The sequence below is a fragment of the Pantoea sp. DY-15 genome (assembly GCF_019795935.1).
GTDB lineage: Bacteria > Pseudomonadota > Gammaproteobacteria > Enterobacterales > Enterobacteriaceae > Pantoea > Pantoea leporis.
On the sequence record NZ_JAIMIF010000001.1, the window covers coordinates 631,719 to 858,174 of the forward strand.

Genomic DNA, 226,456 nt, shown 5'->3' on the forward strand with positions numbered 1-226,456 from the left:
AGCGCCATAGCGATCACATCACCCATGCCTGCAGTGAGGAACGAGCTCAGGATTGGACCAAGGCAGTAACCGAGGAAGCCGGTGAAAGCGAAGGCCGCCAGAATACCTGCCGGGCTGTTAGCCAGTTTATGCGTCAGGAACATCAAGCCATAAAAGCCGACCAGCATCAGAATCAGGCCCGGTGAAGGCAAGGCAAACACGGTGCTGAGTGTGGCGGTGACGGCCGAGAAGGCCAGCGTAAAGCCAAGTAACAGATAAGTATTGCGCAGCACCTTGTGGGTGCTGACTAACGATTGCTGCGACGAGCTAAAAATTCTTTCCATCATGCGCTCCTTAAAGAGAGAAACACCAAATATGGCACGAGGATACGCAGCGCCTGAAAGACAGAAAAGGCGTTTTACCCATCTTTACGCGATAAATTGCTGTTTCGCTGAGCAGAATGGCGAAATTGACGCCGAAAAAATAGAATTTGGATGTTTTTCAGCCGAACGATTCATTGCAGGCTTTACATCGTTATGGGGGATGTTTATAGTGCGCCTCATTGCGGAGGGGTGGCCGAGTGGCTTAAGGCAACGGTCTTGAAAACCGTCGATGGGAAACCATCCGAGAGTTCGAATCTCTCCTCCTCCGCCATTCACTCTTGCAGAGTGACGCAACAAAAAAATCCCCGGAGGGATGGCCGAGTGGCTTAAGGCAACGGTCTTGAAAACCGTCGATGGGAAACCATCCCAGAGTTCGAATCTCTGTTCCTCCGCCATATTAAAGAAGCCCGCAGAAATGCGGGCTTTTTGCTTTTCTGCGTTCATAAATTCCGAAAAACATCGCGTTGCTTTTCCATCTGCTGCCGTTCCCCGACGCCACGCGCGTTAACTGCTATATTCCATGCACGGTTTTTTGCAAACATCTGGCGATTTTCCGATGCAAGCTGAGTTACACTGTGCGGTAATTCGCTCTTTGGCGGGCTAATCGTTTGAAAGCCAGAGTGTTTCACTGATGAATTATGGAATAGGCACAATGATCAAGAAACTGAGTCTTTGCGCGTTGTCAGTCATCGCTGCGCTCCCGATGGGCATGTCCGCCTATGCTGCGGATGGAGATATGCAACTCCAGCAGGTGCTGATGTTAAGCCGTCATAACCTGCGTGCGCCGCTCGCCAACAACGGCAGCGTACTGGAACAATCCACCAAAAAGAGCTGGCCGCAGTGGGATGTCGCGGGCGGTGAGCTCACCACCAAAGGTGGCGTGCTGGAAGTCTACATGGGGAATTATACCCGTCAGTGGCTGGCACAGCAGGGCTTAGTCCAGAACGGGACTTGCCCGGACAGCAGCAACATCTTTGTCTACGCCAACAGCCTTCAGCGCACCGTGGCGACCGCGCAGTACTTTATCACTGGCGCCTTCCCTGGCTGTGATATCGCGGTCACGCATCAGGATGCGATGGGCACCATGGATCCGATCTTCAATCCGGTCGTCACCGACGGCAGCGATGAATTCAACAAGAAAGCCTTGGCTGCTATGACCGCCGCCAATGAAAAGCTGGCACTGAAGCCTGCCTTCCAGCATCTGGAAAAAATCGTCGATTACAAATCTGCCCCGGCCTGTAACGGCAAAAAGCAGTGTGATTTGAGCAGCGGCGATAACACTTTCAGCGCGGATAACGGTAAAGAGCCGAACGTAAGCGGTCCGCTGAAAATCGGCAACTCCCTGGTGGATGCGTTTACGCTGCAATATTACGAAGGTTTCCCGGCCGATCAGGTTGCCTGGGGCCAGATCAAAACGCCTGAACAGTGGAAAGAGCTGGCGTCGATCAAAAACGGTTATCAGGATGCGCTGTTCGCCTCTCCTGAAGTGGCGCGCGAAGTGGCCGCACCGCTGGTGGATTACATCCGCAGCCAGTTAGTCGATCAGGATAAAGCCAACGCGCCAAAAGTGACGCTGATGGTTGGTCATGATTCCAACATCGCCTCCTTACTCAGCGCGCTGCAGGTTAAGCCTTATGAACTGCCGGGCAACGATGAGAAAACGCCGATTGGCGGCCAGGTAGTATTCGAACGCTGGCACGATGTGAAGAACAACAAAGATCTGCTGAAAATTGAGTACGTCTATCAAACGGCCGATCAGCTGCGCGATGCCGATGTGCTGAGCCTGAAAAATCCACCGAAGCGCGTCACGCTGCAACTGGCGGGCTGTGAAACGGATGCCAACGGCTACTGCAGTTGGGATCAATTCACCGGCGCATTGAACGGTGCTCTGCAAGGTACGCCACTGCAGCCTGCTGCGGCACCGGCTGCGGCAGAACAGCCAGCACCTGCGGCCGCAGCACCAGCCGCAGATGACGCTAAGCAGAAAGCCGATCAGACTGCTGCGGATAAAGCAGCCGCAGACAAAGCAGCAGCGGATAAAGCCGCAGCACAGAAGGCTGCAGACGCGAAAGCGGCTGAAGAGAAAGTGAAGGCGGATAAAGCGGCCGCGCAGAAAGCGGCAGACGAGAAAGCCAAAGCGGAGAAAGCCACTGCCCAGAAAGCAGCGGATGACAAAGCCAAGGCTGATGCGGCAGCGGCACAGAAAGCGCAAGCCGATGCAACGCCGGCCAAATCAGAAGAGCCAGCCAAAGCAGCGACCAGTAACTGAGTTTGCTGCTCAAAGAAAACCCCGCCGCGGCGGGGTTTTTTGTGCCTGTTAACCGGCGACGACCACTAATTTTTGGTTGGCGAACTCTTTAATCCCCAGATCCGATAACTCACGTCCGTATCCGGAACGCTTCACGCCACCAAACGGCAGTTCTGCGGAGGTATCGCTCTGCGAATTGATAAACACCATGCCGGTTTCAATCTGCGATGCCATCTTACGGCCGCGCGCAATGTCTTTGGTCCAGACTGAACCGCCCAGGCCGTAATTTGAATCATTCGCCAGTGCCACAGCGGCACGATCGTCCGCCACCACATACACCTGTGCTACCGGGCCAAAGAACTCCTGATAGTAAGCAGGATTGTCTGGCGTCAGACCAGTGAGCACCGTTGGCTGGTAATAGCAGCCGACGCCATCAATGGCGCGTCCACCAAACTCCACGCGCGCGCCATTTTGCACCGCTTCCTCAACCTGCTTCACTAAACGATCGCGCGCATCTTTTGAAGAGAGCGGGCCAAGCGTGGTTTTCTCATCAAGCGGATCGCCCGGCGTGGCAGATTGCAGAGCCGCGCTGAATTTGGCAATAAATGTATCGGCAATTTTCTCATGCAAAATAAAGCGCTTGGCGGCGGTACAGACCTGGCCGCAGTTACTGAGACGAGCTTGCGCACCCTGACGTACCGCTTCATCGATATCGGCATCGTCCAGCACCACAAACACATCGTTACCGCCCAGCTCCAGCGTCGATTTCTTCAAGTGTTTACCGGCCTGTTCCGCCACGGCGCTACCGGCGCGTTCGGAACCCGTCAGCGCCACGCCTTGCACGCGCGGATCGGCAATCAAATCCGCGACTTGATCGGTGGAGATAAACAGGTTGGTCCATGCGCCTTTTGGCGCACCGGCTTCTTCTACCAGCTTTTCAAACACATCGGCGCAGTGCGGCACGATATTGGCGTGTTTCGCCAGCACCGGATTGCCGAGCGCCAGGTTTGGCGCCAGCACACGCATCAGCTGATAGTAAGGGAAGTTCCACGGCTCGACCGCGACGATCACGCCAATCGGATGGTACTCAAGCCAGGCATCGCCCACATCGCTGGCGTAGGGTTGCGGCTGTAAAAATGTCGCAGCATGTTCAGCGTAGTAGCGGGCGATCTGCGAACAGATTTTCACTTCACCACGGCTCTGGCCAATCAGTTTGCCCATTTCTTTACTGGCGATGGTCGCCAGCTCTTCTGCCCGTTGGTCAATCAAATCGGCTAAACGGTGCAGCACCTGCAGACGCGGTTGAATATCGCCTTTACTCCACGCGGAATGATAAAGCGCATCTGCGGTTTCCAGCGCCTGTTGTGCATAGGCATCATCGTGCTCGTTCCACGCTTTTAGCAGTTGGTTATTGGCTGGATTGATACTTTGATAGGCTGACATACAAGGCTCCTTGGTGATGTAAAGGTAACAAAGGCGGGACAATGCCCGCCTGCAATTCAAACGTTTTTGCGCTCGACCGTTTTATCGTCCCAGGTTAGAACATCCTGGTCGGTCTTTTTGAAGGCGCGAATCAGCACTTCATCGCTGCCTTGCTGGCTCCAGATCTGCTCGGCTAAACGTTCGTCGTAATTGGCTACCTCAAAAATGGCTTCAGCGATTTCGCGTGAAGTGTGGCGCAGTGATGCCCATTCGCCTACGTGATGCTCTTTCGACTGTTCTGTTGTCATGAAGGTCTCCTGTTGTGGATTTTATCCCTGTAGCTTTACCGCCAGTCCGGCGACGTGTTGGCCCTGAAAACGGGCAATATCCAGTTCTTCCGCCGAAGGTTGACGTGATCCATCTCCGCCCGCCAGCGTGGTGGCGCCGTAGGGCGTTCCGCCGCGTACGTGGGAGATGTCGAAGAGTTCTTTAGTGCCATAACCGATGGGAACAATCACCATGCCGTGATGGGCGAGGGTGGTCCAGACGGAAGTGATGGTTTGCTCCTGGCCGCCGCCGGTACCGGTGGAAGCAAAGACGCTGGCGATTTTGCCGTACAGCGCGCCCGAAGCCCACAGGCCGCCAGTGCGATCCCAGAAGTTACGCATCTGCCCCGCCATGTTGCCGAAGCGCGTGGGCGTGCCAACGATGATGGCATCGTACTGCGGCAAATCTTCCGGTTTCGCTTCAGGCGCGGCTTGGTTCACTTTGCCGCCAACCTGGGCGAAACGCTCGGCATCCATGCTTTCCGGCACGCGCAATATCGTAACTTCCGCGCCGCTCACGCTCTTTGCACCGTCGGCCACGGCTTGCGCCATGGTTTCAATATGTCCGTACATCGAATAATAGAGCACCAAAATCTTTGCCATGATTTTCATCCTGCTGGGGTGGTGAGTAATCAAAAGTATAGAAGAGCCTGCGCAGGCTGCTGTACAGAGGTTAAGCAGGTGCCAATAAGTGTCGGCTAACTGCTTGTAACGCGGCGGTAAATTTGCTTTTTCGCAGTGAAATGAGTGAATTATCTGTTTCAAATTGTGAATATCAGGCCGAAATCACCGCTACGGTGTCTATTATTTAATCAGGTGTGCGGAATATCCGCCGCCAGGCTTTTCACGGCAGCATCGTGATAAGCCCCTAATCTGGATGCTCAATCCGTGGAGGAAATGATGGCCGAACATCGTGGAGGATCAGGCAATTTCGCAGAGGACCGTGAAAGGGCCGCAGAAGCGGGTCGCAAAGGCGGCAAAAACAGCGGGGGTAATTTTAGAAACGACCCACAGCGCGCGTCTGTAGCCGGTGAAAAAGGGGGACGCAGCCGCGGCAAGAAATAGCGCGACTGACCGTTAATCCCCGGCCGCCGGGTTCGCCCGGCGGTGACAGGCATTGCAATTTCCCCGCTCTCTGAGCAAACTGACCGCCAACTGATTATTCTGGTGCGTTATGTCCGCTTCTTCTTCTCGTCTCAGCCTGCGTATTTCGCGTCAGGAGTTGGTGCTCATATTTATTACCATGGTTTGGGGTGGCACTTTTTTGGTGGTACACCGGGCGATGGCCCATTCCGGTCCGTTCTTTTTTGTGGGATTACGTTTTGCTACGGCATCGCTGCTGCTGGCCTTTTTCTTCCGTCGTTATCTCAAGCAAGTGACCTGGATGGAAATCAAAGCCGGGGCGCTGATTGGCCTGTCGATTGCCGGCGGCTACGGTCTGCAAACCTGGGGCATGCAAACCATTTCCAGCAGTCAGTCGGCGTTTATCACCGCGCTCTACGTGCCGGTGGTGCCGCTGCTGCAATGGTTATTCCTGCGCCGTCCGCCGGGATTGATGGCGTGGCTGGGCATTTTGCTGGCGTTTACCGGTTTAGTGCTGGTGGCGGGTCCGCAGGATGGCAGTTTGACGCTGAATGCCGGTGAAATCGCTACCTTACTGAGCACGCTGGCAATCGCGGCGGAGATCATCCTGATCAGCCGTTATGCCGGAAAGGTCGATGTGCGCCGCGTCACGCTGATTCAGCTGATGGTGGCATCGGCCTGCGCCTTTGTTCTGATGATTCCGAATGGCGAATCGGTTCCTGCCATGTCAACGCCGTTGCTGCTGAGCGCGTTGGGTCTGGGCGCGGCCAGCGCCTTGATTCAGGTGACGATGAACTGGGCGCAACGCAGCGTTTCACCGACGCGTGCCACGGTGATTTACGCCGGTGAACCGGTGTGGGCGGGCGTGGTAGGGCGTTTGGCGGGCGAGCGTCTACCTGCTGCTGCGCTGCTGGGCGCGGCCTTGATTGTTTGTGGGGTGATCGTCAGCGAGTTGCGTATTCGTCGCAAGAAAGCGGTGCCCGATCAGGCACCGCTCGAGCCTTAAGGATGTTGCCGTGCCGCCTGGTTCGCCAGCGCGGCGCCGCGACGTTGTAAAATCGCGTTAAGGATGATGGCGCCAAAGGTGGCGGTGCCGATGCCGCCAAGGGTGAAGCTGCCAATCTTCAGGGCAAAATCACCGGCGCCCAGCACCAGCGTGGTCGCCACCATGATCAAATTGCCATTCTGATTAAAATCCACATGGTTCTGCACCCAAATGCGTGCGCCTGCCACCGCAATCAAACCAAATACTACAATCGATGCGCCACCAATCACCGGACCGGGAATGGTGTGGATCAGCGCGCCAAATTTCGGTGAGAAGCCAAGCACCAAAGCGATCGCCGCGGCGGCCACGAAGGCCAGCGTTGAGTAGACTTTGGTTACCGCCATCACACCGATATTTTCCGCGTAGGTGGTGACACCGCTGCCGCCGATTGAGCCCGACAGCATGGTTGCCAGACCGTCACCGACAAAGGCGCGGCCCATCCAGGGATCGAGATTGCGCCCGGTCATGCCCGCCACGGCTTTAATGTGCCCGAGGTTTTCCGCCACCAGAATGATCGCCACAGGCGCGATCATTACGATGGCCTGCATATCAAAGATGGGTGCGGTGGTGTGCGGCAGGCCAAACCACGGTGCGTTGGCAAGGCCGCTGAAATCCACGGGTTTGCCGAAGCCCATCACGTTGGTTAGCAGTGCATAGATGGCCCACGCAACAATCAGACCGACCAGAATCAGCAGGCGTTGGATCATCCCGCGCGTGAATACCGCCACCAGACCAATGCACAGCACCGTCATCACTGCCATCCAGCTGTCAAACATCGAGCCGGATACACCGTGCACCGCAATTGGCGCCAGGTTCAGACCAATCGCCATCACCACCGCGCCCGTGACCACCGGCGGCATCAGACGCTCGATCCAGCCGGTGCCGACCTTCATCACGATCAGGCCAATCAGCGTATAGAGCGCGCCGCAGGCAATCACGCCGCCCAGCGCCAGCGCCAGGTTGGGGTTGAGTCCCTGACCGTTAAAGCCGGTTACCGCGATGATTACGCCGACAAACGCCGCGCTGGATCCGAGATAACTGGGTACGCGCCCGCCGGTGACCAGGAAGAACAGCAGCGTACCGATGCCCGAAACCAGAATCGCCAGATTGGGGTCCAGTCCCATCAGCAACGGCATCAGCACCGTTGCGCCAAACATTGCTACAGCATGCTGCAGGCCAAGCACGACCGTCTGCGCAAACGGCAGCGTTTCGTCCGGCGCAATCAGCCCATCATCGGTCATGGCTGACTTTTTCTGCCAGCGGGGGAACCAGGAACTCGCCATCGTCATCTCCAGGGTGTCAGTGAAAGCGGGCCGCACAAGGCGGCGTTAGCGGGCGTCCTGCCGTAAAAGGTGATGATAGCCACGGTCAAACCATGCCAGACCGTGCGTTTCATCATTGCGTTCCAGCGCCTGCACTTCGCAAAACAGAATGTCGTGCGTGCCCACGCTGACCACTTGTGCCACTTTGCAGTCAAACGACACCAGCGCGCCGTCTAACAGCGGTGAACCGCTGGCCAGCGTGTGCCAGTCAGCGGCGGCAAAGCGTTCTGCCATCGGCGTTTTGCCGCCAAATAGCGTCGAGAGATCTTCATGCCCGGCGGCCAGGGTGTTAACGCACAGATAACCGTTGTCGCGAAAAATCGGCCACACCGACGCTGAGCGATTAAGACAAACCAGCAGCGTGGGCGGCGCATCAGTAACGCTGCACACCGCCGAGGCGGTAAATCCGGCGCGTCCAGCGGGACCGTCGGTGGTGATGATATTCACCGCCGCGCCTAAGCACGCCATCGCGTTACGAAACGCATCGCGTTCTACACCGGGCAAAATTGGCAGTTCATGCACGCTCATTGGCGGCTCCTGTGATTAGCTGGCCGCTCGCTGGGCAGGCGCAGCCGTATCGGCCAGCCAGCGCAGCAGCAGCGCATTAAAGTTGTCGGCATCGGTGACGCTCATCGCGTGTCCGCCCCAGGCCATCTCAATCAGGCTGCCGTTGGGCAGCGCCTGCGCCAGCTGCGGTGAGCAGCTCCACGGCACCAGCAGATCGTCCTGGCTGCAGATCGCTAACACCGGCTGGGAGATGCGCCCCACATGTGCGCGGAAATCCGCGCTTTTCAATGCATGCAAGCGACGCAGCAGGTTTTCCATGCCCTGAAAATGGGCGACATGGTGCGCATCTTCAGCGTTAATGCGCTCCTGATTGCGCGCCAGCCATTCCGCGGGATAGAGGAACAGCGGCTGCGCACGCACAAAGGCTTCGACGCCGACGTTCATCAGCAGATCCTGACGCACCTGGAAGCAGCGCTGCGTGTGCGCATCCAGCGAAAGCCAGCCGTTGATCACCACTACGCGTCCCACGCGCTGCGGGAAGTCCAGCGCCAGTTGCAGGCCGATTAAGCCGCCCAGCGCATGGCCGATAATGTCGTAATGCTGAATGCCGTGCTGTTGCAGCGTTTCTGCCAGTTCCGCCGCCATCATCGTCATGCTGTAGCCTTCCGGCAGCGTATCTGCGCTGCGGCCGGTGCCACGCTGATCGTACGTCACCACGCGATAATGCGGCGTCAGCGCCGCCAGCTGCGGTTGCCAGAAACCGGCTACGCCGCCTAAACCGGAAGCGAGCACCAGCGTCGGCGCATCTTCAGCGGTTAAACCCTGGATCTCCAGATGCATCAGGCCTCCTGTTTGCCGATATGCGCCACGGTGGCGATTTCGATCAGCGCATCCGGTTTCACTAAGCCGCACTGAATGCAGAAGCGCGCCGGTTTATCACCGGGGAAGTATTCGGCGTAGATCTGATTAATCGCTGCGTAGTTGCTCCAGTCGGTGAGAAAAATCGAGTTGAAGGTCACGTCGTCCATGGTGCCGCCGGCGGTTTCGATCACCTTTTTAATGGTCTCCAGCACGTGACGCGTTTGCGCGGCGGCATCACCGACGTGCACCACGTTGTTGTTGGCATCGAACGGCAAGGTGCCGGAGACGTAGACAACGCCGTCAGCTAAGGTGCCGGGCACGAATGGCGCAATGGGCGTACCGGTGCCGGGCGGAATGATCACACTTTTAGGCATGGCGAAATCCTCTTCTTATCGGTTTGCAGGTGAATCGAGGCGTTAGCTTTTCAGCGTTTCGCAGAACGTGTCGGTATCGCTGACCCAGCCAAAAAACGTTTCGATATTGAAAATGGCCGCCTGCTGGGCAAACGCCGGGCCCGCCTGATAGGTCGCGTCTTCCAGCACCACGCCGAAATATTCCAGGAAGAAGCCGTCACGCAGCGTCGATTCCACGCAGACGTTGGTGGCGATGCCGGTAAACACCAGATGGCGGATGCCACGGCTGCGCAGCATGCTGTCGAGCGAGGTGTTGAAGAAGCCGCTGTAGCGCGGTTTCGGCAATACGATATCGCCGGCCTGCGGCACCAGTTCATCGACCAGCGCATAATCCCAACCGCCTTTCGACAGCAGCGTGCCCTGTAACTCCGGGCGCTTGCGCATGGTTTTCAGCGCATTAGATTTGTGGAAGTTGGGGGATCCCGCATCACCGGCTTCAACGTATTGGTCGTCCCAACCGTTCTGGAACCAGATGATCTGCATCCCGGCGGCCCGCGCTGCGGTGACCGCCTGATGGATTTTGGCAATCACCGGCTTGGTAGCGGAGACATCAAAGCCCGCCAGATCGAGATAGCCGCCTTGCGTGGCGTAGGCGTTCTGCATATCCACCACAATTAGCGCACTTTGCGCGGGCGGCAGCGCGATGGCTTCCGGGCGCGCCGGCAAGGTGACGTTCGGTAAACTTGAGGTGTGGGCGCAAACAACGGTACTCATCAGGCAACCTCCTGCTGGGATGCGATTAAATCGTGGCGACACTGCATTAAGGGCTGGATACGTTCACCGAAATCTTCGATGCCCTGCAGGAAGTCATCGAAGGTGAGCAACACGCCTTGCGTGCCATCGACTAAAGCAACCTCATCCAACATTCGTGCCACATTGGCGTAAGAACCCACTAACGTGCCCATGTTGATGTTGACGGCGGAGGTCGGATCGGCCATCTGGCGCACGTTGGTGTCGCTGCCGGATTTGGTGTCCTGCTGACTTTGCGTGGTGAGCCAGGCGAGCGCCTCTTCATCGGCACCGGCTTTGTAGTGTTCCCATTTGGCGCGTGCGGCTTCGTCGCTCTCGGCGGCGATGATCATAAACAGCACATAGGAACCGACGTCGCGTCCCGCTTTATCGGCAGCTTGCTTCATACGCGCGGCAGTTGGCGCGAAGGCAGTTGGCGTGTTGACGCCTTTGCCAAAGCAGAAGTTGTAATCGGCGTGCTGCGCCGAGAACGCCATGCCCGCATCGCTCTGACCGGCGCAAATCACTTTCATCGGTTTCTGCGGCTGCGGGCTGACGCGGCAATCGTTCATGGTAAAGAACTCGCCCTTGAAGTCGCTCTGGCCGGTGCCCCACAAATCGCGCAGCACGGTGACGTATTCGGTCAGATATTGGTAGCGGCTGGAGAAGTAAGCATCGCCCGGCCACAAGCCCATCTGCTCGTACTCGGGTTTCTGCCAGCCGGTAACGAGGTTGACGCCGAAGCGGCCATTCGAGATGGAATCAATGGTGGAGGCCATACGCGCCACAATCGCGGGCGGCAAGGTCAGCGTGGCGGCGGTGGCGTAGATTTCGATGCGTGAGGTCACCGCCGCGAGTCCCGCCATCAGCGTGAAGGATTCGAGGTTGTGATCCCAAAACTCGGTTTTGCCGCCAAAGCCGCGCAGTTTGATCATCGAAAGGGCAAAGTCGAAATGATAATGCTCTGCTTTCAGCACGATCTCTTTGTTCAGTTCAAAAGTCGGTTTGTACTGCGGCGCATGGGTGGAGATCAGCCAGCCGTTATTACCAATCGGGATAAAGACGCCAATTTTCATGTGAAACCTCTCTGCATTAGACGGGGACTGCTTCACGCGCTGCGCTGCTTCCTGCACGCATCCTGCGGGCGGCGCTCCATCACAAAATTGCAAAGGCTGTGCCACATTTTTAAAAGAGATAAATAACAATGCGTTAAAAGTATCGCCTGTTCTAAACTGGAGTAATTGGTCCATTTCAGACCGTTTGGTCAAAACGTTTTGCACGTTTTTCATGCGCCGCATGGTCAAAAAAGGTGCAGGCGGGCGATTAGGCAGGAAAGAAGGCCTTTGTTATGATGCGTTGACGCAGGACGGAAGAGGTAACAGTGTGAAAAGCGATGAAAAAAAACCGGGACGCCGTTCGCGAGCGGTCGCCGCAAAGCGGGCAGCCATTCTGGAAGCGGCGTTAACCTTCTTCTCGCAATACGGTATTCACGGCACCAGCCTGGATAAAGTGGCGGAGCGCGCCGACGTCTCCAAAACCAATTTGCTGTATTACTATCCGTCGAAAGAAGTGCTGTATGTGGCAGTTTTAAAAGAGATTCTTGATGTGTGGCTGGCGCCGCTGCGCGCGCTGCAGCACGATCACGATCCGCTGACCGCGATACGTCAATACATTCGCCTTAAGCTGGAAGTCTCGCGCGATCATCCGCAAGCTTCACGGTTGTTCTGCCTTGAGATGTTACAGGGCGCGCCGCTGCTGAAAGGTGAACTGGCCGGTGATTTAAAAGCGCTGGTGGATGAGAAAGCGGCGATTATCGAACAGTGGATCGCAGAAGGGCGGCTGGCGGGCGTGCAGCCGCAGCACCTGTTTTTCCTGCTATGGGCGACTACGCAGCACTATGCGGATTTCGCCTCACAGGTGGAAGCGATTACCGGCCAGACGTTGAACGATGCGGCGTTTTTTGAACAGACGCTGGAAAACGTGCAGCGCATGATAATTGAAGGGATTCGCGTGCGCTGATCCCGCGTTTTCAAGGAGAGTGCATGGATTCGTTATCACAACTGACGTTAGGCGCGGCGGTCACCGTTGCGGTGATGGGCAAGCGCGTCCCGCTGTGGCAAGCGGCGCTGGTGGGCGCGGTGGCGGGCACCTTGCCGGATCTCGACGTGTTTATCGATCACGGTGATGCCATCCGCAATATGACGCTGCATCGTACCGAAAGTCATGCGCTGATAATCCTCACCTTAATTGCACCGCTGCTCGGCTGGCTGGTGGCCGGTGCGACACACAGTCGCGCGCACTGGCGCGGCTGGACGCTGGCAATGTGGCTGGCGCTGGTGACGCATCCGCTGCTGGATCTCACCACCGTTTACGGTACGCAACTGGGCCTGCCGCTCACCGATTTCCCTTATGCCATTGGCAGCATGTATATCATCGATCCGCTGTATACCTTGCCATTGCTAATTGCGCTGCTCATCGCCCTGTGGCGACGTGACGCTGTAGGCTTGCGCTGGAATCAGGCGGGATTATTGGTGAGTACGCTCTATCTCGGCTGGAGCATGGTGGCACAAAGCATGGCGACGCAGCACATTGAGCAAGCGCTGGCGCAGCAATCAGTGCAGCCGGAGCAACTGCTGGTGACGCCGACCGCGTTTAATACGCTGGTATGGCGCACGGTGATCATGACGCCAGAGCGTTACGGCGAAGCTTATTGGTCGCTGTTATCACCGGGGCGTCCGCTGCAGATAAGCTGGCACGATCGTCAACCCGCGCTGTTTGCGCCGTTCAAAGGGCAATGGCATGCCGAGCGTGTGGCGTGGTTTAGTCATGGGTTTTACGCAATGAAGCAGCAGGGCGATCGCACGTTGATCAGCGATTTAAGGATGGGGGAAGAGCCGAGTTACACCTTTACCTTTAATCTGGGATCACCGCAGTCGCCGGAGCTAGCACCACAGCGAGAGCCTTCGGTGCGTCCTGCATTGGGTGAGGCGTGGAGTAAGCTGCGGGAGAGATTGTGACTTCGTGGTGAAGCGAATTTGCTAATGAGGTGCGCTTTCTGTCAAAAAAGAAAAAGGCTGCACTTTCTTTCAAAAGGCAGCCTTAACGTAGCCGTAATAAATCAGGCTTTACGACGACGTAACAACCAGCCCATGGTCAGCATCACAAACCACAGCGGCGTGACCATCAGCGCCTGACGGGTATCTTCCTGCAGCGTCAGCAGCACCAGCACAAAGGCGAAGAACGCCATGCATACCCAGCACATAAACTTGCCCAGCGGCATTTTGAACTTCGATTCAGCATGACGCTGTGGATGCTGCTTACGATACGCCAGATAGCTGCACAGGATGATGGTCCAGACAAACATAAACAGAATCGCCGACACCGTAGTGACCATGGTGAACACCGTCATCACATCCGGAATCAGGTAGATCAGCGCCACGCCCGCCAGCAGACACAGGCAGGAGAAGAACAGGCCAGTGGTTGGCACCGCGCGTGCCGAGAGGCGACCAAAGGCTTTATGCGCTACGCCTTGTTCCGCCAGGCCGAACAACATGCGGCTGGTGGAGAAGATACCGCTATTGGCGGACGAGGCGGCGGAGGTCAGCACCACGAAGTTGACGATGCTGGCGGCGGCAGGCAAGCCGATCAGCACAAACATCTCAACGAATGGGCTGCGATTCGCCAGCACCTGATTCCAAGGCGTCACCGCCATGATCACCATCAGCGCCAGCACGTAAAACATAATAATGCGCAGCGGAATGGCATTGATCGCACGCGGCAGAACTTTGTGCGGATCTTTGGTTTCTGCCGCCGCGGTGCCGACCAGCTCAATGCCGACAAAGGCGAAAACCGCAATCTGGAAGCCAGCAAAGAAGCCGCTCAAGCCTTTCGGGAACATGCCGCCGTGATCCCAGATGTTGCTCAGGGACGCGGTGCCACCGTTCGGCGATGGATAATGCATGCTCACCAACACAATGCCGGTGATGATCAGCGCCACAATGGCGACGATTTTGATAATCGCGAACCAAAACTCCATCTCACCAAACAGCTTCACCGTAGCGATGTTCAAAGCCAGGAAGACAAAGACGCACAGCAGGGCGCTCATCCAGATGGAGAAGTCCGGGAACCACAGCTGGAAATAGGCGCTGATGGCCACCACGTCGGCAATGCCGGTCACCACCCAACAGAACCAGTACGTCCAGCCGGTAAAATAGCCCGCCCACGGACCGAGTAAATCGGCAGCGAAATCGCTAAAGGATTTGTATTCGAGGTTGGATAACAGCAGTTCGCCCATGGCGCGCATGACGAAGAACAGCATAAAGCCAATGATCATGTAGACGAAAATGATCGACGGGCCCGCGAGGCTGATGGTTTTACCCGAGCCCATAAACAACCCCGTGCCGATGGCGCCACCGATAGCAATTAACTGAATGTGACGATTATGCAGGTTACGCTGGAGTTTATCCGGCTGTTCGGCCGTAGCGAGCGCCTCTTTTGATTGATCAACCATAAATTTTTCTTTCCTGTCGAGATGTTGTGTCAGCTCTATTGGCTGTTTTGCCCGTCATACTTTGAGCCGCAGATGCGTTGGCTACGCGTGTTCACTCCAGGAACTGACTAAATTAAGCTCCCCATGATTCACACTCTTGCCGCCTTCCTGCGGCTCACATTATTTAGGGCATTCGTTATGAGCCTTTGTCCAGGCAAGTGGCATAAGATAGTGGAAAGCCAACCCGTTTCGGTAATGGTTTTTCCCCCTTTGTGACCTTTTACGTGCTTTGCTCTGTCAGTAATTATTTACAGAGTTTAAAGCGCAGTCATTTTGCGTAAATCTTCAACAATTAAGCGATTTACGTCACTTTCCGCGCACATGACTTCTACACTTGTTAGTTCATTTCATCAGGAAAAGTGAGGCATTGTGCGCGCTCTGTTCGCCGTCGCGTTGTTGGCTGTATGCGGCTGGTTTAGTTTGCCGTGGTTGAAAACGCATCTGCCGCCTCAGTGGAACCCCTTTACACCGCTCAACGTTACCGATCCGCCCGGTTGGATGACGCGTTACAAGCTAAAAAAGCTGAGTGGCGATCCGGCTGCCTGCCTGGCGGTGATGCGGCAAGCCAGTGAACAGCGGCTGGTGCAGTTTCGTGCCGTGCCGCCAATTCAAGGGAATTGCCCGATTGAGCAACCGCTACGCATCAGCGGCTACGGTGACGTCACGCTGAGCAGCAGTTTTCTCGCCAGCTGTCCGATGGCGGTGGCCAGCACCATGTTTGTGATTAACAGCGACAGCGCATTACGTCAGGCCGGTTTCAACAGTCCGCTGAAACGCATTGCCCATGTTGGCAGCTACGCCTGTCGCAATATTTATCATCGTCAGGAAGGGCGTTTGAGTGAGCACGCCAGCGCCGATGCCTGGGATATTACCGGATTTCAGCTGGCAAATGGGCGTTGGTTGCAGGTAGGAAAAAACTGGCAACAGCCTGAGGATGCGGCGTCAGGACTGCATGCGCTGTGGCGTAACGGCTGTGCGACGTTCGGTAACGCGCTGGGGCCCGATTATAACGCCGCGCATGCCAGCCATTTTCATCTTGGCATGCGCGGTTCGGGTTACTGCCGTTAGCTATACCGCAGGATTAAGCCCACGTTTTATCAGGAAATGATTAGCCGGCCAGGAGAAAATAAAGCCAATCATTATGGCCAGTTGCAGCATAAACCAGAATGCCGCCAGCAGCGGATTGACCTGCTCGTTCAGCACAAACTTTAGGGCCAACGCCATAAAGATAAAAATACCTAATTGAAAAATCAGCAGGGGGAAAATTTCGGTTTTCAGCGCCAAATATAATGCGCTGCCAAATGAATGTTTTTCACGTTGGCGAATCGCCAGAAATTGAAAAAGTAATCCCATAAACAATGAAGCGATAACGCAAATAAGCGCCTGCATCCCTATCGTCGGATTAATGGCAAAGTGTTTTAGTAAAGTGACTATCGGGATTGTCATTATATCGCCAAATATACAAGCCGCTGCGGATAATGACGTGGAAATAAATATAGTTTGCCAGCTGGCGTTACTGCGTATTTTTTGTGGAACCAACAGCGCAAGTTTTTGCTGTTGTGATGGTTTACGGCCTAAGTACCACCAGACGATCCAGCCAATAAAAGGCATATACAAACCGGTTAATGGCCAAATGATATTCATCACCGCCACCGGATGTGGATGGCGAAAAAGATCTTTTAAAATCATCAGGGCAGTGCAGACGCCCAGAAAAAGGAAAGGTAATGCAAACTGGTTCAACATAGTCAGTTCCGCTAAGTTTCCCACCAACATGCGACAATGCGCCTGAGCCTTACTGCAGCACTGTCTTCCAATGCATCTTTTCACTCCGCTAGCATTAAGCGTAGCCGTTAATCAGCGTGAGAGAAATCACATCATTACTTAATGTATTATCTTAACCGCAGAAATAGGTGGGATTAACATTAAGTCAAAACTCATTCACCGTACAAACCCCTTTCACAGCAAAACAATCTGCTTTTTGCATCAATAATTTTAGTTAATGACGATGCTAAAAATTTATCAATCTAACGATCATTTTCAATCAACTGGATGATTGAAACTACTTCAGAAAAATCCTATTCTAATCTGCTGAGGAATTAAAGTTGTGAACCTGTTAACAATTAACGTGAACTTACACATTTCCATTACGTTAACGCATTGACAGTAGAAGAGTTATGCTAGCTGCTGGCAAGTTTGCTCCTTTTTCAATCAATATTTTTTGTCTGGCTAATTTATTTTTTGCGTTAACACGAACTAATTTCAGAATGTAAAAGCGTGAAACAGCGCTAAGGCAATAATGACGACCGATAATTATTTCGTCTGGCGAGGCGAAATGGAAAATGAATTTCTGGCGCTAACGCAAGTGACGCAATTGAAATCCCTGTTGCAACAGCAGATTGAAAAGCTGGGTTTCGATTACTTCGCTTTTTTGGTTCAGCATCCGGTGCCCTTTACCCGGCCGCGCTTGTTTTTGTTCAGTACATACCCGGAAGGCTGGGTGAAACGCTACGAAAGCGAGAACTATTATAAGGTCGATCCGGTGCTATTACTCTGTCAGCGGCCGGGACGGGGTGTTGAATGGACGCGCGATTTATTTACCGGTGCGGGTAATTTGTGGGCAGAAGCCAACGCTGCGGGATTAATGAGCGGCTTTTCCTGCTCAGCAATGGCACCAAATCGTACCATTGGTATATTATCTATTGCATCGACACTTCACAGTAAGACCCAACACTTGCGCATAGAGCTTGAGGTGAAACTGCATCTTCTGGCGGAACTGAGTTTGCGCGTGTTGGAGCGTTTGAATGACGATTCTATGGTCGTTTTATCTAACGATTTTAGTCAGCGTGAATTAGAAATCCTGAAATGGACGGCGGAAGGAAAAACGTCGGCGGAAATTTCACTTATTTTAGCCATATCTGAACATACGGTGAATTTTCACCAAAAGAATATGCAAAAGCGTTTTAATGTTTCCAATAAAACGCAGATTGCCTGTTATGCCGCTGCGGTTGGCCTGATATAGCGAAAAAGCAACTACTAATTTTAGTAGTTCCTTCTCCCGTGTCAGTTGTCTACCCTGCGCGCAACGTTGCCAGGCTGGCTCAAAGAAATCATTGCATACATGGGGATGTCAGAGGCGCATGATGAAAGTAATTCAAACACAGCTTAAGGATATGCCGTCCTCACTGTTGGCAGAACTGGGAACGTATCGCTATAGCGTGTTTGCGCGCGGCGAAGGGTGGTCGATTCCACCGCGATTGAGTACGCCAGGGCAAGAGTACGATCGTTTTGATCGTTCGGATGTCACCTGGTTGATTGCCTGGAACGCTCGTCAGGGTATTTGCGGCTGCGCACGTCTGTTGCCGTGGCATGAACCTGAGGTGCCGGAAGGTTTTATTCTGCCTTTCGATCAGGAAAAGGTATGGGAAATGTCGCGCTTCTCGGCGCGCCTTGAGGTGGACGCGGAGCTGCCGCTGAGTATTTTGTGGCACTCGGTGCAATTAGCAGAACTGAGCGGCATGGAGTATTTGATCAGTTCGGCGACGCCAATGCTTGAGAAGATGTTCGAACAGCATCAGGTAGTCTACGAGCCGCTCTCACCGGGCTTGATCCAATCTGAAGACAATCTGTTTGCTATTCGCATTCCGGTTGATCAACCGGCGCTGGCGGAGAAATATCGGGGTACACGACGCTTTAGCCCGGAAGAGGTACTGCCGTCGCTGGGTGTTTCAGTAAACTGGCAATCACACAGCTAGATACCCCGCGCATTTCGCGCGGGGCATATCGCTTATTGACGGTAAGCGGTTTTGATCTGACGAATTGTATTATTAAACACTTCCGCCTGCGGCTTATCGCCTAACGAAGCTTGCACATAACGCTCCATGTTGATGATCACCTTACCGGCATCGGCTTGACCCATTCCTTTCAGAATCAGCGTCACCATCATTTTCAGACAGGCGACTTCGTCGGCCAGCGCCTGCGTGTCTCGTGAAGTTGCGAAATCTTCATCACTCATAATTGACTCCTTGGGGGTGTTACTCAATGTTGACACATTCTTCCTGTGCGTAAGAAAGAGAGTATATCATAGGGTTTTCAGATGAATTTTAATGAAGCGAAGCGGTAAAAGTCAGACCGCTTTTTAATTGCGCATTGCGCTATTTATCAGCAACCAGAATTAGCGTTTAGCTGTTATTTACCAGGCGATCGGAATGCGACAATAAAATCGAGCTATAAATTATAACTTAATGATATTAATAACAATTTAACTTATCTCATTTTGCATCTTATTGCCCTGTGCAGTAAAAACTGCATCAAAGAAATGTTATTGATTTGCATCAGTTCATTTGAGATTTATCTGTGACTGTAGATGTTTTTTCCACCTGAAAACCGGTAAGATGACCGTTCTGAAATATATTTCCCTTTCTTAACCTGCGGAGTACGTCCCGTTGATCAGCCTGCTTCTTGTTGATGACCATGAACTGGTACGCGCCGGTATTCGCCGCATTCTGGAAGATATGAAAGGACTCGTTATTGCGGGTGAAGCGGCGTGCGGTGAAGACGCCGTGAAATGGTGCCGCAGCAATCCGGTTGACGTAGTGCTGATGGATATGAACATGCCAGGTATTGGCGGCCTGGAAGCGACACGCAAAATTGTGCGCTTTAACCCGGATATCCGCATCATCATGCTCACCATTCATACCGAAAATCCACTGCCGGCGAAGGTGATGCAGGCGGGCGCAGCGGGTTATCTCAGTAAAGGCGCCGCGCCGCAGGAAGTGGTGAGTGCGATTCGCTCGGTGCATTCAGGGCAACGCTATATCGCTTCGGATATTGCTCAGCAAATGGCACTTAGCCAGATCGAACCGCAAAAAGCCGAATCCCCCTTCAGCTGTTTGTCGGAAAGGGAATTGCAGATTATGCTGATGATCACACGCGGGCAGAAAGTGACGGAAATTTCCGAACAACTCAGTCTCAGCCCGAAAACCGTTAACAGTTACCGCTATCGCATGTTCAGCAAGTTGAATATCAGTGGCGACGTCGAGTTAACGCATTTGGCCATTCGACATGGCCTGTTCAATGCGGAGCCATTAATCAGTAGTGAGTGACGTTTTCGATTCCAAAGCCTTTCTCAGCACCGTGACCAGCCAACCCGGCGTCTACCGTATGTACGATGCGGCCGGTACGGTGATCTATGTTGGTAAAGCCAAAGACCTTAAAAAGCGCCTGACCAGCTACTTCCGTACGCAGGTGGGCAGTCGCAAAACTGAAGTGCTGGTCAGCAACATCCAGAACATCGACGTCACCGTGACGCACACCGAAACGGAAGCGCTGCTGCTGGAGCATAACTACATCAAGCTCTACCAGCCGCGCTATAACGTGCTGCTGCGCGATGACAAATCCTATCCTTACATTTTCCTCAGTGGCGATAGCCATCCGCGTCTGGCGATGCACCGTGGCGCGAAGCACGCCAAAGGCGAATACTTTGGCCCGTTTCCGAACGGCTATGCGGTACGTGAAACCCTCGCGCTGCTGCAAAAGGTATTCCCGATTCGCCAGTGTGAAAACAGCGTGTATCGCAACCGCTCGCGCCCGTGTTTGCAGTATCAAATTGGCCGCTGCCTTGGACCCTGCGTTTCCGGCTTGGTTAGCGAAGAGGAGTATGCGCAGCAAACCGATTACGTGCGTTTGTTCCTCGCGGGGAAAGATGATCAGGTGATCAATCAGCTGGTCAAGCGCATGGAAAATGCCAGTGAGGAACTGCGTTTTGAAGAGGCCGGGATTTTACGCGACCAGATTCAAGCGGTAAGGCGCGTAACCGAGCGGCAGTTTGTCTCCAATCAAGGTGAAGACCTGGATGTGATGGGCGTGGCCTTTGATGCTGGCATGGCTTGCTTGCACGTGCTGTTTATCCGTCAGGGCAAAGTGCTCGGCAGCCGCAGCTACTTCCCGAAAGTACCTGCCGATACCGAACTGACCGAAGTGGTACAAACCTTTGTCGGGCAGTTCTATCTGCAAGGCAGTGAAGCGCGCACTTTGCCGGCGGAAATTCTGCTGGACTTTACTCTACCGGAACGTGAGCTGCTGGCGGAATCGCTGAGCGCGCTGGCGGGACGTAAAGTGAATATTCAAAGTAAGCCGCGTGGTGACCGTGCACGCTACCTGAAACTGGCGCGCACCAATGCGGCAACGGCACTGACTACCAAGCTGTCGCAGCATTCGACCATTCAGCAGCGTCTGGCGGCGCTGGCGACGTTCCTTGAGCTCGACACCATTCATCGCATGGAGTGCTTTGACATCAGCCACACCATGGGCGAGCAGACCATTGCGTCGTGCGTGGTGTTCAACCGTGATGGTCCGCTGCGTTCGGATTACCGTCGCTACAACATTGAGGGCATCACGCCGGGCGATGATTACGCGGCGATGAATCAGGTGCTGCGCCGTCGTTACGGCAAAGCGCTGGAAGAGGACAAAATCCCCGACGTGATCATCATCGACGGCGGTAAAGGTCAGTTAGCGCAGGCGAAACAGGTTTTCGCCGAGTTGAATGTACCCTGGGATAAAGATCGTCCGATTTTACTCGGCGTGGCGAAGGGTAGCGATCGTAAAGCCGGGCTGGAAACGCTGTTCTTTGAAGCGGAAGGTGAGGGCGTTTCCTTACCACCGGACTCGCCTGCGCTGCATGTGATTCAGCATATTCGTGATGACTCTCACAATCATGCGATTTCAGGTCACCGGAAAAAACGCGCCAAAGTGAAGAACACCAGCGCATTGGAAAGTATTGAAGGCGTGGGGCCCAAACGGCGCCAGCAGCTGCTCAAGTATATGGGGGGCCTGCAACCGCTGATGAATGCCAGCGTCGACGAGATTGCTAAAGTGCCGGGAATTTCCACCGCGCTGGCGGAAAAAATCTACTACTCACTGAAACACTAACGTTGAAAGAGGGGGGGCAATGTAGCAACATACATGAAACCCTACTCACACCAGACAGTTACTGGCATATGCAATTTAACATTCCGACGTGTCTTACCCTGTTTCGAGTCGTACTTATTCCCTTTTTTGTCCTGGCGTTTTATCTGCCATTTCAATGGGCTCCCTTTGCTACTGCACTGATCTTTGTGATTGCTGCGGTCACTGACTGGTTTGATGGTTTTTTAGCGCGTCGCTGGAAGCAGACCACGCGTTTTGGCGCGTTCCTCGATCCGGTTGCGGATAAAGTGCTGGTGGCGATTGCGCTGGTGCTGGTGGCGGAGCATTTCCACGCGTGGTGGATTACGCTGCCTGCGGCAACGATGATCGCCCGTGAAATCATTATCTCTGCGCTGCGTGAGTGGATGGCGGAGATTGGCAAACGCAGCAGTGTGGCGGTGTCGTGGATCGGCAAGGTGAAAACCACCGCGCAGATGTTCTCGCTGTTTGCCCTGCTGTGGCGTCCAGAAGCCACGGTGGTTGGCGTGGGTGTGGTCGCACTGTACATCGCAGCCGTGCTGACGTTCTGGTCAATGTTCCAGTATTTAAGCGCAGCGCGCGGTGATTTGCTCGATAGCTGATCGATGCGATTTAAAAAGCAGCAAACGGACGCAGTGTGTGGATAATTCTATTGACTCACTGCGTCAGATAAGTAGAATGCATCGCATCGAACGGCAGCGAGTCTGCAAGAAGCTGAATAAAATCAGCAAGTTCGATGAAGAAATTCAGAATCGAGTATTTCAATTTGTAGCAAGGCAGCAACTGAACGAATCACAGAGAGCTTACTTCAGTAAGTGACCTGTGTGAGTGAAGGAAGCTAACGCAGCAACAAATTGAAAGACGAAGATTATGCGGGAATAGCTCAGTTGGTAGAGCACGACCTTGCCAAGGTCGGGGTCGCGAGTTCGAGTCTCGTTTCCCGCTCCAAATTTAGTGGTTCGTATTCAACGAATTACATATCAGATTAAAGGCGCGTTGGCAGAGTGGCCATGCAACGGATTGCAAATCCGTCTACCTCGGTTCGACTCCGGGACGCGCCTCCAATTTACACCCTGCCCGGGTGGTGAAATCGGTAGACACAAGGGATTTAAAATCCCTCGGCTTATGGCTGTGCGGGTTCAAGTCCCGCCCCGGGCACCATATTTGCAGTCGATAAAACGAATAAAATAAAGCAATAAGCAGTAATGTCGTAACCGCCTAAGGGCGGTTTTTTTGTTTTTGTCCTTACCTCATCGCCAATAAAAACCCGGCAAAGCCGGGCAAGTCATTACGATTGCGGTTGTCCCACCGGACCTGCTCCTTCGCTGGCGCCTGGCACCGGTTGGTTACTTGGCGCATGTGGGCGCCCATCGTTGCCGACCGCATCACTCTTGTGCATACAACCCGACAGCGATACCAAGGTTAACGTCACCAATGCTGCTTTTGTTAAAACGTTCATCTGCTGCTCCTTATAATTAAGTGATTGAGTAACCAATCCCAAAGAGATCAAAGGATTGACCATGAGCTAAGCAAAGTCAGTGACAGCAAATTTCGCAAGCGAAGCGCGGCAGTAACCATAAAAAACGCCGGATTTCCGGCGTTTTTCGTCTCAATCCTAATATTTCTATCCCAGATTGCCACTCAGCCGCTCGCGGAAATCGCTGCTGCGGTTATCCAGCCCGATAAAGGTGACGTTCGCTCCATGGCGCTGATAGCGATATTCGATAGCATCAAGGGCCGCCACGCTGGAAGCGTCCCAAATCTGCGCATGCGTCAAATCGATGGTGACAGTTTTTGGATCGTGGCCGTAATTGAAGTGTTCAAACAAATCATTGCTGCTACCAAAGAACAGCGGGCCGCGCACGGTGTAATTGACCTGTTGGCCATCCTCGCTCAGCTGGCGTTCAGCGTGAATGACGTGAGCGATGCGGCGTGCGAACAGCATCATCGCCAGAATCACACCAACCAGCACGCCAATCGCCAGGTTGCCGGTCCACACGGTGACAGCAACCGTCAGCACCATCACAAAGGTTTCCGACCACGGCATGCGTTTCAGCGTAGCCGGATGCAGGCTGTGCCAGTTCACGGTTTTCACCGCTACCACCATCATAATGCCCGCCAGTACTACCATCGGGATCTGTGCCATAATCTGGCTCAGTCCGGTCACTAATAACAGCAGCACGATACCCGCCGCGACCGTCGAAACACGCGTACGTGCTTTGCCCAGCTCGACGTTAACGATGGTTTGGCCAATCATCGCGCAACCGGCGATGCCGCCATAGAAGCCCGCAAGAATATTGCCGACGCCCAGCGCCCAGGATTCGCGGCGTTTAGCGGAAGGCGTATCGGTAATGTCATCCACCAGTTTGGCGGTCAGCAGCGACTCCATCAAACCCACAAAGGCGATGCTCAAGGCGGTGGGCCAGATGATTTGCAGCGTGTGCAGATTGATTGGCACCAGCAACGTCGTGAAGCCTGGCAGACCGGCGGTCATTGGCCCTTCATCGCCCACGTTCGGTACGCGATAGCCAAGCACCAACGCCACCGCCGTCACTACCACAATCGCCACCAGCGGTGAAGGGACGCTTTTAAACACTTTCGGTAGCAGCAGCACGATGGCCAGCGTAACGGCGAACAGCACCCACACCAACGCGGATTGTCCCCAAACGTGCGGGACCTGCGCAAAGAAGATCAGGATGCCGAGGGCGTTAACGAAGCCGATCATCACCGAACGCGGGATATAGCGCATCATGCACGACAACCCAGCGAGCCCAAAGATAATCTGGATAATGCCGCCCATAACCACCGCCGGCAGAATGTATTCAACGCCGTGCGCATGCACCATTGGGCCGATCACCAGCGCCACCGAACCGGCCGCTGCAGTGACCATTGCCGGACGACCGCCCAGAATCGACAGCGTCAGGCACAGCACCACCGAGGCCACAAGGCTGACTTTAGGATCGACACCGGCAATCACGGAGAAGGAGATAACTTCCGGGATCAGCGCCAGCGCGGTAATAATGCCGGCCAGACACTCGCGGGTTAGCAGGGCAGGCGAACGTAAAACGCGCCCCACGGTGATATCGCTCTCCACCGCAGTGGTGCGCTCAGTTGGTTGACTCATAGATTGTGCAGGCTCTTTTATTATTGTGCGCATACCGTCGCGGTACGGCAGTAACCAGTTAGGATTTTCCGAGAAGGGATGTTACCGGGCAATAAGGTGAGACGCTAGCGCGTTGGGGCAGGTGAGGGTGATTCCATCCCTGGAATCCGGCTTTAGACCGCGAGATCGTCAGGTGTTTTATTCACAACTAATTCAAGCAGATGGCGATAAATATCCAGCTGAATCACATCGCTTTCCATCTCAAGACGGTTAATCAGCGAAGCAATAATCGCTTTATTAGAAACCGGCATACCGGCTTGCAGGATTTCGGCGATGATCTGCCCGAAAACTTCCATTTCACTGCTGTCGCTATTACCGGCCAGTTTGAAATAGTCAGCGATGGCAGCGCTACTGTTTGCGGCGTTTTGCATATGTGAAGCCCTTAAGATCGGCCTGATGGCAATGTGCCTTCAGCTCCATGATGAAAAAATTTGCACGCGGACAGGCGCGCAACACCCAACTCATCAACCAACGCAAAAAGACACCTCTGAAGGTGGAAATCCACAACACCTTCAGAGGCGACGCAAAGTGCATCATTCGTTACGGAGCCGTCAGCTGGCTCACGGGACGTAAACTTATACAATCCGGCACAACTTGTACAAGCTTGATTTTAAGCAATTTGTGCTAGTCCTTATTTAACAGTGAGTTATGATTTGTAATGTTTTCTAAAAGCTATACAAGAATGGGCGAAAACCGCCAAATTTTCGGTGAGTTGTACAACTGATAAGGAAAGCTGGAGATTTTTTGTCCTGCCAACTACGTTTGCAGGTGTAAGCAAAATTTTCATTGGCGAGCGGCTTACCTTATAATAACGCTCCCGTTTAGTTAGATACCTAACCATTAGGCCACTACGTTTTGAGCGACTATCCCCAACCCTTTTCTCGTTTGCTGCATCTCACCGCGCACGCATGGCGTTTGGCTGTTGATCGTCGCCTCAAAGAGAGCGGATTGAGCATGAGCAGCTGGATGGCGATTGCCAGCGTTGCCACCGCCGCCGAGCCGCCAACGCAAAAAGCGCTGGCGCAGTTGCTTGGTCTGGAAGAGGCCAGCGTCGTGCCGCTGGTGGATCGTCTGGTGAAGCAGCAGCTATTAGCGCGCGTGCAGCCGCCGGAAGATCGTCGCAAACGCCTGCTGATTCTGACTGAGCAGGGCAGCGTGGCCTTTGCCGAAGTGAAAACGCAGGCCGATGCGCTACGTGCACAGTTGTTGGCGGATATCGATCCTGCATCGTTGGCGATAACGGAACAGGTGCTGCAACAGCTGCTCGCGCGTCTGGGAAGCGTTTAACCGTGGCAAAACGTAATCCTTATGCCCCGCGCGAATGGCTGCCGCATGAAAAGCCGATGCTGCCGGGTTCGCCCTCAACGCCGCTGCATTCGCCTTCGAAGCGCATCGCATTTGGCATCATTGGCTTATTGATCTCGATTACCGGCGCGCTGAGTAACGCGCTGGTCTCTGCCAACCTCACCAATCTGCAAGGCACCTTCGGCGCTTACAGCAATGAGATCGCCTGGTTGCCCTCGGTATATGTGATGGGCAACATCTCCATCAACCTGCTGCTGGTGAAGTTCCGCCAGCAGTTTGGTCTGCGGCTGTTCACCGAAGCGTTTCTGGTGCTGTATGTGATCGTGGCGTTTTTCCACCTGCTGGCTAACGATCTCAGCTCGGCGATCATTGTCCGCACCGCGCATGGCATGGTCGGCGCGGCGCTCAGTTCGCTCGGCATCTATTACCAGATTCAGGCCTGGCCGGCGAAGCATCGGCTTAAAGCCCTGGTGATTGGCATCACCGCGTCGCAGCTGGCGATTCCGCTGGCACGATTGTTCTCCACCGAACTGCTGCAGCTGCAAGAGTGGCGCGGTTTATACCTGTTTGAACTCGGTCTGGCGATGATCTCGCTGGGCTGCGTGCTGGTGGTGAAACTGCCGCCCGGCGACCGCATCAAAGCCTTTGAAAAGATGGATTTCCTCACCTTCATGTTGATGGCGCCGGGCATGGCGCTGCTGTGCGCGGTGCTGTCGCTGGGCCGCATCGAATGGTGGTTCAGCACGCCGTGGCTCGGTGTGGCATTGGCGCTGGCGTTGGTGTTGATCGTGGCGGCGATTGTCGTCGAGCACAATCGTAAGAATCCGTTGCTGAATACCCGCTGGCTCAGCAACGGCACGATTGTGCGGCTGGGCATTGTGATGATCATGATGCGTATTCTGCTGGCCGAGCAAAACACCGGCGCGGTCGGTTTCCTGCAGCAACTCGGCTTACTCAACGATCAGATGCGCGGTCTGGCGTTAGCGATCATTGCCGGGGTGATTTGCGGCATGATCGCCAGCGCATTAACCATCAAACCTACGCATCTGAGCTGGCCAATTGTCGTGTCGCTGGTGGTGATGATCGTCGCCTCGCTGATGGATGCGCAATCCAACCCGCTGACGCGTGCCCACAATCTCTACTTTAGCCAGTTTCTGCTCGGTTTCGGCAGCGCCTTCTTCCTCGGGCCTGCCATGCTGCTGGGGATTGGCGGCGTGGTGACGCAACCGAAAAACCTGGTCAGCTTCTCGGTGCTGTTCGGCATGAGCCAGAACTTAGGCGGCCTTATTGGCGCGGCCATTCTCGGCACGTTCCAGACGTGGCGCGAAAAATACCACTCCAGCCTGCTGGGCGATCAGCTGTCGCAGCTGGATCCCAACGTGACCGAACGCCTTAGCCAGTACAGCTCGCTGTTTAGCAGCCAGTTGCCGGATAGCGTGCTGCTCAGCGCGCAAAGCAGCAGCCAGCTGCAAACGGTGGCGACGCTGCAAGCCAACGTGCTGGCCTATAACGATACTTATCTTCTTACCGCCGCGCTGGCTTTCATCACCTTAATCTGGGTGCTGTATCGCCTGACGCGCTTACGCTATATCAACTGGCGTCAGACTAAAATGAATGCGGCACAACCAGTAACCCCGACGGAGAATTCATGAGCCAACAGGACGACATTCAGGCGGCGGAGCGCGAGCGCACCAACCGCCGACGCATTCTTTCTATCGCCGCTGGCAGCGGCATTGTCATCGTCGGCGTGCTGGTGATCCTCTATGCCTGGCAGCTGTGGCCGTTCACCAGCACCGTTCAGTCCACGGAAAACGCCTACGTGCGCGGCCAGGTAACCTTTATCAGCCCGCAGGTGAATGGCTATCTGACTGAAGTGAACGTGGTGGATTTGCAGCCAGTGACCAAAGGCCAGCTGCTGATGACCATCGACGATCGTATCTATCGTCAGCGCGTGCATCAGGCGCAGGCGCAGCTGGATATGAAAATCGCCGCGCAGAACAACAACCAGCAGCAGCGTAAAAGTGCCGAAGCCAACATTCTCAGCAACAAAGCGGCGCTGGAAAATGCTAAAGCGCAGGCGCTGAAAAGCAGCCTCGATCTCAAGCGCGTCGAGAATCTGGCGGCTGATGGCTCGCTGTCGGTGCGTGAGCGCGACGCCGCACGCGCGGCGAATGCCCAGGCGCAGGCGCAGTTGCGACAGGCGGATGCGCAGGTGGCCGTTTCACAACAGAATCTGCAAACCGTGGTGGTGAATCGCGCGTCACTGCAAGGCGATGTTGCCAGTGCGCAGGCGGCGCTGGAGTTGGCAAATATCGACCTGGCGAATACACGCATCATCGCGCCAGACAGCGGCCAGCTCGGTCAGCTGTCGGTGCGCAAAGGCAGCTATGTGACCGCCGGCACGCGTTTGACCTCGGTGGTGCCAGAAAACAAATGGATCATCGCGAATTTCAAGGAAACTCAACTGGCGCGCGTGCGTCCCGGCTTGCCGGTGAACATCCGCGTCGATGCGCTGGACGGTAAGCATTACGATGGCCGCGTCGAGTTTATTTCGCCTGCCGCCGGATCCGAATTCAGTGCTATCTCGCCGGATAACGCCACCGGCAACTTTGTGAAAATTGCCCAGCGCATTCCGGTGCGCATCAAAATTTTGAATGACGATCTGCAAGCACTTCGTCCGGGCATGTCAGTGGAAGTAAGCATTGATACCGCCGCAGAGCCGCACAAGGATACGCCATGAGGCGCTTATTGTTAGCCACCTGTGTGGCATTGATGGTGAGCAGCTGTGCAACGCAAGTGGAAAAAGCGCCCTCATCGTTGCCGATTCCTGAGAGCTGGCGTCAGCAGGTGGGCCCGCATGCGCTGCCGGAGGCGCAATGGTGGCAGAATTTCGGCGATGCCAATCTTAATCGCCTCGTCACGCAGGCGCTGCAGCACAACAGCGATGTCCTCACCGCGCGTTCGCGCGTGGATCAATACCGTGCCGAGTTGCGTGCCGCGCAGGGCGATAATTTTCCAACGCTGTCGGCGGGCGTGGCGGCTACGCATCAGCGTGCGCTGTCGGCGGCCACCGGTCAGCCGTATGAAAACGCGGTGTTTCAGGGATTGCTGCAGGCCAACTACGAGGTGGATTTATGGGGCAGCCGCAGCAACAGCATTCGCGCCGCAGAAGCTTCGCTGGATGCGCAGCGTGCTGCCGCTTCTGCCGCTGAGCTCACCGTCGCCAGTTCGGTGGCATCGGGCTACCTCAGCTTGTGTGCGCTGGATGAACAGCTGCGCGTAACCCAGGCAACGCTGGCGACGCGCAAAAACTCGCTCAACCTGGCGCAGCGCCAGTTTGAAACCGGCTACACCTCGCGCCTTGAATGGATGCAGGCCGCCTCGGAATATCAAACCGCCAAAGCGCAGATCCCGCAGTTGCAGCATCAGATCGAGCAGCAGGAGAACGCGCTTAGCGTGCTGGTGGGCATGAACCCGCGCCAAATTGCGCGCAGCAGCCAGTTCGACCACATCAAGCCGCAAACCCTGCCATCGCTGCTGCCTTCACAACTGCTGAATCGTCGTCCCGATATTGTGCAGGCGCAGCGCCAGCTGCTGGCCGCCGACGCGTCACTGGCTTCAACCCAGGCCAAACTGTTGCCGTCGCTCAATCTCACCGCCAGCGGCACCTTGCAAAGCAGCGAACTGCATCAGCTGCTGGATAATCCGTTCCGTCTGTGGAGCATTGGAGGCAGCATTCTGGCTCCGCTGCTGAATCGCGAAGCGCTAACTGCTCAGGTGGATGTGGCGATGGCGACGCGTAATCAGGCGCTGTACGGTTATGAAAAAGTGGTGCGTAACGCCTTCTCCGACGTGGATAACGCGCTGGATGCCATTCGCCGTGGCGAGGAGCAGCTGGCGGAGTTGCAGAAACAGGAGAGTTATGTGGCGGAAGCGTATCGCATTGCCCACAACCGTTACCAAAATGGTTACGCCTCTTATCTGGATGAGCTGGACGCCCAGCGCACGCTGTTCAGCACTCAGCTGAATATCGTGTCAGTAAAAAATACGCTGCTGTTAGCGCAAATCGATCTATATCGTTCGCTCGGCGGCGGCTGGCAGGGTTAAACATCATGTCGCAAGGCCATTTTTCGGTAGAAATTCCGCCGTAAAACGGCCTGCGTCTGGTTTTAAATCGGCAGTAAACGATTCTAAAGTCATTCATGCTTCTTTTTACTTGTCTTTACAAATAATGTTATTATCCGCCCGCTTTACACAGTCTGAACGGAACAGTGTTGGTAAGTTTACCAGCGCGGTCGCTCATCCAGGCGGCTTGCAAAGACAGGGGAAGAAAAGGAAATGATGAATAAAAAAATCGGTTTTGCGTTGTTAGTTACTGCGGTCCTGTTAACCGGCTGTGCGCCGCGTACTGCGCCGATCCAGAATGTGAGCCAGACCGTGGGTCAGAGCTACTCGGATGAGCAAATGAAACAAGCTATCGTCCAGGCGGGTGCCGCTAACCATTGGGTGATGACGCCAGCCGGTCCGGGCGTGATGAATGGTCACCTGGCCGAGCGCGGACATACCGCAGATATTCGCGTGAACTACACCGCGAACAGCTATCAAATCCAGTATGTCAGCAGCCAGAATCTTAAAGCAGGCAGCGGTCAGATTCACCGCAACTATAACCGCTGGATTCAGAACCTGAGCCAGGGCATCCAGACGCGTCTGGCGGTCGAAGCCGCTAAATAAGCGCGAAGCGTGATTGCTGACATAATGTTGTAAAGTTAGCCGTAACGCTGCCGAAATAGAAACAGGCGGGCCATGTGCCCGCCTTGTTAATCGGCGACATCCGCATGGGATGACGGGTATAGAGAGCAAGGAAGGGATGCCGCGCAGCGAAAACCGGACCATCCCTGAGGCTGAAGAAAGAATACAGGTATGAAACTCGCTTACTCCCTTGTTGACTGGCACGCCATCGCGCCGGGCAACAGCACCGCAGAAGAGTGGCAACGCTGGGCGCAACAGGCACCGGTGTTAGAGGCCACGCAACCTATCGCGAAACCCCAATTTTTGCCGATGATGACCGCGCGTCGTCTCAGCGCCGGCAGCCGTGCTGCGGTTGAATGCGGGCTGGCGTTATTGGCGCGGCAAAGCGTGGACGCCATCGTCTTCACCAGTCGCCACGGCGAACTGGAGCGTAATCTGCGCATTCTCACCGCGCTGGCGGAACAGCAAGCGCTGTCGCCCACCGATTTCGCCATGTCGGTTCACAACTCAGCGGTGGGCAGTTTGACCATCGCCGCGCGTCAGCCGCTGGTTTCATCCTCGGTTTCGGCCGGTATTGATAGCTTCCAGCAAGGATTGATAGAAGTGGCGGCGCTGCATCAGGCGGGTAATGCGCAGGTGCTGCTGGTGGATTTTGACGGCGTGGTGCCGGATTACTACCGTCCGTGGCTACCGGAAATCGATCGCTTTAATGCGCCGTACGCGGTAGCGCTGCTGCTACGCGCAGGCGAGGCGTGGCGTTGCGAAGCGCAGGCCGGCAAACCCGCTGAGCTGCACAACCCTCTGCCGCAAAGTCTGCAATTTCTGGCGGCGATGCTGCACAACACGCCACGTTTTAGCGTGGCCGGCGAGCGCCATCAGTGGCACTGGGAGCGTCTGCATGGTGGATAATTCGCTGACCGAGGCGCGTCCCGGTTTCAACTATTACTGGCGGCTGGTGATGACCGCCGTCAGCTTTACGCTGTTCAGCGTGGGCGGCCTGCTACTGTCGCTGATTTGGTTCAATCTGCTGTTACTGGTGCAGCGTGATGGCCTGCGCCGTCGCCATATCGCCCGCAGCAGCATCGCCTGGAGCTTCCGCTGCTTCCTGCGTTTCTGCCGCTTTGTCGGGGTTTACGATTACCAGATCATCGGCGCAGAACAGCTGTGTCAGGATCGCGGCTGCCTGATCGTCGCCAACCATCCGTCACTGATCGATTACGTGATGATTGCGTCGGTGCTGCCGGAGATGGATTGCCTGGTGAAAGCCGAGCTGCAGCACAACATTTTCTTCCGTGGCGTGATTCGCGCCGCTGATTACCTGATTAACAGCGAAGCCGATACGCTGCTGCCAGACAGCCAGCAGCGGCTGGCGCGCGGCGATACCATTCTGATTTTCCCGGAAGGCACGCGCACACGTTATGGCGAGCCGCTGAAGCTGCAGCGCGGTGCCGCCAACATTGCGGTGCGCGCGGGCTGCGATCTGCGTGTGGTGCACATCAGCTGCACCGAGCGCATGCTCGATAAGCAAAGCCGCTGGTATCAGATTCCGCTGGTTAAACCGATTTTTACTGTACGCGTACAATCGCGTATTGCCAGCCACGCCTTTTGTGAAGCCGAAGAGGATGCGCAGCCGCTGGCCGCACGTCGTCTGACGCGTCATCTGCAACAGGCGCTGGTGCCTGACGAGACCAACTAAGTTATGCAAGTACTGATTAACGACATCAAACAGATGATTATCGACACGCTGAATCTGGAAGATATCAGCCCTGACGACATCGAAACCGACGCACCGCTGTTTGGCGAGGGGCTGGGCCTCGATTCAATCGATGCGCTGGAGCTGGGACTGGCGGTGAAAAATCGCTTCGGCGTACAGCTCTCCGCCGAGAGCGAAACGCTGCGCGCGCACTTTTTTTCCGTGGCTACACTGGCCGCGTTTGTTGAACAACAGCAAGCCTGAGAACAGTCAACATGATCAACAAAAACGAAATTTACCAGGAAGTGGCTTCGCTGCTCACCTCGCTGTTTGAAATTGAGCCGGATGATATTCGTCCGGACGCCCGCCTGTATGAAGACCTCGAGCTGGATAGCATCGATGCGGTCGATATGGTGGTGCATCTGCAAAAGCGTACTGGCCGTAAGATCAAACCGGAAACCTTCCGCGCGGTGCGTACCGTGCAGGATGTGGTGGATGCCGTCGATCAACTGATGCGCGACGAAGCCTGATCGCATGCTGCTGCGGCTGCTAAACGGAGCGGCGCTGCTGGCGTGGCCGTTTCTGGTGTGGTTAACCCTCACCCAGCCACAGTGGCGCGGCGTGACGGGCCTGCTGGCGCTGCTGTTTGTGCTGCGCGTCTGGACGCTGCGCCGCGCCGCCGGGCCGATGGCGCGCGTGATGCTACTGCTGGCGCTGGTGGGCAGCGCGTTATGCCTCGCCAGCCTGCTGCTGCGATCGCAACATCTGCTGCTGTGGTATCCGCTGGTGGTCAATGCATCGATGCTGCTGCTGTTTGGCGCGTCGCTGTGGAGCCCCATGCCGCTGGTAGAGCGGCTGGCACGGCTGCGTGAACCGGATCTGCCACCGCGCGCGGTGCGTTATACCCGCCGCGTGACGCAAGTGTGGTGCGGCTTTTTCATCTTCAACGGCAGCGTGGCGTTGCTCACCTGCCTGCTCAATGATGTCACGCTTTGGACACTCTGGAATGGGTGCATCAGCTATCTGCTGATGGGCACGCTGATGGGCGGCGAATGGCTGCTGCGTCAGCGCATAAGGAAACAGGCATGAACCTACATAGCCTCCGCGACTGGCTCAGCGCGCCGGATCGCATTGTGGCCTGGCACGGCCAACAGCAACATACGCTGCACACCTTGCGTCAGCAGGTACGGGCGCTGGCCGATCGGCTGCAAAACCAGCCCGGCCAATATTGGGCGCTGTGCTTTGATAACAGCTATGCGTTTACCGCCGCGCTGCTGGCGCTGTGGCACGCCGGTAAAACGCCGGTGATCCCCGGACACTGTCGCGCGGCCCAGCTGGAAGAGATGGCCGACAGCCTGGATGGCGTGATCAGCGATATGCCGCTGGCATTCGCGCTGCCGCAGCTGCGCTGGGACGACGCACTGGCGAGCGGCGCGTTACCGCCAATCGCCGCCGACGCCACGCTGGTGTTGTTCACCTCTGGTTCGACCGGCACGCCGCGTCGCGTAGTGAAATCGCTGCGCGCGCTGGATCTTGAAGCCCGCTGGCTCTCCAGCTTGTGGGGCCCACGCTTACGTGATTGCCATGTGATTGCCTCCGTCAGCCATCAACATCTGTATGGCCTGAGTTTTCGCATCGTGCTACCGATGGCGTTGGGTTTACCCTTTGCCGCGCAGCAAATTTTCTACAGTGAACAGCTGGCCGATCAATCACCCGATCGTCGCTACGCGTTTATCAGCAGTCCGGCGTTTCTGCGGCGTCTCGATCCTGCGTTGGCCGGGCCGCGCTGCGAGCTGATCGTGTCCGCCGGTGGCGCGTTGCCGTGGACGGCGGCGCAGCATGCGCAAAAGGCGCTGAGCTGCACGGTTGATGAAATCTATGGCAGCACCGAAACCGGCGTGATTGGCTGGCGCTGCGCACGCGAGGAGAACGCGCTGTGGCACTGTTTCCCGCAGATTACCCTGCGTGAGCAGGACGCCGGACGCTGGCGGGTGTTTTCCGCTTTGCTGGAAACCGATGCCGGTTGCGCGCTCGACGATCGTATTGTGCAGCAGCCGTCCGGCCAGTTTCAGCTGGCAGGGCGTCAGGATCGCGTGGTGAAGATTGAAGACAAGCGCGTCTCGCTGAGTGAAATTGAACGCCGCCTGCTGGCGTTGCCCGGCGTGGATGATGCCGCCGCGCTGGCGATTCAGCGTCACGGTCGTCATGCGATTGGCGTGGTACTGGCGCTGCCTGAGATGCTGGATGCGGCGACGCTGCATCAGCTAAAAATTGAGTGGAAACGCGCGCTGCAACCCTGGCTGGAGCCGGTGGCGATTCCGCGCTATTGGCGCGTGGTGACATCGATTCCTGTCACCGCACAAAGTAAACGCGCCTGGCCACAAATTGAGGAGTTATTTGATGCTGCCGGTTGAACTGCATGCCGAACAGCAGGGCGATGCACTGACATTGCGCCTGCACGTTGTTGCCGATCTGTTTTGGTTTCGCGGCCATTTCCCGACGCTGCCAATCCTGCCCGGCGTGGCGCAGCTCGACTGGGCGCTGCATTACGGCCTGACGCGTTTAGCCATCGGTAAATCTTTCGCTGCGATTGACAATATCAAGTTCCAGCAGCCGGTGCCGCCGGATGCCGAGCTGGCCTTACAGCTGCAGTGGCAGGCAGAAAAATCGCTGCTCAGTTTCAGCTACAGCCTGATCAACGGCGACGTGGCGACGGTGGCCAGCAGCGGGAAGATCCGCCTGTGTTGAGTTCTCACTTCACGCCTTGTGTGCTGATTCCCTGCTATAACCACGGCGCGATGCTGGCGTCGGTGCTGGCGCGGCTGGCACCGTTCAACTTGCCGGTGATTCTGGTGGATGACGGCAGCGATGCCACCACCAAACAGCAGATTGCGGCGCTGGAGGCACCGCAGTTGCGGGTACTGACGCTACCCCACAATCAGGGCAAAGGCGCGGCGGTGATTGCCGGGATGCGCGCGGCGGCGGCGGCGGGTTACAGCCACGCGCTGCAACTCGATGCCGATGGCCAGCATCAGGTGGAAGACACGCCGCGTATGCTGGCCGAAGCGCAGCGTTATCCGCACTGTCTGATCTCCGGTCAGCCGCTTTACGACGCCTCGATTCCCAAATCGCGCCTCTATGGCCGCTACATCACCCATTTCTGGGTGTGGGTGGAAACGCTGTCGTTCTCGCTGAAAGACAGCATGTGCGGCTTCCGCGTCTATCCGCTCGCGCCATCGCTGGCGTTGTGCGATCGCCATCCAATTGGTCAGCGCATGGATTTCGACACCGAAATCATGGTGCGCCTCTATTGGCAGGGCACGCCGAGCCGTTTTATCACCACGCGCGTGACCTATCCGGCCAGCGGCGTATCGCACTTTGATGCGCTGCGGGACAACCTGCGCATCTCATGGATGCACACGCGGCTGTTCTTCGGCATGTTGCCACGCATCCCGCAGTTGCTGCGTCAGCGTAGTGATGCGCAACACTGGTCTGCAAAGCCGGAACGACGCGGGCAGAGCGGTTTGCGCTTTATGCTGTGGCTCTATCGCCGCGCCGGACGCTTGCCTTTTATCTTGCTGCTGTGGCCGGTGGTGGCGGTTTACTGGCTAACCGGACGCACCGCGCGCGCCGCCTCGCAGCAGTGGCTGACGCGAGTGCGGGCGATGGCGCAGCGGCAGAACATCGCGCTGCCTGCGCCGCTCAGCAGCTATCGTCACTTTTTGCGTTTCGGCTACAGCATGCTGGATAAAGTCGCTAGCTGGCGCGGCGATCTGCAATGGGGACGCGACATTGATTTCGCGCCGGGTGCGGAAGCCACCATTCGCGCCGCCGAGGGCAAAGGCCATCTGATTCTGGCCTCGCATCTCGGTGATATCGAAGCCTGCCGCGCGATGGCCAAACAGGTCAGCGGATTGGTGATTAATGCGCTGGTGTTTACTGACAATGCGCAACGCTTCCGCGAGGTGCTGGAGAGCATTGCACCGCAGGCGGGCGTCAATCTGCTGCCGGTCACCGATATCGGTCCGGACACCGCCATTCTGCTGCAGCAAAAACTCGATGCCGGTGAATGGGTGGCGATTGTTGGCGATCGTACCGCCGTGCATCGCCAGCGCGGCGGCGAGCGTCGCGTGGTGTGGAGTGAATTTATGGGCCATCCTGCACCGTTTCCCCAGGGACCTTTTGTGCTGGCGGCGGCGTTGCGCTGTCCGGTGCTGCTGATGTTTGCCCTGCGCGAACAGGGGCGATTGCGGGTGCACTGCGAAGCCTTTGCCGATCCGCTCTCGCTGCCGCGCGCCCAGCGCCAGCAGGCGTTACAGGCCACCGTCGATCGCTACGCCGAACGGTTACAACAGCACGCGCTGATGGCGCCGCTGGATTGGTTTAACTTTTACGATTTCTGGACGTTGCCCGAGGAGAAAAGCCGCGATGAGTGAAAGCAACTACCGCGCTGAGGTGGACATAACCGTGTCGTTTCACGACTGCGACCCGATGGGCGTGGTATGGCACGGCAACTATTTCCGCTTTTTTGAAGTGGCGCGCGAAGCCTTGCTGCGCAGCGTCAATTACAGCTACGGCGAAATGGCCGCCAGCGGCTACGTCTGGCCGGTGGTCGATACCCATGTGAAATACCGCCAGCCGCTGCGCTGCGAAGAGGTGGTGCGCGTCATCGCCAGTATCAGCGAATACGAAAACCGTTTACGCATTGATTATGTGATCCGCAACGCGGCGGGTCAGGTGACCACCAAAGCACACACGCTGCAGGTGGCGGTCAATGCAGCGACCCAAGAGATGTGTTTTGTCTCGCCCGATATTCTGTTTGAACGCCTGGGAGTGAAACCGTGATCAGAACCCTTTGTCTGCTGCTGCTGGTGATCTGCGCCAACGCCAGCGCGGTTACGCTCGAGCAGTTGCAACAGCGCTTCGCCAGCCAACCGGTGATCCGCGCCAATTTTGTTCAGGTGCGCACCATTGCTGGCATGGCGCAGCCGCTGGTGTCACGCGGTCAGCTATTGATCGCCCAGCAGCAGGGTTTGTGGTGGCAGCAAGCCACGCCGTTCCCGCTGATGTTGATCCTTGATGACAAGCGCATGGTGCAGAGCATGAGCGGCCAGCCGCCGCAGGTGATCACCGCCGACAGCAATCCGCAGATGTTCCAGTTCAACCATCTGTTGCGCGCGCTGTTCCAGGCAGATGAAAAGGTGCTGCGTGAGAATTTTGCGCTCGATTTCCACGATCTGGGCAACAACCGCTGGCAACTTGGTTTGACGCCGAAAGCCGCGCCGCTGAATAAGATCTTTAACCGTATCGATCTGCAAGGCGAGGCGTTTCTTAATCGCATCACGCTGGATGATAAGCAGGGCGATAAAACCGAGATCACCCTTAGCGCTACCCGCACCGAACCGAAACAGTTAACCGATGAAGAGCGAGCCCGTTTTGCCCCAGCGCAGTGAAAAAACCGTTGCGCTGCTGTGGCTGGCGGTGTGCCTGACGTTAGCGCTGGCGCTGGCGGTTTTGCTGCCGCGCAGCCAGCTGAACAGCAGCGTGCTGGCGTTATTGCCGCAGCAAAACCTCGGCCAGGCACCAGCGGAGATCCAGCACGGCTTTATGCAGCGCCTCGATCGTCAGCTGGTGTGGCTGGTAAGTGCCAACGATCACCACGGCGATGCGGTTGCGGCCTGGTGGCAAGCGCAGCTGCAAGCCTTGCCGATGCTGACACAGGTAAGCGGCGCGCTGGATGACGATCAGATGCAGCGCTGGGGCGCCTATGCGTTTCAACATCGCAACGGCTTGATCGATCCGGCCACGCGCGCGCGCTTGCAGAACGGCGGTGACGCGCAGGCCGACTGGATTCTGGCGCAGCTGTTCTCGGCTTTCGCGGGCGTCGGCAGCAAAGAGATCGGCCACGATCCGCTGCTTCTGGTGCGCGGCGCACAGCTGGCGATGCAGCAGAACGCCAATAAAATGCTGCTGCATAACGGCTGGCTGACGGTCAAGGATGCGCAGCAGCGCCGCTGGTATTTCCTGCACGGCGAGCTGGCGAGCAATGCTTTCAGTATCAAAGAGAGCCATCAGCTGGTGACCGCGCTTAATCAGCTGGAGCAACAGCTGAAAACCCGCTGGCCGGATGCGCAACTGCTGACGCGTGGCACGGTGCTGTTTAGCGACGATGCCAGTCAGCGCGCGCAGCATGATGTCGAAACCCTCGGCAGCGCAACGTTAGCGGGATTGCTGCTGCTGGTGTGGCTGGTGTTCCGTTCATTACGGCCGCTGGCGCTCTGTGCATTGTCGGTGGCGATAGGTGCGATGGCGGGCACGGTGCTGACGTTGCTCTGTTTTGGTGAGCTGCATCTCACCACCTTAGTGATGAGCCTCAGCATTGTCGGTATTTCGGCCGATTATACGCTCTACTATCTGACGGAACGCATGGTGCACGGCGAGCAAGCCACGCCGTGGCAAAGTTTGCATAAGGTGCGCGGCACGCTGCTGCTGGCGCTCGGCACCACGGCGATTGCCTGGCTGTTGATGCTGCTGGCACCGTTCCCCGGCTTGCGCCAGCTGGCGGTATTTGCCGCCAGCGGATTAAGCGCATCCTGCCTGACGGTGATCTGTTTTTATCCGTGGCTGGTACGCGGTTTACCGGTGCGGCCGATTCCGGCGATGGTATGGCTGGCGCGCTGGCTGGCCGCGTGGCGACGCAATAACGGGCTGAAGCGCGGCTTACCGGCGCTGGTGGCGATCTATGCGCTAAGCGGCATGCTGCAACTCAAGGTCGATGATGATATTGCCCATCTGCAAAGTGCGCCGGCGCAACTGTTAGCGCAGGATCGTCAGCTGGCGCAGCTCACCGGTCAGCAGGCCGATCAAACCTGGTTTGTGGTGTGGGGCGATGATGAACAGCAAGCACTGCAACGGCTGAGCGCGCTAACACCGAAGCTGCAGCAGGCGCAGCAGCAAGGCTGGTTCAAAAGTTATCGCGTGCTGCCGCTCAGTTCGCTGGCGCAGCAGCAGCAGGATGTAGCGCTCCTACAGCAGGCTGCACCAACCATTCTGGATCGATTGAAGCAGGCGGGCATTACTGTAGCGGATGCTAATCTCAGCGCCATGCCGGTGACCGCCGCCGACTGGCTGGCGAGCCCGCTGAGTGAAGGCTGGCGGCTGCTGTGGCTGTCGCTGCCGGACGGACGCAGCAGCGTGCTGGTGCCGATCGGCGGCGTTAAGAACAGCGCCGCGTTGCAGCAGCTGGCATCCCAGCAGGCGGGTGTCAGTTGGGTTGATCGCAAGGCCAGCTATGATGAACTGTTCCGCTTCTGGCGCACGCTGCTGAGCGGATTGCTGGCGCTGGCATTATTGCTGATTACCGGCAGCTACATGCTACGGTTGGGCGTGAAAGCCGGGATGCGCAGCGCGCTGCCGTCGTGGCTGTCGCTGGCGGCGGCGCTGGCGACGCTGGGCTGGATCGGCGCGAGCCTCAATCTGTTTGCCTTACTGGCGCTGATTCTGGTGCTGGGCATCGGCATCAACTACACGCTGTTCTTCAGCAATCCGCGCGGCACGCCGTTAACCTCCATGCTGGCGGTGACGCTGGCGATGATGACCACGCTGTTAACGCTCGGCATGCTGGTGTTCAGCAGCACCGCCGCCATCAGCGGTTTTGGCACCGTGCTGTGCAGCGGGATTTTTTGTGCATTCTTGCTGGCGCCGCTGGCGCTGGCCCCGGGAAAAAGGAAGCGACGATGAAAATGGGCATTTTGCTGCTGTTGAGCCTGCTGGTAAGCGGCTGCGCGCAGCATCAGAGGGACCTCAATCGGCCAACCGCCTGGTTGAAGCCGGGCGTGCGCGTCATGCTGCCGGCGCCGGGCATCTCGCCGGCGTTTCAGCAGCAGCAGTTGCTGACCGGCCACGCCAAAGGCAAAACCCAGTCGCTGCTGGTGCTGCTGAGCGCGGATTCACAGCAGCTGAGCCTCGCCGGTTTGTCATCGCTTGGCATTCGCCTGTTCCGCGTCACCTATGATAAGAACGGCATTCACACGCAGCAGATGATGGCGCTGCCGGAAATGCCGCCCGCCAGCCAGGTGTTGGCGGATGTGATGCTGAGCCACTGGCCAATCAGCGCATGGCAGCCGCAGCTGCCGCGCGGCTGGACGCTGACCGACATCGACGATCGCCGCGAGCTGCGCGATGCGTCTGGCAAAGTAGTGACACTGATTCGTTATCTGCAGCGTGGCGAGTTGCGTGAGCCGATCAGCATCGATCAACGCGCTTTTGGCTATCAGATTCAAATCCAACATCTGGATGCCTCATCATGATTTACATCTCCGCCTTTGGCATGGTGAATGCGCTGGGCAACAACCTGGCGCAAATTGCCGCGCAGTTGCAAGCGGGCCACGCGCCCGGCATGCAACCGCGCGACGGCTGGCTGCAAGACGGCAAACGCTGCTGGCTGGGTGAAGTGCAGGGCGCGTTGCCGCTGATTCCTGCCGCGCTGGCGGCGCATAACACCCGCAACAATCAGCTGCTGCTGGCCGCGCTGGCGCAGATACGCCCGGTAGTGGATGCGGCGATCGCGCAATATGGGCGCGATCGCGTGGCGATTGTGCTTGGCACCAGCACCTCCGGCGTTGATGAAGGCGATCGTCAGGTGGATGACGCCTTGTCGGGCTACGATTACCGCATGCAGGAGCTTGGCGATCCATCACGCTTCCTGGCGCATTTTTTAGCGCTGGACGGTCCGGCTTACACCATTTCGACTGCCTGCTCATCCAGTGCGCGCGCCATAATTAGCGGCCAACGTTTGATTGATGCTGGTTTAGCGGACGTGGCGCTGGTGGGCGGCGCGGATTCGCTGAGTCGCATGCCGATTAACGGCTTCGCCAGCCTGGATTCGCTTTCTGAACGTCACTGCGCGCCGTTTAGCGCCGATCGCGACGGCATTTCGATTGGTGAAGCTGCCGCGCTGCTGCTGCTGACGCGCGAAAAGCAGCCGCTGGCGCTGCTCGGCTGCGGTGAATCGTCGGACGCGTGGCACATGTCGGCACCGCATCCTGAAGGCGTCGGCGCTGAGCGCGCTATGCTGATGGCGCTGCAACAGGCGGGTTTACAGCCGCAGGATGTCGGTTACATCAACCTGCACGGTACCGCCACGCCGCTGAACGATCAGGTGGAATCTGCGGTGATTCATCGCCTGTTTGGCGAACGCGTGCCGTGCAGCTCAACCAAACACCTGACCGGCCACACGCTGGGCGCGGCGGGCGCGACCGAAGCGGCTTTAGCCGCACTGATTCTGCAGCAGCAGCTGCCGCTGCCGCCGCAGGATTTCTCGCTGGCGGCACACGATACTTCGCTGCCGGCGTGCGGTTTGATCACCACGCCGCAGCCTTTGGCGCGCCCGGTGATTGCCTCAAATTCGTTTGCTTTTGGCGGGAACAATACCTGCCTGATTGTAGGAAAGCCTCATGAGTGATTTTCTGCCGGTAGATGCTTATCTGCCGCATCGTGCACCGATGCTGCTGCTGGATCGCGTCATCCAGGTTAGCGACGACAGCGTGATCTGCGAAGTCAGTATCAACGCGACAGGCGTGCTGGCCCCTTTTCTCACCGCACAGGGCGATTTACCGGCGTGGTACGGTGTGGAAATCATGGCGCAGACCGTTGGCGTCTGGTCGGGCTTTCATGCGCGTCAGCGCGGCGACAGTGAGATTCGTCCCGGCATGCTGCTTGGCGGACGCGGTTATCGTGCCAGCCGCGCCGCTTTCGCCGCCAACAGCACGCTGCGCGTTGAGATGCGCCTGCTGATGCGTGACGACCGATTGGGCAGCTTCGAAGGGGAGATCCGCTGCGGCGAGGCGATCATCGCCAGCGGGCGGCTGAATACCTATCAGCCCAATGAACACGAGTTAATTCAATTGCAACAGGGAGTTCAGCCATGACACGCAGCGTTTTAGTGACCGGCGCAAGTAAAGGTATTGGCCGCGCCATCGCACTGCGTCTGGCGCAGGATGGCTTTGAGATAGTGGTGCATTATCACCGCGACAGCGCCGGTGCCGCGCAGACGCTGGCTGAGATTGAGGCGGCGGGCGGATGTGGGCGCACCTTGCAGTATGACGTGGCGCAGCGCGATGCCACACGCAGCGCACTGGAACAGGATATCGCCGCGCATGGCGCCTATTACGGCGTGGTGAGCAATGCGGGCATCACGCGCGATGCGGCGTTTCCGGCGCTGACCGATGATGAGTGGGACAGCGTGATCCACACCAATCTCGACAGCTTCTACAACGTGATTCATCCGTGCGTGATGCCGATGATTGGCCTGCGCAAGGGCGGACGCATTATTACGCTCTCCTCGGTCTCGGGGATCATGGGCAATCGTGGCCAGGTCAACTACAGCGCGGCCAAAGCCGGCATTATCGGTGCCACCAAAGCGCTGGCGATTGAGCTGGCGAAACGCAAAATTACCGTGAACTGCATCGCACCTGGCTTGATTGATACCGGCATGACCGATCTTGAGCCGCTGGTGATTGACGAGGCAATGAAGCTGATCCCAATGAAGCGCATGGGCGCGGCGGATGAAGTCGCCGGACTGGCCAGCTACTTAATGTCGGACATCGCGGGCTACGTCACGCGTCAGGTGATTTCAATCAATGGAGGTATGCTGTGATTCAGCGCGTAGTGGTAACCGGCATGGGCGGCGTGACCGCTTTTGGTGAGCGCTGGAGCGCGGTGGCTGAGCGGATCAAACAGGGCAAAAATGCGGTGCGCCATATGCCGGAATGGCAGGTGTACGACGGCTTGCACACGCTGCTCGGCGCGCCAGTGGACAACTTTACGCCGCCAGCGCATTACACGCGCAAACGCATTCGTTCGATGGGGCGCGTCTCACTGATGGCGACGCGCGCCACCGAACTCGCGTTAGAGCAGGCCGGTTTGATCGATCATCCGGTGCTAACCAGCGGTGAAACCGGCATTGCTTATGGCTCCTCAACCGGCAGCACCGGACCGGTGAGTGAATTCGCCACCATGCTGACGGAAAAGCACACCAACAACATCACCGGCACCACTTACGTGCAGATGATGCCGCACACCACCGCCGTCAATGCGGGCCTGTTCTTTGGCCTGCGCGGCCGGGTGATCCCGACGTCCAGCGCCTGTACGTCGGGCAGCCAGGCGATCGGTTATGCGTGGGAAGCGATTCGTCACGGTTATCAAACCGTGATGGTGGCGGGTGGCGCGGAAGAGTTGTGCCCGTCTGAAGCGGCGGTGTTTGACACGCTGTTCGCCACCAGCCAGCGCAACGACGCGCCGCACACGTCGCCCGCGCCGTTCGACCAGCAGCGCGACGGTTTAGTGATTGGCGAAGGTGCAGGCACCTTGATCCTCGAATCGCTGGAACATGCGCAGGCGCGCGGAGCCACCATTTATGCCGAGCTGGTGGGTTTCCATACCAACTGCGATGCCGCGCATATCACCCAGCCGCAGCGTGAAACCATGCAGATTTGTATCGAGCGCGCGCTGAAAACCGCCGGCGTCACGGCGGAGCAGATTGGCTATATCAATGCCCACGGCACCGCCACCGATCGCGGCGATATCGCCGAGAGTCAGGCCACCGCAGCGATCTATGGCAACAGCACGCCAATCTCTTCGCTGAAAAGCTACTTTGGCCATACGCTGGGCGCGTGCGGGGCGCTGGAAGCCTGGATGAGCATTGAGATGATGCGTGAAGGCTGGTTTGCGCCGACGTTGAATTTGTCGCAACCGGCCGCTGAATGCGGTGAACTTGATTACATCATCGGTGAAGCGCGCCAGATTGAGACAGATTACATCCAATCCAATAACTTTGCCTTTGGCGGGATTAACACTTCGCTGGTGTTTAAACGCTGGCGCGAAGGCTGATAGCAGGTCGCCATGAATGGCGCTTGTTAGTTAAGTCCGCGACGAACGCATGCCGGATGCGCTTTTGGTCCGGCGGTCCTCGCGCCGCTTACGCGGTACCTTCACTTAGCTCGTTTGCCTGACGGACCGGCGGAGACGGGACTTCCTTGTCCCGGCTCCGCCTTTCGCCCGCGTCCTGCGGGCTCTCCTGGCTTCCTCGCTTCGTTCAGCGCTGCGGATTGCCTGACCAAAAGCGCACCCGGCCTGCTCGTAAGCTTCGGTACATGTTGTTGAAAAGGGCACAGTTGCCAGAGGCACCGCGCTAGCGGCGCGAGGACGGCCCGTGACGCAGCAGATGTGTCAGAGCCCGCTACCTAGTCAAAGCAAAACCCTTTCTTCAGTGATAAGCATTGGTCGCCATGAATGGTGACCCTACAAGACCGGGCAGGGTACCTATTGCACCACTCCTCCATGATATGAACGCAAAAAGTGGGATTTTTCTTGCTTTCGGGCAACGACTGCGCATAATCGCAAACCGCAATAATAATGATTATCAATTCGTTTGCATTAGGGGATCCCATGCGCGCTATGCCTTTCAATCCCGGACTGAAACCGACGCTGTTGGCCGTAATGGTCAGCGCCGGTTGTTTGCCAGTGATGGCTGCTACCACCAACACCACAACCTCCACTGACGCGAAAAACGAGCAGCAGACGCTGACCGTGACCGCGACACCGCAAACCGATTTCAAACCAGGCGGCAACGATCTGGTACCGGCTTTCCTCGATGGCCAGGTTGCACACGGCGGCCGCCTTGGCATGCTGGGTGAGCAAAACGCCATGGACGTGCCGTTTAACGTCATTGGTTTTACCTCGAAAATGATTCAGGATCAGCAGGCGCAAACCATCGGTGACGTGGTGCGCAACGATGCTGGCGTGCAGAATCTGAAAGGCTACGGCAACTTTGCCGAGAGCTATCGCATTCGTGGCTTCAAGCTGGACGGCGATGCCATGACCTACGGCGGCCTGGCGGGTATCGTGCCGCGTCAGGTGATGGATGCCTCGCTGATTGATCGCGTGGAGATCTTTAAAGGGGCTAACGCCTTGCTGAACGGTTCGGCGGAGAGCGGCGTCGGCGGCATGATTAACCTCGAGCCGAAGCACGCTGATGATACGCCGCTGACGCGCATCGGGGTGGATTACACGTCCGGTTCCCAGGTGGGCGGCACCGCCGATATTGGTCGTCGTTTTGGCGACGATAATCAGTTTGGCGTGCGTCTGAATGCGGTTAACCGCGAAGGCGGCACCGAGGTAGATGGCGAGAAAAAACGCACCACCGCTGCGTCACTCGGCCTGGATTATCGTGGCGATCGTCTGCGTACGTCGCTCGACGTTGGCTACCAGAAAAAGACCTTCCACGATGCGCGTAACGGCGTCAACATCAGCGGCATCGATTTCATTCCTGATGTGCCGTCCAACGCGAAAAACTACAGCCAGAAGTGGGTGTTCAGCGATATCGAGTCGGAGTTTGGTCTGGCGAAAGCCGAATACGATCTGACCAATCAGTGGACCGCCTATGCGGGCCTCGGCGCGCAGCACACACATGAAGTGGGCAACTACGGCATTCCGAAGATCCTCGACAGCGCCGGCAACGCCACCATTGGTCGCTTCCGCACCAATCGCGTGCAGGACAACATGAGCGGCATGGTTGGCCTGCGTGGTGATTTCACCACCGGTCCGGTGACGCATAAAGTGAATTTCGGTTATTCGGCGATGACCACGAATGCGAAAAACAGCTATCGCATGTCGTCGGGCAACGATGCCAACGTAAATATTTATCACCCGCAGGATGTGGCTGAACCGGATAGCGTGTTCGCCGGTGGCGCTAAGTTCAGCGATCCGCTGACCACTTACCGTTCACGTTCGCAAGGCTACCTGCTGAGCGATACGCTGGGCTTCTTTGATGACACCTTGCTGGCAACCGTCGGCGCGCGTCATCAAAAAGTGGTGGTGCGTAACTACGGTTATGACGGCGTTGAAGATACCGCGACACGTTTCGACAGCAGCCGTTGGTTGCCGGCGTACGGTTTGCTGTATAAAGCCACGCAAAATATCTCGCTGTATGCCAACCATACTGAATCGCTGACGCCGGGCACCGCCGCGCCGTTTACCGCCACCAACTACGGTAGCGTGACCGGCATCGTACATGCTAAGCAAAACGAAGTGGGTGTCAAAGCGGACTTTGGTCGCGTCGGCGGATCGCTGGCGCTGTTTGAAATCAAACAGCCGGTTGGCGTGCTGAACAATTCGGTCTACCAGCTGAATGGCGAGCAGCGCAACCGTGGCGTGGAGTTGAACGTATTCGGTGAGCCGGTGCTGGGCCTGCGTCTTAACAGCAGCGCCACCTGGATCGATCCGGATATGACCAAAACCGGTGACAGCGATCAGGATGGCAAAAACGCCATCGGCGTACCGCGCTTCACTGCGGCGCTGGGTGCGGAGTATGACATCAAGCCGGTGGACGGTTTGACCGCCACAGCATTGCTGAACTACACCGGTTCACAATATGCCGACCTGGCAAACAACATGAAGCTGGATGATTACACCACGCTGGATTTGGGACTGCGTTACCGCATGAAGGTTAACCAGAACGATATGGTGTGGCGCGTGGGCGTGGATAACGTCACCAATGAGAAATATTGGGCCAATGTTGATGACAGCGGCACCTATTTGTCGCAGGGTGAACCACGCACGGTGAAGGTTTCACTCAGCTACGATTTCTAATCTGCTCTCCAATGGGGCGCGCCTGCGCCCCATTATTTCTCCGCCAGAAATTTTCCTGTAACTTAGGGCGCATTGCATTACACTCTGTGCGGCAATCCTGCGCGAAAACTCGCCTTTATTTTTGAGTCATCATGAGTTCACCTGCACCACCAGACGACCACGACGAACCTTATCGGCAGCCGCTCGACGACGCGCTCTTCGCCATTGTGGTGCTTGCAGTCACTTCGGTTACGCTTATAATCTTCGTCCTGATGATTACGCTGTGGATGAGTTAAGGTCAGCACCGGGAAAAGGAAGCCTGTAAGGAGATGTCGATGGAATCCAGCGATGACAAACTGATCGCCATAATTGGCCTGCTCTCCGCCTGTTTAATTGGCGTGGTGTTTCTCTTCACCATGACCTGGCTCACCGACGTGCGCCACCCCGCGGATCCTTCACTCGATGTGCAAACCTGCCCGCAAAAACCCGCCACTACGCAACAGTCTTAGCTTTTTGTCTGCCAGTTCTGCCACTTAATCTGTTGACTGCGCAACTCCAGCGCCAGCGCCTCATGCAGGGTGCGATTGCCATTGGGATCGCCGAGGCCAAACAGCGCACCCGGTGAACGCCGATCGTCGGCCCACGCCGGATACTCCACCACCGGATAGAGCGAAATTCCTTCCAGCGCCACGCCGTGATCCAGCGCCAGACGCGCTTCTTCACTGATCTGCCGTAGCCAGGGCGCACGCGCATCACCTTCGGCACCGGTTTCGGCCAGAATCATCGGGCGCTGATAACGTTGCCAGCACTGCATTAACAAACGGTGCAGCGGTAGCCGCGTCGGATGGTCGAACGGAATGGTTTCGCCTGAGAAAAACCAGTGATTGTCGGGATAGTAATTGAGCCCCAGAATATCGAGGAAATCCGCGCGGCCACCCAGTTCCGGTGCATCGCGTCCGCCAATCCAATCCCAGGCTTCAAACTGCGCCTGATGCTGCGCGTCGGCGTAGGGTTTGCTGTCAGGATTATCGGGATGCGTCGCCACCTGCACCAGCGGATCGGTCAGCACAAAGCGGGCATCGGGATAAACCTCGCGAATGGCGTGCATCGCCGCCAGCGAGGCGCGTACCAGCTGGCGCTTCAGCTCGCGACCACGATCGCTGGCGTAGGGATCGAGCCAGGAAACGTCCGCGCCGGCCCACGACCAGAATGAGATCTGATTGATCGGCGTGAAAAAGGGCTTTTCGATACCTTCATCGCGCATCAGTTGTGCCATTGCGCGGGCGAAGCGTTCAAAGTGATCGACAAAGCTGGCTTTCCAGATATCTAAGTGATCGGGATAGCCAAAGTGCGCCAGCTCCCAGATAATCTGCATATCGTGACGCGCCGCGGCGTGCACCATCGGCAGAAAGGTGCGCCAGTCATATTCATTGGGCACGGCTTCAATCAGATGCCAGCGAGCGCCATCGCGCGCGGTGTGCAAACCTTCCTGCGCCAGTGCGGCATAATCTTTCTCCAGCAGCATGTCGTGGCCGCTACTGATCACCATATCGAGCCGACGTCCGCCTGCGCGACGGGCGGTTGAACAGGGAAAACTGCCCTGAAAGAAACTGCGGAACAGCTGAGGGTGATGGCGCAGGGATTGCTGAGTCATAATCCTCTCCTCACGGTGAACGCCGGATGCAGAATGCAGAACGCCTGGCTAAGTCTAGACTAAATTGACGGTGCGCCATCGGGCAGAAAAGGAAGCCTCCGATTGCTTCTTAGCGCATTGATACCAACAATAATAGGTCCACAGCTTTCAGGGATTCACTATGAGTGAAGCAGCAACCTCTTTGCCGCCTGAGGAACATTCGGGCAACCGGCTGAAACCGAGTGTTGAGGCGCGTTGCGCGCGACATCCGGGCATGAGCGGCATCCATCCGCTTAACGATGGATTGGACGCTTTTGCTGCGCGCTATCAGTTGATGAGCATGGCGCAGCACACCATTGATGTGCAGTACTACATTTGGCACAACGACATGTCCGGCCGCTTGCTGTTCAGCGCGCTGCTGGACGCCGCCGAGCGCGGGGTGAAAGTGCGATTGCTGCTGGATGACAATAACACGCCGGGTTTGGATGAGACGCTGGCGGAACTCGATCGCCACGCTAATATCGCGGTGCGCCTGTTTAATCCGTTCTCGTTCCGCACGCTGCGCGCGCTCGGTTATCTCACCGATTTTTCCCGCCTCAATCGACGTATGCACAATAAGAGTCTGACAGTGGATGGCGCGGCGACGCTGGTGGGCGGGCGCAATATCGGCGACGAATATTTTGGCACCGGCGATGAACCACTGTTTACCGATCTCGATGTCCTGGCGATTGGTCCGGTGGTCGACGAAGTGACGCAGGATTTCGAACGCTACTGGCGCAGTAAAGCGGTATCGCCGCTGCGCAAAGTGGTTGATGTGAGCGGCGATGCGCATCAGGCAGTGCGCTTGCCACAAGAGTGGCAGCAGAGTGAAGCGGTGGAGCGCTATCTGGCACGGTTGGAGCACTCGTCGTTTATCAGCCAGATGGAGCAGGGCGAGTTGGAGATGACGTGGGCGGAATCGCGCCTGCTGAGTGATGATCCGCGTAAAGGGCTCGGCAAAGCAAAACGCCGCAGTTTGCTGCCGCAGCGCATGCTGGAGGTCATCGGCACGCCGCAGCAGCAGTTCGATATTATCTCGGCCTATTTTGTCCCGACGCGATCTGGCGTGGCGCAGCTGCTGGCGTTGAAGCGGCGCGGGGTGAAGATTGCCATCCTTACCAATTCGCTGGCGGCCAATGACGTCACGGTGGTGCACGCCGGTTATGCGCGCTGGCGCAAAAAACTTCTGCGCCACGGCATCGCGCTGTATGAACTGAAGCCGCAGGACAATCCGCATACCGCGCCACACGATCGCGGTATCACCGGTAATTCAGGCTCCAGTTTGCATGCCAAAACCTTCACCGTGGACAATCGCAAAGTATTTATCGGCTCGTTCAATTTCGATCCGCGTTCCGCCATGCTGAACACCGAAATGGGGTTGGTGATTGAGAGTGAAACCCTGGCGCAGCAAACGCATCAGCGCTTTATTGCCGGGATGCGCGATCGCGCCTGGACGCTGCGTCTGGATAAGTGGGGACGCGTCAATTGGGTCGAGTTTGCTAACGAGCAGGGCGAAGTGGTGCACAAACACGAACCGCAATGCACGCTGCTGCAGCGCTTGCTGGTGCGGCTGGTGTGGCGCTTGCCGGTTGAGTGGTTGCTTTAGATAAAAAGGGCCAGCGTAGCGGGCCCTTTTTTTTCATTTGCGTTGCGGCTTACCGGAGAACAGGAAGCGCAGCAGCGGAATGCGCAGATGGATTTCATACAGCGTAAACGCCACGCCAAATACCATCAGTAAGCCGACGAAGAAGCCGAGCGTGTTATTGCCGATGTGCGGCGTGATGTAGATGCCGTACAAAATGGTCAGCGGATGGTGTACCAGATAGATAAACAGCGAGGCATTCACCAGATACATGATGCGCGGCGAATGGCTGTTCAGCAGCTTATGGCCGAAGCTAAAACAGACGTTTAGCATGCACAAACCCATCAGTGTCGAAATAATCATATCGATCTCGTACAGCCAACCTTCACCGCTGCTGTAACGCTGATTCAGGCTATAGGCGATGAATACTGCGATAGCGCCAAAGCACATCACCGGATTAAAGCGCACAAACAACGCTTTCAGCGCCTGATGCTTCCAGCTCAACGCACCCAGCATAAAGAACGGCAGGAACATCAGCGTTTGCATCACGGCAATGCTGAACAGGCCATCGGCAAACACGGCCGGAACGAAATAAAACAGCACGCGGCGGAACGCACACCAAATTATGGCATAAGTCAGTAGCGCCAGCGTCAATTTACCCCAGCCAATTTGCTGATAATCGATGCTGCGCTGCTGCTTATTCAGCCAGCGAAACGCCACCATACCGAACGTCGTCAGAATCACCAGTACCAATAAAAACCACAGATGAGATATCAGCTCCCACGCCAGCGTGTTGTACTTGTCGTACAGCGAGAAACTGTTCCAGTCGCCGATTTTATCGGTGAGATTTTTGGTGATGAAAAACTGCGGCAAGGTAATCAGCGGCACGGCAGTCAACATCGGGATGCCGACACGCTCCAGACGCACTTTCAACCAGTGCTGCGGCTGGTAGCGTAAGTAGAGCATGTAGGAAAAATAGCCTGAGATAACAAAGAAAACCTGCATGCGGAAGGCGTGAATAAAGTCGTTCAGCACCGTCAACCACATTGAGGCGTCATGACTGTTCACGGCCCATTTCTGCGTGGAGTAAATCAGAGAGACGTGAAAAGGTACGCCCAATAACATTAAATACGCGCGAATCGAATCGAGGAAATATTCACGTTCGGGTTTAGCTGAACTCATAATCTTCCAATAGTCAGTTTACTTGCCGGTTTCGCCCTGAAACCGGATTATGCCGAAGGAAAATTCTACCGGCTGTAAACAGGGTATACTATCAGGTGAATCTGTATGTGATTTTGCGGGGTTTAATTATCCTAAAAGCACATTTTCAGCTTACAAATCAGCGGAACAATCTATTACATACGCTGTCGGAAAACCGAATAATCCTTTAAGATAATCGGGTTTGATCTAAGCACACGAAAGGGGGGGATGTGCTGAATAATGTGAATAATAAAGTGGGACTGGTAAAGATGCGCTGGGTAGGCGCGGCAGTTCTGCTGGCTATGTATGCCAACAATAGTTGGGCGTTTAACATTGATGATGTTGCAAAACAAGCCAAGGCGTTGGCAGGGAAAAGTTTCGAAGCGCCAAAAAGCAATTTACCCTCTCAGTTTCGTGAAATGAAGTTTGCTGACTATCAGCAGATCCAGTTTAACCACGACAAAGCTTATTGGGGCAAACTGCGCACGCCATTTAAGCTTGAGTTCTATCATCAGGGCATGTATTTCGATACGCCGGTGAAAATCAACGAAGTGACGGCGTCTTCAGTACGTGAAATTAAATATAACCCTGACTACTTCAATTTCGGCAACGTAAAACACGATGCTGATGCAGTCAAAAACCTCGGCTTTGCTGGGTTTAAGGTGTTGTATCCTTTAAATAAAAATGGCAAAGACGACGAGATCACCAGCTTCCTCGGCGCCAGCTATTTCCGTGTGATTGGCGAAGGCCAGGTGTACGGTCTTTCGGCACGTGGACTGGCGATTGATACCGCCTTGCCGTCGGGCGAAGAGTTCCCGCGCTTTAAAGAGTTCTGGATTGAGCGTCCAAAACCGCAGGACAAACAGCTGGTGATCTATGCGCTGCTGGATTCGCCACGCGCGTCCGGTGCCTATCGTTTCATCATCAAACCGGGCAAAGAATCGACGGTTGATGTGCAATCCAAAGTTTATCTGCGTGATAACGTCGGCAAACTGGGCGTTGCGCCGCTGACCAGTATGTTCCTGTTTGGTGCTAACCAGCCTTCGCCGGTGACCAACTTCCGTTCAGAGCTGCACGATTCGAATGGTCTTTCGATTCATGCCGGTAACGGTGAGTGGATTTGGCGTCCGCTGAATAACCCGAAACATCTGGCGGTTAGCACTTTTACCGTTGAGAACCCGAAAGGTTTTGGTCTGCTGCAGCGCACGCGTGATTTCAGCCGTTTCCAGGATCTCGACGATCGCTACGACCTGCGCCCAAGTGGTTGGGTTGAGCCGCAGGGTGATTGGGGTAAAGGCCGCGTTGAACTGGTAGAGATTCCAACTGCCGATGAAACCAACGACAACATCGTTGCGTTCTGGACGCCGGAAAAACTGCCAGAGCCGGGCAAAGAGATGAACTTCCAGTATCGTCTGCACTTCACCCGTGACGAGAATCAGCTGCACTCAGACGACATCGCCTGGGTAAAAGACACGCTGCGCTCTGCCGGTGATGTGAAACAGTCGAATCTGGTGCGTCAGCCGGATGGTTCTATCGCCTTCACCGTGGATTTCGTTGGCAAAGCGATGAGCAAGCTGCCGGAAGATACGCAAGTGGCGCCGCAGGTGAGCGTGGGTAACAACGCTGACGTGGTTGAGCAGAGTGTGCGCTACAACCCGGTGACCAAAGGCTGGCGTCTGGTGTTGCGTCTGCGAGTGAAAGATAACAAGCAGCCGACTGAGATGCGTGCGGCGCTGGTGAGCGGCGACAAGACATTGACGGAAACCTGGAGCTATCAGCTACCTGCCAATGAATAAATCGATATTTCTACCTCAATCTTACGTGGAGGCTCTGCCGCTTGATGCGGCAGGGCGCGCCCGTCTCAGCGATTCGCTGCAGAATGCGCAGGCGTTCCACGCTATTCATACGTCGCTGGGGCAAGATAACGCCGCCAGCGAGCGCCCGGATGATGCACCGCTGAAATCGGTGTCATCCCGTGTGCAAATGGCCTGGCCGGACTCACTGGCGGATGGTCAGCAGCTCAGCAAGGATTATCTCGATCGCACCACACTGAAGGCGATGCCGAAAGTGAAGCGTTCGCTGATGTTCCCGGAGATCTGGCGCACCAACCCAATTGCGCGCGCCTGGGATTCCCTGCGCGGCCAGAAATCCACTCCACGCTATGCCACCGTTGAAGAGCAGAAAAACGAGGACAAGTGGCGCCACGTTGGCTCCATGCGTCGTTACGTACTGCTGATTCTGACGATTCTGCAGACCGTGGTGGCAACCTGGTACATGAAAACCATTCTGCCGTATCAGGGCTGGACGCTGATTGATCCGATCGAAATGTTCAACCAGAACTGGCTGCAGTCGGTTGAGCTGATCCTGCCGTACATCCTGCAGACCGGGATTCTGTTCCTGTTCGCCATTCTGTTCTGCTGGGTTTCTGCCGGTTTCTGGACTGCGCTAATGGGCTTCCTGCAGCTGCTGATCGGTCGCGATAAATACAGCATTTCGTATTCGACTACCGGCGATGAGCCGCTGAATCCGGAACACCGTACTGCGCTGATCATGCCGATCTGTAATGAAGATGTAGAACGCGTGTTTGCTGGCCTGCGTGCGACCTGGGAATCGGTCAAACGTACTGGCAATGCCGAACACTTCGACGTCTACATTCTGAGCGACAGCTATGATGCCGATATTGCCATCGCCGAGCAGAAAGCCTGGATGGAGCTGGTGCGTGATGTCGGTGGCGCCGGCAAGATTTTCTATCGTCGTCGTCGTCGTCGTGTGAAGCGTAAAAGCGGCAACATCGATGACTTCTGCCGTCGCTGGGGCAGCAACTACAGCTACATGGTGGTGCTGGACGCCGACAGCGTAATGAGCGGTGAGTGTCTTACCGGTTTAGTGCGCATGATGGATGCTAACCCGAACGCCGGTATTATCCAGTCTTCGCCGAAAGCGTCAGGCATGGATACGCTGTATGCGCGTTGCCAGCAGTTTGCTACCCGTGTGTACGGTCCGCTGTTCACCGCTGGTTTGCACTTCTGGCAGTTGGGTGAATCACACTATTGGGGCCATAACGCCATCATTCGTGTGCAACCGTTTATCGAGCATTGTGCGCTGGCACCGCTGCCGGGTGAAGGTTCCTTCGCGGGTTCGATCCTGTCGCATGACTTCGTTGAAGCCGCGCTGATGCGTCGTGCCGGTTGGGGGGTGTGGATCGCCTACGATCTGCCAGGCTCCTATGAAGAACTGCCGCCGAACCTGCTGGATGAGCTGAAGCGTGACCGTCGCTGGTGCCACGGTAACCTGATGAACTTCCGTTTGTTCCTGGTAAAAGGGATGCACCCGGTTCACCGTGCGGTATTCCTGACGGGCGTGATGTCTTATCTCTCGGCGCCGTTGTGGTTCATGTTCCTCGCGCTTTCTACTGCCTTGCAGGTGGTGCACACGCTGATGGAACCGACCTACTTCCTGCAACCACGCCAGCTGTTCCCGGTGTGGCCGCAGTGGCGTCCCGACTTGGCGATAGCCTTGTTCTCAACTACGCTGGTGCTGCTGTTCCTGCCGAAACTGTTGAGCGTGGTGCTGATTTGGTTCAAGGGAGCGAAACCTTATGGTGGCGCCATCCGCTTGTTCTTCTCGCTGATTCTGGAGATGCTGTTCTCAGTGCTGCTGGCGCCGGTGCGCATGCTGTTCCACACCGTGTTTGTGGTCAGCGCGTTCCTTGGCTGGGAAGTGGTGTGGAACTCGCCGCAGCGTGATGATGATGCGACGCCGTGGAGCGAAGCTTTCCGTCGTCATGGTTCACAGATGCTGTTGGGTCTGGTGTGGGCGGGCGGTATGGGCTTCCTCGATCTGAACTTCCTGTGGTGGCTGTCGCCGATCGTCGTCTCACTGATCCTGTCGCCGTTTGTGTCGGTGATGTCGAGCCGTGCAACGGTAGGGCAGAAGAGTAAGAACGCCAAACTGTTCCTGATTCCGGAAGAGTATGAGCCACCTAAAGAGCTGGTTGATACCGATCACTATCTGCAGATCAATCGTCAACGCGCGCTGAAAAATGGCTTTATGCATGCACTGTTTAACCCGGCGTTTAACGCGCTGGCGACGGCAATGGCAACATCGCGTCACAAGCAGAGCGATTTACTGGATCATGCGCGTGACCGTCGTGTCGATCAGGCACTGAGCGATGCGCCAGAGAAACTGAATCGCGAGCAGCGTTTGCAGCTGATTAGCGATCCGGTGGTGCTGGCTCGTGTGCACTCACGCCTGTGGGAAAGCGCAGACAAATATCATCAGTGGGTGGAAAGCTATCAGAAGCTGAAGCTCAATCCAGAGGCGCTGCCACAGCGCTGAGGATGAGAAAGTAGAAAGCGGCAGAAATGCCGCTTTTTTTTCGCCAGAAATATGACGCAATCTTTACGTGTTAAGGAGTGGTCATCGTCCCTGCGAGATGGTTAAACTAACGCCAGTTCATTGTGAGTAAATGTTGTGAATTATTTCCTGAAAATAACCGCGCTTAGCGCCGCCATTCTTCTGCTCACCGGTTGTGGCAGTATCATCAGCCGCACCTTTCCCGGACAAGGTCACGGCAACCAATATTATCCCGGCGTGCAGTGGGACGTTCGTGACGGACCGTGGCGCGTGCTAACCATTATCGATTTGCCGCTGTCGCTGGTGATGGACACGCTGTTACTGCCCGTCGATGCCAGTCACGGTCCGTACGAATAAACGTTATTACAGATTGTCAGAAGGGCTGTTATCGTCTTCCCACTCTTGTGCCGCCGCTTCGCCCTCTTCAAGGTCACGAGGTGGTTCCAGCTGGAACTCGCCGTCATCCCATTCGTGCAGCGTATTTTCCGCCTGCCACTCCTGACGCAGTTCGACTTCATCAAAATCGCCATCAAAGATGGCTTGTGCGGCGTCTCCGCTGGAGATCGGCAGGCATTCACCCTGACCGTCCTCTTCCGCGAAAAATTCGGCCTGCCACATAATGTCGCCATCCTGCATCACGTACTTCTGCAGGGCGAACTGGCTCACGCTGGCATCTTCTTCAGCGATCTCTGGTTGGCTGGCGAGGAACTCTTCACGAGCGGCTTCAATGGCTTCTTCAAGGGTGGTAAACAGGCTCATCATCAACTCCATGTCTGTAAAAAAGGGATTTCACAGAAGGATAGACGAAAAATCGTGAAGTGCAGGGCGGAGAGGAAATATCAGTTGGGCGGTTGCGTGAAATTCAACCGCCCAACCGGTCAGGCTATTTTCTGCGGGAAATGCAACACCGGGCGTACTGATTCGTGAATAATTGGAGCAGAGTAACGAATACAACATTTAATACAGGGCTTAACCTTTTTAAAATTAATACGCGCGGTTGATAATGCCTGATTTAAATTATATAGAGTGCCAATAAATACCATGTCCTCCTTTACGGGTAAGCGTTTGCACTCTTTCCGATGCAGAAGATGATAACCTTCCTGATCGGTACTGATCGTCACGTAGTAGTAGATACCTTTATTCATATTATATTGTCCTGAGATATATTTGCTGTGTGTAATCTTTTTATATTTTTTAAAAGTGAACGGGTGAAGCTAAGTGCTGTAATCGAAATTAACTGGATTCGATTTTACGAACCAATTCCATAAAGTTATAAGCGAAGCGATTATTTTAACTAAAAGGAATATGGGGTTTTTTAATCAGACAATACCTTGTTTAGTAAGTTAATTTTACTACATTGATAAGTGATGCCGAAGGATTTAGCAATATTAAATAGGAATAGCCCTGGAAGTCGTAGAAATCAGGTCCGAAACGCTAAACTTTGGTGAATAAATATTAATGAGTGACAATTCCGCGAATCCTGCATCAACGCAGAATTTGGCTGCTGCGGCGCGAGGAAAGGTTAATTTTACGTCAACATTGCGTGCTGAAGAAAAGTGATGTCTGATTAAATGCGGCGCTAAGCCAACTATCAGCCTAAGTTCAGGCTGGCACGGCTCACTAATAAATTACCGCATGTGATCGCGCCAAAAGGCAAATTAGTGCATATAAACAGCGGAGCACACAGGGTGCCCCGACCAATATTAATAAACCGATGGTTCGCCTTGCGGACGCGTTTTAAAGCGGCGATGCAGCCACATGTATTGCTCTGGAGCCAGCAGCACCGTCTCTTCCACCACTTTATTCATCACCACAGCCGTATCAAGTTCAGATTCCAGCGTAAATTTGTCGCGGATATCTGGCATCATTTTCAGCTCATAGCCGCGCGCGTTCGGCAGACGTCGCGCCAGGAACGGCACTACGCTTGGGTTTGCCAGTCGAATCAGCATATGAGTGCCGGTGGTGGTCGCCGCATCCTGAACCGCGAAGAATGGCGCAAACACGCTGCTGCGCGGGCCATAATCATGATCCGGTGCATACCAGATAATGTCGTTGTTCTTCATGGCGCGAATCATGCCTTTCAGATCTTTGCGGTCCAGCATGCTTTTATTGGAGCGCATCCGGCCCCAGGTTTGTAGCCAGTCGATCAACTTGTTGTCGTTGGGACGATACACGCCAATGCCTGGGTTGTGCATACCAAATACCCGCGCTCCCAACTCCAGAGTCAGAAAGTGCATACCAATTAATAATATGCCGCGCTTCTCTGCCAGCGCGTTAGTCACGTGCTCCAGCCCGCTGGTGGTGACCCATTTACGAATACGCCAGTCCGGCCAGAACCACGCCATCCCGGTTTCAATCAGCCCCATGCCAACCGATTCGAAGTTGTGCTTTACCATCGCGTCACGTTCATTGGTCGGCATAGTGGGGAAGCACACTTCAAGATTACGCTGCGCCACTTCAACGCGCCGCTTCATAAAGCGCATGGCAACGCGACCCAATCCGCAGCCAATTGCATGCAGTACCGGATAGGGCAACAGCACCAGCAGATAAAGAAAGCCAATGCCGAGCCAGGTCAGCCAATAGCGTGGATAGAAGAGTTCACGGGTGAGTTGGGGAAGTTGAGTCATGGAAATGTCAGTATCCTGCGTCTTATGCCAGAGAGTCCGGTTTCTGTAATTTTTTGTCATTATGCCATTTTTTCATTCTGGCTGAAATCAAGCATAGACCGAGGACGGCTTTCCGACAGCAGGTATGCGCACGAAAACGCAATTGTGGCGCATAAATGCGTATGTAATTTCAGCCGGCAGGCTTATCAAACCAACATTTTTGTATCAGGCAGAATTCGGGTATCATACGCGCGCTAAATTTCTCTGATTGCTAACAGGACGAACACCATGCCAGTGTTACATAACCTTGTTTCCAATAAAGAGCTGAAGGAACGTATGTTGGCGGAAACCGAACCACGTACCACAGTCTCTTTTTATAAATACTTCCAGATTGCCGATCCTAAAGCCTTCCGTGATGCCCTCTACGTTGAGTTAACCAAACTCAAGGTGTTTGGTCGCGTCTATGTTGCGCATGAAGGCATCAACGCACAAATCAGTGTGCCCGCCAGCCGCTACGAAAAGATGAAGGCCGCTTTGTATGCCTTTGATGCGGCGCTAGATAACTTGCGCATGAACATTGCGCTGGATGATGACGGTAAGTCTTTTTGGGTGCTGCGCCTGAAAGTGCGTGAACGAATTGTAGCGGATGGGATTGAAGACAACAGCTTTGATGCCAGCGATGTGGGTGCTTACCTGAAAGCCGCGGACGTTAATGCAATGCTCGACGATCCGGATGCGCTGTTTGTGGATATGCGTAACCACTACGAATATGAAGTGGGGCGCTTCGATAACGCCATGGAAGTGCCGGCCGATACCTTCCGCGATCAACTGCCGATGGCCGTTGATATGCTGCAGGATCAGAAAGACAAAAAGATTGTCATGTACTGTACCGGTGGCATTCGTTGTGAAAAGGCCAGCGCCTGGATGAAGCACAACGGCTTCAAAGATGTTTATCACATCGAAGGCGGGATTATTGAATACACCCGTCGGGCGCGTGAACAGGGCTTACCGGTGCGTTTCAAGGGCAAAAACTTTGTCTTTGACGAACGCATGGGCGAGCGTATTTCCGACGATATTCTTTCCAGCTGTCATCAGTGCGGCACGCCTTGCGATAGCCACACCAACTGCATCAATGATGGCTGTCATTTGCTGTTTATTCAGTGCCCAAGCTGCGCTGAAAAGTACAACAACTGCTGCAGCCCAATCTGCATGGAAGAGTCAACGTTGTCGCCAGAGGAGCAGCGCGCACGCCGTGCGGGCCGTGAAAATGGCAACAAAGTGTTCAACAAATCACGTGGTTTGCTGAACATGACGATGGCGATTCCGGCGCCAGATAAAAAATAAGCGCAAAACAGCCTGAGGTCAGCGGACTTCAGGCTGTATTTTGTTTACTTACGCACACCTTCCACCGAAATAATCAGTTCAGCTTTCTGCGATGCCGGGCCAAGATCTTTGCTGATGTTGAACTCTTTCAGCACGATCTCACCGCTGGCTTCAAATCCTGCACGGTAGCCGCCCCACGGATCTTTGCCTTCACCGATCAATTTTGCATCTAGCGTGACGGGCTTGGTCACGCCATTCAGCGTCAGGTCACCGGTGATCTTGTAATTTTTACCCTCTTTCTTCACGGCGGTAGAAGCAAAGGTTGCCTGCGGGAACTTACCGGTGTTGAGGAAATCCGCGCTGCGCAGGTGTTTATCACGCTCAGCATGGTTGGTATCGAGGCTGTTAGTGTTGATGGTCACGTTAACTTTATCTGCCGCAGGATTGGCTTCATCAAAAGTGAAGCTGCCATCAAAGTCTTTAAAGGTGCCGTACAACCAGCTGTAGCCCAGATGCTGAATGCGGAACTGCACAAATGCGTGCTGGCCTTCCTTATCAAATTTGTAATCAGCCGCGCTGGCCGTCAGGCTGGCGCTCAATAATCCGGCCGCTGCTACTGCCAATAATGTCTTCTTTAGCATGTTACTTTTCCTTTTCAGAGGTTAACGGGATGCGGTAACCCAACATCCTTTTCAGTGTCACATCATGGTCGATAAAATGGTGCTTCAGGGCTGCCAGCGCGTGCAGTGCTGAGATCAGCACCAAACCCCACGCCAGCCAAAGATGAATGTCACCCGCCAGATCCGCTTGTTGCGCGGCGCCGCTGAACAGGGCGGGAACCGCGAACCAGCCAAATACGAAGATCGGTTTGCCATCGGCGGTGGAGATGAGATAACCGGTGAACAGCAGCACCAACAGTAAGCCGTATAACAGCCAGTGCGCGGCGGTAGCGCTGCGTCGTACGGCGGGCGAATAACTCGCCAACGGTTTGGGCGGCGGTGAAATAAAACGCCAGCCGAGGCGCAGCAGCAGCGCAGCGAACAGCAGAATGCCGATGCCTTTATGAATTTCGGGCGCATCGTGATACCAGCCATCGTAATAGCCCAATCCGACCATCCACAAACCCAGCGCGAACATGCCGTAAATAACCAGCGCCATAAGCCAATGCAATAAAATCGAGACAGCGCCGAAATGCTGTGTGGAATTACGCCACATTAAAATCACCTGGAATGAAATAAGTGGTAATGAGCATCTACATTTTGCAATGAAAGATCAATTAACCTTACTTTTCTATAAAGTTGAAAATCATCTTCGGAATAAATGAGGATTTAATTAAAACTCAGTCAGAATAATTGAAGGGATAGCTTAAAAGGCGGGGCTTATTGCGAAGTATTGCATATTCACTACACCAAATGCGGCATAGCGCGGCGCTGAATGTTGATATAGGTAATTAACTGTCAGTTTGTGTCAATTTCGCCGGCACAGGATTAGTACCGGCAAGTATGGTTTAGTTAAATCGCGCGAGCGAGAAAGGCGCAATATCGAAAGAGAACGGTTTGTTCTGCGCAAATTCACTGGCAAGTTCACCCAGCACGCTGGCGAATTTGAAACCGTGTCCGCTTAAGCCGGTGATGATCAGACGATTAGGTTCGCCCGGTAGCGTATCGATAATGAAATCTTCGTCCGGCGTATTGTCGTAGCTGCAGGCTTCGCCATGCAAACAGACGCCCACGCCCGGCAGGAATTTACGCAGGAAGCTAAAAGATTCGTTGCCGTCTACCGCGATGCTGCCAAAGGGTTTGCGATCGGCCGGCGTTTGCATCAGCTGGCCGCCATCGTGACGTCCCACTTTCAGTGCGTTGTTATCCGCCGGGAAGCCATAGAAGTGGCTGCCATCGCTCATCTCCACGGTAAAGCCGGGGAATTTGTTGTTCTCGCTGTAGCGACCATCTGCCTGATACCAGGCAAAAACTTTACGCACGGGCGCAACCGGCAGATCGGCGACCAACTGGCTCACCCAGGTTCCGGCGCTGACCAGCAGTTTACGCGCGCGGAAAATGCCATCGCTGGTAGTGACCTGCTGCAGATCGCCGTCGCGACCGATCTCCGTCACCGGACAGTTAAACAGCTGCGCGCAACCGGCCTGTTCCGCCAGCTGCACCCAGCTGCGCACCGCTTGCTCGCATTTGAGGAAGCCGGAGTTGGGTTCGTACACGCCGATGTAGCCATCCGGCACCGTGAACTGCGGCCAGCGTGCGCGCACTTCATCGGCTTGCAGGATTTTCACATTCAGCTGCCACGCTCTCGCGCTATCGATAACATTTTGAATAAAGGAGGAGGTGATGGGCGCTAAGTTGAGGATGCCGCTGCGATGCATGATGCGCTCGCCGCTCTGGCGTTCCAGCTCATCCCAGAGTGTCTGTGCGCGTAGCACCAGCGGCACGTAGCGTTCACCTTCACCATACGCATGGCGAATCAGCCGGGTTTCCCCATGATGTGTGCCCTGGCTGTGCGGCGGATGGGCGCTATCAATCATCAGCACCGATAAGCCAGCCTGCGTGGCGTAAAACCCGGCTGCTGCGCCGACCGAACCGCTTCCCACCACAATCAGATCATAAACCATAACGACATCACTCCAGCAAAACAGCGAAATTTTTCAACAGCATATCAAAAGAGAGCGCCCATGAAAAAGGCACCCTGTTGGGTGCCCTTTCACGCGATAGTAGAAATTAATGCTTTTGATTGTCGCGTAGGTACTGCTCGGTAGACTCTATTTTTGCAATGCCAGCTTCGAGTAGAGAGATGAACTGTCTGGCTACGTCGGTAGTCAGCCAGTAGGTCGGACCCACGTCAGCTTCTTCTTCTTTCTGCCCCTGCGAGGAGAGCGAGTGCAGGCGAATCATCATGGCGTCATAACTGTCTACGGTGCTGATGTCCCATCCTACCAACGGATGAGTCTGGATGACGTCTTTATTTCTGTCCATTATAACCTCCGTATTACTCGTTAAACGAAGTGCTTCTTGAGGTTCAATGCGGCTGTATCGTGCACTAGCGAAACAATTATAACATGAAATAGCGGGTACAATAGTTAAAAGGTATGACGAACCTAAACAGAGTAAAAATAAACGCGGTTAACATTGCCGTTTAATCGAATAATAAAATGCCCGCAGCGTCAGGCATTTTATTGGAATTATTACTGGCAACACTGACGAAGTTATCGGCTTTTATAAGGGAAAACTTTAGGCCGAAAAAGGGGGCACGTTTATGAGTGTGGCTCGACCGGCAGCAGGCCGTGACGTTTCTGAATCTCTTCCGCCAGCCGGGTAAAATGCTGCTGTAACTGCTCGTCATGGTTCTGGTTTTGCGCTTCCAGCGTCAGGTTGTGGACCAGCAACTGATTGGCGCGATCGTCGAGACAGAAGGTCAAGGTGGCAAACGCATTTTCTAATACGGTTAAGCGGCGCTGTTGCTCAGCAATAAATGCCAGCAATTCTCCGAAGGTCATCGCCTCTTCTGGTTTTTCAGTAGTCATGTAAAACACCTCCTGTAAGCATGACGAGGCAAGAATAGGGGATCGTTTAACATGAGTCTAGATGCAGGAAGTTTTTCTGGCGAGAGGGAAATAAAAACAAAAAAGCCGGATAGCGATACCCGGCAAAAACGGCACAGTGGCAGTTAATCGTTATTGAACCAGTCGTCAGCGCTTTCCCAGGTTTCTTGTAACAGTTCGCTGATGCGTTCGCGAGACTCTTTACAGCCACCAAACACGCTGAGTTGGTTGCCGCCGGCATAACGCACTTTGACGTGATGATCGTCGTCGGGGAAATCCTGCGTAATGCGACGAACCAGTTCGACGCTGAGTGCATCCAGTGCACCCGCAGGAAGGGGCGAAGTTTTTGCTACGGTAATTTCAACACGCATAGAAGCCTCCGGGATAATATACTGTTTATTTATACAGTATAAATTTCCCGAAGGCAAGCAGCAGATCATTATTCTTTGATGCGCCAGTTCAGCGTTTCACCGGCAAGGAAAGGCACCAGCGTGTCATCCGCCAGCGCAATGCTCTCTTCAACCTGCCAGGATTCTCGCACCAGCGTCAGCGTGCCTTCATTCAGCGGCAGACCGTAGAAGTTCGCGCCGTTCTCCGAGCAGAAGGCTTCGAAATGTTCCAGCGCATTCAGCTCCTCAAACACGGTGGCGTACGCCGGCAATGAGGTCGGCGCATTAAACACGCCGGCGCAGCCACAGCTGGCTTCCTTGAGGTGACGCAGATGTGGCGCGGTATCGGTACCGAGGAATACGCGACGATTCCCGCTGGCAACCAGCTTACGCAGCGCTTCCTGATGGATATTGCGCTTCAGAATCGGCAGGCAGTAAAGATGCGGACGCACGCCGCCCACCAGCATGTGGTTACGGTTGAACATCAGGTGCTGTGGCGTAATGGTGGCGCCCAGCAGATCGTTACCGGCTGCCAGATACTCCGCCGCTTCTTTCGTGGTGATGTGCTCCATCACCACTTTCAGCGCCGGGAACTGTTTACGCAGCGGTTCCAGCACGGTTTCAATAAAGCGAGCTTCGCGATCAAAAATATCGATGTGAGAATCGGTCACTTCGCCGTGCACCAGCATTGGCATGCCGATCTGCTGCATGCGATCCAGCACATTAGCGATGGCGGCAATATTGGTCACGCCGTGACTGGAGTTGGTGGTGGCGTGCGCAGGATAGAGTTTGGCGGCGGTAAACGTGCCGTCACGGAAGCCGCGCTCGATCTCATCGGGATCAAGTGAATCGGTGAGATAGCAGGTCATCAGCGGAGTAAAAGCATGCTCAGCAGGTAACGCAGCCATGATGCGCTCGCGATACGCCACGGCAGCGGCCACGCTGATAACCGGTGGAACCAGGTTTGGCATGACAATCGCGCGACCATTTACTGCGCTGGTATAAGGCAGTACGGCGTTGAGCATCGCGCCATCGCGCAGATGGATGTGCCAGTCGTCAGGGCGGCGGATGGTAATGTGCTGAGGTTGGGCTGTCATTCAAAAAGACTCCGGCTGAGAAGAAAACGAGAGGCACGTTTAGGCCGGGGAGTAATCATAAGGATGTGGGCAACCGTTTGCACGGGATTTTATTGTGACAAACAAAAACCGCACCCGAAGGTGCGGTTGCGCGGATTAATCAGTAAACGGAATCACCAATTGTCCCGGTTTCACTTCAATTCCTTTAGCAAGTTTCTTCGCCAGCGCTTCGCCTTTGCTGCGGTCTGCACTCAGCACATAAGCAGGTCTCTCATTGAAGTAGCGCTTCAGCGACTCATTGAGATACGGCGTGAGGGTTTTCATGATCGACGCCATTTTCTCCGGCTGCACCTGCGCATCGACAATCTCCATGTCATGCAGATAAATCGCGCCTTCCTGCGCGTTATAAACCGGCTGCGCTTTCATCTTCAGCAGCATTTCGGCCTGCTGCGGACCAAACAGCGAGCTGACATTGATATTGGCTTTACCTGAGAGCGTAATTTTGCCAGGTTCTTCACGGCCAATCTGGCTGCTGAGATCGCTCAGCACAATGTGCGCATTCACCAGCCCGGAAACGCCGATGTCTTTTTCGAAGTTATTGCGCTTTTGCAGCGCCTGATTCACTTCCTGTTCGCTGATGGTGTATTGCGTCAATTGGTTACAGCCGCTGAGTAGCACGGCAAAAAGCAGGGCGAAAAGCCCGGTAAACGCCTTTTTCATATTGTCCTCATCCTGATCGAAACGGCAAAACAGCGATAGCCTGCCTGAATCAGCGGCATGTGTCACCAGGAGAGAGATGAGAAGCGCCGCAGCGCCTCTCAGGGACGAGGATTATGCGGCGATAGAGGAGAGCAGATTAACCTGGGTTTGTTTCGCCATGTTGTCGCGATAATCGGCAACGCGGCTTGGCCATTCGATGCCGTTGACCAGCGTCAAGGAGCGCAGCAGCGGGAACAGATGAATATCATCTTCCGACAGTTCGCCATTAACCGCGTTGGGTTTGACGATCAGCTTGTCGAGCTGACGCAGATCATCGCTGATGTTTTTGATCAAACCCGGCGCGTGTTTACGCAACTCGCTGAAATCGCCCACGCTGGCCTGCTTCTTCTCGCTGAAGTAGCTGCGCGCTTCCGGCGTGGCGAATTCGGCGAAGGAGGCATCGGCGATGCGCGGCAGCAGCAGCTTATTGACGTAGCCATTCACGTGGCGCAGCCAGTCGCTGATCGCAGGATTGCTTTTGCCATTGAGCAGCGGTTGGTGATCGTGTTTATCTACCAGCCGCACAATATCCATACTTTCCGGTACAGCGCTGCCATCGGCCTTTTGCAGAATCGGCGCCATTTTCTGGCCGATCAATTTTTTCGGCGTTTGCTCGTCGTCATTTAGCATAACGATGAGTTCTAATGGCAGATTTTTTAAGCCGAAAATCATGCGTGCTTTGACGCAGAAAGGGCAGTGATCGTAGATGTAGAGTTTCATCCCGTTTCTCCTGTGGTTCTAAGGGTGACGGAGGTCACCCTTTTTTCGGACGTGCGGGAAGTATGGAAGAGATCTTTGGCGGGGGCAAATTAGCTGCTGAAAATCGCTGGCGCCACCGAACGCGGCTGGAACTGCCACCAAAGCGCCAAAAGGGTAATCATGCCAACGCTGCTCAGCAGCATCCACGGCAGTTCCGGCAGCGCCCATTGCTGGCCCATATCGAACATCCAGCCGCCGCCGGAGTAGCCGATCAAACCGCCAATCGCGAGGCCGAGTCGGCTGAAGCCCATATAGCTGCCGCGCGCACGCGAACTGGCCAGCGAAGCGCTGAGCGTTTCTCGCGCCGGTTCCGCGATGATTGAGCCCAGATAAAAGAGGGCGATCAGCATAAACAGCGACGGCAGCGAATCGGTCATGCCAACCGGCAGCAGGCTGAACGTCATCAGGAACAAGCCGGCCATCAAACGCGTTTCGAGGCGGAAGCGTTTTTCGCTCCAGCGCGCCAGCGGATAGAGCAGGCTTAATGACAGCAGCGCTTCAATCGCGTACATCCATTTCACCGCAGCAGGTGCCCCGGCTACCTGATTCACCATCACCGGCAGCATCAACATCACCTGCACGGCGAGAATGTAGTAGCCGGTCAATGTCAGCACGTACAGGCGAAAACGCTTGTCCTGCCAGACGCGTTGCATCCCTTCACGCATCGCAATGCGTTCGGTCGAGATGCGCCACGCCGGTAACCAAACGGCGTTAAACAGCGCAGCAGTGACAAACACCGCCGCGCCAACCCAGCACACCAGACGGAAATCCCACGCCAGCAGCCAGCTACCAATCAGTGCGCCCAGCACCGCACCGGCGCTGTCTTGCATCATCAGCAGGGAGAAGAAGCGGCCGCGATCGCGTGCGCGTACCAGTTTCATCACCAGCGCGCTGCGTGGCGGGTCAAACAGCGTGCCGCCAAGACCGGAAAGCAAACAGGCAAACCACAGCAGCCAGGGTTCATGCGCCAGCGCCATGCAGGCAAAACCCGCCGCGCGCATCAGCATGCCGGTGACGATCAGCGGACGCGCGCCAAAACGGTCGGCAATCGCACCGCCGAAGATGCCGAATCCCTGCTGGACGAACTGGCGCAAGCCAAGCGCAATACCGACCATCAACGCGGCCCAGCCCAGCTGTTCGACAAAATGGATGGAAATGAGGGGAAACACCACGAAAAAGCCCATCACAACCAGCATGTTATCCACTAAAAGAAATGTTTTACCGAGGCGTCGTGCCTGCGCAACCCGAGACATGCCAATTCCTGAGCAAATGAGAGGAGATAAGAGACCAATTGGTCTATCTTCCGCCTGCTCAGCGGCGAAAAACAGCTTTCTCAGGATGATATTTTTTCATCGATTCCGCAGAAATATTAATCCTAAATCAGGATGAATCCTGAGGAACGCGTTCAAGGGTTTTACCGCAAGCGGGGTGACGGTTATAGTGAGAAGTATCGCCGCTGGCGTACATCTTTCTTAAGTTATGGATTTCAGGAGTCATGATGTTTGGCTATCGTTCTGCTGGCCCACGCGTACGCCTCACTACCGATCGCTTAGTGGTGCGTTTAGTACACGAACGCGATGCCTGGCGATTAGCGGATTATTACGCTGAAAATCGTGCGTTTCTTAAGCCGTGGGAACCGGTGCGCGACGAGAGCCATTGTTATCCTTCGGGCTGGCAAGCACGCCTCGGACTGATCGCCGACATGCATAAACAGGGCTCAGCCTACTATTTTGTGCTGATGGACCCGGAAGAGACCGAAGTGCGTGGTGTGGCGAATTACAGCAACGTGCTGCGCGGATCGTTTCACGCCTGCTATCTCGGCTATTCGCTGGGCGAGAAGTGGCAAGGTCAGGGACTGATGTTTGAAGCGCTCACTACCACCCTTCGCTATATGCAACGCCAGCAACGTATTCACCGCATTATGGCTAATTATATGCCGCACAATCAGCGCAGTGGCGATCTGCTGGCGCGCCTTGGATTTGAAAAAGAGGGTTACGCCAAAGATTACTTATTGATCGATGGGCGCTGGCAGGATCATGTACTCACCGCGTTGACCTGCCGGGAGTGGACCCCGGATCGTCGTGGACAATAATAAAGGATCACCTCAATGAAAATGGCCTTATCCGCGCAGGCATTGCGCGTGATTGGATGCCTGCTGGAGAAGCAGGTCACCACGCCGGATCAATATCCGCTCTCCCTTAATAGCGTTGTTACCGCCTGTAATCAGAAATCCAACCGCGAACCGGTGCTCAATCTCAGCGAGATGGAGGTGCAAGCGCAGCTTGATGAGCTGGTGAAAAAGCATCTGGTGACGGCCAATAACGGCTTCGGTCAACGCGTCAGCAAGTATGAACAGCGCTTCTGCAATTCCGCTTTCGGCAATCTGCAACTGAGCAGCGCTGAAGTCGCAGTGCTGACGCTGCTGTTCCTGCGCGGTGCACAGACGCCGGGCGAACTGCGCACCCGCAGCGGTCGTCTGCATGAATTCAGCGATATGAATGAAGTCGAGCAGACGCTTAATGGTTTAAGCACGCGCGAGGATGGCCCAATGGTGGTGCGACTGGCGCGCGAACCGGGCAAACGTGAAAGCCGCTATATGCATCTTTTTGGTGGCGAAGTAGAGGAAGACGCGGCCAGCGCAGAAAGCGTCAGTGACAACGGCGATTTAACCGCGCGTGTCGCGCAACTTGAAGAAACGGTTGCTGAGTTGCAGTCGCAACTGCAACAGCTGCTGCAAAAGGAGCACTAATATGACGCTGCGTATTGGCATTGTAGGATTGGGCGGTATCGCGCAGAAAGCGTGGCTGCCGGTGTTATCGCAAGCCAGCGGCTGGCAATTAGCGGGTGCGTTTTCGCCCAATCAGGCAAAGGCGCAACCGATCTGCGATAGCTATCGCATACCTTATTTTGGTCAACTGGATGCGCTGGCCGCCGCCAGTGATGCGGTGTTTGTTCACAGCAGCACCGCCAGCCATTACGAAGTGGTTAAAGCGCTGCTGCTGGCGGGCAAAGATGTGTGCGTCGATAAACCGTTAGCCGAAACGTTGCAACAGGCCGAAGCGCTGGTGGCGCTGGCGGACAAGCAGAAGCGCAAGCTGATGGTGGCATTTAACCGCCGCTTTGCGCCGCGTTATCAACAGCTGAAAAGTGACATGCCACGCGCCGCCTCGCTGCGCATTGAAAAGCACCGCGCGGATAGCGTGGGTCCACAGGATTTGCGTTTTACCCTGCTGGACGATTATCTGCACGTGGTGGACACCGCGCTGTGGCTGGCGGGCGGCAGCCTGACGCGCGAGTTAGGGCATATCGAGACCAATGATGATGGCGCGATGCTGTACGCCGAACACCATTTCTCCGCCGGATCGCTGCAAATCACCACCAGCATGCATCGTCGCGCCGGGACGCAACGCGAAGTCGTCAGCGCCATCTGCGACGGTGATTACATCGAAATTAACGAGATGCGCGACTGGCAGCAGGAAAACCGCGGCGGCATGGTGCGTGATGTGCCGCCCGCGTGGCAAAGCCACCTTACTCAGCGCGGTTTCAGCGGCGCAGCGCACCATTTCATCCAGTGTGTTGAAAATCAGACGATGCCTGAAACCAGTGGCGAACAGGCGCTGGCGGCGCAGCGTCTGGTGGAAAAATTGTGGCGCGATGCCGAACGTGAATAATTCCTTGTAACACTCAATGCTGGTCATTTCCCGCCGTGGCAGTAGACTATCGCCGGACATCACGGGATGTCCGCGCTAAGTCGCTCATTTCTCCGACACTTTTCAGGATGCGCCACTCAATATGAATTTGTTGAAATCGCTGGCTGCGGTCAGTTCGATGACCTTGTTTTCCCGCGTACTGGGCTTTGCCCGCGATGCCATTGTGGCGCGCGTTTTCGGCGCCGGAATGGCAACCGATGCCTTCTTTGTTGCCTTCAAACTGCCGAACCTGCTGCGCCGTATCTTCGCTGAAGGCGCGTTTTCTCAGGCGTTCGTGCCGATCCTCGCGGAATATAAAAGCAAGCAGGGTGAAGATGCCACGCGCGTGTTTGTCGCTTACGTCTCCGGATTACTGACGCTGGTGCTGGCGGTGGTGACCGTGTTAGGGATGATCGCTGCGCCCTGGGTGATTGTGGTGACGGCGCCAGGCTTTGCCGATACCGCCGATAAATTTGCCTTAACCAGCGCACTGCTGCGCGTCACCTTTCCCTATATTCTGCTGATCTCGCTGGCCTCGCTGGCGGGCGCGATCCTCAATACCTGGAACCGGTTTTCCGTGCCGGCGTTTGCGCCGACGCTGCTGAACATCAGCATGATTGGTTTTGCTGTCTTCGCTGCGCCGCATTTTAATCCGCCGGTGATGGCGCTGGCGTGGGCCGTGGTGGTCGGCGGCGTGTTGCAGCTGTTTTATCAGCTGCCGCATCTGAAAAAGATTGGCATGCTGGTTTTGCCGCGCCTGAATCTGCGCGATGCGGGCGTATGGCGCGTAATGCGTCAAATGGGGCCGGCGATCCTCGGCGTTTCGGTGAGCCAGATTTCACTGATCATCAACACCATATTCGCCTCCTTTCTGGTCTCAGGTTCGGTTTCGTGGATGTATTACGCCGATCGCCTGATGGAGTTTCCTTCCGGCGTGCTGGGCGTGGCGCTGGGCACCATTTTGCTGCCCTCGCTGGCGAAGAGTTTTGCCAGCGGCAATCAGGAAGAGTATTCACGGTTGATGGATTGGGGCCTGCGCCTCTGTTTCCTGCTGGCGCTGCCGAGCGCGGTGGCGTTGGGCATTTTGTCCGGGCCGCTGACGGTCGCGCTGTTCCAGTACGGAAAATTCACCGCGTTTGATGCCCTGATGACGCAGCGCGCGCTGATTGCCTATTCAGTGGGTTTGATGGGACTGATCGTGGTGAAAGTGCTGGCACCCGGCTTCTATTCTCGTCAGGACATCAAAACTCCGGTGAAAATTGCCATCGTGACGCTGATTGTGACGCAGCTGATGAACCTGGCGTTTATCGGCCCGCTCAAACATGCCGGTTTGTCGCTGTCGATCGGTCTGGCCGCTTGCCTGAATGCTGCGCTGCTGTACTGGCAACTGCGTAAGCAGGATATCTTCCAGCCGCAGCCTGGCTGGTTCAGTTTCCTGACCCGTTTGCTGATTGCCGTAGTGGTAATGGCCGCAGCGCTGTTTGGCATTCTGCAGGTGATGCCGGCATGGGAAGAGGGGCAGATGTGGTGGCGCCTGATTCGTCTGGCGGCGGTCTGCGCCATTGGCGGCGGCGCATACTTTGTGATGCTTGGTCTGCTCGGCTTCCGCCCGCGCGACTTCGCGCGCCGCACGCTGGTATAAAATTATGCTCCCACGCAGACGGAAGTTTGTTTTGGTCCGGCGGTCCTCGCGCCGCTTCGCGGTACCTTCACTGCGTACGTCAGCCTGACGGACCGGCTCAGACGGGACTTCCTTGTCCCGGCTGAGCCTTTCGCCCGCGTCCTGCGGGCAAATCCTGGCTTCCTTTCTCCGTTCAGCGCTGCGGATGCCTGCCCAAAACAAACTTCCGTCTGCTGCTTATCACTGGTGCGCTGTGCTTAAAAGCACAACAAAAAGGCCGCCATCCCAAAAGATAGCAGCCTCTTCAAACCCACATTTTCTACCCTTTACGACTTAGCGTCGCCTGACCTTTACCCAAACCATCCGGGCCATAAAACGCCTGGGTTTGGTGGGGTCGCAACACCGCCAATGCTTCATTGGTGTAGCCAATTTGATGCTGCAACAAAATCCCGTTATGCGTATTGGCATCGCGCAAGCGGCGCGTGTGCTGCTGAATACGCATCCAGCGGCTTTCGCGAACGCTGTGATCACCATAGGGCGCCTGCGTGCCGAGCGTTTTCTCGGTGGTGCGGCGCATCTCGTCCAGATAATTCAACGTCGTCAGCAGCGCGCTTTTATCTTCAGAAATACGCTGCAGCAGGTTGCCATTGATCTGGCCGGCAGAAAGTTGCTGTTGTTCTTCATCCATTACCACCGCAAGGGATGTCAGCACGTCCTGCATTTTGTCTAAGGTGATCAGCAGATGGTCCATTGGGATTAGTTACCCTCTAAATACGCCTTGGTATCGGCGATCAGCGCGTCGGCGATCTTACCGGTATCCATTTTCAATTCGCCATTACGAATGGCCGTCTTCAGCTGCTCAACGCGCGCTGTATTAATATCTTTGCTGCCAGGCTGCATCAGTTGCGCCTGCGCGGTACTCAACTTCACTTCCGCACCGCTTTCGCTGGTGGTGCTGGCTGCTGGCGTCGCGCTCTGACGCACTTTGCTGCTGTTATCGTTATTGTCGCGTGTTTGAACAGTGCTAACCGGATTCGTAGGCTGCGTTCTGTCGATGCTCATGGTAAGGCTCCTGTAAGGTCAGTTGGGGGTCAGCCAACTGAGTCAGCATAGGGTAATGTCTTTGTTGATATCTCTATCGGCAGAACAACAGGGTTCTTTAACGCTTTATAGCGATATCAGAATATTCCCATCCGCGTCGACGCGACCACTGACAACCTGACCATTTCCCATCCTCACGCGCACCATTTGTGCCGCGCTGGCGTTGTTCAGCGCACGTCCTTCGCTGCTGGCATTAAACCCGTTTCCACTGGCGACTACCATCACATTTTGACCGGCTTTCACGCGCCACGGCTGACGCACCATGGTGGCGGTGACTGGCTGTCCTGGCGGGATATCGCGTAGCGCGACCGCATCGACGACGCCGCTGCTGTCCATCAATGCGCGTGCTGGCAGTTCATCGAGGCGTCCGGTTGCCAGACGCACGTCCGTCGGGCTGAGATTGCTGCCGCGCGCCACCTGACGGCTCGCCACCAGATATTGCCCGGTGACCTGTACCTGGACCTGCAGAAAACGACGATTTTGATCGCAGTTAGCAGCGATGCTGATGTTGCCCCACTGACGGCTATTGCCCGGTAGCTGCAGTTCAGGGGTTCCGCAGTTTGGCCACTGCGCCTGTGGCGTACGCACCACCACCGTCATGCCCGCGGCATGTTGTGGGTCGCGCGCTTTAAAAAATTGGGTCAACTGCGCGGTAAGGTCCGCAGCAGAACTGGGTAGCGCCAGTGCCAGCAAAAGTGTGGCTAGCAAGGTGGAATATCTGCGCATAACGCCTCCTGACGAGAAGATGGCACTGAGTCTACGCCTCGCGCAAAAAAATCAATGTCAAAAATAGCCGTCATTTTTGCTGCTATTCAGACGATCACCCTTGCATTTGTCCACTTAAGCTGTCAGCTCGAAATTCTCATTCGCGGAGGAAGCATGCTCGACAAACTCGATGCCGCGCTGCGATTTGGCACTGAAGCGTTAAACCTACGTGCTCAGCGTCAGGAAATCCTGGCGTCAAACATTGCCAACGCCGATACCCCGGGCTACCAGGCGCGGGATATCGACTTTGCCAGCCAGCTGAGCAAGGTGATACAAAACGGTCGCGCCGAAGGCAGCAGTCTGGCGCTGAATGTGACGTCCTCACGCCACATTGAAGCGCAAACCAACTCTCAGCCGTCACTGGATCTGCTGTACCGCATTCCCGATCAACCCGCCGCGGATGGCAACACCGTGGATATGGATCGCGAACGTACGCAGTTTGCTGATAACAGCCTGAAATACCAAACCGATCTCACCCTCATCAGTAGCCAGATCAAAGGCATGATGAGCGTTCTGCAGGGGCAATAAGCATGGCATTGCTGAATATCTTTGATATCGCCGGTTCTGCGATGACAGCGCAATCACAGCGCCTCAACGTCAGCGCCAGTAACCTGGCCAACGCCGACAGCGTAACCGGCCCAGATGGCCAGCCTTACGTGGCGAAGCAGGTGATTTTCCAGACCGACGCCGCACAAGGTGCAGCCACCGGCGGCGTGAAGGTCGCTGGCGTGGTGAACGATCCTACCCCGGCAAAACTGGTGTATGACCCAGGCAATCCGCTCGCGGATCAGAAGGGCTACGTCAAGATGCCAAACGTTGATGTGGTGTCCGAAACCGTCAACACCATGTCCGCGTCGCGCAGCTACCAGGCCAACGTTGAAGTGCTGAACACGGTGAAGTCAATGATGATGAAAACTCTCACTATCGGTCAGTAACGGAGAACGAATATGAGCGTAGCAGTAGGAATTAAAGACAGTCTGGACCCAACGGTCCTGACTTCCAGTAGCGCTTCGAGCGGTAACTCTTCCGCCGACCTGCAGAATCAGTTCCTGAACATGCTGGTGGCGCAGCTGAAAAACCAGGATCCCACTAATCCTATGGATAACAGCCAGCTCACCACGCAGTTGGCACAGATCAACACCCTGAGCGGTATTGAAAAGCTGAATACCACGCTGGGATCCATCTCCGGCCAGATCACTACCAGCCAGTCGCTGCAGAGTTCAACGCTGATTGGTCACGGTGTGATGGTCAATGGTTCGCAGGTATTGGTGGGCAGCGGTACGACTACGCCGTTTGGCATTGAGCTGGCGACAGCGTCCACGGCCACCAGTGTCACGATTAAAGACAGTAACGGCGCCACGGTCCGCACCATTGACCTCGGCAAACTGAGCTCTGGCGTCCACACCTTCTCGTGGGACGGCAAGCTGGATGACGGTTCTACCGCCGCGGATGGCAAATATTCTGTTTCGCTGGCCGCCAGCAATGGCAGCACGCAACTGGTGGCGCAGCCGCTGAACTATGCCTACGTCAATGGCGTCAGCACCACTGATGGCACCACAAAACTGGATCTCGGCACCATGGGCTCCGCAACCCTCGATGAAATTCGTCAGATTCTCTGATTAACCTTTTAGCAGGAGAGATTACATGTCTTTTTCACAAGCGGTGAGCGGCCTCAATGCTGCCTCCAGCAATCTGGATGTGATTGGTAACAACATCGCCAACTCCGCCACAGCCGGTTTTAAATCCAGCACCATTGCTTTTGCCGATATGTTTGCCGGCTCTAACGTGGGTTTGGGTACCAAAGTTGCCGCCGTCATTCAGGACTTTGGTGATGGAAGTACGACGTCAACCAGCCGTGGACTGGATGTGGCACTGAGCGGCAACGGTTTCTTCCGCATGACCGACGCCAGCGGCGGCGTGTTCTATTCCCGTAACGGCCAGTTCACGCTGGATGCCAACCGTAACCTGGTGAACACCCAGGGTCTGAATGTCACCGGCTATCCGGCCAGCGGCACACCGCCAACCATTCAGACCGGTGCCAACCCAGTGGCGCTGAGTATTCCAACCACGCAGATGGGGGCACGTGCGACGACAACTGCTACCCAGGTTGCGAACCTGAACTCCACCAGCACCACGCCGAGTGTCACCACCTTTGATAAGTCCAACGTTGATAGCTACAACGCGAAAACCACCATGACGGTGTATGACACGCAGGGTAACGATCACCAGTTAGATATGTATTACATCAAAACGGCGGATAACACCTGGACCGTGCATATGGTTGACTCCACCACAGGTGCTGAAATCGGTAACACTGCGGGTGGCGACAACCTGGGCTATCAGATGAAGTTTGATGCCAACGGTAAGCTGACCGGCGTATCAAAAATGATTGATGATCCAGCCAACCCTGGCACTGCCATTCCGGATACCGCTAACACCAGCGCCTCGCTGGCAAACCTGGTTGTGGACGGCACCAACGGGGCGAATGGCATGAACATCAGCCTGAGCATGTTGGGTAGCCTGCAGCAAAACACCGGTGCGACCACTTTTGGTAACCCAACGCAAGACGGTTATCAGCCTGGCGATCTGACCAGCTATACCATCAATGATGACGGCACCATTACTGGCACCTACTCCAACCAGAAAACCCAACTCCTGGGACAAATTGTCTTGTCGAGTTTCTCTAACCCGGAAGGTCTGAAGTCTGAAGGCGACAACGTCTGGTCTGCCACCAGCTCATCAGGTCAGGCAGCTATTGGTCTGGCAGGCACCGGTACTTACGGCAACCTGACTTCAGGTGCACTGGAAGCGTCCAACGTCGATATGAGCAAAGAGCTGGTGAACATGATCGTTGCGCAGCGTAACTATCAGGCCAACAGCCAGACCATCAAAACTCAGGACCAGATTCTTAACACCCTGGTTAACTTACGTTAATTCGCTAACGGGATTGCTTTATGGATCACGCAATATATACCGCCATGGGCGCGGCCAGTCAGACGTTGGATCAGCAGTCGGTAACGGCCAGCAACCTCGCCAACGCCTCAACGCCGGGCTTTCGTGCTCAGCTCAACGCGTTGCGCGCGGTGCCGGTCAGCGGCTGGTCGCTGCCGACGCGTACGCTGGTTGCCGCTTCCACGCCGGGCGCCGATATGTCACCGGGCTCGATGGACAACACCGGCCGCACGCTGGATGTGGGGGTCGCGCAGGATGGCTGGTTGGCGGTGCGTGCCGCTGACGGTACCGAAGCTTATACCCGCAACGGCAACATGCAGATCAGCGCGACCGGTATTTTGACTATTCAGGGCAATCCCGTAATGGGCGATGGTGGTCCGATCGCCATCCCGCAAGGCGCTGAATTGACCATCGCGGCAGACGGGACCATCACCTCGCGTAACGCCGGTGATGCACCCAATGCCACGGTGCAGATTGGTCGCCTGAAGCTGGTGCGCGCCACCGGTAAAGAGATGCAGCGCGGTGATGACGGCATGTTCCGTCCTAATCAGCAAACCCAGGCAACGCGCGGCGCTGCGCTGGCAAATGATGCCACCATGACGGTGATGCCCGGCGTGCTGGAGGGCAGTAACGTCAAGCCGGTGGAAACCATGGTCGATATGATCGCCAACGCCCGACGTTTTGAGATGCAGATGAAAGTGATCTCCAACGTCGATGAAAACGAACAAAAAGCTAACAGCTTGCTCAACATGAGCAGCTAAGGCGTAAGGAAAACACCATGATTCGTTCTTTATGGATCGCCAAAACCGGTCTTGACGCTCAGCAAACCAACATGGACGTCATCTCCAACAACCTCGCGAACGTAAGCACCAACGGCTTTAAACGTTCGCGCGCGGTATTTGAAGATTTGATGTACCAAACCCTGCGTCAGCCGGGCACCCAGTCGTCGGAGCAAACCACGCTGCCGTCTGGCTTGCAGATCGGTACCGGTGTGCGTCCTGTCACCACTGAACGTCTGCATCAGCAGGGTAACCTGTCGCAGACCAGCAACTCGAAAGACGTGGCGATTAACGGCCAGGGTTATTTCGAAGTGCAGATGCCGGACGGCACCTCGGCGTATACCCGTGATGGTTCATTCCAGGTTGACCAGAACGGTCAGCTGGTGACTAACGCCGGCTATCCGGTACAGCCAGGCATCACTATTCCGGCCAACGCCACCAGCATCACGATTTCGCGCGATGGCGTGGTGAGCGTGACGCAGCAGGGCCAGACCAACCCGGCGCAGGTCGGTCAGCTGACGCTGAGCACCTTCATGAACGATGCGGGCCTGAACAGCCAGGGTGAAAACCTCTATCAGGAGACGCAGGCATCCGGTGCGGCGACGCAGAGTACGCCAGGCCAGAACGGCGCGGGTCTGCTGTATCAGGGTTATGTCGAAACCTCGAACGTCAACGTGGCGGAAGAGCTGGTCACCATGATTCAGACGCAGCGCGCCTACGAGATCAACAGTAAAGCGATCAGCACCTCCGATCAGATGCTGGCGAAGTTAACCCAGCTGTAATGCTGGTGTCGTTGGGCCAGCTTCGCTGGCCTGATTAAGCAACATGAAGAAGGTCAAAAAGTGGCGAAGCAAGTGATTCTCAAGCCTGGTCATTGGTTGGTAGCCACGCTGCTACTCACGCTTAACGGTTGTGCGCTGGTTCCGCGCACTCCACTGGTACAGGGATCGACTACGGCAGAGCCGACGCCATCCGCACCGCCGGTGGTGAACGGTTCCATTTTTCAGGGCGTCGCACCGCTGAACTACGGCTATCAGCCGCTGTTTGAGGATCGTCGTCCACGCAACATTGGCGATACATTGACGATCACCTTGCAGGAAAACGTCAGCGCCAGCAAAAGTTCTTCGGCCAATGCCAGCCGCGATGGCAGCAACAGCTTTGGTGTGACGGGTGTACCAACCGGCCTGAGCGGTCTGGTGGGTGCCGGTGGCGAAAAAGCCACGCTGGATGCCAATGGCAAAAATGACTTCGCTGGTAAAGGTGGCGCGACGGCCAACAACACCTTTACGGGCACCATCACCGTCACCGTCAATCAGGTGTTGTCGAACGGCAACCTGCGCGTGGTGGGTGAGAAACAGATCGAAATTAACCAGGGCACCGAATTTATCCGGTTCTCGGGCGTGGTTAACCCACGCACCATCAGCGCCAGCAACGCGGTGCTGTCAACGCAGGTGGCCGATGCACGTATTGAGTACGTCGGAAATGGTTATATCAATGAAGCGCAGACGATGGGCTGGTTCCAGCGTTTCTTCCTGAACGTCTCGCCGATGTAAGAGGTAGTAACAATGAATATGACGACTCTGCTCCGCCTGAGCCTTGGCATGCTGCTCGGTTTCAGCTTACTGGCGCATGCTGACCGCATCCGCGATCTGACCTCCGTGCAGGGCGTGCGCGACAACCAGCTGATCGGTTACGGTTTGGTGGTGGGCCTTGATGGTACCGGTGACCAGACCACCCAAACGCCGTTCACCACCCAAACCGTGAGCAACATGCTCTCCCAGCTCGGCATTACTGTGCCGGCTGGCACCAATATGCAGCTGAAAAACGTGGCGGCCGTGATGGTGACCGCCAAGCTGCCAACCTTTGCGCGTCAGGGGCAAACCGTTGATGTGGTGGTTTCTTCGCTGGGTAACGCCAAGAGTTTGCGCGGCGGTACGCTGCTGATGACGCCGATGAAAGGCGTCGATAACCAGGTTTATGCGCTGGCGCAGGGTAACATTCTGGTCGGCGGTGCCGGCGCTTCAGCCGGTGGCAGCAGCGTGCAGGTTAACCAACTGAATGGAGGTCGCATTACCGGCGGTGCCACGGTAGAGCGTGAACTGCAGAGCAACTTTGGTAGCCAGAACACCATTAACCTGCAGCTGAATAATGAAGACTTCAGCATGGCGCAGCGCATTGCCGACGCCATCAACAGCCGTGGGATTGGTTCGGCGCAGCCGCTGGATGCCCGTACTGTGCAGATTCGCGTCTCGCCGAATAACAGTTCTCAGGTGCGTCTGCTGGCCGAAATTCAGAACCTTGATGTTGCGGTGCCGCTCGAAGATGCCAAGGTGATTATTAACTCACGTACCGGTTCGGTGGTGATGAACCGCGAAGTGACGCTGAACACCTGTGCGGTGGCGCAGGGCAATCTGTCGGTTACCGTCAATCAGCAGCAGAACGTCAGTCAGCCGGATACGCCGTTGGCGGGTGGGCAGACTGTGACCACCAACAACACCCAGATCGATCTGCGTCAGAGTGGCGGCGCGCTGCAACGGGTTAACGCCAGCGCCAACCTCAATAACGTGGTACGTGCACTGAATGCGCTGGGTGCGTCACCGATTGAGCTGATGTCGATTTTGCAATCGATGGAAAGCGCAGGCTGCTTGCGCGCCAAACTGGAAATTATCTGATGAACGATACGCAATCGCTGGTGAATGCGGCGTACGACAGCCGCTCGCTGAACGACCTGAAACGCGAAGCCGCCGCCGACCCGAAAGGGAAGGCGATGCAGGTGGCCAAACAGGTGGAAGGGATGTTCGTGCAGATGATGATGAAAAGCATGCGTGCAGCGCTGCCGCAGGATGGCCTGCTGAGCAACGATCAGACGCGGCTTTTCACCTCGATGTACGATCAGCAGATTGCGCAGGAGATCGGCAAACGCGGTCTCGGCATGGCCGATATCATCGTTAAGCAGATGCAGCCCGCTCAGGAGCCGGACGAGACCGCCGGTACGGTGCCGATGAAGCTGGATAACAGCTTCATCTATAGCAACCTGCCGTCGAATCAGCTGGAGCAGATGGTGCGTAAAGCGGTGCCGCGTTTGCCGGTCTCGCCCAGCAGTTTGCCGAGCGACAGCAACGACTTTATCGCGCAGCTGGCGCAGCCGGCGCAGGTCGCCAGCCAGCAGAGCGGTATTCCGCATCACCTGATTCTGGCGCAGGCCGCACTGGAATCCGGCTGGGGCCAGCGACAGATTCTGACGCGCGACGGCAAGCCGAGTTACAACGTGTTTGGCATTAAGGCGAGCGGCGACTGGAAGGGCGAAACCACCGATATCATGACCACCGAATACGAAGGCGGGGCAGCGAAGAAAGTGCGCGCGAGTTTCCGTGTGTATGGTTCCTATATGGAAGCGCTCAGCGATTACGTCAAACTGCTGTCCAATAATCCTCGTTATGCTGCCGTTGCCAACGCACCGAGTGCCGAGCAGGGCGCGCGTGCCTTGCAGGCCGCCGGTTACGCTACCGATCCAAAGTATGCGCAGAAACTGGTGGGAATGATCCAGCAATTCAAAAACATGGGCGAAAAAGTGGTGAAGGCGTACAGCAACGACATCACCGATTTGTTCTGATTTTTGCTCTCAAGTTTCACTTAAGCACGCCGATAACAATCACATGCCGCGGGCGTCTTCGTCCGCGCAATCGCACTGATGACTGCCAGCCCGGTTAACGGGAAATTAAGGAACCGAGATGTCCAGCATAATTAACTCAGCGATGAGTGGGCTGAGCGCCGCACAGGCTGCATTAAGCACCACCAGTAACAACATCAGTAATTACACGGTAGCGGGCTATTCGCGTCAGACGGCGATTTTGTCGCAGTCGAACAGCACCTTGCAGGGCAACAGCTATTACGGCAACGGTGTAACGCTCTCCGGCGTACAGCGTGAGTATGACGAGTTCATCACCGCCCAGCTGCGTGGCTCCAGCGCCAATTACAGCGCAGTGAACACGCAATACAACCAAATTTCCAACATTGACGATCTGCTGTCGACGTCGACCACCAGCTTGTCGACCTCAATCCAAAGCTTCTTCACCAACGTGCAGAACGTGGTGAGTAACGCCAACGACCCGTCGGCGCGTCAGTCAATGCTGAGCTACGCTCAAGGCCTGGTGAACCAATTCCAGACCACCGCGCAGTATCTCAACAATATGCAGAATAGCGTTAACACGGATATTGCCTCGAACGTCGATCAGATCAACACCTTCACCAGCCAGATTGCCGACCTGAACAGCCAGATCGCCAAGCTGACCACCGGCGGTGGCGCGGCGCCGAACAATTTGCTGGATCAGCGCGATCAGTTGGTGAATAGCCTGAACAATGTGGTGGGCGTGAACGTATCCCAGCAGGACGGCAGCTATATTGTCTCGATGGGCAGTGTGACGTTGGTGAATGGTAAAAACTCCACCAGCCTGGTGGCGATGCCGTCCAGCAGCGATTCAACGCGTACTACAGTCGGTTATGTTGATAAGCAGGCGGGTAACGTTGAGATCCCTGAGAAGACGTTAACTACCGGTTCACTCGGCGGTTTGCTGGCGTTCCGCACCCAGGATCTGGATACCGCGCAAAATCAGCTCGGCCAGTTAGCTGCGGCGTTCACCACCAGCTTCAATACTGTGCACAGCGAAGGTTATGACAGCAACGGTGACCAGGGTGGAAACTTCTTTAATATCGGTTCGCCAACCGTGGTGGGTAACAGCAAAAATACCTCAGCGGCTACCGTTACGGCGGCATGGTCAGACACCAGCGCGATGAAAGCCTCTAACTACACCGTAAGTTATGATGGCAGCAACTGGTCGGTGACCCGCATGTCTGACAACGTGAAGTTTAGCGTTACGCCAGACGCGACCGACGGCACCCTCAACTTTGATGGCCTGAAACTGACGGTGAGCACCTCACCCGCGCCTAACGCGAAAGACAGTTTCCTGGTCAAACCGGTCCAGAACGTCATTGCGGGCATGTCGGTCGCGATCACCGATGAGTCGCAAATTGCTGCGGCATCCAGCGCAACCAGCGGTGAAAGCGAGAACCGTAACGCGCAGAAATTGTTGGATCTGCAGGATAGCAAGCTGGTGAATGGTAATGCGACCATCGCCCAGGCTTACGCCAGCATTGTCAGCACCGTCGGTAATAAAACCAGTACATTAAAAACCGCGAGCACCACCCAGGAGAACGTGGTGACACAGCTCAGCGATCGCCAGCAGTCAGTATCGGGGGTCAACCTTGATGAAGAGTATTCGAATCTGACTAAGTATCAGCAGTTCTATATGGCGAACGCGCAAGTGCTGCAAACAGCGAGTACCATTTTCAATGCGCTGATGGGCATCCGCGGCTAAGAATAGAGGATAAAAACCATGCGTCTTAGTACCAATATGATTTTCAACCAGCAGGTGCGCGGGATTACTGATTCGCAAGCTTCCTGGTTAAAAGTAGGCGAACAGCTCTCTAGCGGACTGCGCGTCAGCAATCCTTCAGATGATCCTATCGCCGCCTCACGTGCCGTCGTGCTTTCGCAATCGCAGGCGAAAAGTACCCAATATGCCACGGCACGCAGCTTTGCCGATCAGAGCTTGTCGATGGAAGAGAACGCACTCTCCAGCGTGACCAGCAGCATCCAGGATGCGCAGACCATGATTGTGTATGGTTCTACCGGTACGCTGAGTGACGATGACCGCGCATCGATTGCCACCAAATTAGAAGGCATTCGCTCGCAATTACTTAACCAGGCCAATAGCCGTGATGGTAATGGACGATACATTTTTGCGGGCTATCAGACTGATGTCGCACCTTTCAGCGATGCCGGTGCGCCGGCCGGTGTCACTTATGTGGGTGGCGCGGATGCCATTACGCAGAAAGTCGATGATGGTCGCACGATGGCGGTGAGTAGCACAGGATCGTCAGTATTTATGTCGATAACCAGCAACGCGAAAGCCGAGCCGGACGGCAGTGCCAGCGAGACCAATCTGTTTAACATGCTCGATAGTGCAATTGCAGCGTTAAAAACGCCGCAGGATGATGCTGATGATGCAACCAAGCAGGTTTTCCAGGATGCCATGGATAAAACCAACCGTGGCTTGAGCAACTCCTTGAACAACGTGCTGGCAGTGCGTTCAGCCGTGGGCTCACAGCTGGCTGAACTCGATACGCTGGACGCGCAGGGTGATGACCGTGACACCATTATGGCATCGCAAATGACGGATCTGGTGCAGGTTGATTACACCCAAGCCATTTCAAGCTACACCATGCAACAAACGGCCTTGCAAGCTTCGTATAAGACCTTCACCGATATGTCGAAGCTGTCACTGTTCCAGCTTAATTCGTAATTGACCTGAACCTTTGAGCGTACTTTAACCGGGTGCGCTTAGTTTCTCCCACCGCCTCTCGAGGCTGTGGGATTTTTTTTGCCTGTTATTCTGGTTGCCATAAATGGCGACCGCAGGCAATAAAAAACCCCGGACTGGCCGGGGTTTGATGTTGACTGACTTGCCAGAGGTTACGCGCTTTCCGGACGGGTTGCCGGTGCGGTTGCCTGATGCGTCGCGCTGTGACCACCGGCTGAGCCGCGGCCCTCGAAGCCAAAGGCTGGACGGACCCAGTCGCTGTTGCGAACCGGTTCAGGTTCCCACGCCGGTGCCGGTGCTTTGGTCATCGGTGCGGTAGCGTGATGCTTGAAGCGCGTCTCAACCGTGGTTACTGCGGTATCACGTGCCGCAACCGGCGCATGAGGTTCAGTGACTGGCGTGACTTCGGCTTCAGCGGCGACTGGCGCAGCCAGCACGTCTTCAACCTGAGCTTCAACTGCTGGCGATACATCGATCGGCGCCTGTTCAACAACTGCAGCCACTTCGCTTACTTCAGGCTTCGCTTCTTCAGCCACGGCAGCCGGTTCCGCTTCAGCCGCTGTTTCCTGGGCAACCTGTTCGTCAGCAGCAGAGATCACTGATGGCTCTTCGTTAACGGGCGCGGCAATCGGCGTGACGTCATCCGTATTCACCACGGGCACATCGGTGTGCGCCTGCGGTTCAACCTGATGTACGGCTTCTTCAGCGGCAACCTGCTCAACGGCCGGTTCAACGGCGGCAGCGGGTTGAGTCTCGGCATCCGGTGTTTGCTGGTAACCGTAATCCGACACTTCATGCATCGCATCTTGTGTGCTGTACTCTTCCTGCGCTTGCGTAACCGGGTAAGAAATCCACACTTTGCCTGACGCCATTTCTGGTGAGGCAGCAGCAGATTCCAGCGGCATTGCAGACTGCGTTGGGTAACGCTCGTCACGATAACGACGACGACGCTGACCACTCACGCGCAGGTGACGCGGAGAACGACGTGAACGGCGCGGCATGTTGGCGCTATCACGGTTATCGCTATCATCTTGCTCGTCATTGCTGGCTTCAGGATGTTCGTTGTACTGAGCGCGCGGCGCAGTTTCAACGGCGGCTTCATGCACCACTGGTGCTGCGGCAGCAATTTCAGTGGTATCGCCCACACGCACGCGCTGTGACAGCTGACGCTGCTTACGACGCGGCATGACCTGAACGCGTTCTTCTTCGTGCTCAACGTTTTCGTCAACCGCAGGCGCCTGAACAACCGGTTCAGCGGCTTTCTGATCCTGCTGCTGAGCACGTTTTTCTTCCTGACGACGACGCTGGCGATCGGCACGCTGTTCGCGGCGCTGTTGCTGCTGCTCATCACGTTGCTCAAGCGCTTCATCGCTCAGGACTGAACGCGCTTCACGCGGCTCGTTCTGACGCTTGTTGCGACGATTGTCCTGATTGTCACGCGGTTCGCGGGCTTCACGTGGCTCACGTGCTTCACGCGGCTCGCGCGGTTCACGGCCTTCGCGCACCTGACCGTTCTCGCCATTACGCGGAGTACGTTCACGACGGTTGTTGCGACGGTTGTTATTGTTACGACGTTCGCCACGCTGCTGGGTATTTTCAGATTCAGCGGCAACAACTGCTGGGGTTTCCTGCTTAGTTTCAGCAGGCGCCGCAGCAGGCGCATCACCGGCAAACAGTTTCTTCAAGCCACTCAGAAGGCGAGCGACGAAACCAGTGTTGGTTACTGCAGGCGCAGCAACTGCTGGTTTGGTTTTCACTTCAGCTGCTGGCTGAGACTCTTTCACCACTTCAACCGGCGCAGGCGGCGCATCAGGCATCGCGAAGGCGGCCAGTGCTGGCTGCTCCGGACGACGACGCTCAGCGTGCTCTTCTTCAGAAGGCAGCGCCATTTCCGCTTCGTGCAGTTTCGGTAAGTGATAGCTCAGCGTTTGCGTCTCTTCGCCAGTACGAACACGCAGTACCGAGTAGTGTGGCGTTTCCATCTGATCGTTTGGCACGATGATGGCACGCACACCGCCCTGGCGTTTTTCGATGGCGCTAACGGCATCACGCTTTTCGTTCAGCAGGTAAGAGGCGACCTGAACCGGAACAATGGCATGCACTTCTTTAGTGTTGTCTTTCAGCGCTTCTTCTTCAATCAGACGCAGAATAGACAGCGACAGCGATTCGTTATCACGGATGGTGCCGGTTCCGCTGCAGCGTGGGCAGACGTGATGGCTGGATTCACCCAGTGACGGGCTCAGACGCTGACGCGACATCTCCAGCAAGCCGAAGCGTGAAATGTGGCTGATCTGAATACGCGCACGATCCTGACGTACCGCTTCACGCAGGCGGTTTTCCACCGCGCGCTGGTGGCGTACTGGCGTCATGTCGATGAAGTCGATAACAATCAGGCCGCCGAGATCGCGCAGACGCAATTGGCGAGCAATCTCATCCGCCGCTTCCAGGTTGGTGTTGTACGCGGTTTCTTCGATATCACCGCCGCGAGTAGCGCGTGCGGAGTTGATATCAATCGCCGTCAGGGCTTCGGTGCTATCGATAACAATCGATCCGCCTGATGGCAGACGCACTTCACGCTGGAAGGCGGATTCAATCTGCGATTCGATTTGGTAGTGGCTGAACAGCGGGATTTCACCGGTGTAGAGTTTGATTTTGCTGCTGAAGTCCGGACGACCCAGTGCAGCAATGTGCTGACGGGCCAGTTCCAGTACTTTTGGATTATCGATAAGGATTTCACCGATATCCTGACGCAGATAGTCGCGGAAGGCGCGCACGATAACGTTGCTTTCCTGATGGATCAGGAAAGGCGCTGGGCGGCTGTCTGCGGCTTTCTTAATGGCTTCCCAGTGCTTCATACGGAAGCTGAGATCCCACTGCAGTGATTCGGCAGATTTACCCACGCCCGCAGTGCGGACGATCAATCCCATGCCGTCTGGAAGTTCCAGTGCGGAAAGTGCTTCTTTTAATTCGGTACGGTCGTCGCCCTCAATGCGGCGTGAAATACCACCGGCACGTGGGTTGTTCGGCATCAATACCAGATAGCTACCGGCCAGGGAAATAAAGGTGGTGAGTGCTGCACCTTTATTACCGCGTTCCTCTTTATCAATTTGAACGATAACTTCCTGACCTTCACGCAGCACATCTTTGATATTCGGACGACCATGTGCGTTGTAATTGGCGGGGAAGTATTCGCGGGAAATTTCTTTCAGAGGGAGGAAACCGTGACGTTCTGCACCATAATCGACAAATGCAGCTTCAAGGCTGGGTTCAACGCGGGTGATTTTACCTTTGTATATGTTGGCTTTTTTCTGTTCGTGTCCAGGACTTTCAATATCCAGATCGTACAGACGTTGTCCATCAACCAGGGCAACGCGCAACTCCTCCTGCTGAGTTGCGTTAATTAACATTCTTTTCATCGTGACTTACTCGTTATTCTCACATGAGTGATCTAGCTGCGGGCATCGTTACCCTGGACGAGAATCAACCGATGGCCCCGTGTCTTAATGCACTGACGTCAACCTCACGGTTGTCGGCGGCTAAAGGGGCGCAAATCTTGTCGGTGGCCTGTTTTTCATAAGGAAATCCAGCGCCTGAAGGTGGAAATGTTACAGAGTATTCAAAAATCCACACATCCTGGTCTGTCGTCCAGGCCGCAACCCGCAGCCCGCTAAGTGCCTGATTTAACATTACGTCTTACGCCATTGCTGCGTGTCCGTTAAATCCGGCAAAATGACTTATTTCGCTCTTTTTCCTGCCTGAATCTTTCCAGGGCAGAAACCCCTGCATTATTCCATTGCTAACTCACATTAAGCAAGGCGACTTTTGCCAAGCTGAGAAGTTTATTCATCCATAACCTGTTCATTTGCAGGGCTAATCATCGCATCGCTGAAAATGTCGCCATTTTCACCGTTTCAATACGCGACAAAGAGAGAGTTAAGCACAGAAAAAGGGGTGGCGCTATCCAGGTACACTAATTAGAATCGCCGCCATGAAAACTGAGAATCCCGGCGTACAGTATGTCGCCATCACGGCCGAAAATGCCGGACAACGAATTGATAACTTTTTGCGCACCCAGCTCAAGGGCGTGCCGAAAAGCATGATTTACCGCATTTTGCGTAAAGGCGAAGTGCGGGTGAATAAAAAGCGCGTCAAACCGGAATATAAGCTAGAGGATGGCGACGAGCTGCGTATTCCACCGGTGCGGGTTGCCGAGCGCGAAGAGAATACGGTTTCACCGAAACTGGATAAAGTTGCGGCGCTCACCAATGCCATTCTGTATGAAGATGATTACCTGATGGTGCTGAATAAACCGTCGGGCACCGCGGTGCACGGTGGCAGCGGATTAAGTTTTGGCGTGATTGAAGGGCTTCGTGCGCTGCGTCCGGAAGCGCGTTTCCTTGAGTTAGTCCATCGTCTGGATCGTGATACTTCTGGCATTCTGCTGGTGGCGAAGAAGCGTTCTGCTTTGCGCTCGCTGCATGAGCAACTGCGCGAAAAGGGCATGCAGAAGGATTACCTGGCGCTGGTGCGCGGTGACTGGCCGTCGCATCTGAAAGTGGTGCAGGCTCCGCTGTTAAAGAACATTTTGCAGAGCGGTGAACGCGTGGTGCGCGTGAGTGCGGAGGGCAAACCTTCCGAGACGCGCTTTAAAGTAGAAGAGCGTTTTGGTTTCGCGACTCTGGTGAAAGCCAGCCCGGTAACGGGCCGTACCCATCAGATTCGTGTGCATACGCTGCACGGTGGCCACCCGATCGCTTTTGACGATCGTTACGGTGACCGTGACTTTGATGCACAGCTGGGTTCGACGGGCTTGTCGCGTCTGTTCCTGCATGCGGCTGCGTTGACCTTTACCCATCCCAACACCGGAGAAGTGCTGCGCATGGAAGCGCCACTGGATGGCGCACTGAAACACTGTCTTGCACAGCTGCGTCAGAAGAAAGACTGATTGTAGGGGCATCAACACAATGCGTTGATGCCCACCGCTCTTAACATTTCATTTAGCGCGATCAGCGGTAAGCCAATCAAGGTATTAGGATCGCGACCTTCTAGCCTGTCAAATAAACAAATCCCCAATCCTTCGCTTTTGAAACTGCCGGCGCATTGTAGCGGTTGTTCCTTTTCGACGTAGCCGCGAATCTCTTCGGCACTCAACTCGCGGAAATGCACGGTAAAGGGTTCGCAAATAACCGATTGTGTGTCGCTCTGCTGTTGCAGAAGCGCCAGGCCGGTATAAAAGGTGATGGCGTTACCGCTGGCGGCTGCGAGTTGCTGGCAGGCCTTCTCCACGGTATGCGGTTTACCGGTTATCTCGCCATTCAATACACAAACCTGATCGGAACCGATAATCCAGCGGTCCGGGTAACGTGCAGCCAGCGCCTGCGCTTTGGCTAATGCCAGCCGCTGCACCAGCTCGGAGGCTGATTCATGCGGCAGCGGGGATTCGTCGCAATCAGGGGCGGCGGTTATAAAAGGCAGGCCCAGTTTACTTAGCAGCGCCTGACGAAAAGGGGAGGTAGAAGCTAAAACTAAAGGTGTCGTCATTTTTTTTCAGAATAGATAGCGTAAAGATGACAGTCATTTTAAACTATGCGCCGCACTGGATGCGACTAACGGGTGAAAGATGCCGTAAACCGGCCTTTTTCTTTGACTCTATGACGTTACAAAGTTAATATGCGCGCCCTATGCAAAAGGTAAAATTACCCCTGACGCTCGATCCGGTCCGCGCCGCGCAAAAACGCCTTGATTATCATGGTGTTTATGCACCTGAATTGGTGGCGCGCTTGGCCGAAACGGTCGTGAGTGTGGACAGTGAAGTTGAATGCGATATGTCGTTTGCGGTTGATAACCAGCGCCTCGCCGTTCTGCAAGGAACAGCCGAAGTGCAGGTGACTCTGTCATGTCAACGCTGCAACCAGTCGTTTCCACGTCATGTTCACGTAAGCTATTGCTTCAGTCCTGTCTCTTCTGATGAACAGGCCGAGGCACTACCGGAAGCCTACGAGCCAGTTGATGTCAATGATTTTGGTGAGATCGACTTGCTGGCAGTGATCGAAGATGAGCTCATCCTCGCGCTGCCCGTGGTTCCGGTGCATGATTCTGAACACTGTGAAGTGTCCGACGCGGACATGGTATTTGGTCAATTGCCTCCAGAGGCAGAAAAACCAAATCCCTTTGCCGTATTAGCCAGTTTAAAGCGTAAGTAATAGGAGTAAGGTCCATGGCCGTACAACAGAATAAACCAACCCGTTCTAAGCGTGGTATGCGTCGTTCACACGATGCTCTGACCACTGCTGCTCTGTCAGTAGATAAAGTTTCTGGCGAAACTCATCTGCGTCACCATATCACTGCGGATGGTTACTACCGCGGTCGCAAGGTTATCACCAAGTAATCCTCGCGATTACACAAGGCGATACCTTGACACGTTTGACCCTGGCAGTTGATGCCATGGGCGGGGACTTCGGTCCTTGCGTGACAGTGCCTGCAGCCTTGCAGGCACTGGCCTCTCATTCGGAGCTGGTTCTTCTTCTGGTCGGCGATCCCGACATCATCTCGTCATTTCTTGCCAAAGCGGATTCCTCGTTACAGAGGCGTGTGCAGGTTATTCCTGCCGAATCGGTTATTGCAAGTGATGCCAAACCTTCTCAGGCGATTCGTAACAGCCGCGGCAGTTCCATGCGTGTGGCGTTAGAGTTGGTGAAAGAGGGGAAAGCACAAGCCTGTGTCAGTGCGGGAAATACCGGCGCACTGATGGGCCTGGCGAAAATGTTATTAAAACCGCTGGATGGCATTGAACGTCCGGCATTGATGACGGTGTTGCCGCATCAGCAGCATGGCAAAACGGTAGTGCTGGATCTCGGCGCTAACGTTGAATCCGACAGCGCCATGCTGGTGCAGTTTGCGATCATGGGCGCAGTGATGGCCGAAGAAGTGCTGGAGATCGCCCAGCCGCGTGTTGCGCTGCTGAATATTGGTCAGGAAGAGACCAAAGGATTGGAAACAATCCGCGCCGCATCTGCGGTGCTGCGAGCGTCACCGCAAATCAACTATATTGGATATCTTGAGGGGAACGATCTCCTCACCGGCAAGACGGATGTGCTGGTTTGTGATGGCTTCGTTGGTAACGTCACGTTGAAGACCATGGAAGGCGTGGTAAGAATGTTCCTCTCTCTGATTAAATCGTCAGAGGAAGGAAAAAAACGGGCCTGGTGGCTAACATTGCTGGGGCGCTGGATTCAAAAGCGTTTGGCAAAGCGTTTCGGCCATCTCAACCCCGACCAGTACAATGGCGCTTGTCTGTTAGGATTGCGCGGGACAGTGATCAAAAGCCACGGTGCGGCGAATCAACGTGCATTTGCCGTGGCGATAGAGCAGGCAGAGCAGACGGTGCGAAAGCAAGTCCCAGAGAGGATTGCGGCGCGCCTTGACACTGTATTAGCCAGGAGTGACAAAGCGTAGATGTTTACCAAAATTATCGGTACGGGCAGCTATTTGCCTGAGCAGATTCGCTCCAATGCGGATCTGGAAAAAATGGTCGAGACGACGGACGAGTGGATTGTCACCCGTACCGGCATCCGCGAGCGTCGTATTGCCGCTCCGGAAGAAACCGTTGCTACTATGGGCTTCACCGCAGCACAGCGCGCGCTGGAAATGGCGGGTGTGAATGCGAGCGACGTTGGCCTAATCATTGTGGCGACCACCTCTTCCAGCCATGCCTTCCCAAGTTCAGCGTGCATGATCCAGCAAATGCTGGAGATCAACGATTGCGCTGCCTTCGATTTGGCCGCTGCCTGTGCAGGCTTCACCTATGCACTGAGCGTTGCCGATCAATACATCAAAAATGGTGTGGTAAAACATGCGCTGGTGATCGGTGCAGACGTGCTGGCACGTACCCTCGATCCTAACGATCGCGGCACCATCATCCTGTTTGGTGATGGCGCGGGCGCGGTGGTGCTGAGCCAGAGCGAAGAGCCAGGTATCCTTTCTACCCATCTGCACGCCGACGGCCGTTACAGCAAACTGCTGACGCTGCCGTATCAGGATCGAGCCCATCAGGATGAGCCTGCTTATCTGACGATGGCGGGCAATGAAGTCTTCAAAGTGGCCGTGACTGAACTGGCGCACATTGTGGATGAAACCCTGCAAGCCAACAATCTTGATCGTGAAATGCTCGACTGGCTGGTGCCGCACCAGGCGAATTTGCGAATTATTAGCGCAACCGCCAAAAAGCTCGGCATGGGCATGGAAAAAGTTGTGGTCACGCTGGATCGTCACGGTAATACCTCTGCCGCGTCAGTGCCAAGTGCACTGGACGAAGCGGTGCGCGATGGCCGTATCAAGCCGGGACAACTGATTCTGCTGGAAGCCTTTGGTGGCGGTTTCACCTGGGGTTCTGCGCTGGTTCGCTTTTGATTGACAGGAACGAAAGATGACGCAATTTGCTTATGTTTTCCCAGGACAGGGATCGCAGACCGTCGGCATGTTAGCCGAGCTGGCCGCTGAAAACCCGCAGGTTGAAGCCACTTTCCGTGAAGCTTCAGATGCGCTGGGTTATGACTTATGGCAGCTGGTCCAGCAGGGACCGGCTGAAGAATTGAATAAAACCTGGCAGACGCAGCCTGCGCTGCTGGCGGCTTCTGTTGCTATCTATCGCGTATTGCAGAGCAAAAATGCGGTGCAGCCAACCATGATGGCCGGTCACAGCCTCGGTGAATACTCGGCGCTGGTTTGTGCCGGTGTGCTGAATTTCGCTGACGCCATTAAACTGGTTGAGCTGCGCGGCAAACTGATGCAGGAAGCAGTACCGGAAGGTACTGGCGCCATGCAGGCGATTATCGGCCTGGATGATGCATCCATCCGCAAAGCCTGCGAAGAGAGCGCTCAAGGTCAGGTGGTTTCACCGGTTAACTTCAACTCGCCAGGCCAGGTGGTTATCGCGGGCAACAAAGAAGCGGTTGAGCGTGCGGGTGCAGCCTGTAAAGCTGCCGGCGCCAAACGTGCACTGCCGCTACCAGTCAGCGTGCCATCGCACTGTGCGTTGATGAAACCTGCTGCCGATAAGCTGGCGGTGGCGCTCGAAGCGATCACCTTCAGTGCGCCTTCGGTGCCGGTGGTGAATAACGTCGACGTGAAGTGTGAAACTGAAGGTGCTGCGATTCGAAGCGCGCTGGTCCGTCAGCTGTATAGCCCCGTGCGCTGGACCGAATCGGTCGAGTTTATTGCTGCGCAGGGCGTTGAGCAGCTGCTGGAAGTCGGTCCAGGTAAAGTCCTGACCGGCCTGACCAAACGTATTGTGGACAGCCTGAGTGCCGCTGCGGTGAACGATTCTGCTTCACTGAGCGCTGCACTTTCACAGGAATAAGAGGAAAAACATGAGCTTTGAAGGTAAAGTAGCGCTGGTTACCGGTGCAAGCCGTGGAATTGGTCGTGCCATTGCGGAAACGCTGGCTGCGCGCGGTGCCAAAGTGGTGGGAACCGCCACCAGTGCAAGCGGTGCGGAAGCAATCAGTGCTTACCTCGGCGACAAGGGCAAAGGCCTGCTGCTGAACGTCACTGATGCCGCCTCAATTGAGAGCGTTCTCGAACAAGTTCGCGCCGAATTTGGCGAAGTGGACATTTTAGTCAATAATGCAGGCATTACGCGTGACAATCTGTTGATGCGCATGAAAGACGATGAGTGGGCGGATATCCTTGATACCAACCTGACATCTGTCTTCCGTCTTTCTAAGGCGGTTATGCGTGCCATGATGAAAAAACGCGTGGGCCGTATCATTACCATCGGTTCTGTAGTTGGGACCATGGGTAACGCGGGTCAGGCAAACTATGCGGCAGCAAAAGCAGGTTTGATTGGCTTTAGCAAATCACTGGCGCGAGAAATTGCGTCACGTGGCATTACTGTAAACGTCGTGGCTCCGGGCTTTATCGAGACGGACATGACGCGTGCACTGAACGAAGATCAACGTTCGGGTATTTTGGCAGAAGTTCCCGCAGGTCGTTTAGGTGACCCGCAGGAGATTGCCAATGCTGTTGCATTCTTAGCCTCTGACGAAGCAGCCTACATCACGGGTGAGACGCTTCATGTCAATGGCGGCATGTACATGGTCTGATAATCACGAAAACATTTGCTTTATCTGCGGTAAACACCGCAGAATAACGCAAAATCGTGGTTCGACCAGCCGGGATTTTGTTGCATCTTTTTCAACATTTTATACACTACGAAAACCATCGCGAAAGCGAGTTTTGATAGGAAATTAAATAGTATGAGCGATATCGAACAACGCGTTAAGAAAATCGTAGCTGAGCAGCTGGGTGTTAAAGAAGACGAAGTGATTAACACTGCTTCTTTCGTTGAAGACCTTGGTGCAGATTCTCTTGACACCGTTGAGCTGGTAATGGCTCTGGAAGAAGAGTTTGATACTGAAATTCCAGACGAAGAAGCTGAGAAAATCACTACCGTTCAGGCAGCGATCGACTACATCAATAGCCATCAAGGCTAATGAATATCTTCAGGCGGTCACCTCGACCGCCTGAGTTTTATGTTTGCCCCACATAGCGTTATTATTTCCCTCCCTGGAGGACGTGCGTGTCTAAGCGTCGTGTAGTTGTGACTGGTCTTGGCATGTTGTCTCCTGTCGGCAATACCGTAGAGTCTACCTGGAGTGCTCTCCTTGCCGGTCAGAGCGGCATTAGCCTGATCGACCATTTTGATACTAGTGCCTACGCAACGCGTTTTGCGGGCTTAGTAAGAGATTTTAATTGCGATGATTTCATCTCGCGCAAAGATCAGCGCAAGATGGATGACTTCATCCAATACGGCATCGTTGCGGGTATTCAGGCTATGGCAGACTCCGGTCTGGTCGTAACCCATGAGAATGCTGGTCGCATTGGTGCGGCAATCGGTTCTGGTATTGGCGGACTGGGTTTAATCGAAGATAACCACAGCTCGCTGGTCAACGGTGGACCGCGCAAAATCAGCCCATTCTTCGTGCCTTCTACCATCGTCAATATGGTTGCAGGTCACCTCACCATCATGTACGGCCTGAAAGGTCCAAGCATCTCTATCGCAACTGCCTGTACGTCTGGTGTGCACAACATTGGTCATGCGGCGCGTATCATTGCGTATAACGATGCCGATGTGATGTTGGCCGGTGGTGCGGAGAAAGCCAGTACGCCATTAGGTGTTGGTGGTTTCGGAGCTGCTCGTGCGCTCTCCACGCGTAATGACAATCCTCAGGCGGCAAGCCGTCCGTGGGATAAAGATCGTGACGGTTTCGTGTTGGGTGACGGTGCTGGCATTGTCGTACTGGAAGAGTACGAACACGCTAAGAAACGTGGTGCGAAGATTTATGCTGAGATCATTGGTTTTGGCATGAGCAGCGATGCTTACCACATGACGTCACCTCCGGAAGACGGTTCAGGTGCAGCTGCGGCGATGGTCAACGCGCTGCGTGACGCGCAGCTTAACGCTGAGCAGATCGGTTATGTCAACGCGCACGGCACCTCGACGCCAGCCGGTGACAAAGCGGAAGCACAGGCGGTTAAATCGGTATTTGGTGCGGCAGCTCACAGTGTGATGGTCAGCTCTACCAAGTCGATGACTGGCCACCTGTTGGGTGCAGCGGGTGCGGTAGAAGCGATTTATTCGATTCTGGCGCTGCGCGACCAGGCGATTCCACCGACCATCAACCTCGACAATCCTGACGAAGGTTGCGATCTGGACTTCGTGCCGCATACGGCGCGCCAGGTCAGCGGACTGGAGTACACCTTGTGTAACTCCTTCGGATTTGGCGGCACTAACGGCTCGCTGATCTTCCGCAAGGTTTAATCGCTCCTCAGCCATACAGAGGCCCGCAATGCGGGCCTTTTTTATATATTCTACCGGGGTAATCAAGGCGGCTAACATGTGGATAAACGGCATACCGCAAACCGAGCTTTCAGCACGCGATCGCGCAGTGCAATTTGGTGATGGCTGCTTTACCACTGCTGCAGTGATCAACGGCCATATTGTGATGCTGGATGCGCATCTGCAGCGGCTCAAAGAAGGCTGCGCGCGATTGATGATGGAGACGCCTGATTTAGCTCAACTCGCTGCAGAAATGCATCACGCCGCTGCGGGCCAGGCGCAGGCTGTGCTGAAAGTGATTTTGACACCGGGCGCAGGCGGACGCGGTTATAGCCGCGCAGGCTGCCAAACACCGACGCGCATCCTTTCGCTCTCGCTGTGGCCACAGCATTACGCCACGCTGCAACAGCAGGGCGCTGTGCTCCACAGCAGTCCAATACGCCTTGCGCGCAATCCGTTGCTGGCCGGCCTAAAGCACCTGAATCGCCTTGAACAGGTGCTGATTCGCCAGCATCTTGACCAGACGGGCGGCGACGAGGCGCTGGTGCTTGACACTAACGGGACGGTGGTGGAATGCTGTGCGGCCAATTTATTCTGGCGCAAAGGCAACCACGTCTTTACGCCGCGGCTTGAGCAGGCTGGCGTAGATGGCATTATGCGTCGTTATCTGATGGCGCAGATGGCCGCGAATGGCCAGACTTGTCAGCTGATTGATGGCAGCAGGGACGACGTGTTGAACGCCGATGAAGTGGTGATGTGTAACGCCCTGATGCCCGTTTTACCCGTGCGACAAATTGACGACGTTTCGTTTACCGCACGCTCGCTGTATCAGCAACTGCGCGCCAGTTGCCCGACGATGGAAGCATCATGACTCGAATGAAAAAAATTCTCGCAGGCGTTGTGGTAGTAGCAGGACTCGCCGCCGCCTTTAGCTATTGGCAAATTGAACGTTTAGCCGATACGCCCTTAACACTGCAGCAGGAAACCATTTACACCTTGCCCGCTGGCAGCGGTCGCGTGGTACTGGAAGCGCAACTGGAAAGTCAGCACATCATTCCGCAAAGCATCTGGTTTGGCCCGTTACTGAAGCTTGAACCGGAACTGGCGCGTTTCAAAGCCGGTACCTATCGCCTGGAAACCGGCATGACGGTGCGACAGTTGCTGCAACTGTTGGCAAGCGGTAAAGAAGCGCAGTTCCCGGTACGTTTTATTGAAGGTTCGCGTCTTACCGAGTGGTTAGCCGAGCTACGCAAAGCGCCATACCTGAAACACACGCTGAGTGACGATCAATTTGCCACCGTTGCCGCCGCGCTCAAACTCGACGTCAGCCAGCTTGAAGGCAGTTTCTATCCTGATACCTATCTCTACACCGCCAATACCAGCGATGTGGCGCTGCTGGAACGTGCCCATGCGCGCATGAACAAGCTGGTCGATGAGATTTGGCAGGGACGCATGGAGAATCTGCCTTATAAGAAAGAGCAGGACTTGGTCACCATGGCGTCGATCATTGAGAAAGAGACCGGCGTGAGCGAAGAGCGCGCGCGCGTGGCGTCGGTGTTTATTAACCGCCTGCGGACCGGAATGAAGCTGCAAACCGATCCCACGGTGATTTACGGCATGGGCGACAGCTACACCGGCACGCTAACGCGTAAAAATCTGGAAACGCCAACCGACTACAACACGTACACCATTAGCGGTTTACCGCCAGGTCCGATCGCGATGCCGGGCCGCGCTTCACTGGAAGCGGCTGCGCATCCGGAAAAAACCAATTACCTCTATTTTGTCGCGGATGGCAAAGGTGGACATACCTTTACCACCAATCTGGCCAGCCACAACAAAGCGGTGCAGGTTTACCGGCTGGCAATGAAGGAAAAAAATGAAAAGTAAGTTTATCGTCATTGAAGGCCTGGAAGGTGCAGGCAAAACCACCGCGCGCGATGCGCTGGTTGCCGTGCTGCATGAGCACGGCATTAATGATGTCGTCTTCACGCGCGAGCCGGGCGGTACGCCGCTGGCAGAACAACTGCGTGTGTTGGTCAAGCAGGGCATTGATGGCGAGCAGGTAACCGATAAAGCCGAGCTGCTGATGCTCTACGCAGCACGCGTGCAGCTGGTAGAGAACGTGATCAAACCGGCGCTGGCACGCGGTGCCTGGGTGGTTGGCGATCGCCACGATCTCTCTTCCCAAGCCTATCAGGGCGGCGGACGTGGTCTGGATGCGCAGTTGATGACCACACTGCGCGATGCGGTGCTGGGCGATTTCCGTCCCGACCTCACGCTTTATCTCGACGTAACGCCAGAAGTTGGCCTGCAACGCGCACGTGCACGCGGCGAGTTGGATCGTATCGAGCAGGAATCATTGCGATTCTTTGAGCGCACGCGTGAACGCTATCTGGCCTTAGCTGCGCAGGATCCCTCGATCCTCACCATTGATGCGACGCAAAACATTGCAGACGTAACATCGTCACTTCGAGGCGCCTTGCGTAGCTGGCTGGCAGGCCAATCCGCATGAATTGGTATCCGTGGCTGAATCAGCCTTATCGACAAATCATCGCCCGCCATCAAAGCGGCCAGGCGCATCACGCCTTGCTGGTACAAGCCATTGAAGGCATGGGTGACGATGCGCTGATCTGGGGCGTGAGCCGTTGGTTGATGTGTTTGCAGCCGGAAGGATTGAAAAGCTGCGGCCATTGCCACGGCTGCCAGTTAATGCAGGCGCACACGCATCCCGATTGGTATCACCTGGAAGCCGAAAAGGGGAAATCCTCGCTTGGTATTGATGCGGTGCGCGACGTCACTGAAAAGCTGTATCACTTTGCCCAACAGGGCGGCGCAAAAATCGTTTGGTTGCCCGATGCCGCGCAGCTGACGGAAGCCGCCGCCAACGCATTATTGAAAACGCTGGAAGAACCACCGGCCAATTGCTGGTTTTTCCTCAGCGTGCGCGAACCTTCACGCCTGCTGCCTACGTTGCGCAGTCGCTGCATGACGTGGCATCTGTCGCCGCCGGAAGAGGCGCATAGCCTGCAATGGCTGCAGAAACAGCAACCGCAGCCGGAAGAGAAGCTGCGCGCTGCCTTGCGTTTGAGTAATGGCGCACCTGCCGCCGCCTTGACGCTGTTGCAGCCCGAGCGCTGGCAGGCGCGTGAAACGTTGTGTGAAACGCTGATTAAAGCGCTCAACGGCGATGTGCTGCAGCTGTTACCCGCGCTAAACAGTGAAGATGTGGCCGTACGTCTCAGCTGGCTGATTTCACTGCTGGTGGATGCGATGAAAGTGCAGCAGCGCGCAAGTCAGTGGCTGAGCAACGGTGATCATCCGGATGTGGTGACGCAGCTGGCGCAGCGAATGAACAGCAGTGCGCTTAACAGCAGCGCGCAGCAATGGATGCAGTGTCGCGAACAGCTGTTACATGTCGCCGCACTCAATCGAGAATTAATGTTGACCGATCGTTTACTCGCCTGGGGACGTTTACTGGCTCCGGCAACGGTCGGCTAAGCGAAAAGAGAGCTCTATGTTTATTGTCGATTCCCACTGCCATCTCGATGGCCTCGATTATGAAAAGCACCATCGCGATCTGGATGATGTCATCGCCAAAGCGGCAGCGCGCGATGTGAAGTTTATGCTGGCGATTGCCACCACCTTGCCGGATTACTACAAAATCAAACAGCTGGTGGGCGATCGTGAAAACGTCGCGCTGGCTTGTGGCGTCCATCCGCTTAATCAGGAAGCGCCGTACGACGTCGAAGAGTTCCGCCGTCTGGCCGCAGAGGATCGCGTGGTCGCGCTGGGTGAAACCGGGCTGGACTATTTCTATCAGCAGGAAACCAAAGCGCAGCAGCAAGCCTCGTTTCGTGAGCACATCCGTACCGGTATCGCGCTGAATAAACCAATCATCGTGCACACGCGTGATGCGCGCGAAGACACGCTGGCGATTCTGCGCGAAGAGCAGGTAGAGAAGTGCGGCGGCGTGCTGCACTGTTTTACCGAAGATAAAGAGACCGCCGCCAAACTGCTCGATCTCGGTTTTTACATCTCATTCTCCGGTATTCTGACCTTCCGCAACGCCGAACAGATCCGCGATGCGGCGCGCTACGTGCCGCTTGATCGTATGCTGGTGGAAACCGATTCGCCGTATCTGGCGCCGGTACCGCACCGTGGTAAAGAGAATCAGCCGGCGTTTACGCGTGATGTGGCGGATTACATGGCGGTGTTAAAAGGCGTTGATATCGAAACGCTGGCCGCTGCCACCACCGAAAACTTCTCCCGCCTGTTCCACATCCCGATGAGTCGTCTCGGCGGCTAAACGCTTTATTTCAAACGCTGTAATTAATCACAAATCACTCTACTGCACTGCGTCTTACGGGACGCAGGCAGTGTTTTATTGCTGTTTATTAGTGCAAGTCAGTAAGAAATGACTGAAAGGAAAGTGGCATCCTTAGCGAAATGTGATGGCCGTCAATTTAACAATTAGCGATTTATTTTACTCTTCGTAATAAATCAAAAGACGCTCAGCGTCACCCCGGCGAAGGATCCTCCCCCTAAGCCATGCGCACTGCGCAAAAAATTGCACTCATACTCAGGAGTTTCTATGTTCAAGAACGCATTTGCGAACCTGCAGAAAGTAGGTAAATCGCTGATGTTGCCGGTATCGGTTCTGCCGATTGCCGGTATTTTGTTAGGTGTTGGTTCTGCAAACTTCAGCTGGCTGCCGGAAGTGGTTTCCCACGTCATGGCCGAAGCGGGTGGTTCGGTGTTTGCCAATATGCCGCTGATCTTTGCGATCGGTGTGGCACTCGGCTTTACCAATAACGACGGCGTTTCCGCGCTGGCGGCCGTGGTTGCCTACGGCATCATGGTGAAAACCATGGCGGTCGTCGCTCCGCTAGTGCTGCACTTACCGGCGGGCGAAATCGAGGCTAAGCATCTCGCGGATACCGGTGTGCTCGGCGGGATCATCGCCGGTTCCATCGCGGCGTATATGTTCAACCGCTTTTACCGCATCAAACTGCCTGAGTATCTCGGCTTCTTTGCTGGTAAGCGCTTTGTGCCGATCATCTCCGGTCTGGCCGCGATTTTCACCGGTGTGGTGCTGTCATTCATCTGGCCGCCAATCGGTACGGCGATTCAGGACTTCTCGCAGTGGGCAGCGTATCAAAACCCGGTGGTGGCCTTTGGACTGTACGGTCTGATTGAGCGTTCGCTGGTGCCGTTTGGTCTGCACCATATCTGGAACGTCCCTTTCCAGATGCAGATTGGTGAATTCACCAATGCCGCAGGTCAGGTATTCCACGGTGATATCCCACGTTACATGGCGGGCGACCCAACCGCAGGCAAACTGTCTGGCGGCTTCCTGTTCAAAATGTATGGTCTGCCGGCGGCAGCGATTGCGATTTGGCATACGGCTAAACCAGAAAACCGGGCCAAAGTGGGCGGTATTATGATCTCCGCCGCGCTGACCTCGTTCCTGACCGGTATCACCGAGCCAATCGAGTTTGCCTTCATGTTCGTGGCGCCGATTCTGTATGTGATCCACGCGATTCTGGCGGGTCTGGCCTTCCCAATCTGTATTCTGCTGGGTATGCGTGATGGCACCAGCTTCTCACACGGCTTGATCGACTTTATCGTGTTGAGCGGTAACAGCAGCAAAATCTGGTTGTTCCCGATTGTGGGTATCATCTACGGCCTGATTTACTACACCGTATTCCGTTTCCTGATTGTGAAACTGAATCTGAAAACCCCTGGCCGTGAGGAGACCGCGATGGAGCAGAGCAGCGCAACCGGCAGCGAAATGGCGGGTAAACTGGTTACCGCGTTTGGTGGTAAAGAGAACATCACTAACCTTGATGCCTGTATCACGCGTCTGCGTGTCAGCGTGGCGGATGTCGGCAAGGTTGATCAGGCTGAACTGAAAAGCCTCGGCGCACGTGGTGTGGTGGTAGCAGGTTCAGGCGTTCAGGCGATTTTCGGCACCAAGTCCGATAACCTGAAAACCGAAATGGATGATTATATCCGCGGTATGTAACGAGAAAGGGCGGGCAGAGCCGGTGCGATGAAGCGGCGTCAGATCGTAAAGACGCCATAAACCATCCCTGGGACTCGGCCCAAGCCATCCATGGCTTGGGACGCTTTACTCCTCTGCCGCCGCTTCAACGCACTTCATGTTCGGTGCGTAAAAATGCCCTCAAAGAGGGCATTTTTTATTTATAAATAAACCCGCAAATACTCGGTTAAACACAATAGCGCCATTGCCTGACCATACGGCATTGAGGTGAGCGGGATTTGGCGGTAATACTCCAGATCGCTGCCCATCGCTGTTCCAAACGACACCTGCTTCAATTCCCCATCCTCATCGATATTGCCGATCACGCCGCGCAACGCTTTCTCCGCCAGCGGCAAATACTCGGGCGAAAGATAATGTTTGCGCACCGCTTTAAGAATGCCATAGGCGAAACCGGCGGTGGCGGAGGCTTCCGGGTAGCTGTTGGGATCGTCGAGCAAGGTGTGCCACAAACCGCTGCTGTGCTGACAGGCGCTCAGCGCCTTCACCTGACTCTCCAGCACCTGCTGCAGGAAACGCCGCGTGGCGTGCTGTTCCGGCCAGTTCATCATCTCGAGGAAATCAGGAATGACGATAGTCAACCAGCTGTTGCCGCGCGCCCAACGTGCGTTGGCAAAATTGTGCCGCCCATCAAACGTCCAGCCGTGGAACCACAAGCCGGTTTGGCGATCCATCAAATATTGGGTATGAATCAGGAACTGATAGCTGGCTTCTTCGACAAACTCCGGACGATCCAGCAACTGGCCAATCTTCGCTAGCGCCATCACGCTCATCATTAAGGTGTCATCCCACAGCTGCTGGGTGTTTTCATTGTTGTAGACGATGTGCTGCAAGCCACCTTGCTCGGTGCGCGGCATCTCATACATCACCCATTCAGCCCAGCGCTCCAGTACCGGCCGCCACGCAGCATTGCGCGTCTCTTCATAGCGATACGCCAGCGTCAGGAACGGGCAGACGGTATTCACGTTCTTGGTTGGCGTACCTTCCGCCAGCCGCGTGCTGAACCAGTCATCGATAATCTTCAGCGTCGCTTGATCGCCGGTTTGCTGATAATAGTGCAGCATGCCGTACAGGCCGATGCCGTGCGTCCACTCCCAACCGGCCCAGCCTTTGGTATCGATCACGCGGCCATCATCGAGGCGCAGCAAAAACTCGCCGCTGTGATCGGTAATGTTCACCAGATTGTGGGTTAGCCGCTGAATCAACTGCACCAGCTCAGTACGTGGCAACAGATATTCAGGCTGGCGCAGTAACGCGCTGTGCTTTACAGGAAATACAGTCATGGTTCATTCCTATCGTTAATCAGGGTAGAGAGAGAAGGTAAAGATCGTGGCTGCGTCGGCAGCGGCGGTGCGGCAGGCTTATGACGGTTGAGATAGCCGACGTTGTTATTGCCCCACAGATTTTCATACGGCATGCCCGCCAGCATTTCGACCACTTCACGCGCCTGTGGCGAAATACGCTCTGGCACCACGCGTCCGGCTTCGCGCATTTTCAACGTCTCTTCGCGCAGCACGGTGTGGGTTTGCAGATTGAGTTTAAAGCGCAGTGAAATAATGAAGCCGCAGGCCAGCACACAGAGCGTGCCCACGCTGAGGATCGCCAGAATGGTATGGCCGACAGCCGGCACCTGCGTGGCCTGGCCGGAAGAGAAGCCCGCCAGCTGCAACACGATACCGACGAACATCACCGCACCCGCTTGCGAGGCTTTGCGCGTCAGCGTCATGATGCCGGCAAAAATGCCTTCGCGACGTTGGCCGGTAATCACTTCATCGACGTCAGCGATATAGGTGTAAGTATTCCACGGCACATAGTTGATGCCGCCGCGACCAAGACCGGCAAGACCGGAAATCAGTACCAGCAGAGCGAAGTTGTCGTTCATGCCGGTGTACCACAATCCGGCGTAGGAGAGGGCGCTAAGCCCAAACAGCACCACCACCATACGGTATGCGGGCGCAGGCCCAAGGCGGATACACAGCGGAATCATCGCCATCACCGCAATAAACTGCATCACCGCCATGGTGCCCATCAGGTTGGAGGCGATCTGCGCGCTTTGCATCAGCACAAACACCACATACCAGGTGAACACCGCGTTAAACACGTCCTGCGCGATATAGCCGCCGAGATACATGCCCAGATGCTGACGGAAAATACGAATGCGCAGCGTTGAGGCCAGCTCGGTGTAGAGGCGCTTCAGGCTCTGTAGCAAGGTCAGCTGTGATTTTTCCTGCTCGGCGCGGCGCGATTCGGCAGAGAAATCGTCGGGATCGCGTTCCCAGGTAAACAGCCACACCAACGTTAACACCAGCGCACAAATCACCGAGAACACCAGGCTGGCGTAGAAGAAGGAGATCGGATTCTCTTTGCCAAACCAGCCAATCAGTATGCCCGGCAGGAACGCTGCCAGAATGGCCGAAAGCTGCGCCAGACCAATACGCGCGCCAGAGAAGCGGGTTTTCTGTTTGAAATCATCGGTCATCTCCGGTACCAGCGTTTCGTAAGGCACCAGAATCATGGTGTAGACCATATCGAACAGCAGATAAGTCAGCAGATACCACCAAAAACTCATGTCGCCAACCCACATCAGGCTGTAGCTGAACACGCACGGAATGCCGAGCAGGATAAAAAATTTGCGGCGGCCAAAGCGCTTGCCGAGCCAGGTCGAACCGAAGTTATCGGTCAGGAAACCCATCAGCGGGCTCACCACCGCATCCAGTACGCGGGCGGCGGCGAAAATGAAGGTCGCCTGAATCGGCGAGAGCCCACAAAAGGTGGTGTAAAAGTAGAGCAGCCAGGCGGCGGTTAGCGCCGTGGTGCCTGCACCGAGGAAATCCCCGGACCCATAGGCCAGATAATGGCCCAGGCCAATCTTACGAGAGCGCATGGCAGGTTCTCCTTGAATTAGTCGGTAAACACATCCCTCATCACTCCGTACAACTTGCGCGGATTGGATTGAAAGTAGAGCGGCTTAAGCTGGCAAACCTTCGTGATTTCGCAATGACCTGCAGGTGAGTGGCAAAATCACAAAGAAAAAGGCGTGATATCTCTAATTTATAAAACAGCGTTTCATTTTTGTGGTTAATGAGAGGTTAGAAATGCGAGCTGCAGCACAATGCGTGGCGAAGTGAGAAAACGGCTTAAAGGCAGCCATTTAATGCAGGAATTGTGGTCCTGAGGTTGAAAGAAATGGAATTCCTCACGCATACTGCCTGACTGAACTCAGGCTTAAGGAAATGCACCATGGCTGAAGAAACCATTTTCAGTAAAATCATCCGTCGCGAGATTCCCGCCGACGTGGTTTATCAGGACGAACTGGTCACCGCCTTCCGTGATATCGCGCCGAAAGCGCCTACCCATATCTTGATCATCCCCAACGTATTGATTCCCACCGCCAATGATGCGCAGCCCGCACACGAGCAGGCGCTGGGCCGGATGATCACCGTAGCCGCCAAAATTGCCCGTGATGAAGGCATTGCCGAAGATGGCTATCGTCTGATCATCAACTGCAACAGCCATGGCGGTCAGGAGGTTTATCACATCCATATGCATTTGGTTGGCGGTCAGCCGCTGGGCCCGATGCTGGCCAGCTAACTCAGGCGGACAACGTGATGCGTCAATGGCTGAGTGGCTTGCTGTTGCTGACCCTTGCAGGTTGCAGCAGCGATAAGCCGATGATTAATACCTCGCAGTCGCTGGTGATGGAATCGGCGGTGTTATCCGCGGGCATTATTACCGATGATCCGAAGTTGACCGAACAAGATGGTCAGCAGCGTGCCATGAGCGTGTTGTACAACCAGCGTGAAACGCCAGTGAAAGTGCACTATCGTTTCTATTGGTACGACGACAAAGGATTGGAAATCACGCCGGAAGAGCCGGCGCAAAGCCAAATCGTTCCGGCGCACGGCAGCGTAGAAGTGGCCTCACAAATGGGCAATCCGACCGCCAGTAAGGTGCGTCTCTATCTTTATCTTTGAGGAGTAAGCTGTGATTCGCAGTGTAAAACGTTCGGGCGCGTTGTTATTTGCGCTAATGCTCACCGGTTGTGTGGTGCAACAACAGACGCCGGCACCGGTAGAACCCACGCAGCCGACCACGCCCACTCAGCCGGTTGAACCTACGCCGCAGCCAGTGCCGCCGCCGCAAACCGTGCCGCAGCCACCAAAGCTGAAAACCATTAACTGGGATGCTAGCGTCCAGCCGTTGGTCGGCAAGATGGTGCAATCTTCAGGCGTGAATCCGGGCAGCGTGCTGCTGGTGGATCGCATCAAGAACAGTACTAATGGCGCGCTGCAAACCGACAAAGCCACCGATGCGATTCAGAATGCGCTGGCCAACAACGGCAAGTTCACGCTGATCACCCCAGAACAGCTGGCGCAGGCCAAGCAAACGCTGGGCTTGTCGCCGGATGACAGCCTCAACTCGCGCAGTAAAGCGATTGGCCTGGCGCGCAACGTTAACGCGCAGTATGTGCTCTACAGCAATGCGCAGGGCGATGTGAAATCACCGACGCTGCAAATGCAGCTGATGCTGGTACAAACCGGTGAAATAATCTGGTCAGGAAACGGTGTTGCTCAACCCTGATCCACAGCTGCAAAACCTGCTTCAGCAACAATGGCCGACGGCGCAAGCTGCCGGTCATTTTTTCGCGCTGCCGGGACTGAGCGGGCAAAGCGTGCGCGTGCAGATGCCGCAGGGCGAATTGCTGGCGCGACGTGCGCCGCCGCAGCCGATCCCGTTTGTCGATCGCCAGCGCGAATACCGCATTCTGCAGCAGCTGCGGCATGCACAACTTGGTCCGCAGCCGCTGGCGTGGCGCCATCCCTGGCTGCTGCAAAGCTGGATGCCGGGCGAGGTGCTCACCTCCGCGCAGTTTAACGCGCAGCGGCAGGCGATTGTGGCGCTGCTGCAGCGTCTGCATCAACAGCCGCTCACCGGCTACCGTTTACGATTAGCGCCGCTGCTACAGCGCTATTGGCAGCTTTGCCGGCAGCGTCACTGGCGCTGGCAGCGTCGTCTGCAACGCTTATTACAGCAGGGCGAACCGCAGCCGCTGCGGCTGGCGCCGCTGCATATGGATGTCCACGCCGGCAACCTGATTGCCACGCCGGAAGGTTTACGCCTGATCGACTGGGAGTATGCCGCCGACGGTGACGTGGCGCTGGAGCTGGCGGCGGTGTGTGCGGTTGATGGCGATACGCGTTCCGCGTGGATTGCTGATTACGCCGCGCGCGCGCAACTGGATGAGCCAGCACTGGCATGCCAGATGCAGCGCTGGCAACCGTGGCTGCAGCTGTTGATGGCCAGCTGGTATCAGCTGCGTGCCGAGCAGAGCCAGGATGACACCTTACTGCAGCTGGCGCAGGCCAGCTGGCACGACCTTTAACTCAGGATTTTAATCATGACCATGAACACACCCGGACCGCTGATGCTTGACGTCGAAAGCTATGAGCTGGACGCCGAAGAACGCGAAATTCTGCAGCATCCGCTGGTGGGCGGACTGATTCTGTTTGCCCGCAACTTCCACGATGTCGAGCAGTTAGCAGAGCTGGTGCGCCAGATTCGCGCCGCTTCACGCAATCGTCTGGTGGTAGCGGTGGATCAGGAAGGCGGTCGCGTGCAGCGTTTCCGCGACGGCTTCACGCAGCTGCCGGCGATGCAATCCTTCGCCGCGCTGCACGATCTGAATCGTGCCGGTGAACTGGCGCAGCAGGCGGGCTGGCAGATGGCGTCGGAAATGATCGCCATGGACATCGACATTAGTTTCGCGCCGGTGCTCGATATTGGCCACATCAGCGCGGCGATCGGCGATCGTTCATTCCATGAAGATCCGGCCATCGCCCTACAGGTCGCACGACGTTTTATCAACGGCATGCATGAAGCCGGCATGAAAACCACCGGCAAACACTTCCCCGGTCACGGTGCGGTCAGTGCCGATTCGCATAAAGAGACGCCGCGCGACAACCGCGATGCCGCCACGTTGCGTCAGCATGACATGGCGATCTTTAAGCAGTTGATCGACGAGCAGCTTCTTGATGCGGTGATGCCGGCGCACGTTATCTATACTGAGGTGGATCCGTTGCCTGCCAGCGGTTCGCCGTATTGGCTGCAAACCGTATTGCGCCAGGAGCTCAGCTTTAACGGCGTGATTTTCTCCGACGATCTGTCGATGGAAGGTGCCGCGGTGATGGGCAGCTACGCCGAACGCGCGCAGCAGTCGCTGAATGCCGGTTGCGATATGATCCTGGTGTGCAATCAACGCGCGGGCGCGGTGAGCGTGCTGGATAACTTGACGCCGATCGGGGCAGAGCGCGTGACGCAGTTATACCATCAAGGGCGTTTTACCCGTCAAAGCCTGCTGGCAAGCGAGCGCTGGCGGCAAAATCAGCGTCAGTTAAGCGCGTTGCAAGAGCGCTGGCTGGCGCAGAAAGCCTCGGGCAGATAAGCATCGCTGCCCGGATTTCACTCCACGCTGAGGAAAATCATGATCATCTATCTGCACGGTTTTGATTCCAACAGTCCGGGCAACCATGAAAAGGTGCTGCAGCTGCAGTTTATTGACCCGGACGTCCGATTAGTCAGCTACAGCACCCGCCATCCCAAACACGACATGCAGTTTCTGCTGAAAGAGTGCGACAAGCTGCTGCAACAGGGTGACGATGCGCATCCGCTGATTTGCGGGGTTGGGCTCGGTGGTTATTGGGCCGAACGCATTGGCTTCCTGTGCGGCATGCGTCAGGTGATCTTCAATCCAAATCTGTTCCCGTTTGAGAACATGGAAGGCAAAATCGATCGCCCGGAAGAGTATCTCGATATCGCCACTAAGTGCGTCAACGATTTCCGCGAAAAGAACCGCGAAAAGTGTCTGACGATTTTGTCTCGACAAGATGAAGCGCTGGATAATCAGCGCAGCGCGACGTACCTGCAGCCGTTCTATGAAATCATCTGGGATGACGCAGCCAGCCACAAATTCAAGAACATCGCGCCGCATTTGCAGCGCATCAAAGCCTTCAAACTCCTCGCCTGACCGCCGACGCGCCGTGTGATGCGGCGCATAAAATGTGTAACATTCTGATAATGCAGCTGAAAGATTGATGTACATCAATTTTCTTATGTGATGTCTTTGACGCCGTGATATTCTGCCCTCAGCTCGCGATTTAACGTCGCCAACCCTATGTTTATTAAGGTTTTTATTAACCTTTAATTAACTATTGGTTTACAACTTTGAGGGGGTCTTTGTTGACTACATCTATGGAAAAAATCGTTATCATCGGCGGTGGTGCTGGCGGCTTAGAGCTGGCAACGCAGCTCGGTCACAAGCTGGGACGCAAGAAGAAAGCCGAGATCATCCTGGTCGATCGTAACCACAGTCATCTGTGGAAACCGCTGCTGCACGAAGTGGCAACCGGTTCGATGGACGAAGGGATTGATGCGCTGAGCTATCTGGCGCACGCGCGTAATCACGGTTTCCAGTTCCAGCTGGGATCGCTGACGCAAATCAATCGTGAAAACAAAACCCTTGAGCTGGCCGAAATCCGCGATGCGGAAGGCGCACTGTTAGTGCCGCAGCGTGAGCTGGCCTACGATCGCCTGGTCATCGCGCTTGGCAGCACCTCAAATGACTTCGGCACGCCGGGCGTAAAAGATCACTGCATCTTCCTCGACAACCCGCATCAGGCGCGTCGTTTCCACAACGAAATGCTCAACCTGTTCCTGCGTTTCTCGGCCAGCGAAGGCAGCCTGGAAAAAGTCAACATCGCCATTGTCGGCGGCGGTGCCACCGGCGTGGAACTCTCTGCGGAGCTGTATAACGCGGTGAAACAGCTGCACAGCTACGGCTACAAAGGTCTGGATAGCAGCTCGCTGAACGTCACGCTGGTGGAAGCCGGTGAACGCATTCTGCCGGCGCTGCCACCGCGTATCTCGGCGGCGGCGCATCAGGAGCTGACCAAACTTGGCGTGCGCGTGTTGACGCAAACCATGGTCACCAGCGCCACCGAAAACGGCTTGAATACTAAAGGCGGCGAATTCATCGACGCCGATCTGATGGTGTGGGCGGCCGGTATCAAAGCGCCAGACTTCCTGAAAGAGATTGGCGGACTGGAAACCAACCGCATCAATCAGCTGGTGGTGAAAGAGACGCTGCAAACCACGCTGGATGACGACATCTACGCCATTGGCGATTGCGCCTCCTGCGCGCTGCCGGGTGGCGGATTTGTGCCGCCGCGCGCGCAGTCAGCGCATCAGATGGCCTCGCGCGCGCTGGAGAACATCCTTGCACAGCGTAAAGAGAAGCCGCTGAAAGCGTATGTTTATAAAGATCACGGTTCGCTGGTGTCGCTGTCGCGCTTCAGTACGGTCGGCAGCTTGATGGGTAACCTGATGCGCGGATCGATGATGGTGGAAGGGCGCATTGCGCGTTTTGTCTACATCTCTCTATATCGTATGCACCAGATTGCGCTCCACGGATACTTCAAGACCGGTCTTATGATGCTGGTCGGGAGTCTTAACCGCGTCCTGCGTCCGCGTCTCAAGCTGCACTGATGATTTTCGGGCGGTGAATGCCGCCCTACGCCACGCCAGCTGCCGTAACCCGCTGAAAACTGCACGTTCAGCTTAAGGTTACGGCACTATTTCATCCGCTCTCGGAACTCTCCTAAAAGCTGGCCCTGATGGGTTTCCGCTGCGTTTCCTCCATTAATCTGATGTTGCAATTACGGTCCATCTGTAAAACTTATTACTAACAAACACGGCGCGGCGCGCACGCCGGTTATGCCTCGGCTACACAGGATTTGGTAGCGGCAGGAATGCGCGGTAACAACCTTCAGGAGGACATTCCTGTGAATAAATCAATGTTAGCGGGTATCGGTATCGGCGTGGCAGCAGCGTTAGGTGTTGCCGCAGTCGCCAGCATGGATGTTTTCGATCGCGGCCCGCAGTTTGCACAAGTTCTGTCGGCGACGCCGATCAAAGAGAGCATCAAACAGCCGCGACAGGAGTGTCGCAATGTGACGCTGACCCATCGTCGTGCGGTCCAGGATGAGAATCGCATTGCCGGTTCGGTGCTGGGTGCGGTAGCCGGCGGCGTGTTGGGCCATCAGTTTGGTGGCGGACGCGGACGCGATGTCGCTACGGTAGCGGGCGCGTTGGCCGGTGGTTACGGCGGTAATCAGGTGCAGGGTGCGCTGCAGGATCGCGACACTTACACCACCAACGAGCAGCGTTGCAAAACGGTATATGACAAACAGGAAAAAATGCTGGGGTATGACGTGACCTATAAAATAGGCGACCAGCAGGGCAAAATCCGCATGGAAAACGACCCTGGTACCCGCATTCCGCTCGACCGTAATGGTCAGCTGATCCTGAATTCAAATCAGGCCTAATTGGGCAAAGATGCATCACAGCAGCAGTAACGAAAAAAGCGCCGCAAGGCGCTTTTTTTTATGTGTGAGATCCTCAACGCGCACGAAATCGTAGCGGCGCGATTCCGTGCGGATATCCACTAAACCCGGTTTTTCGCCAGCTCGCTGACAAATCCCTGCACCCACTCCATACGGATTTTCCGGTCCGCCATATCGCGGGTGAACTTCAATCGCGTTGGGCCATCCAGCTTCCACTGCTGAGGATCTTTTTGCAGCAGGCCAATCAGCCAGCCTGGATCGACCTGATTCTGCGGCGCAAACTCGAAGAATCCGCCTTTGTCGCTGGCTTCAATCTTACGAATCCCCAACTCGCGCGCCACTAAACGCAGCCCGGCAACATCCAGCAGATTACGCGCGGCATCCGGCAGCTTGCCGAAGCGGTCAATCATCTCAACCTTCAGTTCCGCCAAATCCTGCTCATCGGCGGCGCTGGCCACGCGCTTGTAGAGCGACAAGCGGGTATTCACATCCGGGATAAAATCATCCGGCAGCAGGGCAGGCATACGCAGTTCGATTTCGGTTTGATTGCTGGTGAGATCTTCCAGCGACGGCTCGCGGCCCGCCTTCAGCGCATCGACCGCGTTCTCCAGTAGCTCCATATACAGCGTGAAGCCGATGGTTTCCATCTGGCCGCTCTGATCTTCGCCGAGCAGCTCACCCGCGCCGCGAATCTCCAGATCGTGGGTTGCCAGCGCAAAACCGGCGCCGAGATCTTCCAGCGACGCGATAGCTTCCAGACGTTTTTGCGCATCAGTGGTCATCGCTTTTGGATGCGGCGTCAGCAGCCACGCATAGGCCTGATGGTGCGAACGTCCCACGCGGCCACGCAGCTGATGCAGCTGCGCCAGACCAAAGTGGTCAGCGCGTTCAATGATAATGGTGTTAGCGCTGGGTACGTCGATACCGGTTTCGATGATGGTGGTACACACCAGCACGTTAAAGCGCTGATGGTGGAAATCATTCATCACCCGCTCGAGATCGCGTTCGCGCATCTGACCGTGACCAATGGCAATGCGCGCTTCCGGCACCAGATCGGCCAATCGCTGCGCCGCTTTCTCGATGTTTTCCACGTCATTATAGAGATAGTAAACCTGGCCGCCGCGCAGCACTTCACGCAGGATTGCCTCGCGCACCACCAGGCTATCGTACTCTCGCACAAAGGTTTTCACCGCCATGCGTCGTGCTGGTGGCGTGGCAATAATCGACAGATCGCGCATGCCGCTCATCGCCATATTCAGGGTACGCGGAATCGGCGTGGCGGTGAGCGTCAGGATATCGACATCGGCGCGCATCGCCTTGATCCGCTCTTTATGACGCACGCCAAAGCGGTGCTCTTCATCGACAATCAGCAGGCCGAGATCGTGCCACTTCAGGTCGTTCGACAGCAGCTTATGGGTGCCAATCAGAATATCGACTTTGCCCTCGCGCGCCTGTTCCAGCACCTGACTCTGCTCTTTGGCGGTGCGGAAGCGCGACAGCATCTCAATGCGCACCGGCCAGTTAGCGAAACGATCGCGAAAGTTGTCGTAATGCTGCTGCGCCAGCAGCGTGGTGGGCACCAGCACCGCGACCTGTTTGGCGTTCTCAACCGCCAGAAACGCAGCGCGCATCGCCACTTCGGTTTTACCAAAGCCGACGTCGCCGCACACCAGACGATCCATCGCCAGCGGCTGACACATGTCGCTCAGCACTGCGTTGATCGCCTGGCCTTGATCCGGCGTGGTTTCAAATGGGAAGCCTTCGCAGAACAGCTGATACTGATCGCGATCGTGCTTAAAGGCAAAGCCGGTTTTGGCTGCGCGCTGAGCGTAAATATCCAGCAGCTCTGCCGCCACGTCGCGCACTTTCTCAGCAGCTTTCTGCCGCGCGCGTGACCAGGCATCGCTGCCAAGTTTATGCAGCGGCGCGTTTTCATCCGCGCCACCGGCATAGCGGCTAATCAGATGCAGTGATGAAACCGGCACGTACAGCTTGGCGTCGCCCGCATAGGAGAGCATCAGATATTCAGCGACGATGCCGCCGGCTTCCAGCGTGGTCAGGCCGATATAACGTCCCACGCCGTGCTCCAGATGCACCACCGGCTGGCCAGGATGCAGCTCGGCGAGGTTGCGGATCAGCACATCAGGATTGATGGTGCGGCGATTATCCTGGCGACGACGACTGACGCGCTCGCCAAGCAGATCGCTTTCGCAGATCAACGCCAGCTGGCGTTGCGTATCGATAAAGCCGCGCTCGCTGGCGCCAATCATCAGGCTAAGCGGCTGATTGGCGGCCTGATCAAAGTGATCGATAGCCTGTGGACGCAGTTTAATGCGCGCCAACAGCTCTTGCAGGCTTTCACGGCGGCCTTCACTCTCAACCGAGAAAATCACCTGACCGCTGAATTGTTCAAGGAACTGACGCAGCAGATCGAGTGGCGCTTTGGCCTGCGCCTGCACCGTCAATTCCGGCAGCGGCTGATAACCGAGATTGGTATTCGCTGCTTTTTCCGGCAGCGTCTCGCTGCTTAACTGCATGCGCGGCCAGGCTTTCAGTTCGCTCATCAGCGTGTCGGGACGCAGCCACAGCGTGACCGGCTCCAGCAGCGGGCGCATCGGATCGATACGGCGATTCTCAAAGCGCGCGTTGGCGTCAAGCCAGAAGCGCTCGGCGCTGGCCAGCAAATCGCCGCTGTTGAGCAGCAGCGTATTGGCGGGCAGATAGCTGAACAGCGTCGGCAACGCCTGCTCAAAGAACAGCGGCTGCCAGTATTCGATACCGGCGGGCAGCGTACCTTTGCTCACCTGCTGATAGACGTGCTCCGGCTCGCGCCGTACGTCAAAGGTTTCGCGCCAGCGGCTGCGGAACAGCTCGATGGCGGCTTTATCCGTGGGGAATTCATGCGCCGGCAGCAGGTTGATAGCGTTGACCGCCTCCAGCGTGCGCTGCGTATCGACATCAAACAGGCGCAGGCTGTCGATCTCATCGTCAAAGAAGTCGATGCGATAAGGTTGGTCGCTGCCCATCGGGAACAAATCGAGCAGCGCACCGCGCGTGGCGTATTCACCGTGCTCCATCACCTGATCGACGTGGCGATAACCGGCCTGCTCCAGCTGATCGCGCAGCGCATCGCGCGACAGCTTTTGCCCTTGTTGCATCACCAGCGCATGGCCGTGCAGGAAGCTGTGCGGACACACGCGCTGCATCAGCGTGTTGACCGGCATAATCAGCATACCGCGCGTTAAGTTGGGCAGTTGATACAGCGTGGAGAGGCGAGCTGAGATGATGTCCTGATGCGGCGAGAAGCTGTCGTAGGGCAGCGTTTCCCAGTCAGCGAGATGGGTGACCGGCAGATCGGTGAACTGGCGAATCTCCTCCTGCAGACGCAGGGCAGATTGCATATCCGGGGTAATCATCAACACCGGACCGCTGTGGCGTTCGGTGATGCTGGCGCACTCAAGCGCTTGTGCGGCGCCGACGAGCTGACCGAGCTGGCGATGGTCGCCGGCTTTGACTGGCAGGGTATAACGACTCTGTTCCGACATGGGATCTCGACATTCTCTCCTTGGATTACAGGGCGTCATCATTCCATAATCCGCCCTGAGGATCATCTGTCGTGGTGCGATTTCTCACACTTTTGCCGGTTGAGCTACTTACTCGATTGCTGTGTGTAGTGCATACGTGGACGATCGACATTGGCCCATGACAGCTCTTTCTCCAAATGGTAGCTGTGATTGCCGTCGTCCCACTTCACGTAATAGCCGGTTGGCGCATCTCCCTGTTCAAAAACGTTAACGATCTCGCCTTTAATTTCACCCGATTTGTGTTTAACAATACTGCTTTTGGGGAATTTGAACATGGTGTACTCCTCGTCGCCTACGGTATTTCATCTTTAAGTCTACGCCAGCCTATGACGAATAAACGTACAAATAACATCATTAATTTGTCGCAATTTTATGCATAAGCGTTGGCTGGGACGGTTTTTGACACAACTTTGCCGCAGACTCAGAGGGTTAGAGGTTTCATAAAGAGGACGCCTCCTTTATCATCCCACTACTTATTTTCAGGCAACTGCCAAGACGGATCTCATGTATCAACCAGTCGCGTTATTCATCGGTTTGCGCTACATGCGTGGACGTGCCTCAGACCGCTTTGGTCGCTTCGTCTCCTGGCTCTCAACCATCGGCATCACGCTCGGCGTGCTGGCGCTGGTCACCGTGTTATCGGTGATGAATGGCTTTGAGCGCGAGCTGGAAGGCAATATCCTCGGCCTGATGCCACAGGCGCTGATCACCAGCGACAAAGGCAGCATCAATCCTAAGGCGTTGCCCGCCGACAACCTCAAACTGCAAGGCGTTAAGCGCATCGCACCGCTGACCACCGCCGATGTGGTGCTACAAAGCGCGCGTAACGTCTCGGTCGGCGTGATGCTCGGCATCAATCCCGACGAACAGGATCCGCTGACGCCATTCCTCGTCAACACCCAACAAAGCGTGCTGCAGCCGGGCCAGTACAACGTCATTCTCGGTGAACAGCTGGCTGCACAGCTGGGCGTGAAGCGCGGCGATCAGCTGCGTCTGATGGTGCCATCGGTCAGCCAGTTCACGCCGGTGGGGCGCTTGCCGAGCCAGCGTATTTTCACCGTGGCTGGCACCTATGCCGCCAACAGCGAAGTGGATGGCTATCAAATTCTGGTCAATCAGCAGGATGCGTCACGAGTGATGCGCTATCCGCTCGGCAACATCACCGGCTGGCGTTTGTGGCTGGATAAGCCGTTAAGCGTTGATGCGCTGAGCCAGCAGAAACTGCCGGAGGGGCTGACGTGGAAAGACTGGCGCGAACGCAAAGGCGATTTGTTCCAGGCGGTACGTATGGAAAAAAACATGATGGGGCTGCTGCTGAGCCTGATCATCGCGGTGGCGGCTTTTAATATCATTACCTCGCTGGGCCTGCTGATCATGGAGAAGCAGGGCGAAGTGGCCATTTTGCAAACGCTGGGTTTAACCCGCCGCCAGATTGTCGCGGTGTTTATGGTGCAGGGCGCCAGCGCGGGCATTATTGGCGCGCTGCTGGGCACCGTGCTTGGCGTGCTGCTTGCCAGCCAGCTGAATAATTTGATGCCGGTGATTGGTCTGTTCCTTGATGGCGCGGCGCTGCCGGTCGACATCAATGTGTTGCAGGTGATCACTATTGCGCTGGTCTCGATGGCCGTCGCGCTGCTTTCTACCCTTTATCCGTCGTGGCGCGCTGCCGCCGTCCAACCCGCTGAGGCTTTACGTTATGAGTAATACTCCTTTGTTGCAGTGTCGTGACCTGTGCAAACGCTATCAGGAAGGCAGCGTGCAGACCGATGTGCTGCGCAATGTGGCTTTCAGCCTGCAGCCGGGTGAACTGACGGCGATTGTCGGCAGCTCCGGTTCGGGTAAAAGTACCTTACTGCATCTGCTTGGCGGCCTGGATGCGCCGACATCAGGCGATGTGATTTTTGACGGTAAATCGCTGAATGCGATGTCGTCAGCCGCGAAAGCCGAGCTGCGCAACCGCGAGTTGGGCTTTATCTATCAGTTCCACCATTTGCTGCCGGACTTTAGCGCGCTGGAGAACGTGGCGATGCCGCTGCTGATTGGCAAAATCGGCAAAGCGGAAGCGGAATCACGCGCGCGTGAAATGCTGGCGGCGGTCGGGCTGGAAAAACGTGCTGCGCATCGGCCTTCTGAGCTGTCGGGCGGTGAACGTCAGCGTGTGGCGATTGCTCGCGCGCTGGTGAATCGTCCGCGGCTGGTGATGGCCGATGAACCTACCGGTAACCTCGATGCGCGCAACGCCGACGCGATTTTTGAACTGCTCGGCGAGCTGAACGTCAAACAGGGCACCGCTTTTCTGGTGGTAACGCACGATCTGCAGCTGGCGAAACGCCTGAGCCGCCAGATGGAGATGCGCGACGGTGAGCTGAGCGACCAACTGACGCTGGGAGTGATCTGATGGCTTCGTCATTATCCCTGCTGCTCGGGCTGCGTTTTAGCCGCGGTCGGCGGCGTGGTGGCATGGTCTCGTTGATCTCCATCATCTCCACTATCGGCATTGCGCTGGGCGTGGCGGTGCTGATCATCGGCCTGAGCGCCATGAACGGCTTTGAGCGTGAGCTCAACAACCGCATTCTGGCGGTCGTGCCGCACGGTGAAATCGAGCCGGTGAATCAGCCATTCCGCAACTGGCAACCGATGATCGCGCCGATTGAGCAGGTGGCTGGCATTGCCGCCGCAGCGCCCTATATCAACTTCACCGGGCTGATTGAGAGCGGTGCGAAGCTGCAGGCGCTGCAGGTGAAAGGCGTCGATCCGCAGCAGGAAGCGCGTCTTAGCGCCTTGCCGAGCTTTGTTGCCGGTGATGCCTGGTCGCAATTCGCGGCCGGTAAACAGCAAATCATTCTGGGTGGCGGCATCGCCAAATCGCTCAACGTGAAACAGGGCGACTGGATCACCATCATGATCCCGAATAATGATGGCGAGAATAAGCTGCTGCAGCCGAAACGTATTCGCCTGCAGGTCAGCGGCGTGCTGCAACTGAGCGGCATGCTCGATCACAGCCTGGCGCTGGTGCCGTTGGCCGATGCGCAGAAGTATCTGGATATGGGCGATAGCGTCAGCGGCATCGCGCTGAAGATGAACGACCCATTCCAGGCGCAGAAGCTGGTGCGTGACGCCGGTGAAGTGACGCACTCATACGTCTACATCAAGAGCTGGATTGGCACTTACGGCTACATGTACCGTGACATCCAGATGATTCGCGCCATTATGTATTTAGCCATGGTGCTGGTGATTGGCGTGGCCTGCTTCAACATCGTTTCGACGCTGGTGATGGCGGTAAAAGACAAGAGCAGTGACATCGCGGTGCTGCGTACGCTGGGCGCCAAAGATGGTTTGATTCGCGCCATCTTTATCTGGTACGGCTTGCTGGCGGGCCTGCTCGGCAGCGTCAGCGGCGTGGTGGTCGGTGTGCTGGTGGCGCTCAATCTCACGCCGGTGATGCGCGTGTTTGAGCACCTCACCGGACATCAGCTGCTGGCTGGCGATATCTACTTTATCGATTTCCTGCCGTCTGAACTGCACTGGATTGATGTGATTTCGGTGCTGGGCACCGCGATTGTCCTGAGCCTGATTGCCAGCTGGTATCCGGCACGACGCGCCAGCCGTATCGATCCGGCCCGCGTGCTGAGCGGTCAGTAAAGATAAAACGCAGCCGCCGTGTGGCTGCTATTATCGGGCAGATGAGCCCGAAAATACCCGACGCGCGGCGATAAACGCCGCAGATAAGGAGCTTTTATGCGCATACCGCGCCGCCGCCTACGACTCGCCCGCGACAAAAAAAACCGCCGCAAGGTGCATCAGCGCTTTCGCCAGCGCATCTTCGAGCGCGATCGCAAAGCTGAACTGGCCGCGCATCCGCAACCGCGCGTGGTGGTGCTGACTGGCGCGGGGATCTCCGCCGAATCCGGTATTCGCACTTTCCGTGCGGACGATGGCTTGTGGGAAGAGCACCGCGTGGAAGATGTCGCCACGCCGGAAGGTTTTCAACGCAATCCAGCGCTGGTGCAGGCGTTCTACAATGCGCGCCGCCAGCAGCTGCAACAGTCCGAAATTCAGCCCAACGCTGCGCACAAAGCGCTGGCGGAACTGGAGCAGGTGCTGGGCGATAACTTCCTGCTGGTGACGCAGAATATCGATAACCTGCACGAACGCGCCGGCAGCCAGCGCGTGCTGCATATGCACGGTGAACTGTTGAAAGTGCGCTGTGTCAGCAGTGGACAAGTGCTGGACTGGACCGAAGATTTAACCCCGGACGATCGCTGCACCTGCTGCCAGTTCCCGGCCATGCTGCGCCCGCACATCGTGTGGTTCGGCGAAATGCCACTGGGGATGGAAGAGATTTATCAGGCGATTGAGCAGGCGAATCTGTTTATCGCCATTGGCACCTCGGGCCACGTCTATCCCGCCGCCGGTTTTGTCCACGAGGCGAAACTGCAGGGCGCGCATACCGTGGAGCTGAATCTGGAACCGAGCCAGGTCGGCAATGAGTTTGCCGAGCGTCATTACGGCTTAGCAAGCGAAGTGGTGCCGGAGTTTGTGCATACGTTTTTGCGTGGGTTGTATAAGTAGCGATCGTTGTAGGGTGCGCATTAATGCGCACCTGGCATGCCAGGTCGCCATGAATGGCGACCCTACGAAAGATTAACGTCCCGCCTTCAGCTTCTGGAACAGCGTCTCATACTGCACGCTGGCTTCACCGACATCGTTCTGCCACTCGCCGTTTTTAATTACATCCTCGTCAGGATACAGCGAAGGATCGCTGGCCACTTCCTGTGGCAGTAACTTCTTCGCTGCCAGGTTTGGCGTGGGATAACCAATGGTTTCCGCCACCTGTGCCGCCACATCCGGACGCAGCAGGAAGTTAATCAGCTTCAGCGCGCCTTCACGGTTTTTTGCATTGGCCGGAATCGCCAGGTTATCCATCCAGAAAATCCCGCCTTCCTGCGGCCAGATAATCTGTAGCGGCGTGCCAGCCTGCCGCGCAACGTAGGCGGAACCGTTCCAGATCATCCCAACGTTCACTTCGCCTTCCATAAACGGGTTGCCCGGATTATCGGAGTTAAACGCCAGCACGTTCGGCATCAGCTTTTTCAGCTCTTCATAAGCGGCTTCGATCTGTTTGGGATCGCGGGTGTTGCCCGAATAACCCAGCTTACGCAGCGCCATCTGGAATACTTCACGCGCATCGTCGGTCAGCAGCAGGCTTTGCTTATACTCAGGCTTCCACAAATCGGCCCAGCGGGTAATGCTTTTGGCATCCACTTCGTCAGTGTTGATGCCAATGGCGGTGGCGCCCCAGATATAGGGGATCGAGTAATCATTGTTAGGATCAAACGGCTTGTTGAGCAGGTTAGGATCGAGGTTTTTGAAGTTGCTGAGCTGGGTTTTATCGATCTTTTGCAGCATGCCTTCATTACGCATTTTGGCGACGAAGTAGGTTGAAGGCACCACCAAATCGTAGGCGCCATCTTTCCAGGTCTTTAGCTTGGCATACATGCTTTCATTGGATTCGTAGGTGGAGTAAATCACCTTGATGCCGGTCTCTTTGGTGAACTGCTCCAGCAGTCCCGGCGGCACGTATTCGGTCCAGTTATAGAAGTAGAGCGTTTTGCCGGCGTCCGCCTGCGCGCTCTGCATGCCCAATGCCAGCGCCCCAGCCGCCAGCCAGTGAGACCACTTTTTCATCGATTATCCTCTATTTGGTTTTATCACGGAGCAACAGCTGACTGAGCGCCACCAACAGCAGCGACAGCAGCAGCAAAATTGTCGCCAGCGCGTTCACTTCCGGTGACACGCCAACTTTCACCATCGAATAGATTTTTAATGGCAAAATTTCGAAGCTCGGGCCGGTGACGAACGACGATACCACGACATCGTCCATCGACAGCGTAAAGCTCAGCAGCCAACCCGCTGCGACCGCCGGCAGCGCCAGCGGCAGCAGAATTTTGCGCAAAATGGTGACTTCGCTGGCACCAAGATCTTTGGCGGCTTCCAGCATGCGCACATCAAACCCTTTCAGGCGCGAATAGACGGTGATCACCACAAACGGCAGGCAGAAGGTGATATGCGAGAACAGCAGCGACCAGAAGCCCAGCGAAATGCCCAGCAGCATAAACAGCACCAGCAGCGAAATCGCCATCACGATATCCGGCGACATCATCACCACAAACAGCATGCCGCTGACGAACGGTTTACCACGGAAGCGATAGCGATAAAGCGCCACGGCGGTCAGCGAGCCGATAATCGTGGCGCAGCTGGCAGAGAGCACGCCCATCAGCAATGAATGCTGGGCTGCCTGAATCAGGCTGTCGTTATTCATCAGCAGGCGATACCACTGCGTGCTGAAGCCCTGCCAGTTAATACCGAAACGCGAACGGTTGAAGGAGTTGACGATCAGAATGATGATCGGGATATAAAACCAGGCATAAATCACGGCCATGAAGCCGCCACGTAACCAGCGCGCCATCATTGCAGTTCCACCTTGCTGTTCAGCATACGCGCTGCGCGCCAGTAAGCCAGCAGCATCAGCCCCATCAGCAGCGTCATCACAATGCTGGTGGCAGCACCGAACGGCCAGTCACGGATATTCAGGAACTGGCTCTTGATCACGTTGCCAATTAACAGGTTTTTCGCGCCGCCCAGCAAATCCGCTACAAAGAACAAGCCCATCGCCGGGATAAACACCAGCAGGCAACCAGCGACAATGCCCGGCATGGTGAGCGGCAGAATGATGCGTAAAAAGGTTTTTACTTTGTTCGCGCCAAGATCGCGCGCCGCTTCGAGGCAGGATTTATCCAGCTTTTCCAGGCTGGAGTAGAGCGGCAGCACCATAAACGGCAGCAGAATGTAGATCAGCCCCAGAATCACCGCTTCCGAGGTGTACATGATGCGAAACGGTTTATCGATCACCCCAAGCCACAGCAAAAATTCATTCAGCCAGCCGCGCGTGCTGAGGAAGATTTTCAGACCGTAGATACGGATCAGCGAGTTGGTCCAGAACGGCACAATCAGCAGGAACAGCATCAGCGGACGCAGGCGCGCCGGCAGTTTCGTCAGACACCAGGCAAACGGATAACCGAGCAGCAGGCAGCACAGCGTGGCGATCAACGCCATATTCAGCGAGTGCAGCAGCACATCAGCGTAGAGCGGATCGAGCAGCCGCGTGTAGTTATTGAGGGTGAAGGCCATACTGACAAAATGCGCATCATCGCGCGTCAGGAAGCTGGTGGCGAAAATCATCAGGTTAGGCAGCAGCACAAACAGCGTTAGCCAGCTGACGATCAGCGCGACAATCACTTTCTGCAGGCGGTTACGCATCAACTTCATACGGCAGCACCACCTCCCAGTTGGCAACCCAGCTGACGGCCATTTTCTGGTTCAGCGAGTGATCAAAATCGGGATCGTCCTCGTTGAAGAACTCGCTCACCGTCAGCAGCTTGCCGTTCTCCAGCTCAACGGTGGATTCCAGCGTCATGCCTTTATAGTTGCGCTCGCGCACGTAGCCGATCAGGTTGTCGCTGCGGCCGTCATGATCGATCTCTTCGACGCGCAGATCTTCCGGGCGCAGCAGCACATGCAGCTTATCGCCGGCGCTCACCGGGAAATCACACTGCAACTCGCATTCGCGGCCTTCCACGCGCGCACGGATGGTGGGCGCATGGTCACTGTTCAGCACCTCGGCATCGAACACGTTAATCTCGCCGATAAAGCGCGCCACAAACAGGTTGGCGGGCTCTTCATAAATCTCGCGCGGCGTGCCGTCCTGTTCGATGCGCCCATCGCGCATCACCACGATACGATCGGACATGGTCAGCGCCTCTTCCTGATCGTGAGTGACAAAGACAAAAGTGATGCCGAGCTTACGCTGCAGCGCTTTAAGCTCGTTTTGCATCTGGCGACGCAGCTTGTAATCCAGCGCCGACAGCGACTCGTCCAGCAGCAGCACTTTCGGGCGATTGACCACCGCGCGCGCAATCGCCACGCGCTGCTGCTGACCGCCCGAAAGCTGATGCGGACGGCGATCGGCAAAACTCTCCAGCTGCACCATCGCCAGCGCATCGTTAACGCGCGTGGTGATCTCCGCCGCCGGGGTTTTCTGCATGCGCAGGCCAAAGGCGACGTTCTCAAACACCGACATGTGCGGGAACAGCGCGTAGCTCTGAAACACAGTGTTGATATGGCGATGCTCGGCGGGCAGATCGGTGATGTCGTTATCATCAAGAATGATGTGACCGCGATCGGCCTCTTCCAATCCAGCAACCAGGCGCAAAATGGTGGTTTTTCCGCAGCCGGAAGGGCCAAGCAGCGTGATGAACTCGCCGTGACGGATGGTCAGGTCAAAGTCAGAGATGATGGTTTTGCCATCAAAAGCTTTACTGATGCCAGAAAGCGTAACCAGCGCAGGCGCGCGTGTTTGCGTCATTTTAGTCACTCAGTCTGATGGTGAATCAGGTTACAGCATAGCCGCTGGTGGCCGCTTGCTGTGATGAAGGGCGCGATGATACCGCAAAAATGTGTCAATGCCATGTTTTGCCACGGATTTACCTTGAAAACTCTGAAAAATGCCGGAGTATGCGTAACGGATAAGTCGGACAGGCGCGAGTGAGCGAATTTTCAACGCAAGTCACGTTGAGAGAGCTAACCTGAAGGATAATGATTTGACGCAACATGGTGCCATTTGGCCACCATGATAATGACGCAGGTTCTTTAGAGGGATGACAGATGGATCAATTACTTGAGCGTTTTCTCAGTTATGTTGCAGTAGAAACTCAGTCAAAACCTCAGGCACGACAGGTGCCAAGCAGCGAAGGGCAGTGGACGCTGGCGCGTCAATTACAGGAAGAACTTATCGCGCTGGGCTTTGTTGATGTCTCTCTGAGCGATCACTGCTGTGTGATGGGCACCTTACCGGCTAACGTTGATTGGGCCACGCCGGTAATCGGCTTTATTTCGCATATGGACACCTCGCCGGATTTTACCGCCAAAAACGTCAATCCGCAGATTATTGAAAACTATCGCGGTGGCGATATCGCGCTCGGTAACGGTGATGAAATTCTGTCACCGGTGATGTTCCCGGTCCTGCACAAGCTGATCGGTCATACGCTGATCACCACCGATGGCAAAACGCTGCTCGGCGCGGATGATAAAGCCGGTATCGCCGAGATCATGACCGCGATGGCGCGTCTGGCAAAAGGGGATACGCCACACGGTGCGATTCGCGTGGCCTTTACACCCGATGAAGAGATTGGTCGCGGCGCGTCGCACTTCGACGTCGAAGGCTTTGCCGCCGATTGGGCGTATACCGTTGATGGCAGCGATCTCGGCGAGTTCGAGTTCGAGAACTTCAATGCCGCTACCGCGATGGTTAAAATCACCGGCAACAACGTGCATCCAGGCAGCGCTAAAAATGTGATGGTCAATGCGCTGGATCTGGCGATGCGCTTCCACGCGGAACTGCCAGCCAAAGAGAAGCCGCAGTATACCGACGGCTATGAAGGCTTCTTCCATCTGCACACCATCAAAGGCACGGTTGAGCACGCCGAGCTGATGTATTTGATCCGCGATTTTGATGCCGACAGCTATGAACAGCGTAAACAGCTGCTGGAAGAGATTGGCCAGCGCGTCAGCAAAGGGCTGCAAAGCGAATGTTCGGTGAAAGTGGAGATCAGCGACAGCTATCGCAACATGCGCGAGAAAGTCGAACCGCATCCGCACATTATTGAGCTGGCGCTGCAGGCGATGCGCGATTGCGGCATCGAACCGAACGTCAAACCGATTCGCGGCGGCACCGACGGCTCTGCGCTGTCGTGGAAAGGATTGCCATGCCCGAACCTGTTCACCGGCGGCTACAATTATCACGGCAAGCACGAGTTCGCCTCACTCAATGTGATGGCACAGTCGGTGGATGTGATTGTGCGTTTGGCTGAGCTGGCGGGGCAGAAGAAGGGGTGATGGTGATTGCATAGTGCGGGTTGTCCCCCATGCCGGCCTTCCCCCATAAATGGGGGAAGGAGACGCTGCCCCATGCAGCTCCAAAACGAACATATGGCAGCATCATCCTCCCCCATTTATGGGGGAGGACCGAGGAGGGGGACAGCCAGCACCGACCGAGGAGGGGGACAGCCAGCACCCACCGAGCACCCACCGAGCACCCACCGAGGAGGGGGACAGCCAGCACCCACCGAGCACCCACCGAGTTTTAGAAACCCCGAGACAGATTGAAACTTACTCGCCGAAGAACCAATACCCGCTATTCACCAACGCCGCCAGCTGCGCCAGCAGTGAAGGGTCGTCCAGCGCATCGCCGAAATCTTCCAGCGTCAGCACGTGATTGTGCGCCAATGCTGCCAGCACATGCGGATGGCTGCTGGTGATCGATTCACCGTTCACAAACACCACATCGCCAATGGTCAATACGCGCAGGCCGCCGAGCCGCGTCAGCGCATCGCCTTGCTGCAATGCATCGTAGATTTCGTCCGGTTGATACGGCGGCTCTGGCGGTGCGACGTCCAGCTCATGACGCGACTGAGAAATAAACTCGCCAAACCACTGATTAAACTGCTCCGGCTGGTTAATCACATCCATCATGACTTTGCGGATGCCTTCCAATTCAGACGGCAGAATTTGCGATGGGCATTCACGCGATGGCACATCGGGATCGCTGTAGCGGTAGCTGCCCAATTCGTTGGCCAGCATGTGATCGGCAAAACCGCTGATCAGCTCGCGACCGTTCGGTGCGCGGAAGCCGACCGAATAGTTGATGGCGTTTTCCAGCGAATAGCCTTCGTGCGGGAATCCTGGCGGAATATAGAGAATATCGCCGGGCTCCATCTCTTCATCGATGATGGCGTCGAAAGGCTCAACCTGCAGCAGATCCGGATGCGGGCAGTGCTGTTTCAACGGCACTTTTTCACCCACGCGCCAGCGACGGCGGCCAGTGCCCTGAATGATAAACACATCGTACTGATCGAAATGCGGACCGACGCCGCCGCCCGGCACGGCAAACGAGATCATCAGGTCGTCAACACGCCAGTCGGGCAGAAAACGGAACGGACGCATCAGTGCGGCAGAAGGTTCATGCCAATGGTTGACCGCCTGCACCAGCAGCGACCAGTTGCTCTCACCGAGATGATCGTAGCTTTCAAACGGGCCGTGGCTGACTTGCCATTTGCCCTCGTTATGGCTGACAAGGCGGCTATCCACCTCATTTTCCATCGCCAGACCGGCCAGCTCGTCAGGAGAAATAGGATCGACGAAGTTTTTAAATCCACGTTTAAGCACCACCGGGCGTTTCTGCCAGTAGCGTTGAATAAAGTCGGGCCAGTTGATATCGAGCTGATAGTCCATATGAGGAGTCCGTTTGCTGCAAAGAATGATGGCAAGTATAACAGCCCGCGTCCCTTTCTACTCGCGGTGATGCTCGACTTCCTGGCGCTGGAAAATCACTTCCATGCGCGCGCCGCCGAGCGGGCTGGTGGTGGCGATCACCTGGCCGGCGTACTGTTCGAGGATGTCGCGCACCACGGCTAAACCTAATCCCTGGCCGGGACGCAAGGTGTCGGCACGCTGACCGCGCACGAAGATCAGATCGCGTTTGCTCTCCGGGATGCCGGGGCCGTCATCATCAATAAACAGATGCAAAGTGTTGTCGGTTTGTCGTGCGGTGACTTCAATAAATTCGAGGCAATATTTGCAGGCGTTATCCAGCACGTTGCCAAGCACTTCCATAAAGTCATTTTTATCGCCGATAAAGGTCAGCTCGGGCGAGATATCCAACGTGATCGCTACGCCCTTGCGTTGATAGACTTTATTCAGTGCCGAGCACAGGCTATCGAGCAGCGCCGAAACCGAATGCAAATCGCGCTGCAGAGGATTGTGATCGGCCTGCATGCTGGCGCGATGCAGGTAATAACCAATCTGCTGCGAGATGCGGCTGATCTGCTCCAGCATCACCGGTTCGGCCTGTTCAATGGTTAACTCTTTACCATTGCGTAACGATCGCAGCGTACTTTGCAGCACTGCCAGCGGGGTTTTCAGGCTATGGGTGACATCCGACAAGGTGGTGCGATAGCGCGTGTAGCGTTGACGTTCGTTGGTCAGCAGCAGGTTAAGATTGCGCACCAGACTGCGTAACTCTTGCGGCGGATTGTCATCAAGATTCTCGCGCTGACCGGTTTCCAGCTCGCGCACCTGCGAAGTGAGATCGCCTATCGGCCGCAAACTCCAGTGCGCCGCCAGCCACAGCAGCGGGATCACCAGCAGCAGATTGGCCGCCAGCACATAGCTAAACCACGACCACACCACATCGGAATGCTGCAACTCTTGCGGAATTGAGTCGACCACCACAATGGTCAGCGCCGGTAAGTTGGTGGTGGCATCGTAGCGATTGACCGCGACCGAGTGGGTGAAGGTGTCACTGCTGTCGCTATCCAGCGCGTGCAGCCGCTCTTTCGCCTGCGGGTTGTTGCCCATCGCCGCCATGCTGGTGCGATTGCTGGTATCGATTTCGTAGAAATCGGGCTTGAGCAGCCATTCACGATGAATCTTTTTGCGGATTTCGGGCACATCGCGCTGCTGCCACAGCAGTTTGCCGCGTTCATCGTAGATAAAGACCAGCGTGGGGAAATTGAGCGTCATGCGCTCCGGCTGGCCGATGGTGAGCTGATTGTCGTGCCACTGCGCCAGCGTAAAGAACAGATTGCTCTCGCCGCGCATCACGCGATAGGTATTTTTATCGAAACTGACGACATAGCCAACCACCGCGACCATGCCGTAGGAGAGTGACAAAAACAACACGATCGCCGCGGTCGCCAGCAGAAAACGAGCGCGGAGAGAGAAGGGGCGTAAACGCCGGAACCACGTCATAAATCAGAGATCAAAGCGATAGCCCTGGCCGCGTACGGTGTTGATCACTTCGGTTGGATAGAGTGAGAGAATTTTTTTACGCAGACGGCCCATCAACACGTCGATGGTGTGACTTTCGCGCAGTTCGGCATCCGGATAGAGCTGCAGCATCAGCGAATCTTTGCTCACCACTTTACCCGCGTTGCGAATCAGGGTTTCGACGATGGTGTATTCGAAAGCGGTCAATTTTACCGGTTCATCTTGCACCGTCAGTTCGCGGCGAGAGAGATCGACCTGGAACGGCGGCATGGAGATAATTTGCGACGCGTGTCCGCTGTTGCGACGCATCAGTGCCTGCAAGCGTGCAGCCACTTCTTCAATGTGGAACGGCTTAGTGACGTAGTCGTCGGCACCCGCTTCCAGCGCTTCCACCTTGGCCTGCCAGCCTTCGCGCGCGGTTAACACCAGAATCGGTTGACGTACCGCATCGGTGCGCCAGCGGCGAATCAGCGACATGCCATCTTCATCGGGCAAACCGAGATCGACCAGCGCGATGTCGGGGACATGTTCTTGCAGGAAATAATCCGCTTCTTTGGCATCTTCTGCGGCGTCGACCTGATGGCCCATTTCACGCAATTGCACGGCGAGGTGATGGCGTAGCAGCGCATTATCTTCCACAACCAGAACACGCATAGTATTTCCTTAGCTTCGAACGTAGTGATGATGAGGAGAGTATACGCAAAGCCAGCTAAACCAGAGAACAACCAGGCGCGCGAAACGCGCCTGGCCACCGCATTACTTCAAATCATCAACCATCTGAATCGCACGGCCGAGGTAGTTGGCTGGCGTCATCTGCTTCAGACGCACTTTTTCCTCTTCCGGCAGTTCGAGGCTATCGATAAAGGTTTGCATACCGGCAGCATCAACGCGTTTACCGCGCGTCAGCTCTTTCAGCTTCTCGTAGGGTTTTTCGATGCCGTAACGACGCATCACGGTTTGGATCGGCTCAGCCAGTACTTCCCAGTTGTGATCCAGCTCGTCCAGCAGACGATCGCGGTTCACTTCCAGTTTAGAGATGCCTTTCAGCGTGGCTTGATAAGCGATCAGCGCATAACCGATGCCCACGCCAAGGTTACGCAGCACGGTTGAGTCGGTCAGGTCGCGCTGCCAGCGTGAAACCGGCAGTTTGCTGGCCAGATGCTGCATCATCGCGTTAGCCAGACCGAGGTTGCCTTCGGAGTTTTCGAAGTCAATCGGGTTCACTTTGTGCGGCATGGTGGACGAACCGATTTCACCGGCGATGGTTTTCTGCTTGAAGTGATTGAGCGCGACGTAGCCCCAGATATCACGATCAAAGTCGATCAGAATGGTGTTGAAGCGCGCGATGCAATCAAACAGTTCAGCGATGTAATCGTGCGGCTCGATCTGCGTGGTGTAAGGGTTCCAGGTGATGCCTAGCGAGGTAACAAACTGCTCGCTCAACTGGTGCCAATCCACTTCCGGGTAGGCGGAGATGTGGGCGTTATAGTTACCGACCGCACCGTTGATTTTACCCAGCACGTCAATTTTGCTCAGCTGACGCAACTGGCGCTCGAGACGGTACGCCACGTTCGCCATCTCTTTACCCATGGTTGACGGCGTTGCCGGCTGGCCGTGGGTGCGCGACAGCAGCGGAATGTCACGATATTCGTGTGCCAGGCCTTTAACAGCATCGATCAGTTGGTTCCAGAACGGCACGATCACATCACGACGAGCGGTTTCCAGCATCAGCGCATGCGACAGGTTGTTGATATCTTCGGAGGTACAGGCGAAGTGGATGAATTCAGACACCGCATGCAGCGCGGGTACATCGGCCACTTTCTCTTTCAGGAAATACTCCACGGCTTTGACGTCGTGGTTGGTGGTGCGCTCGATGGTTTTGATGCGCGCCGCGTCTTCTTCGCTGAAATTGGCGACAATGGCATCAAGGAAAGCGTTTGCGTCGGCATCAAATGCAGGAACTTCCTTGATCTCGACAGTCGTGGCCAATTTTTGTAACCAGCGAACCTCAACCTCAACGCGGAATTTCAGCAAACCGAACTCGCTGAAAATGGCGCGCAGTGGGCTGACTTTATCGCCGTAACGACCATCGACAGGTGAAACGGCGGTCAGAGAGGATAATTCCATCAGTGCAACTCCTGAATCGTTTAACAATTATGCCGGGGCGGCGCTTAATACGCCGGGCCCAGGCGGGATAAAATGGTTTTGGCTTCGCTCAGCAAGCGCTGGCGCGAGAACATCAGCTGCAGACGGCCACCGCCAACCTGCTGCCATAACACCGCAGAGCGAATGCCGGCCAGCAGGGCGGCGCGCACTTTACTCTGCACTTGTGAATTCTGTAGCACCTGCGGTGAACCGGTCACCTGAATGCGCGGGCCCAGCGGGCTAATCACATCCACATAAATGCCGGCCATTGCGCTGATGATGGTGTCCGATTCCAGCTCGTAATGCACCAGCTGGCGGTCGAGCTGGCCGATGCGTTGTGCCAGCGTATTCATCGCGGTTTTGTTGCCGTGCAGCTTACGCTCCAGCACCATCATGCTTAAGGTGTAACGCGTCAGTTCGGCGCTGGCGCCCTGACGATTGCTGCTGTTCAGCACCGCCATCAAAGTCTCTAATCCAACCTTTAAATTGGCTTCGTCGTTGCCAAACACTGCCAGCGTCGAACCGGGATTGAGATCGATCAGGCTGCGCAGCGACACATTCAGTGCCGCGTTATTGCAATTTCCCTGCTGCGCGAGCTGTTGCACCACATGGGCGGCCTGGCATACGCCCGCCAGCGCCAGCGTAATCTCATAATAGTTCTTAGCCACGCTTAACTCCTGTCATCGCGTCGGGCAGCGCCGACCTTAGGCTTCTGCCAGAGGCAGGCGTTGTTCGATAATGCCGCCGCCGAGGCACACTTCACCGAGATAGAATACGGCGGATTGGCCTGGCGTGACGGCCGCAACCGGCTCGTCAAAACGGACTTCAATGCGGTCATCGCCGTGCGGAATAATTTCACACGGAATGTCGGTCTGGCGATAGCGGGTTTTCACCGTGCAGCGCAGCGGCGCGGTCATTGGCTGACGATCAACCCAGTGCAGCTGTTGGGCAATCAACCCCACGGACATCAGGCGCGGATGCTCGCCGCCTTGCGCCACGATCAGGCGATTGCGCGCCACATCTTTGTCGACCACATACCAGGGATCGTCGTTGCTCTCTTTACGGCCGCCGATGCCCAGACCTTTACGCTGGCCGAGCGTGTGGTACATCAAGCCCTGATGTTCACCGACGATTTCGCCGTCAACGGTTTCGATTTCGCCCGGCTGCGCAGGCAGATAACGACCAAGGAAGTCGCGGAACTTGCGCTCACCGATAAAGCAGATGCCGGTGGAATCTTTCTTCTTCGCGGTGATCAGATCCAGCTGCTCAGCGATGCGGCGCACTTCCGGCTTATCCAGTTCGCCAACCGGGAACAGGCTTTGCGCGATCTGCTGGTGGCTGAGCGTGTAAAGGAAATAGCTCTGATCTTTGTTGCCATCGAGGCCGCGCAGCAAGCGGCTTTGACCGTCAACATCCTGACGGCGCACATAGTGGCCGGTGGCGATGAAGTCTGCGCCGAGATCGTCCGCCGCGAATTCGAGGAAGGCTTTGAACTTGATCTCTTTGTTGCACAGGATGTCGGGATTCGGCGTGCGGCCGGCTTTGTACTCTTCCAGGAAGTGCTCGAACACGTTATCCCAGTACTCAGCGGCGAAGTTGATTTTGTGCAGTTTGATGCCGAGTTTGTCACACACGGCTTGTGCGTCAGCCAGATCATCGGCGGCGGTGCAATACTCCTCGCCATCGTCTTCCTCCCAGTTCTTCATGAACAGGCCTTCAACCTGGTAGCCCTGCTGCTGCAGTAACCAGGCGGAAACGGAAGAATCGACGCCGCCGGACATTCCGACGATCACTTTTTTCTGGCTGTTGTCAGACATGACGCACTCTTAAATTACGATAAAAACAGGCGGCGCATTCTATCATGCAGAAGCGGGGCGCGCACCCTCATGAAACGGCCACTGGAACGGCGCGACCAGATGCAGCGGATAACGCTCGCCTTGTTGCCACAGTCGCACGCTCTCTGCCACTAACGGCGAACGCAGGCGATTGGCCGTCAGAATCTGCTCTGGCGGCAGCCACCAGCAGCAGTCGATGTCGCGATCGTGCGGCGAGGTATCGACTTTTTCGGCCAGATCGAGGCCAAACAGGAAACGCACAAAAGGTGTATCGTCCGGCGCAATCCACTGCTGCACGCCGAGGAAATATTCAGGTTTGGCTTCAATGCCGGTCTCTTCAAACAGTTCACGCTGGGCGGCTTCGAGAAGAGTTTCATTGGCCTCAAGATGCCCGGCGGGCTGGTTCCAGGTAATACGACCGTGCACGCGCTCTTCAACCACCAGCAAATGTCCCTGTGCCTGCACGATACAGGCGACCGTTACATGAGGTTTAAACATCCTTCCTCCGAAATTGTTAACTAAAAGTTATTAAATGGCTGCACTGATATCGCGCCATTCACCCGGGGGCAAATCGCCTAACTGATGTTCGCCCATCGCAAAGCGAATCAGGCGCAATGTCGGAAAGCCGATGTGTGCCGTCATGCGGCGCACCTGGCGATTTCGTCCCTCAAACAAGGTGATTTTCAGCCAGCTGGTGGGAATCGCTTTGCGTTCACGAATCGGCGGCTGGCGCGGCCACAGCCACTCTGGCTCGCCCACCAACTCAATGCCTGCCGGCAAAGTGGGGCCATCGTTCAGCGTCACGCCGCTGCGTAACAGGGATAAATCTGATTCCTGCGGCGCACCTTCCACCTGCACAAAATAGACCTTTCCGGTGCGCTTGCCGGGCTGCGTCAGCGCGGCCTGCAGCGCGCCATCGTTGGTCAAAATCATCAATCCTTCGCTGTCGCGATCGAGTCTGCCAGCGGCGTAGACGTCGCTCACCGGCACAAAATCCTTCAGCGTGCGGCGTCCGGCTTCGTCACTGAATTGCGGTAAAACATCGAATGGTTTGTTAAAGAGTATGACGCGTCTTGGGCCTTTCGGACGGGTATCGCGGCGCACGGGCTTACGTGCCGGGGCGCTTGCGCGCTTATCCTGGTGAATTCGTTGAGAAGTTTTTCGCATGGGCTTTGCAGTCGGAAACATTCGGCGCATTATAGCGCGAAACTACGGTGATTGGCGTAGCGGAAATAATCAAGTAGTATTGACCCGCATCTTACAAATCATTAACAAAAAATCGCTCGAAGGAGAGGTTGATGGAAAGCAAAGTAGTTGTTCCGGCGGAAGGTCAAAAAATCACCCTGGATCAGGGAAAACTGAATGTTCCGAATAACCCGATTATTCCTTACATTGAAGGTGACGGTATCGGCGTTGATGTTTCCCCGGTAATGTTGAAAGTGGTTGATGCCGCTGTGAAGAAAGCCTACAACGGCGAGCGAAAAATTTCCTGGATGGAAATTTATACCGGCGAAAAATCAGTAGAACTCTACGGCCAGGACGTCTGGCTGCCGCAGGAAACCCTCGATTTAATCAAAGAATATCGCGTTGCCATCAAAGGCCCGCTGACTACTCCAGTTGGTGGCGGTATTCGTTCTCTGAACGTTGCGCTGCGTCAGGAGCTGGATCTGTACGTTTGTCTGCGTCCGGTTCGCTACTACAAAGGCACGCCAAGCCCGGTTAAGCGTCCAGAAGAGACCGACATGGTGATCTTCCGTGAAAACTCAGAAGATATCTATGCCGGTATCGAGTGGAAAGCGGGCACGCCAGAAGCGGATAAAGTGATCAAGTTCCTGCGCGAAGAGATGGGCGTGAAGAAAATTCGCTTCCCTGAGCAGTGTGGTATCGGCGTTAAGCCATGCTCGGAAGAGGGCACTAAACGTCTGGTGCGCGCAGCGGTTGAATACACCATCACCAACGACCGTGATTCTCTGACCCTGGTTCACAAAGGCAACATCATGAAGTTCACCGAAGGTTCTTTCAAAGACTGGGGTTACCAGTTAGTGAAAGAAGAGTTCGGCGGCGAGCTGATCGATGGCGGCCCGTGGATGAAGTTCAAGAACCCGAACACCGGTAAAGAGATCATCGTTAAAGACGTGATCGCCGACGCCTTCCTGCAGCAGATCCTGCTGCGTCCGGCGGAATACGACGTGATCGCCTGTATGAACCTGAACGGTGACTACATCTCTGATGCCCTGGCGGCACAGGTTGGCGGTATCGGTATTGCACCAGGCGCCAACATCGGTGACGAATGTGCCCTGTTCGAAGCGACGCACGGTACAGCACCGAAGTATGCAGGTCAGGATAAAGTGAACCCAGGTTCAGTGATCCTGTCAGCTGAAATGATGCTGCGTCATCTGGAGTGGTTCGAAGCGGCTGACTTAATCGTTAAAGGTGTTGAAGGCGCAATCGCTAACAAAACCGTGACCTACGATTTCGAACGTCTGATGGAAGGCGCTAAACTGCTGAAATGTTCAGAGTTTGGTGACGCGATCATTAGTAACATGTAATTTGCCACTCGGGCAGAAAGCATAACGGGAGCCAATGGCTCCCGTTTTTTTGTCTGATGATTAACGATGTTGTTTCCCGTTGAATTATGGAAACACAATCCTGTGGTTATAAACCAGGATTGTCATCCCTTCGAAGGTCATCACTTCATCAGCCGCTCCTAACTGTTTGCGAATGGCGTTCACGCGGCGATTGGCTTCACTATTTTCATCTGCAGTCTCGACGGCAGGTATGGCCACAAACTGGCGCTCAGGGGACTGTTGAATAAAATCGGGTTTTAGCCAGGAACGCATTGTTTGGCGACGTGGACTGTCAGACATTATCTGAAAACTGTCCTGCCAAAGGACTGAGGTTATATGAATTTCTTCTTCAGATAACCAGTTGACATTATTAGCGAGTTGCCAATAATCGCTGTAGCCAAACATCAAATTATTCTTCTTAAGAAAGTCAATATAAGCCCGGGTTTTAGCCTCCTGATCGGCAATAGGGGCACTATATTTATAGTAAGAGTAATAAGAAGAGCAGAGGAATAAGGCGAAAACGAATGCAATAAGAGGATTACTTTTGAACGAAAAACGCAGCGTTATTACCATCATCAGAAAAATAAAGGCGTTAACAAAGAAACGAGCGCTGCCTTCATAAGGCATGTCGTAACCAATTATGAATGATGAGATGATTGCTGCAACGCTCAGGAATGAGAAAATAGCAATAAACCGCGACTGGTTTCCTTTTTTCCAGCATACGATTAAAGCATGAATAAATAAGGTTGACCAAATAAGTAATGAAGCGGAATAAGCAATGTTATTATCGAAAAAAAACAAATTGAGACTGCGGCCCATTACATGAATAACCCATTCAATGTTGACAGACCATTGCGAAAATGGCACTAACTCAAATTGCTGAATAGGAATGTGCAGCCAACGCGGCACGGCATGAATCATAGTAAAAATGAATGTGATTAGATAAATTATGCTGATTTTTTTTGTGATAATTTTCTGCCATGTGAAATAGAAATGTGTCAGTAAAAGTGGAAGGAAATATGTTGCTGCAAACCACGGATCTGAAACGGCAGCAAGCAGGGATAATAAGCTGTAAAGCAGGCAGATGGCGGTCGATTGCTTTTTGAGGTTAAAAAAGCAGAGTGCAAATACAACGATGCCAAAAAAGTTAGTGGAGTAATGTGAAAAAGGATGCGCGATAAAACCGTAAATATAGCAGTAAGCGGGCAATGAGATAATGAGGATAGGGGCGAATATAAAGCTAATTTTTTTGTTAGTTACATTGACAATAACAGCAACAATGAGCGGTGTGATGAATATAAAGAACATTGTTGATAAGGTCAGCGCGAAACGCCCATCACTGGAAAGTAAGCTGAAGAAAATAAAGTTTATAGGATAAACTGTAAAGTACCAGTTATCCGGCGTTGGATACCAATCCTTAAAAACTGAAAATCCTTCAGTTAAAAAACCTCGCCATACCAGCGGGCTGTTAGCAACATCCGGCTCAAAAGGAAAGTAGCGGAAGGTTAAATACCATGAGGCTACAAAAGTGAATGCAATTAGAAGTAACCATATCATTCGCTTCATTTGTTGTGAACTTAACATTTCTTAATCCCTTTAGAGTTCTTAATTAAATATCGTGGTCTTTTCTTGGTTTCGATATATATTCTGCCGATATACTCGCCCAAAACGCCAATGCCAATTAACTGAATGCCACCCAGAAAAAGAATGGATACCAAAATTGAGGGGTAACCGGCTACGGAATTTCCCCAGATAAGCTTGTCCATAATCATCCATAAACCGTAAATAAAGGAGATGGCAGCAACGGTGAAACCGATATAGGTCCAAACTCTCAAAGGGAAGGTTGAAAAACTTGTGAAACCTTCCAGAGCTAAATTCCATAACTTCCAACCATTAAATTTGCTCTCACCGCTTTTGCGTTCGACACGTGAATACTCAACAATCGCCGTATCACCCTCAACCCAGCTCAGAAGGCCTTTCATAAATAAATTTCTTTCTTGCAGTTGTTTGATGTTTTCAACTGTCTCACGCGAGAGGAGTCTAAAATCTCCTACATTCTCCTCAATTTTAGGGTGACTGATTTTATTGTGAAGTCTGTAGAACCACTCAGCAGTTTTTCGCTTAAAATTGCTGTCACTGGTACGATCTATGCGTTTTGCCAGAACCACCTGCCATCCTTCCTGCCATTTACTGATAAGCTTTGGGATAACATCGATAGGGTCCTGAAGATCTACATCAATAGGGATTACTACATCGCCACTAGCATGTTCCAGTCCGGCGAGTAAAGCCGGCTCTTTGCCAAAATTGCGCGTAAAATTAATCGCTTTAATTGCAGGGTCATTATCGGCGAGAGCACTGATGACTTTTTCCGTTGAATCTTTACTACCATCATTGATAAAGAGAATTTCAATATCAAATTCTGTGAGTTTTTCTCTCACTTCCCGATAAAATACCGGTATTGCGTCTTCTTCATTGAAGACGGGAACGACCAGGGAAATTTTCATTTTTTCACCTTAAAAACAATAAAGTTTGAATAGATGAAGCCGAATACCAGGCTTATTATTGAAAATGAAATAAGCGTAATAATCGGATTAATATGCGTATGATCGGCGAAACTGCCAATGCCTGCGGCCATCATGCCCATAAAGGCCACGAAGATGACATAGCGAAAAGTTGTCGCTTCGGCTTTAAACGTCCAGCGTGCATTGGCAAAAAATGAAAATGTTACCGCGACAATGAAAGCCAACAGATTAGCCAGCCATTGGCGGGTATTAAGACAATACAGGGCTGCAAACACCATCCAATGAATCAGGGTGTTAATGATGCCAACTGATAAAAAACGTGAGAATAATTTCAACATAGTGAAATATTAGCCATGACGACATCATTATTTGCAAAATAGATGCGAATTTTACATGCAGGGGTACAATAAATAAAGTTGAAAAATCAGCGTCTTCACCGATATGCCATAAGCTCAGGCTATTCACTCATCATCAGAAAAAAACGGAAGCTAATCGCTTCCGTTTTTTTATGCATTAATCGACTTGCTGCTCATTGTGTTTAGCGATTTGAGCACGCTCCTGCGACAGCCGCCAGAAATCGCTGCCGCCCGGTTGCTGATACATCCGCAGCGAGAAGTGACCGACAATCGCGTAAATATACTCAAAAATGGCCGACTGCGAATCCTCGTAATCCACCCACAGCACTGACGAGGTGAAGCAATAAACCTCGACCGGCAAGCCCTCTGGCGAAGGCTTCATGGCGCGCACCACGATATACATATCTTTCTTGATATCGTCGCGCTGCGAAAGCCACGCTGTAAGGTATTTACGAAACACCGTCAGATTGGTGATGCCGTTTTCTGCAAACCAGCGTTCGCCCACCGCATTGCTGTCGCGGCCATCCATCAGCGCCGAGAGTTGCTCACTGACACCGCGGATTTGGCTCATCTGCTGCACCATCTCGTGATCGAGAAAACGTATCGACATCTGATCGAGATGGAAACTGCGCATAATACGGCGCGCGCCGGAGGAGAACATCGCCTGCCAGTTGGTGTAGGTTTCGGTGAGGAAGTTTTTGGTGGGGATGCGCGACAGCGTATTGTCCCAGTTGCGAATAGTGATGGTATGCAGCGCGATATCGATCACTTCGCCGCTGATGCCGTTATCCGGCATCTCAATCCAGTCGCCGAGTTGCAGCACATCGTTCGATGACACCTGAATATTCGCCACCAGCGACATTAGCGTGTGCTGGAACACCAACATCAATACCGCCGCTACCGCACCCAAACTGGAGATAATAATCACCGGCGATTTATTCGACATAATCGCCAGAATCATGATCGCCGAAATAATGTGCACCAGAATCTTGCCGACCTGGATATAACCCTTGATCGAATGATTTTTGCGTTTGGCTTTTTTCGAATAGGAGTTATTAACGATCTCCAGCACTTCGGTAAAGAACAGCGATAAATAGACGAAGAACAGAATGCCGCAGATGGTCTTTATCGCGATCAGCAGATGCTCCGGTAAATCCGGCATAAACTGCAGCAGATAATAGACCGTGATCACCGGGATAAAGTTAGAGAGCTTCTCCGACAGCCTGACGTCCTTATCCAGCGGCACCTGATTTTTGTGCGTGCTGAAGAACACCTTTCTGACCACCTTAACGATGAAGAATTTACAGATCAGATGGGCGATCATGCCGGCAAACATCAATAACACCAGGCTAAAAGCGGCCGACAGCACCGTGTTGCCCTCAATAAAACTTTGTATCTTGCTTAAATAATTCATTTCAACCACATGCCGGACAGTGTTGGCGGGAATTCAAACATAAACGCGCCGATGGCGATATGCGACGCGTGCGCAATATTCTACATCATCGTTGGTTTACATTCCCTTTCGCAGAATTTTGAATCAGTTAACATTTACGTATTGATGGCAGTGTGTATCAGAGACTAAACCGCTATCTTCAGCGCTTACGTTTGAGGAGGTGGTATGCAAGGTGTAATCAAGTTCGTCAAAGGCTGGCTGCTGTTTTCCCTGTTGTGGGGCATTTTTATGTGGTTTGTTTCGTGGCAGGCGCAGAGCAAAGAAATCGGCATGGTGATCGTGATGAGTTTATACGCGGGATTAATTTATCAGGCGTTGATGACCATGGTCGCGCGCTATAAGGCGCGGCGTTCGCAGGCTTGATGCTGTAAAAGAACAACCAACAACGGGGCCAACACGGCCCCGTTATGACGGATTACTTACGTCCGAGCAGAAAACCGACAATTACACCAATGCTGGCTGCAACTGCCAGGCCGGTCGCGGGATTATCGCGCACCGATTTCACCACACAATCCGCTGCATCCTGAACCGCATAGCTGGCCTGAGCCGGATAACGACGCGCCGCACCTTTGGCTTGCTGACGGCGTGAACCGGTGAATTCGCCAAATTTTTCCTGAACGGCACCTGCCGCTTCATTCAATTTTGCTTCCGCTTTGTCACTCATAATTACTCCCTGATCGTGGTGAATGTCCTGTAAAGCGTAGTCAGAGAAACTGCAGGCAGCAAATGACGCAGCGGTAAAGGTTGTAACAGCAGTTTGCAGTACGCGAAAATTCTGCGCGCAGCAGAAAGGCGGGAGCGTGTATATCTGGTCTTATGACTTACCGCGATAAGCCGGATACCAGCTGACCAAAAAGTGGCGCAGATGATCAAAACACCATTCGGCATCGTCGGCCTGCTGGCAGTAATAGCGCAAAGTCACTTTTTCGTAGCGCATGTGGCGCTGCTGCAGCGGTGACCAACCCCAATCAAGCACGGCGCGCGCGTAATTGATCAGCGTGCCGCTCTGCATGTTGTGCTGCTTCTCCTGGCGGCTGAGGTAGATTTCAAACGCCTGATCGAGGCTTTGTGTCTCTTCCGTATTGGAGCCTGCCACCGTCGGACGAAATGCCACATCGATAAATCCGCACACGCCATCGTCACGCTGCTGCCAGTCGCAGGCCAGCGTCATAAACAAGCCATCCTGCAGATTCACTTCTTCCAGCAGACGCCGCATATTTTCAGAATTTTTACCGGCGGTGATCTCATCAATGCGATCGGTTTCCAGCGTCAGGTCGAATCCACAGGGATTCACCGAGCCATCCGCATTGGTGCTGGCCGGGAAGGGGAAATCGATATAGCCGTTGTTATCCAGACTCTTTTCCATCATGCAGGTCCGCAGCGTGAGATGGGCAGACAATAAACCATCTCACGCTGCGACGCACGGCTTATGGGCACGTCCAGGTAATCATGGTGTTCTGATAAGGATTGATCAGGCGGAACTGTTTATCAGAGAGACGTTGCGCGTAGAAGCCTTCAGCGGTGATGGAGGATGGCACGTACTGAAAGCGATCGGTGGAATGCAGCGTGCCGCTTTGCACCTTCACGCCATCGCGCGATACGGCGAAGGCGCTCACCAAATCAAAGATCCGCGCCTGCGTGTTGCCCATCGATTGTCCATAAATCGTCGACACTTCGCCCGGACAGTCGACACCTTTCGGTGCGGAACTGCAGCCAGCTAACAGTAAAAGGGTGAGTACAACCGTAATTCGCCACATGAGCACCTGCTTCATTCCCTGGTTTGCAATGGCACGCCTATGCGTACTGATAAGTGGATCATAGCAGGTCTGACGCTGCTTCCCATTTGTCATTTGTATAATCGTTAAGCGGAAGGAATGTAAAGGGGTGACTTTACTAGCAGATAAACGGTATTCTTGCCAGCGTTGCGCACCAGGTAAGCAAAACAAGGGTAAATTAATGAAAGAAGAAGAAGCGAGTTTAATGATTCTTCAGCACGCGATCGACAAATTAGAAGCCGACAAAAAGAAGCAGGTAATGAACTGCGTAGCGGCCATTCAGGAAGTGATGCAGCGTTTTGAAGCCGAAGAGGCCGGGCTGGCATTGATGTTAGTCGCGGCGCAAGTGGCCGCTGAGTAGTTCCTGCTCTCGCACAATCTCGCCACGTATGATGTACCAGGCTTTGCTGCTGTTAGATAACGTTCATGGAATGCAGTAGCAAAGCCAATCACTCCACGAAATCATCATTTAACCTCAGCGGAGAACCCAATGAAGGCGATAGTTATGGCCGTTGGCATGCTGGCTTGTCAGATAGCGCCCGCCTGGAGCGAAACCGAATATCAAATCACTTGTCCCGGCCGTCCCACCATGACGGTATCGCGTGCCGAATATGGTTTGAGCACCTTAATGTGGCCGACGCGTCACTTCCAAATTGCTGCCGGGCAGCAGCGCACCAGCCTGAAAGGCGGCGACAAAGTTGCCATCACCCGTTTTCGTAATGGCGATCAGTTAATCGTGAACAAAAAGAACGATGAAACGTTCTTCGTCTACGCCAACAGCAACAAGCTCTTGCCGTGCAGCCGCACCGATAAGCGCGATGCGCAGATTCTGTCGCTGGAACGCTACGACGACAGCGCGCGTCCAAACTCGTGATTTAAATCAGTTGCCGCTGGCGCAGATCCAGCGGTGACTGCTCCGCCTCATCAATAGCTGCCAGCCAGCTCTGCAAATTCACCTTAGCCCACGAAAGATGTCCGCGCGTGGTGCTCATCAACACCACATCGGGACGTAACGAGCGATACAGCTCCAGCGACTGCTGCAGTTCAGTGGGATTGCTTTCTGGCATCAGCACGCTGATCCAGCGGTTGTAATCGCGAGTCAGCGTATCGCCAACAAAAAGATAAGTTTGGCCGAGCGGCGAGTGATAGAGATAGCTGCTGCTGCCGGGCGTATGTCCGGGCGTCGGCAGCAGGTGAAAATCGCCGAAGTGCGTCTCTTGCTGAGTGAAAGTTTCATCGGGCTCAATCACCAAACTGACCGGCCCGAGCGAACGACTGTGGCAATAGAGCGCGCTATTAAAGCGCTGCTGAATGGCGATCGCTCCCGGCGCGGCTTCGTGCCAGTGAGTTAAATAGTGGCGAATGACGCCGCCGGCATCGTTGAGGAACTCATGATCGAGCGGATGCTCCACGCGGCCAATCAATAAATTGCCGCGTGGGTGGCACAGCATAAAGCCATGCATCATTAAGTCACTCGCCGTCTCTTCGGCGGGGAATTCTGGCGTGGAGATCCACAAATCGTCGTACAGTGGCTTCATTGTCGGTCTCCTGCGGCAACACGTTAGCGCAATGTCGGGTGGCCGGTGAAGGCGAACTGTGCTTCTCCATTCTCGATCTGCAACGTGGCGCTAGCGCCCAGCGGCAGCGTCACGGTATCGGCATCGTGTCCAAAAGCCAGATCGCTAATCACGGGAATCTGAAACTCGTCACGAATGCGCTGCCATACGGTGGCAAAATCAAAACCGTTGTTATACGCCGACAGCGATGTGCTGGTAAAGCTGCCGGTAATAATCGCTTGCTGGCGCGACAAAATGCCACTCTGCTGCAGCTGAATCAGCATGCGCTCGATACGGAACGGATGTTCGTTCACATCTTCGATCACCAGAATCCCGCCTTCAATTTGCGGCATCCACGGCGTACCAATCAGCGAGCAAATCATCGCTAAATTGCCGCCCCATAAAGTGCCTTGCCAGCGGCCGTGATCCGGGCTGGTGCTGCGCCAGCTTAGATTGACTGTAGGTGATGTCAGCGTTTGCCAAAAGTGCGATTCGGTAAAATCAGATAATGCCTCGGCGCCGAAGTTACCCGCCAGCATCGGCCCGCTGAAGGTGATCAGCCCGATTTGCGCCAGTAACGCCAGCTGCAGCGCGGTGAAATCGCTGTGGCCGCACAGCGCTACTGGTTGATTGAGCAATCGACGTTGCAGGCCAACGTAATCGATCTTATCAAGCAAACGTGAAGCGCCGTAGCCGCCACGCACCGCCAGCACGATATCAGGCAGCGGCTCCAGCGTGGCCAGCGCATTGATATCATTCAGCCGCTGCGCATCATCGCCGGCAAAGCGTTGAAAGCGGCGGGTGATCGCCGATAGATTGTCAAGATGATGGCCAGCAGCCTGTAAACGACTCACCGCGCGCTGGGCGGCGTCCTGATTGTGGCAATAACCGGAAGGGGCGATGAGACGTAGCGTGCGGGGAGTAACCATAACTTCCATCCTGCTGTAGAGTGGCCTGCTGATGATGACGAAATGCGTTATCGAAGTCACGGTAGCATAAGGTTTTTTACCGATTTAGGATAAACGGTAATTTTGCATCGCGCTGCGCCAGGTATGATAGCTTGCGCCAACCCTATTGCGGAACCAAAAATCAGTGAAAATTCGCCTACTTATGCTTTCTGCACTGCTGCTTGCTGGCTGTTCCAGCGAGCCGGAAAAACCGGCACTGCCCGAGAAGAATACGCCGTTAACTCAGGCACCGCCGTCGAAAGTAAATGATGCATGGTCAATGTTTACCGAAGATGCCGCCAGTCATTATGGCGTTGATGAGAAGTTAATCAGCGCCATTATTAGTGTCGAATCCGGAGGCAATCCCACCGTGGTGAGCCGTTCCAATGCGGTTGGTCTGATGCAAATTAAGGCCTCGACCGCGGGCCGCGAAGTCTATCGCACCCAGGGCCGTCATGGTCAGCCATCCTCGTCCGAGTTGCGCGATCCGGCCAAGAACATCGATATTGGCGCGGCTTACCTGAAAATTCTGCAGGATTCCGCCTTAGCCGGAATTCGCGATCCGCTGACGCTGCGTTACGCCACCATTGTCTCCTACGCCAACGGTGCCGGTGCCTTGCTGCGTACCTTCTCGCGTGACCGCGAGCGTGCAATTGCGATGATTAACGCCATGACGCCGGACGAGTTTTACCAGCACGTACAGAATAAGCATCCGGCGGCGCAGGCCCCGCGTTATTTATGGAAAGTCACCACCGCCTACCGTACCATCGGTTGATGCTGTACACCTATCTGTTGCGGCGCGATTTATGACGCAATGAATTGCGCCGCTACACCAACAATCGCGCCGTCGGATAATCCACAATCAACACCTGCACATAACCGCCGCGCAACGCCCCGCGAATCGCCTGCGCTTTCTCTTTGCCGCCCGCTAACGCCACCACCTGCGGACAGCGTTTTACCTGCGCCAACTCCATACCAATTACCGGATCTTCCTCTGCGCTCAGCACCGGTTGACCGTCGGCATCGAAATAGTGCAGGCAGATATCGCCCACCGCGCCGCGTTCAGCCAGCGTTTGCAGCATCTCACCGTCGTAATAGTTGCCGGAATTACGCAGCAGGGCGGACGGCTCGAGATCGCCGATGCCGACAATCGCCAGGTCCACCTGATCAAACTTTTCCAGTACCACCGCGACATCGGGATTAACCGATAAACGCTGGCGATCCTTTACCGAGTGTTCGATTGATTGCGACGGCAGCAGCCACGCCGGACAACCCAGCAGCGCCGCGAGATTCTGCGTCAGAATCGTGGCCTGCACATTGCCGTTGGCGCCCACGCCGCCCAGTAGCTGAATGACGCCTTGGCACGGCGCGCTGAGCGGATGCAGCGCATCGACCATGGCGCGAATGGTGCCGCTCCAGGAGGAAATGCCAATCAGCTCATCGGCACGCACCCGCGTTTCCAGATAGTGCGCGGCGGCGGAACCGATCGCCTGTTTGATCTGCAATGCGGAAGCCTGATCCGGCACATCCACCACAATCACCTGTGGCAGTTGATAGAGCTGCTCAATGGCTTTTTCCAGCTCAGGGAACACATTGGCCGGCGGCACCACGCTGATCTTCACTACACCTTCTTTCACGCTGCGATTAAGGATGCGCGACACAAAAGATTGCGACAGCTTCAACAGCTGCGCAATGTCGGACTGCTTCCTGCCTTCCACATAATAAAGCGTGGCGATCTTCACCATCAGCCGCTGTTCATCCTGTTTTGCCATGGTTTTTTCTCTCTCTTAACCTGCCTGGTATTGTTAATCAGCCTGTCATAAATAACAACGCAGAACATTTTGTGATCGTTTTCGCTTTTTGAGGATCGGGCAATGGACGTGCTCAGAAAGCCAGCGCATAGTCATTATGCATATAAAATCGCAATTGAATATATATTCAATCGGAGATAACAAATGAAAGCCTCTGTCCTCAAAGTCTCTCTACTTGCTTCAATCATGATGATCTCGGCGGCGTCGCTGGCGGCGGATAAGGGGTTGCTGGCCATCATTACGCCATCGCATGACAACCCGTTCTTTAAAGCTGAAGCCGACGGCGCACAAGAGAAAGCCAAAGCGCTCGGTTACACCACGCTGGTGGCTTCACACGATGATGACGTTAATAAGCAAAATCAGTTGATTGAAACCGCCATCGCGCGCAAAGCCAAAGCCATCATCCTTGATAACGCCGGTGCGGATGCCACGGTTGGCCCGGTGCAAAAAGCGAAAGATGCCGGCATTCCTACCTTCCTCATCGACCGCGAAATCAACAAAACCGGCATCGCCGTGGCGCAAATCGTCTCCAACAACTATCAGGGCGCACAGCTCGGTGCCGAGAAGTTTGCCAAGCTGCTGAACGGCAAAGGGGATTACGTCGAGCTGCTGGGAAAAGAGTCAGATACCAATGCGGGCGTACGTTCGCAGGGTTATCACGACGTGCTGGATGATTATCCCGATTTGAAAATGGTGGCGCAGCAAAGTGCCAACTGGAGCCAGACTGAAGCCTTCAGCCGCATGGAAACCATTCTGCAGAAGAACCCCAACATCGTCGGCGTGATCTCCGGTAACGACACCATGGCGCTGGGTGCGGAAGCGGCGCTGAAAGCGGCGGGCAAAACCAATGTGATTGTGGTCGGCTTCGACGGCAGCGATTACACCCGCGACTCCATCATCAATAAAGGCAACATCAAAGCCACCGTGCTGCAGCCGGGCTGGGATCAGGCGCAGATGGCCGTCGAGCAGGTGGATTACTATCTGAAAAACGGCAAAGCGCAGAAAGAGGAGAAGCAGCTGATGGATTGCGTGCTGATTGACGACAGCAACGCCGCGAAGCTGAAAACCTTCAAGCTGGCGCAATAAGATGGAGGTCGGCATGAAGGGGAAAGCGCTGAGCGGCATGCTGGTGGCGCTGCTGACGCTGATGTTAGCCGCCTGCACCGTGGTGGATCTCGATGCCAACGGCAAACCCATCATGCCGAAAGATCCCAACGCCAAACCGGGCTACAGCGATCAGACGCCGCAGCAGATTGCGGAGTCAAGCTGGGCCAGCCGCGTGCAGCAGCCCGCCGAGAAGCAGGCGCTGAGCTGGGCGGATATGGAAACCAAAAGCTACACCGTCAAAGCGGGCGGCAGCGAAAGCGTGTTTGTGCGCGCGGCAGGCACGGTGACGGCGTTTGACAACAGCAACGAGCGGGAACGCAGCCTCACCATGACCATCAACGGCAAGCCGGTAAAAGTGTTGATTGGTCCGGTGCTGCGCGGCAACGCCATTCGCGATGCGGCCGGTTTCCGCTTCGAAGAGTTCACCAATCAGGTGCAGTACGCGCAGCTCACCAAAGCACTCAATCGCCACGCGGTGAAACAGCTGCCCGCGGTGGATGCCAGCTGGGTGGGCAAACCGGCGCAGGCGCTGCTGGCCGTCAGCATGGGCGCGGGCACGGTGGATGAGGTGGTTGCGGTGCAGCTGCAGCAGGGGAATCCATAATGAGCGACGAGATCATTCTGCAAGCCAATCAGATGTCGATGCTGTTCCCCGGCACCTTAGCGCTGGATCGTGTGGATTACCGCGTGTGGCGCGGCAAAGTCAACGTCATCATCGGCGAAAACGGCGCAGGCAAATCGACGCTGATGAAGATTCTCGCCGGGGTGCAGCAGCCGACCAGCGGTGAGATGTTCCTGAACGGTAACAAAGTGGCGTTTCACAGCACGCGAGACGCCGCGCGTCACGGCATCGGCATGGTGCATCAGGAACTCAATCTGTTTGAGAACCTCAGCGTAGCGGAGAATATTTTCCTCGGCCGGGAAATCCAAAGCGGCATTCGGCCCATCAATGAAGCCGAGCAGAAACGCCGCACCGCCGCGCTGATGCAGCGCCTCGATCAGCCAATTTCACCGGATGAGAAGGTCGGCAGCCTGAAGGTTGGCCAGCAGCAATTGGTGGAGATCGCCAAAGCGCTGGCGGAGGACGCCGACATTCTGATCCTCGACGAACCGACCTCAGCGCTGAGCAAAACTGAAGTGGAGATCCTGTTTCGGGTGATCCGCGAACTGACGCGTCAGGGCGTCTCCATCATCTATATCTCGCATCGGCTCGAGGAGCTGATGGCGATTGGTGATGTGATCACCATTCTGCGCGACGGGCGTTTTCAGGCCGAAGCGCAGGTCAGCGATATCGACGTGCCGTGGATCGTGCGCGAAATGCTGGGCAGTGAACCGGTCGGCACGTTCCTGCCGCCGGATCGCCAGTTCGGTGCGCCGGTGCTGGAAGCCGAACACATCACCTGCGTCAGCCCAAACGGCAACACGCTGGTGGATGATGTCAGTTTTCAGGTGCGTTCCGGAGAGATCGTCGGCATTTACGGGTTGATGGGCGCGGGGCGCACCGAACTGTTTGAGTGTTTGCTTGGCACGCAGCGTAACTATCTCGGCAAGCTGTGGCTCGACAGCAAACCGCTGCCGACGCGTCTGCCGACCGCTGAACGCATTCGTATGGGCATGAGTCTGGTGCCGGAGGATCGTAAACGCTCGGGCATTTTTCCCATCTCATCGGTGGCGAGTAATCTCACCATCGCCAGCCTGTGGCGGCGTCTGTCGCATCGCACCGTGATTTCAGAGCAGGCGGAACGCGAAGTGGTGACCCGCACCGTCGGCAATCTGGCAATCAAAATCTCCTCGCCGGATGTCGCCATTAGCGCACTGAGCGGCGGCAATCAGCAAAAGGTGGTGATTGGCCGATCGCTGCTGACCAATCCGCGCTTGCTGCTGCTGGATGAACCGAGTCGCGGCATCGACGTCGGTGCCAAAGGCGAAGTGTTCCGCATGATGGTGAAGCTGTCGGAGCAGGGCATTGCGGTGGTGTTCTCCACCTCGGATTTGAAAGAGATCATGGCCGTTGCCGATCGCATCCTTGTGATGTCCGGCGGCAAATTGACTGCTGACCTGCCGCGCGCTGAAGCGGAAGAGGCGGCGCTGGTTAAAGCAAGCGCACAAGGATTCTGATATGAAAAACAACGGCGCGCTCGCGCTCGCATCGCCTGTCAAAGCGTTCAACTCACGCGAAAGCCTGATTCTGCTGCTGCTCAAACTGCGCACCTTTATTGCGCTGTTTCTGATTGTCGGCTTCTTCGCGATCACGGTGCCCGATTTCCTCGCGGTGGGCAGCATGGTGATCATGGTGAAACACATCGCCATTAACGCCTTCCTCGCGCTCGGCATCACTTTTGTCATTATCACTGCGGGCATCGATCTCTCCATCGGCGCCACGCTCGGCCTGTGCGGCATGATCGCCGGCTGGCTGATCACCAAAGGCATTGTGTTGCCGATGTTTGGCATCGCCATCTTCCCCAGCGTGTGGCTGATCGTGCCGATTGTGTTGCTGATTGGCGGGCTGATTGGCGCGGTCAATGGCTGGATCATTACCCGCTATAACGTGGCTCCGTTCATCTGCACGCTCGGCACCATGTACATCCTGCGCGGCACGGCGATGCTCACCTCGGGCGGCGAAACCTTCCCCGGTTTGCAGGGCAATGAAATGCTGGGGAATACTGGATTCGACAAGATTGGCGCCGGCTATTTCCTTGGCTTGCCGTGGGCCATCTGGATGATGGTGCTGCTGGCGCTGGTGATTGCCTACGTGGCGCGCCGCCTGCCGTTTGGCCGTCAGGTTTACGCGATTGGCGATAACGAACGCGCCGCTGAACTCTCGGGCGTGAAAGTGAAGTCGGTGAAAATCTGGGTCTATGCCATCTCCGGTTTTTGCGCGGCAATTGCTGGCATCGTGGTCTCGTCGCAGTTGGTGGCCAGCCATCCGGCGAACGGAACCTCCTTTGAAATGAACGCGATTGCCGCAGTGGTGCTGGGCGGTACCTCGCTGGCGGGTGGACGCGGCACCATTCTTGGCACGCTGATTGGTGCCTTTGTGATCGGCTTCCTCGCCGACGGTTTGATCATGATGGGTGTGAGCGAGTTCTGGCAAATGGTGATCAAAGGCATCGTGATTATCGTGGCGGTGATCATCGACCAAATGCAGAGCCGCATGCAGCAGAAAGCGGCGGTGGTGGCGCAGAAAGCGCTGATTGAGGAGGGCGGCAGCCCGGCAAAAAGTTAATCGGTTGGGTGCAGGCGCTGATTGTCTGCACCTTTTTTTCTCCATCACGAATAAATATTCATCCATGCTTTAAAATTCAGAGGTGTCTATGAATCCTTTCAAATACTCGGTAGCGGATCTGGCAGCGAAAGCGCGCGCCGTGCGCCGCCGCATCATTCAGCTTAATGCGGGCAGCCCGGCGGGCGGGCATACCGGTGCCGATCTCTCGCAGGTTGAGATCCTCACCGCGCTCTATTTCCGCATCCTTAACTGCGCGCCAGATCGCACCAACGATCCGCAGCGCGACATTTACATCCAGTCGAAAGGCCATGCGGTGGGCGGTTATTACTGCGTGCTGGCAGAAGCCGGTTATTTCCCCACCGAATGGCTGCCGACTTATCAGCATTCCGATTCGCATCTGCCGGGCCATCCGGTGCGACAAAAAACGCCGGGCGTTGAGCTGAACACCGGCGCGCTGGGCCACGGTTTACCGGTGGCGGTCGGCATTGCGCTGGCGGCGAAGAAAGATGACAGCGACCGCCGCATTTTTGTCGTCACCGGCGACGGTGAGCTGGCGGAGGGCAGCAACTGGGAAGCGGCGCTGGTGGCGGCGCATTACGGCCTCGATAACCTGGTGATCATCAATGACAAGAACAAGCTGCAGCTGGCGGGCCATACGCGCGACATCATGAACACCGATCCGCTGCCGGAAAAATGGCGCGCCTTTGGTCTGGATGTGAGCGAGTGCAACGGCAATGACATGGCGGCGGTGGTGGACGCCATCGAAAACCTGCCGCGCAACAGCGGCAAGCCGCAGGTGATTGTGGCGCATACCGAAAAAGGCTTCGGCATCTCCTTTATTCAGGGCAAACCGGAGTGGCATCACCGCGTGCCGAAAGGGGAAGAGATTGAGTTGGCACTGGAGGAGTTGAAAGATGAGTAATGCAAAACACCTGGCGACGGTAATGGTCGAGGCATTTATTGATGCGGTTAATCGCGGCGTCGATTTAGTGCCGGTGGTGGCCGATTCCACCTCAACCGCCAAAATTGCGCCCTTTATCAAAGCATTCCCCGATCGCCTGATCAACGTGGGTATCGCGGAGCAAACGCTGGTGGGCACCGCCGCCGGTCTGGCAATTGGCGGCAAAGTGGCCGTGACCTGCAACGCCGCGCCGTTCCTGGTTTCCCGCGCCAATGAGCAGGTTAAAGTCGACGTCTGCTACAACAACACCAACGTTAAACTGTTTGGCCTGAATGCCGGTGCCAGCTACGGCCCGCTGGCCAGCACCCATCACAGCATCGACGACATTGCAGTGATGCGCGGCTTCGGCAACATCGAAATCTATGCGCCATCCTGCCCGCTGGAGTGCCGCCAGATTATTGAGTATGCGCTGGCGCATGTCGGGCCGGTGTATATCCGTCTGGACGGTAAAGATCTGCCGCAGCTGCACGATGAAAACTATCAATTCCGTCCTGGCCAAATCGACGTGTTACGTGAAGGTCATGACATTGTGCTGGTGGCGATGGGCTCGACGGTTCACGAGGTGGTTCACGCCGCCGAGCAACTGCATGAGCAAGGCATTACAGCAGGTGTGATCAGCATTCCATCGATTCGACCTTGTGATACCCAACAGCTGCGCGAGCTGTTAAATCACTATCCAGCGGTCATTACCGTGGAAGAACACAACGTCAACGGCGGCGTCGGCAGCCTGGTGGCGGAAGTGCTGGCGGAAGGCGGCTGTGGCATCCCGCTGCTGCGTTTGGGCATCCCCGACGGCGAATACGCGATTGCTGGCGATCGCGCCTCCACCCGTGCCCGACATGGCATTGATGCCGCCAGCGTGGTGAAGAGTGCAGCGCGCATCTGTGCAGGAGCGTAAAGATGGCAGGTTCGTTGATACTGGCAATTGATGAAGGCACCACCAACGCGAAAGCGATTGCGGTTGATCGTGCCGGCAATGTGGTGGCGCGCGGCAGTCAGCCGCTGACGCTGGAGCATCCGCAGCCGGGTTTGGCGGAGCAGGATCCGCTGGCGATTTGGCAGGCGGTGAAACAGGCGGTGAGCGCTTGTCTGGCGCAGTGTGCGGGGGCGCACGTCGCGGCGGTGGCGATCAGCAACCAGCGCGAATCGGTACTGATCTGGCAACGACATAACGGTCAGCCACTGACGCCGCTCGTCAGCTGGCAGGATCGCCGCTCGGAGGCATTTTGCCGCGATCTGCGCGTGGCGGGTAAAGCCCCGCGCATCACCGGACTCACCGGATTAGCGGTCGATCCGATGTTTCCAGCCGGTAAACTTACCGGCATGCTTGCTGCGTTGCCGAATGGATTCGCGCGCGCCCAGGCCGGTGAACTCTGTATCGGCACCGTGGACAGCTGGCTGAGCTGGCAGCTGAGCGGCGGCGAAAGCTTCGTCACCGATCATGCCAATGCGGCGCGTACCCAGCTCTACAACCTGCACAGCGGCGACTGGGACGATGAACTGCTGACGCTGTTCCACATTCCCCGTGCGGCGCTGCCGCAGATTGTGCCCTCGGCCAGCGCGCAAGGCGTGGTGACGCGTAACGATATTGCCGGTTTAGCGCCCGGCACGCCGATTTTATCGCGCATCGGCGATTCACACGCCGCGCTGCAAGCGCAGCGCAACGGCAGCGAAGAGGTGGTCAAAGCCACTTACGGCACCGGTTCATCACTGATGATGTCGATGGCGACGCCGCTGCTGACGGAAAATGGTCTCAGCACCACGGTGGCGTGGCACGACGGCACGCTGCGCTATGCCTTTGAGGGCAACATTACCCACACCGGTTCCGGCGCGGCGTGGCTGGGCCGCATGCTGGGCATTCATGATCCGCGAGAACTCACTGCGCTGGCGCAGCGCAGCGAGCATAATCAGGGCATCTATTTTGTGCCGGCGCTCTCTGGTCTTGGTGCGCCCTGGTGGGATTTGAAAGCGCGCGGCATGGTGTGTGGCTTGACCGATGCGGCGACGCCGGAGGTGCTGGCGCGCGTGGCGCTGGAGTCGATCACCTTCCAGATCGCCGATGTGTTTTTTGCCATGGAGCAGGCCAGCGGCGTGCAACTTCCTGCGCTGTGCGTGGATGGCAGCGCCACGGAAAATAGCTGGTTGATGCAGATGCAGGCCGATGTATTGCAGCGGCCACTGAAACGCGTGCCGACGGCAGAAGTTTCCGCGTTGGGCGTCGCATTATTAGCGGGCCGCACTCTGGGCTGGTGGCAGCAGGGCAGTGAGATGCAGGCGTTACAGGGCGGTAGCGTGATTATGCCGCGTGAGGATCAGGCGAAAAGCATGCAGGAGAATTATCACGGCTGGCTGGATGCGGTGGCACGTTGCCGTTATCAGCCGCATTGATTATCGTTATATAAATCGCGCACGCTTCGTAGCGGCGCGATTTATCGCGCTTTTTAGACGTGTATCTCATGCCAAATAGCGCAATAAATTGTGCCGCTACGATGTTGTACGGTGATAAACGTCCAGCGCTACTGGAAACGGTTGGCTTTATCACGCGCCAGACGTTCCAGCGCAAAAATCACCTGCTGCAGCTGGCGTTCCTGAATCGGTTCGATGGCGGTAAAGCGGAAGCTAAGGCGCGGTGTGGCGCGAGTTTCATTCTTGCTGGTCACTACGGTGCGTTCACCAATGTGCAGCAGCTGTGCTGTCACCTCAAAATGACCATACTCAGCTAAATCCACGCGCAGGTTTTTAAAGGTATCGCCGCGATTGAGGCCTTCCGGTAGCGCTTCGTCCAGCAGCACGCCGACGCCGCCCAGTGACAGATCCTGCAGGCGGAAGCGCGCGGTACGCCCATCAGGCCACTGGCTGTGGCAATAAAAAACCGGTTCCAGCGGCGCATTGACGCGAAAGAATTCACGACGTTGAATCTGCCACACCAGTTCCGGTAGCGACGCAGCAAAAGCGGGTAAGCCTTCGAATTCAACACGCTGTAAACCGGTTAAGCCAAATTCGACTTTGGCACCGTGCGTTTCGGCGGCAATATTCACTTCGCCACCTTGCAGCGCTAAATCGTTATCCAGCGCGTTGCTGCCGAGGTCAAAGATCACCTGATCTTCATCGGCTGACAGCAAGCGACTGATAAACTGACCGCGCGAAAAATTCACCATCAACGGGGTTTGAAAACGCAACAGGTCCTTCATCACGCCCAAAACCGCTAACGTGCCTCGCTTGAGGTATTGTTCTTTATCGGCTTCTCCCACGTCCTGCTCCACTTATCCGATTGTTATTTTCACGACTGACAATGCTGTTCGTCAGTTATCGGCGTCGCTGCGCTAACCTTTAGTCAGCTAACGGCTATTTACGGCGGCAAGTTGGGATGCAGATCATAAAATCCCGTCTATACTAGAGGCGGTGAACACATTGATTAATAACGTAAGGAGCAGTACATGGGTATTCTTTCATGGATTATTTTTGGTCTGATTGCCGGGATTATCGCTAAGTGGATTATGCCGGGTAAAGATGGCGGCGGCTTTATCATCACTGTAGTTCTGGGTGTGGTGGGTGCGGTTGTCGGTGGCTGGATCAGTACCCTGTTTGGTTTCGGTAAAGTTGACGGTTTCAACTTTGGCAGCTTCGTGGTGGCAGTGATTGGTGCCATTGTGGTGCTGTGGATCTACCGTAAAGTGCGAAGTTAATCGCGCCAGTATTTGATGAAATCCGCCATCCCGCATAAGGATGGCGGATTTTTTTATACCTGATTAAAAGTCGTAGCCCACCGTAGCCATGACCGTGCGCTCGGCACCGCGATAGCAGTAACCGGTGCCGTAACAGGCGGCCAGATACTTTTTATCGGTCAGGTTGTTGGCATTCACCTGCAGCCAGGCGCCTTTCAGCTGTGAGTTCCATGCGCCCAGATCGGCGCGAACCGAGGCATCAAACAGCGTTACCGATGGCAGACGCGTAGTGTTCTCGTTATCCGCCCACTGTTTACCGATATAGCGCACACCTGCACCGGCGCTCAAGCCGTAGTCAAACTGATAATGTCCCCACAACGATGCCATGCTGTTCGGCGTCACATACGGCGTATGGCCATCGTTACCGTCCACCGAATCTTTAAAGCGCAGATGATTTAGCGTGTAGCCGGCGATGGTGCTAAAACGCGACGTCAGCTGATTACGCGCCTCAAGTTCAATGCCCTGCGAGTGCACTTTGCCCGACGGCGTGTAAGTGCCGTCCAGCACGTTACGGTTGGCGACATCGTCCTGGGTTAAATCGTACACCGCGATTGAGTACATATCGCGCGTGCCCAGCGGCTGATATTTCACGCCCGCTTCATACTGCTCTGACGTGGTCGGTTTTAGCTGATTGCCGAAAGGATCGGTTAACGAAGCCGGCGTTATTGCCTGGCTCCAGCTGACATAAGGCGAGATGCCGTTCTCGAAGGCATATAACAGCGCAGCGCGGCCGCTGATGTGATCGTCCTGACGACGGCTGGTGCCGTTTTCCGACACGATGCGATCGTAGCGTCCCGACAAATCCAGATGCCAGCGATCGAGCTGCAACTCATCCTGCAGATACAAACCGGTTTGATAGTAGCGGCGCGTCTGCGATGTCCAGTCGAAGTCCGGCATGGTGCCCACTTCTTCGCCGTTCCACGCATTCAGCGCGCTGGCGGCATCGCTGGCTTCGGTGATGTCGTTTTTATAGCGATGGTACTCTGCGCCCAGCGTCACGCGATGCTGAACCGCGCCGGTAGCGAAATCGGCCTGCAAGCGGTTGTCGTTGGCCCACGCGCTCAGCGATGAACGCTCACCGGAGTAGTAGCGGTTCAGCAGGTCTGGATTCGTTGCGTTCCAGCCAATCTGATAAACCTGATCGAGCTCGGTATTGGAGTGGCTGTAACTGCCGGTGGAGTACACCGACCACACATCGTTGAAGCGATGCGAGAAGTCATAGCTGTAAATCTGTTCGCGACGTTTGAACTGATCGAGCGCAGTGTCACCTTCATAGAAACTGTCACTCAATTTGCGGCCATTATGGCTGTAGAGCGTGCCTTCCGCCGGTACCGAGCCGTGATAGCCGCCGGACGGATCTTTCTGCAGGTAGGCGCGCAGCACTAAGTTGGTATCTTCACTTGGCTGCCACATCAGCTGTGGCGAAATCGCATATTTCTCTTCGCGAGTGTGATCGTATTGGGTATCGCTGTTGCGCGTAATGCCGGTTAAGCGAAATGCCCACTGATCGTTGATGGCGTTGGTGTAATCAAAGGCGGCGTTATTGGTGGCGTTGGTGCCGGTCGCCAGGCGGAAGTGGCCCTCTTCAGCAAACTGCGGGCGCTTGCTCACCATATTCACCAATCCGCCCGGCACCGTTTGGCCGTAGAGCGCGGAGGAGGGACCTTTAATCACATCGATGCGGTCGAGGAACCAGTTATCCACCTGCAGGATGTTGAAGCTGCCGCCGTCACTCATCACGCGCAGGCCATCGAGGAAGGTGTTATCGACATCGCCGCCGTGGAAACCACGCAGCGCGATGGTGTCATAACGCGTGGCCGCGCCGCCAAAGTTGGTGAAGACGCCCGGCGTGTAACCCAGCGCCTGATTGAGATCCTGCGCGCCCTGATCTTCCATCTGCTGACGCGTGACTACCGAGATCGACTGCGGGGTAGTGATCAGCGGCTGATCGCTTTTGCTGGCACCGCTGCTGCGCGTGGCGAGATAGCCCTGCGTCGGTGAGGTGGCGCTCTCTTGCGGTTGCGCTGTCACGACAATCGACTCTTCAGCGAAGCTTGCCGCGGGTAAAGCCAGCGCAAGCGCGCACAGTATGCGGCCACGTTTAAGGGTAAACAACGAGGTCATGAGAGGTTCCTGTTATTTTAATGGGAATAGCTATCGATATCAGATTGAGAATTATTATCTTTTGTCGCGGATGTTTCAAGATGTGAGTTTGTTGCTAGAGGGATGTGAGGAAAATGCACAGATGACCGGCAAGAGCCGTAGCGGCGCGATTTATCGCGCATGGCATTGGTTGCACCTTGCCCAGATTCTGAGCGCGCAGTAAACCGCGCCGCGACGGTAATGTGCAGTTGCCGGGCTTATTCGCCCGGCAGAATAGAGGTAATTACTTCGCGCTACTTAAAACCGGCATATTCGGGATATCGCCAGCGTTATTACAGGTTTTGTCTTTCGGGCAGTACTTATCCAGCAGCTTCAGCGTCACGCCATTGGTCCAGCCGAAGCCGTCCTGCAGCGGATATTCACCGCCGCCACCGCCGCCCAGCTGCGCGCCTTCAACCACGTATTTCTCGACCAGCTTATGTTCCTTGTCGTAGGTCGCCTGCACGTTCTGCAGGAAGCGCTGACCAATCTGTTGCGCCAACTTCGGCTGCTTGTAATGCTCCAGACCTTCTACCGCCACCCATTGCAGCGGCGCCCAGCCGTTTGGCGCATCCCATTGCTGGCCGTTATTCACCGTGGTGGTCACCAGTCCGCCGGGTTTCAGCAGCTGTTTTTCAACTGCGGAAGCGGTGCGTTCAGCTTGCTTATCGCTCGCGAGCTGCATATAGAGCGGGAACAGCGTCGCAGCGGTCAGCTGTGAATGCACCTGCTTCTTCTGGAAATCGTAATCGGCGTACCAGCCTTTTTTCTCATCCCAAAGGTAGCGATTGATCGCCGCCTGACGTTTCTCAGCATCCGCCGCGAACTGTTTGGCTCTGTCATCCTGCTTATCCAGTTTGGCGGCTTTGGACAGTGTCTGTTCGAGGTGGAAAATCAGGCTGTTAAGATCAACCGGTGCCAGCTGCGTGGTACGGATGGACGCCAGATTGTGCGCATCGGTGAACCAGCGCGAACTGAAATCCCAGCCCGAAGCCGCGCCCGCACGTAAGTCGCGATAAACCTGCTGTTTATTGCGTTCCGGCGCTTTATTCGCGGTGTTGACGTCATCCAGCCAGGATTCGGTACGCGGCGCATCGCGATCGTCCCAGTAACGGTTAAGCAGCGTGCCGTCGCTGAGTTTGATCACACGTTTGCTGGCCTGGCCGGCCGCCACTTTGTCGCTGTCCGCCATCCAGTAATCGTACTCTTTCTGCAGCTGCGGCAGGTATTGGCGATAGACGTCGTCGCCTTTGTGCGTTGCCAGCAGGTCAACCATCAAGCTGAAGAACGGCGGCTGCGAGCGGCTGAGATAGTAGCTGCGGTTACCGTTGGGAATATGGCCATATTTGTCCAGCTCGGTGGCGAAGTTATCCACCATATCCTGCACGCGATCCCAGTGACCGCTCTCCGCCAGGCCGAGCATGGTGAAGTAGCTGTCCCAGTAATACACTTCGCGGAAGCGTCCGCCAGGCACCACATAAGGTTTGGGCAGCGGCAGCAGCGAATCGTACTGACTGGCACTTTGCGCGGTACGCGTCAGCACCGGCCATAAACCGTTGATGTGCTCACGCAGGCTTTGCCCGGCGGGCGGCACATATTTGTCACCCTCTTTTGGCAGCGTGAAGTTGCTGTCGACAAAATGCTTGAGATCGAAGTTGCGCTGGTTTTTTTGCATCTGCCAGTCGGCCAGAATCGACGAGGGATTGGATTTCGGCACCGCATCGGCGAAGGTTTTCTGATCCGGATAAAATTTAGCCTGCTGTACCGCATTGAACAACGGTCCCAGGCGCACATCCGGTGGCTGCGGTTGGTTGCTGAGCATGCGGCTTTGATCGTCGGCGTGTGCGGCGCTGGCACCGGCCAGCAACGCGGCGCTAAGTAAAAAGGTCAGACGCGCGGGCGTGAATACGGCATTTTTTATCATCGGTTTTTCTCCTTGTCCGAAAAGGTGGTGTGCTAACGCATTGACCACCCGAACAACTTTAGTCGTAATCGCGCCGCTTAGCCTCGCACAGCGGTGGAAATGTGAAGCGCCCGGAATTAATCACGTGAGAAATTGCCTCAAGGCTAAGGTTTTTGCTTGCCCTGTACGGCTATTTGCCTGAGGCTGAAGCAAAAAAAGGAGAGTCGTATGGAGATAATCTGGTATCACCCGTCGCTGGCGCCGCAAGGCTGGCTGGAAGGTTTGCGTCAGCGTTTGCCGGAGGCGCGCGTGCGTGACTGGCAGCCGGGCGACAACGCGCCGGCCGATTATGCGGTAGTGCGTTCTCCGCCGGTCGAGATGCTGGCGGGGCGTCAGCTGAAAGGTGTGTTTGCCATGGGCGCGGGCGTCGACGAAATCCTCAAACAGCTGCGTAACAATCCACAGATGCTGGCCGACACCGTGCCGTTATTCCGCCTGGAAGATACCGGCATGGCGCGCCAGATGCAGGAGTACGCCAACTGGTGCGTGCTGGGCTGGTTCCGCCGTTTTGCCGACTATCGTGAACTGCAGCAGCAGGCTTGCTGGCAGGAGCTGGACGGTTTCGATCGCGAAAACTTCACCATTGGTGTGCTCGGCGCGGGCGTATTAGGCCGTAGCGTGCTGGAGAGTTTGCGTCAGTGGGGCTTCCCGTTACGCAGCTGGAGCCGTTCGCCGAAGCAGATCGACGGTGTGCAAAGCTTCCATGGCCGCGAACAGCTCAATGCTTTCCTGGCGGGCACGCAGGTGCTAATCGATCTGCTGCCGACCACGCCGGAAACCACCAACTTGATCGATAGCCAGCTGCTTAACGCATTGCCGCACGGCGCCTGCTTCCTTAACCTGGCGCGCGGTGCGCATGTGGTAGAAGCCGATCTGCTGGCGGCGCTCAACAGCGGTCAGCTGGCCGCCGCCGCGCTGGATGTGTTCCAGCGCGAGCCGCTGCCGCAGGATCATCCGTTGTGGTCTCATCCGCATGTCACAATCACGCCACATACTGCGGCGATTACCTTGCCAGGAGAGGCGATGGATTACATTGCGGATGCCATACTTGCTCTGGAGCAAGGTCAACAGCCGGGTGGTTTGGTCGATCGCCAGCGCGGTTATTAATTCCCATTGGGTCAGGAGATGAAGATGTATCCCGTTGATTTACATATGCACACCGTTGCCAGCACGCACGCTTACAGTACGCTGCATGATTATGTGGCGCAGGCGAAACAGAACGGCCTGAAGCTGTTCGCGATTACCGATCACGGCCCGGATATGGCCGATGCGCCGCACTATTGGCATTTCGTCAACATGCGCATTTGGCCGCGCGTGATTGATGGCGTTGGCGTGCTGCGCGGTATTGAAGCCAACATCAAAAATCAGCAGGGCGAGATCGATTGCAGCGGCCCGATGCTGGATGCGCTGGATCTGATCGTCGCGGGCTTCCACGAACCGGTTTATGCGCCGCGTGACAAAGCACATCACACTGAAGCGATGATTGCGGCGATGGCGGGCGGTTTGGTGCATATCATTTCGCATCCGGGCAACCCGAAGTTCCCGGTGGATATCCGCGCGATTGCCGAAGCCGCCGCGCATTACGATGTGGCGCTGGAGATCAACAACTCCTCCTTTACCCATTCGCGTCCGGGCAGCGAACCGAACTGTCGTGCCATTGCCGAAGCGGTGCGCGATGCCGGTGGACGTCTGGCGTTTGGCTCCGATTCGCATACCGCGTTTACGCTGGGTAATTTCGAACACTGCCTGCGCATCACCAGCGAAGTGGATTTTCCCAAAGATCGCGTGTTAAATGTCACGCCGCGTCGCCTGCTCGACTTTCTCGCGTTGCGCACCGGCAAAACGATTCCCGAATTTGCTGATTTTTAACTTTTTTACCTCAAGGAATTCTGTTGCATGAATGAGTTTTCCATACTCTGCCGCGTCATTGGCTCGCTGTTTAATCGCCAGCCGCAGGATCCGCTGCTGGTGCCGCTGTTCACTCTGCTGCGTGAAGGTAAACTGCAACAGCAGTGGCCGCTGGAGCAGGACGAACTGTTGACGCGCCTGCAGCAGAATAGCGATCCGCAGGCGCTGGCCGCCGACTACAATGCGCTGTTTGTCGGCAGCGAGTGCAGCGTGCCGCCGTACGCATCACAATGGCCGAACGGTGTTGCTGAAGCAGACGTGCGTGCGTTTCTCAGCGCGCGTGGCATGCCGCTGAGCGAAGCGCCTGCCGATCACTTTGGCGTGCTGCTGCTGGCGGCATCCTGGCTGGAAGATCAGTCGGCAGAGGATGAATCTGCCGCGCAGCTGGCGCTGTTTGATGAGTATCTGCTGCCGTGGTGCGGCGCGTTCCTCGGCAAAGTGGAAGCGCATGCCACCACGGCGTTTTACCGCACGCTGGCGGCGCTGAGCCGTGAGGCAATGCAAGCGATGTACGACGAACTGAACGAAGAGCAGGGCGACGAGGCGTAATCGTTACCAGCTTGCTGCGCTGCTGCCAAGCTTCACGCCTGGCGTTGCGCAGATCATTGGCGTGCCGGGCAAATACGCTGCGGCACGCAATCTCTCCGCAATTCCCCACTGATTGATCTCTATCGCGCTCAGCGCGTCATCGTGCTGCGCGTAGATACCGTTTTGCGCATTCTGCGGCGCGTCACCGAACTGCTGCAACAGCCGCGCGGTGCGTGCCAGCGATAAGCGCGCCTGCCAGCCAACGCCGTTGGTCAAGCGCTGACGCAAACCTTCCAGCACCGCCGCGGCCATCAGATAACCGGTGGCGTGATCGAGCGCCTGCACCGGCAGCGGCGTCGGTTGATTATTGCCGCTCCAGCGCATGCCTTGTTCGGCGATGCCGCAGCCCATCTGTACCAGACTGTCAAAGCCGCGCCGGTTGCGCCATGGCCCGCTCCAGCCCCACGCATTCAGACTGACATCCACTAAGCCCGGCGCGAGTTGGCGGCGCGTATCGGCATCCAGCCCGAGTTTTTCCAGCGCATCAGCACGATAACCGTGTACCAGCACATCGCTGTGCTGCAACAGCTGGCGCAGTTGCTCGCGCCCGGCGCGGGATTTGATATCAAGCCGCGCACAGCGTTTGCCGCAGGTGATCTCCTCTTCCAGCGTGGGTTCGTGCCAGTCGGGCGGATCGATGCGCAGCACCTGCGCGCCGAGGCTGGCGAGAAAACGTGTCGCCACCGGTCCGGCAATGATGCGTGTGAGATCCAGTACACGCACGCCGAGCAGCGGCCGCGCGGGCGACAGTGACCAGGCGGGCGGCGGGGCGGCGTCGGTGGCCTGTTGGGCAATCAGCGCTTCCTGCTGCACGGCGCTGCCTTGCGGATGCTGCAGCCATTGCGCTTCGCTGCGCATCTGCGCGGCGCAGCCGCCGGCATCAATCACCGCCTGTTCCAGCGTGGCGGCGGGCCAGCGGGCCACCGCATCGGCCAGCGCGGCACGATCGGCATGCTGGCCGAGCACGCGCTCCATCGCCGCACGATGATGAGCCGCGTTGGTGTGCAGGCGGATCCAGCCGTCGGCGCTGGCGTAATCACCGGCGAATTCATCCCACAGCGCAGCAGGCGGTCGATTGAGCGGGATCAGGCTGTGCTGAAACCAACGCGAGGCGAGACGGACATTAACGCTGACCGGCGCGGATTGGCCGAGCAGATCGCTTAGCGCCTGGCTGGCGAGGCCGATGCTGGTGGCCGCCAATTCGCTGACGGCAAAGGCAGAGGAAAAAGTGTCTGGCTGGAGAAAAGTCGGCGAGGGAAGCGGGTCCGCGCCTCGCAATCCCTGCCACATTTGCTGCCACAGTGCGGCAGCACGTTGAGAATCCATGTTGAGTCTCCGGAAAACGCGCGAGACTCAAGCATAGCAGAGCGGATTAACGGCGGCGCAAGCGCGGGAAACGCGCGTGCATCCGCAGGTTACGCAGGTTGATCACCGCAATCGCGGTGCCCAGCACCACCAGTGACGCACCGAGGATCTTAAAGCTGTTCATGCTGTCACCCAAGACGAAAACGCCCATCAACACCGCCAGCACCGGCGTCAGCAGCGAATAGGGCATGATCAGGTTGACGTTGTATTTCTTCAGCAGCGCGTACCACAGCGTATAGGCGACAATCGACGAGGCGAGCGCGCTATACAGAATGCCAAACCAGCCGCGCCAGCCGGCGTGGCTCAGCGCGTAAAACTGATGGGATTCGGTCAGCCACGAAGCAGCACCGACAATCGGCACCGCAAGGAAGGAGATCCAGCCGGTGAGCGTCAGCGGTTGTATCGGCGGCGATTTTTTCACAATCATATTGCTGATCGCCCAGCCAAACGCGCTGCACAACAGAATACAGAGCACCCACCAGGCCGGAATGGTCGGACTGCCCGACAGCACCGCCACGCCGCTCAGCGAAATGGCGATACCAAACAGCTGCACCAGCCGCAATTTCTCTTTGAGAATCACCATCGCCAGCAGCATGGCAATCGGCGTACCGAGCTGAACCACGATGGCGCCGGTGCCGGCATCGGTGTAGCGCATGCCGACAAACAGCAGCGAGAAGTGCATAAAGCCGAAGGTGAACGCCAGCGTCAGCAGCCACGGCAGTTGCGCGCGCGTAATGCGGCAGAATGGCACCAGCACAATCGCTACCACCACAAAGCGCATCCAGGTGAGAAACAGCGGCGGAAGTTCCAGTAATCCCCACTTCACCGCCACGTTGTTGAAAGCCCAAATGGAAACCACCATCAGAACCATTAAAAAATGCCGCACTGCCACGAGGTCTTCCTTCACGCTGTACAAAGATGATCACCGGCTAATGATGGCATGAAGGCGCGGACTTCGGGCATGTCGGGCAACATTTTTTTCGCATAAGCATTAGCTTATGCAGGAAAAAAATAAGACATGTCGCTGATTTACTGTCAAAGTGGATGTCCGAAAGGCGACCATAACGAGGACCGTATTCGGCATGACACACACCCGCGCTTTACCTCTTGCTCTGATTCAACTCGAAGTCCCGCCGCCGCAGGTTGTGGCGCAAATTGGTGAACAACCCCGCTGGTTTATCGACGCGCTGCAACTGCAGCCCGATGACTATGTGATTGTGCGTCCGCATCTGGGCGATGATTTACCGGCCTTTGACCGCGTCAGTGGCGCGATCCTCAGCGGTTCCTGGGCGATGGTCACCGATCACGCTGACTGGAGCGAACGCACCGCCGCCTGGATTCGTGGCGCGCTGGAGGCGGAGCTGCCGCTGCTGGGCGTCTGTTACGGGCATCAACTGATGGCGTATGCGCTGGGTGGCAAAGTGGGCGATAACCCGCAGGGCTGGGAGCGTGGACTGAAACCGCTGACGCGCAATGCGCAGGCGCACAACGATCCCTGGCTGGCTGATCTACCGGGCGAGTTTCAGGCGTGGTTGTCACATCGGCAATCGGTGTTAACGCCGCCGCAGCATGCGCAGGTGCTGGCGAGCTCGGCGCAGGATGGTTGTCAGATTTTGCGTTATTCGCCGCAGGCGCTGTCGGTGCAGTTCCATCCGGAATTTACCCGCGAGATTATGACCGCCTGTTTACCGGCGGGCGTCAGTGACGATGGCACTGTTCTTTCAGGCGAAGATTGGTCGCGCGAACTGTTGCGCAGCTTCTGGCTACAAACGCGGCCGCAGCCGCGCGCGCAGGCTCAGGGCGCGTAGTTGCGCGTGCAGCGATAAACCCACGCGGGTGGCATATTTTTCAGCACCCGCTGGCGTTCCCAGGTGAAGTAGCGTGACAAATTTGGCTGGGTGAACGAGGTGTATTGAAACTGCACGAATACGCCGCGTGGACCCAGCGCATCATGCACCGCACTGAGGATGTTATCGCGCATGGCGGGCGGTAATGACAGCAGCGGCAGGCCAGAAAAAATCACATCATATTCCCCGGCGAGATATTCCGCCGAACAGGCGCGTACCTGCATGCGCGCATCAGGCAATCCACGCAGGCTTTTCACCAGTTCCGGGCAGATTTCAAACACATCAAGCTGTGCTTGCGGTGACATGCGCGCCAGCACGTGGCGTGTGAGCACGCCATCACCGGCGCCCAGTTCGGCGATACGCAGGCTGTTATCCCAGTTCACCGCATCGCACATGGTGCGGCACAGCGCGGCGGAAGAGGGCGTGATGCTGCCCATTTTGCGCGGGTTGCGGATAAATTGCTGAACAAAGTTCGCTTTGGCGCGCATTAACGTCAGGGCTGAAGCCAACATCTGTTTCTCCTGGTTAGTATCCTGCTTCATATTGACCACATATTTCGCCCATGTTCCGCTTTTTGCGGCATAAGCGGGAAAACTCGGAATTATCTGTAGCGGCCTACGCTCGCCACATTTCCCTCGGTGCGGTCACAGTTTCCCCTTTTACGATCTGACAGGCTGGCGTGGATCGCCCAATGTTAATAACAGGTTTCATAGTTGTTAATCGCCACTCTGTCCCGCAAGGAGAAACACCATGCGTTACGCTGCTCCGGGAGAACAAGGTTCTCTCATTACTCTGCAATCGCGTTATGGCAACTTTATCAACGGCGAATTTGTTGCGCCGGTGAACGGTAACTACTTCGTCAACACTTCACCGATCAATGCTTCTACCATTGGCGAATTTCCCCGTTCGGACCGCGCCGATATCGATAACGCCGTGGCTGCCGCCCAAGCCGCTGCCGATGCGTGGGGCAAAACCTCGGCACAGGCACGCTCGCTGGTGCTGCTGAAAATTGCCGATCGGCTGGAAGAGAATCTGGAATATATCGCGGTCAACGAAACCTGGGATAACGGTAAGCCGGTACGCGAAACGCTGGCGGCGGATCTGCCGCTGGCGGTCGATCATTTCCGCTATTTCGCTGGCTGCGTGCGTGCGCAGGAAGGCACCGCCGCTGAAATCGATGAGTTCACCGCCGCCTATCACTTCCACGAACCGCTGGGCGTGGTCGGGCAAATCATTCCGTGGAACTTCCCGCTGCTGATGGCGGCATGGAAACTGGCACCGGCGCTTGGCGCAGGTAACTGTGTGGTGTTGAAACCGGCCGAGCAAACGCCGCTGTCGATTACGCTGTTTATGGACGTGATCAAAGATCTGCTGCCGCCGGGTGTGATCAACGTGGTACACGGTTACGGTAAAGAGGCAGGCGAAGCGCTGGCATCCCATCCGGGCATCGCCAAAATCGCCTTCACCGGATCCACTGCCACCGGCGGTCATATTCTGGAGCTGGCGGCGAAAAGCCTGATCCCGTCCACCGTTGAACTGGGCGGCAAGTCACCGAACATCTTCTTCGAAGACATCATGGATGCCGAAGAGAGTTTCATTGAGAAAGCGGCAGAAGGCGTGGTGCTGGGCTTCCTTAATCAGGGTGAAGTTTGTACCTGTCCGTCGCGCGCGCTGGTGCAGGAATCGATCTTTGAGCCGTTTATGGCGGCGGTGATGAAGCGCATCAAAACCATTAAACGTGGCGATCCGCTGGATACCGAAACCATGATTGGCGCGCAGGCGTCGCAGCAGCAGTTCGACAAAATCCTCTCTTATCTGGAAATTGCGCAGCAAGAGGGCGCGCAGGTGCTGCACGGCGGCGGCGTAGAGAAAGTGGGCGAAGAGTTTGCCAGCGGCTACTACATCCAGCCGACACTGCTCAAAGGGGATAACAGCATGCGCGTGTTCCAGGAGGAGATATTTGGCCCGGTGGTTGGTGTGCTGACCTTCAAAGATGAAGCGGAAGCGCTGGCAATCGCCAATGATTCGATTTACGGACTTGGCGCGGGCGTCTGGACGCGCGACATCAATCGCGCCTATCGCATGGGCCGCGCCATCAAAGCCGGTCGCGTGTGGACTAACTGTTATCACCTCTATCCGGCGCACGCGGCGTTTGGCGGCTATAAGAAATCGGGGATTGGCCGTGAAACTCACAAAATGATGCTCGACCATTATCAGCAAACTAAAAACCTGCTGGTGAGCTACAGCACGCAACCGCTCGGTTTCTTCTGATGATAAAAGGCAGCGGTATTATCCGCTGCCTTTCTATCTTGCATCGCCGTAAATGGCTTAGGCGAAATGCTCTTCCAGCTCAGGTGTGAACGCTGAAGAAATGCCAGTAATGCCATTCTGGCTCTGCACCGACAGATCCTGCTGCGTTAGCGAGAATGGCTGCGAGTAAGTCTGTGGAGCGATGTCGCTATCACTCAACAGCAACGTTTCGCTTTGGCTCAGCAACTCAGCGATGTTGATATTTGCTGGCAATGCCTCCGAACTTTGTACTGAGAAGTACATTGGATTCGATGTCACTTCCGGTTCAGAACCAAAAGTCACCGCGTGAGCGCCCAGGTCTAATTCCGGCAGAGTGAACGACCATGAACCATCCAGTTCTGATACGGTTGAACCCAGCAGCACACCGTAATCCCACGCATAAATGATCGCTTCTGGTGCCGCCGTACCAACAAAGCGTGGTGTGGTATCCGTGATCTGGTCACCGCTCATAAACGCATCGTCATAACCGAGATGGTCTTCGTAACCCTGATCAATTGTCACCGGATTGGCTTTGGTCGAGTCGATGGAGAAGGTGAAAGGCCGGGTGCTTTCTTCTGCAGATGAGCCAAAGGTTAATGCATGTTGGCCATCATCAAGCTGTGTTTCCAGAGACCATTTACCATCGCTGTCTGAAACGGTAGAGGCCACCAGCTTGCCAGCATCCCAGGCATAAATGATTGCTTCTGGCGCTGCAGTTCCGATGAAACGCGGCGTGTTATCGACAATCTCACTTCCGCCCAAAATGGCAACGTCATATCCGAGGTCATCGGTGTAGCCCTGCGAAACGACAACCGGGATGGCGGCTCCTGAATTTACAATGAAATCCAGCGGTGAGCTTGCTGCGGATGAGTCCAGACCAAAAGTTAAGGAGTGCTGGCCATCAGCAAACTGTGCCGAAAGCGACCATGAACCATCGGCTGCTGCGCGCGTTGAACCGACAACCACACCGTTATCCCATGCATAAACCACAGAATAGGGATGTGCAGAACCGATGAAACGCGGCGAACTATCAACAATTTCGCTGCCAGACATGAATGCAACATCGTAACCAAGATTATCGGTATAGGCTTGTTCAATGTATACCGGCAATGTGCCTTCGCTATTACCTGGAGGACCAATTTTAAACATTTTGAACATGTTATCTCCTTGTTTATCCATCATCACTTCACGCCATGTGAAGTGTTGGGACAGTTTGCAGAACATTACATCGCAGTAAACATGAGAATGGTCTGCAAAACCCCTTAACGAAATTCAGTCTAACTATATGAATAATATTTAATTTTAATCAATTATGGGTTTGAGTATGGTTAATGCGCTGCTTTAGGAAACATTAGACTTAATGATGTGGTTATGAAGCGCAATTTTCATCTCAACGTCATGTTGCTATGAGATGTTGCCTGCAACCCTGGTGCGATATTTCTGATAAAAAGCCATCTTTAAGCCAGGTCTTGTGTGTTTAAAGGGTGCGATTGGGCAGATTAGCCCACCTATTTTCAAGGAGATCCCATGAACACGTTGTATAACTACCTGGAACAGCATGATGAGATGCTGGACGGTGTGGAGCAAAATATTATTACCGTTAACCTGCCTGGACGTCAGGCAGTGTATGTGATTGGCCAGAACGATGCCGATCTGCTGCTGGAAGTGAAAGCGCGCGAAATCGCCACGGCGCAGCGCATGGAAACATTGCGTCAACTGGAGAGCCAATTCCGTTTTTAACTTTTCTGCTTTGCCTCATTCGATGATCAATTCGTCAGAAATATCGCAATAAAAAAAGCCGCTATCACGAGATAACGGCTTTTTTGTGGTGCGATGCGCAGATTACTTCACGCAGGCGGCACAGTTATTGTGAATCTGCTGGAAGAAGTCGTTTCCTTTGTCATCCACCAGAATGAATGCCGGGAAGTTTTCCACTTCAATCTTCCAAATCGCTTCCATACCGAGTTCGGCATACTCCACGCATTCCAGACTCTTAATACTCTGCTGCGCCAGCACCGCTGCCGGGCCGCCGATGCTTCCCAGATAGAAGCCGCCGTGTTTTTGACACGCATCGGTAACCTGCTTGCTGCGGTTGCCTTTCGCCAGCATCACCATGCTGCCGCCGTTGGCCTGCAGCAGATCAACGTAGGAATCCATACGACCTGCAGTCGTTGGGCCGAGTGAACCGGAGGCATAACCTTCTGGCGTCTTCGCTGGACCCGCGTAATAGACCGGATGATCTTTGATGTACTGCGGCAGGCCTTCACCGTTATCGATGCGTTCTTTCAGCTTAGCGTGCGCAATGTCGCGCGCCACGATGATGGTACCGTTAAGCGACAAGCGGGTGGAGACTGGATAAGCCGACAGCAGCGCCAGAATCTCGCTCATCGGCTGGTTCAGATCGACATGCACCACTTCACCTTCGCCCTGCTGACGCAGTTCTTCCGGAATATAGCGGCCTGGATTGTCTTCCATCTTCTCAATCCAGATACCTTCGCGGTTGATTTTGGCTTTGATATTACGGTCAGCGGAGCAGGAGACGCCCATACCCACCGGGCAGGATGCGCCGTGACGCGGCAGACGTACCACGCGGATATCATGCGCAAAGTATTTACCACCAAACTGCGCGCCGAGGCCCAGCTCCTGCGAGGCTTTTAGCAGCTCTTCTTCCAGCTGAATGTCGCGGAACGCCTGACCATGCTCGTTGCCCTCGGTCGGCAGCGAATCGTAATAATGGGTAGAGGCCAGCTTGACGGTTTTCAGCGTACTCTCCGCTGAAGTCCCACCAATCACGAATGCGATGTGGTACGGCGGACAGGCCGCGGTGCCCAGCGACATCATTTTATCGATCAGGTAGTTCTTCAATTTGGCTGGGGTAATCAGCGCTTTGGTTTCCTGATACAGATAGGTTTTATTGGCGGAACCACCACCTTTAGCAATGCACAGGAATTTATATTCGTCGCCATCAACGCTGTAGAGGTCGATTTGCGCCGGCAGGTTGGTGCCGGTATTCACTTCTTTATACATATCCAGCGCGGCGTTCTGTGAATAGCGCAGGTTATCTTCAATAAAGGTGTTGTAGACGCCTTGCGACAGCGCCGCTTCATCGCCGCCACCGGTCCAGACGCGCTGGCCTTTTTTGCCCATGATGATGGCGGTGCCGGTATCCTGACAGGTTGGCAGCACGCCTTTGGCGGCAATTTCAGAGTTACGCAGGAACTGCAGGGCAACGTATTTGTCGTTCTTGCTGGCTTCATCGTCGGCAAGAATGGATGCGACCTGCGCCTGATGCGAGGCGCGCAGCATGAAGGAAGCATCGTGGAATGCCTGCTTCGCCAGCAGCGTCAGCGCTTTGGGATCGACTTTCAGCACTTCTTCGCCATCGAAGTTGGCCACCGAGACGTAATCGCGGCTCAGCAGATAGTATTCGGTATCATCTTTGGCGAGAGGAAAGGGATCCTGATAATAGAAGGGTTTGTTCGACATGTTGGCTCACTTAGCTTCGTGTGGCCCGCCAGCATGACGGGCGACAAATTAGGCAGTTTGTTATTCGATTTTCTCTCGCCAGCCCTCCGTGGGGGCTGACTGGCGAGTATCATAACATTTTCACGGTAATGCGCGGCTCCGTTTTTAACATCGAAGCAACATCATCAGAACATCATCACCATCCATGGATAGGCGACAACCATCAGAAGAACCAGGAACAGCGCGCCGAAGATGGTGCCCAGGCGCCAGTAATCTTTGGTTGGCAGATAGCCGCTACCGTAATAAATCGGGCTTGGGCCGGTGCCGTACGGGGTGATAATGCCCATCACACCCAGAGAAACACACATCATCAGGCAGAACACCGGCATGTTGATGCCCGGAATGGATGCGGCGATGGTCAGCATCGCGGGCAGCAGCGCGGTGGTGTGCGCGGTGGTACTGGCGAACAGGTAGTGCAGCAGGTAGAAGGCGACCAGAAGGACGACGGCAGAAACCTGCGGGTCATAGCCTTGCAACAGTATTGCGCCTTCTTTACCCAGCCACGCGATGAAGCCAACGCGCGCTAAACCATCCGCCAGCGCGACCAGCGTGGCGAACCAGGCGAAGGTGTTCCAGGCGGCTTTATTGCTGGTGATGTCATTCCAGTTGAGTACGCCGGTCCACAGCATCAGCACGATGACTAACAGTGCGGCCATTGCGGGCTCAATCCAGGCGGTGGCGAAGATCCACATCATCAGTGCCGCAACCACGAAGCCCAGCAGCAGGATTTCGTTACGTTTCAGTTTACCGAGTTTTGCCAGCTCAGCGGTGGCCCAGCGCGGCACTTCGTCATTCACTTTTACTTCTGGCGGATAGAGCCAGTAAGCCAGCAGCGGCATGGTGAGAATCAGCAGCACGCCGAGTGGCAGGAAGGCGAGGAACCACATGCCCCATGAGATATCAAAGCCCACCACGCTTTTTACCAGCGCCAGCGCCAGCAGGTTTGGTGCCAGCGCAGAAAGGAACATTGAACTGGTGATACAAGCGGCGGTGATCGCCACCCACATCAGGTAGGAACCAATCTTACGTGCGCTAGGATCGTTCGGCTTTGAACCATAGAGCGGCGGCAGGTTAGCAATGATGGGATAGATGGTACCGCCGCTACGCGCGGTGTTGGATGGCGTAAACGGCGCCAGCAACAGGTCAGCGAAGGTAATGGCGTAACCCAGCGTCAGGCTGCGACGGCCCAGATATTTCACCAGAATCAGCGCCAGGCGGCGACCAAACTGGGTTTTATCGTAGCCAGCGGCGAACATAAAGGCACCGAAGATCAGCCAGACCGTGGAGTTGCCGAAGCCACTCACTGCCCATTTGAACGACTGCGCCGCGGTTTTGAACTTGGGATCCGCCAGTTCTGCCGGGCTAAACAGCACCCATTGACTGAACAGCGCAATCACCACCACGCCGGTTAAGCCGATCACAGCGCCCGGCAGCGGTTCGAAAATCAGTCCCACGATAACCCCGACAAAAATGGCGAAGAAGTGCCAGGCGTAAGGTTCCAATCCCGCAGGAGTCGGTACCAGCAGCAACAGCACAGCCACAATAATTGGCAGGCACAACATTATCAGGCGGTTCTTTTTTTTCCCTGGTGCCGCGGGAGGCGCGGTGAGGGATTCACTCTGGGTTGTTTGTGTGTTCATAGTTTTGTCTGCAAGTTATGGAGAATGCGGATATACGCCCCGAACCAAACTGGTTTTTTTAGTTACAAAACCCTTTTAACAGATTAGTCGTGACATTTAAAACTGAGTTTTAATAAATCGCTATTTGCAAAATTCGATGCGCGAATTATCTATTGAATGCAAGCATGATGCGATTAATTAAAATATCTATTTTGATCCAGATCAATAAAATTTATTGGTGGTTTTTTTGCTTTAATCATGCGCGCCTTAATAAACGAACCCTTAGGTGAAAATTAACCGTGTGAGACGAATAAAACGGCACAAATCAAGCAAAAAACAGAGAAAGGAGACGATTTATCTTTATGATAAGACTAGGTTTGTTTTAAATGTAAGGAAAAAGTTGATTTTTGTCAAGTCTTGGTTAAAACTTAGCGGAGCGCAGCTTTTAGCAATAAGCCTCAAATATTATTTTCATGCGTAAAACTTATATAACTAACGAATAAGGTTATGTAAGTAAATAAAATGCTATATTTACGCCATGAAATCGGACCACTCAAATAATTATAAAATTCTCCGAACCGCCAAAGAATTGAATACCAAGTTTCTTAATTCTGGAGTTGCTCATCATGAATACGCTCACCCCGATTCTTAATCCGCTTACGTTACCGAAAGGTGCGGTGCTTAAAAACCGACTGGTTATGGCACCGATGACCACATGTACCGGTTATTACGATGGCGGTGTTACCAGTGACCTTGTCGAATATTATCGCGTGCGCGCCGGCAGCATCGGTACCGTGATTGTCGAGTGCTGCTTTATTGATAACCGTGGCCCTGCGTTTCCAGGCGCGCTCGGTATCGACAGCGACAACAAAATCCCCGGTCTGGCGAAAATCGCCCACGCCATCAAGTCGCAAGGCTCCAAAGCGATTCTGCAGATTTATCATGGCGGTCGCATGGTTGAACCGGCGCTGATCGGCGGTAAAACCCCGGTCGCGCCGAGCGCCATCGCTGCACCGCGCGACGGTGCCACTCAACCTCAGGCGCTGACTGCAGAAGAAGTGGATGTGATGATCACCAAGTTTGGTGATGCGGTGAACCGCGCGATCAAAGCCGGCTTTGACGGCGTGGAGATTCACGGCGCCAACACCTATCTGATTCAGCAGTTCTACTCGCCAAACTCCAACCAGCGCGACGACAAATGGGGCGGCAGTCGCGATAATCGCGCGCGTTTCCCACTGGAAGTGCTGGAAATCACCCACAAAATGGCTGACCGCTTCGCTGCGGCAGACTTCATCATCGGCTATCGCTTCTCACCGGAAGAACTGGAAGTGCCGGGCATCCGCTGGGACGACACGCTTTATCTGCTGGAGAAACTGGCAGAACGCGGTCTCGATTACGTGCACTTCTCGGTTGGTCAACTGCTGCGTCCATCGATTGTTGATACTCAGGACCCAACGCCACTGATCACCAAATATCTGGCACAGCGCTCGCCTAACCTGGCGAAAGTGCCGGTAATTGGCGTCGGCGGCGTCGTCAATAAAGAAGATGCCGAGAATGCGCTGGAGCACGGTTTCGACTTGGTGGCGGTGGGCAAAGCCTGTATCGCCTATCCGGACTGGACCGATCGCGTCATCAAAAATCAGCACATGGAGCTGTATATCGACAGCACCAAGCGCGAAGAGTTGACTATCCCGGAACCGCTGTGGCGCTTCTCACTGGTGGATGCGATGATCCGCGACGTCAGCGATACCGGCCGTAAATACAAAGCGGGCGTTTATCAGGCGAAAGTCGAAGCCGAAGCGCTGAAGCTGAAAATCAACGTTACCCTCGACACCGACCGTATCACCGACATCTCGCTGGTGCCGGATCCGAGCCTCGACGTCGACTTCACCAGCACCTTCGAAAGTCTGCGTGAACGCATTCTGGTGGCGAACAGCCCGCACGTTGACGCCATCACTGGCGCCACCACGCAGAGTGAAGCGCTGAAAAAAGCGGTATCGCGTGCCATGACCACCTCAAGCAAAGAGTATGTGATTGAAGAGGGCGGTAACCCGAACGCACCGGTGAATTACGATGTGGTGGTAGTGGGCACCGGCGGTGCTGGTCTGGCGGCGGCGATTCAGGCGCATGACGATGGCGCACGCGTGGTGATCATCGAGAAGATGCCCACCATCGGCGGTAACACCATCAAAGCCTCGGTCGGGATGAACGCGGCGGAAACCCGTTATCAGAAGTTGAAAGGCATTGAAGACAGCAAAGAGCTGTTCTATGAAGAGACGCTGAAAGGCGGCAAATTCAAAAACAATCCGGTGCTGCTGCGCGAATTTGTTGAGCAGGCGCCCGAAGCGATTGAGTGGCTGGCCGCCAAAGACATCGAGCTGTGCGACATCACCATCACCGGCGGCATGAGCATCGATCGTACGCACCGTCCGGAAGATCGTTCGGCAGTCGGCGGCTTTTTGATTAGCGGGCTGGTAAAAAACGTTAATCTGCGCAATATCGAAGTGTTGCTGGAAACCTCAGTGGCCGAAATTTTAGTGGAAAACGGTGCGGTCACCGGCGTGAAAGTGGTGGATGAGTATAACGACAGCCGCATTATTAACGCCAAAAGCGTGATTGTGGCGACCGGCGGCTTCAGTGCCAACCGCGAAATGGTGGTGAAATATCGCCCTGAGCTGGACGGTTTCGTCACCACCAACCATAAAGGCGCCACCGGCAGCGGCATCGCCATGCTGCAACACATCGGTGCGGATACCGTGGATATGGGTGAAATCCAGATTCACCCAACGGTTGAGCAAACCACGTCGTACCTGATTTCCGAAGCAATGCGCGGCGGCGGGGCGATTCTGGTGAGCCAGGCAGGCAAGCGTTTCTACAATGAAATGGAAACCCGTGACAAAGTGTCCGCTGAGATCATCGCGCTGCCTGAGAAGAGTGCGTGGATTGTGTTTGACGAGCAGGTACGCGCCAATAACAAAGCGGCTGACGAATACATCGCTAAAGGCTTTGTCATCAGCGCGCCAACGCCACACGAGCTGGCGGTGAAACTCAACATGGATCAGGAAGCGCTGCAAACCACGCTCGGTCGTTACAACGAGTTCGTGGCGAAGCAGGATGACGAAGACTTTGGTCGTAAAACCGCGCTGCGTCACCCGCTGAATAAAGGTCCGTACTTTGCGATTCGTATCGCACCGGGCGTGCATCACACCATGGGCGGCGTGACCATCAACACCGATACCGCGGTGCTGGATGCGCAGAAAGAGGTGATTCCAGGCGCATGGGCGGCCGGTGAAGTGGTCGGCGGCATCCACGGCGCCAACCGCATCGGCGGCAATGCGGTGGCCGATATCATCATCTTCGGTATCAAAGCCGGTCACAACGCGGCTAAACTGGCGTTAGGACACTAAGCTGTAAAGATGCCCGCCTTGTGCGGGCATCGTTTTCTTTAGAGGCATGCAATGACCGCTGGCGTCTTTTCTTACTCTGCCGTTCTGATGGGTTCGCCCATTCTGCTCAAATTGTTTGATGACAATCCCACGCTTGCCCGCCACGTATTTCAACTGATTAAACAGCAGGAAAACCTGTTCACCGTTAACCGCGCTGAATCCGAAGTGATGTCGATCAACCACGCCGCAGGCCACCATCCGGTGATCGTCAGCGAAGCGGTGTTTGCGTTAATTAGCGTGGCACACGCCGTGAGTTTACTGCCGGACAGCGCCTTCAATTTCACCATTGGGCCGATTGTGAAGCGCTGGAAAATTGGTTTTCAGGGACGTGCGGTGCCCCCTGCGCCAGAAATCGCATCCCTGCTAAAGCTGACCGATCCGCATCAGGTGGTGCTCAATCCCGTCGATCGCTCAGTGTTTTTGCAACAGCCAGGCATGGAGATCGATCTCGGCGCCATCGCCAAAGGCTACATCGCCGATCGCGTGCAGGCGTTTTTACGCCAGCAGGGCGTGCAGCAGGCGCTGATCAATCTGGGCGGCAATGTGCAAACGCTGGGTTCGCCGCCGCACAAGCCGCAGGGTTGGGGCATTGGCCTGAAAAAGCCGTTTGGTCGTGATGATGAGCTGTTAGGCGTGCTGCAGGTGCAGGGCAAATCGGTGGTGACGTCGGGGATTTATGAGCGCTACTTCGAACTGGACGGCCGCTGCTGGCATCATATTTTTGATCCGCAAACCGGCTATCCGCTTGATAACGAACTGCTGAGCGTGACGGTGATTTCCGATCGCTCGATTGATGGCGATATCTACACCACGCTGCTCTTTGGCATGGGCGTGGAGCAAGGGCTGGCTTATCTCGCTGACCAGCCCGACATCGACGCGGTGTTTGTCACGCGCGATCGGCAGATCATCTGCTCCTCACCGCAGCACTTTCACTTCCAGCAGCTCGATGTCGACTGGCAGCTACGTTACTGACAGTATTGCTGCAGCAGCGAATGGTATTCCGGCTGCAGGCGGTAGCGGTACACCGGACGGCCGGTCGCGCCATAGTGAATGCTGGTGAACAGAATATTAATCTGCGCCAGCCAAATCAGGTATTTACGACACGACACGCGCGAGATGTTCACTTCAGCCGCCAGTTCGTCAGTCGAGAATTCATGCCCCGGATGCGCATCAATCCACTGACACAGCGTGCGCAGCGTTTGCGGCGTTAAGCCTTTTGGCAGGCGCTTATTGTCGTGCTGCGTCGCCGGGCTGCCGTGAATCAGCAGATCCACATCCGCTTGCTGATAATAATGCTGATTGTCCATCAGCGATTTCTTCTGCCGCCAGCCGGTCAGCGCCTCTTCAAAACGTGGGAACTGGAACGGTTTGATCAGGTAATCCACCACGCCGTAGTGCAGCGAGGTTTTGATATTCTCCGCATCGGCCGCCGACGAAATGATGATCACTTCCACCGCGCTCTGCGCCGTGCGCAGCTCCGGCAACAGATCGAGGCCATTCTCCTGCTGCATATAGATATCCAGCAGCACCAGATCGACCGCAGTATCGCTATTGAACAGGATCTCTTTCGCCTGCTTCAAGGTTGAGGCGGTGCCACAACAGTGAAAGCCCTGAATTTGGCCGATATACGCGCGATTAAGCTCGGCGACCATGGCGTCATCATCGACCACTAACACATTGATCATGCGGATTGGTTTCCTCCATCCCAGGGAAGTTGGACTAAAAATTGGGTAAACACGCCGGGTTCTGACTCCACACTCACGCTGCCACCGATATTTTCGGTTTGCTGCTGCAGCAGAAACAGCCCGACACCGCGGTTTTCACCTTTGGTGGAGAAGCCTTTTTCGAAAATGGTGCTGAGATGATCGGCTTCAATGCCCGGACCATCATCACTCACTTCACAGGTCAGCCAACCGTTTTGGTAGTGCAGCATCACGTGAATCTCGCCTTCTACCTGCTCGCTCATCGCATCCAGCGCGTTCTCAATCAGATTGCCGATCACCGTAATCAGCGCCGCCATCTGCTGCTCATTGCCGCTGTCGGGCAGGAAGCTGGCATCGCTGATGGTCAGGCGATGGCCGCAATCCGACGCGCGGTTGATTTTGCTCAGCAAGAAACCAGCAATCACCGGCGACTTAATCTTATCGAGCAGGAAACCGATCTCCGTCTGGTAATTATTGGCGGTTTTGAGAATGTAGCTTTCCACCTGCGTGTAGTTTTTCATGTGCAGCAGGCCGAGGATTACATGCAGCTTGTTCATAAACTCGTGCGAGCGCTCACGCAGCGCATCGACGTAGTTTACCATGCCCGTCAGACGCTGCATCAGTTGACTGATTTCCGTCTTGTCCCTGAAGGTGCAGACCGCGCCGATAATCTGCCCCTGCGTGCGCACCGGCACGGTATTGCTTAACAACACGCGGCCATTCACATTTAACTCTTCGTCACGCCGCGCCCGCCCACTGTGCAGCACATCCCGCAGATGATCGTCAATCACTGAGGCATCGTAGATGCGGTCGCCGCTGATGGTGCCCATCGAATCGTTCAGCAGCGATCGCGCCGCCTGATTCACCAGCGTCACCTGTGCCTGATCGTCCATCGCCACCACGCCTTCTTTTAGCGAGTTGAGAATCGCCTGACGCTGTTCAAACAGAGTAGAAATTTCGTAGGGTTCGAGGCCAAACAAAATGCGCTTCAGCACGCGCACCAGTACAAAAGTACCGATGGCGCCGGCCAGCGTGCCAATAAAGATGGTCCACAGGATGCTCCAGCGGCTCTCGTTGATCTGCACCGAAACGGCATCCAGTGAGATACCAATCGCCACCACGCCAATCTGCTGATGCTGATTGTTGTACACCGGCGTAAACACGCGCAACGCTTTCGCCAGCGAACCTTTATTCACCGAGACGTTTTCATGGCCGCGCAGCGCGGGCTCCAGATCGTCACCGATAAAGTGTTTGCCAATCAGTTCAGGATTGCGATGCGAATAGCGGATGCCGTCCATGTTGGTGACAGTAATGAACAGCAAATTATTGGTCTCTTCCACCGCTTTAGCGATCGGCTGGATGCGCGTGCCATCCGGCGGGAACGCCAATGCACGCTGGATTTCCGGTGAGTCGGCCAGCGTGCGCGCCACCGCCATGGCTTTATCTTCCAGCTGCGCGCGGGTCGCTGCGCCAATCTGGAAGAAATAGAACATATGCACGCTGAGCAGCACCAGCACAATCACTGCGCTTAGCATCAGGGTGACCAGCGTATTAAGCTTCATCGGCTGCTTGCGCGCCGCGGTTCCTTGCTGTGAAGAAGACATGATCGCTCTCGGAGGAGAAGAGGGCACATATTATGACGGATAAACAGAAGAAGGTCGCGCACCATGTAAGGCCGCCATTCGTGGCGGCCTCGACATTGGCGGTACTGAATTAACTCGATTTAACGCGATTCGCAAAGCTCTTACGCAGCTTTTGCAGTTTCGGTGGGATTACCGCCATGCAGTAGCCGTTGCGCTGACCCGCGCCTTGCCAATAATCCTGATGATAACCTTCTGCCGCATACCACTCTTTCAGCGGCTCGATGGTGGTCACTACCGGATCGCTCAGATTCTCCTGCGCGCGCGCAATCGCGGCAATCGCTTCGGCTTCCTGCTCAGCATTCGCCGGGAAAATCGCAGAGCGATATTGGGTGCCAACATCGTTGCCCTGGCGGTTGAGCGTAGTGGGATCGTGGGTGGCAAAGCTGATATCCAGCAGATCGCCGTACTTCACCTGCTCTGGATCGAAACCGATGCGAATCGCTTCTGCGTGGCCGGTCGCACCGCTGCACACCTGCTCGTAGGTTGGATTCGGGCGTGCGCCGCCGGTATATCCACTCTCGACTGACTCCACGCCAATCACATCTTTAAACACTGCTTCAGTACACCAGAAACAGCCACCTGCGATCACCGCATATTCGGTTGCCATTATATCTACTCCTGTCAGGGCGAAAGAATCAAAGTGGGGGCAAGCCCATATCAATTCAAGCAGTTAAATTAACATTTCAGGCTTAAAGTCGCCGCGCTTGTCGAGCCGCAAATTGCTCATCACGCTGAAGCGTCCTTCGCCGGTGTAGTGCAGCGTCGGCGGAAACTCCGGCGTTTCCGCTACATGCGCTTTAACGATCTCAAAGATAAAGAAGTTGTAGTTATCTACCATTGAATCGTCATACAGCTGGCACTCAAAGCTGGCAAAGCAATCGCCGATTAACGGCGCATTGACCACGCTTGCCGGTTCGGGCGTCAGATTGAAGGCATCAAATTTATCGAGACGATCGCCGTGGCTGTTACCGATCGCCACCACGCTGTCCACCAAATTGGCCGATGGCACGTTAATCACGCACTGGCCGCTCTGTCGAATCAGTTCATTGCTGTAATTGCCGCCGGCAATCATGCAGCCAACCAGCGACGGCGAGAACTCCAGAATGGTGTGCCAGCCGAGCGTCATGATGTCGCGGTGATCCTCAAACTGTGAACTCAGCAGCACCACCGGGCCCGGCTCCAGATATTTCCGCGCTTTGCTCACCGGAAAGTCGATTTTATGCATCGGGATTCTCCTGTTGTAGGTACAGACACATTAAGTGTAGATGCCAGCCTTTACCGAGCCGAAAAATCGCGGCATGTTATCGGCTACCTCTTACCAACAGGCCAATAATATGAACAACATCCTGTGTCAGACCCTTAACCTTCGCTATCCGATCATTCAGGCGCCGATGGCGGGCGTCTCGACGCCGGAACTGGCGGCGGCGGTGAGCACCAGCGGGGCGCTGGGTTCGATCAGCGTGGGCGCTTCAACGCCGCAGCAGGCGGATAGCATGATCCGCACAACGCTCGCCCTGACAGCCGCGCCCATCAACGTCAACGTCTTCTGCCACGCGCCGGTGCAGCGCAATCCTCAGCAAGAACAGGCGTGGATCGCACGTTTCAAGCCGGTGTTTGCTCGCTATGAAGCGACACCGCCCGATGCGCTGTCAGAGATTTATCAAACGTTCGTGGATAACCACGCGATGCTGGAGGTCCTGCTGGACACCGCGCCCGCCGCAGTGAGTTTCCACTTTGGCTTGCCGTCCGCCGCTGTTGTGCAGCGCTTGAAAAGTCGCGGCATTATCACGCTGGCGAGCGCCACCAGCGTTGCTGAAGCAGGTGCCATCGAAGCCGCTGACATCGATTTTATTGTGGCGCAGGGTATTGAGGCGGGCGGGCATCGCGGGATATTCGATCCAGAAAATGACGATCAGCAGCTCAGCACCTTTACGCTGGTGCAGGCGATTCGCCGGGCGTCGCGGCTGCCGGTGATTGCCGCCGGCGGCGTGATGGATGGCGCGGGCATGGCTGCCATGCTCAAGCTGGGCGCGGCGGGTGTACAGCTGGGTACCGCGTTTATTCTGTGCCCGGAATCCGCCGCCAATGCGGCATACCGTCAGGCGCTGAAAAGCGCGCAGGCCAACAGCACCGAGATGATTGCCGCCATTTCTGGCCGATCGGCAAGATGTCTCACCAACGATTTTTGCCAGCTGGCGCGCGAGTTCGCGCAGGATGCCATTCCCCCTTATCCACTCACCTACGCGCTGGGCAAAGTGCTCGCTGCCGCCGCCGCCGCTAAAGGCGCGCACGGCTTTGGCGCGCAGTGGGCCGGGCAGGGCGCCGCGCTGGCGCGGGAAATGCCGGCGGCAGAATTAATTAACACGCTGGTGGCGGAGTGGCAGGCGGCGTAACGCAGCTTTTCTGCTGCGACCATCTCTATGGTTGAGGAGGCGATGATGACAAACCCAGCCGGGATAAATCCCGGAGAACAGGTCGTTTTATACGACGGCGTATGCAAACTGTGCAACGCGTGGGTGATGTTTCTCCTGCGTCACCGCATTCCACGCCATGTACGTTTTGCGGCGGTTCAGAGTGAGCAGGGGAAAGCGCTATTACGTTTTGTCGGTCTGCCAGATGAAGATATTCGCACCATCGTTTTGATTGATGGGCAAAATCATTGGCTCCGTGCGCAGGCGATTTTCCGCATCATGCAATGTATGCCGTGGCCGTGGCGCGTTTTGTCTGTCGTGAGGTTTATGCCTGACGTTATCAGCAATTATTGTTACGACCGCATTGCGCTAAATCGCTATCGGCTTTTTGGTCGCTACAACGAGCATTACCCCATTAAATCCGATTATCACGGACGATTTTTAGACCAGTAAAAATCGTCCGTTAATCCTCGAAGCGGTACTCTTGCTGCGTAATGGTTTTAGCCATCATCGATTTAATCCATTCTGTAGGTTCCCGTTTACCGCTGCGTTTGTGTGAATAGATTTTCACGGTGAACTTTGGCGCGGGAAACGGCAGCCTGAATGAGGTCACATCGGCGGCCTGTTTAATTTTACTGGCGACGAAGGATGGGATCGCCATCAGCAATTCACTTTCCGCGATAATAAAGGGCGCACTCAGCATTGACGGCGTTCTGATGGCGATGCGGCGTTTAAGACCCATGCGCTCAAGATGGGAATCCAGTAATCCCTGTTTTTCATTCCACGGCGTAACCACCAGATGCCCGGCGGCAAGATAGTCGTCAAGATTCAGACTGCTGCGTTGCGCATTGGCAATCACCATAAATTCATCACTGAATAAATCGGTCTCTTCCAGGTCGGGATGATGCATGCCGTCCGGCTCGCTAAAACTCAGCGCCATATCGATTTCACCCGCCAGTAATTCAATCAGCGCCGGATTGTGCGGCAAATGGCAGAGTTCAAAACTCAGATTGGGTGCCGTATGAGTCAGCGCATGCATCAGCCGCGGAAAGACACAAAAAGCGGTGTAATCCGTTACCGCAATTCTAAAACAGTCATCACTGGTCAACGGATCGAAAGGCTGCAGCGGACTGAGATGCCGATTTAACCCGGTTAACGTTTCGGCAATATAGGGCGCCAGCTGGCAGGCATAAACGCTGGGACACATTTTGTGGCCTTCGCGGTAGAACAGCGGATCTTTAAAAAACTCACGTAATCGGGACAGCGCGTGGCTTAACGCGGAGGTACTCAAACTGAGTTCAATTGCCGCCAGCCTGACCGAACGATGTCTGAAAACTGCGTCGAAAACGGGGAGGAGATTCAAGTCCAGTCGACGCAGAACATGATGCATGAAATTCACCTATCATTGATTTTATTGCACTTATTTCATCGAACAATACCCATTATGCTGAGCAGCATCAATCTGATTAAGTAAGAAAATAATGCATGAAGATTACTATTCGGCCAGCTAATCCTGAAGACGCGGACGCCATCTATGGCATGATTGCTGAGTTGTCGGTTTATGAGCATGGATTGCAGCAGTCATCAACTACCGCTGAAGAGATTAGATCGACGCTATTCAATTCCGAAAGTAACAGCGAAGCGTTGATGTGCGAGATTGATGGCATAACCGCCGGGTATGCAGTGATTACCCGCAGCTACTCGGCGTGGCTGGGGCGTCGCGGGCTCTATATGGAAGATTTATACTTCTCGCCCAATTTTCGCGGCCTCGGCGCAGGCAAAGCGCTGCTGCAGTACGTCGCGCAGCACGCGGTCAATCATCAGTGCAACCGCATTGAGTGGAGTGCGTTAGATTGGGATCAGTCGGCCAGAGAGTTCTATCTCAGTATTGATGCGCTGCCGTTAAATGAGTGGGTGCGTTATCGCCTTGACGGGGCAGCACTAGAGAAATTCGCCGCCGCCACGCCGCAATCGGTGCTGGGCCTGTAACGCATTCCGTAGAGTGCGCATTCATGCGCACCAGGTCACCGTCAGTTAAGAAAACCTTTTGCTTTAAATCCGGTGCGGGCTCTGACACATCTAGTGAGCCCTTTCAACCACACGCACGGAAGTATCAAAGCAGGCCGGGGACGCTTTTGGGCAGGCAATCCGCAGCGCTGAACGAAGAGAGGAAGCCAGGAGAGCCCGCAGGACGCGGGCGAAAGGCGGAGCCGGGACAGGGAAGTCCCGTCTCCGCCGGTCCGTCAGGCAGACGAGCGAAGTGAAGGTACCGCGTAAGCGGCGCGAGGACCGCCGGCCCAAAAGTGCCCCCGGCCAGCGCACACCTCGTTGGCTTAACGGATAAGCACTGGTCACCATAAATGGCGACCCTACGGATTTAAAGCGCTTGCAGGAACGTCAGCAGATCGGCGTTAAGCTGATCGGTATGCGTCACCGCAAAGCCGTGCGGTGCGTTGTCATACACTTTCAGCTGCGCGCCAGCGATCATTTCGGCGGCGACTTTCCCGGTGGTTTCGAACGGCACGACCTGGTCGTTGCTGCCGTGAATCACCAGCGTCGGCACGTCGATTTTTGCCATATCAGGACGGAAGTCGGTTTCCGAAAACGCGGTAACACAATCAATCGTCCCTTTTAGTGACGCCAGCAGCGCAATATTCAACGTCTGCGTCAGCGCGCCTTCTGAAACCGTTTGACCGGCGTTGGTGCCGTAAAACGGTGTGGCAAAATCACTGATGAACTGCGCGCGATCTTTACGCAAGCCCTGACGAATGCCTTCAAACACCGACAAATCGACGCCTGCCGGATAATCATCGGCCTTGCCGAAGATCGGTGTCACCGCGCCCAACAGCACTAAGCTATCCACGCGCGCTGTGCCGTAATTGTTGATGTAGCGCGCCACATCGCCGCCACCCATTGAGAAGCCCACCAGCGTCACGTTTTGCAGATCCAGATGGCTAATCAGGTCGTTAATATCCGATGCAAAAGTATCGTAGTTGTAGCCTTCCCACGGTTGATCGGAACGGCCAAAGCCGCGGCGGTCAAAAGCGATAACGCGATAGCCTTTCTCCGCCAGGAAATTCAGCTGGCTGTCCCACATATCCCCGTCGAGCGGCCAGCCGTGACTGAATAGCACCGGCTTGCCGGTACCCCAATCTTTGAAATAGATCTGCGTACCATCCTGCGTCTTAAATGTGCTCATGTTTCGGCCTTATTAATGTCGATGAATGAAAGCGCCTTATTCAGGTGCCACGAGATAACGAACTTCCGGAGCTGCAGTGCCTTGATGGAATCCCAGCACGCGGTTCTGAATCTTTTGATCGTTCATGGTGTAGCGCTCGCGCTGACGCAGATGCTCCATCCATGAGCCAACCACAAAGGTCTCGACAAACATGTCGGGTTGCAGCATGTCCTCATACAGAGACCAGTTCAGCGCGCCGCCACGCCGTCTGACGCGACGCATATCCTGCATGCACACCGCAAAGGCATGCGCATCACTGCGGTTGATCTGATAATGATAGCTGACCATCACCGGCCCGCGATCGTGACGAATCTCCAGCTCGGGCAAGGGATCGCTGACCGTGCTGAGGTCGAGGTTCAGATCCGGATCCTGATTCAGCCGCCAGCGCAGCACCGTCAGGCTCGCCAGCAGCATGCCGACAGTGGCGACAGTCAGTGACAATGGAATGCTGAATGTCGATGCCAGCTGTCCCCAAATGGCGCTGCCTAACGTCATCGAGCCAAAAAACACCGTCAGATAGACCGCCAGCGCCCGGGCTTTCACCCATTTGGCGGCACTGCGCTGCGCGCCAAGATTGAGGGTGGAAAGCACGGCAATCCACGCAAAGCCGGTAAAGAACTCGAACGCATTCAGCAACCAGAGGTGACGAATAAACGCCAGCGCCAGCAGAGTGATGGCAAACATCAGGCTCGCCAGCACCATCAGCTGATCGGGATTAAAGCGTTTGCGCATACGCGGCAACAGCAGCGCGCCGCAAATCGCGCCGATGCCGATGCAACCCAGCATAATGCCGTAGCCGCCGGGCCCGAGGCCCAGTTCGCGTCGAGCCACCAGTGGTAACAACGCCCAACCGGCACTACCAAACACAAAGAAAGCGATGGTGCGCACCAGCACATTGCGCAGTACCGGCGCAGCATGCACATAGCGCACGCCGGCGCGCACCGCCGGGAAGAAGTGCTCCGGCGGTAAACGCTGCACGCTGGGCTGTGCTTGCCACAGATACAGCACCAGAAACACGCCGAGTACCGAAAGCGCATTCAGCAGAAACACCATCCACGGACCGGCAAACGACAGAATCAGGCCGCCGAGCGCCGGGCCGATAGCGCGACTGATGTTAATGCCGAGCGAGTTAAGCGCAATCGCCGGGCCGAGCTCCTCCTTACTGACCAAATCCGGCACGATGGCCTGGAAGGGCGGAGAACTCATGGCCGCGCCGGTACTCAGCAGGAACGCCGCAATCAGCAGCACCATCGGTGTGACCAGGTCTGCCCAGGAAAGGAATGTCAGGCTCGCGGCGGCAATAAACACCCAGATTTGCGAGAACAGCAGGTATTTACGCCGGTCAACGATATCCGCCATTACGCCAGACGGCAGTGCAAACAGAAACATCGGTAAGCTGCTGGCGGCCTGCACCAGCGCCACCGAGAGCGGATCGGCGCTCAGTGTCAGCATGGTCCAGTTAACGCCTACGTCGTTCATCCATGAACCGACATTGGATACCACGGTAGCGATCCACAGCATGCGGAACACGCGCTGGCGCAGCGGCTGCCATGGTGAAACCGACTGCGAAACGGGCGGCAGATCCGCCTCGGGGATGTCATGAATGTCATTAACCTGCGCCATGAACAACCTCCGAAACGCCGCCAAACACGCGCCAGCGACCGGGGCCGGTCAGCGCCAGCGTGGTGAAAATGATCAGCAGCAGCCAGCCAAACTGTCCTTCCGCTATGCTCCAATTGGGGTGGACGAACAGCATCGCCACCAGCAGCACGCCGATAATCGGCAGGCAGGCGAGGCGGGTAAACACGCCGAGCAGGATAAACAGCGGGCAGACCACTTCAGCAACGATCGCCGCCAGCAGGCTGAAATAGGCACCCAGGCCAAAGGGATCCTCGATACGCGTCAGTTCTTCACTGAAATGGAACACCTTCGGCAAGCCGTGCACGTGCAACAACAGCAGGCAGCCGGTAAGGCGCAGGAAGAACAACCCCGCATCAATGCGAGGCGGCTGTGAGAGTGAATGTTTCATGGTTTAGAAGGCGAAGCAGCTGCAGCCGAGCGCGCCCCAGAAGGCGTTCTCTTCCGAAACCGGCAGGTTGGCGCCGCGCGCAATCTCGTGGGAATGCGTATGCACGCCGCACGGGCCGCTGCAGTGATGCGCTTGCTGCATCATGCCCACGCGTGTGGTGGCGGTCGGTGGCGCACTGCGATAGTGGCCGGGAACCTTGACCACCGGCGACCACTCCGGCAGCACCGGAATGAGGGGCGGCGCTTCCGAGCTGAAAGCGCCGGCGGCATAAACGATATTTCCGTCCACCACCGTCAGCACCGACTCAATGCCTTTGATCTCCTCTTCAGGCACGCTGAAGTAGTCTTTGCTCAGCACCACCATATCGGCCAGCTGACCGACTTTAATCTGGCCTTTTTTACCTTGCTCGCTGGAGAACCAGGCGCTGCCCTGCGTCCACAACATCAGCGCCGTATCACGATCGAGGCGCGCGTTGACGTCGTACATCTGCATCCCGCCCACGGTGCGTCCCGATACCAGCCAGTAAAGCGCGGTCCACGGGTTATAACTGGCCACGCGCGTCGCATCGGTTCCTAAACCCACCGGCACGCCGGTCTCCAGCATGCGCGCCACCGGCGGCGTATGGCGAGTGGCCTCAATGCCGTAACGCTCGGCAAAGTACTCGCCCTGGAACGCCATGCGATGCTGTACGGCAATGCCGCCGCCCAGCTCTTTGATGCGGTCAAGGTTACGCTGCGTCACGGTTTCGGCGTGATCGAAGAACCAGTGCAGGCCGTTGAACGGAATGTCGCGGTTCACTCTTTCAAACACATCCAGCATGCGGCTGATCGATTCATCGTAAGTGGCGTGCAGGCGGAACGGCCAGCGATGTTCCACCAGATGACGCACCACACGCTCCAGCTCATCTTCCATGCCGGGCGCCAGATCCGGACGCGGTTCGAGGAAATCTTCAAAATCGGCGGCGGAAAACACCAGCATTTCACCGGCACCGTTGTGACGGAAATAGTCGCTGCCCTGGCCCGGCGTCAGCATGTCGGTCCACTTCTCGAAATCTTCCAGCTCGTGGCCCGGACGTTGGGTAAACAGGTTGTAGGCGATACGCAGCGTCATCTGCTTTTTCTCATGCAGCTCGGCAATGACTTCGTAATCTTCGGGATAGTTCTGGAAACCGCCGCCTGCATCAATCGCGCTGGTCAGGCCCAGACGGTTCAACTCGCGCATAAACTGGCGGGTGGAATTGACCTGCTGCTCCAGCGGCAGTTTTGGCCCTTTCGCCAGCGTGGCGTAGAGGATCATGGCATTAGGGCGCGCAATCAGCATGCCGGTCGGGTTGCCATTGCTGTCGCGCTGGATCTCGCCGCCCGGCGGATTGGGCGTGTCTTTGGTGTAGCCCACCACCTTCAACGCGGCGCGATTGAGCAGGGCGCGATCGTACAGATGCAGGATAAACACCGGCGTATCGGGCGCGGCTTCATTGATCTCATCCAGCGTCGGCATGCGACGCTCGGCAAACTGAAACTCGGTCCAGCCGCCTACCACGCGCACCCACTGGGGTGACGGCGTGCGCAGCGCCTGTTCTCTCAGCATCCGCAACGCATCGGCGATCGAGGGCACGCCTTCCCAGCGCAGTTCGAGGTTGTAATTCAGGCCCCCGCGGATCAGGTGCAGGTGAGAATCATTCAGGCCGGGAATGGCGGTATGGCCTTTGAGGTCAATCACTTTGGTGCCTTCGCAGTGATGCTGCATCACGTCGGCCAGGCTGCCCACTTCGAGAAATTTGCCATCGCGCATCGCCACGGCCTCGGCAATTGGGTTGCCGCGATCGACGGTATGAAATCGCCCATTGGTCAAAATGATGTCTGCTTTGCCTAACGTAACCATAAAAGCTCCTGAATAAGAGGTCCTGCCAATTTCGCAGGTGAAATACTGGGTGGGATTATGTTCAGGCGGTGCGGAAAGCGTCTAGTTATACAAAAGGATAGGTATACCTTCGTATAGTTATACCTATAGATAATGGTTCGTGTGCCCAAAGGTTCTTACACTGCGCCCAGACATTCACCTCAATGGGCATACAAAAATGACAACCAGTAAATTAGAAGTACTGACGCCGCACAACTGCCAGATCATCTTTATTGACCAGCAGCCGCAAATGGCATTTGGCGTGCAGTCCATCGACCGTCAGGTATTGAAAAATAACGTGGTCGCGTTGGCAAAAGCGGCGAAGGTGTTCAACATTCCTACTGTACTCACCACGGTGGAGACCGAGAGCTTCTCAGGTAACACCTTCCCGGAGCTGCTGGATGTGTTCCCCGGCCAGGACATTCTTGAGCGTACCTCGATGAACTCGTGGGATGACCAGAAAGTGCGTGATGCGCTGGCGGCCAACGGTAAGAAGAAAATTGTGGTTTCCGGTCTGTGGACCGAAGTGTGTAACAACACCTTCGCGCTGTGCGCCATGCTGGAAGGCGACTATGAGATCTACATGGTGGCTGACGCCTCCGGCGGCACCACCAAAGAAGCGCACGACTATGCCATGCAGCGCATGATTCAGGCGGGCGTGATCCCGGTGACCTGGCAGCAGGTGATGCTGGAGTGGCAGCGCGACTGGGCGCACAAAGAGACCTACAACGCGGTGATGGATATCGCGAAAGAGCACTCCGGTGCTTACGGCATCGGCGTTGATTACGCTTACACCATGGTGCACAAAGCGCCATCGCGTCAGAAGAGCGAGCATCGCACGCTGGCACCGGTTGCTGCGCCCGTTCGCTAAATCGTCACCCAGGCGAGCGCTTACGGGCTCGCCTTTCTTTTTTCAAGGAGGACCGGTGAGTCCTTTACTGATTTCTCTGGCGACGGGTGTGTTTATCGGCCTGATTTACGCCTTGCTCAACGTGCGATCGCCGGCGCCGCCCGCCGTGGCGCTGGTGGGCTTGCTGGGCATGATTGTGGGCAGTTCGCTGGGTGGAAAATTGACGCATCCCGTAGCGCCCGTCGATAAAACCTCACGCGCGATGGCCGCTGACAGGCCGCTACCTCCCGCCACGCTCACCGCAAAACAGGCGGGTTGAACATGCTGAAAACCTATGCGATATCGCTCTCCGTCGGTATTTTAGTCGGGATCATTTATGCCGTTATCGACGTCAATTCCCCAGCGCCGCCCGTGATTGCGCTGCTTGGTCTGTTTGGTATGCTGGTCGGCGAACAGATTATCCCGCTGTGCAAGCGCCTGATTAACCGTCAACCGGTCACGCTGGCCTGGTTTCGTCAAGAGTGTGTGCCTAAAATCAGCGGCACGCCGCCATCGAGTGACAAAACCTCCTGAGGACGCGCCGCAGGCAGTGAATAATAATGAAGGAACACAGCATGCAGCTGTCGCAGCGCATTGTCGTTGTTGATGATGAACGATCGGTTCGCAGTGGTTTGAGCAATCTGCTTCAGTCGGAAGGATACGCAACGCAGGCATTTGAGTCGGCTGAAGCGCTATTAGCGGACGAGACGGCCCTAAATGACGCTGCGCTGTTTATTATTGATGTTGAGCTCAAAGGCATGTCGGGCTTTGAGTTGTTCCGTGCGCTGGTACAGCGTCGCGAGAATCCACCCGGAATTATTATCTCCGGCAATGGTGATGAGAATATGCTCTGGTATGCCATCAATCTAGGCGCGATAACCTTTATGCCAAAGCCCATTGATATCGACCTGCTGTTCGAACATATTCGCCTGGCGTTTTCCTCCCAGGCAGCGCGCCAATGAGCACGCTTTTCCTGTCGTTAAATATCGCGGATGACGCGGCGCTGGTGCTGGCGGATGACATTGTTTTTACCCCTCTGGCGCAGGAAGGGCAGGTTGAATGGATCGAATGCCAACACCTGGTCTCCGGTGAGCGCTTCGTGCTGGCCACGGCGGCGGCCGAAGAGGCGGTGTTTCAGGTTACGCAACTGCTGAAAAATGAGTATGCGCTGCGCGCCTTATTAGCAGAAAGCTGGGCGCTAAAACCGCTGCGCCACACGTTATATCAAGGGCGCTACGCCCTGATTTATCCCGCTTTCCGCTACCAAACCCTGGCGGATTATCTACGCCTGCCTGCGGGTAAAATACAGAAGTTCATCAGCTGCGCCGTGCTGCTGTGTAACGCGCTCAGCAAGCTGCATCAGCAAGGCTTGGTGCACGGCGACATCAAACCAGCCAACTTCTTCTTCACCGATCAAGGCGACGTGGTGCTGGGCGGCTTTGGCCTGGCGTTTATCGAAGCGGACTCACAGCAGCCGCTGCGCGCCTCGGTGACCGGCGGAACGCTGGCCTACATGTCGCCCGAGCATACCTCGCGCACCGCGCACGCGGTCAGCCAGGTCAGCGATCTCTACAGCCTGGGCATCGTGCTTTACGAATTACTCACCGGCAAGCTTCCCTATGGCAGCGCCGAAGGTGGTGCAGCTGAATGGGTGCACCATCACATTGCCTCCGAAGCGCTGCCGCCGCACCGGCTGCGCAAAGATGTGCCGCTGGTACTCTCATCCCTCATTTTACGCCTGCTAACCAAATCGCCGGAGCAGCGTTATCAAACCGTCGAAGGCGTGCTGGCCGATCTGCGCCGCTGTGAATCCAACCTGATGCCTGACGGCGTAGTTGAATCCTTCGCGCTGGGCTTACAGGATGTGCCAACCACAACGCTGTTATCCGATGTGCTGTACAGCGACCATGCTCAGGCCAGCGAGATGCTGGCGGCGTTTGATGAGGTGTGCAGCAGCGGGAAACACTGCATGGTGGCGATTAGCGGCGCGCCCGGTGCCGGAAAATCGGCGCTGATGGCCTCGGCGCTTAAAATCCTGCGGGAAAAAAACGCGCTGCTGACGGTGACCAAAGCCGACCAGCACTCGCCCATTTTGCCCTACGCGGTATTTACCTCGGCGTTTCGATCGCTGACGCTGCATCTGCTCGGGTTGCCTGCCGAAGAGCTGGCGCGCTGGAAAACACACATCACGCGTCAACTGGGGAATTATGTTGGGCTGGCCGTCAATCTGGTGCCCGAGCTGGGCATCTTGCTCAACCACAAAGCCAGCGTGCAGGCGGATGCGCGCTCGCTGGATGCGCGCAATCGCCTGAATCTGGTGGCCTGCAGCCTGGTGAAAGCCTTTACGGTGCCGGGACGGCCGCTGATCCTGCTGATTGATGATGTGCACTGGGCCGATCAGGCGACTTTGCAGCTGCTGCAGAATCTGCTGCGTTCCAGCGACGATATTCCCTTGTTGCTGGTCATCTCTCATCGCGATCGCGCCTCGTTGTCCTGTCCGAGGGTGGTCGCCAGCCTGGATCGGATTCGTGCGGCGGCCACGCGCATTGTGGATGTCACGCCCGAGCCGCTGTCGGTAAAAAATATCGCCAGCTGGCTGGCCGGCATTTTTCACACGCGCAGCGCGGAGACCACCGAGCTGGCGCAGATCATCCATGAAAAAACCGCCGGGAATCCGCTCGCCACGCGTGAGTTTTACCGCCAGGCGGTGCGCGATCACCACATCACGCACGTCGCATCCCATAAATGGACCTACAATCCGCACGCGCTGAGAAACTGCCATTACACCGCGAATGTTGCAGCCAGCGTGCTGCAACAGCTGCAGTTGCTCGCGCTGCCGGTGCGCCAGCTGCTGGGCCGATTGGCCTGCATCGGCAGTAGCGGCGATCTGCCGGTGTTGGCCGGTATTCTCGATACGACGCTTAGCGCCCTTCACGCCACGCTGCGCCCTGCGGCTGAGGCCCGGCTGATCTCGCTGACCGATCACAGCTACGCCTTTATGCATGACAGCATGCATGAGGCCGCGCTGAAGTTGCTTTCGTCGGCAGAAAAAGATGATTTTCACGTTGCCGCCGCGCGCTATTACATGCAGGCCGCGCGCCAGGATAACGCGCATGCGCTGCTGTTCAGTGCCGCGCATCACACCATCACGCTGCAAAACCGCGCCCTTTTAACGCCTGAAGCCGCTGCGTTCGGTCTGCTGTTATTAAACGCCACCCGACGCGCAAAAATTATGGGCGATTACGCTTCCGCGCTGCGTTTCTTGCACACCGCCCGAGCGCTGAACGCAGAATCAGGCGCGGAGGAGAACGGCCTGTTTTTGTTTGAGCAAGCGGAGTGTGAGTTTTTAAACGGCAACTTATCGGGCGCGCTGGCGTTGAGTTCCGAGATTCTCGCCACGCCCGGTGCGGTCACCGATAAAGCCGAAGCGGCGACGCTGATTGCTGAAATTCATATGCGTCAGTCCGACAGCCAGCTGGCGCTGGAAACCGCGCTGGCCTGGCTGGCGGTGTTTGGCATTCATCTGCAGCGCTATCCGGATAAAGCCGAGTGCGATGTCGCCAGGCATCGATTGAAAAAGGATGTCGGCAAAAATCCTTACACGCGTTTCCGTTCCCTGCCGCGAGTGACCTGCCACAAAACTGAAGCGGTGATGAACCTGATGGCCAGCGCCAGCACTTTCGCCGCCTTTATCAGCCCACGGCTGCAGTTCATTATCCTGTGTAAACTTCTGCATCTGACCATGGAGAAGGGCATCAGCGGTGCCTCCACGCTGGCGCTTGCCTGGTACGGCGTGGTGTGTGGCGATCAGTTCGACGAATACAGCCGTGGATTCGCCAGTGCGCTGCTGGCCCGTGAGTTGGTGTATAAGCACGATTTCGTCAGCTACAAAGCGCGCACGCTGATGCCGCTGGATCAGGTGAGCGTCTGGACCATGCCACTCAGTTACGCCATTGAGTGCGCTAAAGCGACTTTTGATGTGGCGGTTGATATTGGCGATCGCACGTCGGCGTGTCTGGCGCTGCGCCATCTCACCATGAATTGCCTGGCGCGCGGTGACCATCTTGATGGCGTGCATACTTCGATCATGCGCGGCATGGTCTATGTGCGCAAAGCGCAGTATCGCGATGTGGAAGTGATTCTCGGCATGCAGCTGGATTACGTGATGTTCCTGCGTAAGCCAGCCGGTGAGACCTTGTCCGGCGATGATTTCCATGCGCCCACGCTAAACGTGGTGCGGCCCGAACACGCCATTGAACCGCTGTTTTTGATGCAGTTCTGGGCGCGGCTGTACAAAGGCATGGCGCACTTCTTTGCCGGTGAGTATGTCGCCGCCCATCGCCAGTTCAGCGACGCCGCGCCGCTCACTGACGTGATTCCCGGCCATGTGCATATGCTGGATTTCCACCTCTACAGCGCGCTTTCCCTCACCATACCGCTGCAACCGAATGAGCTTAATGCCACGCAGCGGCAGCAACTGCAGCGCCATCTTGACAGAATCATCACCTGGGCATCGGAGAACGCCGGCACCTTCGCCGACAAAGAAGCGCTGCTGCGCGCCGAACTGCTCAGGCTGGAGGATAACAGCGGCGCGGCACTGGAGCAGTTTGAAAAAGCCATTGAGTTGTCGCGCAAAGGGCAGTTCCATCCGATTAACGGCCTGGCATGCGAACTGGCCGCGCGCTGCGCCAATGCGCGCGGCATGGCGTTCGCCGCCGAGGGTTACATCAAAGGCGCGCTTGCCGCCTGGGATCGCTGGGGCGCGGGCGCCAAGGTGCGTCAGCTTGAAATGTACTATCCGCATCTGGCGGCGCACCCGCCGCAGAGCGCGTTAAACACCGTGACCTTTGAGCAGAGCGCGGTGATCAGCGACCTGCAAAGCCTGGTCACGGCGATGCGCGCATTGACCGAAGAGATCAATCTTGATCGGCTGATCCATATTTTGATGATGATGTTGGTGGAGCGCGCCGGGGCGCAGCACTGTATTTTGATCCGCCTCATCGACGGCAATGTGCCGGAAATTCAGGCGCGCGCCTCCTCCACGGTGGAAGGCGTCAGAGTCAAAATCGTTAATGAACTGCCGGTGGCGACCGATTTGCCGCTGTCGATTCTCTCGGCGGTGATCCGCACCGGACAGGAAATCCGTACCGGTCGGCCGGAAGTGTTTAGCCCGTTTAGTCAGGATAACTATCTGGTTGCCTCTGGCGCGGCAGTGATGTGTGTGCCGATGTTCCGCCAGGCGCAAATGGTGGGCGTACTCTATCTGGAAAACCGGCTGATGCCGGATGTTTTCACTGCGGAGCACTCGCGCATTGTCTCGATGTTAGGCGCGCAGGCTGCGGTTTCTCTGGAAACGGCGCGGCTGTATGCCGAGCTGGTGGAGGAGAACATCCAGCGGCGGAAAATTGAAAAACAGCTGCGTGCCAGCCAGACATCCCTGATGCTGGGTGAAAAAATCAGTAATACCGGTACCTGGCACTGGCATCTTGAGCCGGATATCCAGCTGATATCGGACGAATATAAACGCATCATGGGGCTGCCCGCCGGGCAGGTGAGCACCTCGATGGCCGAGTTTCAGCGGCGGGTGCATCCAGACGATCTTCAGTGCCTGAAAGCGCTGATTGAATCCAGCGTGGCGTATGGCGTGAGCATGCAGGCTGAATTTCGTATCATCCGTGATGACGGCGAATGCCGTTATATCAAAGGCATCGGTGAGCCGGTGGAGAACTGGCCGGATGTCGCCGAATATTTCGGCACGCTGACGGATATCACCGCGCAGCGTCAGTCCGAAGATGCCGCCAGAATTGCCCAGGCCGAGCTGGCTCGCGTGGCGCGCGCCACCACGGTAGGACAGCTGACCTCATCTATCGCCCATGAAATCAATCAGCCGCTGATGTCGATTGTGGCCAATGCTGGCGCCAGCCTGCGCTGGTTGAAACGCGATCCGGCTCAGCTGGAGAAAGCCAGTGAAAGCATTGAGGAGATCATTAACGAAGGGCGGCGCGCTGGCGAAATTATTCGCGGCCTGCAGTCACTAACGCGCAATAATGTCGCGGAGTATGCATCGGCCAGGCTGCATCTGCTGGCGCGCGATATTTTAACCTTGTCGCGTCTGGAACTTGAGCGCCGCTCGGTGGCACTTGAACTGGATATTAAAGCGCCATGGGATGAGGTGTTTTGCGAGCGCGTACAGATTCAGCAGGTGCTGCTGAATCTGGTGATTAATGCCATTGAGGCGATGGCGGATAATGGCGGAGCGCGTATTCTGCGGCTCTCATCCTGCAATCCTGACGCGAATCATATTCGTATAGCGGTGGCCGACAACGGCAGCGGATTATCGGCAGAGGTTATCGGCAAGATATTCGACTCTTTCTACACCACCAAAGCGGAAGGAATGGGAATGGGCCTGACCATCAGTAATGAAATCATCAAACGTCATGGTGGTGTGCTGAGTGCGGAAAACCGCCCACAGGGTGGCAGCGTATTTAGCTTTACCCTGCCATTAAATCTGGGGAAATAGTTTATCTGATCCACCCGCGCTATTTCGCGGGAGTAAAATCGGACCGTTATCACTTTAACGCGCGCGTTATTCATCTTGCAGTAAATGAAGTTTCTCAGCGGCTCTGACTAATTCTGATACTGAACGCACCGCCATTTTTTCCATTACGCGGCGTTTATGCACTTTTGCCGTAATTTCACTGATGCCCATTTCGGCGGCAATCTGCTTATTTAATAAACCGCGAATGACAAGCAGCATCAATTCCATTTCCCGTGGCGTTAAAGAGTGATAACGCCCGGTGAGTACAACTCTTTCCTGTGCGAGTGCTGCGCTTTTTTCGGCCAGCGCCATGGCAGCGGATACCACTTGTATCAGGTCATCCGGCATCACCGGCTTGGTGAGAAACTCAAAGGCACCGGCCTTCATCGCGCGGACCGTCAGAGGAATGGTGCCAAAGCCGGTGAGGAAAATGGTGGGAATGGTGTATCCGCGTGCGGTGAGATCCTGCGAGACATCAAAGCCGTCGCGGCCCGGCATATTCATATCGACAATTAAACAGCTCGGGGTGCGGTAATGCGGCTGATGTAAAAATTCAGCGGGGGAGGTAAAGGTCGAAATCAGGTAGCCTTCTGAGCTCAGAAGATTTTGCAGCGCGTTGATGACAGCGTGGTCATCGTCAACAATATAAATCGTTCTATCCATAAAAACTCATTCAGACTCTTACGAGTTCTATTCACTACATGCGCGCTAATATACCCGCAAAATAGTGCTGTAGGAATGGCGAAAAACGTATATGTGAATGTGATTATCTACTGCGCTGTCAGGCTTAAAAAGGGTGAGGATGAAAAGCCATGCACTCACCCGCTATTCTTAAGGTAATAAATGCGTAACCTTAAGGTTCTTCAATTCGCGATACCCTCAAGGTGGTTTGTTCGCCACGCCCATACACTTTTCCACTGACGCGAACTTTATCACTGGCTGAATAGGTTTTCTCTTTGAAGGCCGGTTTCTCAGCATTAATGATAATCGTGCCGGTATCATCGCGGAATTTGTAGCTATCACCTTTCAGCTTTTCAATAATATGGCCTTCGAGCGTGACATAGCCGCCCTGACGGAAATCACGAATACGTGAAATCGGGGTTTGTGCGGTGTCTTCCGATCCTTTATAACCGGCATCCTGATTCTTCTGCGGCGGTGCTGTTTCACCTGATTGGTATCCGCCTTCCGCTGCGCTCACGCCAACGCTGAACATCATGATTACTGAAGCTATAACAACCTGTTTCATACGCTCTCCATAGATTTTCCTGCTGACACGGTGTTAAGTCTGGCACAAATATGCGCGACTGCACGACAAACGCAGCGGTAATTGAAAAAAGCACAACTGACTTATTTATGCCAGGGTATGTAGACGCGGTTTTTATTTCTTTGGCTAAGCGCGACGTTAAATTAGCGCCGTGCTTATCTGCTCATTCGAATTAAGAGTGCTAGCCACTCAGGAAAATAAATCATGAAAGCTATCGTCTATAACGGGCCTTTTGATGTCTCGGTTAAAAATGTTCCTGATGCAAAAATTGTGCGTCCTACCGATGCGCTTATTCGTATTACCACCACCAATATTTGCGGTTCCGATTTACATATGTACGAGGGGCGCACCAGCTTTGAACAGGGGCGCATCTTTGGTCATGAAAACCTTGGCGAAGTGGTGGAGGTGGGGAGTGGCGTCGAGCGACTTAAGGTTGGCGATTACGTTTGTATGCCGTTCAACGTCGGCTGTGGTTTCTGTGAAAATTGTGAGAGAGGGTTAACCGGTTTCTGTCTGACCGCCAACCCCGGCACCGCAGGTGCGGCCTACGGCTTTGCTGAAATGGGTGAGTGGGAAGGCGGTCAGGCCGAGCTGCTGCGCGTGCCGTTTGCCGATTTTAACTGTTTGCTGCTGCCACCGGATGCGGTGGAGAAAGAGGAAGATTATGTGATGCTGTCAGACATTTTCCCCACCGGCTGGCATGCAACCGAGTTGGCAGGCCTGCGACCGGGCGATAGCGTCGCCATCTACGGTGCGGGCCCGGTAGGCTTGATGGCCGCGCATTCGGCGATCATCAAAGGCGCGTCGCAGGTGTTTGTGGTGGATACGCACCCCGATCGCCTGGCGCTGGCGGAGCAGATGGGCGCAACGGGCATCAATGCCGTGGGCGACGCAGCGGTGCAGCAAATCCTTGATCTGACGGATGGACGCGGCACGGATTGCGGTTGTGAATGCGTGGGTTATCAATGTTGTAATCAGCATGGACACGAAGATAACAGCGCCACCATGAACAGCCTGGTCGCCTCCACCAAAGCCACCGGCGGCATTGGCGTGGTGGGCGTGTTTATCCCGCAGGATCCCGGCGCGGCCAGCGAGTTAGCCAAAGTGGGTAAAATGCCGTTCGATTTCGGCAGCTTCTGGTTTAAAGGGCAGTCGATCCGTACCGGCCAGGCCAACGTCAAAGCCTATAACCGCCAGCTAGCGCGATTGATTGCCACCGACAAAGCGCATCCGGCGAGCATTATTTCTCATCGACTGTCGCTGGCCGAAGGCCCCGAAGCGTACCGCCATTTCGACGATCGTGATGCGGGCTGGACCAAGGTGATTTTGAAACCTTAACGCATTCATAGCGCCTGTTATGCCGCATGATATTTTTGGTCGCCATTAATGGCGACCCTGTGGAGGGTGCGAAAATAATTGAAATAAAGCGCAACGGTATTTATCAGGATTAATCTTATTAATAAACCATTAAAGCTACCTTTCGGTTAAAATATCCTCGCTTTACATTCTCCTCATTAATCTCTTTAAACATCATTTCTAAACCAGACGAAATATAAATGTTTTTATGCTCTACAGTTAATAGGGTCTTAACTGGAGGAGCATGTCACATGTCGAAAGATAAAAAAGAACAGAATTTAACCCATACCGCGCCGCATAAAGGGCCAGAAACCTCTGAGCCAGGATTAGGTGATTTAGCACCGCAAGGCGGTGGACATAAACCTGCCGCTGAACCGACGCCGCCGGGCAAGCAGCCTACCGCGCCCGGCAGCCTGAAAGCGCCCGCCACGCAAAACAGCAAACTTGAGCAGCTCGATGAGTACCGTAAAAATGGTGAAAACGCCGACCTGACCACCAATCAGGGCACCCGCATCGCCAACGATCAGAACTCGCTGCGTGCCGGTTCGCGCGGGCCCACGTTGCTTGAAGACTTCATCATGCGTGAAAAAATCACGCATTTTGACCACGAACGCATTCCTGAGCGTATCGTGCATGCGCGCGGTTCGGCGGCGCATGGCTATTTCCAGCCTTACCGCTCGCTGGAAAAACTGACCAAAGCAGGTTTCCTCAGCGATGCCGAAAAAATCACACCCGTCTTCGTGCGTTTCTCCACCGTGCAGGGTGGCGCAGGATCGGCTGACACCGTGCGCGATATCCGTGGATTCGCCACCAAGTTCTATACCGATGAGGGCGTTTTTGATTTAGTCGGCAACAACACGCCAGTATTTTTCATCCAGGATGCGCACAAATTCCCGGACTTCGTGCATGCGGTGAAACCCGAGCCGCACAACGAAATTCCGCAGGGGCAGAGCGCGCACGACACCTTCTGGGATTATGTGTCGCTGCAACCTGAAACGCTGCATAACGTCATCTGGGCGATGTCGGATCGCGGTATTCCGCGCAGCTATCGCACCATGGAAGGCTTTGGCATCCATACTTTCCGCCTGATTAACGCCGAGGGTAAAGCCACCTTCGTGCGTTTCCACTGGAAACCGGTGGCGGGCAAAGCCTCGCTGCTGTGGGATGAAGCACAGAAGCTGACCGGCCGCGATCCCGATTTCCACCGTCGCGATCTGTGGGAAGCGATTGAAGCTGGGGACTTCCCGGAATATGAGCTCGGCCTGCAGCTGATCCCGGAAGAGGACGAGTTCAAATTCGATTTCGACATTCTCGATGCCACCAAACTGATCCCTGAAGAGCTGGTGCCGGTCGAACTGGTCGGCAAAATGGTGCTCAACCGTAATCCGGACAACTTCTTTGCCGAGACCGAACAGGTGGCGTTCCATCCGGGCCACATTGTGCCAGGGCTGGACTTCACCAACGATCCGCTGTTGCAGGGCCGTTTGTTCTCCTACACCGATACGCAAATCAGCCGTTTGGGTGGGCCGAACTTCCATGAGATCCCGATCAACCGTCCGGTTTGCCCGTACCACAATTTCCAGCGTCAGGGCATGCATCGCACGGAAATCGATACCAATCCGGCCAACTACGAACCGAACTCCATCAACAACAACTGGCCACGTGAAGTGCCGCCAGCGGCAAAAGAGGGCGGATTCGAGAGCTATCAGGAGCGGGTGGAAGGCAGCAAGGTGCGCGAGCGTAGCCCATCGTTTGGCGAATATTACTCGCAGCCACGGCTGTTTTGGCTGAGCCAGACCGCGGAAGAGCAGCAGCATATCATCGGCGCTTATTCGTTTGAGCTCAGCAAGGTAGCGCGTCCTTACATCCGCGAACGCGTGGTCGATCATCTGCTGCAGATTGACGTCACGCTGGCGCAGGCTGTGGCCACCAATCTGGGGCTGAAGCTGAGTGATGAGCAGCTCAACACCGTTCCGCCGAAAGAGGTCAACGGCCTGAAAAAAGATGACAGCCTGAGTCTGTATGCGCAACCGAGCGGCGATATCAAAGGCCGTCAGGTGGCGTTACTGCTGAGCGACGGTGTGAAAGCCGCCGACGTGCTGGCGATACTGCAGGCGCTGAAAGCGCAGGGCGTGCATGCCAAAATTCTGGCAGCGCACATGGGACAAGTGCTGGCGGATGATGGCTCGGTGCTGCCGGTTGATGCCACCTTTACCGGTCTTCCTTCGCTGACCTTTGATGCGGTGATTGTGCCGGATGGCAATATCGATGCGTTGCTGCTGAGCGGTGATGCGCGCTACTTCCTGCTGGAAGCCTACAAGCATCTCAAAGCCATCGGTCTGAGCGGTGATGCACGCCGGTTTAAGGCGCAGTTCAACGTGCAGGACAATGAGGTCGAGGAAGGGCTGGTGGAAGATGTGAAAGCCGAGGGCACCTTTATGGCGGACTTCCTTTCTGTCATGGCATCCCATCGCGTCTGGTCGCGCAGCAAAAAAGCGCTGACCGTCGCAGCCTAATGCGCGGGGCGGAGTTGATTGCTCCGCCCCGTTTTCCCTGCATCTTAGGCAAAAAAAAGCCCGCTCGTAGCGGGCTGGTCGAGATGCATACCGAAGTGATCGTGTAAACGCGTACTGTGTGTTGCTGCCACTCAATGTGGTGGAACCAGACTACAGTAATATTTCGCAACTGGTCATAGGAGTTATCGATGGCCCGAAAAATAACCGCATTCGTCCACTGATGCGTGGTTTACCTGCTTAACTCTGTTGGTGGGGAAGACAGAGGACAACATGCAGTTAAAAAGAAAAATGGATAAGCCGATCTCTTCTGACGGCGGTTTACTGAAAAGCATTGTGCTCTCTGGACTGCTGCTATTGATCACCGTAGCCAGTATGAGTATCTGGACCTTGCGTGAAGACTGGCTGGCGACCGTGCGTCAGACCCAGGAATCCGCGATGAATCTGGCGTTATCACAATCGCGTCAGGCGGAAGACACCTTCCTGCAGACCGAGCTGTCGCTACGCCAGGTACAGCGTGATCTGCAGCTACAGCTGGCAACGCGCATTCAGGGCCGTGACCTGAGTAACACCATGCGCGAATTACAGCGCCGCTTACCGCAGCTGCATGGCTTGTTCTACTACGATCAAGATGGCAAGTGGATCGCCACCTCCGCCGAGCGCGCACCCAACAATATCAATAACTCCGATCGCGAATACTTCACTTTTCAGCGCAATAACCGCCGCAACAGCGTGCATATCGGCCCGGTGATCAACAGCCGCAGCACCGGCGATTTAGTGATCCCCGTTTCCCTGCGCGTCAGTGATGCCAACGGTGGCTTTAAGGGCGTGTTGCTGGCCACCATCAAGGTCGATTTTTTCCGTCGCTTCTACAGCTATTACGAGCTCGGTGCACGCGATGTGCTGGTGTTGATGCTGGCTGACAGCACGGTGCTGTATGCGCGTCCGATGCCTGACAGTTACATCGGCAAAAATCTCTCAGCCAGCCCGCTATTTCAGGAGATGCTGGCGAAAATGGATCGCGGCAGCGGGCAGTGGAAATCGGTGCTGGATGGCCAGGCGCGGATCTTTGGTTTTGCGCGTTCCGATCGCTATCCGATTATCGTCGCCGCCGGTTACAACAGTGACGATCTGTTCCATGTGTGGGTTAACCGTCGGGCGCAGGATATTCTGCTCAGCATTATCCTGCTGCTGACCATCTTGCTGCTCGGCGTCTTCCAGCTGCGTCAGGCGCGTAGCGTGTTGCGCTATCAGCAGGAATTGACTCAGCTGCGCGACGAACTGCACAGCGCCAACCTCGCCCTGAATCAACTCGCGCACGTTGATGGTTTAACCGGTCTGGCGAATCGAAGGGAGTTTGATCGTTTCCTGCATCAGGCGCTGGCCCACGCCGCCGCCAGCGGTAAACCGCTCACGCTGATCATGATGGATATCGATTTCTTCAAGCACTACAACGACACTTACGGCCATATTGCCGGGGATAAGTGCCTGAAAGCGATCGGTGAAGTATTAGCTGCCGTGGTTGTGCGGCGCTCCGATATCGCCGCGCGCTATGGCGGCGAGGAGTTTGCGCTGATCCTGCCTGATACCCCATTCGATGAGGGCATGACGATTGCGCATCGGGTGGTTGAGGCGGTGCGGATCAGGCAGCTTGCGCATATTTCTTCGCCCAAAGGCCAGGTGACGATCAGTGCCGGCTGCGCCACTACCGCAACGTCCGCCACCCTTAGTGCGGTAAAACTGCTGGAGTACGCCGATCACGCCTTGTACCGGGCAAAGCGTGAAGGGCGTGATGGGGCGAAAGGGGTCAATATCGATGAACCGCAAGCGTAATCGGCTTATTCCACGGCGGGTAGCTGATACTTGATATATTGACGCAGCGCCTCGTGCATCTGGCTATTCCTTTCGTCCTCTAAGCCGCGCTCTTCATATTCTTTCGCCAGCTGAATAATCACCTCGTCATATTTCCCTTTAAAGGTGATGTTATTTACCGCCACCTGCTTAATCATTAATTCGCGCAAGGCAGCGACTTCAATCTGCAGCTGGTTTACTGTTTCTTCCAGCTCGTTTACGCGTTCTTCATTCGACATAGGTTCTCCGGATGTTATTAAGCTGTCGCTGTATCAGGGGCTGAATATCGCATTCACATGCGTGTAATTCAAGCGTGAAGCGGTTACTTCGCCACCGGTAGATCCGCTCAGGGCTTGAGTCTGTGACGCGCTGCGAAAATAAAAAGCCAGACCTGTTTCCTGTTGAGAAACATATGATATGATGTTTCTCAACAGGAAACACGGAGGTGTGATGTGATTAAAAGCTGGAAGCATAAGGGATTACAAAAGTTGTTTGAGAAAGGTGATATCAGCGGCGTCCAGGCGCAGGACGCAGAACGCATTCGGCTTCGCCTTCTGGTCATTGATGAAGCGTTCTCCACGGATGAATTCAGAAACTATCCGGGGTTTCGTTTTCATCCCCTGAAAGGGGACAGGAAAAACCTGTTTTCATTAACGGTCAGGGCTAACTGGCGTATCACCTTCGAATTCACCGACGGCGATGCCTATATTCTTAACCTGGAGGACTACCACTGATGGCAATGTTCAATCCCCCGCATCCGGGCGGTCTGATCACCGAATACATCGAAGATAACAATATTGGCTTGCGCGTACTGGCGAAAGAGCTTGGTGTTTCTGCTTCAGCGCTGAGTAAAGTCGCCAGCGGTAAAGCATCGGTCAGCCCTGAAATGGCGGTGCGGCTTGAGGCGGGGCTGGGTATTGCGGCGCGCCTGTGGTTATCAATGCAGGCGGCATGCGACCTGCACAAGGCACGAGAAACCACGGACGTTTCCGGTGTCAATCTGCATCCGGGTATGAAAGCCGCTTCTGAGGCGCACAGGGCAGCGAAGTAACGCACCCACGCCAGATACCTGTACAAAACCGCGCTAGCTGGCGCGGTTTTTCTTTGGTCGGTTCAGACACCTTTAGACGAACCCGGTTCTACGGTTGTGATGACGCTGTGTCAGGGACTGAAGAGTGTATTGATATGGGTGTAATTCAAGCGTGAAGCGCTTACTTCGCTACCGGCAGATCCGCCAGCCGGGTGGTGTAGGCCGGGGACAGCATCTCGCGCTTCATCGACCAGGGTTTCTGAATGCCTTGCCCGGCAAACCATAACGCACCGCGCTGGTGGGCATTCATCTTGTCGATCAGGGCCATTAATTGGTCACTATTGTGACGCGGCTGATATTCCGCAAACAGATCAAACTGCGCCACGCCATCGCTAAAGAAATCGCCCAGCATGACGCCGCCTTTCATATAACGCTTACCGGGCACCCAGATGCGATCTAAACAGTTGAGCGTGGCCTGAATAATATCGCGGCTGTCAGCGGTGGGCGTAATCAAGGTTTGGCTGGCCGCATTGGCATAATAAGGATGATGCGGATCGTGCGGACTGGTACGAATAAACGTCCCGATATGACGGCAATATTGCCGCTCGCTGCGCAATTTCTCTGCGGCACGCGCCGCGTAATTGGCAATGGCTTCGCGCATATCCTGATATTCGGTAATGCGATCGCCAAACGAGCGCGAGCAGAGGATATTTTGCCGGTTGGGAATCACCTCCTCAAACGCCAGACAAGACTCGCCACATAATTCACGCACCGTACGCTCCAGCACCACGCCAAAGTGTTTACGGATCAGCGCGGTCGGGGTTTCAGCCAATTGCAGTGCGGTGGTAATGCCCATCAGGTTGAGCTTTTTCGATAAGCGCCGGCCCACGCCCCACACCTCTTCAACCTTGACCAGTTTCATCAACTCGCGCTGACGGTGGGGCAAAGAGAGATCCATCACGTTCTCGGCTTTGGTCCAGCGTTTGGCGGCCCAGTTGGCGAGCTTGGCGAGGGTTTTGGTCGGCGCAATGCCGACACCCACGCGCAAATGGGTGTCCTGATAAATACGGTCGCGAATGTCGCGGCCTAACTGTTCGAATGTCATGCAGGCGTTGATGCCGGTGACGTCAACGAAGGCTTCGTCGATGGAATACTCATCCACGCGCGTGGAGATCAGCGCCAGCGTCTCCATCACGCGGCGCGACATATCGCCATACAACGCATAGTTAGACGAGAACACCACCACTTTGTGGCGCATCAACTCTTCGCGATGTTTGAAGTAGGGCGCGCCCATCTTAATGCCCAGCGCCTTGGCTTCTCTGCTTAGCGAAATAATGCAGCCGTCGTTGTTCGACAGCACCACAATCGGCTTGCCGCGCAGATCCGGGCGAAACACCGTTTCACAGCTGGCGTAAAACGAATTCACATCCACTAGGGCAAACATCAGCGGCCTATGGTTTTAATCACGTGTTTAACGATGCCGAAGACTTCGAACTCATCGGCGTCAGGAATGGCGATCACCGCATGCGCGGTATTCATCGGTTTGAGATGCAGGTAAGGCTGTAACATCAGCTGTTTCACGGTGAACTCGCCGGAAAGCGAAGCCACCACAATGTCACCGTGTTTGGGTTTGAGCGAGCTGTCCACCACCAGCATGTCACCCTCATTGATACCGATGTCGATCATCGAGTCACCGCTGACTCTAATGAAATAGGTTGAACTGGGGTGATCGACTAAAAAGTCGTTGAGGTCGATACGTTGTTCAACGTAGTCCTGCGCTGGGGACGGAAAGCCGCAGGGCACGCGGCTGATGAACAAAGGTAAGGCGAGAATAGCGCGGATTTCCGCGGGCTGATAAAACTGCATGGCTGCGATCTCAAATCGTCACTGTATATGTATACAGTAATGTCGAATAGGCAGTTTGATCAAGCCAGAACCCGTAATGATTTGCAAAACAGTTGGCAACAAAGGAAATTTATTTTGTGCCAAAGGGCATACCGCTGCGCTTAAATCATCATCCCCATGATCTGCAGGGTGCTCTGCTGTGAAGCGGTGATAAACGGAATGTCTTTGATGTGCTGCATACCAAAGGCTTCGTAGAACTTACGTGCACGCACGTTATCGCCTAACACTTCCAGCCACAGGTAGCCTTCACGCTTGTCGCGCGCCTCATTGATGATGCTCTCGAACATCCAGCGACCGTAGTTTTTGCCGGTTTCTTCTGGATTGAGGTAGAGCTTGTTGGGCAACGCGCCGCTCATGCCGGAATCCGGCACTGGCGTGTTCCAGGTGACTTTGGCGAAGCCAATCGGCTTGTCGGTCTCGGCGATCAGCCAGCTCTCATTGGGCGCCGCGAGGCTGCTATTCAGCTCTGCCAGACCGTATTCCTTGTCGATAAAGGCATCCAGTTCGTCTGCGGAAACCCACATATGTTTGAAATGCGCACTGTAGGTCATGCGGCCCAGCAGGTGCAGCAGCTCTGCATCCTCTGCCGTGGCTTTGCGTATGGTGAACTCCATGCCAGATTTCCTTGCTTAATGCTTGTTATTAATCACGTCGTCGGTGCGAGCAGAGGCCACCGAAGGGCAGTTACCATAACGTGTTAGTAACAAAAACCCAAGATAACCAGAGCTGTCTGTTAACAAGGTGTCAGGCCGATGATCTATAATGAAAAGTGAGAAGCAAGCGTAAGCCCATATTCTCAGGAGGTAGAAGATGTCAGATTCGCAACCTAAAATTATCGGCGAAGCGGCCTATGCATTACTGGTGCGCCGTGAGGAAGTCAGCGTTTCCTCACTGCTGGCAGAGCTCGCGCGCATGGCGAGAAAAGAGCAAAACAGTCAACAGCAGCAGCGTATTGCCCAGGCGCAGCAATGGTTGCTCACGCACCGTCAACCGGCGGGCAGCGATAATCGCGTCCATTCAGCATTGCGCGGATTGAGTCGCCAGGAAGGCAGTGTCAGAATGCCTGCGGCCGATGCCGACGACAATTGACCATCCCAACCGGCTCACGCGTCGATGACTTTCGGCGCGGAGCGCACAGATTTGGAAATAAAAGCTTTCTAATTGTCCTAATTCACACTTCTTAGCACTTTTTGCAACAAAACCTGCCTGATATCTTGAGTAAGCTCCTTGTACAGTTTTTTGCTATCTGTACAACTTTACTTAGGTCAAATGATCTAACTTTTTCATTTATTGGGGTCAATTATGCGTCAGAACGGATACACGCCGAGTTCAGTCGAGGCCATTGCCAACTATTTCAGCAAAGCGTCGCTGCCATCGCAGCAGGAAACCTTGGGTCAGATCGTGGTTGAAATCTTACGCGAAGGCCGTAACCTCAACCGCAAATCGCTATGCACCAAGCTGCTGCGCAGACTGGAACTGGCCGCCAATGCTGAAGAAGAGCATCACTATCATCAGCTGATTGGCTTGTTATTTGAACGTGAAAGCTGAGAGCCAGTCAGACGTCAAACTTGTACAAGTATTAAAATTTTACTCTGAATACGCTCCCACACTGGTTTCGCCCCGCACCGGGGCGAAGCGGCGGTCAGAGATTCGTTATGAAAATTCGTTATGAATAGAAGTGAACACCAGAAAATAATCGATGAAATTATTGGCGAAGCGGCGCTGGCGCTGTTGCAACGTACGGGCCCGGTCAATACGCAAGCGCTGTTGAATCAGCTGATGCTGATGAAGCAGCAGAGCAATGACGAAGAGCAGCGTGCAGCGATTACTGCCGCCATCACCGACGTACGCAACAGTATTTCGGCGGGAAAAAAGCTGCGCGAAGAGCAGCCGCAAAGCGACAACGTTCTTCAGCTGTTTGGTAACAACCAACAGTCTGGTAACAATCGTAAACATTGATCGATTGGCTCGCATTTAGGCACTGTAAATTCGAGCGTAGATACAATCACGGGACTGGAATCATGTCGGAAAATCACAACCTCTACGCTGCACTGCCTGACACCGAACTGGCAGAGCATTTTCGCAATGCAGACAGTACGTTAAGAAACGAAGCTGCCGTATTGGATAGGGTTATCCGCCACGTGCTGGCCACGGAAGGGCGCGTCAGTAATAAATCGATTATTCTCTGTTTGATTATGGCGCTGGAAACCGCAGAAGGTGATGCTGAAGCTGATGTGCTGCGCAAAACACTGGAAATTGTGGTGGGTTACACGCCTGACGACGCCTGATATTCCTCTCTGTCCCCCGCGCGGGGACAATGAATTAATCCTTTCTGGCGAGAGCTAATCGGCGCTTCGCTTTGCCAATATTAATTCTGTGCAACCAGGTGCGAAACTGTTTTAACTGGACGTGTGAAGCAACATCAGTTGAAAGCGTGCAAATATACAGCTGGCTTTGGGTATGATTATTAGTGCCGGTCGCGTAAATTTCGCTTTTATTATCACGCTGTTGCAGTTCAATTCCCGTGAAGTGTAAATTCCCCCACAGCTGTAAAGTGTCCTCGAACTTTTTAAAGTCCATCATGATGCCCTTATTATTTTGACTTATTATGGAATGTTGCTGGCTCCGTGCAACATAAAGCAATTGCACGATTAAGCCAGCATCTTTGAATAGTAAATTTAGGGATAGTCGCGTTTGGGCGCGGATTTTCGCATCCACTTGCGTTTATTACCGCTTTGCTTATCCATCGCTAATGCGCTGGCGCTGGCCGGATCAAACAGCGACAAACTCTCTATTTGATGCACCATAATCACTTTACGAAACTCAAGGGCACTTTTAGGTGCGGACGAGAAATCAATGTTGTGATTGTGGTACCACAGACTGTAATTATGCTCGATCGCCAGATTGAGCGTGCGTGAATCACGATAGCCGCTCAGCATCGGGATCAACACAATGTTGGCAGTGTTTGGATATTCAAAGGTCGCCGCGTGAATCATGCCGATATAGATACGGCGCGATTTCAGTGTGACCCACGCCAGCTCGCCTTCTTCCATACATTGCAATAGCAACTGTTCAATGCCGTTGGAGCGGGAAAGGCGTTGATACAACTCCTTGCGTCCACCGGCGTTGAGCCGGGCGCTGACCGCCCAGTTGGAGCGATACATACAGAACAGGATGGCAAAGGCCAGCATCAGCACCACCGGGGCCTGAATGCCTAAAAAGCTCCACGTCATGAAATCGACGTTCCAGTGCACATTCTCCGCCGAGGTCAGCGCAAACGCATTATTCACGCCCGATGCGGCCAGCAGAATCAGCCAGATGATCGCGGTGGCCAGCACGCCTTGCAGCACAAATATGCAGCCATACAGCGCAATGAGAAAATAGACATCCCAGCCAAAGGAACGCTTAATTTTTAAACGGCTCGACATGTCGCGGCTGGTATACCAATAGCCGCAAACCATCATCACCATAAATATCGCCGTGCCCATTTAAATATCCTTTAATGTGCTGACATGATGGGCAAAATCGCGCTGAACTTCAGGACTCAACGCATTAACCGAAGCGTTACCATCTTCATCAATAATAATTCTGTCGCCTTCCTCAATCGATTCCTGAATGTCCTGGCGCGTCATGACTTGCACTAATGACTCCGGGCTACCGAACAGGGAAGTTAAAAAACCAAACATCATCAAGCCATCCTTATTATTTATGCCAGCGTCAACTATGGCACATCCCTCAACAACCCAGCCGCGTAACTGAAATGAAAGGGCGTTTTCCGGATTAATCTGCCAGGTCGCCGTTTAGGGCGACCTGTGATGATTACTGATTGGTAAGCGGCGTTTTACTGCCGGGTTCCGCGCCGGTAATCGGATTGGTATCGGGCTGTGAAGCGGTGCGTGTTGCCAGCGTATCCAGATCGCTCAGCTGTTTTGACGGCAGCGTCACGCTGGCGGAGCCATCACCGCCATCCACTGCGGGCTGCGGGTCGGCGACATAGTCGAAGTTCTCATCCGAATTCCAGCTACCGCGAATATCGTCACCCTGAGACATGTTGTAGTAGGTGTGCGCATACTTCTCGATCGGCGGCAGTTTGCCCGGTGGGAAGTTGTTGTGGATGGAGTAGAGCGCTTTTTCAAACGACAGCTGATGCGCCACTTCGCGCGTCATCAGGAAGCCTAACGCATCTTTTACGCCCACGTCATCGGTGAGGTTGATCAGGCGTTCGTAGAGGATTTTGGCGCGCGCTTCGGCCGCGATGTTGGAGCGCAGATCCGCTGTCACTTCGCCAATGGTATCAATGTAAGCCGCTGTCCAGGGCACGCCCGCGGAGTTGGTTAATGCTGGGCCGCCGCCGTACAGAATCGATGTCAGATGGCTGTCATTGCCCGCGCCGGTAATGGAGCGATAAAGATCGCCTTGCTCTTCGCTGCCTTCCGCCAGTTCGCCTTTGGCACCTTTATTCAGCATGCCAACCAGCGAACCGATAATTTCCAGATGGCTCAACTCTTCAGTCGCGATATCCATCAGCATCTCGCGACGACCCGCATCTTCATCACTTAAGCCCTGCATGAAATAGCGCATCGCAGCGGCTAATTCGCCCTGCGGACCACCAAACTGCTCGAGTAATAAATTGGCCAGACCGGGATTGGGCGCATTAACGCGCACGGTATATTGCAACTGCTTTACATGTCGAAACATAGCTCACCTCAAAAAATAAAATAAACGGAGAAAGGGAATTAATTCTGATGTTTAAAAATAAATAACGATAAGAAATGGAGGAGGGAAGGAGTGAATTTAGCCTTGTACTCATCAACTGCATGCCGCCTCATTAATACTAAGCGGGCATCCCATTGCTGCAAGCGCACCGGGTTGAATTAATTTTATTTTAAGCTGCAGCGTTAATATTATTTCTGAGAGATGAATGTTGGCATGAATTAAATAAGCGCTTCGTTCTGGTGCGCATAAATGCGCACCTACAAAACACGTCGGTCGCCATTAATGGCGACCTGATTAACGCCTAATCAGAACAACTCACGATACAGCGTAGCGATCATCGCCACGCTGCACTCCCGCGGATTGCCCGGCGTACATACATCGGCGAAAGCTGCGGCGGCAAGCGCATCCACATCCTGCTCCTGCATGCCGATATCACGCAGTCTGAGCGGAATACCGATATCGTGGTTTAGGGTGATCACCGCATCAATGGCCAGCGCACGGGCATCGGCTAATGAACAGCTATAGGCACCTTCCATGCCCAGCGCATGGGCGATATCGCGGTACTTCTCGCCGGTATGCTCGGCATTGAACGCCATGATATGCGGCAGCAGAACCGCATTTGCGATGCCGTGCGGCGTGCCATAAAACGCGCCCAGCGGATGCGCCATACCGTGCACCAGACCCAAGCCAACATTCGAGAAGCCCATTCCGGCGATGTACTGACCGAGCGCCATATCCGCCACGCCCGCAGGCACGCCTTTAACCGAATCACGCAGCGAGCGGCCAATAATTTCAATCGCTTTGAGATGGAACATGTCGGTAAGTTCCCACGCGCCGCGCGTGATGTAGCCTTCAATGGCGTGCGTCAGCGCATCGACGCCGGTCGCCGCTTTCAGGCTGGCAGGCATGCTGGCCATCATGTCGGGATCGATAATGGCAATCGCCGGGATATCGTGCGGGTCGTAGCAGACGAACTTGCGCTTCTTCTCTTCATCGGTGATGACGTAATTGATGGTCACTTCCGCTGCGGTGCCGGAAGTGGTCGGCACCGCAATGATCGGTACGGAGGGATTGCGCGTGGCGGCGCCGCCTTCCAGCATGCGCACGTCACTGAACTCGGGATTGGCAATCATCATGCCAATAGCTTTACAGGTATCCTGCGGCGAGCCGCCGCCCACCGCGATCAGATAATCGGCGCCCGAACGACGAAAAGCCTCGACGCCCGCATGCACCACCTCAACGGTAGGATTGGGGATCACCTCATCATAGATGGCGAAACTGAGGTCGTACTGCGCCAGCAGATCGGTGATGCGGGTGGCGACAGAAAACTGGATCAAATCCTTGTCGGTCACCACCAACGCTTTGTTAAAACCGCGTTTGTGAATCTCATCGACAATAGAATTAATCGCGCCCGCACCGAAATAGGCGGTCTCATTGAGGATCATTCTGTTAATCATATTAATTACCTTCACGTAGATGCCAGATTTAAGATTTTTCGATTAAATTCATCAAGATAAGAAGATTTAACCGTACCCAGATTTACGTGGTAATGACGATACAGATATTGCGTTGCCTCAATAAAATCGCGGTTTCCATTGAGTCGAATAAATGGAAGGAATCATGAACCTAAACGCATCGTCTCGGCACGCTTCGCCGTGTCGTAGACATACTGCAGCATCGGTTCCAGGTCGGTGTCGGGCCCGGAGCTGATGATCTTGGCGCGCAGCCACTCAATCTCGCTGGTGATATCCGGCGGGAAAATGGTGTTGTTCTGCGCATTACGCAGCCATTTCAGCAGGAAGTTATTCTTGCCGCGCACGCCGCCAGACTTCTTCGTTTTGGCGTTGATTTTCAGGGCGACCAGAATGCAGTAATAGAAGTGAACGCGTTGGCTGTAGCTTTGCGGGATCATCTTCGCTCACCTGCCGCGACAAGTGAAAAATGTGATGTCGATCGGTTTTCCATTATCCGGATTCCTGCCTGAATGGGTCTAAGAGCCGTGATCAATGCCGATCAGGGCGCTATTTCCGCGCTGTAGCCGCACGGTAAACGCACCATATGATAATCCTCGCGGCGGATGCAAGTCGGCATAATCCGGGAATTGAGGCGGGAGAAGGGCGTTATCAACGCTAAAAAATAAGCGAAACGGCTGAAAAAGCGCTGAGGCGATTCTTTTGCGGCATAAGCCTTAAAACGGCCACTTATCCTATAGCCAGGCCGCGCGTATCTGGCAATATCGTGATCTGCGTCTACACTTAATTCTGACGATGTTTGCAGTCAGCCTGGCGAGTGAGTTTAAATGATGTTTGTTTGTGGAGAGTTATCTATCGAAATTCCGTGTTATCTGCAAAACCTCCTCGCACACACTTCTGCGGTAGCAACCGCCTCGATCACCCAGCCAGCCTCCGAACATCCTGTAATGACAAATTCCACAAGACAGGAGAAGAGTCGTGACCTCCGCGGTTAATCACAACAGCACCTTGCCGTCATTAAGTGGCGGACTCTACGCCTTCTTTTTTGATGTCGACGGCACGCTGGCAGCGATTCAGTCGCAGCCCGAGTCGGTCTCCATTCCCGCTCCGGTACGCCAGCTGCTGCAACACATTTCCAATCTTAGCCACGGCGCCTTAGCGCTGGTTTCTGGCCGTCCGATTGCGCAACTCGACGCCTTAGTCGCGCCACTTGAAGCTCCCGCTGCGGGCGTGCACGGTGCAGAACGCCGCGATGCGGCGGGCCGCGTGCATCGCCACAGCTTGCCGGGGGATATTGCGCAAACACTGCAAACTGAACTGCAGCAGACGCTGGATCAGTGGCCCGATACGCTATTAGAAGTGAAAGGCATGGCATTTGCGCTTCACTATCGCAATGCGCCGCAGTACGAAAACGCCATTATGCAGCTGGCCGAAGACGCCGTTGCACGCTTTCCCGAGCTGGCGCTTCAGCCAGGTAAATGCGTGGTGGAACTGAAGCCGCAAGGCATCGATAAAGGCGCTGCCGTACGTGAGTTCATGCAGGAAGCACCCTTTGCCGGACGCATTCCGGTATTTGTGGGAGACGACCTGACAGATGAAAAAGGATTCCTCGTGGTAAATGCCATGCAGGGGATCTCTGTCAAAGTCGGTGAAGGGGCCAGCCATGCACGCTATCGCCTCAACAGCGTTGAGGCCGTATGGCACTGGCTTGAACAACTATTATTACAACTAGAACATGACAATGTTGGTAAGGAGTTTAGGTTATGAGTCGTTTAGTCGTCGTATCTAACCGTATCGCGATCCCCGATGGTAGCAAGGCCAGCGCAGGCGGGCTTGCTGTCGGTATTTTAGATGCACTGCGAGATACCGGTGGATTATGGTTTGGCTGGAACGGAGAGATCAGCGAATTCTCGGGTGAAGAAGAAGATGAAGAACTTACGCAGATCGAAAAAGACGGCATCACCTATGCGTCACTGCCGCTTAATCAAAACGATTATGATCAATATTATCTCCAGTTCTCCAATACCGTGATTTGGCCGGCGTTCCACTATCGCCTCGATCTGGTGCAGTATCAGCGCGAAGCCTGGGATGGCTACTGCCGCGTCAATACTTTGCTAGCGCAGCGCCTTAAACCGCTGCTGAAGCCCGACGATATTCTGTGGATCCACGATTATCATCTGCTGCCGTTTGCCGCCGAGCTGCGCAAGCAGGGCATTAATAACCGCATCGGATTCTTCCTGCATATCCCGTTCCCGACGCCAGAGATCTTCAATGCTCTTCCGCCGCATCAGGAGCTGCTGGAAATGCTGTGCGACTACGATCTGCTGGGCTTCCAGACAGAATCTGACCGCGTAGCTTTCCTTGATAGCCTGAGCCAGCTGACGCAGCTGCAGAATAAAGGAGAGAAGAAGCATCGCGCCTTCGGTAACACCTTTATGACTGAGGTCTATCCGATTGGTATTGAGCCGGACACCATTAAAGAGATGGCGGAAGGACCGCTGCCACCGAAAATGGCGGCGATGAAACGCGATTTGGGCGATCTGCAGAATATCATTGCCTGTGAGCGCCTGGATTACTCTAAAGGATTGCCGGAGCGTTTCCTGGCCTTCGAAGCCCTGCTGGAGAATTTCCCGCAGCACCGCGGCAAAATTCGCTACTCGCAAATTGCGCCCACCTCGCGCGGCGATGTGCAGGCTTATCAGGACATCCGTCACCAGCTGGAAACGGAAGCGGGGCGCATCAACGGTAAATACGGCACGCTGGGCTGGACGCCGCTCTATTACCTCAATCAGCACTTTGATCGTCGTCTGTTAATGAAGATCTTCCGTCTCACCAACGTCGGCTTGATTACGCCGCTGCGTGACGGCATGAATCTGGTGGCGAAAGAGTATGTAGCAGCACAGGACCCGGATAACCCTGGCGTGTTGGTGTTGTCCCGCTTTGCTGGTGCGGCCAATGAGCTGACTTCCGCGCTGATCGTCAATCCGTACGATCGTGATGACGTGGCGGCGGCGCTCGATCGCGCGTTGACCATGCCGCGTACCGAACGTATCTCGCGTTATAACGACATGATGGCGGTGTTGCGCAAACAGGATATTTCACACTGGCGTGAAAGCTTCCTGAAAGATTTAAATACTTTGCCGGTACGCAGTGACGATCACGGTACGGTAAATAAAGTCGCCACCTTTCCAAAATTAGCGTAACGCGCACCATACCAGTAGGGTCGCCATTTATGGCGACCTTATTTTTCAAAAACTCCCGGCCATTCATGACAACCTCATCAGCCAAAATTCCCCGCTATTAGGCGACCTATCGCTACCGCACTGCACAGCGTTTTCACGCGCCACTGTAACTTCACGAAATCGATTTCATTTCTTAAAGCGCTAATGCGCTGACTCATCAGCAAAAAGCGCACGATTTGGTTAAAAAGCACACAAGCGAAAGGCAAAAAGAGCTTTTTTTCCTCGCAACCCTAAAGATCCCAGGTGGTGCGCCGATAGTCATCGTGGAGCAAACCGAAAAATGCCTATTCATTCATTTCTCTAATGTAACGCCCTGTTACATCCCCTGCCATGCGCTAAACACTCCCTACAATCCACTAACAGTTCCCTGGCGCTCTGCGCCCAGACTTCACGCTTCGCTAGCGTCTCGCTTTACGGCACATGGGCAATATTCCCTGTAAGTGATTAATTTAGAAGCGAATAGTTTCGTGCTAATTCAGAGTATTATGCTGCATATAATCCTTAATATGGCGTGTTATAGCACCCTAATTGCCATAGAACAGATAAGTGATCGCGTTGTAATGACAATCTTCCGCACAGCCTAAAATCCGCCTTACTTCAGCAAAATATTAAGGAAATAATCATAAATCGCGCAAAAAATGGACAACAGAAAAGCGATGCTGAAGGTTTAGAGAAAAAATTTGCCTTAAAAGTGTGACGTGGATCACACTTTATCTAAAATTTCGCGCCACTCACGTTGTATGTCGAAATCAGACAATATAGATTTGCCTTGTTTTCAGATTAGTCTTAAAAAACTGTAAGCAGACGTCACGGAAGATGGTTACAACTCAAGCAAAGAATGGCCTGGAGTTTTGATTACTACAGATCAGTGTCCTGACGAAAAGTGCAACAGTCAGGAGCACGTTGGCTCAAGCCTGATTATTTTTTGCCATCTTTAGATTTACCAACCAGCAGCCCGAACCATAGAACAATTTAATTCTGTGGCCGTATATGTGTCGCGTCTATCAGGATGGAAAAAAATGGGTACATCAGAATTACTAAAACATATATATGACATCAATCTGTCATATTTGCTTCTTGCTCAGCGTTTAATTAACCAGGAAAAAGCTTCAGCAATGTTTCGTTTAGGCATCGATGAATCGATGGCGGATGCATTGTCGCAATTAACTTTACCTGAGATGGTAAAATTAGCGGAAACCAACCAACTGGTTTGCCAGTTCCGATTTACCGATCACAACCATATTAATCGCCTGACTCAAGAGTCACGTGTGGATGACTTACAGCAAATCCACACCGGTATTTTATTATCCAGCCGTCTCCTGCGAAATGCGTCTAAAGATGACGTCTCTGCGAAGAAGAGGGCCGTTTAATGACCGAAAAAAGTATTGTTCAGGAAGCGCGTGATATTCAGCTGGCCATGGAGCTGATTACATTGGGCGCACGACTGCAAATGCTGGAGAGTGAAACTCAGCTGAGCCGTGGTCGCCTGATTAAACTCTATAAAGAGTTGCGTGGTGCGCCACCACCGAAAGGTATGCTGCCATTCTCTACCGATTGGTTCATGACCTGGGAACAAAATATCCACTCTTCTATGTTCTGTAACGCCTGGCAGTTCTTGCTGAAAACCGGCTTGAACAGTGGCGTTGAAGCGGTAATCAAAGCTTATCGCTTGTATCTTGAGCAGTGTCCGCAATCGGACGAGGGCCCGCTGTTGGCGCTAACGCGTGCATGGACCCTGGTGCGATTCGTTGAAAGTGGCATGCTGGAACTGTCTGACTGTAAGTGCTGTGGTGGAAGCTTTATTAACCACGCTCATCAGCCCATCGGCAGCTTTGTCTGCAGCCTGTGCCAGCCGCCATCACGTGCCGTAAAAAGACGTAAACTTTCTGCAGATTCTGCCGATACCTTTCCACAACTGCTGGATGAACAGGTTAAACGCGCCGTTTAAGTTTGTTCGCATCGTGGAAAACATCCAGCAGCGGTTAATACCGCTGCTTTTTTTTTGCCTGCGATAAACGAATAACACCTGCGGCTCTCTGGCTTAACTTCCATCAACACGTTACGGACGTAAGGATTTTTTGTGCTGATAATTCTGGGTTATATCGTGGTCGTCGGCTCCGTGTTGGGCGGCTACGCGATGGTCGGCGGACATTTAGGCGCGCTTTATCAACCGGCGGAGCTGATCATTATCGGCGGTGCCGGTATTGGTGCCTTTTTAGTCGGCAATAATGGCAAATCGATTAAGAAAACATTAAAAGCGCTGCCATTGTTAATGCGCGGCTCGAAATATAACAAAGCCGTATACATGGATTTAATGGCGCTGCTTTATCGCCTGATGGCGAAATCCCGTCAGCAAGGCATGTTGTCATTAGAACGTGACATTGAAGATCCCAGCCAGAGTGAAATTTTCGCTAACTATCCGCGTATTTTGTCCGATAAACAGTTAGTCGATTTTATTACCGATTATTTGCGTTTGATGGTCAGCGGAAATATGAACGCCTTCGAAATTGAAGCGTTGATGGATGAAGAGATTGAGACCTACGAGCACGAGTGTGAAGTCCCCGCGCAAAGTATCTCGGCGGTGGGTGATGGCTTACCGGCTTTCGGTATTGTCGCGGCGGTAATGGGCGTGGTGCACGCACTGGCGTCAGCCGACCGTCCGGCGGCCGAACTGGGTGCGTTAGTGGCCCATGCGATGGTCGGTACCTTCCTCGGAATTTTACTGGCCTACGGCTTTATCTCTCCGCTGGCGTCGGTGCTGCGTCAGAAATGTGCCGAAACCACCAAGATGATGCAGTGCGTGAAGGTGACGTTGCTCTCCAGCCTCAACGGTTACGCCCCGCAAATCGCGGTGGAATTTGGTCGTAAAACGCTTTACTCCGCTGAACGTCCGTCGTTCTCGGAGCTGGAAGAGCACGTGCGTAACGCCAAGAACCCGGCGAAACAAACTTCGGATGAGAATTCATGAAAGCAGGCAATCGCCCCATTGTGCTGGTTAAAAAGCGCAAACATAAAGGTCACCATGGGAGCCACGGTTCGTGGAAGATTGCCTATGCCGACTTTATGACGGCGATGATGGCGTTCTTTATGGTGATGTGGTTGCTCTCCATCTCCAGCCCCAAAGAGTTGGTCCAGATTGCGGAATACTTTAAAACGCCGCTGAAAGTGGCGTTGACCGGCGGTCAGCGAAGCAGCGACAGCGAAAGTCCGATCCCCGGCGGCGGCGATGATCCGACGCAGCAGAAAGGTGAAGTGAAGAAGATTGTCGATATGGATGCGCAGAAGAAGAAGCTGGAGGAGATCCGCCTGAATCGCCTGCGTGAAAAGCTCGACCAGCTGATTGAAGCCGACCCGCGTCTGAAAGCGCTGCGTCCGCATCTGATCATCAACATGGTCGAAGAGGGACTGCGCATTCAGATTATCGATAGCCAGAACCGCCCGATGTTTAAAACCGGCAGCGCGGACGTGGAGCCTTACATGCGCGATATCCTGCGCACTATCGCGCCGGTGCTGAATGATATTCCGAACAAAATCAGCCTCGCGGGTCACACCGATGATTTCCAGTATGCCAACGGCGATCGTGGCTACAGCAACTGGGAACTGTCGGCGGATCGTGCCAATGCCTCACGGCGCGAGCTGGTGATTGGTGGCCTCGACGGCGCCAAAATGCTGCGTGTGGTCGGTATGGCCGACACCATGAAGCTGAAAAACCGTGGTGCTAATGATGCAGTCAACCGCCGCATTAGCCTGCTGGTGTTGAATCACGACACCGAAGCGGCGATTGAAAAAGAGAATGCCGAGAGCGATGCCGTTCAGGTGAGCGACCCGGCGCAAATGATTCCCAACATTACCGCACCCGCTGTACCGGCTGCGTCGGCTGCCCCAACAGGTTCCACTGCAACACCGGCTGCGCCGGCTGCTGCAACGGCCCCTGCGGCAGCGGCGACGCCCACGGCGAGCGCGGTGACACCAGACCAACCCTCACAGCCGAGGTGATCCCGTGAGCATGGACATCAGCGATTTTTACCAGACGTTTTTCGATGAAGCCGATGAGCTGTTAGCGGATATGGAGCAACACCTGTTGGGACTTGATCCCCAGGAGCCCGATTCCGAGCAGTTGAATGCCATCTTCCGCGCCGCCCACTCCATCAAGGGCGGAGCCGGTACGTTTGGCTTTACGGTTTTACAGGAAACCACCCACATCCTGGAAAACATTCTGGATGGTGCGCGCCGCGGCGAGATGCAGCTCAGCACCGATATCATCAACCTGTTTTTGGAAACCAAAGATATTATGCAAGAACAGCTCGATGCCTATAAAACGGCGCAGGAGCCGAATGCAGAAAGCTTTAAATACATCTGCGAAGCGCTGCGTCAGCTGGCACTGGAAGCGAAAGGCATTGCGCCTGAAGCGCCCAAAGTCGCCGAAGTGGTTGAGATCGCAGCACCGGCGGCAGCCGCAGGTCTGCGCCTGCAACTGGTTGACCTGAAAGAGAAAGAGCCGGAGCTGATGCTGGAGGAGCTCGGCAATCTCGGTACCGTCAGCAACGTGGTGAAAGGCGCCAATTCGCTGGAAGTTACCATTGATGGCGTCGGCAAAGATGACATCGTCGCGGTGCTCTGTTTTGTGCTGGATGAAGCACAGATTCACTTCCCGACAGGCACGGCGGCCGTTGCCGACGCCCCGATTGCTGAAGTAGCTGCTGAACCGGTGCAAACCGCCACCGTCACCGATATCACGCCAGCGGTGAAGCGCGAACCTAAACGTGCCGCCGCACCGGCCAAAGGCAGCGAATCCAGCAGCATCCGTGTTGCCGTTGAGAAAGTTGACCAGCTGATTAACCTGGTTGGCGAGCTGGTGATCACCCAATCGATGCTGGCGCAGCGCTCCGGCGCGCTGGATCCGGTAGCGCACGGCGACCTGCTTAACAGCATGGGTCAGCTGGAGCGTAACGCCCGCGATCTGCAGGAATCGGTGATGTCGATTCGTATGATGCCGATGGAGTATGTCTTCAGCCGCTTCCCGCGTCTGGTACGCGATCTGGCCAGCAAGCTGGGCAAAGAAGTGGAACTGACGCTACTCGGCAGCTCAACCGAACTGGATAAGAGCCTGATTGAACGCATCATCGATCCGTTAACGCATCTGGTGCGTAACAGCCTCGATCACGGCATCGAAACCCCGGAAAAACGTCTGGCCGCGAATAAAACCGCCGTCGGCAACCTGACGCTGTCGGCGGAACATCAGGGCGGCAACATCTGCATCGAAGTGATCGATGACGGTGCCGGTCTGAACCGCGAACGTATTCTGGCTAAAGCGCTGTCGTCCGGCCTGCCGGTCAGCGACAGCATGAGCGATGAAGAAGTCGGCATGCTGATCTTCGCGCCGGGCTTCTCCACCGCTGAGCAGGTCACCGACGTGTCGGGACGTGGCGTGGGCATGGACGTGGTGAAACGGAATATTCAGGAGATGGGCGGTCACGTCGAAATCTCCTCGAAGCAGGGCAAGGGCACCACCATTCGCATCCTGCTGCCGCTGACGCTGGCGATCCTCGACGGCATGTCAGTACGCGTCGCTAACGAAGTGTTCATTCTGCCGCTCAACGCGGTAATGGAATCGCTGCAGCCAACCGCAGAAGAGCTGAAACCGCTGGCCGGTGGCGAGCGCGTGCTGGAAGTGCGTGGCGAATATCTGCCGCTGGTAGAACTGTGGAATGTGTTTGAGGTGCAGAACGCCAAAACCGACGCCACGCAAGGCATTGTGGTGATTCTGCAAAGCGCAGGCCGTCGCTATGCGCTGCTGGTCGATCAGCTGATTGGTCAGCATCAGGTGGTAGTGAAAAACCTTGAAAGCAACTATCGCAAAGTGCCGGGCATCTCTGCCGCCACCATTTTGGGCGATGGTAGCGTGGCGCTGATTGTGGATGTCTCAGCACTGCAATCGTTGAACCGTGAAAAGCGTGTGGCCGGTGCCGCAGCGTAATAGATAACGAAAGGGTAAAAAAATGACTGACATGGCAACCGTGACCAAAATCGCTGGCGAAACCGTGGGCCAGGAATTCTTAGTTTTCACACTGGGTGACGAAGAGTACGGCATCGACATTCTGAAAGTGCAGGAGATTCGCGGTTACGATCAGGTAACCCGCATCGCCAACACGCCGGAATTCATCAAAGGCGTCACCAACCTGCGTGGCGTGATCGTGCCGATCATCGACCTGCGCGTGAAGTTCTCGCAGCCGGATGTGGTGTACAACGAGAACACCGTGGTGATCGTGCTGAATCTTGAGCATCGCGTGGTGGGCATCGTCGTTGATGGCGTTTCTGACGTGCTGTCGCTGACGCAAGAGCAGATTCGTCCTTCACCGGAGTTCGCGGTCACCATGTCCACCGAGTACCTGACCGGTCTCGGCGCGCTGGGTGAACGCATGCTGATTCTGGTCGACATCGAAAAGCTGCTGAGCAGCGAAGAGATGGCGCTGGTGGACAACCTGCGTACCGCATAATTCCCGCAACGGGCCGCGCTGCTGCGGCCCGTTATCATCACCTGCGTTAATTAATTCCTTACAAATCAACAATAAAGCCGCGAAAAATCGTTGTAATATCCCTCAATCTTCTCCGCCTTTGGTCGATAACTGATCGGTACGATATTTTCTTCATTTTCCAGGGCAAACTATGTTTACGAGAATCCGCGTTGTCACCAGCTTATTGCTGGTGTTGTTGGTGTTTGGCTTTTTACAGCTGGCATCCGGCTCACTGTTTTTCAAAGCGCTGAGCGATGACAAAAACAGTTTTAACGTTTCACAACTGGCGAGCAAAAACACCGCCGCCATCAACGACGCCTATATGAGCCTCAATCAGAGCCGTGTGGTGTTAACCCGCATTCAGCTGCGCATGGCAACCAGCAAACTGACCGGTACCGAAGCGGATATCGCCGGTTTGTATGGCGACAGCAAAGCCTTCCAGAAAGAGGCCGCCGATAACTACCAGCTGTTTAAAGCTACGCCGGACACGCCGGGACAGGATGCCGCGCTCAACAAACGTCTCGATCAAACCTATACCGCCTATGCCAGCGCGCTGGGCCAGATGCAGGATGCGCTGGTGGCAAAAGATCTCGATCAGGCGGCTAAAGTGCCGGTTGCGCCGAGTCAAAATGCCTTCCTGAAAGAGTATCGCCAATGGCGTGCCGATCAGGATCGCCTGACCGCGGCGGGCGTCGAAGCCAACAGCTCAGCCTACGATCACATGATCTGGCTGTTGACGGCGGTATTGGCGATTGTGGTGGCGGTGATTGTGCTGTGCTGGTTCGGCATGCGCAAAATCCTCATCAAGCCGCTGAACGACAACATTCAGCATATTCAGCACATTGCGCAGGGCGATTTGACGCAGAGCATCGCGGTCGAGGGACGCAATGAAATGAGTCAGCTGGCGGAAAGCCTGCATGAGATGCAGCAGTCGCTGGTGCGCACGGTAAGTGATGTGCGTGACGGTTCGGACGCCATTTTTACCGGAGCGAGCGAAATCTCTGCGGGCAACAACGATCTCTCGGCACGTACCGAAGAGCAGGCGGCTTCACTGGAGCAGACCGCCGCCAGCATGGAACAGCTGACCGCCACCGTGAAGCAGAACGCCGAAAACGCGCGTCAGGCGTCGCAGCTGGCGTTGAGTGCTTCCGAAACCGCGCAGAAGGGCGGTGACGTGGTGCAAGGCGTGGTGCGCACTATGAGCGACATCGCCGGCAGTTCGAAGAAGATCGCCGACATCACCAGCGTGATCGACGGCATTGCTTTCCAGACCAATATTCTGGCACTGAATGCGGCGGTAGAAGCGGCGCGCGCCGGTGAACAGGGCCGTGGATTTGCGGTGGTCGCGGGTGAAGTCCGTAATCTGGCCCAGCGCAGTGCGCAGGCGGCGAAAGAGATTAAAGGGCTGATTGAAGATTCCGTCAGCCGCGTCAACAGCGGATCTGAACTGGTCGGCACCGCTGGCGAGACCATGAGCGATATCGTTAATGCGGTCACGCGCGTCACCGACATCATGGGCGAAATTGCCTCGGCGTCGGATGAGCAGAGCCGTGGAATTGATCAGGTTGGCCAGGCGGTGACGGAGATGGATCGCGTGACGCAGCAGAACGCCTCGCTGGTGGAAGAGTCTGCGGCGGCGGCGGCTTCACTGGAAGAGCAGGCGAGTCGCCTGAGCCAGTCGGTGGCGGTGTTCCGCGTACCGCGCGCGACACACGCGCAGCCGCAGACCAGAAGCGGCGTGCGTCATCCACAGATCGACCCACCCACGCTCGGCGCACCGCGTAAAGCGCTGACCGCTGCGGCGGGAGAGGGTAACTGGGAGACGTTTTAAGTTTCGGCGTTCGTATAAAATAGAGTTGCGGCATCTGATTTGCGGCCATCCAATATTTACTGGAAGGCCGCTACGTTTACAGGCTTACCGCATGTCGATATGTCGTTGTTGCCCCAGCCTTTCGCGTAGGGGCTACCGTCCGCCGCATTTACAGTGAATACTGCGCTTCATCTCTCCCGCTGATGGCAGATGCCTGAGATGAGGAACCGCGCGCGCGAATTCATTTAAAACGACACATCCACCACCACGCTATCAGTATAATTCCCCGCCGCGGGCGTATTCTGCGTCGTCAAAATCTGCGCCGTATAGGTAAAGTTGCGCGTCACGGTATCCACATTCAGCGATGTCGAGGTGTTGCTGCTCCAGCGATCGGTGCCGGTCGGCCCCCAGCGCGAAGTCGTGGTAGTGCCTTTGTAAATATCATACGCCAAACGGTTAGTTCCGCTCGCCATCTGCCGCGTGGTTCCGCTGTAGTAGCTGCCGTTGCTTAGTCCCACGGTGTAAGTGCTGCCTTTTGAACACACCACGTTAATCGTCTGCTGCACGGTTGAGAACGTCCCTACCAGCGGCGCACTGCCGAAACTGACGTTCGGCGCGGTGATGGTGGTGCAATCATTGGTAACCACCAGATTCACGGTCATCGGCATCGCCGTACCGGTGCTGGACTGCACCGTTCCCACACACAATCCTGCCACGTTCAACCCGGCGCACACCGTATAACTCACGGTAATGGTAATGGTGGTGGTATAGGTGCCGGCGGCGATCACCTGGCCGGGTACGGTGCGGAAGTAGAGCGGAATGTTGAAATTGAGGGTGTTTCCCAGTGCCAGCAGCGAGGCGGAACTCCAGCGATAGCTGCCGCCCTGCTGTAATTCGGTGGCGCAGGCGCTGTCGATACACAGCTGAATCGGAATGTTATCGGTGCCGCCGCTGGCGGTTTTCAACACGGCGCGCGTACCGCTGAGGTTTGAGGCGGTGCTAAAAGCGTAGGTGATGTTATCGGAGCCCAACAGCGAAAGCGTCCCCGAGCCGCAGTTGACGTTAGTGGTGCTTGAGGTGTTATTCACCGTTGAAGCGACGGAAAACGTGGTAACCGATCCGAACGTGGCGGCGGGGGCCGATAAGCTACACAACGCATAGCTGGTTCCCGGCAGTAAAAACAGCGCCAGCAGGAGCAGAAGCTTTCTCATGGTGAAATCCCTGATGGTGAATTATCCGCGCTGCTCACCGCAGAGCCTTGCGGCGGCGGTGGCAGCGGGCAGGTAAGCGGTCCGTAGGTTTCCAGTGCTTTTGGCTGGCCGTCGGCGATGTCCAGTTGCGTATCGCAGCTGCGACCATCTGGCGTCACCACATGAATCGGGTTATTAGCCCCGAGATCTTCCATCCACACAATGCCGTCCCAGCCGACATATTCGGTGGCCTGATTCGGGCGTAGCACCTGGCTGGAAATCGGCAGCGGCTGATGATTGCTGTCATGCAGTACCACGCTGGCGGCGCGCAGACGCTCCACCGGGAAGTTGAGCAGATAGCCGCTCTTACGCTTCACCGCAAAGCGTTGTTCAACCTTCGGCGCGGTGCGATCGGCGGGCAGGTCCAGCGTATTGATGTCGTATTTGGCGCCGTAATAGCTGCTGATCGATGGCACCAGCAGATAGCCTTGTTTATCGGTGCGGCCCATCGTCTGGTTCTCATAACGCACCGTGACATCCGGATAATCGGTTTTCACTACCACGAAGGCATCGTTAATGTCGTTGGCAGCGAACACGCGGTTATCCATCAATACCACCGAGCCGGTAAAATCGGCCCATTGCGTGGTGTTGTCGTTATCGCCGTAGAAACCGGCTGAGGTATCAATTTTGTTATTGCGATAACGCAGACTGGCCTGACGATAATCGCCACTGTCGCTGCCCTGATTAGCCCAGGCCGCATCCCAGGAGAAGCCACCGTCGGTTGGCATCGCGCGCGACACATACAGACGCTGGCTGTTATTGCCCTCCTGATCGCGTTCCGTGCTTACCGAGGCGCTGCTCTGTTCGCCGAAAGGGATGATCAGCGAAATGGCGCCGCTCCAGTTGCCCTGATCCTGAACGCGGCTGGCGGAGATATACAGGCTGCTGTTGCCCCACAGATTTTTACTCCACGACAGATTTAATAAACGGGTGCGGTCACCGTTGCCGCCGGAGATATCAAAATAAGCCAGGCCAAGGCTGCCGTAGTCACTTAGCGACACGCTGGCGGTGTATTGCGCGCTGCGTCGCGCCAGCGAGTAACTGGTGTTCGCGCTGTCGCCACGGCTGCCGACCAGCGCGAGATTACCGAAATCGACGCTGCGAATGATGTGCTGGGTTCCCAGGCTGAACCAACTATTGTTGTACTGATAGCCCCAGCTGTATTGCGTGCCGGGATTACCGTCCATCTGGCTCTGCGCCAGCGCGCCATTCACCACGCCAAAACTGCCGAGCTTCACCAATCCACCCGCGCCGCCCATCGCCACGCTGTCGCTGCCTTCCGCATGGCTCTCCAGCGTCAGCCAGTCGTTTAGCCCGTAGCGATAAGAGACGCTGGCCGCCGCCGCGCCGTAATCAAAATTGTTTATGCCGTAATTTTCGCGAATTGCACCGGCGGAAACTGAGTAATCGGATAACCCGGTTTTCAGCAAACTGCTGGAGACGTAAAACGGCAGCGTGGTGGTGACTTGTCGGCCCACCGCATCGGTGGTGGTGATCACCGCATCGCCTGCGCCGTTGACGAAAGGAACGTTAGTCAGCGACCACGGACCGGGTTGCACGTCGGCCTGTGTGCTGCGATAACCGTTGATGAACAGATCGACCGAAGAGGGCACTGCCGCCTGGCCGGAAAAGGCGGGCAGCGGATAGGTCACCAGATCCGGCCGTACGCTGAAGTCGCGGCCAATCTGCACGCCACCCAGCCGCACGCTGTTGCTCCAGCTCAGCGCATCAGTAACCAAATCCCCGGCGCGCCAACTGATCGCTGCGTTCTCGTTTTCATTACTGAACCACGTATCGTAGCGGATATAGCCTTCCTGCTGACCGGCAACGCCACCTTCCAGTTGCTGCACGTAAACGCCGTTGGTAGAAAACTGACCAGCCGGGCCAAACAAGCGCAGTTCGTTCCAGCTGGAGAGGCGCGAACCGGCGTTATCGGTACGGGTGGCGTAAAAGTCATAGTTGAGCAGCGCGCCATTGCTGGCGCGACCGGGAAAGCGCGGTGCATTCTGTAACTGGCCAATGGTTTGACCCGGCAGCCAGGCGGGTGGCACCGTCAATAACAGGCGCTGGCGTCGTTCGTCATACTCCACTTTCGCTCCGCTGAGTTGATTGACATCGATCTGCTGACCTTGCAGTTTCTCGGCCGGAATACCGGCGCGTTGCAGATCGCCGCGTCGCAGCCAGAAATCGCCATTCTTACGTTCAACCGGTACGATGTCGCCCCGTTCGCCCTGATTCACCACCAGTTCCAACATGTATTGTTGACCGCTGGCGTTATTCTCCAGCGCAGGCGGCGGTGGCAGTTCGGAGAAGGTTTCCGCACTGCTACTCATCGGACTGATACAAAGCACGCTGGCAACGGCCAGCGCGCAGGGATGCGGCGTTAACGTCATCAACGCGCGGCAGCGCTGCTCCAGTGACCTTTATTCATGTCTGCAGACAGCTCACCGCTCACGCTGTTGGTTAACGGCCAGCGATTACTGCTGTTGGCCAGCACATAGCCAAATAAACCATTGCCCATTTTGCGTCCGCCAATGGTGACGTTACTCAAACGCGCGTGACCGTTACCGCGATTGGTCAGCTCCAGCCAGCGTTTGCCGCCGCTGTTTACTTCCTGCCAGCTCAGCTGCGGTTTTGCCGTGTCACGCGTGACGCCGTTGCCGTAGATGAACAGCGGTACCGAATAGCGCATCTGGAAAGTCAGTCCGGCCTGATTCTCACCCGGCGTGCGCGGCGTAGGAATCTCATCCAATACCACGCGATAGGACATTTCACGTCCGGCTTCGGGTGGCGTTTGCTTGATTAAACGCACCAGCTGCTTTTGCCCTGGC

225 protein-coding genes and 5 tRNA genes (2 of these 230 only partly in view) are annotated in these 226,456 nt (G+C 55.4%); 134 read left to right on the forward strand and 96 right to left on the reverse strand.

Going from position 1 to position 226,456, the window contains the following annotated elements; translation table 11 throughout:
* On the reverse strand, positions 1-323 hold the 5' portion of the coding sequence (gene yccA, locus K5Y32_RS03015) for an FtsH protease modulator YccA (RefSeq protein ID WP_007887332.1). The gene continues 331 nt to the left of window position 1, outside the view; the window shows 323 of its 654 coding nt (coding positions 1-323); it begins with the start codon at positions 321-323; its stop codon lies beyond the left edge, outside the window.
* 222 nt (positions 324-545) lie between these two features.
* Between yccA and K5Y32_RS03020 the strand changes: the two genes are divergently transcribed.
* The 3 genes from K5Y32_RS03020 to agp all read left to right on the forward strand — a co-directional run bounded on the left by K5Y32_RS03020 (position 546) and on the right by agp (position 2,631).
* Positions 546-633 (forward strand) — tRNA-Ser (locus tag K5Y32_RS03020).
* Positions 634-669: 36 nt separating this feature from the next.
* A tRNA-Ser gene (locus tag K5Y32_RS03025) sits at positions 670-757 on the forward strand.
* A 257-nt stretch (positions 758-1,014) separates the two neighbouring features.
* On the forward strand, positions 1,015-2,631 hold the full coding sequence (agp, locus tag K5Y32_RS03030) for a bifunctional glucose-1-phosphatase/inositol phosphatase (RefSeq protein WP_222181762.1): 1,617 nt from the start codon (positions 1,015-1,017) through the stop codon (positions 2,629-2,631).
* Between the two features lie 48 nt (positions 2,632-2,679).
* Here agp and K5Y32_RS03035 read toward each other — a convergent pair whose 3' ends face one another.
* Genes K5Y32_RS03035 through wrbA form a run of 3 tightly spaced genes read right to left on the reverse strand, consistent with a single transcriptional unit; the run spans position 2,680 to position 4,961 of the window.
* Entirely contained in the window at positions 2,680-4,053 is a 1,374-nt protein-coding gene (locus K5Y32_RS03035; protein ID WP_222181763.1) for an NAD-dependent succinate-semialdehyde dehydrogenase, read from the reverse strand.
* A 56-nt stretch (positions 4,054-4,109) separates the two neighbouring features.
* On the reverse strand, positions 4,110-4,340 hold the full coding sequence (locus tag K5Y32_RS03040) for a YccJ family protein (RefSeq protein ID WP_007887329.1): 231 nt from the start codon (positions 4,338-4,340) through the stop codon (positions 4,110-4,112).
* 21 nt (positions 4,341-4,361) lie between these two features.
* Entirely contained in the window at positions 4,362-4,961 is a 600-nt protein-coding gene (gene wrbA / locus K5Y32_RS03045) for an NAD(P)H:quinone oxidoreductase (RefSeq protein WP_222181764.1), read from the reverse strand.
* A gap of 297 nt (positions 4,962-5,258) precedes the next feature.
* On the opposite strand from wrbA, the gene K5Y32_RS03050 reads away from it, so the two are divergent.
* Positions 5,259-5,423 carry a general stress protein gene (locus tag K5Y32_RS03050; RefSeq protein WP_061717065.1) on the forward strand — a complete coding sequence of 55 codons (165 nt, stop codon included), beginning with the start codon at positions 5,259-5,261 and terminating at the stop codon, positions 5,421-5,423.
* 109 nt (positions 5,424-5,532) lie between these two features.
* On the forward strand, positions 5,533-6,447 hold the full coding sequence (locus K5Y32_RS03055; RefSeq protein ID WP_222181765.1) for a DMT family transporter: 915 nt from the start codon (positions 5,533-5,535) through the stop codon (positions 6,445-6,447).
* Here the strand turns inward: K5Y32_RS03055 and rutG are convergent.
* Genes rutG through rutA form a run of 6 tightly spaced genes read right to left on the reverse strand, consistent with a single transcriptional unit; the run spans position 6,444 to position 11,394 of the window.
* Positions 6,444-7,769 carry a pyrimidine utilization transport protein G gene (gene rutG / locus K5Y32_RS03060; RefSeq protein WP_137385526.1) on the reverse strand — a complete coding sequence of 442 codons (1,326 nt, stop codon included), beginning with the start codon at positions 7,767-7,769 and terminating at the stop codon, positions 6,444-6,446. The two genes, K5Y32_RS03055 and rutG, sit on opposite strands and share 4 nt — an antisense overlap.
* A gap of 45 nt (positions 7,770-7,814) precedes the next feature.
* Entirely contained in the window at positions 7,815-8,336 is a 522-nt protein-coding gene (gene rutF, locus K5Y32_RS03065) for an NADH-dependent FMN reductase RutF (protein ID WP_222181766.1), read from the reverse strand.
* A gap of 15 nt (positions 8,337-8,351) precedes the next feature.
* Positions 8,352-9,155 carry a pyrimidine utilization protein D gene (gene rutD / locus K5Y32_RS03070; protein ID WP_222181767.1) on the reverse strand — a complete coding sequence of 268 codons (804 nt, stop codon included), beginning with the start codon at positions 9,153-9,155 and terminating at the stop codon, positions 8,352-8,354.
* Positions 9,155-9,550, reverse strand: coding sequence for a pyrimidine utilization protein C (gene rutC / locus K5Y32_RS03075; RefSeq protein WP_110865880.1), 396 nt, complete (start codon positions 9,548-9,550; stop codon positions 9,155-9,157). Before rutC ends, rutD begins: the two co-directional genes overlap by 1 nt.
* Positions 9,551-9,592: 42 nt before the next feature.
* The gene (gene rutB / locus K5Y32_RS03080) at positions 9,593-10,303 is read right to left on the reverse strand and encodes a pyrimidine utilization protein B (RefSeq protein ID WP_110865881.1); all 711 of its coding nucleotides are present in this window, start codon (positions 10,301-10,303) and stop codon (positions 9,593-9,595) included.
* Positions 10,303-11,394: a pyrimidine utilization protein A gene (gene rutA / locus K5Y32_RS03085; protein ID WP_049851054.1), complete on the reverse strand. Its 1,092-nt coding sequence runs from the start codon at positions 11,392-11,394 to the stop codon at positions 10,303-10,305. The genes rutB and rutA overlap by 1 nt, the downstream gene beginning before the upstream one ends.
* Before the next feature lie 307 nt (positions 11,395-11,701).
* Here rutA and rutR point away from each other — a divergent pair, with 307 nt between their 5' ends.
* Positions 11,702-12,337: an HTH-type transcriptional regulator RutR gene (gene rutR, locus K5Y32_RS03090; protein ID WP_110865882.1), complete on the forward strand. Its 636-nt coding sequence runs from the start codon at positions 11,702-11,704 to the stop codon at positions 12,335-12,337.
* Between the two features lie 23 nt (positions 12,338-12,360).
* The gene (locus tag K5Y32_RS03095) at positions 12,361-13,335 is read left to right on the forward strand and encodes a metal-dependent hydrolase (RefSeq protein WP_222181768.1); all 975 of its coding nucleotides are present in this window, start codon (positions 12,361-12,363) and stop codon (positions 13,333-13,335) included.
* A gap of 101 nt (positions 13,336-13,436) precedes the next feature.
* On the opposite strand, the gene cycA is transcribed toward K5Y32_RS03095, so the two are convergent.
* Positions 13,437-14,828, reverse strand: a complete 1,392-nt coding sequence (cycA, locus tag K5Y32_RS03100; protein ID WP_101760901.1) for a D-serine/D-alanine/glycine transporter — start codon at positions 14,826-14,828, stop codon at positions 13,437-13,439.
* Positions 14,829-15,236: 408 nt separating this feature from the next.
* Between cycA and K5Y32_RS03105 the strand changes: the two genes are divergently transcribed.
* The gene (locus tag K5Y32_RS03105; RefSeq protein ID WP_222181769.1) at positions 15,237-15,935 is read left to right on the forward strand and encodes an extensin family protein; all 699 of its coding nucleotides are present in this window, start codon (positions 15,237-15,239) and stop codon (positions 15,933-15,935) included.
* On the opposite strand, the gene K5Y32_RS03110 is transcribed toward K5Y32_RS03105, so the two are convergent.
* Entirely contained in the window at positions 15,936-16,610 is a 675-nt protein-coding gene (locus K5Y32_RS03110) for a DUF4396 domain-containing protein (RefSeq protein WP_222181770.1), read from the reverse strand.
* 553 nt (positions 16,611-17,163) lie between these two features.
* Here K5Y32_RS03110 and sdiA point away from each other — a divergent pair.
* Positions 17,164-17,886, forward strand: a complete 723-nt coding sequence (gene sdiA / locus K5Y32_RS03115; RefSeq protein WP_101760898.1) for a transcriptional regulator SdiA — start codon at positions 17,164-17,166, stop codon at positions 17,884-17,886.
* A 121-nt stretch (positions 17,887-18,007) separates the two neighbouring features.
* Entirely contained in the window at positions 18,008-18,619 is a 612-nt protein-coding gene (locus K5Y32_RS03120) for an acyl-homoserine-lactone synthase (protein WP_101760897.1), read from the forward strand.
* A gap of 32 nt (positions 18,620-18,651) precedes the next feature.
* On the opposite strand, the gene K5Y32_RS03125 is transcribed toward K5Y32_RS03120, so the two are convergent.
* Positions 18,652-18,879, reverse strand: a complete 228-nt coding sequence (locus K5Y32_RS03125) for a DUF2594 family protein (protein ID WP_007887303.1) — start codon at positions 18,877-18,879, stop codon at positions 18,652-18,654.
* A 430-nt stretch (positions 18,880-19,309) separates the two neighbouring features.
* Here K5Y32_RS03125 and uvrY point away from each other — a divergent pair, with 430 nt between their 5' ends.
* The 6 genes from uvrY (at position 19,310) to K5Y32_RS03155 (ending at position 22,970) form a co-directional block, all read left to right on the forward strand.
* Positions 19,310-19,969, forward strand: coding sequence for a UvrY/SirA/GacA family response regulator transcription factor (uvrY, locus tag K5Y32_RS03130; RefSeq protein ID WP_008102320.1), 660 nt, complete (start codon positions 19,310-19,312; stop codon positions 19,967-19,969).
* Positions 19,962-21,794, forward strand: coding sequence for an excinuclease ABC subunit UvrC (uvrC, locus tag K5Y32_RS03135; protein WP_110865886.1), 1,833 nt, complete (start codon positions 19,962-19,964; stop codon positions 21,792-21,794). The genes uvrY and uvrC overlap by 8 nt, the downstream gene beginning before the upstream one ends.
* 68 nt (positions 21,795-21,862) lie before the next feature.
* The gene (gene pgsA, locus K5Y32_RS03140; RefSeq protein ID WP_008102316.1) at positions 21,863-22,411 is read left to right on the forward strand and encodes a CDP-diacylglycerol--glycerol-3-phosphate 3-phosphatidyltransferase; all 549 of its coding nucleotides are present in this window, start codon (positions 21,863-21,865) and stop codon (positions 22,409-22,411) included.
* A 270-nt stretch (positions 22,412-22,681) separates the two neighbouring features.
* A tRNA-Gly gene (locus K5Y32_RS03145) sits at positions 22,682-22,757 on the forward strand.
* A gap of 42 nt (positions 22,758-22,799) precedes the next feature.
* Positions 22,800-22,873, forward strand: a tRNA-Cys gene (locus tag K5Y32_RS03150).
* Positions 22,874-22,884: 11 nt separating this feature from the next.
* A tRNA-Leu gene (locus K5Y32_RS03155) sits at positions 22,885-22,970 on the forward strand.
* 127 nt (positions 22,971-23,097) lie between these two features.
* Here the strand turns inward: K5Y32_RS03155 and K5Y32_RS03160 are convergent.
* From K5Y32_RS03160 to K5Y32_RS03170, 3 genes are all read right to left on the reverse strand, one after another.
* The gene (locus tag K5Y32_RS03160; RefSeq protein ID WP_222181771.1) at positions 23,098-23,268 is read right to left on the reverse strand and encodes a hypothetical protein; all 171 of its coding nucleotides are present in this window, start codon (positions 23,266-23,268) and stop codon (positions 23,098-23,100) included.
* A gap of 165 nt (positions 23,269-23,433) precedes the next feature.
* The gene (locus K5Y32_RS03165; RefSeq protein WP_222181772.1) at positions 23,434-24,933 is read right to left on the reverse strand and encodes a SulP family inorganic anion transporter; all 1,500 of its coding nucleotides are present in this window, start codon (positions 24,931-24,933) and stop codon (positions 23,434-23,436) included.
* Between the two features lie 152 nt (positions 24,934-25,085).
* Complete coding sequence (locus K5Y32_RS03170; protein ID WP_008102310.1) at positions 25,086-25,343, reverse strand: biofilm/acid-resistance regulator YmgB/AriR; 258 nt, start codon at positions 25,341-25,343, stop codon at positions 25,086-25,088.
* 484 nt (positions 25,344-25,827) lie between these two features.
* On the opposite strand from K5Y32_RS03170, the gene K5Y32_RS03175 reads away from it, so the two are divergent.
* The 23 genes from K5Y32_RS03175 to K5Y32_RS03285 all read left to right on the forward strand — a co-directional run bounded on the left by K5Y32_RS03175 (position 25,828) and on the right by K5Y32_RS03285 (position 47,856).
* Positions 25,828-26,259, forward strand: coding sequence for a MarR family winged helix-turn-helix transcriptional regulator (locus tag K5Y32_RS03175; RefSeq protein ID WP_101760893.1), 432 nt, complete (start codon positions 25,828-25,830; stop codon positions 26,257-26,259).
* A gap of 2 nt (positions 26,260-26,261) precedes the next feature.
* Complete coding sequence (locus K5Y32_RS03180; RefSeq protein ID WP_222181773.1) at positions 26,262-27,929, forward strand: MFS transporter; 1,668 nt, start codon at positions 26,262-26,264, stop codon at positions 27,927-27,929.
* Positions 27,926-29,017 (forward strand): HlyD family secretion protein, encoded by a 1,092-nt coding sequence (locus K5Y32_RS03185; RefSeq protein ID WP_222181774.1) that lies wholly within the window; start codon positions 27,926-27,928, stop codon positions 29,015-29,017. Before K5Y32_RS03180 ends, K5Y32_RS03185 begins: the two co-directional genes overlap by 4 nt.
* The gene (locus K5Y32_RS03190) at positions 29,014-30,384 is read left to right on the forward strand and encodes an efflux transporter outer membrane subunit (RefSeq protein ID WP_222181775.1); all 1,371 of its coding nucleotides are present in this window, start codon (positions 29,014-29,016) and stop codon (positions 30,382-30,384) included. The genes K5Y32_RS03185 and K5Y32_RS03190 overlap by 4 nt, the downstream gene beginning before the upstream one ends.
* A gap of 234 nt (positions 30,385-30,618) precedes the next feature.
* Positions 30,619-31,008: a hypothetical protein gene (locus tag K5Y32_RS03195; protein ID WP_167391170.1), complete on the forward strand. Its 390-nt coding sequence runs from the start codon at positions 30,619-30,621 to the stop codon at positions 31,006-31,008.
* A 189-nt stretch (positions 31,009-31,197) separates the two neighbouring features.
* A complete protein-coding gene (locus K5Y32_RS03200; protein WP_222181776.1) occupies positions 31,198-31,935 on the forward strand; it encodes a beta-ketoacyl synthase chain length factor in 738 nt (245 codons plus the stop codon).
* Complete coding sequence (locus K5Y32_RS03205; RefSeq protein WP_222181777.1) at positions 31,925-32,722, forward strand: 1-acyl-sn-glycerol-3-phosphate acyltransferase; 798 nt, start codon at positions 31,925-31,927, stop codon at positions 32,720-32,722. Before K5Y32_RS03200 ends, K5Y32_RS03205 begins: the two co-directional genes overlap by 11 nt.
* A 3-nt stretch (positions 32,723-32,725) precedes the next feature.
* A complete protein-coding gene (locus K5Y32_RS03210; protein WP_007887282.1) occupies positions 32,726-32,983 on the forward strand; it encodes a phosphopantetheine-binding protein in 258 nt (85 codons plus the stop codon).
* An 11-nt stretch (positions 32,984-32,994) separates the two neighbouring features.
* Positions 32,995-33,249: an acyl carrier protein gene (locus tag K5Y32_RS03215; RefSeq protein ID WP_222181778.1), complete on the forward strand. Its 255-nt coding sequence runs from the start codon at positions 32,995-32,997 to the stop codon at positions 33,247-33,249.
* A 4-nt stretch (positions 33,250-33,253) separates the two neighbouring features.
* Complete coding sequence (locus K5Y32_RS03220; protein ID WP_110865893.1) at positions 33,254-33,808, forward strand: hypothetical protein; 555 nt, start codon at positions 33,254-33,256, stop codon at positions 33,806-33,808.
* Entirely contained in the window at positions 33,805-35,133 is a 1,329-nt protein-coding gene (locus K5Y32_RS03225; RefSeq protein WP_222181779.1) for an AMP-binding protein, read from the forward strand. Before K5Y32_RS03220 ends, K5Y32_RS03225 begins: the two co-directional genes overlap by 4 nt.
* Positions 35,120-35,467, forward strand: a complete 348-nt coding sequence (locus K5Y32_RS03230) for a beta-hydroxyacyl-ACP dehydratase (RefSeq protein ID WP_110865895.1) — start codon at positions 35,120-35,122, stop codon at positions 35,465-35,467. Before K5Y32_RS03225 ends, K5Y32_RS03230 begins: the two co-directional genes overlap by 14 nt.
* Positions 35,461-37,155, forward strand: coding sequence for a glycosyltransferase family 2 protein (locus K5Y32_RS03235; RefSeq protein WP_222181780.1), 1,695 nt, complete (start codon positions 35,461-35,463; stop codon positions 37,153-37,155). The genes K5Y32_RS03230 and K5Y32_RS03235 overlap by 7 nt, the downstream gene beginning before the upstream one ends.
* The gene (locus K5Y32_RS03240; RefSeq protein ID WP_222181781.1) at positions 37,148-37,564 is read left to right on the forward strand and encodes a thioesterase family protein; all 417 of its coding nucleotides are present in this window, start codon (positions 37,148-37,150) and stop codon (positions 37,562-37,564) included. Before K5Y32_RS03235 ends, K5Y32_RS03240 begins: the two co-directional genes overlap by 8 nt.
* Positions 37,564-38,172, forward strand: a complete 609-nt coding sequence (locus K5Y32_RS03245) for an outer membrane lipoprotein carrier protein LolA (RefSeq protein WP_370445552.1) — start codon at positions 37,564-37,566, stop codon at positions 38,170-38,172. Before K5Y32_RS03240 ends, K5Y32_RS03245 begins: the two co-directional genes overlap by 1 nt.
* Entirely contained in the window at positions 38,138-40,459 is a 2,322-nt protein-coding gene (locus tag K5Y32_RS03250) for an MMPL family transporter (RefSeq protein WP_222181782.1), read from the forward strand. Before K5Y32_RS03245 ends, K5Y32_RS03250 begins: the two co-directional genes overlap by 35 nt.
* On the forward strand, positions 40,456-41,028 hold the full coding sequence (locus tag K5Y32_RS03255; RefSeq protein ID WP_222181783.1) for a DUF3261 domain-containing protein: 573 nt from the start codon (positions 40,456-40,458) through the stop codon (positions 41,026-41,028). Before K5Y32_RS03250 ends, K5Y32_RS03255 begins: the two co-directional genes overlap by 4 nt.
* Positions 41,025-42,182, forward strand: coding sequence for a beta-ketoacyl-[acyl-carrier-protein] synthase family protein (locus K5Y32_RS03260; RefSeq protein WP_222181784.1), 1,158 nt, complete (start codon positions 41,025-41,027; stop codon positions 42,180-42,182). The genes K5Y32_RS03255 and K5Y32_RS03260 overlap by 4 nt, the downstream gene beginning before the upstream one ends.
* Positions 42,175-42,648 (forward strand): hotdog family protein, encoded by a 474-nt coding sequence (locus K5Y32_RS03265; protein WP_222181785.1) that lies wholly within the window; start codon positions 42,175-42,177, stop codon positions 42,646-42,648. The genes K5Y32_RS03260 and K5Y32_RS03265 overlap by 8 nt, the downstream gene beginning before the upstream one ends.
* A complete protein-coding gene (locus K5Y32_RS03270) occupies positions 42,645-43,376 on the forward strand; it encodes a 3-ketoacyl-ACP reductase FabG2 (RefSeq protein WP_222181786.1) in 732 nt (243 codons plus the stop codon). The genes K5Y32_RS03265 and K5Y32_RS03270 overlap by 4 nt, the downstream gene beginning before the upstream one ends.
* A complete protein-coding gene (locus K5Y32_RS03275; protein WP_210080538.1) occupies positions 43,373-44,608 on the forward strand; it encodes a beta-ketoacyl-ACP synthase in 1,236 nt (411 codons plus the stop codon). Before K5Y32_RS03270 ends, K5Y32_RS03275 begins: the two co-directional genes overlap by 4 nt.
* A gap of 558 nt (positions 44,609-45,166) precedes the next feature.
* Complete coding sequence (locus K5Y32_RS03280) at positions 45,167-47,368, forward strand: TonB-dependent siderophore receptor (protein ID WP_222181787.1); 2,202 nt, start codon at positions 45,167-45,169, stop codon at positions 47,366-47,368.
* 314 nt (positions 47,369-47,682) lie between these two features.
* The gene (locus K5Y32_RS03285; protein ID WP_167391168.1) at positions 47,683-47,856 is read left to right on the forward strand and encodes a hypothetical protein; all 174 of its coding nucleotides are present in this window, start codon (positions 47,683-47,685) and stop codon (positions 47,854-47,856) included.
* On the opposite strand, the gene K5Y32_RS03290 is transcribed toward K5Y32_RS03285, so the two are convergent.
* Entirely contained in the window at positions 47,853-49,001 is a 1,149-nt protein-coding gene (locus K5Y32_RS03290; RefSeq protein WP_222181788.1) for a beta-glucosidase, read from the reverse strand. The genes K5Y32_RS03285 and K5Y32_RS03290 overlap by 4 nt on opposite strands.
* A 160-nt stretch (positions 49,002-49,161) precedes the next feature.
* Here K5Y32_RS03290 and K5Y32_RS03295 point away from each other — a divergent pair, with 160 nt between their 5' ends.
* On the forward strand, positions 49,162-50,625 hold the full coding sequence (locus K5Y32_RS03295) for a phosphatidylserine/phosphatidylglycerophosphate/cardiolipin synthase family protein (protein ID WP_304623895.1): 1,464 nt from the start codon (positions 49,162-49,164) through the stop codon (positions 50,623-50,625).
* A 33-nt stretch (positions 50,626-50,658) separates the two neighbouring features.
* On the opposite strand, the gene mdoC is transcribed toward K5Y32_RS03295, so the two are convergent.
* Positions 50,659-51,783: a glucans biosynthesis protein MdoC gene (gene mdoC, locus K5Y32_RS03300; RefSeq protein WP_222181789.1), complete on the reverse strand. Its 1,125-nt coding sequence runs from the start codon at positions 51,781-51,783 to the stop codon at positions 50,659-50,661.
* 278 nt (positions 51,784-52,061) lie between these two features.
* Between mdoC and K5Y32_RS03305 the strand changes: the two genes are divergently transcribed.
* From K5Y32_RS03305 to K5Y32_RS03315, 3 genes are all read left to right on the forward strand, one after another.
* Positions 52,062-53,597: a glucan biosynthesis protein G gene (locus K5Y32_RS03305; protein ID WP_222182881.1), complete on the forward strand. Its 1,536-nt coding sequence runs from the start codon at positions 52,062-52,064 to the stop codon at positions 53,595-53,597.
* Entirely contained in the window at positions 53,590-56,139 is a 2,550-nt protein-coding gene (mdoH, locus tag K5Y32_RS03310; protein WP_101760869.1) for a glucans biosynthesis glucosyltransferase MdoH, read from the forward strand. The genes K5Y32_RS03305 and mdoH overlap by 8 nt, the downstream gene beginning before the upstream one ends.
* Before the next feature lie 135 nt (positions 56,140-56,274).
* A complete protein-coding gene (locus tag K5Y32_RS03315; RefSeq protein WP_110865906.1) occupies positions 56,275-56,514 on the forward strand; it encodes a YceK/YidQ family lipoprotein in 240 nt (79 codons plus the stop codon).
* A 6-nt stretch (positions 56,515-56,520) separates the two neighbouring features.
* Here K5Y32_RS03315 and K5Y32_RS03320 read toward each other — a convergent pair whose 3' ends face one another.
* The 3 genes from K5Y32_RS03320 to K5Y32_RS03330 form a co-directional block, all read right to left on the reverse strand.
* The gene (locus K5Y32_RS03320; protein ID WP_101760867.1) at positions 56,521-56,916 is read right to left on the reverse strand and encodes a MysB family protein; all 396 of its coding nucleotides are present in this window, start codon (positions 56,914-56,916) and stop codon (positions 56,521-56,523) included.
* A 119-nt stretch (positions 56,917-57,035) separates the two neighbouring features.
* A complete protein-coding gene (locus K5Y32_RS03325) occupies positions 57,036-57,302 on the reverse strand; it encodes a hypothetical protein (protein WP_008103132.1) in 267 nt (88 codons plus the stop codon).
* 558 nt (positions 57,303-57,860) lie between these two features.
* Positions 57,861-58,784: a Kdo(2)-lipid IV(A) acyltransferase gene (locus K5Y32_RS03330; RefSeq protein WP_101760866.1), complete on the reverse strand. Its 924-nt coding sequence runs from the start codon at positions 58,782-58,784 to the stop codon at positions 57,861-57,863.
* A 267-nt stretch (positions 58,785-59,051) separates the two neighbouring features.
* On the opposite strand from K5Y32_RS03330, the gene K5Y32_RS03335 reads away from it, so the two are divergent.
* On the forward strand, positions 59,052-60,107 hold the full coding sequence (locus K5Y32_RS03335) for a rhodanese-related sulfurtransferase (protein WP_222181790.1): 1,056 nt from the start codon (positions 59,052-59,054) through the stop codon (positions 60,105-60,107).
* Between the two features lie 44 nt (positions 60,108-60,151).
* On the opposite strand, the gene K5Y32_RS03340 is transcribed toward K5Y32_RS03335, so the two are convergent.
* The 10 genes from K5Y32_RS03340 to mdtH form a co-directional block, all read right to left on the reverse strand.
* The gene (locus tag K5Y32_RS03340; protein WP_222181791.1) at positions 60,152-60,727 is read right to left on the reverse strand and encodes a YceI family protein; all 576 of its coding nucleotides are present in this window, start codon (positions 60,725-60,727) and stop codon (positions 60,152-60,154) included.
* Position 60,728: 1 nt separating this feature from the next.
* Complete coding sequence (locus K5Y32_RS03345) at positions 60,729-61,301, reverse strand: cytochrome b (RefSeq protein ID WP_222181792.1); 573 nt, start codon at positions 61,299-61,301, stop codon at positions 60,729-60,731.
* Between the two features lie 292 nt (positions 61,302-61,593).
* Positions 61,594-62,709, reverse strand: a complete 1,116-nt coding sequence (gene solA, locus K5Y32_RS03350; RefSeq protein WP_222181793.1) for an N-methyl-L-tryptophan oxidase — start codon at positions 62,707-62,709, stop codon at positions 61,594-61,596.
* A gap of 106 nt (positions 62,710-62,815) precedes the next feature.
* Positions 62,816-63,070: a biofilm formation regulator BssS gene (gene bssS, locus K5Y32_RS03355; protein WP_008103119.1), complete on the reverse strand. Its 255-nt coding sequence runs from the start codon at positions 63,068-63,070 to the stop codon at positions 62,816-62,818.
* Positions 63,071-63,348: 278 nt separating this feature from the next.
* On the reverse strand, positions 63,349-63,618 hold the full coding sequence (locus tag K5Y32_RS03360; RefSeq protein ID WP_101760862.1) for a hypothetical protein: 270 nt from the start codon (positions 63,616-63,618) through the stop codon (positions 63,349-63,351).
* 143 nt (positions 63,619-63,761) lie between these two features.
* Positions 63,762-64,007: a DNA damage-inducible protein I gene (gene dinI, locus K5Y32_RS03365; protein WP_101760861.1), complete on the reverse strand. Its 246-nt coding sequence runs from the start codon at positions 64,005-64,007 to the stop codon at positions 63,762-63,764.
* Between the two features lie 68 nt (positions 64,008-64,075).
* Complete coding sequence (pyrC, locus tag K5Y32_RS03370; RefSeq protein WP_222181794.1) at positions 64,076-65,122, reverse strand: dihydroorotase; 1,047 nt, start codon at positions 65,120-65,122, stop codon at positions 64,076-64,078.
* A gap of 135 nt (positions 65,123-65,257) precedes the next feature.
* On the reverse strand, positions 65,258-65,821 hold the full coding sequence (locus tag K5Y32_RS03375; RefSeq protein WP_222181795.1) for a lipoprotein: 564 nt from the start codon (positions 65,819-65,821) through the stop codon (positions 65,258-65,260).
* Between the two features lie 111 nt (positions 65,822-65,932).
* Positions 65,933-66,580 (reverse strand): glutaredoxin 2, encoded by a 648-nt coding sequence (gene grxB / locus K5Y32_RS03380; RefSeq protein ID WP_110865912.1) that lies wholly within the window; start codon positions 66,578-66,580, stop codon positions 65,933-65,935.
* Between the two features lie 89 nt (positions 66,581-66,669).
* Positions 66,670-67,872, reverse strand: a complete 1,203-nt coding sequence (mdtH, locus tag K5Y32_RS03385) for a multidrug efflux MFS transporter MdtH (RefSeq protein WP_192234313.1) — start codon at positions 67,870-67,872, stop codon at positions 66,670-66,672.
* A gap of 245 nt (positions 67,873-68,117) precedes the next feature.
* On the opposite strand from mdtH, the gene rimJ reads away from it, so the two are divergent.
* From rimJ to murJ, 4 genes are all read left to right on the forward strand, one after another.
* On the forward strand, positions 68,118-68,711 hold the full coding sequence (gene rimJ / locus K5Y32_RS03390) for a ribosomal protein S5-alanine N-acetyltransferase (protein ID WP_101760856.1): 594 nt from the start codon (positions 68,118-68,120) through the stop codon (positions 68,709-68,711).
* Positions 68,712-68,726: 15 nt separating this feature from the next.
* The gene (locus K5Y32_RS03395; RefSeq protein WP_222181796.1) at positions 68,727-69,368 is read left to right on the forward strand and encodes a DUF480 domain-containing protein; all 642 of its coding nucleotides are present in this window, start codon (positions 68,727-68,729) and stop codon (positions 69,366-69,368) included.
* A 1-nt stretch (position 69,369) separates the two neighbouring features.
* Complete coding sequence (locus K5Y32_RS03400; RefSeq protein WP_137385551.1) at positions 69,370-70,290, forward strand: Gfo/Idh/MocA family protein; 921 nt, start codon at positions 69,370-69,372, stop codon at positions 70,288-70,290.
* A gap of 121 nt (positions 70,291-70,411) precedes the next feature.
* Positions 70,412-71,950 (forward strand): murein biosynthesis integral membrane protein MurJ, encoded by a 1,539-nt coding sequence (murJ, locus tag K5Y32_RS03405; protein WP_101760853.1) that lies wholly within the window; start codon positions 70,412-70,414, stop codon positions 71,948-71,950.
* Between the two features lie 298 nt (positions 71,951-72,248).
* Here murJ and flgN read toward each other — a convergent pair whose 3' ends face one another.
* The 3 genes from flgN to flgA form a co-directional block, all read right to left on the reverse strand.
* Positions 72,249-72,680: a flagellar export chaperone FlgN gene (gene flgN, locus K5Y32_RS03410; RefSeq protein ID WP_222181797.1), complete on the reverse strand. Its 432-nt coding sequence runs from the start codon at positions 72,678-72,680 to the stop codon at positions 72,249-72,251.
* 5 nt (positions 72,681-72,685) lie between these two features.
* On the reverse strand, positions 72,686-72,991 hold the full coding sequence (gene flgM / locus K5Y32_RS03415) for a flagellar biosynthesis anti-sigma factor FlgM (RefSeq protein ID WP_101760851.1): 306 nt from the start codon (positions 72,989-72,991) through the stop codon (positions 72,686-72,688).
* A gap of 105 nt (positions 72,992-73,096) precedes the next feature.
* The gene (gene flgA, locus K5Y32_RS03420) at positions 73,097-73,756 is read right to left on the reverse strand and encodes a flagellar basal body P-ring formation chaperone FlgA (RefSeq protein ID WP_222181798.1); all 660 of its coding nucleotides are present in this window, start codon (positions 73,754-73,756) and stop codon (positions 73,097-73,099) included.
* 153 nt (positions 73,757-73,909) lie between these two features.
* Between flgA and flgB the strand changes: the two genes are divergently transcribed.
* From flgB to flgL, 11 genes are all read left to right on the forward strand, one after another.
* Entirely contained in the window at positions 73,910-74,323 is a 414-nt protein-coding gene (flgB, locus tag K5Y32_RS03425) for a flagellar basal body rod protein FlgB (protein WP_222181799.1), read from the forward strand.
* A 2-nt stretch (positions 74,324-74,325) separates the two neighbouring features.
* Entirely contained in the window at positions 74,326-74,730 is a 405-nt protein-coding gene (gene flgC, locus K5Y32_RS03430; RefSeq protein WP_064740862.1) for a flagellar basal body rod protein FlgC, read from the forward strand.
* Positions 74,731-74,742: 12 nt separating this feature from the next.
* Positions 74,743-75,414, forward strand: coding sequence for a flagellar hook assembly protein FlgD (flgD, locus tag K5Y32_RS03435; protein WP_110865917.1), 672 nt, complete (start codon positions 74,743-74,745; stop codon positions 75,412-75,414).
* Between the two features lie 25 nt (positions 75,415-75,439).
* Positions 75,440-76,729: a flagellar hook protein FlgE gene (gene flgE / locus K5Y32_RS03440; RefSeq protein WP_222181800.1), complete on the forward strand. Its 1,290-nt coding sequence runs from the start codon at positions 75,440-75,442 to the stop codon at positions 76,727-76,729.
* Positions 76,730-76,749: 20 nt separating this feature from the next.
* Positions 76,750-77,508 carry a flagellar basal body rod protein FlgF gene (locus K5Y32_RS03445; RefSeq protein WP_101760847.1) on the forward strand — a complete coding sequence of 253 codons (759 nt, stop codon included), beginning with the start codon at positions 76,750-76,752 and terminating at the stop codon, positions 77,506-77,508.
* A gap of 17 nt (positions 77,509-77,525) precedes the next feature.
* Positions 77,526-78,308 carry a flagellar basal-body rod protein FlgG gene (gene flgG / locus K5Y32_RS03450; protein WP_007885801.1) on the forward strand — a complete coding sequence of 261 codons (783 nt, stop codon included), beginning with the start codon at positions 77,526-77,528 and terminating at the stop codon, positions 78,306-78,308.
* Positions 78,309-78,368: 60 nt separating this feature from the next.
* A complete protein-coding gene (locus K5Y32_RS03455; protein ID WP_097094260.1) occupies positions 78,369-79,079 on the forward strand; it encodes a flagellar basal body L-ring protein FlgH in 711 nt (236 codons plus the stop codon).
* Positions 79,080-79,091: 12 nt separating this feature from the next.
* Complete coding sequence (locus K5Y32_RS03460) at positions 79,092-80,198, forward strand: flagellar basal body P-ring protein FlgI (RefSeq protein ID WP_101760846.1); 1,107 nt, start codon at positions 79,092-79,094, stop codon at positions 80,196-80,198.
* Positions 80,198-81,139, forward strand: coding sequence for a flagellar assembly peptidoglycan hydrolase FlgJ (gene flgJ, locus K5Y32_RS03465; protein WP_222181801.1), 942 nt, complete (start codon positions 80,198-80,200; stop codon positions 81,137-81,139). The genes K5Y32_RS03460 and flgJ overlap by 1 nt, the downstream gene beginning before the upstream one ends.
* A 118-nt stretch (positions 81,140-81,257) precedes the next feature.
* On the forward strand, positions 81,258-82,901 hold the full coding sequence (flgK, locus tag K5Y32_RS03470) for a flagellar hook-associated protein FlgK (protein ID WP_222181802.1): 1,644 nt from the start codon (positions 81,258-81,260) through the stop codon (positions 82,899-82,901).
* A gap of 18 nt (positions 82,902-82,919) precedes the next feature.
* A complete protein-coding gene (flgL, locus tag K5Y32_RS03475) occupies positions 82,920-83,888 on the forward strand; it encodes a flagellar hook-associated protein FlgL (RefSeq protein ID WP_137385556.1) in 969 nt (322 codons plus the stop codon).
* A gap of 170 nt (positions 83,889-84,058) precedes the next feature.
* Here the strand turns inward: flgL and rne are convergent, their stop codons facing one another.
* Positions 84,059-87,322, reverse strand: coding sequence for a ribonuclease E (rne, locus tag K5Y32_RS03480; RefSeq protein WP_222181803.1), 3,264 nt, complete (start codon positions 87,320-87,322; stop codon positions 84,059-84,061).
* 64 nt (positions 87,323-87,386) lie between these two features.
* Positions 87,387-87,593 carry a hypothetical protein gene (locus K5Y32_RS03485; RefSeq protein WP_101760841.1) on the reverse strand — a complete coding sequence of 69 codons (207 nt, stop codon included), beginning with the start codon at positions 87,591-87,593 and terminating at the stop codon, positions 87,387-87,389.
* A gap of 301 nt (positions 87,594-87,894) precedes the next feature.
* Here K5Y32_RS03485 and rluC point away from each other — a divergent pair, with 301 nt between their 5' ends.
* Complete coding sequence (gene rluC / locus K5Y32_RS03490; RefSeq protein ID WP_101760840.1) at positions 87,895-88,851, forward strand: 23S rRNA pseudouridine(955/2504/2580) synthase RluC; 957 nt, start codon at positions 87,895-87,897, stop codon at positions 88,849-88,851.
* 11 nt (positions 88,852-88,862) lie between these two features.
* Here the strand turns inward: rluC and K5Y32_RS03495 are convergent, their stop codons facing one another.
* Entirely contained in the window at positions 88,863-89,447 is a 585-nt protein-coding gene (locus K5Y32_RS03495) for a nucleoside triphosphate pyrophosphatase (protein WP_222181804.1), read from the reverse strand.
* A 140-nt stretch (positions 89,448-89,587) separates the two neighbouring features.
* Between K5Y32_RS03495 and yceD the strand changes: the two genes are divergently transcribed.
* From yceD to ptsG, 14 genes are all read left to right on the forward strand, one after another.
* Positions 89,588-90,109: a 23S rRNA accumulation protein YceD gene (gene yceD / locus K5Y32_RS03500; RefSeq protein ID WP_007885785.1), complete on the forward strand. Its 522-nt coding sequence runs from the start codon at positions 89,588-89,590 to the stop codon at positions 90,107-90,109.
* A gap of 14 nt (positions 90,110-90,123) precedes the next feature.
* Positions 90,124-90,294: a 50S ribosomal protein L32 gene (gene rpmF / locus K5Y32_RS03505; protein WP_007885783.1), complete on the forward strand. Its 171-nt coding sequence runs from the start codon at positions 90,124-90,126 to the stop codon at positions 90,292-90,294.
* A 26-nt stretch (positions 90,295-90,320) separates the two neighbouring features.
* Complete coding sequence (gene plsX / locus K5Y32_RS03510; RefSeq protein WP_008103068.1) at positions 90,321-91,361, forward strand: phosphate acyltransferase PlsX; 1,041 nt, start codon at positions 90,321-90,323, stop codon at positions 91,359-91,361.
* Complete coding sequence (locus tag K5Y32_RS03515; RefSeq protein WP_176970305.1) at positions 91,362-92,315, forward strand: beta-ketoacyl-ACP synthase III; 954 nt, start codon at positions 91,362-91,364, stop codon at positions 92,313-92,315.
* 16 nt (positions 92,316-92,331) lie between these two features.
* Positions 92,332-93,264 carry an ACP S-malonyltransferase gene (gene fabD / locus K5Y32_RS03520; RefSeq protein WP_222181805.1) on the forward strand — a complete coding sequence of 311 codons (933 nt, stop codon included), beginning with the start codon at positions 92,332-92,334 and terminating at the stop codon, positions 93,262-93,264.
* Between the two features lie 10 nt (positions 93,265-93,274).
* Complete coding sequence (gene fabG / locus K5Y32_RS03525; RefSeq protein WP_007885776.1) at positions 93,275-94,009, forward strand: 3-oxoacyl-ACP reductase FabG; 735 nt, start codon at positions 93,275-93,277, stop codon at positions 94,007-94,009.
* A 153-nt stretch (positions 94,010-94,162) separates the two neighbouring features.
* The gene (gene acpP, locus K5Y32_RS03530; protein ID WP_007885774.1) at positions 94,163-94,399 is read left to right on the forward strand and encodes an acyl carrier protein; all 237 of its coding nucleotides are present in this window, start codon (positions 94,163-94,165) and stop codon (positions 94,397-94,399) included.
* An 86-nt stretch (positions 94,400-94,485) separates the two neighbouring features.
* Positions 94,486-95,727: a beta-ketoacyl-ACP synthase II gene (gene fabF, locus K5Y32_RS03535; RefSeq protein WP_222181806.1), complete on the forward strand. Its 1,242-nt coding sequence runs from the start codon at positions 94,486-94,488 to the stop codon at positions 95,725-95,727.
* A gap of 76 nt (positions 95,728-95,803) precedes the next feature.
* The gene (pabC, locus tag K5Y32_RS03540) at positions 95,804-96,616 is read left to right on the forward strand and encodes an aminodeoxychorismate lyase (RefSeq protein WP_222181807.1); all 813 of its coding nucleotides are present in this window, start codon (positions 95,804-95,806) and stop codon (positions 96,614-96,616) included.
* Complete coding sequence (gene mltG / locus K5Y32_RS03545) at positions 96,613-97,632, forward strand: endolytic transglycosylase MltG (protein WP_222181808.1); 1,020 nt, start codon at positions 96,613-96,615, stop codon at positions 97,630-97,632. The genes pabC and mltG overlap by 4 nt, the downstream gene beginning before the upstream one ends.
* A complete protein-coding gene (gene tmk, locus K5Y32_RS03550) occupies positions 97,622-98,257 on the forward strand; it encodes a dTMP kinase (RefSeq protein ID WP_222181809.1) in 636 nt (211 codons plus the stop codon). Before mltG ends, tmk begins: the two co-directional genes overlap by 11 nt.
* Positions 98,254-99,243 (forward strand): DNA polymerase III subunit delta', encoded by a 990-nt coding sequence (gene holB / locus K5Y32_RS03555; RefSeq protein ID WP_222181810.1) that lies wholly within the window; start codon positions 98,254-98,256, stop codon positions 99,241-99,243. The genes tmk and holB overlap by 4 nt, the downstream gene beginning before the upstream one ends.
* 16 nt (positions 99,244-99,259) lie before the next feature.
* Positions 99,260-100,051, forward strand: coding sequence for a metal-dependent hydrolase (locus K5Y32_RS03560; RefSeq protein WP_154181483.1), 792 nt, complete (start codon positions 99,260-99,262; stop codon positions 100,049-100,051).
* Positions 100,052-100,336: 285 nt separating this feature from the next.
* Entirely contained in the window at positions 100,337-101,770 is a 1,434-nt protein-coding gene (ptsG, locus tag K5Y32_RS03565) for a PTS glucose transporter subunit IIBC (RefSeq protein WP_176970299.1), read from the forward strand.
* 179 nt (positions 101,771-101,949) lie between these two features.
* On the opposite strand, the gene K5Y32_RS03570 is transcribed toward ptsG, so the two are convergent.
* Positions 101,950-103,089: a glycoside hydrolase family 105 protein gene (locus tag K5Y32_RS03570; RefSeq protein ID WP_176970298.1), complete on the reverse strand. Its 1,140-nt coding sequence runs from the start codon at positions 103,087-103,089 to the stop codon at positions 101,950-101,952.
* Positions 103,086-104,690, reverse strand: coding sequence for an MFS transporter (locus K5Y32_RS03575; RefSeq protein ID WP_210080516.1), 1,605 nt, complete (start codon positions 104,688-104,690; stop codon positions 103,086-103,088). The genes K5Y32_RS03570 and K5Y32_RS03575 overlap by 4 nt, the downstream gene beginning before the upstream one ends.
* A gap of 356 nt (positions 104,691-105,046) precedes the next feature.
* Between K5Y32_RS03575 and hinT the strand changes: the two genes are divergently transcribed.
* The 8 genes from hinT to K5Y32_RS03615 all read left to right on the forward strand — a co-directional run bounded on the left by hinT (position 105,047) and on the right by K5Y32_RS03615 (position 111,186).
* A complete protein-coding gene (gene hinT / locus K5Y32_RS03580) occupies positions 105,047-105,397 on the forward strand; it encodes a purine nucleoside phosphoramidase (RefSeq protein ID WP_101760825.1) in 351 nt (116 codons plus the stop codon).
* Between the two features lie 17 nt (positions 105,398-105,414).
* Positions 105,415-105,780 (forward strand): YcfL family protein, encoded by a 366-nt coding sequence (locus K5Y32_RS03585; protein ID WP_101760824.1) that lies wholly within the window; start codon positions 105,415-105,417, stop codon positions 105,778-105,780.
* A gap of 10 nt (positions 105,781-105,790) precedes the next feature.
* Positions 105,791-106,387, forward strand: coding sequence for a penicillin-binding protein activator LpoB (gene lpoB, locus K5Y32_RS03590; RefSeq protein WP_101760823.1), 597 nt, complete (start codon positions 105,791-105,793; stop codon positions 106,385-106,387).
* Positions 106,374-107,189, forward strand: a complete 816-nt coding sequence (thiK, locus tag K5Y32_RS03595; RefSeq protein WP_192234272.1) for a thiamine kinase — start codon at positions 106,374-106,376, stop codon at positions 107,187-107,189. The genes lpoB and thiK overlap by 14 nt, the downstream gene beginning before the upstream one ends.
* 15 nt (positions 107,190-107,204) lie before the next feature.
* Positions 107,205-108,248 carry a beta-N-acetylhexosaminidase gene (gene nagZ, locus K5Y32_RS03600; RefSeq protein ID WP_222181811.1) on the forward strand — a complete coding sequence of 348 codons (1,044 nt, stop codon included), beginning with the start codon at positions 107,205-107,207 and terminating at the stop codon, positions 108,246-108,248.
* A 39-nt stretch (positions 108,249-108,287) separates the two neighbouring features.
* Positions 108,288-108,830 carry an alpha/beta hydrolase YcfP gene (ycfP, locus tag K5Y32_RS03605; protein WP_222181812.1) on the forward strand — a complete coding sequence of 181 codons (543 nt, stop codon included), beginning with the start codon at positions 108,288-108,290 and terminating at the stop codon, positions 108,828-108,830.
* 212 nt (positions 108,831-109,042) lie between these two features.
* Entirely contained in the window at positions 109,043-110,347 is a 1,305-nt protein-coding gene (locus K5Y32_RS03610; protein WP_176970294.1) for an NAD(P)/FAD-dependent oxidoreductase, read from the forward strand.
* A gap of 296 nt (positions 110,348-110,643) precedes the next feature.
* Positions 110,644-111,186, forward strand: a complete 543-nt coding sequence (locus tag K5Y32_RS03615) for a glycine zipper 2TM domain-containing protein (RefSeq protein WP_007885735.1) — start codon at positions 110,644-110,646, stop codon at positions 111,184-111,186.
* Between the two features lie 119 nt (positions 111,187-111,305).
* On the opposite strand, the gene mfd is transcribed toward K5Y32_RS03615, so the two are convergent.
* Positions 111,306-114,749, reverse strand: a complete 3,444-nt coding sequence (gene mfd, locus K5Y32_RS03620; protein ID WP_222181813.1) for a transcription-repair coupling factor — start codon at positions 114,747-114,749, stop codon at positions 111,306-111,308.
* Positions 114,750-114,853: 104 nt separating this feature from the next.
* Positions 114,854-115,063 carry a hypothetical protein gene (locus K5Y32_RS03625; protein ID WP_008103029.1) on the reverse strand — a complete coding sequence of 70 codons (210 nt, stop codon included), beginning with the start codon at positions 115,061-115,063 and terminating at the stop codon, positions 114,854-114,856.
* A 229-nt stretch (positions 115,064-115,292) separates the two neighbouring features.
* Here K5Y32_RS03625 and lolC point away from each other — a divergent pair, with 229 nt between their 5' ends.
* The 4 genes from lolC (at position 115,293) to cobB (ending at position 119,360) form a co-directional block, all read left to right on the forward strand.
* Positions 115,293-116,492, forward strand: a complete 1,200-nt coding sequence (lolC, locus tag K5Y32_RS03630) for a lipoprotein-releasing ABC transporter permease subunit LolC (protein ID WP_222181814.1) — start codon at positions 115,293-115,295, stop codon at positions 116,490-116,492.
* The gene (gene lolD, locus K5Y32_RS03635; RefSeq protein ID WP_008103026.1) at positions 116,485-117,186 is read left to right on the forward strand and encodes a lipoprotein-releasing ABC transporter ATP-binding protein LolD; all 702 of its coding nucleotides are present in this window, start codon (positions 116,485-116,487) and stop codon (positions 117,184-117,186) included. Before lolC ends, lolD begins: the two co-directional genes overlap by 8 nt.
* Positions 117,186-118,430 carry a lipoprotein-releasing ABC transporter permease subunit LolE gene (lolE, locus tag K5Y32_RS03640; RefSeq protein WP_008103023.1) on the forward strand — a complete coding sequence of 415 codons (1,245 nt, stop codon included), beginning with the start codon at positions 117,186-117,188 and terminating at the stop codon, positions 118,428-118,430. Before lolD ends, lolE begins: the two co-directional genes overlap by 1 nt.
* A gap of 96 nt (positions 118,431-118,526) precedes the next feature.
* Entirely contained in the window at positions 118,527-119,360 is an 834-nt protein-coding gene (gene cobB, locus K5Y32_RS03645) for a Sir2 family NAD+-dependent deacetylase (protein ID WP_222181815.1), read from the forward strand.
* 72 nt (positions 119,361-119,432) lie between these two features.
* Here the strand turns inward: cobB and potD are convergent, their stop codons facing one another.
* The 4 genes from potD to potA are packed head-to-tail and all read right to left on the reverse strand — an operon-like array spanning position 119,433 to position 123,213.
* The gene (potD, locus tag K5Y32_RS03650; RefSeq protein ID WP_222181816.1) at positions 119,433-120,476 is read right to left on the reverse strand and encodes a spermidine/putrescine ABC transporter substrate-binding protein PotD; all 1,044 of its coding nucleotides are present in this window, start codon (positions 120,474-120,476) and stop codon (positions 119,433-119,435) included.
* 10 nt (positions 120,477-120,486) lie between these two features.
* Positions 120,487-121,260, reverse strand: coding sequence for a spermidine/putrescine ABC transporter permease PotC (potC, locus tag K5Y32_RS03655; RefSeq protein WP_061716930.1), 774 nt, complete (start codon positions 121,258-121,260; stop codon positions 120,487-120,489).
* Positions 121,257-122,117 (reverse strand): spermidine/putrescine ABC transporter permease PotB, encoded by an 861-nt coding sequence (potB, locus tag K5Y32_RS03660; protein WP_101760814.1) that lies wholly within the window; start codon positions 122,115-122,117, stop codon positions 121,257-121,259. Before potB ends, potC begins: the two co-directional genes overlap by 4 nt.
* Positions 122,101-123,213, reverse strand: coding sequence for a spermidine/putrescine ABC transporter ATP-binding protein PotA (gene potA, locus K5Y32_RS03665; protein ID WP_222181817.1), 1,113 nt, complete (start codon positions 123,211-123,213; stop codon positions 122,101-122,103). Before potA ends, potB begins: the two co-directional genes overlap by 17 nt.
* 299 nt (positions 123,214-123,512) lie before the next feature.
* On the opposite strand from potA, the gene pepT reads away from it, so the two are divergent.
* Positions 123,513-124,742 carry a peptidase T gene (gene pepT, locus K5Y32_RS03670; protein WP_101760812.1) on the forward strand — a complete coding sequence of 410 codons (1,230 nt, stop codon included), beginning with the start codon at positions 123,513-123,515 and terminating at the stop codon, positions 124,740-124,742.
* A 273-nt stretch (positions 124,743-125,015) separates the two neighbouring features.
* On the opposite strand, the gene K5Y32_RS03675 is transcribed toward pepT, so the two are convergent.
* The 8 genes from K5Y32_RS03675 to rluE all read right to left on the reverse strand — a co-directional run bounded on the left by K5Y32_RS03675 (position 125,016) and on the right by rluE (position 132,820).
* Complete coding sequence (locus K5Y32_RS03675) at positions 125,016-126,137, reverse strand: cupin domain-containing protein (protein ID WP_008103010.1); 1,122 nt, start codon at positions 126,135-126,137, stop codon at positions 125,016-125,018.
* A gap of 57 nt (positions 126,138-126,194) precedes the next feature.
* Positions 126,195-127,655, reverse strand: a complete 1,461-nt coding sequence (phoQ, locus tag K5Y32_RS03680; RefSeq protein WP_101760810.1) for a two-component system sensor histidine kinase PhoQ — start codon at positions 127,653-127,655, stop codon at positions 126,195-126,197.
* A gap of 3 nt (positions 127,656-127,658) precedes the next feature.
* Complete coding sequence (phoP, locus tag K5Y32_RS03685; protein ID WP_101760808.1) at positions 127,659-128,327, reverse strand: two-component system response regulator PhoP; 669 nt, start codon at positions 128,325-128,327, stop codon at positions 127,659-127,661.
* 102 nt (positions 128,328-128,429) lie between these two features.
* Positions 128,430-129,800: an adenylosuccinate lyase gene (gene purB / locus K5Y32_RS03690; protein ID WP_222181818.1), complete on the reverse strand. Its 1,371-nt coding sequence runs from the start codon at positions 129,798-129,800 to the stop codon at positions 128,430-128,432.
* Between the two features lie 44 nt (positions 129,801-129,844).
* Positions 129,845-130,486 (reverse strand): high frequency lysogenization protein HflD, encoded by a 642-nt coding sequence (hflD, locus tag K5Y32_RS03695; protein ID WP_222181819.1) that lies wholly within the window; start codon positions 130,484-130,486, stop codon positions 129,845-129,847.
* Between the two features lie 36 nt (positions 130,487-130,522).
* Positions 130,523-131,635 (reverse strand): tRNA 2-thiouridine(34) synthase MnmA, encoded by a 1,113-nt coding sequence (gene mnmA / locus K5Y32_RS03700; protein WP_110865945.1) that lies wholly within the window; start codon positions 131,633-131,635, stop codon positions 130,523-130,525.
* A gap of 42 nt (positions 131,636-131,677) precedes the next feature.
* The gene (locus K5Y32_RS03705) at positions 131,678-132,151 is read right to left on the reverse strand and encodes an NUDIX domain-containing protein (protein ID WP_101760804.1); all 474 of its coding nucleotides are present in this window, start codon (positions 132,149-132,151) and stop codon (positions 131,678-131,680) included.
* A gap of 30 nt (positions 132,152-132,181) precedes the next feature.
* Positions 132,182-132,820: a 23S rRNA pseudouridine(2457) synthase RluE gene (gene rluE / locus K5Y32_RS03710; RefSeq protein ID WP_370581444.1), complete on the reverse strand. Its 639-nt coding sequence runs from the start codon at positions 132,818-132,820 to the stop codon at positions 132,182-132,184.
* A 131-nt stretch (positions 132,821-132,951) separates the two neighbouring features.
* Between rluE and icd the strand changes: the two genes are divergently transcribed.
* Positions 132,952-134,202 carry an NADP-dependent isocitrate dehydrogenase gene (gene icd, locus K5Y32_RS03715; protein WP_064740914.1) on the forward strand — a complete coding sequence of 417 codons (1,251 nt, stop codon included), beginning with the start codon at positions 132,952-132,954 and terminating at the stop codon, positions 134,200-134,202.
* An 84-nt stretch (positions 134,203-134,286) separates the two neighbouring features.
* Here icd and K5Y32_RS03720 read toward each other — a convergent pair whose 3' ends face one another.
* The 4 genes from K5Y32_RS03720 to K5Y32_RS03735 form a co-directional block, all read right to left on the reverse strand.
* Entirely contained in the window at positions 134,287-135,804 is a 1,518-nt protein-coding gene (locus K5Y32_RS03720) for a hypothetical protein (protein ID WP_222181820.1), read from the reverse strand.
* Entirely contained in the window at positions 135,798-136,724 is a 927-nt protein-coding gene (locus tag K5Y32_RS03725) for a glycosyltransferase family 2 protein (protein WP_222181821.1), read from the reverse strand. The genes K5Y32_RS03720 and K5Y32_RS03725 overlap by 7 nt, the downstream gene beginning before the upstream one ends.
* Entirely contained in the window at positions 136,721-137,080 is a 360-nt protein-coding gene (locus tag K5Y32_RS03730; protein WP_192413622.1) for a GtrA family protein, read from the reverse strand. The genes K5Y32_RS03725 and K5Y32_RS03730 overlap by 4 nt, the downstream gene beginning before the upstream one ends.
* Positions 137,081-137,255: 175 nt before the next feature.
* A complete protein-coding gene (locus tag K5Y32_RS03735; RefSeq protein ID WP_217546926.1) occupies positions 137,256-138,512 on the reverse strand; it encodes a mechanosensitive ion channel family protein in 1,257 nt (418 codons plus the stop codon).
* Positions 138,513-138,716: 204 nt separating this feature from the next.
* Here K5Y32_RS03735 and K5Y32_RS03740 point away from each other — a divergent pair, with 204 nt between their 5' ends.
* Positions 138,717-138,914 carry a DUF6404 family protein gene (locus tag K5Y32_RS03740; protein WP_222181822.1) on the forward strand — a complete coding sequence of 66 codons (198 nt, stop codon included), beginning with the start codon at positions 138,717-138,719 and terminating at the stop codon, positions 138,912-138,914.
* Positions 138,915-138,966: 52 nt separating this feature from the next.
* Here the strand turns inward: K5Y32_RS03740 and K5Y32_RS03745 are convergent, their stop codons facing one another.
* The 3 genes from K5Y32_RS03745 to K5Y32_RS03755 form a co-directional block, all read right to left on the reverse strand.
* Positions 138,967-139,215 (reverse strand): CsbD family protein, encoded by a 249-nt coding sequence (locus K5Y32_RS03745; protein WP_007891510.1) that lies wholly within the window; start codon positions 139,213-139,215, stop codon positions 138,967-138,969.
* A 150-nt stretch (positions 139,216-139,365) separates the two neighbouring features.
* A complete protein-coding gene (locus K5Y32_RS03750; protein WP_222182882.1) occupies positions 139,366-139,917 on the reverse strand; it encodes a hypothetical protein in 552 nt (183 codons plus the stop codon).
* A 61-nt stretch (positions 139,918-139,978) separates the two neighbouring features.
* Positions 139,979-140,308, reverse strand: a complete 330-nt coding sequence (locus K5Y32_RS03755; RefSeq protein ID WP_222181823.1) for a hypothetical protein — start codon at positions 140,306-140,308, stop codon at positions 139,979-139,981.
* A gap of 199 nt (positions 140,309-140,507) precedes the next feature.
* Here K5Y32_RS03755 and K5Y32_RS03760 point away from each other — a divergent pair, with 199 nt between their 5' ends.
* Together K5Y32_RS03760 and K5Y32_RS03765 are read left to right on the forward strand one after the other, a co-directional pair.
* Positions 140,508-140,687 (forward strand): hypothetical protein, encoded by a 180-nt coding sequence (locus K5Y32_RS03760; protein WP_008108187.1) that lies wholly within the window; start codon positions 140,508-140,510, stop codon positions 140,685-140,687.
* Positions 140,688-140,816: 129 nt separating this feature from the next.
* Positions 140,817-141,200: a hypothetical protein gene (locus K5Y32_RS03765; protein ID WP_222181824.1), complete on the forward strand. Its 384-nt coding sequence runs from the start codon at positions 140,817-140,819 to the stop codon at positions 141,198-141,200.
* A 1-nt stretch (position 141,201) separates the two neighbouring features.
* On the opposite strand, the gene K5Y32_RS03770 is transcribed toward K5Y32_RS03765, so the two are convergent.
* On the reverse strand, positions 141,202-141,864 hold the full coding sequence (locus K5Y32_RS03770; protein WP_222181825.1) for an MBL fold metallo-hydrolase: 663 nt from the start codon (positions 141,862-141,864) through the stop codon (positions 141,202-141,204).
* Positions 141,865-141,887: 23 nt separating this feature from the next.
* Positions 141,888-142,811, reverse strand: coding sequence for a muramoyltetrapeptide carboxypeptidase (gene ldcA / locus K5Y32_RS03775; RefSeq protein ID WP_222181826.1), 924 nt, complete (start codon positions 142,809-142,811; stop codon positions 141,888-141,890).
* Between the two features lie 163 nt (positions 142,812-142,974).
* Between ldcA and emtA the strand changes: the two genes are divergently transcribed.
* Positions 142,975-143,604 carry a membrane-bound lytic murein transglycosylase EmtA gene (gene emtA, locus K5Y32_RS03780; protein ID WP_222181827.1) on the forward strand — a complete coding sequence of 210 codons (630 nt, stop codon included), beginning with the start codon at positions 142,975-142,977 and terminating at the stop codon, positions 143,602-143,604.
* Positions 143,605-143,656: 52 nt separating this feature from the next.
* On the opposite strand, the gene K5Y32_RS03785 is transcribed toward emtA, so the two are convergent.
* Positions 143,657-144,601, reverse strand: coding sequence for a sugar-binding transcriptional regulator (locus K5Y32_RS03785; protein WP_137385584.1), 945 nt, complete (start codon positions 144,599-144,601; stop codon positions 143,657-143,659).
* Between the two features lie 183 nt (positions 144,602-144,784).
* Here K5Y32_RS03785 and K5Y32_RS03790 point away from each other — a divergent pair, with 183 nt between their 5' ends.
* The 7 genes from K5Y32_RS03790 (at position 144,785) to K5Y32_RS03820 (ending at position 152,322) form a co-directional block, all read left to right on the forward strand.
* The gene (locus K5Y32_RS03790) at positions 144,785-145,726 is read left to right on the forward strand and encodes a D-ribose ABC transporter substrate-binding protein (protein ID WP_222181828.1); all 942 of its coding nucleotides are present in this window, start codon (positions 144,785-144,787) and stop codon (positions 145,724-145,726) included.
* Positions 145,727-145,739: 13 nt separating this feature from the next.
* Positions 145,740-146,351, forward strand: coding sequence for a DUF2291 family protein (locus K5Y32_RS03795; protein WP_222181829.1), 612 nt, complete (start codon positions 145,740-145,742; stop codon positions 146,349-146,351).
* A complete protein-coding gene (locus K5Y32_RS03800) occupies positions 146,351-147,865 on the forward strand; it encodes a sugar ABC transporter ATP-binding protein (RefSeq protein WP_222181830.1) in 1,515 nt (504 codons plus the stop codon). Before K5Y32_RS03795 ends, K5Y32_RS03800 begins: the two co-directional genes overlap by 1 nt.
* 1 nt (position 147,866) lies before the next feature.
* Positions 147,867-148,973 (forward strand): ABC transporter permease, encoded by a 1,107-nt coding sequence (locus tag K5Y32_RS03805; protein ID WP_101760787.1) that lies wholly within the window; start codon positions 147,867-147,869, stop codon positions 148,971-148,973.
* 88 nt (positions 148,974-149,061) lie between these two features.
* A complete protein-coding gene (locus K5Y32_RS03810) occupies positions 149,062-149,895 on the forward strand; it encodes a transketolase (protein WP_222181831.1) in 834 nt (277 codons plus the stop codon).
* On the forward strand, positions 149,888-150,832 hold the full coding sequence (locus K5Y32_RS03815; protein WP_101760785.1) for a transketolase family protein: 945 nt from the start codon (positions 149,888-149,890) through the stop codon (positions 150,830-150,832). Before K5Y32_RS03810 ends, K5Y32_RS03815 begins: the two co-directional genes overlap by 8 nt.
* 2 nt (positions 150,833-150,834) lie before the next feature.
* A complete protein-coding gene (locus K5Y32_RS03820) occupies positions 150,835-152,322 on the forward strand; it encodes an FGGY family carbohydrate kinase (RefSeq protein ID WP_222181832.1) in 1,488 nt (495 codons plus the stop codon).
* Between the two features lie 128 nt (positions 152,323-152,450).
* Here K5Y32_RS03820 and K5Y32_RS03825 read toward each other — a convergent pair whose 3' ends face one another.
* Positions 152,451-153,185 carry a flagellar brake protein gene (locus K5Y32_RS03825; RefSeq protein WP_101760783.1) on the reverse strand — a complete coding sequence of 245 codons (735 nt, stop codon included), beginning with the start codon at positions 153,183-153,185 and terminating at the stop codon, positions 152,451-152,453.
* Positions 153,186-153,371: 186 nt separating this feature from the next.
* Between K5Y32_RS03825 and K5Y32_RS03830 the strand changes: the two genes are divergently transcribed.
* Entirely contained in the window at positions 153,372-153,620 is a 249-nt protein-coding gene (locus tag K5Y32_RS03830; protein ID WP_008102737.1) for a GlsB/YeaQ/YmgE family stress response membrane protein, read from the forward strand.
* A gap of 63 nt (positions 153,621-153,683) precedes the next feature.
* Here the strand turns inward: K5Y32_RS03830 and K5Y32_RS03835 are convergent, their stop codons facing one another.
* Together K5Y32_RS03835 and treA are read right to left on the reverse strand one after the other, a co-directional pair.
* A complete protein-coding gene (locus tag K5Y32_RS03835) occupies positions 153,684-155,783 on the reverse strand; it encodes a TonB-dependent siderophore receptor (protein WP_222181833.1) in 2,100 nt (699 codons plus the stop codon).
* A gap of 262 nt (positions 155,784-156,045) precedes the next feature.
* Positions 156,046-157,725 (reverse strand): alpha,alpha-trehalase TreA, encoded by a 1,680-nt coding sequence (gene treA, locus K5Y32_RS03840; protein ID WP_222181834.1) that lies wholly within the window; start codon positions 157,723-157,725, stop codon positions 156,046-156,048.
* Between the two features lie 207 nt (positions 157,726-157,932).
* On the opposite strand from treA, the gene ghrA reads away from it, so the two are divergent.
* Genes ghrA through K5Y32_RS03855 form a run of 3 tightly spaced genes read left to right on the forward strand, consistent with a single transcriptional unit; the run spans position 157,933 to position 160,221 of the window.
* On the forward strand, positions 157,933-158,871 hold the full coding sequence (gene ghrA, locus K5Y32_RS03845; protein WP_222181835.1) for a glyoxylate/hydroxypyruvate reductase GhrA: 939 nt from the start codon (positions 157,933-157,935) through the stop codon (positions 158,869-158,871).
* 24 nt (positions 158,872-158,895) lie between these two features.
* A complete protein-coding gene (locus tag K5Y32_RS03850; protein ID WP_222181836.1) occupies positions 158,896-159,633 on the forward strand; it encodes a phosphatase in 738 nt (245 codons plus the stop codon).
* Positions 159,634-159,660: 27 nt separating this feature from the next.
* Positions 159,661-160,221, forward strand: a complete 561-nt coding sequence (locus tag K5Y32_RS03855; protein ID WP_101760778.1) for a molecular chaperone — start codon at positions 159,661-159,663, stop codon at positions 160,219-160,221.
* Between the two features lie 3 nt (positions 160,222-160,224).
* Here K5Y32_RS03855 and K5Y32_RS03860 read toward each other — a convergent pair whose 3' ends face one another.
* Both K5Y32_RS03860 and K5Y32_RS03865 read right to left on the reverse strand, forming a co-directional pair.
* Positions 160,225-161,586, reverse strand: coding sequence for a CoA transferase (locus K5Y32_RS03860; protein ID WP_222181837.1), 1,362 nt, complete (start codon positions 161,584-161,586; stop codon positions 160,225-160,227).
* Positions 161,587-161,632: 46 nt separating this feature from the next.
* Positions 161,633-162,517 carry a DMT family transporter gene (locus K5Y32_RS03865; protein ID WP_101760776.1) on the reverse strand — a complete coding sequence of 295 codons (885 nt, stop codon included), beginning with the start codon at positions 162,515-162,517 and terminating at the stop codon, positions 161,633-161,635.
* A gap of 190 nt (positions 162,518-162,707) precedes the next feature.
* Between K5Y32_RS03865 and K5Y32_RS03870 the strand changes: the two genes are divergently transcribed.
* Positions 162,708-163,433 carry a glutamine amidotransferase gene (locus tag K5Y32_RS03870; RefSeq protein ID WP_222181838.1) on the forward strand — a complete coding sequence of 242 codons (726 nt, stop codon included), beginning with the start codon at positions 162,708-162,710 and terminating at the stop codon, positions 163,431-163,433.
* Here the strand turns inward: K5Y32_RS03870 and K5Y32_RS03875 are convergent.
* The gene (locus tag K5Y32_RS03875; RefSeq protein WP_222181839.1) at positions 163,421-163,984 is read right to left on the reverse strand and encodes a class I SAM-dependent methyltransferase; all 564 of its coding nucleotides are present in this window, start codon (positions 163,982-163,984) and stop codon (positions 163,421-163,423) included. The genes K5Y32_RS03870 and K5Y32_RS03875 overlap by 13 nt on opposite strands.
* Before the next feature lie 238 nt (positions 163,985-164,222).
* Here K5Y32_RS03875 and K5Y32_RS03880 point away from each other — a divergent pair, with 238 nt between their 5' ends.
* A complete protein-coding gene (locus K5Y32_RS03880; RefSeq protein WP_222181840.1) occupies positions 164,223-165,743 on the forward strand; it encodes an aldehyde dehydrogenase family protein in 1,521 nt (506 codons plus the stop codon).
* A gap of 57 nt (positions 165,744-165,800) precedes the next feature.
* Here the strand turns inward: K5Y32_RS03880 and K5Y32_RS03885 are convergent, their stop codons facing one another.
* A complete protein-coding gene (locus tag K5Y32_RS03885) occupies positions 165,801-166,919 on the reverse strand; it encodes a hypothetical protein (RefSeq protein ID WP_222181841.1) in 1,119 nt (372 codons plus the stop codon).
* A gap of 369 nt (positions 166,920-167,288) precedes the next feature.
* Between K5Y32_RS03885 and K5Y32_RS03890 the strand changes: the two genes are divergently transcribed.
* Positions 167,289-167,501 (forward strand): hypothetical protein, encoded by a 213-nt coding sequence (locus tag K5Y32_RS03890; RefSeq protein ID WP_110865967.1) that lies wholly within the window; start codon positions 167,289-167,291, stop codon positions 167,499-167,501.
* Positions 167,502-167,603: 102 nt separating this feature from the next.
* On the opposite strand, the gene fumA is transcribed toward K5Y32_RS03890, so the two are convergent.
* Both fumA and K5Y32_RS03900 read right to left on the reverse strand, forming a co-directional pair.
* Positions 167,604-169,247: a class I fumarate hydratase FumA gene (gene fumA / locus K5Y32_RS03895; RefSeq protein ID WP_222181842.1), complete on the reverse strand. Its 1,644-nt coding sequence runs from the start codon at positions 169,245-169,247 to the stop codon at positions 167,604-167,606.
* Between the two features lie 164 nt (positions 169,248-169,411).
* Complete coding sequence (locus K5Y32_RS03900) at positions 169,412-170,926, reverse strand: anion permease (protein WP_222181843.1); 1,515 nt, start codon at positions 170,924-170,926, stop codon at positions 169,412-169,414.
* Between the two features lie 605 nt (positions 170,927-171,531).
* On the opposite strand from K5Y32_RS03900, the gene K5Y32_RS03905 reads away from it, so the two are divergent.
* A complete protein-coding gene (locus K5Y32_RS03905; protein ID WP_137385597.1) occupies positions 171,532-174,312 on the forward strand; it encodes a flavocytochrome c in 2,781 nt (926 codons plus the stop codon).
* A 51-nt stretch (positions 174,313-174,363) separates the two neighbouring features.
* Positions 174,364-175,323: an FAD:protein FMN transferase gene (locus K5Y32_RS03910; RefSeq protein ID WP_222181844.1), complete on the forward strand. Its 960-nt coding sequence runs from the start codon at positions 174,364-174,366 to the stop codon at positions 175,321-175,323.
* Here K5Y32_RS03910 and dcuR read toward each other — a convergent pair.
* The 4 genes from dcuR to K5Y32_RS03930 all read right to left on the reverse strand — a co-directional run bounded on the left by dcuR (position 175,317) and on the right by K5Y32_RS03930 (position 178,922).
* Positions 175,317-176,036, reverse strand: coding sequence for a two-component system response regulator DcuR (dcuR, locus tag K5Y32_RS03915; protein WP_008102769.1), 720 nt, complete (start codon positions 176,034-176,036; stop codon positions 175,317-175,319). The two genes, K5Y32_RS03910 and dcuR, sit on opposite strands and share 7 nt — an antisense overlap.
* Complete coding sequence (locus tag K5Y32_RS03920; protein ID WP_222181845.1) at positions 176,033-177,658, reverse strand: sensor histidine kinase; 1,626 nt, start codon at positions 177,656-177,658, stop codon at positions 176,033-176,035. The genes dcuR and K5Y32_RS03920 overlap by 4 nt, the downstream gene beginning before the upstream one ends.
* Positions 177,659-177,767: 109 nt before the next feature.
* Positions 177,768-178,304, reverse strand: coding sequence for a peptide-methionine (S)-S-oxide reductase MsrA (gene msrA / locus K5Y32_RS03925; RefSeq protein ID WP_101760767.1), 537 nt, complete (start codon positions 178,302-178,304; stop codon positions 177,768-177,770).
* 63 nt (positions 178,305-178,367) lie between these two features.
* Entirely contained in the window at positions 178,368-178,922 is a 555-nt protein-coding gene (locus K5Y32_RS03930; RefSeq protein ID WP_222181846.1) for a flavin reductase family protein, read from the reverse strand.
* A gap of 109 nt (positions 178,923-179,031) precedes the next feature.
* On the opposite strand from K5Y32_RS03930, the gene K5Y32_RS03935 reads away from it, so the two are divergent.
* The gene (locus K5Y32_RS03935) at positions 179,032-180,090 is read left to right on the forward strand and encodes a nitronate monooxygenase family protein (protein ID WP_222182884.1); all 1,059 of its coding nucleotides are present in this window, start codon (positions 179,032-179,034) and stop codon (positions 180,088-180,090) included.
* Between the two features lie 45 nt (positions 180,091-180,135).
* Entirely contained in the window at positions 180,136-180,561 is a 426-nt protein-coding gene (locus K5Y32_RS03940; RefSeq protein WP_222182886.1) for a DUF393 domain-containing protein, read from the forward strand.
* 10 nt (positions 180,562-180,571) lie between these two features.
* Here the strand turns inward: K5Y32_RS03940 and K5Y32_RS03945 are convergent, their stop codons facing one another.
* Positions 180,572-181,498 (reverse strand): LysR family transcriptional regulator, encoded by a 927-nt coding sequence (locus tag K5Y32_RS03945; protein ID WP_222181847.1) that lies wholly within the window; start codon positions 181,496-181,498, stop codon positions 180,572-180,574.
* A 95-nt stretch (positions 181,499-181,593) separates the two neighbouring features.
* Here K5Y32_RS03945 and K5Y32_RS03950 point away from each other — a divergent pair, with 95 nt between their 5' ends.
* Complete coding sequence (locus tag K5Y32_RS03950; RefSeq protein WP_222181848.1) at positions 181,594-182,097, forward strand: GNAT family N-acetyltransferase; 504 nt, start codon at positions 181,594-181,596, stop codon at positions 182,095-182,097.
* 388 nt (positions 182,098-182,485) lie between these two features.
* Here the strand turns inward: K5Y32_RS03950 and K5Y32_RS03955 are convergent, their stop codons facing one another.
* From K5Y32_RS03955 to K5Y32_RS03970, 4 genes are read right to left on the reverse strand one after another with little or no spacing between them, the layout of a single operon-like run.
* Positions 182,486-183,307 (reverse strand): alpha/beta fold hydrolase, encoded by an 822-nt coding sequence (locus K5Y32_RS03955; RefSeq protein ID WP_222181849.1) that lies wholly within the window; start codon positions 183,305-183,307, stop codon positions 182,486-182,488.
* A gap of 36 nt (positions 183,308-183,343) precedes the next feature.
* Complete coding sequence (locus tag K5Y32_RS03960; RefSeq protein ID WP_222181850.1) at positions 183,344-184,969, reverse strand: MFS transporter; 1,626 nt, start codon at positions 184,967-184,969, stop codon at positions 183,344-183,346.
* Positions 184,956-185,375: a DoxX family protein gene (locus K5Y32_RS03965; protein ID WP_110865976.1), complete on the reverse strand. Its 420-nt coding sequence runs from the start codon at positions 185,373-185,375 to the stop codon at positions 184,956-184,958. The genes K5Y32_RS03960 and K5Y32_RS03965 overlap by 14 nt, the downstream gene beginning before the upstream one ends.
* Before the next feature lie 3 nt (positions 185,376-185,378).
* Complete coding sequence (locus K5Y32_RS03970; RefSeq protein WP_222181851.1) at positions 185,379-187,256, reverse strand: amidohydrolase; 1,878 nt, start codon at positions 187,254-187,256, stop codon at positions 185,379-185,381.
* Between the two features lie 196 nt (positions 187,257-187,452).
* Here K5Y32_RS03970 and K5Y32_RS03975 point away from each other — a divergent pair, with 196 nt between their 5' ends.
* Genes K5Y32_RS03975 through K5Y32_RS03995 form a run of 5 tightly spaced genes read left to right on the forward strand, consistent with a single transcriptional unit; the run spans position 187,453 to position 194,683 of the window.
* Positions 187,453-188,145, forward strand: coding sequence for a hydrolase (locus K5Y32_RS03975; RefSeq protein ID WP_101760759.1), 693 nt, complete (start codon positions 187,453-187,455; stop codon positions 188,143-188,145).
* 55 nt (positions 188,146-188,200) lie between these two features.
* Entirely contained in the window at positions 188,201-188,443 is a 243-nt protein-coding gene (locus K5Y32_RS03980) for a DUF1427 family protein (protein WP_222181852.1), read from the forward strand.
* Positions 188,444-188,445: 2 nt separating this feature from the next.
* A complete protein-coding gene (locus tag K5Y32_RS03985; protein ID WP_217546879.1) occupies positions 188,446-188,697 on the forward strand; it encodes a XapX domain-containing protein in 252 nt (83 codons plus the stop codon).
* 41 nt (positions 188,698-188,738) lie between these two features.
* Positions 188,739-189,125 carry a response regulator gene (locus K5Y32_RS03990; protein WP_222181853.1) on the forward strand — a complete coding sequence of 129 codons (387 nt, stop codon included), beginning with the start codon at positions 188,739-188,741 and terminating at the stop codon, positions 189,123-189,125.
* Positions 189,122-194,683, forward strand: coding sequence for an ATP-binding sensor histidine kinase (locus tag K5Y32_RS03995; protein WP_222181854.1), 5,562 nt, complete (start codon positions 189,122-189,124; stop codon positions 194,681-194,683). The genes K5Y32_RS03990 and K5Y32_RS03995 overlap by 4 nt, the downstream gene beginning before the upstream one ends.
* Before the next feature lie 66 nt (positions 194,684-194,749).
* Here the strand turns inward: K5Y32_RS03995 and K5Y32_RS04000 are convergent, their stop codons facing one another.
* Positions 194,750-195,364 carry a response regulator transcription factor gene (locus K5Y32_RS04000; protein ID WP_101760754.1) on the reverse strand — a complete coding sequence of 205 codons (615 nt, stop codon included), beginning with the start codon at positions 195,362-195,364 and terminating at the stop codon, positions 194,750-194,752.
* Positions 195,365-195,554: 190 nt separating this feature from the next.
* On the reverse strand, positions 195,555-195,947 hold the full coding sequence (locus K5Y32_RS04005) for a YgiW/YdeI family stress tolerance OB fold protein (RefSeq protein WP_222181855.1): 393 nt from the start codon (positions 195,945-195,947) through the stop codon (positions 195,555-195,557).
* Between the two features lie 222 nt (positions 195,948-196,169).
* Here K5Y32_RS04005 and K5Y32_RS04010 point away from each other — a divergent pair, with 222 nt between their 5' ends.
* The 3 genes from K5Y32_RS04010 to K5Y32_RS04020 all read left to right on the forward strand — a co-directional run bounded on the left by K5Y32_RS04010 (position 196,170) and on the right by K5Y32_RS04020 (position 201,667).
* The gene (locus tag K5Y32_RS04010) at positions 196,170-197,303 is read left to right on the forward strand and encodes a glutathione-independent formaldehyde dehydrogenase (protein WP_101760752.1); all 1,134 of its coding nucleotides are present in this window, start codon (positions 196,170-196,172) and stop codon (positions 197,301-197,303) included.
* Between the two features lie 269 nt (positions 197,304-197,572).
* Positions 197,573-199,837, forward strand: a complete 2,265-nt coding sequence (gene katE / locus K5Y32_RS04015) for a catalase HPII (RefSeq protein ID WP_110865983.1) — start codon at positions 197,573-197,575, stop codon at positions 199,835-199,837.
* A gap of 270 nt (positions 199,838-200,107) precedes the next feature.
* Positions 200,108-201,667: a sensor domain-containing diguanylate cyclase gene (locus K5Y32_RS04020; RefSeq protein ID WP_222181856.1), complete on the forward strand. Its 1,560-nt coding sequence runs from the start codon at positions 200,108-200,110 to the stop codon at positions 201,665-201,667.
* 5 nt (positions 201,668-201,672) lie between these two features.
* On the opposite strand, the gene K5Y32_RS04025 is transcribed toward K5Y32_RS04020, so the two are convergent.
* Positions 201,673-201,924: a hypothetical protein gene (locus K5Y32_RS04025; protein ID WP_008102814.1), complete on the reverse strand. Its 252-nt coding sequence runs from the start codon at positions 201,922-201,924 to the stop codon at positions 201,673-201,675.
* 213 nt (positions 201,925-202,137) lie between these two features.
* On the opposite strand from K5Y32_RS04025, the gene K5Y32_RS04030 reads away from it, so the two are divergent.
* Both K5Y32_RS04030 and K5Y32_RS04035 read left to right on the forward strand, forming a co-directional pair.
* Positions 202,138-202,419: a type II toxin-antitoxin system RelE/ParE family toxin gene (locus K5Y32_RS04030; RefSeq protein ID WP_222181857.1), complete on the forward strand. Its 282-nt coding sequence runs from the start codon at positions 202,138-202,140 to the stop codon at positions 202,417-202,419.
* Positions 202,419-202,736 (forward strand): HigA family addiction module antitoxin, encoded by a 318-nt coding sequence (locus K5Y32_RS04035; protein WP_222181858.1) that lies wholly within the window; start codon positions 202,419-202,421, stop codon positions 202,734-202,736. The genes K5Y32_RS04030 and K5Y32_RS04035 overlap by 1 nt, the downstream gene beginning before the upstream one ends.
* A gap of 160 nt (positions 202,737-202,896) precedes the next feature.
* Here K5Y32_RS04035 and umuC read toward each other — a convergent pair whose 3' ends face one another.
* From umuC to K5Y32_RS04050, 3 genes are all read right to left on the reverse strand, one after another.
* A complete protein-coding gene (umuC, locus tag K5Y32_RS04040; protein ID WP_110865986.1) occupies positions 202,897-204,159 on the reverse strand; it encodes a translesion error-prone DNA polymerase V subunit UmuC in 1,263 nt (420 codons plus the stop codon).
* On the reverse strand, positions 204,159-204,581 hold the full coding sequence (umuD, locus tag K5Y32_RS04045; RefSeq protein ID WP_101760747.1) for a translesion error-prone DNA polymerase V autoproteolytic subunit: 423 nt from the start codon (positions 204,579-204,581) through the stop codon (positions 204,159-204,161). Before umuD ends, umuC begins: the two co-directional genes overlap by 1 nt.
* Before the next feature lie 140 nt (positions 204,582-204,721).
* Positions 204,722-205,234, reverse strand: coding sequence for a GNAT family N-acetyltransferase (locus K5Y32_RS04050; protein WP_222181859.1), 513 nt, complete (start codon positions 205,232-205,234; stop codon positions 204,722-204,724).
* 196 nt (positions 205,235-205,430) lie between these two features.
* Here K5Y32_RS04050 and K5Y32_RS04055 point away from each other — a divergent pair, with 196 nt between their 5' ends.
* From K5Y32_RS04055 to K5Y32_RS04070, 4 genes are all read left to right on the forward strand, one after another.
* Entirely contained in the window at positions 205,431-205,709 is a 279-nt protein-coding gene (locus tag K5Y32_RS04055; RefSeq protein ID WP_222181860.1) for a hypothetical protein, read from the forward strand.
* A 213-nt stretch (positions 205,710-205,922) separates the two neighbouring features.
* Entirely contained in the window at positions 205,923-206,168 is a 246-nt protein-coding gene (gene ycgZ, locus K5Y32_RS04060) for a regulatory protein YcgZ (protein WP_007891089.1), read from the forward strand.
* Positions 206,169-206,288: 120 nt separating this feature from the next.
* Positions 206,289-206,579: a hypothetical protein gene (locus tag K5Y32_RS04065; protein WP_101760744.1), complete on the forward strand. Its 291-nt coding sequence runs from the start codon at positions 206,289-206,291 to the stop codon at positions 206,577-206,579.
* A 62-nt stretch (positions 206,580-206,641) separates the two neighbouring features.
* The gene (locus K5Y32_RS04070; protein WP_101760743.1) at positions 206,642-206,908 is read left to right on the forward strand and encodes a biofilm development regulator YmgB/AriR family protein; all 267 of its coding nucleotides are present in this window, start codon (positions 206,642-206,644) and stop codon (positions 206,906-206,908) included.
* 34 nt (positions 206,909-206,942) lie between these two features.
* Here K5Y32_RS04070 and K5Y32_RS04075 read toward each other — a convergent pair whose 3' ends face one another.
* The 6 genes from K5Y32_RS04075 to K5Y32_RS04100 all read right to left on the reverse strand — a co-directional run bounded on the left by K5Y32_RS04075 (position 206,943) and on the right by K5Y32_RS04100 (position 211,248).
* Complete coding sequence (locus K5Y32_RS04075) at positions 206,943-207,203, reverse strand: hypothetical protein (RefSeq protein WP_101761031.1); 261 nt, start codon at positions 207,201-207,203, stop codon at positions 206,943-206,945.
* 95 nt (positions 207,204-207,298) lie between these two features.
* A complete protein-coding gene (locus K5Y32_RS04080; protein WP_101760742.1) occupies positions 207,299-208,108 on the reverse strand; it encodes a hypothetical protein in 810 nt (269 codons plus the stop codon).
* Positions 208,109-208,306, reverse strand: a complete 198-nt coding sequence (locus K5Y32_RS04085) for a hypothetical protein (protein WP_101761030.1) — start codon at positions 208,304-208,306, stop codon at positions 208,109-208,111. It lies immediately after the preceding gene.
* Between the two features lie 133 nt (positions 208,307-208,439).
* Positions 208,440-209,318, reverse strand: coding sequence for a manganese catalase family protein (locus K5Y32_RS04090; protein WP_101760741.1), 879 nt, complete (start codon positions 209,316-209,318; stop codon positions 208,440-208,442).
* A 323-nt stretch (positions 209,319-209,641) separates the two neighbouring features.
* Entirely contained in the window at positions 209,642-210,793 is a 1,152-nt protein-coding gene (gene fucO / locus K5Y32_RS04095; protein ID WP_222181861.1) for a lactaldehyde reductase, read from the reverse strand.
* A 161-nt stretch (positions 210,794-210,954) separates the two neighbouring features.
* Positions 210,955-211,248, reverse strand: coding sequence for a hypothetical protein (locus tag K5Y32_RS04100; protein WP_218168224.1), 294 nt, complete (start codon positions 211,246-211,248; stop codon positions 210,955-210,957).
* 538 nt (positions 211,249-211,786) lie between these two features.
* Between K5Y32_RS04100 and otsB the strand changes: the two genes are divergently transcribed.
* The 9 genes from otsB (at position 211,787) to K5Y32_RS04145 (ending at position 222,396) form a co-directional block, all read left to right on the forward strand.
* The gene (otsB, locus tag K5Y32_RS04105) at positions 211,787-212,575 is read left to right on the forward strand and encodes a trehalose-phosphatase (RefSeq protein WP_101760738.1); all 789 of its coding nucleotides are present in this window, start codon (positions 211,787-211,789) and stop codon (positions 212,573-212,575) included.
* Positions 212,572-214,011, forward strand: coding sequence for an alpha,alpha-trehalose-phosphate synthase (gene otsA, locus K5Y32_RS04110; RefSeq protein ID WP_101760737.1), 1,440 nt, complete (start codon positions 212,572-212,574; stop codon positions 214,009-214,011). The genes otsB and otsA overlap by 4 nt, the downstream gene beginning before the upstream one ends.
* Before the next feature lie 1,058 nt (positions 214,012-215,069).
* Complete coding sequence (flhD, locus tag K5Y32_RS04115) at positions 215,070-215,420, forward strand: flagellar transcriptional regulator FlhD (protein ID WP_008102850.1); 351 nt, start codon at positions 215,070-215,072, stop codon at positions 215,418-215,420.
* Complete coding sequence (gene flhC, locus K5Y32_RS04120) at positions 215,420-215,998, forward strand: flagellar transcriptional regulator FlhC (RefSeq protein WP_110865989.1); 579 nt, start codon at positions 215,420-215,422, stop codon at positions 215,996-215,998. Before flhD ends, flhC begins: the two co-directional genes overlap by 1 nt.
* Positions 215,999-216,130: 132 nt before the next feature.
* Positions 216,131-217,018 (forward strand): flagellar motor stator protein MotA, encoded by an 888-nt coding sequence (motA, locus tag K5Y32_RS04125; RefSeq protein ID WP_007891047.1) that lies wholly within the window; start codon positions 216,131-216,133, stop codon positions 217,016-217,018.
* On the forward strand, positions 217,015-218,046 hold the full coding sequence (motB, locus tag K5Y32_RS04130; protein WP_222181862.1) for a flagellar motor protein MotB: 1,032 nt from the start codon (positions 217,015-217,017) through the stop codon (positions 218,044-218,046). The genes motA and motB overlap by 4 nt, the downstream gene beginning before the upstream one ends.
* A gap of 10 nt (positions 218,047-218,056) precedes the next feature.
* Positions 218,057-220,027 carry a chemotaxis protein CheA gene (cheA, locus tag K5Y32_RS04135; RefSeq protein ID WP_222182888.1) on the forward strand — a complete coding sequence of 657 codons (1,971 nt, stop codon included), beginning with the start codon at positions 218,057-218,059 and terminating at the stop codon, positions 220,025-220,027.
* Positions 220,028-220,049: 22 nt separating this feature from the next.
* Positions 220,050-220,547, forward strand: a complete 498-nt coding sequence (gene cheW, locus K5Y32_RS04140) for a chemotaxis protein CheW (protein WP_008102858.1) — start codon at positions 220,050-220,052, stop codon at positions 220,545-220,547.
* Positions 220,548-220,716: 169 nt separating this feature from the next.
* Complete coding sequence (locus tag K5Y32_RS04145) at positions 220,717-222,396, forward strand: methyl-accepting chemotaxis protein (protein WP_222181863.1); 1,680 nt, start codon at positions 220,717-220,719, stop codon at positions 222,394-222,396.
* Between the two features lie 224 nt (positions 222,397-222,620).
* On the opposite strand, the gene K5Y32_RS04150 is transcribed toward K5Y32_RS04145, so the two are convergent.
* The 3 genes in view from K5Y32_RS04150 to K5Y32_RS04160 are tightly spaced (each overlapping or abutting the next) and all read right to left on the reverse strand, a layout consistent with a single transcriptional unit that may run on beyond the window.
* Positions 222,621-223,586 carry a spore coat U domain-containing protein gene (locus tag K5Y32_RS04150; RefSeq protein WP_222181864.1) on the reverse strand — a complete coding sequence of 322 codons (966 nt, stop codon included), beginning with the start codon at positions 223,584-223,586 and terminating at the stop codon, positions 222,621-222,623.
* A complete protein-coding gene (locus K5Y32_RS04155) occupies positions 223,583-226,018 on the reverse strand; it encodes a fimbria/pilus outer membrane usher protein (RefSeq protein WP_255602366.1) in 2,436 nt (811 codons plus the stop codon). The genes K5Y32_RS04150 and K5Y32_RS04155 overlap by 4 nt, the downstream gene beginning before the upstream one ends.
* A protein-coding gene (locus K5Y32_RS04160) for a molecular chaperone (protein ID WP_222182890.1) crosses the window boundary here: on the reverse strand, positions 226,018-226,456 show its 3' portion. It continues 260 nt past the right edge of the window; 439 of the gene's 699 nt are visible here — the last part of the coding sequence; its start codon lies beyond the right edge, outside the window — the gene reads right to left on this strand; it ends in the stop codon at positions 226,018-226,020. Before K5Y32_RS04160 ends, K5Y32_RS04155 begins: the two co-directional genes overlap by 1 nt.

Bases quoted from the DNA above. Each gene is read 5' to 3' on its own strand.
- agp (WP_222181762.1), top strand. From the start codon at position 1,015: ATGATCAAGAAACTGAGTCTTTGCGCGTTGTCAGTCATCGCTGCGCTC.
- K5Y32_RS03035 (WP_222181763.1), bottom strand. From the start codon at position 4,053: ATGTCAGCCTATCAAAGTATCAATCCAGCCAATAACCAACTGCTAAAA.
- K5Y32_RS03040 (WP_007887329.1), bottom strand. From the start codon at position 4,340: ATGACAACAGAACAGTCGAAAGAGCATCACGTAGGCGAATGGGCATCA.
- wrbA (WP_222181764.1), bottom strand. From the start codon at position 4,961: ATGGCAAAGATTTTGGTGCTCTATTATTCGATGTACGGACATATTGAA.
- K5Y32_RS03050 (WP_061717065.1), top strand. From the start codon at position 5,259: ATGGCCGAACATCGTGGAGGATCAGGCAATTTCGCAGAGGACCGTGAA.
- K5Y32_RS03055 (WP_222181765.1), top strand. From the start codon at position 5,533: ATGTCCGCTTCTTCTTCTCGTCTCAGCCTGCGTATTTCGCGTCAGGAG.
- rutG (WP_137385526.1), bottom strand. From the start codon at position 7,769: ATGGCGAGTTCCTGGTTCCCCCGCTGGCAGAAAAAGTCAGCCATGACC.
- rutF (WP_222181766.1), bottom strand. From the start codon at position 8,336: ATGAGCGTGCATGAACTGCCAATTTTGCCCGGTGTAGAACGCGATGCG.
- rutD (WP_222181767.1), bottom strand. From the start codon at position 9,155: ATGCATCTGGAGATCCAGGGTTTAACCGCTGAAGATGCGCCGACGCTG.
- rutC (WP_110865880.1), bottom strand. From the start codon at position 9,550: ATGCCTAAAAGTGTGATCATTCCGCCCGGCACCGGTACGCCCATTGCG.
- rutB (WP_110865881.1), bottom strand. From the start codon at position 10,303: ATGAGTACCGTTGTTTGCGCCCACACCTCAAGTTTACCGAACGTCACC.
- rutA (WP_049851054.1), bottom strand. From the start codon at position 11,394: ATGAAAATTGGCGTCTTTATCCCGATTGGTAATAACGGCTGGCTGATC.
- K5Y32_RS03095 (WP_222181768.1), top strand. From the start codon at position 12,361: ATGGATTCGTTATCACAACTGACGTTAGGCGCGGCGGTCACCGTTGCG.
- cycA (WP_101760901.1), bottom strand. From the start codon at position 14,828: ATGGTTGATCAATCAAAAGAGGCGCTCGCTACGGCCGAACAGCCGGAT.
- K5Y32_RS03110 (WP_222181770.1), bottom strand. From the start codon at position 16,610: ATGTTGAACCAGTTTGCATTACCTTTCCTTTTTCTGGGCGTCTGCACT.
- sdiA (WP_101760898.1), top strand. From the start codon at position 17,164: ATGACGACCGATAATTATTTCGTCTGGCGAGGCGAAATGGAAAATGAA.
- K5Y32_RS03120 (WP_101760897.1), top strand. From the start codon at position 18,008: ATGAAAGTAATTCAAACACAGCTTAAGGATATGCCGTCCTCACTGTTG.
- K5Y32_RS03125 (WP_007887303.1), bottom strand. From the start codon at position 18,879: ATGAGTGATGAAGATTTCGCAACTTCACGAGACACGCAGGCGCTGGCC.
- pgsA (WP_008102316.1), top strand. From the start codon at position 21,863: ATGCAATTTAACATTCCGACGTGTCTTACCCTGTTTCGAGTCGTACTT.
- K5Y32_RS03160 (WP_222181771.1), bottom strand. From the start codon at position 23,268: ATGAACGTTTTAACAAAAGCAGCATTGGTGACGTTAACCTTGGTATCG.
- K5Y32_RS03165 (WP_222181772.1), bottom strand. From the start codon at position 24,933: ATGAGTCAACCAACTGAGCGCACCACTGCGGTGGAGAGCGATATCACC.
- K5Y32_RS03170 (WP_008102310.1), bottom strand. From the start codon at position 25,343: ATGCAAAACGCCGCAAACAGTAGCGCTGCCATCGCTGACTATTTCAAA.
- K5Y32_RS03185 (WP_222181774.1), top strand. From the start codon at position 27,926: ATGAGCCAACAGGACGACATTCAGGCGGCGGAGCGCGAGCGCACCAAC.
- K5Y32_RS03190 (WP_222181775.1), top strand. From the start codon at position 29,014: ATGAGGCGCTTATTGTTAGCCACCTGTGTGGCATTGATGGTGAGCAGC.
- K5Y32_RS03195 (WP_167391170.1), top strand. From the start codon at position 30,619: ATGAATAAAAAAATCGGTTTTGCGTTGTTAGTTACTGCGGTCCTGTTA.
- K5Y32_RS03200 (WP_222181776.1), top strand. From the start codon at position 31,198: ATGAAACTCGCTTACTCCCTTGTTGACTGGCACGCCATCGCGCCGGGC.
- K5Y32_RS03205 (WP_222181777.1), top strand. From the start codon at position 31,925: ATGGTGGATAATTCGCTGACCGAGGCGCGTCCCGGTTTCAACTATTAC.
- K5Y32_RS03210 (WP_007887282.1), top strand. From the start codon at position 32,726: ATGCAAGTACTGATTAACGACATCAAACAGATGATTATCGACACGCTG.
- K5Y32_RS03215 (WP_222181778.1), top strand. From the start codon at position 32,995: ATGATCAACAAAAACGAAATTTACCAGGAAGTGGCTTCGCTGCTCACC.
- K5Y32_RS03220 (WP_110865893.1), top strand. From the start codon at position 33,254: ATGCTGCTGCGGCTGCTAAACGGAGCGGCGCTGCTGGCGTGGCCGTTT.
- K5Y32_RS03225 (WP_222181779.1), top strand. From the start codon at position 33,805: ATGAACCTACATAGCCTCCGCGACTGGCTCAGCGCGCCGGATCGCATT.
- K5Y32_RS03230 (WP_110865895.1), top strand. From the start codon at position 35,120: ATGCTGCCGGTTGAACTGCATGCCGAACAGCAGGGCGATGCACTGACA.
- K5Y32_RS03240 (WP_222181781.1), top strand. From the start codon at position 37,148: ATGAGTGAAAGCAACTACCGCGCTGAGGTGGACATAACCGTGTCGTTT.
- K5Y32_RS03250 (WP_222181782.1), top strand. From the start codon at position 38,138: ATGAAGAGCGAGCCCGTTTTGCCCCAGCGCAGTGAAAAAACCGTTGCG.
- K5Y32_RS03255 (WP_222181783.1), top strand. From the start codon at position 40,456: ATGAAAATGGGCATTTTGCTGCTGTTGAGCCTGCTGGTAAGCGGCTGC.
- K5Y32_RS03260 (WP_222181784.1), top strand. From the start codon at position 41,025: ATGATTTACATCTCCGCCTTTGGCATGGTGAATGCGCTGGGCAACAAC.
- K5Y32_RS03265 (WP_222181785.1), top strand. From the start codon at position 42,175: ATGAGTGATTTTCTGCCGGTAGATGCTTATCTGCCGCATCGTGCACCG.
- K5Y32_RS03270 (WP_222181786.1), top strand. From the start codon at position 42,645: ATGACACGCAGCGTTTTAGTGACCGGCGCAAGTAAAGGTATTGGCCGC.
- K5Y32_RS03280 (WP_222181787.1), top strand. From the start codon at position 45,167: ATGCGCGCTATGCCTTTCAATCCCGGACTGAAACCGACGCTGTTGGCC.
- K5Y32_RS03285 (WP_167391168.1), top strand. From the start codon at position 47,683: ATGGAATCCAGCGATGACAAACTGATCGCCATAATTGGCCTGCTCTCC.
- K5Y32_RS03290 (WP_222181788.1), bottom strand. From the start codon at position 49,001: ATGACTCAGCAATCCCTGCGCCATCACCCTCAGCTGTTCCGCAGTTTC.
- K5Y32_RS03295 (WP_304623895.1), top strand. From the start codon at position 49,162: ATGAGTGAAGCAGCAACCTCTTTGCCGCCTGAGGAACATTCGGGCAAC.
- mdoC (WP_222181789.1), bottom strand. From the start codon at position 51,783: ATGAGTTCAGCTAAACCCGAACGTGAATATTTCCTCGATTCGATTCGC.
- mdoH (WP_101760869.1), top strand. From the start codon at position 53,590: ATGAATAAATCGATATTTCTACCTCAATCTTACGTGGAGGCTCTGCCG.
- K5Y32_RS03320 (WP_101760867.1), bottom strand. From the start codon at position 56,916: ATGAGCCTGTTTACCACCCTTGAAGAAGCCATTGAAGCCGCTCGTGAA.
- K5Y32_RS03325 (WP_008103132.1), bottom strand. From the start codon at position 57,302: ATGAATAAAGGTATCTACTACTACGTGACGATCAGTACCGATCAGGAA.
- K5Y32_RS03330 (WP_101760866.1), bottom strand. From the start codon at position 58,784: ATGACTCAACTTCCCCAACTCACCCGTGAACTCTTCTATCCACGCTAT.
- K5Y32_RS03335 (WP_222181790.1), top strand. From the start codon at position 59,052: ATGCCAGTGTTACATAACCTTGTTTCCAATAAAGAGCTGAAGGAACGT.
- K5Y32_RS03340 (WP_222181791.1), bottom strand. From the start codon at position 60,727: ATGCTAAAGAAGACATTATTGGCAGTAGCAGCGGCCGGATTATTGAGC.
- K5Y32_RS03345 (WP_222181792.1), bottom strand. From the start codon at position 61,301: ATGTGGCGTAATTCCACACAGCATTTCGGCGCTGTCTCGATTTTATTG.
- solA (WP_222181793.1), bottom strand. From the start codon at position 62,709: ATGGTTTATGATCTGATTGTGGTGGGAAGCGGTTCGGTCGGCGCAGCA.
- bssS (WP_008103119.1), bottom strand. From the start codon at position 63,070: ATGGACAGAAATAAAGACGTCATCCAGACTCATCCGTTGGTAGGATGG.
- K5Y32_RS03360 (WP_101760862.1), bottom strand. From the start codon at position 63,618: ATGACTACTGAAAAACCAGAAGAGGCGATGACCTTCGGAGAATTGCTG.
- dinI (WP_101760861.1), bottom strand. From the start codon at position 64,007: ATGCGTGTTGAAATTACCGTAGCAAAAACTTCGCCCCTTCCTGCGGGT.
- pyrC (WP_222181794.1), bottom strand. From the start codon at position 65,122: ATGACAGCCCAACCTCAGCACATTACCATCCGCCGCCCTGACGACTGG.
- K5Y32_RS03375 (WP_222181795.1), bottom strand. From the start codon at position 65,821: ATGAAAAAGGCGTTTACCGGGCTTTTCGCCCTGCTTTTTGCCGTGCTA.
- grxB (WP_110865912.1), bottom strand. From the start codon at position 66,580: ATGAAACTCTACATCTACGATCACTGCCCTTTCTGCGTCAAAGCACGC.
- mdtH (WP_192234313.1), bottom strand. From the start codon at position 67,872: ATGTCTCGGGTTGCGCAGGCACGACGCCTCGGTAAAACATTTCTTTTA.
- rimJ (WP_101760856.1), top strand. From the start codon at position 68,118: ATGTTTGGCTATCGTTCTGCTGGCCCACGCGTACGCCTCACTACCGAT.
- K5Y32_RS03395 (WP_222181796.1), top strand. From the start codon at position 68,727: ATGAAAATGGCCTTATCCGCGCAGGCATTGCGCGTGATTGGATGCCTG.
- K5Y32_RS03400 (WP_137385551.1), top strand. From the start codon at position 69,370: ATGACGCTGCGTATTGGCATTGTAGGATTGGGCGGTATCGCGCAGAAA.
- murJ (WP_101760853.1), top strand. From the start codon at position 70,412: ATGAATTTGTTGAAATCGCTGGCTGCGGTCAGTTCGATGACCTTGTTT.
- flgN (WP_222181797.1), bottom strand. From the start codon at position 72,680: ATGGACCATCTGCTGATCACCTTAGACAAAATGCAGGACGTGCTGACA.
- flgM (WP_101760851.1), bottom strand. From the start codon at position 72,991: ATGAGCATCGACAGAACGCAGCCTACGAATCCGGTTAGCACTGTTCAA.
- flgA (WP_222181798.1), bottom strand. From the start codon at position 73,756: ATGCGCAGATATTCCACCTTGCTAGCCACACTTTTGCTGGCACTGGCG.
- flgB (WP_222181799.1), top strand. From the start codon at position 73,910: ATGCTCGACAAACTCGATGCCGCGCTGCGATTTGGCACTGAAGCGTTA.
- flgC (WP_064740862.1), top strand. From the start codon at position 74,326: ATGGCATTGCTGAATATCTTTGATATCGCCGGTTCTGCGATGACAGCG.
- flgD (WP_110865917.1), top strand. From the start codon at position 74,743: ATGAGCGTAGCAGTAGGAATTAAAGACAGTCTGGACCCAACGGTCCTG.
- flgE (WP_222181800.1), top strand. From the start codon at position 75,440: ATGTCTTTTTCACAAGCGGTGAGCGGCCTCAATGCTGCCTCCAGCAAT.
- K5Y32_RS03445 (WP_101760847.1), top strand. From the start codon at position 76,750: ATGGATCACGCAATATATACCGCCATGGGCGCGGCCAGTCAGACGTTG.
- flgG (WP_007885801.1), top strand. From the start codon at position 77,526: ATGATTCGTTCTTTATGGATCGCCAAAACCGGTCTTGACGCTCAGCAA.
- K5Y32_RS03460 (WP_101760846.1), top strand. From the start codon at position 79,092: ATGAATATGACGACTCTGCTCCGCCTGAGCCTTGGCATGCTGCTCGGT.
- flgJ (WP_222181801.1), top strand. From the start codon at position 80,198: ATGAACGATACGCAATCGCTGGTGAATGCGGCGTACGACAGCCGCTCG.
- flgK (WP_222181802.1), top strand. From the start codon at position 81,258: ATGTCCAGCATAATTAACTCAGCGATGAGTGGGCTGAGCGCCGCACAG.
- flgL (WP_137385556.1), top strand. From the start codon at position 82,920: ATGCGTCTTAGTACCAATATGATTTTCAACCAGCAGGTGCGCGGGATT.
- rne (WP_222181803.1), bottom strand. From the start codon at position 87,322: ATGAAAAGAATGTTAATTAACGCAACTCAGCAGGAGGAGTTGCGCGTT.
- K5Y32_RS03485 (WP_101760841.1), bottom strand. From the start codon at position 87,593: ATGTTAAATCAGGCACTTAGCGGGCTGCGGGTTGCGGCCTGGACGACA.
- rluC (WP_101760840.1), top strand. From the start codon at position 87,895: ATGAAAACTGAGAATCCCGGCGTACAGTATGTCGCCATCACGGCCGAA.
- K5Y32_RS03495 (WP_222181804.1), bottom strand. From the start codon at position 89,447: ATGACGACACCTTTAGTTTTAGCTTCTACCTCCCCTTTTCGTCAGGCG.
- yceD (WP_007885785.1), top strand. From the start codon at position 89,588: ATGCAAAAGGTAAAATTACCCCTGACGCTCGATCCGGTCCGCGCCGCG.
- rpmF (WP_007885783.1), top strand. From the start codon at position 90,124: ATGGCCGTACAACAGAATAAACCAACCCGTTCTAAGCGTGGTATGCGT.
- K5Y32_RS03515 (WP_176970305.1), top strand. From the start codon at position 91,362: ATGTTTACCAAAATTATCGGTACGGGCAGCTATTTGCCTGAGCAGATT.
- fabD (WP_222181805.1), top strand. From the start codon at position 92,332: ATGACGCAATTTGCTTATGTTTTCCCAGGACAGGGATCGCAGACCGTC.
- fabG (WP_007885776.1), top strand. From the start codon at position 93,275: ATGAGCTTTGAAGGTAAAGTAGCGCTGGTTACCGGTGCAAGCCGTGGA.
- acpP (WP_007885774.1), top strand. From the start codon at position 94,163: ATGAGCGATATCGAACAACGCGTTAAGAAAATCGTAGCTGAGCAGCTG.
- pabC (WP_222181807.1), top strand. From the start codon at position 95,804: ATGTGGATAAACGGCATACCGCAAACCGAGCTTTCAGCACGCGATCGC.
- mltG (WP_222181808.1), top strand. From the start codon at position 96,613: ATGACTCGAATGAAAAAAATTCTCGCAGGCGTTGTGGTAGTAGCAGGA.
- tmk (WP_222181809.1), top strand. From the start codon at position 97,622: ATGAAAAGTAAGTTTATCGTCATTGAAGGCCTGGAAGGTGCAGGCAAA.
- holB (WP_222181810.1), top strand. From the start codon at position 98,254: ATGAATTGGTATCCGTGGCTGAATCAGCCTTATCGACAAATCATCGCC.
- K5Y32_RS03560 (WP_154181483.1), top strand. From the start codon at position 99,260: ATGTTTATTGTCGATTCCCACTGCCATCTCGATGGCCTCGATTATGAA.
- ptsG (WP_176970299.1), top strand. From the start codon at position 100,337: ATGTTCAAGAACGCATTTGCGAACCTGCAGAAAGTAGGTAAATCGCTG.
- K5Y32_RS03570 (WP_176970298.1), bottom strand. From the start codon at position 103,089: ATGACTGTATTTCCTGTAAAGCACAGCGCGTTACTGCGCCAGCCTGAA.
- K5Y32_RS03575 (WP_210080516.1), bottom strand. From the start codon at position 104,690: ATGCGCTCTCGTAAGATTGGCCTGGGCCATTATCTGGCCTATGGGTCC.
- hinT (WP_101760825.1), top strand. From the start codon at position 105,047: ATGGCTGAAGAAACCATTTTCAGTAAAATCATCCGTCGCGAGATTCCC.
- K5Y32_RS03585 (WP_101760824.1), top strand. From the start codon at position 105,415: ATGCGTCAATGGCTGAGTGGCTTGCTGTTGCTGACCCTTGCAGGTTGC.
- nagZ (WP_222181811.1), top strand. From the start codon at position 107,205: ATGACCATGAACACACCCGGACCGCTGATGCTTGACGTCGAAAGCTAT.
- ycfP (WP_222181812.1), top strand. From the start codon at position 108,288: ATGATCATCTATCTGCACGGTTTTGATTCCAACAGTCCGGGCAACCAT.
- mfd (WP_222181813.1), bottom strand. From the start codon at position 114,749: ATGTCGGAACAGAGTCGTTATACCCTGCCAGTCAAAGCCGGCGACCAT.
- K5Y32_RS03625 (WP_008103029.1), bottom strand. From the start codon at position 115,063: ATGTTCAAATTCCCCAAAAGCAGTATTGTTAAACACAAATCGGGTGAA.
- lolC (WP_222181814.1), top strand. From the start codon at position 115,293: ATGTATCAACCAGTCGCGTTATTCATCGGTTTGCGCTACATGCGTGGA.
- lolD (WP_008103026.1), top strand. From the start codon at position 116,485: ATGAGTAATACTCCTTTGTTGCAGTGTCGTGACCTGTGCAAACGCTAT.
- lolE (WP_008103023.1), top strand. From the start codon at position 117,186: ATGGCTTCGTCATTATCCCTGCTGCTCGGGCTGCGTTTTAGCCGCGGT.
- cobB (WP_222181815.1), top strand. From the start codon at position 118,527: ATGCGCATACCGCGCCGCCGCCTACGACTCGCCCGCGACAAAAAAAAC.
- potD (WP_222181816.1), bottom strand. From the start codon at position 120,476: ATGAAAAAGTGGTCTCACTGGCTGGCGGCTGGGGCGCTGGCATTGGGC.
- potC (WP_061716930.1), bottom strand. From the start codon at position 121,260: ATGATGGCGCGCTGGTTACGTGGCGGCTTCATGGCCGTGATTTATGCC.
- potB (WP_101760814.1), bottom strand. From the start codon at position 122,117: ATGAAGTTGATGCGTAACCGCCTGCAGAAAGTGATTGTCGCGCTGATC.
- potA (WP_222181817.1), bottom strand. From the start codon at position 123,213: ATGACGCAAACACGCGCGCCTGCGCTGGTTACGCTTTCTGGCATCAGT.
- pepT (WP_101760812.1), top strand. From the start codon at position 123,513: ATGGATCAATTACTTGAGCGTTTTCTCAGTTATGTTGCAGTAGAAACT.
- K5Y32_RS03675 (WP_008103010.1), bottom strand. From the start codon at position 126,137: ATGGACTATCAGCTCGATATCAACTGGCCCGACTTTATTCAACGCTAC.
- phoQ (WP_101760810.1), bottom strand. From the start codon at position 127,655: ATGACGTGGTTCCGGCGTTTACGCCCCTTCTCTCTCCGCGCTCGTTTT.
- phoP (WP_101760808.1), bottom strand. From the start codon at position 128,327: ATGCGTGTTCTGGTTGTGGAAGATAATGCGCTGCTACGCCATCACCTC.
- purB (WP_222181818.1), bottom strand. From the start codon at position 129,800: ATGGAATTATCCTCTCTGACCGCCGTTTCACCTGTCGATGGTCGTTAC.
- mnmA (WP_110865945.1), bottom strand. From the start codon at position 131,635: ATGTCTGACAACAGCCAGAAAAAAGTGATCGTCGGAATGTCCGGCGGC.
- K5Y32_RS03705 (WP_101760804.1), bottom strand. From the start codon at position 132,151: ATGTTTAAACCTCATGTAACGGTCGCCTGTATCGTGCAGGCACAGGGA.
- rluE (WP_370581444.1), bottom strand. From the start codon at position 132,820: ATGCGAAAAACTTCTCAACGAATTCACCAGGATAAGCGCGCAAGCGCC.
- icd (WP_064740914.1), top strand. From the start codon at position 132,952: ATGGAAAGCAAAGTAGTTGTTCCGGCGGAAGGTCAAAAAATCACCCTG.
- K5Y32_RS03720 (WP_222181820.1), bottom strand. From the start codon at position 135,804: ATGTTAAGTTCACAACAAATGAAGCGAATGATATGGTTACTTCTAATT.
- K5Y32_RS03725 (WP_222181821.1), bottom strand. From the start codon at position 136,724: ATGAAAATTTCCCTGGTCGTTCCCGTCTTCAATGAAGAAGACGCAATA.
- K5Y32_RS03730 (WP_192413622.1), bottom strand. From the start codon at position 137,080: ATGTTGAAATTATTCTCACGTTTTTTATCAGTTGGCATCATTAACACC.
- K5Y32_RS03735 (WP_217546926.1), bottom strand. From the start codon at position 138,512: ATGAATTATTTAAGCAAGATACAAAGTTTTATTGAGGGCAACACGGTG.
- K5Y32_RS03740 (WP_222181822.1), top strand. From the start codon at position 138,717: ATGCAAGGTGTAATCAAGTTCGTCAAAGGCTGGCTGCTGTTTTCCCTG.
- K5Y32_RS03745 (WP_007891510.1), bottom strand. From the start codon at position 139,215: ATGAGTGACAAAGCGGAAGCAAAATTGAATGAAGCGGCAGGTGCCGTT.
- K5Y32_RS03750 (WP_222182882.1), bottom strand. From the start codon at position 139,917: ATGGAAAAGAGTCTGGATAACAACGGCTATATCGATTTCCCCTTCCCG.
- K5Y32_RS03755 (WP_222181823.1), bottom strand. From the start codon at position 140,308: ATGTGGCGAATTACGGTTGTACTCACCCTTTTACTGTTAGCTGGCTGC.
- K5Y32_RS03760 (WP_008108187.1), top strand. From the start codon at position 140,508: ATGAAAGAAGAAGAAGCGAGTTTAATGATTCTTCAGCACGCGATCGAC.
- K5Y32_RS03765 (WP_222181824.1), top strand. From the start codon at position 140,817: ATGAAGGCGATAGTTATGGCCGTTGGCATGCTGGCTTGTCAGATAGCG.
- K5Y32_RS03770 (WP_222181825.1), bottom strand. From the start codon at position 141,864: ATGAAGCCACTGTACGACGATTTGTGGATCTCCACGCCAGAATTCCCC.
- ldcA (WP_222181826.1), bottom strand. From the start codon at position 142,811: ATGGTTACTCCCCGCACGCTACGTCTCATCGCCCCTTCCGGTTATTGC.
- K5Y32_RS03785 (WP_137385584.1), bottom strand. From the start codon at position 144,601: ATGGCAAAACAGGATGAACAGCGGCTGATGGTGAAGATCGCCACGCTT.
- K5Y32_RS03790 (WP_222181828.1), top strand. From the start codon at position 144,785: ATGAAAGCCTCTGTCCTCAAAGTCTCTCTACTTGCTTCAATCATGATG.
- K5Y32_RS03795 (WP_222181829.1), top strand. From the start codon at position 145,740: ATGAAGGGGAAAGCGCTGAGCGGCATGCTGGTGGCGCTGCTGACGCTG.
- K5Y32_RS03800 (WP_222181830.1), top strand. From the start codon at position 146,351: ATGAGCGACGAGATCATTCTGCAAGCCAATCAGATGTCGATGCTGTTC.
- K5Y32_RS03805 (WP_101760787.1), top strand. From the start codon at position 147,867: ATGAAAAACAACGGCGCGCTCGCGCTCGCATCGCCTGTCAAAGCGTTC.
- K5Y32_RS03810 (WP_222181831.1), top strand. From the start codon at position 149,062: ATGAATCCTTTCAAATACTCGGTAGCGGATCTGGCAGCGAAAGCGCGC.
- K5Y32_RS03815 (WP_101760785.1), top strand. From the start codon at position 149,888: ATGAGTAATGCAAAACACCTGGCGACGGTAATGGTCGAGGCATTTATT.
- K5Y32_RS03820 (WP_222181832.1), top strand. From the start codon at position 150,835: ATGGCAGGTTCGTTGATACTGGCAATTGATGAAGGCACCACCAACGCG.
- K5Y32_RS03830 (WP_008102737.1), top strand. From the start codon at position 153,372: ATGGGTATTCTTTCATGGATTATTTTTGGTCTGATTGCCGGGATTATC.
- K5Y32_RS03835 (WP_222181833.1), bottom strand. From the start codon at position 155,783: ATGACCTCGTTGTTTACCCTTAAACGTGGCCGCATACTGTGCGCGCTT.
- treA (WP_222181834.1), bottom strand. From the start codon at position 157,725: ATGATAAAAAATGCCGTATTCACGCCCGCGCGTCTGACCTTTTTACTT.
- ghrA (WP_222181835.1), top strand. From the start codon at position 157,933: ATGGAGATAATCTGGTATCACCCGTCGCTGGCGCCGCAAGGCTGGCTG.
- K5Y32_RS03850 (WP_222181836.1), top strand. From the start codon at position 158,896: ATGTATCCCGTTGATTTACATATGCACACCGTTGCCAGCACGCACGCT.
- K5Y32_RS03855 (WP_101760778.1), top strand. From the start codon at position 159,661: ATGAATGAGTTTTCCATACTCTGCCGCGTCATTGGCTCGCTGTTTAAT.
- K5Y32_RS03860 (WP_222181837.1), bottom strand. From the start codon at position 161,586: ATGGATTCTCAACGTGCTGCCGCACTGTGGCAGCAAATGTGGCAGGGA.
- K5Y32_RS03870 (WP_222181838.1), top strand. From the start codon at position 162,708: ATGACACACACCCGCGCTTTACCTCTTGCTCTGATTCAACTCGAAGTC.
- K5Y32_RS03875 (WP_222181839.1), bottom strand. From the start codon at position 163,984: ATGTTGGCTTCAGCCCTGACGTTAATGCGCGCCAAAGCGAACTTTGTT.
- K5Y32_RS03880 (WP_222181840.1), top strand. From the start codon at position 164,223: ATGCGTTACGCTGCTCCGGGAGAACAAGGTTCTCTCATTACTCTGCAA.
- K5Y32_RS03885 (WP_222181841.1), bottom strand. From the start codon at position 166,919: ATGTTCAAAATGTTTAAAATTGGTCCTCCAGGTAATAGCGAAGGCACA.
- K5Y32_RS03890 (WP_110865967.1), top strand. From the start codon at position 167,289: ATGAACACGTTGTATAACTACCTGGAACAGCATGATGAGATGCTGGAC.
- fumA (WP_222181842.1), bottom strand. From the start codon at position 169,247: ATGTCGAACAAACCCTTCTATTATCAGGATCCCTTTCCTCTCGCCAAA.
- K5Y32_RS03900 (WP_222181843.1), bottom strand. From the start codon at position 170,926: ATGAACACACAAACAACCCAGAGTGAATCCCTCACCGCGCCTCCCGCG.
- K5Y32_RS03905 (WP_137385597.1), top strand. From the start codon at position 171,532: ATGAATACGCTCACCCCGATTCTTAATCCGCTTACGTTACCGAAAGGT.
- K5Y32_RS03910 (WP_222181844.1), top strand. From the start codon at position 174,364: ATGACCGCTGGCGTCTTTTCTTACTCTGCCGTTCTGATGGGTTCGCCC.
- dcuR (WP_008102769.1), bottom strand. From the start codon at position 176,036: ATGATCAATGTGTTAGTGGTCGATGATGACGCCATGGTCGCCGAGCTT.
- K5Y32_RS03920 (WP_222181845.1), bottom strand. From the start codon at position 177,658: ATGTCTTCTTCACAGCAAGGAACCGCGGCGCGCAAGCAGCCGATGAAG.
- msrA (WP_101760767.1), bottom strand. From the start codon at position 178,304: ATGGCAACCGAATATGCGGTGATCGCAGGTGGCTGTTTCTGGTGTACT.
- K5Y32_RS03930 (WP_222181846.1), bottom strand. From the start codon at position 178,922: ATGCATAAAATCGACTTTCCGGTGAGCAAAGCGCGGAAATATCTGGAG.
- K5Y32_RS03935 (WP_222182884.1), top strand. From the start codon at position 179,032: ATGAACAACATCCTGTGTCAGACCCTTAACCTTCGCTATCCGATCATT.
- K5Y32_RS03940 (WP_222182886.1), top strand. From the start codon at position 180,136: ATGACAAACCCAGCCGGGATAAATCCCGGAGAACAGGTCGTTTTATAC.
- K5Y32_RS03945 (WP_222181847.1), bottom strand. From the start codon at position 181,498: ATGCATCATGTTCTGCGTCGACTGGACTTGAATCTCCTCCCCGTTTTC.
- K5Y32_RS03950 (WP_222181848.1), top strand. From the start codon at position 181,594: ATGAAGATTACTATTCGGCCAGCTAATCCTGAAGACGCGGACGCCATC.
- K5Y32_RS03955 (WP_222181849.1), bottom strand. From the start codon at position 183,307: ATGAGCACATTTAAGACGCAGGATGGTACGCAGATCTATTTCAAAGAT.
- K5Y32_RS03960 (WP_222181850.1), bottom strand. From the start codon at position 184,969: ATGGCGCAGGTTAATGACATTCATGACATCCCCGAGGCGGATCTGCCG.
- K5Y32_RS03965 (WP_110865976.1), bottom strand. From the start codon at position 185,375: ATGAAACATTCACTCTCACAGCCGCCTCGCATTGATGCGGGGTTGTTC.
- K5Y32_RS03970 (WP_222181851.1), bottom strand. From the start codon at position 187,256: ATGGTTACGTTAGGCAAAGCAGACATCATTTTGACCAATGGGCGATTT.
- K5Y32_RS03975 (WP_101760759.1), top strand. From the start codon at position 187,453: ATGACAACCAGTAAATTAGAAGTACTGACGCCGCACAACTGCCAGATC.
- K5Y32_RS03985 (WP_217546879.1), top strand. From the start codon at position 188,446: ATGCTGAAAACCTATGCGATATCGCTCTCCGTCGGTATTTTAGTCGGG.
- K5Y32_RS03990 (WP_222181853.1), top strand. From the start codon at position 188,739: ATGCAGCTGTCGCAGCGCATTGTCGTTGTTGATGATGAACGATCGGTT.
- K5Y32_RS03995 (WP_222181854.1), top strand. From the start codon at position 189,122: ATGAGCACGCTTTTCCTGTCGTTAAATATCGCGGATGACGCGGCGCTG.
- K5Y32_RS04000 (WP_101760754.1), bottom strand. From the start codon at position 195,364: ATGGATAGAACGATTTATATTGTTGACGATGACCACGCTGTCATCAAC.
- K5Y32_RS04005 (WP_222181855.1), bottom strand. From the start codon at position 195,947: ATGAAACAGGTTGTTATAGCTTCAGTAATCATGATGTTCAGCGTTGGC.
- K5Y32_RS04010 (WP_101760752.1), top strand. From the start codon at position 196,170: ATGAAAGCTATCGTCTATAACGGGCCTTTTGATGTCTCGGTTAAAAAT.
- katE (WP_110865983.1), top strand. From the start codon at position 197,573: ATGTCGAAAGATAAAAAAGAACAGAATTTAACCCATACCGCGCCGCAT.
- K5Y32_RS04020 (WP_222181856.1), top strand. From the start codon at position 200,108: ATGCAGTTAAAAAGAAAAATGGATAAGCCGATCTCTTCTGACGGCGGT.
- K5Y32_RS04025 (WP_008102814.1), bottom strand. From the start codon at position 201,924: ATGTCGAATGAAGAACGCGTAAACGAGCTGGAAGAAACAGTAAACCAG.
- K5Y32_RS04035 (WP_222181858.1), top strand. From the start codon at position 202,419: ATGGCAATGTTCAATCCCCCGCATCCGGGCGGTCTGATCACCGAATAC.
- umuC (WP_110865986.1), bottom strand. From the start codon at position 204,159: ATGTTTGCCCTAGTGGATGTGAATTCGTTTTACGCCAGCTGTGAAACG.
- umuD (WP_101760747.1), bottom strand. From the start codon at position 204,581: ATGCAGTTTTATCAGCCCGCGGAAATCCGCGCTATTCTCGCCTTACCT.
- K5Y32_RS04050 (WP_222181859.1), bottom strand. From the start codon at position 205,234: ATGGAGTTCACCATACGCAAAGCCACGGCAGAGGATGCAGAGCTGCTG.
- K5Y32_RS04055 (WP_222181860.1), top strand. From the start codon at position 205,431: ATGTCAGATTCGCAACCTAAAATTATCGGCGAAGCGGCCTATGCATTA.
- ycgZ (WP_007891089.1), top strand. From the start codon at position 205,923: ATGCGTCAGAACGGATACACGCCGAGTTCAGTCGAGGCCATTGCCAAC.
- K5Y32_RS04065 (WP_101760744.1), top strand. From the start codon at position 206,289: ATGAATAGAAGTGAACACCAGAAAATAATCGATGAAATTATTGGCGAA.
- K5Y32_RS04070 (WP_101760743.1), top strand. From the start codon at position 206,642: ATGTCGGAAAATCACAACCTCTACGCTGCACTGCCTGACACCGAACTG.
- K5Y32_RS04075 (WP_101761031.1), bottom strand. From the start codon at position 207,203: ATGATGGACTTTAAAAAGTTCGAGGACACTTTACAGCTGTGGGGGAAT.
- K5Y32_RS04080 (WP_101760742.1), bottom strand. From the start codon at position 208,108: ATGGGCACGGCGATATTTATGGTGATGATGGTTTGCGGCTATTGGTAT.
- K5Y32_RS04085 (WP_101761030.1), bottom strand. From the start codon at position 208,306: ATGTTTGGTTTTTTAACTTCCCTGTTCGGTAGCCCGGAGTCATTAGTG.
- K5Y32_RS04090 (WP_101760741.1), bottom strand. From the start codon at position 209,318: ATGTTTCGACATGTAAAGCAGTTGCAATATACCGTGCGCGTTAATGCG.
- fucO (WP_222181861.1), bottom strand. From the start codon at position 210,793: ATGATTAACAGAATGATCCTCAATGAGACCGCCTATTTCGGTGCGGGC.
- K5Y32_RS04100 (WP_218168224.1), bottom strand. From the start codon at position 211,248: ATGATCCCGCAAAGCTACAGCCAACGCGTTCACTTCTATTACTGCATT.
- otsA (WP_101760737.1), top strand. From the start codon at position 212,572: ATGAGTCGTTTAGTCGTCGTATCTAACCGTATCGCGATCCCCGATGGT.
- flhD (WP_008102850.1), top strand. From the start codon at position 215,070: ATGGGTACATCAGAATTACTAAAACATATATATGACATCAATCTGTCA.
- flhC (WP_110865989.1), top strand. From the start codon at position 215,420: ATGACCGAAAAAAGTATTGTTCAGGAAGCGCGTGATATTCAGCTGGCC.
- motB (WP_222181862.1), top strand. From the start codon at position 217,015: ATGAAAGCAGGCAATCGCCCCATTGTGCTGGTTAAAAAGCGCAAACAT.
- cheA (WP_222182888.1), top strand. From the start codon at position 218,057: ATGGACATCAGCGATTTTTACCAGACGTTTTTCGATGAAGCCGATGAG.
- cheW (WP_008102858.1), top strand. From the start codon at position 220,050: ATGACTGACATGGCAACCGTGACCAAAATCGCTGGCGAAACCGTGGGC.
- K5Y32_RS04145 (WP_222181863.1), top strand. From the start codon at position 220,717: ATGTTTACGAGAATCCGCGTTGTCACCAGCTTATTGCTGGTGTTGTTG.
- K5Y32_RS04150 (WP_222181864.1), bottom strand. From the start codon at position 223,586: ATGAGAAAGCTTCTGCTCCTGCTGGCGCTGTTTTTACTGCCGGGAACC.
- K5Y32_RS04155 (WP_255602366.1), bottom strand. From the start codon at position 226,018: ATGACGTTAACGCCGCATCCCTGCGCGCTGGCCGTTGCCAGCGTGCTT.